This is a genomic window from Mycobacterium simiae (assembly GCF_010727605.1).
Lineage (GTDB): Bacteria > Actinomycetota > Actinomycetes > Mycobacteriales > Mycobacteriaceae > Mycobacterium > Mycobacterium simiae.
This window is the reverse complement of record NZ_AP022568.1, coordinates 287,630-514,696: the sequence shown is the minus strand read 5'-3', so window position 1 is coordinate 514,696 and position 227,067 is coordinate 287,630. Positions and strand designations below refer to the sequence as shown.

Annotated in this window: 225 protein-coding genes, 4 tRNA genes and 6 pseudogenes (2 of these 235 only partly in view); 145 read left to right on the top strand and 90 right to left on the bottom strand. The window is 66.9% G+C overall.

Features of this window, described 5'->3' with window-relative positions; all coding sequences use genetic code 11:
• A protein-coding gene (locus G6N33_RS02290) for a hypothetical protein (RefSeq protein WP_044511094.1) crosses the window boundary here: on the bottom strand, positions 1-231 show its 5' end (the start). 294 nt of this gene lie to the left of the window's left edge; the window shows 231 of its 525 coding nt (coding positions 1-231); its start codon is at positions 229-231; its stop codon lies beyond the left edge, outside the window.
• 130 nt (positions 232-361) lie between these two features.
• Between G6N33_RS02290 and G6N33_RS02285 the strand changes: the two genes are divergently transcribed.
• Positions 362-688, top strand: a complete 327-nt coding sequence (locus G6N33_RS02285; RefSeq protein WP_044513215.1) for a DUF732 domain-containing protein — start codon at positions 362-364, stop codon at positions 686-688.
• Between the two features lie 3 nt (positions 689-691).
• On the opposite strand, the gene G6N33_RS02280 is transcribed toward G6N33_RS02285, so the two are convergent.
• Positions 692-1,309, bottom strand: a complete 618-nt coding sequence (locus tag G6N33_RS02280) for a hypothetical protein (protein WP_044511097.1) — start codon at positions 1,307-1,309, stop codon at positions 692-694.
• Positions 1,310-1,410: 101 nt separating this feature from the next.
• Here G6N33_RS02280 and G6N33_RS02275 point away from each other — a divergent pair, with 101 nt between their 5' ends.
• Both G6N33_RS02275 and G6N33_RS02270 read left to right on the top strand, forming a co-directional pair.
• Positions 1,411-1,800: a DUF732 domain-containing protein gene (locus G6N33_RS02275; protein WP_408632757.1), complete on the top strand. Its 390-nt coding sequence runs from the start codon at positions 1,411-1,413 to the stop codon at positions 1,798-1,800.
• 183 nt (positions 1,801-1,983) lie between these two features.
• Positions 1,984-2,628 carry a hypothetical protein gene (locus tag G6N33_RS02270; RefSeq protein WP_044511101.1) on the top strand — a complete coding sequence of 215 codons (645 nt, stop codon included), beginning with the start codon at positions 1,984-1,986 and terminating at the stop codon, positions 2,626-2,628.
• Positions 2,629-2,658: 30 nt separating this feature from the next.
• Here G6N33_RS02270 and G6N33_RS02265 read toward each other — a convergent pair whose 3' ends face one another.
• Together G6N33_RS02265 and cmtR are read right to left on the bottom strand one after the other, a co-directional pair.
• Positions 2,659-3,366, bottom strand: a complete 708-nt coding sequence (locus tag G6N33_RS02265) for a cation transporter (protein WP_081662256.1) — start codon at positions 3,364-3,366, stop codon at positions 2,659-2,661.
• Entirely contained in the window at positions 3,363-3,710 is a 348-nt protein-coding gene (gene cmtR, locus G6N33_RS02260) for a Cd(II)/Pb(II)-sensing metalloregulatory transcriptional regulator CmtR (RefSeq protein ID WP_044513218.1), read from the bottom strand. Before cmtR ends, G6N33_RS02265 begins: the two co-directional genes overlap by 4 nt.
• 105 nt (positions 3,711-3,815) lie before the next feature.
• Between cmtR and G6N33_RS02255 the strand changes: the two genes are divergently transcribed.
• The 4 genes from G6N33_RS02255 (at position 3,816) to G6N33_RS02240 (ending at position 6,016) form a co-directional block, all read left to right on the top strand.
• Positions 3,816-4,499, top strand: coding sequence for a GAP family protein (locus tag G6N33_RS02255; protein WP_101528226.1), 684 nt, complete (start codon positions 3,816-3,818; stop codon positions 4,497-4,499).
• A 140-nt stretch (positions 4,500-4,639) separates the two neighbouring features.
• Positions 4,640-4,972: a DUF732 domain-containing protein gene (locus tag G6N33_RS02250; protein ID WP_044511103.1), complete on the top strand. Its 333-nt coding sequence runs from the start codon at positions 4,640-4,642 to the stop codon at positions 4,970-4,972.
• Between the two features lie 143 nt (positions 4,973-5,115).
• Complete coding sequence (locus G6N33_RS02245) at positions 5,116-5,676, top strand: GtrA family protein (RefSeq protein ID WP_101528225.1); 561 nt, start codon at positions 5,116-5,118, stop codon at positions 5,674-5,676.
• Entirely contained in the window at positions 5,663-6,016 is a 354-nt protein-coding gene (locus G6N33_RS02240; protein ID WP_044511104.1) for a VOC family protein, read from the top strand. The genes G6N33_RS02245 and G6N33_RS02240 overlap by 14 nt, the downstream gene beginning before the upstream one ends.
• An 8-nt stretch (positions 6,017-6,024) precedes the next feature.
• Here the strand turns inward: G6N33_RS02240 and phoU (G6N33_RS02235) are convergent, their stop codons facing one another.
• The 4 genes from phoU (G6N33_RS02235) to phoU (G6N33_RS02225) all read right to left on the bottom strand — a co-directional run bounded on the left by phoU (G6N33_RS02235) (position 6,025) and on the right by phoU (G6N33_RS02225) (position 8,911).
• Positions 6,025-6,699 (bottom strand): phosphate signaling complex protein PhoU, encoded by a 675-nt coding sequence (gene phoU / locus G6N33_RS02235; RefSeq protein ID WP_044511107.1) that lies wholly within the window; start codon positions 6,697-6,699, stop codon positions 6,025-6,027.
• Between the two features lie 3 nt (positions 6,700-6,702).
• Entirely contained in the window at positions 6,703-6,825 is a 123-nt protein-coding gene (locus G6N33_RS27705) for a hypothetical protein (protein WP_269210880.1), read from the bottom strand.
• A 292-nt stretch (positions 6,826-7,117) separates the two neighbouring features.
• On the bottom strand, positions 7,118-7,375 hold the full coding sequence (locus G6N33_RS27320; protein WP_044511109.1) for a hypothetical protein: 258 nt from the start codon (positions 7,373-7,375) through the stop codon (positions 7,118-7,120).
• A gap of 891 nt (positions 7,376-8,266) precedes the next feature.
• Positions 8,267-8,911 carry a phosphate signaling complex protein PhoU gene (phoU, locus tag G6N33_RS02225; protein WP_044511111.1) on the bottom strand — a complete coding sequence of 215 codons (645 nt, stop codon included), beginning with the start codon at positions 8,909-8,911 and terminating at the stop codon, positions 8,267-8,269.
• A gap of 115 nt (positions 8,912-9,026) precedes the next feature.
• Here phoU (G6N33_RS02225) and G6N33_RS02220 point away from each other — a divergent pair, with 115 nt between their 5' ends.
• Positions 9,027-9,326 carry a DUF3349 domain-containing protein gene (locus G6N33_RS02220; protein ID WP_044511113.1) on the top strand — a complete coding sequence of 100 codons (300 nt, stop codon included), beginning with the start codon at positions 9,027-9,029 and terminating at the stop codon, positions 9,324-9,326.
• Positions 9,327-9,482: 156 nt separating this feature from the next.
• Here the strand turns inward: G6N33_RS02220 and G6N33_RS02215 are convergent, their stop codons facing one another.
• The 7 genes and pseudogenes from G6N33_RS02215 to G6N33_RS02190 form a co-directional block, all read right to left on the bottom strand.
• Positions 9,483-9,827 carry a DUF732 domain-containing protein gene (locus tag G6N33_RS02215; RefSeq protein ID WP_044511115.1) on the bottom strand — a complete coding sequence of 115 codons (345 nt, stop codon included), beginning with the start codon at positions 9,825-9,827 and terminating at the stop codon, positions 9,483-9,485.
• Positions 9,828-11,182: 1,355 nt separating this feature from the next.
• Complete coding sequence (locus tag G6N33_RS02210; RefSeq protein WP_044511117.1) at positions 11,183-11,821, bottom strand: class I SAM-dependent methyltransferase; 639 nt, start codon at positions 11,819-11,821, stop codon at positions 11,183-11,185.
• Positions 11,822-12,041: 220 nt separating this feature from the next.
• Positions 12,042-12,515: an HIRAN domain-containing protein gene (locus G6N33_RS02205; protein WP_231382616.1), complete on the bottom strand. Its 474-nt coding sequence runs from the start codon at positions 12,513-12,515 to the stop codon at positions 12,042-12,044.
• Positions 12,516-12,602: 87 nt separating this feature from the next.
• Positions 12,603-12,656 (bottom strand): annotated as a pseudogene (locus tag G6N33_RS28090) (DUF2510 domain-containing protein); the annotation flags it as partial.
• Positions 12,657-13,907: 1,251 nt separating this feature from the next.
• Positions 13,908-13,982: transfer RNA gene (locus G6N33_RS02200), tRNA-Val, on the bottom strand.
• 12 nt (positions 13,983-13,994) lie between these two features.
• A tRNA-Cys gene (locus G6N33_RS02195) sits at positions 13,995-14,068 on the bottom strand.
• Between the two features lie 29 nt (positions 14,069-14,097).
• Positions 14,098-14,170 (bottom strand) — tRNA-Gly (locus G6N33_RS02190).
• A gap of 181 nt (positions 14,171-14,351) precedes the next feature.
• On the opposite strand from G6N33_RS02190, the gene G6N33_RS02185 reads away from it, so the two are divergent.
• Positions 14,352-14,423: transfer RNA gene (locus G6N33_RS02185), tRNA-Val, on the top strand.
• Between the two features lie 434 nt (positions 14,424-14,857).
• Here the strand turns inward: G6N33_RS02185 and G6N33_RS27700 are convergent.
• The 6 genes and pseudogenes from G6N33_RS27700 to G6N33_RS02155 all read right to left on the bottom strand — a co-directional run.
• A pseudogene (locus tag G6N33_RS27700) lies at positions 14,858-16,507 on the bottom strand (NHL repeat-containing protein); the annotation flags it as partial.
• Position 16,508: 1 nt separating this feature from the next.
• The gene (locus tag G6N33_RS02175) at positions 16,509-17,798 is read right to left on the bottom strand and encodes a TolB-like translocation protein (RefSeq protein ID WP_232069459.1); all 1,290 of its coding nucleotides are present in this window, start codon (positions 17,796-17,798) and stop codon (positions 16,509-16,511) included.
• Between the two features lie 340 nt (positions 17,799-18,138).
• A complete protein-coding gene (locus tag G6N33_RS02170; RefSeq protein WP_049919271.1) occupies positions 18,139-19,155 on the bottom strand; it encodes a PPE family protein in 1,017 nt (338 codons plus the stop codon).
• Positions 19,156-19,169: 14 nt separating this feature from the next.
• The gene (locus G6N33_RS02165; protein ID WP_044511121.1) at positions 19,170-19,520 is read right to left on the bottom strand and encodes a DUF732 domain-containing protein; all 351 of its coding nucleotides are present in this window, start codon (positions 19,518-19,520) and stop codon (positions 19,170-19,172) included.
• Positions 19,521-19,605: 85 nt separating this feature from the next.
• Positions 19,606-20,973, bottom strand: coding sequence for a PPE family protein (locus G6N33_RS02160; RefSeq protein WP_044511124.1), 1,368 nt, complete (start codon positions 20,971-20,973; stop codon positions 19,606-19,608).
• A gap of 14 nt (positions 20,974-20,987) precedes the next feature.
• Positions 20,988-22,262, bottom strand: coding sequence for a PPE family protein (locus tag G6N33_RS02155; RefSeq protein ID WP_044513226.1), 1,275 nt, complete (start codon positions 22,260-22,262; stop codon positions 20,988-20,990).
• A gap of 613 nt (positions 22,263-22,875) precedes the next feature.
• Here G6N33_RS02155 and G6N33_RS02150 point away from each other — a divergent pair.
• Positions 22,876-23,166, top strand: coding sequence for a hypothetical protein (locus G6N33_RS02150; protein ID WP_044511127.1), 291 nt, complete (start codon positions 22,876-22,878; stop codon positions 23,164-23,166).
• A gap of 22 nt (positions 23,167-23,188) precedes the next feature.
• On the opposite strand, the gene G6N33_RS02145 is transcribed toward G6N33_RS02150, so the two are convergent.
• The 3 genes from G6N33_RS02145 to G6N33_RS02135 all read right to left on the bottom strand — a co-directional run bounded on the left by G6N33_RS02145 (position 23,189) and on the right by G6N33_RS02135 (position 26,818).
• A complete protein-coding gene (locus G6N33_RS02145) occupies positions 23,189-23,977 on the bottom strand; it encodes an MBL fold metallo-hydrolase (RefSeq protein ID WP_044513229.1) in 789 nt (262 codons plus the stop codon).
• 131 nt (positions 23,978-24,108) lie between these two features.
• A complete protein-coding gene (locus G6N33_RS02140) occupies positions 24,109-25,671 on the bottom strand; it encodes a long-chain-fatty-acid--CoA ligase (protein ID WP_044511130.1) in 1,563 nt (520 codons plus the stop codon).
• A gap of 217 nt (positions 25,672-25,888) precedes the next feature.
• Positions 25,889-26,818 (bottom strand): LysR family transcriptional regulator, encoded by a 930-nt coding sequence (locus tag G6N33_RS02135; protein ID WP_044511132.1) that lies wholly within the window; start codon positions 26,816-26,818, stop codon positions 25,889-25,891.
• Between the two features lie 103 nt (positions 26,819-26,921).
• On the opposite strand from G6N33_RS02135, the gene G6N33_RS02130 reads away from it, so the two are divergent.
• The 3 genes from G6N33_RS02130 to G6N33_RS02120 all read left to right on the top strand — a co-directional run bounded on the left by G6N33_RS02130 (position 26,922) and on the right by G6N33_RS02120 (position 29,505).
• On the top strand, positions 26,922-27,710 hold the full coding sequence (locus G6N33_RS02130) for an SDR family NAD(P)-dependent oxidoreductase (RefSeq protein WP_044511134.1): 789 nt from the start codon (positions 26,922-26,924) through the stop codon (positions 27,708-27,710).
• A 17-nt stretch (positions 27,711-27,727) separates the two neighbouring features.
• Positions 27,728-28,660 carry a catalase family peroxidase gene (locus G6N33_RS02125; RefSeq protein WP_044511136.1) on the top strand — a complete coding sequence of 311 codons (933 nt, stop codon included), beginning with the start codon at positions 27,728-27,730 and terminating at the stop codon, positions 28,658-28,660.
• 77 nt (positions 28,661-28,737) lie between these two features.
• Positions 28,738-29,505 (top strand): sulfite exporter TauE/SafE family protein, encoded by a 768-nt coding sequence (locus G6N33_RS02120; protein ID WP_044513230.1) that lies wholly within the window; start codon positions 28,738-28,740, stop codon positions 29,503-29,505.
• On the opposite strand, the gene G6N33_RS02115 is transcribed toward G6N33_RS02120, so the two are convergent.
• Positions 29,506-30,600: a glutamate--cysteine ligase 2 gene (locus tag G6N33_RS02115; RefSeq protein ID WP_044511138.1), complete on the bottom strand. Its 1,095-nt coding sequence runs from the start codon at positions 30,598-30,600 to the stop codon at positions 29,506-29,508.
• Positions 30,601-30,652: 52 nt separating this feature from the next.
• The gene (locus G6N33_RS02110) at positions 30,653-31,036 is read right to left on the bottom strand and encodes an anti-sigma factor antagonist (RefSeq protein WP_044511141.1); all 384 of its coding nucleotides are present in this window, start codon (positions 31,034-31,036) and stop codon (positions 30,653-30,655) included.
• A 203-nt stretch (positions 31,037-31,239) separates the two neighbouring features.
• Here G6N33_RS02110 and G6N33_RS02105 point away from each other — a divergent pair, with 203 nt between their 5' ends.
• Positions 31,240-31,860 carry a TetR/AcrR family transcriptional regulator gene (locus G6N33_RS02105; protein WP_044511144.1) on the top strand — a complete coding sequence of 207 codons (621 nt, stop codon included), beginning with the start codon at positions 31,240-31,242 and terminating at the stop codon, positions 31,858-31,860.
• An 18-nt stretch (positions 31,861-31,878) separates the two neighbouring features.
• Here the strand turns inward: G6N33_RS02105 and G6N33_RS02100 are convergent, their stop codons facing one another.
• Entirely contained in the window at positions 31,879-32,544 is a 666-nt protein-coding gene (locus G6N33_RS02100) for a DedA family protein (protein WP_044511147.1), read from the bottom strand.
• A gap of 95 nt (positions 32,545-32,639) precedes the next feature.
• A pseudogene (locus G6N33_RS02095) lies at positions 32,640-33,482 on the bottom strand (SGNH/GDSL hydrolase family protein); the annotation flags it as partial.
• A 70-nt stretch (positions 33,483-33,552) separates the two neighbouring features.
• Here G6N33_RS02095 and G6N33_RS02090 point away from each other — a divergent pair.
• The 3 genes from G6N33_RS02090 to G6N33_RS27300 are packed head-to-tail and all read left to right on the top strand — an operon-like array spanning position 33,553 to position 36,273.
• The gene (locus G6N33_RS02090; RefSeq protein ID WP_044511149.1) at positions 33,553-35,205 is read left to right on the top strand and encodes an acyl-CoA synthetase; all 1,653 of its coding nucleotides are present in this window, start codon (positions 33,553-33,555) and stop codon (positions 35,203-35,205) included.
• A gap of 4 nt (positions 35,206-35,209) precedes the next feature.
• Positions 35,210-35,695: a permease gene (locus G6N33_RS27305; protein WP_232069458.1), complete on the top strand. Its 486-nt coding sequence runs from the start codon at positions 35,210-35,212 to the stop codon at positions 35,693-35,695.
• Between the two features lie 8 nt (positions 35,696-35,703).
• The gene (locus tag G6N33_RS27300) at positions 35,704-36,273 is read left to right on the top strand and encodes a hypothetical protein (protein WP_232069457.1); all 570 of its coding nucleotides are present in this window, start codon (positions 35,704-35,706) and stop codon (positions 36,271-36,273) included.
• 126 nt (positions 36,274-36,399) lie between these two features.
• Here the strand turns inward: G6N33_RS27300 and G6N33_RS02080 are convergent, their stop codons facing one another.
• Complete coding sequence (locus G6N33_RS02080; RefSeq protein WP_044511153.1) at positions 36,400-37,110, bottom strand: TetR/AcrR family transcriptional regulator; 711 nt, start codon at positions 37,108-37,110, stop codon at positions 36,400-36,402.
• An 86-nt stretch (positions 37,111-37,196) separates the two neighbouring features.
• A pseudogene (locus G6N33_RS02075) lies at positions 37,197-37,397 on the bottom strand (SAM-dependent methyltransferase); the annotation flags it as partial.
• Between the two features lie 55 nt (positions 37,398-37,452).
• On the opposite strand from G6N33_RS02075, the gene G6N33_RS02070 reads away from it, so the two are divergent.
• Genes G6N33_RS02070 through G6N33_RS02055 form a run of 4 tightly spaced genes read left to right on the top strand, consistent with a single transcriptional unit; the run spans position 37,453 to position 39,928 of the window.
• Positions 37,453-38,157, top strand: a complete 705-nt coding sequence (locus tag G6N33_RS02070) for a helix-turn-helix transcriptional regulator (protein ID WP_044511157.1) — start codon at positions 37,453-37,455, stop codon at positions 38,155-38,157.
• A complete protein-coding gene (locus G6N33_RS02065) occupies positions 38,154-38,579 on the top strand; it encodes a membrane protein (RefSeq protein ID WP_044511159.1) in 426 nt (141 codons plus the stop codon). Before G6N33_RS02070 ends, G6N33_RS02065 begins: the two co-directional genes overlap by 4 nt.
• An 18-nt stretch (positions 38,580-38,597) precedes the next feature.
• Complete coding sequence (locus G6N33_RS02060) at positions 38,598-38,945, top strand: cupin domain-containing protein (RefSeq protein ID WP_044511161.1); 348 nt, start codon at positions 38,598-38,600, stop codon at positions 38,943-38,945.
• Between the two features lie 5 nt (positions 38,946-38,950).
• Positions 38,951-39,928 (top strand): NAD(P)H-dependent flavin oxidoreductase, encoded by a 978-nt coding sequence (locus G6N33_RS02055; RefSeq protein WP_101528220.1) that lies wholly within the window; start codon positions 38,951-38,953, stop codon positions 39,926-39,928.
• Here G6N33_RS02055 and G6N33_RS02050 read toward each other — a convergent pair.
• The gene (locus tag G6N33_RS02050; RefSeq protein ID WP_044511166.1) at positions 39,910-40,410 is read right to left on the bottom strand and encodes a DUF1990 family protein; all 501 of its coding nucleotides are present in this window, start codon (positions 40,408-40,410) and stop codon (positions 39,910-39,912) included. The genes G6N33_RS02055 and G6N33_RS02050 overlap by 19 nt on opposite strands.
• 57 nt (positions 40,411-40,467) lie before the next feature.
• On the opposite strand from G6N33_RS02050, the gene G6N33_RS02045 reads away from it, so the two are divergent.
• From G6N33_RS02045 to G6N33_RS02010, 8 genes are all read left to right on the top strand, one after another.
• On the top strand, positions 40,468-41,343 hold the full coding sequence (locus G6N33_RS02045; protein ID WP_044511168.1) for an aldo/keto reductase: 876 nt from the start codon (positions 40,468-40,470) through the stop codon (positions 41,341-41,343).
• A 24-nt stretch (positions 41,344-41,367) separates the two neighbouring features.
• Complete coding sequence (locus tag G6N33_RS02040) at positions 41,368-41,991, top strand: PaaI family thioesterase (RefSeq protein WP_044513233.1); 624 nt, start codon at positions 41,368-41,370, stop codon at positions 41,989-41,991.
• 152 nt (positions 41,992-42,143) lie between these two features.
• Complete coding sequence (gene thrS, locus G6N33_RS02035; protein ID WP_101528219.1) at positions 42,144-44,198, top strand: threonine--tRNA ligase; 2,055 nt, start codon at positions 42,144-42,146, stop codon at positions 44,196-44,198.
• Complete coding sequence (locus G6N33_RS02030; RefSeq protein ID WP_044511172.1) at positions 44,191-44,772, top strand: HIT family protein; 582 nt, start codon at positions 44,191-44,193, stop codon at positions 44,770-44,772. The genes thrS and G6N33_RS02030 overlap by 8 nt, the downstream gene beginning before the upstream one ends.
• Positions 44,773-44,797: 25 nt before the next feature.
• A complete protein-coding gene (pgsA, locus tag G6N33_RS02025; RefSeq protein WP_044511173.1) occupies positions 44,798-45,463 on the top strand; it encodes a phosphatidylinositol phosphate synthase in 666 nt (221 codons plus the stop codon).
• Between the two features lie 44 nt (positions 45,464-45,507).
• Entirely contained in the window at positions 45,508-46,422 is a 915-nt protein-coding gene (locus tag G6N33_RS02020) for a phosphatidylinositol mannoside acyltransferase (protein WP_101528238.1), read from the top strand.
• Positions 46,422-47,546 carry a glycosyltransferase family 4 protein gene (locus G6N33_RS02015; RefSeq protein WP_044511175.1) on the top strand — a complete coding sequence of 375 codons (1,125 nt, stop codon included), beginning with the start codon at positions 46,422-46,424 and terminating at the stop codon, positions 47,544-47,546. The genes G6N33_RS02020 and G6N33_RS02015 overlap by 1 nt, the downstream gene beginning before the upstream one ends.
• On the top strand, positions 47,546-48,574 hold the full coding sequence (locus G6N33_RS02010) for an NUDIX hydrolase (RefSeq protein WP_101528218.1): 1,029 nt from the start codon (positions 47,546-47,548) through the stop codon (positions 48,572-48,574). The genes G6N33_RS02015 and G6N33_RS02010 overlap by 1 nt, the downstream gene beginning before the upstream one ends.
• A gap of 1 nt (position 48,575) precedes the next feature.
• Here the strand turns inward: G6N33_RS02010 and G6N33_RS02005 are convergent, their stop codons facing one another.
• The 4 genes from G6N33_RS02005 to G6N33_RS01990 all read right to left on the bottom strand — a co-directional run bounded on the left by G6N33_RS02005 (position 48,576) and on the right by G6N33_RS01990 (position 53,376).
• Positions 48,576-49,778 carry a PE family protein gene (locus G6N33_RS02005; RefSeq protein WP_049919274.1) on the bottom strand — a complete coding sequence of 401 codons (1,203 nt, stop codon included), beginning with the start codon at positions 49,776-49,778 and terminating at the stop codon, positions 48,576-48,578.
• Between the two features lie 16 nt (positions 49,779-49,794).
• Positions 49,795-50,865 (bottom strand): PPE family protein, encoded by a 1,071-nt coding sequence (locus G6N33_RS02000; protein WP_101528217.1) that lies wholly within the window; start codon positions 50,863-50,865, stop codon positions 49,795-49,797.
• A gap of 184 nt (positions 50,866-51,049) precedes the next feature.
• Positions 51,050-52,294, bottom strand: a complete 1,245-nt coding sequence (locus tag G6N33_RS01995; RefSeq protein ID WP_101528216.1) for a PE-PPE domain-containing protein — start codon at positions 52,292-52,294, stop codon at positions 51,050-51,052.
• Positions 52,291-53,376: a PPE family protein gene (locus tag G6N33_RS01990; RefSeq protein ID WP_044511176.1), complete on the bottom strand. Its 1,086-nt coding sequence runs from the start codon at positions 53,374-53,376 to the stop codon at positions 52,291-52,293. The genes G6N33_RS01995 and G6N33_RS01990 overlap by 4 nt, the downstream gene beginning before the upstream one ends.
• A gap of 424 nt (positions 53,377-53,800) precedes the next feature.
• Here G6N33_RS01990 and pdxS point away from each other — a divergent pair, with 424 nt between their 5' ends.
• From pdxS to pdxT, 3 genes are read left to right on the top strand one after another with little or no spacing between them, the layout of a single operon-like run.
• On the top strand, positions 53,801-54,649 hold the full coding sequence (pdxS, locus tag G6N33_RS01985) for a pyridoxal 5'-phosphate synthase lyase subunit PdxS (protein WP_231382721.1): 849 nt from the start codon (positions 53,801-53,803) through the stop codon (positions 54,647-54,649).
• Between the two features lie 8 nt (positions 54,650-54,657).
• Complete coding sequence (gene tesB, locus G6N33_RS01980; RefSeq protein ID WP_044511179.1) at positions 54,658-55,503, top strand: acyl-CoA thioesterase II; 846 nt, start codon at positions 54,658-54,660, stop codon at positions 55,501-55,503.
• Positions 55,500-56,096, top strand: coding sequence for a pyridoxal 5'-phosphate synthase glutaminase subunit PdxT (pdxT, locus tag G6N33_RS01975; protein WP_044511181.1), 597 nt, complete (start codon positions 55,500-55,502; stop codon positions 56,094-56,096). Before tesB ends, pdxT begins: the two co-directional genes overlap by 4 nt.
• Here the strand turns inward: pdxT and G6N33_RS27020 are convergent.
• Positions 56,093-56,242, bottom strand: coding sequence for a hypothetical protein (locus G6N33_RS27020; RefSeq protein WP_170310401.1), 150 nt, complete (start codon positions 56,240-56,242; stop codon positions 56,093-56,095). The genes pdxT and G6N33_RS27020 overlap by 4 nt on opposite strands.
• Before the next feature lie 81 nt (positions 56,243-56,323).
• Here G6N33_RS27020 and G6N33_RS01970 point away from each other — a divergent pair, with 81 nt between their 5' ends.
• A complete protein-coding gene (locus tag G6N33_RS01970) occupies positions 56,324-57,679 on the top strand; it encodes a cytochrome P450 (protein WP_044511183.1) in 1,356 nt (451 codons plus the stop codon).
• A 4-nt stretch (positions 57,680-57,683) separates the two neighbouring features.
• Here G6N33_RS01970 and G6N33_RS01965 read toward each other — a convergent pair whose 3' ends face one another.
• Positions 57,684-57,911: a hypothetical protein gene (locus tag G6N33_RS01965; RefSeq protein WP_044511185.1), complete on the bottom strand. Its 228-nt coding sequence runs from the start codon at positions 57,909-57,911 to the stop codon at positions 57,684-57,686.
• A gap of 363 nt (positions 57,912-58,274) precedes the next feature.
• Between G6N33_RS01965 and G6N33_RS01960 the strand changes: the two genes are divergently transcribed.
• Complete coding sequence (locus tag G6N33_RS01960; RefSeq protein WP_044511187.1) at positions 58,275-59,030, top strand: YebC/PmpR family DNA-binding transcriptional regulator; 756 nt, start codon at positions 58,275-58,277, stop codon at positions 59,028-59,030.
• An 18-nt stretch (positions 59,031-59,048) separates the two neighbouring features.
• Here G6N33_RS01960 and G6N33_RS01955 read toward each other — a convergent pair whose 3' ends face one another.
• From G6N33_RS01955 to G6N33_RS01940, 4 genes are read right to left on the bottom strand one after another with little or no spacing between them, the layout of a single operon-like run.
• Positions 59,049-60,644, bottom strand: a complete 1,596-nt coding sequence (locus tag G6N33_RS01955) for a polyamine aminopropyltransferase (protein ID WP_044511188.1) — start codon at positions 60,642-60,644, stop codon at positions 59,049-59,051.
• A gap of 16 nt (positions 60,645-60,660) precedes the next feature.
• Positions 60,661-61,092: a DUF4247 domain-containing protein gene (locus tag G6N33_RS01950; protein ID WP_044513242.1), complete on the bottom strand. Its 432-nt coding sequence runs from the start codon at positions 61,090-61,092 to the stop codon at positions 60,661-60,663.
• Positions 61,089-61,595, bottom strand: a complete 507-nt coding sequence (locus G6N33_RS01945; RefSeq protein WP_101528215.1) for a DUF2617 family protein — start codon at positions 61,593-61,595, stop codon at positions 61,089-61,091. Before G6N33_RS01945 ends, G6N33_RS01950 begins: the two co-directional genes overlap by 4 nt.
• A gap of 8 nt (positions 61,596-61,603) precedes the next feature.
• The gene (locus G6N33_RS01940; RefSeq protein ID WP_044511190.1) at positions 61,604-62,212 is read right to left on the bottom strand and encodes a DUF4178 domain-containing protein; all 609 of its coding nucleotides are present in this window, start codon (positions 62,210-62,212) and stop codon (positions 61,604-61,606) included.
• Positions 62,213-62,373: 161 nt separating this feature from the next.
• Here G6N33_RS01940 and ruvC point away from each other — a divergent pair, with 161 nt between their 5' ends.
• The 5 genes from ruvC to G6N33_RS01915 all read left to right on the top strand — a co-directional run bounded on the left by ruvC (position 62,374) and on the right by G6N33_RS01915 (position 65,806).
• Positions 62,374-62,964: a crossover junction endodeoxyribonuclease RuvC gene (gene ruvC / locus G6N33_RS01935; RefSeq protein ID WP_044511192.1), complete on the top strand. Its 591-nt coding sequence runs from the start codon at positions 62,374-62,376 to the stop codon at positions 62,962-62,964.
• A complete protein-coding gene (gene ruvA, locus G6N33_RS01930; protein WP_101528214.1) occupies positions 62,961-63,575 on the top strand; it encodes a Holliday junction branch migration protein RuvA in 615 nt (204 codons plus the stop codon). Before ruvC ends, ruvA begins: the two co-directional genes overlap by 4 nt.
• Positions 63,572-64,621, top strand: a complete 1,050-nt coding sequence (gene ruvB, locus G6N33_RS01925; RefSeq protein WP_044511194.1) for a Holliday junction branch migration DNA helicase RuvB — start codon at positions 63,572-63,574, stop codon at positions 64,619-64,621. The genes ruvA and ruvB overlap by 4 nt, the downstream gene beginning before the upstream one ends.
• 9 nt (positions 64,622-64,630) lie before the next feature.
• Positions 64,631-65,017, top strand: a complete 387-nt coding sequence (locus G6N33_RS01920; protein ID WP_101528213.1) for a DUF1304 domain-containing protein — start codon at positions 64,631-64,633, stop codon at positions 65,015-65,017.
• Between the two features lie 84 nt (positions 65,018-65,101).
• Complete coding sequence (locus tag G6N33_RS01915) at positions 65,102-65,806, top strand: hypothetical protein (protein WP_044511197.1); 705 nt, start codon at positions 65,102-65,104, stop codon at positions 65,804-65,806.
• Positions 65,807-65,867: 61 nt separating this feature from the next.
• On the opposite strand, the gene car is transcribed toward G6N33_RS01915, so the two are convergent.
• Positions 65,868-69,347 (bottom strand): carboxylic acid reductase, encoded by a 3,480-nt coding sequence (gene car / locus G6N33_RS01910; protein WP_101528212.1) that lies wholly within the window; start codon positions 69,345-69,347, stop codon positions 65,868-65,870.
• A gap of 193 nt (positions 69,348-69,540) precedes the next feature.
• Positions 69,541-70,881 (bottom strand): 4-aminobutyrate--2-oxoglutarate transaminase, encoded by a 1,341-nt coding sequence (gene gabT / locus G6N33_RS01905; RefSeq protein WP_044511199.1) that lies wholly within the window; start codon positions 70,879-70,881, stop codon positions 69,541-69,543.
• 214 nt (positions 70,882-71,095) lie between these two features.
• On the opposite strand from gabT, the gene yajC reads away from it, so the two are divergent.
• The 6 genes from yajC to G6N33_RS01875 all read left to right on the top strand — a co-directional run bounded on the left by yajC (position 71,096) and on the right by G6N33_RS01875 (position 79,229).
• Positions 71,096-71,455 carry a preprotein translocase subunit YajC gene (gene yajC, locus G6N33_RS01900; RefSeq protein WP_044511201.1) on the top strand — a complete coding sequence of 120 codons (360 nt, stop codon included), beginning with the start codon at positions 71,096-71,098 and terminating at the stop codon, positions 71,453-71,455.
• A 68-nt stretch (positions 71,456-71,523) separates the two neighbouring features.
• A complete protein-coding gene (secD, locus tag G6N33_RS01895) occupies positions 71,524-73,314 on the top strand; it encodes a protein translocase subunit SecD (protein WP_163771446.1) in 1,791 nt (596 codons plus the stop codon).
• 7 nt (positions 73,315-73,321) lie between these two features.
• The gene (secF, locus tag G6N33_RS01890) at positions 73,322-74,569 is read left to right on the top strand and encodes a protein translocase subunit SecF (protein ID WP_044511206.1); all 1,248 of its coding nucleotides are present in this window, start codon (positions 73,322-73,324) and stop codon (positions 74,567-74,569) included.
• 68 nt (positions 74,570-74,637) lie between these two features.
• The gene (locus G6N33_RS01885; RefSeq protein ID WP_231382621.1) at positions 74,638-76,290 is read left to right on the top strand and encodes an ABC transporter substrate-binding protein; all 1,653 of its coding nucleotides are present in this window, start codon (positions 74,638-74,640) and stop codon (positions 76,288-76,290) included.
• Positions 76,287-76,829 (top strand): adenine phosphoribosyltransferase, encoded by a 543-nt coding sequence (locus G6N33_RS01880; RefSeq protein ID WP_231382722.1) that lies wholly within the window; start codon positions 76,287-76,289, stop codon positions 76,827-76,829. Before G6N33_RS01885 ends, G6N33_RS01880 begins: the two co-directional genes overlap by 4 nt.
• A 30-nt stretch (positions 76,830-76,859) precedes the next feature.
• Entirely contained in the window at positions 76,860-79,229 is a 2,370-nt protein-coding gene (locus G6N33_RS01875; protein ID WP_044513245.1) for a RelA/SpoT family protein, read from the top strand.
• A gap of 8 nt (positions 79,230-79,237) precedes the next feature.
• Here the strand turns inward: G6N33_RS01875 and G6N33_RS01870 are convergent, their stop codons facing one another.
• On the bottom strand, positions 79,238-80,962 hold the full coding sequence (locus G6N33_RS01870) for a protein kinase domain-containing protein (RefSeq protein WP_170310417.1): 1,725 nt from the start codon (positions 80,960-80,962) through the stop codon (positions 79,238-79,240).
• A 136-nt stretch (positions 80,963-81,098) separates the two neighbouring features.
• Positions 81,099-81,995, bottom strand: coding sequence for a peptidylprolyl isomerase (locus tag G6N33_RS01865; RefSeq protein WP_044511212.1), 897 nt, complete (start codon positions 81,993-81,995; stop codon positions 81,099-81,101).
• Between the two features lie 100 nt (positions 81,996-82,095).
• Between G6N33_RS01865 and G6N33_RS01860 the strand changes: the two genes are divergently transcribed.
• From G6N33_RS01860 to G6N33_RS27285, 4 genes and pseudogenes are all read left to right on the top strand, one after another.
• Positions 82,096-82,770 carry an MBL fold metallo-hydrolase gene (locus G6N33_RS01860; RefSeq protein WP_044511214.1) on the top strand — a complete coding sequence of 225 codons (675 nt, stop codon included), beginning with the start codon at positions 82,096-82,098 and terminating at the stop codon, positions 82,768-82,770.
• Positions 82,767-84,041 (top strand): histidine--tRNA ligase, encoded by a 1,275-nt coding sequence (gene hisS, locus G6N33_RS01855; protein ID WP_044511215.1) that lies wholly within the window; start codon positions 82,767-82,769, stop codon positions 84,039-84,041. The genes G6N33_RS01860 and hisS overlap by 4 nt, the downstream gene beginning before the upstream one ends.
• A 191-nt stretch (positions 84,042-84,232) precedes the next feature.
• Positions 84,233-85,403, top strand: a pseudogene (locus G6N33_RS01850) (HNH endonuclease signature motif containing protein); the annotation flags it as partial.
• Positions 85,387-86,859 (top strand): recombinase family protein, encoded by a 1,473-nt coding sequence (locus tag G6N33_RS27285; protein ID WP_044511217.1) that lies wholly within the window; start codon positions 85,387-85,389, stop codon positions 86,857-86,859. The pseudogene G6N33_RS01850 and the gene G6N33_RS27285, both read left to right, overlap by 17 nt.
• A 65-nt stretch (positions 86,860-86,924) precedes the next feature.
• On the opposite strand, the gene G6N33_RS01840 is transcribed toward G6N33_RS27285, so the two are convergent.
• Positions 86,925-87,539 carry a hypothetical protein gene (locus G6N33_RS01840; RefSeq protein WP_044511218.1) on the bottom strand — a complete coding sequence of 205 codons (615 nt, stop codon included), beginning with the start codon at positions 87,537-87,539 and terminating at the stop codon, positions 86,925-86,927.
• 94 nt (positions 87,540-87,633) lie between these two features.
• Positions 87,634-87,795 carry a hypothetical protein gene (locus G6N33_RS01835; protein ID WP_155945967.1) on the bottom strand — a complete coding sequence of 54 codons (162 nt, stop codon included), beginning with the start codon at positions 87,793-87,795 and terminating at the stop codon, positions 87,634-87,636.
• Positions 87,796-88,136: 341 nt separating this feature from the next.
• On the opposite strand from G6N33_RS01835, the gene G6N33_RS01830 reads away from it, so the two are divergent.
• From G6N33_RS01830 to G6N33_RS01790, 10 genes are all read left to right on the top strand, one after another.
• Positions 88,137-88,367 (top strand): hypothetical protein, encoded by a 231-nt coding sequence (locus tag G6N33_RS01830; RefSeq protein WP_044511220.1) that lies wholly within the window; start codon positions 88,137-88,139, stop codon positions 88,365-88,367.
• The gene (locus G6N33_RS01825; RefSeq protein ID WP_044511221.1) at positions 88,364-88,597 is read left to right on the top strand and encodes a hypothetical protein; all 234 of its coding nucleotides are present in this window, start codon (positions 88,364-88,366) and stop codon (positions 88,595-88,597) included. Before G6N33_RS01830 ends, G6N33_RS01825 begins: the two co-directional genes overlap by 4 nt.
• Positions 88,598-89,170: 573 nt before the next feature.
• Entirely contained in the window at positions 89,171-90,904 is a 1,734-nt protein-coding gene (locus G6N33_RS01820) for an AAA family ATPase (RefSeq protein ID WP_044511223.1), read from the top strand.
• A gap of 1,322 nt (positions 90,905-92,226) precedes the next feature.
• Positions 92,227-92,643, top strand: a complete 417-nt coding sequence (locus G6N33_RS01815) for a hypothetical protein (protein ID WP_155945968.1) — start codon at positions 92,227-92,229, stop codon at positions 92,641-92,643.
• Positions 92,640-93,173, top strand: a complete 534-nt coding sequence (locus G6N33_RS01810; protein WP_044511225.1) for a hypothetical protein — start codon at positions 92,640-92,642, stop codon at positions 93,171-93,173. The genes G6N33_RS01815 and G6N33_RS01810 overlap by 4 nt, the downstream gene beginning before the upstream one ends.
• Positions 93,157-93,324 carry a hypothetical protein gene (locus G6N33_RS01805; protein ID WP_155945969.1) on the top strand — a complete coding sequence of 56 codons (168 nt, stop codon included), beginning with the start codon at positions 93,157-93,159 and terminating at the stop codon, positions 93,322-93,324. The genes G6N33_RS01810 and G6N33_RS01805 overlap by 17 nt, the downstream gene beginning before the upstream one ends.
• 3 nt (positions 93,325-93,327) lie before the next feature.
• Positions 93,328-93,456 (top strand): hypothetical protein, encoded by a 129-nt coding sequence (locus tag G6N33_RS27695; RefSeq protein ID WP_269210881.1) that lies wholly within the window; start codon positions 93,328-93,330, stop codon positions 93,454-93,456.
• Between the two features lie 8 nt (positions 93,457-93,464).
• Positions 93,465-94,139, top strand: a complete 675-nt coding sequence (locus G6N33_RS01800) for a hypothetical protein (RefSeq protein WP_155945970.1) — start codon at positions 93,465-93,467, stop codon at positions 94,137-94,139.
• Position 94,140: 1 nt separating this feature from the next.
• On the top strand, positions 94,141-94,497 hold the full coding sequence (locus G6N33_RS01795; protein ID WP_044511228.1) for a hypothetical protein: 357 nt from the start codon (positions 94,141-94,143) through the stop codon (positions 94,495-94,497).
• Positions 94,494-95,399, top strand: a complete 906-nt coding sequence (locus G6N33_RS01790) for an HK97 family phage prohead protease (RefSeq protein ID WP_049919279.1) — start codon at positions 94,494-94,496, stop codon at positions 95,397-95,399. The genes G6N33_RS01795 and G6N33_RS01790 overlap by 4 nt, the downstream gene beginning before the upstream one ends.
• A 153-nt stretch (positions 95,400-95,552) precedes the next feature.
• On the opposite strand, the gene G6N33_RS01785 is transcribed toward G6N33_RS01790, so the two are convergent.
• The 3 genes from G6N33_RS01785 to G6N33_RS01775 are packed head-to-tail and all read right to left on the bottom strand — an operon-like array spanning position 95,553 to position 97,069.
• Entirely contained in the window at positions 95,553-95,840 is a 288-nt protein-coding gene (locus tag G6N33_RS01785) for a hypothetical protein (protein ID WP_044511230.1), read from the bottom strand.
• A 9-nt stretch (positions 95,841-95,849) separates the two neighbouring features.
• Positions 95,850-96,770 carry a hypothetical protein gene (locus G6N33_RS01780; RefSeq protein ID WP_044511231.1) on the bottom strand — a complete coding sequence of 307 codons (921 nt, stop codon included), beginning with the start codon at positions 96,768-96,770 and terminating at the stop codon, positions 95,850-95,852.
• Positions 96,771-96,772: 2 nt separating this feature from the next.
• Entirely contained in the window at positions 96,773-97,069 is a 297-nt protein-coding gene (locus tag G6N33_RS01775; protein ID WP_044511233.1) for a hypothetical protein, read from the bottom strand.
• A 144-nt stretch (positions 97,070-97,213) separates the two neighbouring features.
• Here G6N33_RS01775 and G6N33_RS01770 point away from each other — a divergent pair, with 144 nt between their 5' ends.
• A complete protein-coding gene (locus G6N33_RS01770; protein WP_044511234.1) occupies positions 97,214-98,215 on the top strand; it encodes a hypothetical protein in 1,002 nt (333 codons plus the stop codon).
• 87 nt (positions 98,216-98,302) lie between these two features.
• Here the strand turns inward: G6N33_RS01770 and G6N33_RS01765 are convergent, their stop codons facing one another.
• The 3 genes from G6N33_RS01765 to G6N33_RS01755 are packed head-to-tail and all read right to left on the bottom strand — an operon-like array spanning position 98,303 to position 100,962.
• Entirely contained in the window at positions 98,303-99,049 is a 747-nt protein-coding gene (locus tag G6N33_RS01765; protein ID WP_155945971.1) for a hypothetical protein, read from the bottom strand.
• Complete coding sequence (locus G6N33_RS01760) at positions 99,024-99,797, bottom strand: hypothetical protein (protein ID WP_155945972.1); 774 nt, start codon at positions 99,795-99,797, stop codon at positions 99,024-99,026. The genes G6N33_RS01765 and G6N33_RS01760 overlap by 26 nt, the downstream gene beginning before the upstream one ends.
• A 37-nt stretch (positions 99,798-99,834) precedes the next feature.
• On the bottom strand, positions 99,835-100,962 hold the full coding sequence (locus tag G6N33_RS01755) for a hypothetical protein (protein ID WP_155945973.1): 1,128 nt from the start codon (positions 100,960-100,962) through the stop codon (positions 99,835-99,837).
• Positions 100,963-101,222: 260 nt separating this feature from the next.
• On the opposite strand from G6N33_RS01755, the pseudogene G6N33_RS01750 reads away from it, so the two are divergent.
• Positions 101,223-101,594: pseudogene (locus G6N33_RS01750) on the top strand (hypothetical protein); the annotation flags it as partial.
• 9 nt (positions 101,595-101,603) lie between these two features.
• On the opposite strand, the gene helR reads toward G6N33_RS01750, so the two are convergent.
• On the bottom strand, positions 101,604-103,802 hold the full coding sequence (gene helR, locus G6N33_RS01745) for an RNA polymerase recycling motor ATPase HelR (protein ID WP_179962656.1): 2,199 nt from the start codon (positions 103,800-103,802) through the stop codon (positions 101,604-101,606).
• 81 nt (positions 103,803-103,883) lie between these two features.
• Here helR and G6N33_RS01740 point away from each other — a divergent pair, with 81 nt between their 5' ends.
• Positions 103,884-104,909: an Rv2578c family radical SAM protein gene (locus G6N33_RS01740; RefSeq protein ID WP_044511241.1), complete on the top strand. Its 1,026-nt coding sequence runs from the start codon at positions 103,884-103,886 to the stop codon at positions 104,907-104,909.
• Position 104,910: 1 nt separating this feature from the next.
• Here G6N33_RS01740 and G6N33_RS01735 read toward each other — a convergent pair whose 3' ends face one another.
• On the bottom strand, positions 104,911-106,521 hold the full coding sequence (locus G6N33_RS01735) for a purple acid phosphatase family protein (protein WP_101528810.1): 1,611 nt from the start codon (positions 106,519-106,521) through the stop codon (positions 104,911-104,913).
• Between the two features lie 101 nt (positions 106,522-106,622).
• Between G6N33_RS01735 and G6N33_RS01730 the strand changes: the two genes are divergently transcribed.
• Complete coding sequence (locus G6N33_RS01730; RefSeq protein WP_044513251.1) at positions 106,623-107,066, top strand: hypothetical protein; 444 nt, start codon at positions 106,623-106,625, stop codon at positions 107,064-107,066.
• Here G6N33_RS01730 and G6N33_RS01725 read toward each other — a convergent pair.
• Positions 107,063-107,593 (bottom strand): helix-turn-helix domain-containing protein, encoded by a 531-nt coding sequence (locus G6N33_RS01725; protein WP_044511244.1) that lies wholly within the window; start codon positions 107,591-107,593, stop codon positions 107,063-107,065. The two genes, G6N33_RS01730 and G6N33_RS01725, sit on opposite strands and share 4 nt — an antisense overlap.
• 60 nt (positions 107,594-107,653) lie before the next feature.
• Here G6N33_RS01725 and G6N33_RS01720 point away from each other — a divergent pair, with 60 nt between their 5' ends.
• Entirely contained in the window at positions 107,654-108,463 is an 810-nt protein-coding gene (locus tag G6N33_RS01720; RefSeq protein WP_044511245.1) for an aldolase, read from the top strand.
• Positions 108,464-108,489: 26 nt separating this feature from the next.
• Positions 108,490-109,359, top strand: a complete 870-nt coding sequence (locus G6N33_RS01715) for a dihydrodipicolinate synthase family protein (protein ID WP_044511247.1) — start codon at positions 108,490-108,492, stop codon at positions 109,357-109,359.
• Here the strand turns inward: G6N33_RS01715 and ypfJ are convergent.
• The 3 genes from ypfJ to G6N33_RS01700 are packed head-to-tail and all read right to left on the bottom strand — an operon-like array spanning position 109,356 to position 111,657.
• Positions 109,356-110,237 (bottom strand): KPN_02809 family neutral zinc metallopeptidase, encoded by an 882-nt coding sequence (gene ypfJ / locus G6N33_RS01710; protein ID WP_044511248.1) that lies wholly within the window; start codon positions 110,235-110,237, stop codon positions 109,356-109,358. The genes G6N33_RS01715 and ypfJ overlap by 4 nt on opposite strands.
• 9 nt (positions 110,238-110,246) lie before the next feature.
• Positions 110,247-110,759, bottom strand: a complete 513-nt coding sequence (locus G6N33_RS01705; RefSeq protein WP_044511250.1) for an SRPBCC family protein — start codon at positions 110,757-110,759, stop codon at positions 110,247-110,249.
• A 10-nt stretch (positions 110,760-110,769) separates the two neighbouring features.
• Entirely contained in the window at positions 110,770-111,657 is an 888-nt protein-coding gene (locus G6N33_RS01700) for an oxidoreductase (protein WP_179962694.1), read from the bottom strand.
• A gap of 60 nt (positions 111,658-111,717) precedes the next feature.
• Here G6N33_RS01700 and aspS point away from each other — a divergent pair, with 60 nt between their 5' ends.
• Genes aspS through G6N33_RS01685 form a run of 3 tightly spaced genes read left to right on the top strand, consistent with a single transcriptional unit; the run spans position 111,718 to position 115,055 of the window.
• The gene (gene aspS, locus G6N33_RS01695) at positions 111,718-113,505 is read left to right on the top strand and encodes an aspartate--tRNA ligase (protein WP_044511252.1); all 1,788 of its coding nucleotides are present in this window, start codon (positions 111,718-111,720) and stop codon (positions 113,503-113,505) included.
• Positions 113,502-113,933 (top strand): nitroreductase family deazaflavin-dependent oxidoreductase, encoded by a 432-nt coding sequence (locus tag G6N33_RS01690; RefSeq protein WP_044511253.1) that lies wholly within the window; start codon positions 113,502-113,504, stop codon positions 113,931-113,933. The genes aspS and G6N33_RS01690 overlap by 4 nt, the downstream gene beginning before the upstream one ends.
• Before the next feature lie 45 nt (positions 113,934-113,978).
• The gene (locus G6N33_RS01685) at positions 113,979-115,055 is read left to right on the top strand and encodes an FUSC family protein (protein WP_101528809.1); all 1,077 of its coding nucleotides are present in this window, start codon (positions 113,979-113,981) and stop codon (positions 115,053-115,055) included.
• Between the two features lie 4 nt (positions 115,056-115,059).
• Here G6N33_RS01685 and G6N33_RS01680 read toward each other — a convergent pair whose 3' ends face one another.
• Positions 115,060-115,449, bottom strand: a complete 390-nt coding sequence (locus tag G6N33_RS01680; RefSeq protein WP_044511256.1) for an MmcQ/YjbR family DNA-binding protein — start codon at positions 115,447-115,449, stop codon at positions 115,060-115,062.
• 90 nt (positions 115,450-115,539) lie between these two features.
• Here G6N33_RS01680 and G6N33_RS01675 point away from each other — a divergent pair, with 90 nt between their 5' ends.
• Together G6N33_RS01675 and G6N33_RS01670 are read left to right on the top strand one after the other, a co-directional pair.
• On the top strand, positions 115,540-116,472 hold the full coding sequence (locus tag G6N33_RS01675; protein WP_044511258.1) for a transglutaminase family protein: 933 nt from the start codon (positions 115,540-115,542) through the stop codon (positions 116,470-116,472).
• Positions 116,465-117,526 carry a zinc-binding metallopeptidase family protein gene (locus tag G6N33_RS01670; protein WP_044511260.1) on the top strand — a complete coding sequence of 354 codons (1,062 nt, stop codon included), beginning with the start codon at positions 116,465-116,467 and terminating at the stop codon, positions 117,524-117,526. The genes G6N33_RS01675 and G6N33_RS01670 overlap by 8 nt, the downstream gene beginning before the upstream one ends.
• 1 nt (position 117,527) lies before the next feature.
• Here the strand turns inward: G6N33_RS01670 and G6N33_RS01665 are convergent, their stop codons facing one another.
• The 4 genes from G6N33_RS01665 to G6N33_RS01650 form a co-directional block, all read right to left on the bottom strand.
• Complete coding sequence (locus G6N33_RS01665; RefSeq protein WP_044511261.1) at positions 117,528-120,173, bottom strand: circularly permuted type 2 ATP-grasp protein; 2,646 nt, start codon at positions 120,171-120,173, stop codon at positions 117,528-117,530.
• Positions 120,174-120,200: 27 nt separating this feature from the next.
• On the bottom strand, positions 120,201-123,524 hold the full coding sequence (locus tag G6N33_RS01660) for a transglutaminase family protein (RefSeq protein ID WP_044511263.1): 3,324 nt from the start codon (positions 123,522-123,524) through the stop codon (positions 120,201-120,203).
• Between the two features lie 66 nt (positions 123,525-123,590).
• Complete coding sequence (locus tag G6N33_RS01655) at positions 123,591-124,328, bottom strand: hypothetical protein (RefSeq protein WP_196806431.1); 738 nt, start codon at positions 124,326-124,328, stop codon at positions 123,591-123,593.
• Positions 124,329-124,344: 16 nt separating this feature from the next.
• Entirely contained in the window at positions 124,345-125,364 is a 1,020-nt protein-coding gene (locus G6N33_RS01650; protein ID WP_044511264.1) for a DUF2189 domain-containing protein, read from the bottom strand.
• 188 nt (positions 125,365-125,552) lie between these two features.
• Here G6N33_RS01650 and G6N33_RS01645 point away from each other — a divergent pair, with 188 nt between their 5' ends.
• On the top strand, positions 125,553-126,917 hold the full coding sequence (locus G6N33_RS01645) for a replication-associated recombination protein A (RefSeq protein WP_044513255.1): 1,365 nt from the start codon (positions 125,553-125,555) through the stop codon (positions 126,915-126,917).
• A gap of 4 nt (positions 126,918-126,921) precedes the next feature.
• Here G6N33_RS01645 and G6N33_RS01640 read toward each other — a convergent pair whose 3' ends face one another.
• Positions 126,922-127,545, bottom strand: coding sequence for a hypothetical protein (locus G6N33_RS01640; protein ID WP_044511266.1), 624 nt, complete (start codon positions 127,543-127,545; stop codon positions 126,922-126,924).
• 159 nt (positions 127,546-127,704) lie between these two features.
• On the opposite strand from G6N33_RS01640, the gene G6N33_RS01635 reads away from it, so the two are divergent.
• The 10 genes from G6N33_RS01635 to aroQ all read left to right on the top strand — a co-directional run bounded on the left by G6N33_RS01635 (position 127,705) and on the right by aroQ (position 137,221).
• Positions 127,705-128,094: a secondary thiamine-phosphate synthase enzyme YjbQ gene (locus G6N33_RS01635; RefSeq protein WP_179962693.1), complete on the top strand. Its 390-nt coding sequence runs from the start codon at positions 127,705-127,707 to the stop codon at positions 128,092-128,094.
• An 87-nt stretch (positions 128,095-128,181) separates the two neighbouring features.
• Positions 128,182-130,896 carry an alanine--tRNA ligase gene (alaS, locus tag G6N33_RS01630; RefSeq protein ID WP_044511267.1) on the top strand — a complete coding sequence of 905 codons (2,715 nt, stop codon included), beginning with the start codon at positions 128,182-128,184 and terminating at the stop codon, positions 130,894-130,896.
• On the top strand, positions 130,897-131,421 hold the full coding sequence (gene ruvX / locus G6N33_RS01625; protein ID WP_044511269.1) for a Holliday junction resolvase RuvX: 525 nt from the start codon (positions 130,897-130,899) through the stop codon (positions 131,419-131,421).
• On the top strand, positions 131,414-132,661 hold the full coding sequence (locus G6N33_RS01620) for an endolytic transglycosylase MltG (RefSeq protein ID WP_101528808.1): 1,248 nt from the start codon (positions 131,414-131,416) through the stop codon (positions 132,659-132,661). The genes ruvX and G6N33_RS01620 overlap by 8 nt, the downstream gene beginning before the upstream one ends.
• Positions 132,636-133,466: a shikimate dehydrogenase gene (locus G6N33_RS01615; RefSeq protein WP_044511272.1), complete on the top strand. Its 831-nt coding sequence runs from the start codon at positions 132,636-132,638 to the stop codon at positions 133,464-133,466. Before G6N33_RS01620 ends, G6N33_RS01615 begins: the two co-directional genes overlap by 26 nt.
• A gap of 10 nt (positions 133,467-133,476) precedes the next feature.
• On the top strand, positions 133,477-133,881 hold the full coding sequence (locus G6N33_RS01610; protein WP_232069456.1) for a prepilin peptidase: 405 nt from the start codon (positions 133,477-133,479) through the stop codon (positions 133,879-133,881).
• Positions 133,882-133,943: 62 nt separating this feature from the next.
• The gene (aroC, locus tag G6N33_RS01605) at positions 133,944-135,155 is read left to right on the top strand and encodes a chorismate synthase (RefSeq protein ID WP_044513262.1); all 1,212 of its coding nucleotides are present in this window, start codon (positions 133,944-133,946) and stop codon (positions 135,153-135,155) included.
• Positions 135,156-135,162: 7 nt separating this feature from the next.
• Positions 135,163-135,693 (top strand): shikimate kinase, encoded by a 531-nt coding sequence (locus G6N33_RS01600; RefSeq protein WP_044511274.1) that lies wholly within the window; start codon positions 135,163-135,165, stop codon positions 135,691-135,693.
• Complete coding sequence (gene aroB / locus G6N33_RS01595; RefSeq protein ID WP_044511275.1) at positions 135,690-136,778, top strand: 3-dehydroquinate synthase; 1,089 nt, start codon at positions 135,690-135,692, stop codon at positions 136,776-136,778. Before G6N33_RS01600 ends, aroB begins: the two co-directional genes overlap by 4 nt.
• Positions 136,775-137,221 (top strand): type II 3-dehydroquinate dehydratase, encoded by a 447-nt coding sequence (gene aroQ, locus G6N33_RS01590; protein ID WP_044511277.1) that lies wholly within the window; start codon positions 136,775-136,777, stop codon positions 137,219-137,221. The genes aroB and aroQ overlap by 4 nt, the downstream gene beginning before the upstream one ends.
• On the opposite strand, the gene G6N33_RS01585 is transcribed toward aroQ, so the two are convergent.
• A complete protein-coding gene (locus G6N33_RS01585) occupies positions 137,218-137,916 on the bottom strand; it encodes a B-4DMT family transporter (protein WP_179962655.1) in 699 nt (232 codons plus the stop codon). The two genes, aroQ and G6N33_RS01585, sit on opposite strands and share 4 nt — an antisense overlap.
• A 33-nt stretch (positions 137,917-137,949) precedes the next feature.
• On the opposite strand from G6N33_RS01585, the gene G6N33_RS01580 reads away from it, so the two are divergent.
• The 11 genes from G6N33_RS01580 to G6N33_RS01530 all read left to right on the top strand — a co-directional run bounded on the left by G6N33_RS01580 (position 137,950) and on the right by G6N33_RS01530 (position 150,521).
• Positions 137,950-139,074: a M24 family metallopeptidase gene (locus G6N33_RS01580; protein ID WP_044511280.1), complete on the top strand. Its 1,125-nt coding sequence runs from the start codon at positions 137,950-137,952 to the stop codon at positions 139,072-139,074.
• 83 nt (positions 139,075-139,157) lie between these two features.
• Complete coding sequence (gene efp / locus G6N33_RS01575) at positions 139,158-139,721, top strand: elongation factor P (RefSeq protein WP_044511282.1); 564 nt, start codon at positions 139,158-139,160, stop codon at positions 139,719-139,721.
• 2 nt (positions 139,722-139,723) lie between these two features.
• The gene (nusB, locus tag G6N33_RS01570) at positions 139,724-140,209 is read left to right on the top strand and encodes a transcription antitermination factor NusB (RefSeq protein WP_044511283.1); all 486 of its coding nucleotides are present in this window, start codon (positions 139,724-139,726) and stop codon (positions 140,207-140,209) included.
• The gene (locus G6N33_RS01565) at positions 140,206-140,592 is read left to right on the top strand and encodes a hypothetical protein (RefSeq protein WP_044511285.1); all 387 of its coding nucleotides are present in this window, start codon (positions 140,206-140,208) and stop codon (positions 140,590-140,592) included. The genes nusB and G6N33_RS01565 overlap by 4 nt, the downstream gene beginning before the upstream one ends.
• Positions 140,593-140,726: 134 nt before the next feature.
• Positions 140,727-143,573, top strand: a complete 2,847-nt coding sequence (locus tag G6N33_RS01560; protein ID WP_044511286.1) for an aminotransferase class I/II-fold pyridoxal phosphate-dependent enzyme — start codon at positions 140,727-140,729, stop codon at positions 143,571-143,573.
• 260 nt (positions 143,574-143,833) lie between these two features.
• Positions 143,834-144,571 (top strand): GntR family transcriptional regulator, encoded by a 738-nt coding sequence (locus tag G6N33_RS01555; RefSeq protein WP_044511288.1) that lies wholly within the window; start codon positions 143,834-143,836, stop codon positions 144,569-144,571.
• Positions 144,568-144,798, top strand: coding sequence for a 4Fe-4S dicluster domain-containing protein (locus G6N33_RS01550; protein WP_044511289.1), 231 nt, complete (start codon positions 144,568-144,570; stop codon positions 144,796-144,798). Before G6N33_RS01555 ends, G6N33_RS01550 begins: the two co-directional genes overlap by 4 nt.
• Positions 144,795-146,183, top strand: a complete 1,389-nt coding sequence (locus G6N33_RS01545; protein WP_044511290.1) for an ABC transporter substrate-binding protein — start codon at positions 144,795-144,797, stop codon at positions 146,181-146,183. The genes G6N33_RS01550 and G6N33_RS01545 overlap by 4 nt, the downstream gene beginning before the upstream one ends.
• Positions 146,180-147,052, top strand: a complete 873-nt coding sequence (locus G6N33_RS01540; RefSeq protein ID WP_044511291.1) for an ABC transporter permease — start codon at positions 146,180-146,182, stop codon at positions 147,050-147,052. The genes G6N33_RS01545 and G6N33_RS01540 overlap by 4 nt, the downstream gene beginning before the upstream one ends.
• Complete coding sequence (locus G6N33_RS01535; protein WP_044511292.1) at positions 147,049-147,819, top strand: ABC transporter ATP-binding protein; 771 nt, start codon at positions 147,049-147,051, stop codon at positions 147,817-147,819. The genes G6N33_RS01540 and G6N33_RS01535 overlap by 4 nt, the downstream gene beginning before the upstream one ends.
• Positions 147,819-150,521 (top strand): fumarate reductase/succinate dehydrogenase flavoprotein subunit, encoded by a 2,703-nt coding sequence (locus G6N33_RS01530; protein ID WP_179962654.1) that lies wholly within the window; start codon positions 147,819-147,821, stop codon positions 150,519-150,521. The genes G6N33_RS01535 and G6N33_RS01530 overlap by 1 nt, the downstream gene beginning before the upstream one ends.
• Here the strand turns inward: G6N33_RS01530 and G6N33_RS01525 are convergent.
• A complete protein-coding gene (locus G6N33_RS01525; protein WP_044511295.1) occupies positions 150,518-151,234 on the bottom strand; it encodes an SDR family oxidoreductase in 717 nt (238 codons plus the stop codon). The two genes, G6N33_RS01530 and G6N33_RS01525, sit on opposite strands and share 4 nt — an antisense overlap.
• A gap of 71 nt (positions 151,235-151,305) precedes the next feature.
• Between G6N33_RS01525 and G6N33_RS01520 the strand changes: the two genes are divergently transcribed.
• The 3 genes from G6N33_RS01520 to G6N33_RS01510 are packed head-to-tail and all read left to right on the top strand — an operon-like array spanning position 151,306 to position 153,327.
• Positions 151,306-152,202: a LysR family transcriptional regulator gene (locus G6N33_RS01520; RefSeq protein WP_044511296.1), complete on the top strand. Its 897-nt coding sequence runs from the start codon at positions 151,306-151,308 to the stop codon at positions 152,200-152,202.
• A gap of 32 nt (positions 152,203-152,234) precedes the next feature.
• Positions 152,235-152,834, top strand: a complete 600-nt coding sequence (locus tag G6N33_RS01515; protein ID WP_049919288.1) for a TetR/AcrR family transcriptional regulator — start codon at positions 152,235-152,237, stop codon at positions 152,832-152,834.
• Positions 152,835-152,847: 13 nt separating this feature from the next.
• Positions 152,848-153,327, top strand: a complete 480-nt coding sequence (locus tag G6N33_RS01510; protein ID WP_163771442.1) for a nuclear transport factor 2 family protein — start codon at positions 152,848-152,850, stop codon at positions 153,325-153,327.
• Here G6N33_RS01510 and G6N33_RS01505 read toward each other — a convergent pair.
• Positions 153,324-154,232, bottom strand: a complete 909-nt coding sequence (locus G6N33_RS01505) for an alpha/beta hydrolase (protein ID WP_049919427.1) — start codon at positions 154,230-154,232, stop codon at positions 153,324-153,326. The two genes, G6N33_RS01510 and G6N33_RS01505, sit on opposite strands and share 4 nt — an antisense overlap.
• Positions 154,233-154,396: 164 nt before the next feature.
• Between G6N33_RS01505 and G6N33_RS01500 the strand changes: the two genes are divergently transcribed.
• A complete protein-coding gene (locus tag G6N33_RS01500) occupies positions 154,397-155,803 on the top strand; it encodes an amidase (protein WP_232069455.1) in 1,407 nt (468 codons plus the stop codon).
• A gap of 29 nt (positions 155,804-155,832) precedes the next feature.
• On the opposite strand, the gene G6N33_RS27280 is transcribed toward G6N33_RS01500, so the two are convergent.
• The 9 genes from G6N33_RS27280 to G6N33_RS01465 all read right to left on the bottom strand — a co-directional run bounded on the left by G6N33_RS27280 (position 155,833) and on the right by G6N33_RS01465 (position 162,954).
• Positions 155,833-156,489: a GMC family oxidoreductase gene (locus G6N33_RS27280; RefSeq protein ID WP_232069454.1), complete on the bottom strand. Its 657-nt coding sequence runs from the start codon at positions 156,487-156,489 to the stop codon at positions 155,833-155,835.
• Positions 156,422-156,613: a hypothetical protein gene (locus tag G6N33_RS27815; protein WP_332107471.1), complete on the bottom strand. Its 192-nt coding sequence runs from the start codon at positions 156,611-156,613 to the stop codon at positions 156,422-156,424. The genes G6N33_RS27280 and G6N33_RS27815 overlap by 68 nt, the downstream gene beginning before the upstream one ends.
• Entirely contained in the window at positions 156,609-156,878 is a 270-nt protein-coding gene (locus G6N33_RS27810; protein WP_044511302.1) for an NAD(P)-binding protein, read from the bottom strand. Before G6N33_RS27810 ends, G6N33_RS27815 begins: the two co-directional genes overlap by 5 nt.
• Positions 156,879-156,900: 22 nt before the next feature.
• A complete protein-coding gene (locus G6N33_RS01490; protein WP_044513268.1) occupies positions 156,901-158,457 on the bottom strand; it encodes a GMC family oxidoreductase N-terminal domain-containing protein in 1,557 nt (518 codons plus the stop codon).
• A gap of 274 nt (positions 158,458-158,731) precedes the next feature.
• Positions 158,732-159,445 carry a helix-turn-helix domain-containing protein gene (locus tag G6N33_RS01485; RefSeq protein WP_044511303.1) on the bottom strand — a complete coding sequence of 238 codons (714 nt, stop codon included), beginning with the start codon at positions 159,443-159,445 and terminating at the stop codon, positions 158,732-158,734.
• A gap of 105 nt (positions 159,446-159,550) precedes the next feature.
• Positions 159,551-160,090 (bottom strand): GNAT family N-acetyltransferase, encoded by a 540-nt coding sequence (locus G6N33_RS01480; RefSeq protein WP_044511304.1) that lies wholly within the window; start codon positions 160,088-160,090, stop codon positions 159,551-159,553.
• 4 nt (positions 160,091-160,094) lie between these two features.
• Positions 160,095-161,300 (bottom strand): serine hydrolase domain-containing protein, encoded by a 1,206-nt coding sequence (locus tag G6N33_RS01475; RefSeq protein ID WP_044511306.1) that lies wholly within the window; start codon positions 161,298-161,300, stop codon positions 160,095-160,097.
• A 20-nt stretch (positions 161,301-161,320) separates the two neighbouring features.
• A complete protein-coding gene (locus G6N33_RS01470) occupies positions 161,321-162,109 on the bottom strand; it encodes a DUF6065 family protein (protein WP_044511307.1) in 789 nt (262 codons plus the stop codon).
• Between the two features lie 50 nt (positions 162,110-162,159).
• Positions 162,160-162,954, bottom strand: coding sequence for a DUF6065 family protein (locus tag G6N33_RS01465; RefSeq protein ID WP_044513270.1), 795 nt, complete (start codon positions 162,952-162,954; stop codon positions 162,160-162,162).
• Positions 162,955-163,168: 214 nt separating this feature from the next.
• Between G6N33_RS01465 and G6N33_RS01460 the strand changes: the two genes are divergently transcribed.
• The 13 genes from G6N33_RS01460 to metK all read left to right on the top strand — a co-directional run bounded on the left by G6N33_RS01460 (position 163,169) and on the right by metK (position 177,259).
• On the top strand, positions 163,169-163,606 hold the full coding sequence (locus G6N33_RS01460) for a cellulose-binding domain-containing protein (protein WP_044513271.1): 438 nt from the start codon (positions 163,169-163,171) through the stop codon (positions 163,604-163,606).
• A 491-nt stretch (positions 163,607-164,097) separates the two neighbouring features.
• Positions 164,098-164,673 carry a bifunctional pyr operon transcriptional regulator/uracil phosphoribosyltransferase PyrR gene (pyrR, locus tag G6N33_RS01455; protein WP_044511308.1) on the top strand — a complete coding sequence of 192 codons (576 nt, stop codon included), beginning with the start codon at positions 164,098-164,100 and terminating at the stop codon, positions 164,671-164,673.
• Positions 164,670-165,638: an aspartate carbamoyltransferase catalytic subunit gene (locus tag G6N33_RS01450; protein WP_101528803.1), complete on the top strand. Its 969-nt coding sequence runs from the start codon at positions 164,670-164,672 to the stop codon at positions 165,636-165,638. Before pyrR ends, G6N33_RS01450 begins: the two co-directional genes overlap by 4 nt.
• Positions 165,635-166,939, top strand: a complete 1,305-nt coding sequence (locus tag G6N33_RS01445; protein ID WP_101528802.1) for a dihydroorotase — start codon at positions 165,635-165,637, stop codon at positions 166,937-166,939. The genes G6N33_RS01450 and G6N33_RS01445 overlap by 4 nt, the downstream gene beginning before the upstream one ends.
• Positions 166,936-167,433: a PH-like domain-containing protein gene (locus G6N33_RS01440; protein ID WP_044511311.1), complete on the top strand. Its 498-nt coding sequence runs from the start codon at positions 166,936-166,938 to the stop codon at positions 167,431-167,433. The genes G6N33_RS01445 and G6N33_RS01440 overlap by 4 nt, the downstream gene beginning before the upstream one ends.
• Before the next feature lie 2 nt (positions 167,434-167,435).
• On the top strand, positions 167,436-168,572 hold the full coding sequence (gene carA, locus G6N33_RS01435) for a glutamine-hydrolyzing carbamoyl-phosphate synthase small subunit (protein WP_044513273.1): 1,137 nt from the start codon (positions 167,436-167,438) through the stop codon (positions 168,570-168,572).
• Positions 168,572-171,937 carry a carbamoyl-phosphate synthase large subunit gene (carB, locus tag G6N33_RS01430; protein WP_044511312.1) on the top strand — a complete coding sequence of 1,122 codons (3,366 nt, stop codon included), beginning with the start codon at positions 168,572-168,574 and terminating at the stop codon, positions 171,935-171,937. Before carA ends, carB begins: the two co-directional genes overlap by 1 nt.
• Positions 171,934-172,761 carry an orotidine-5'-phosphate decarboxylase gene (gene pyrF / locus G6N33_RS01425; RefSeq protein ID WP_044511314.1) on the top strand — a complete coding sequence of 276 codons (828 nt, stop codon included), beginning with the start codon at positions 171,934-171,936 and terminating at the stop codon, positions 172,759-172,761. The genes carB and pyrF overlap by 4 nt, the downstream gene beginning before the upstream one ends.
• A gap of 467 nt (positions 172,762-173,228) precedes the next feature.
• Complete coding sequence (gene mihF / locus G6N33_RS01420; protein ID WP_003407240.1) at positions 173,229-173,546, top strand: integration host factor, actinobacterial type; 318 nt, start codon at positions 173,229-173,231, stop codon at positions 173,544-173,546.
• Between the two features lie 54 nt (positions 173,547-173,600).
• The gene (gmk, locus tag G6N33_RS01415; RefSeq protein ID WP_101528801.1) at positions 173,601-174,227 is read left to right on the top strand and encodes a guanylate kinase; all 627 of its coding nucleotides are present in this window, start codon (positions 173,601-173,603) and stop codon (positions 174,225-174,227) included.
• A gap of 85 nt (positions 174,228-174,312) precedes the next feature.
• The gene (gene rpoZ / locus G6N33_RS01410) at positions 174,313-174,636 is read left to right on the top strand and encodes a DNA-directed RNA polymerase subunit omega (protein WP_044511315.1); all 324 of its coding nucleotides are present in this window, start codon (positions 174,313-174,315) and stop codon (positions 174,634-174,636) included.
• Positions 174,637-174,702: 66 nt separating this feature from the next.
• The gene (gene coaBC / locus G6N33_RS01405; RefSeq protein ID WP_044511317.1) at positions 174,703-175,953 is read left to right on the top strand and encodes a bifunctional phosphopantothenoylcysteine decarboxylase/phosphopantothenate--cysteine ligase CoaBC; all 1,251 of its coding nucleotides are present in this window, start codon (positions 174,703-174,705) and stop codon (positions 175,951-175,953) included.
• A 94-nt stretch (positions 175,954-176,047) separates the two neighbouring features.
• Complete coding sequence (gene metK / locus G6N33_RS01400; RefSeq protein WP_044511319.1) at positions 176,048-177,259, top strand: methionine adenosyltransferase; 1,212 nt, start codon at positions 176,048-176,050, stop codon at positions 177,257-177,259.
• On the opposite strand, the gene G6N33_RS01395 is transcribed toward metK, so the two are convergent.
• Positions 177,256-177,819 (bottom strand): pyridoxamine 5'-phosphate oxidase family protein, encoded by a 564-nt coding sequence (locus tag G6N33_RS01395; protein WP_044511320.1) that lies wholly within the window; start codon positions 177,817-177,819, stop codon positions 177,256-177,258. The two genes, metK and G6N33_RS01395, sit on opposite strands and share 4 nt — an antisense overlap.
• A gap of 23 nt (positions 177,820-177,842) precedes the next feature.
• Positions 177,843-178,823, bottom strand: a complete 981-nt coding sequence (locus G6N33_RS01390) for an Lrp/AsnC family transcriptional regulator (RefSeq protein WP_081662271.1) — start codon at positions 178,821-178,823, stop codon at positions 177,843-177,845.
• A 185-nt stretch (positions 178,824-179,008) separates the two neighbouring features.
• On the opposite strand from G6N33_RS01390, the gene G6N33_RS01385 reads away from it, so the two are divergent.
• Positions 179,009-179,866 (top strand): LLM class flavin-dependent oxidoreductase, encoded by an 858-nt coding sequence (locus G6N33_RS01385; RefSeq protein WP_044511322.1) that lies wholly within the window; start codon positions 179,009-179,011, stop codon positions 179,864-179,866.
• A 21-nt stretch (positions 179,867-179,887) separates the two neighbouring features.
• Here the strand turns inward: G6N33_RS01385 and G6N33_RS01380 are convergent, their stop codons facing one another.
• Genes G6N33_RS01380 through G6N33_RS01370 form a run of 3 tightly spaced genes read right to left on the bottom strand, consistent with a single transcriptional unit; the run spans position 179,888 to position 183,351 of the window.
• Positions 179,888-181,375, bottom strand: coding sequence for a flavin-containing monooxygenase (locus tag G6N33_RS01380; RefSeq protein ID WP_101528815.1), 1,488 nt, complete (start codon positions 181,373-181,375; stop codon positions 179,888-179,890).
• 28 nt (positions 181,376-181,403) lie between these two features.
• Positions 181,404-182,369 (bottom strand): alpha/beta hydrolase, encoded by a 966-nt coding sequence (locus tag G6N33_RS01375; protein WP_044511325.1) that lies wholly within the window; start codon positions 182,367-182,369, stop codon positions 181,404-181,406.
• A gap of 22 nt (positions 182,370-182,391) precedes the next feature.
• Complete coding sequence (locus G6N33_RS01370; protein ID WP_101528800.1) at positions 182,392-183,351, bottom strand: alpha/beta hydrolase; 960 nt, start codon at positions 183,349-183,351, stop codon at positions 182,392-182,394.
• On the opposite strand from G6N33_RS01370, the gene G6N33_RS01365 reads away from it, so the two are divergent.
• The 3 genes from G6N33_RS01365 to G6N33_RS01355 all read left to right on the top strand — a co-directional run bounded on the left by G6N33_RS01365 (position 183,350) and on the right by G6N33_RS01355 (position 186,783).
• The gene (locus G6N33_RS01365) at positions 183,350-184,123 is read left to right on the top strand and encodes a lysoplasmalogenase (protein WP_101528799.1); all 774 of its coding nucleotides are present in this window, start codon (positions 183,350-183,352) and stop codon (positions 184,121-184,123) included. The two genes, G6N33_RS01370 and G6N33_RS01365, sit on opposite strands and share 2 nt — an antisense overlap.
• Before the next feature lie 24 nt (positions 184,124-184,147).
• Positions 184,148-186,142 (top strand): primosomal protein N', encoded by a 1,995-nt coding sequence (locus tag G6N33_RS01360; protein ID WP_232069453.1) that lies wholly within the window; start codon positions 184,148-184,150, stop codon positions 186,140-186,142.
• A 158-nt stretch (positions 186,143-186,300) separates the two neighbouring features.
• Complete coding sequence (locus tag G6N33_RS01355; RefSeq protein ID WP_044511330.1) at positions 186,301-186,783, top strand: MarR family winged helix-turn-helix transcriptional regulator; 483 nt, start codon at positions 186,301-186,303, stop codon at positions 186,781-186,783.
• Positions 186,784-186,788: 5 nt separating this feature from the next.
• Here G6N33_RS01355 and G6N33_RS01350 read toward each other — a convergent pair whose 3' ends face one another.
• Positions 186,789-187,607, bottom strand: a complete 819-nt coding sequence (locus G6N33_RS01350; protein WP_044511331.1) for a class I SAM-dependent methyltransferase — start codon at positions 187,605-187,607, stop codon at positions 186,789-186,791.
• A gap of 285 nt (positions 187,608-187,892) precedes the next feature.
• Here G6N33_RS01350 and G6N33_RS01345 point away from each other — a divergent pair, with 285 nt between their 5' ends.
• From G6N33_RS01345 to G6N33_RS01335, 3 genes are all read left to right on the top strand, one after another.
• Complete coding sequence (locus tag G6N33_RS01345; RefSeq protein WP_044511333.1) at positions 187,893-188,360, top strand: nuclear transport factor 2 family protein; 468 nt, start codon at positions 187,893-187,895, stop codon at positions 188,358-188,360.
• Positions 188,361-188,448: 88 nt separating this feature from the next.
• Positions 188,449-189,117, top strand: a complete 669-nt coding sequence (locus G6N33_RS01340) for a cysteine hydrolase (RefSeq protein ID WP_044511335.1) — start codon at positions 188,449-188,451, stop codon at positions 189,115-189,117.
• Positions 189,118-189,140: 23 nt separating this feature from the next.
• Entirely contained in the window at positions 189,141-189,980 is an 840-nt protein-coding gene (locus tag G6N33_RS01335; RefSeq protein ID WP_044511336.1) for an MBL fold metallo-hydrolase, read from the top strand.
• A gap of 26 nt (positions 189,981-190,006) precedes the next feature.
• On the opposite strand, the gene G6N33_RS01330 is transcribed toward G6N33_RS01335, so the two are convergent.
• The gene (locus G6N33_RS01330) at positions 190,007-190,936 is read right to left on the bottom strand and encodes a LysR family transcriptional regulator (protein ID WP_049919292.1); all 930 of its coding nucleotides are present in this window, start codon (positions 190,934-190,936) and stop codon (positions 190,007-190,009) included.
• A 103-nt stretch (positions 190,937-191,039) separates the two neighbouring features.
• Between G6N33_RS01330 and G6N33_RS01325 the strand changes: the two genes are divergently transcribed.
• The 11 genes from G6N33_RS01325 (at position 191,040) to ribD (ending at position 202,449) form a co-directional block, all read left to right on the top strand.
• The gene (locus G6N33_RS01325; RefSeq protein WP_044511338.1) at positions 191,040-191,552 is read left to right on the top strand and encodes a TetR/AcrR family transcriptional regulator; all 513 of its coding nucleotides are present in this window, start codon (positions 191,040-191,042) and stop codon (positions 191,550-191,552) included.
• Positions 191,553-191,708: 156 nt separating this feature from the next.
• Positions 191,709-192,575, top strand: coding sequence for an alpha/beta fold hydrolase (locus tag G6N33_RS01320; RefSeq protein WP_044511339.1), 867 nt, complete (start codon positions 191,709-191,711; stop codon positions 192,573-192,575).
• A 68-nt stretch (positions 192,576-192,643) separates the two neighbouring features.
• The gene (locus G6N33_RS01315; RefSeq protein WP_044511341.1) at positions 192,644-193,873 is read left to right on the top strand and encodes a PPE family protein, SVP subgroup; all 1,230 of its coding nucleotides are present in this window, start codon (positions 192,644-192,646) and stop codon (positions 193,871-193,873) included.
• 71 nt (positions 193,874-193,944) lie between these two features.
• Positions 193,945-194,580: a pyridoxamine 5'-phosphate oxidase family protein gene (locus tag G6N33_RS01310; protein WP_044511343.1), complete on the top strand. Its 636-nt coding sequence runs from the start codon at positions 193,945-193,947 to the stop codon at positions 194,578-194,580.
• A complete protein-coding gene (locus tag G6N33_RS01305; RefSeq protein ID WP_049919294.1) occupies positions 194,577-195,692 on the top strand; it encodes a hypothetical protein in 1,116 nt (371 codons plus the stop codon). The genes G6N33_RS01310 and G6N33_RS01305 overlap by 4 nt, the downstream gene beginning before the upstream one ends.
• Positions 195,693-195,713: 21 nt before the next feature.
• Positions 195,714-197,477, top strand: coding sequence for an MOSC and FAD-binding oxidoreductase domain-containing protein (locus G6N33_RS01300; protein ID WP_044511345.1), 1,764 nt, complete (start codon positions 195,714-195,716; stop codon positions 197,475-197,477).
• Positions 197,478-197,683: 206 nt separating this feature from the next.
• A complete protein-coding gene (locus G6N33_RS01295) occupies positions 197,684-198,280 on the top strand; it encodes a carbonic anhydrase (RefSeq protein ID WP_044511347.1) in 597 nt (198 codons plus the stop codon).
• Positions 198,281-198,381: 101 nt separating this feature from the next.
• The gene (gene fmt, locus G6N33_RS01290) at positions 198,382-199,314 is read left to right on the top strand and encodes a methionyl-tRNA formyltransferase (protein WP_044511349.1); all 933 of its coding nucleotides are present in this window, start codon (positions 198,382-198,384) and stop codon (positions 199,312-199,314) included.
• On the top strand, positions 199,311-200,699 hold the full coding sequence (locus G6N33_RS01285; protein ID WP_044511350.1) for an RsmB/NOP family class I SAM-dependent RNA methyltransferase: 1,389 nt from the start codon (positions 199,311-199,313) through the stop codon (positions 200,697-200,699). Before fmt ends, G6N33_RS01285 begins: the two co-directional genes overlap by 4 nt.
• Before the next feature lie 38 nt (positions 200,700-200,737).
• Positions 200,738-201,427: a ribulose-phosphate 3-epimerase gene (gene rpe / locus G6N33_RS01280; RefSeq protein WP_044511352.1), complete on the top strand. Its 690-nt coding sequence runs from the start codon at positions 200,738-200,740 to the stop codon at positions 201,425-201,427.
• Between the two features lie 32 nt (positions 201,428-201,459).
• The gene (gene ribD / locus G6N33_RS01275) at positions 201,460-202,449 is read left to right on the top strand and encodes a bifunctional diaminohydroxyphosphoribosylaminopyrimidine deaminase/5-amino-6-(5-phosphoribosylamino)uracil reductase RibD (protein WP_044511353.1); all 990 of its coding nucleotides are present in this window, start codon (positions 201,460-201,462) and stop codon (positions 202,447-202,449) included.
• On the opposite strand, the gene G6N33_RS01270 is transcribed toward ribD, so the two are convergent.
• Positions 202,450-203,997 (bottom strand): MFS transporter, encoded by a 1,548-nt coding sequence (locus tag G6N33_RS01270; RefSeq protein WP_101528812.1) that lies wholly within the window; start codon positions 203,995-203,997, stop codon positions 202,450-202,452. It lies immediately after the preceding gene.
• A 5-nt stretch (positions 203,998-204,002) separates the two neighbouring features.
• Complete coding sequence (locus G6N33_RS01265) at positions 204,003-204,707, bottom strand: LppX_LprAFG lipoprotein (protein WP_044513282.1); 705 nt, start codon at positions 204,705-204,707, stop codon at positions 204,003-204,005.
• 131 nt (positions 204,708-204,838) lie between these two features.
• Between G6N33_RS01265 and G6N33_RS01260 the strand changes: the two genes are divergently transcribed.
• From G6N33_RS01260 to G6N33_RS01230, 7 genes are all read left to right on the top strand, one after another.
• Positions 204,839-205,447: a riboflavin synthase gene (locus G6N33_RS01260; protein WP_044511357.1), complete on the top strand. Its 609-nt coding sequence runs from the start codon at positions 204,839-204,841 to the stop codon at positions 205,445-205,447.
• Positions 205,444-205,719, top strand: a complete 276-nt coding sequence (locus G6N33_RS01255; RefSeq protein ID WP_044511358.1) for a hypothetical protein — start codon at positions 205,444-205,446, stop codon at positions 205,717-205,719. Before G6N33_RS01260 ends, G6N33_RS01255 begins: the two co-directional genes overlap by 4 nt.
• Before the next feature lie 187 nt (positions 205,720-205,906).
• Positions 205,907-206,269, top strand: coding sequence for a hypothetical protein (locus G6N33_RS01250; protein ID WP_044511360.1), 363 nt, complete (start codon positions 205,907-205,909; stop codon positions 206,267-206,269).
• 303 nt (positions 206,270-206,572) lie between these two features.
• A complete protein-coding gene (locus G6N33_RS01245) occupies positions 206,573-207,850 on the top strand; it encodes a bifunctional 3,4-dihydroxy-2-butanone-4-phosphate synthase/GTP cyclohydrolase II (RefSeq protein WP_044511362.1) in 1,278 nt (425 codons plus the stop codon).
• Between the two features lie 157 nt (positions 207,851-208,007).
• Positions 208,008-208,487, top strand: a complete 480-nt coding sequence (ribH, locus tag G6N33_RS01240) for a 6,7-dimethyl-8-ribityllumazine synthase (protein WP_044511364.1) — start codon at positions 208,008-208,010, stop codon at positions 208,485-208,487.
• Positions 208,484-208,954, top strand: coding sequence for a PH domain-containing protein (locus G6N33_RS01235; RefSeq protein WP_044511366.1), 471 nt, complete (start codon positions 208,484-208,486; stop codon positions 208,952-208,954). Before ribH ends, G6N33_RS01235 begins: the two co-directional genes overlap by 4 nt.
• A 35-nt stretch (positions 208,955-208,989) precedes the next feature.
• A complete protein-coding gene (locus tag G6N33_RS01230; RefSeq protein WP_044511368.1) occupies positions 208,990-209,673 on the top strand; it encodes a sensor domain-containing protein in 684 nt (227 codons plus the stop codon).
• A 7-nt stretch (positions 209,674-209,680) separates the two neighbouring features.
• On the opposite strand, the gene G6N33_RS01225 is transcribed toward G6N33_RS01230, so the two are convergent.
• On the bottom strand, positions 209,681-210,019 hold the full coding sequence (locus tag G6N33_RS01225; protein WP_044511369.1) for a hemophore-related protein: 339 nt from the start codon (positions 210,017-210,019) through the stop codon (positions 209,681-209,683).
• A gap of 176 nt (positions 210,020-210,195) precedes the next feature.
• On the opposite strand from G6N33_RS01225, the gene uvrC reads away from it, so the two are divergent.
• From uvrC to G6N33_RS01200, 5 genes are read left to right on the top strand one after another with little or no spacing between them, the layout of a single operon-like run.
• Entirely contained in the window at positions 210,196-212,175 is a 1,980-nt protein-coding gene (uvrC, locus tag G6N33_RS01220) for an excinuclease ABC subunit UvrC (RefSeq protein ID WP_044511371.1), read from the top strand.
• Positions 212,172-213,080: an RNase adapter RapZ gene (gene rapZ / locus G6N33_RS01215; RefSeq protein ID WP_061559267.1), complete on the top strand. Its 909-nt coding sequence runs from the start codon at positions 212,172-212,174 to the stop codon at positions 213,078-213,080. Before uvrC ends, rapZ begins: the two co-directional genes overlap by 4 nt.
• Complete coding sequence (gene yvcK, locus G6N33_RS01210) at positions 213,077-214,153, top strand: uridine diphosphate-N-acetylglucosamine-binding protein YvcK (RefSeq protein ID WP_044511376.1); 1,077 nt, start codon at positions 213,077-213,079, stop codon at positions 214,151-214,153. Before rapZ ends, yvcK begins: the two co-directional genes overlap by 4 nt.
• On the top strand, positions 214,150-215,127 hold the full coding sequence (gene whiA, locus G6N33_RS01205) for a DNA-binding protein WhiA (protein WP_044513283.1): 978 nt from the start codon (positions 214,150-214,152) through the stop codon (positions 215,125-215,127). The genes yvcK and whiA overlap by 4 nt, the downstream gene beginning before the upstream one ends.
• A gap of 53 nt (positions 215,128-215,180) precedes the next feature.
• Positions 215,181-216,569 (top strand): WS/DGAT/MGAT family O-acyltransferase, encoded by a 1,389-nt coding sequence (locus G6N33_RS01200; protein ID WP_044511377.1) that lies wholly within the window; start codon positions 215,181-215,183, stop codon positions 216,567-216,569.
• 4 nt (positions 216,570-216,573) lie between these two features.
• On the opposite strand, the gene G6N33_RS01195 is transcribed toward G6N33_RS01200, so the two are convergent.
• The 3 genes from G6N33_RS01195 to G6N33_RS01185 are packed head-to-tail and all read right to left on the bottom strand — an operon-like array spanning position 216,574 to position 220,214.
• Positions 216,574-217,833: an alpha/beta hydrolase gene (locus G6N33_RS01195; RefSeq protein ID WP_044511379.1), complete on the bottom strand. Its 1,260-nt coding sequence runs from the start codon at positions 217,831-217,833 to the stop codon at positions 216,574-216,576.
• A complete protein-coding gene (gene fadD12 / locus G6N33_RS01190) occupies positions 217,833-219,470 on the bottom strand; it encodes an acyl-CoA ligase FadD12 (protein ID WP_044511384.1) in 1,638 nt (545 codons plus the stop codon). Before fadD12 ends, G6N33_RS01195 begins: the two co-directional genes overlap by 1 nt.
• A 3-nt stretch (positions 219,471-219,473) precedes the next feature.
• On the bottom strand, positions 219,474-220,214 hold the full coding sequence (locus G6N33_RS01185) for a 1-acyl-sn-glycerol-3-phosphate acyltransferase (protein ID WP_408632781.1): 741 nt from the start codon (positions 220,212-220,214) through the stop codon (positions 219,474-219,476).
• 772 nt (positions 220,215-220,986) lie between these two features.
• Here G6N33_RS01185 and G6N33_RS01180 point away from each other — a divergent pair.
• The 6 genes from G6N33_RS01180 to ppc form a co-directional block, all read left to right on the top strand.
• A complete protein-coding gene (locus tag G6N33_RS01180) occupies positions 220,987-221,370 on the top strand; it encodes a hypothetical protein (RefSeq protein ID WP_163771440.1) in 384 nt (127 codons plus the stop codon).
• Positions 221,371-221,591: 221 nt separating this feature from the next.
• Entirely contained in the window at positions 221,592-222,611 is a 1,020-nt protein-coding gene (gene gap / locus G6N33_RS01175; protein ID WP_044511386.1) for a type I glyceraldehyde-3-phosphate dehydrogenase, read from the top strand.
• 2 nt (positions 222,612-222,613) lie between these two features.
• Positions 222,614-223,852 (top strand): phosphoglycerate kinase, encoded by a 1,239-nt coding sequence (locus tag G6N33_RS01170; RefSeq protein ID WP_101528797.1) that lies wholly within the window; start codon positions 222,614-222,616, stop codon positions 223,850-223,852.
• Complete coding sequence (tpiA, locus tag G6N33_RS01165; protein ID WP_044511390.1) at positions 223,849-224,634, top strand: triose-phosphate isomerase; 786 nt, start codon at positions 223,849-223,851, stop codon at positions 224,632-224,634. The genes G6N33_RS01170 and tpiA overlap by 4 nt, the downstream gene beginning before the upstream one ends.
• A 59-nt stretch (positions 224,635-224,693) precedes the next feature.
• A complete protein-coding gene (secG, locus tag G6N33_RS01160; protein WP_044511391.1) occupies positions 224,694-224,927 on the top strand; it encodes a preprotein translocase subunit SecG in 234 nt (77 codons plus the stop codon).
• A 45-nt stretch (positions 224,928-224,972) separates the two neighbouring features.
• On the top strand, positions 224,973-227,067 hold the 5' portion of the coding sequence (ppc, locus tag G6N33_RS01155) for a phosphoenolpyruvate carboxylase (RefSeq protein ID WP_044511394.1). 737 nt of this gene lie beyond the right edge of the window; 2,095 of the gene's 2,832 nt are visible here — the first part of the coding sequence; it begins with the start codon at positions 224,973-224,975; its stop codon lies beyond the right edge, outside the window.

Below are 227,067 nucleotides of genomic sequence, written 5' to 3'. Positions count from 1 at the left end.
TTTGATCGGAACGCCGCTGCGGGTGTAGCCGAATCCGGGTGGGGGGTCGCACGGGGCCACGCTGCTGACCGTGACGTCGGCGACGTAAGTGCCGGTATCCACCCGCAGGGTGTCGCCGATGTGCCCGATCGGCGCGTCCCCGGCCCACGCGCGCGGGGCGGCCACATCGGTTGCGGTGTGGGTAGCGGCGGCGATCAGCACGGTGGACAGGACGATCAGCCAGCGGCGCATCTTCGAATAATCGCACACCGTTGGCGGGGAACGGCAGGGGTTGCGGGCGTGGGCCGGTGATCGGGTGGCGCCGGTCGACCTGCCGAAAAGAGATGCGGATCAGCTGCGGGTCTGCAACGATCAGAGGGCTATGGAACGCCTCTTGATGCTGGTAGCCGCCGTCGCCCTGGTTGGCACGGCCGCACCCGCGCACGCCGATGGAATGGACGACCAGTTCCTGGCTGCGTTACAGGCGACCGGCGTCACCTATCCGGATCCCGCCCGGGCGATCGCGGCGGGCAAGTGGGTGTGCCAAGCGGTCGGCCAAGGCACCCAGATGGTGGATGTGGTCAGGACCGTCCAAGACCGCAATCCGGGACTTCGCGAGGAGAATGCCGCCAAGTTCGCGGCGATCGCGGCCACCGCGTATTGCCCGGGTGCCTTGCCGCACACCAGCGTCGGCAACGGACCCCAATAACCGCTACCGCGGGGCCGCGCCGGGTTGGCCGCCGGGTTGTGCTGCGCTTGCGCGTCCCGGTCCGGGTGCTCGGCCCAGCTGCAGCGGACCCATTCCGGGGATGCTGCGCGGGGGAGTCGTCGGGCTGCGTCGTTTTCGCCAGTGGCCGGCACTGGAGATGCGCCAATCGGCCGCCCACCGCCACTCGTAGACCTCCGAGGTGCCGAGGTTTGAGGCCAGTGCCGCCATGCGTAGGTTGGCGTCCTCGGCAGCGATCCAGGAGGCAATGACCCAGATGTGGTCGAGTTCGTCTTCGGGGACCTCGAATCCCCACGACAGTTCTTCGTCCGCACAGCCCATTGACGACCGCAGCGCGGGTTTGGGCGTGGACACGTCGAACGGGTGGCCGTCCGATTCGAGATCGAGTCCCACCTCGTAGCGCACCGCGGGACCGACCATTCGCAGGCTCACCTGCAGGCGCGTCACATTCTTGCGGCGCGGGGTGAGGCGATCGATGGCCAGCACCACGCCCTTGGCGCCCGAGCGTCTGCGGCGTGCCCGCAGGTGATTCCAGGTGGCAATCAGCCCGACCACCGCGAGGATGCCGACAAAAACGTCCAGGACAATCAGGATGGCTGCCACATCGTCCTAGCCAACACCATTTGAACTTCTGCCGCTCGGGGGACTCGGCGGGTGCAGCGGCGGGGAAACTCTGGGAGAATCCGGAAGTTATGAGAGGCCTGATGACGCTGCTGGCGGTTGCCACGAGGGTTGCCTTGGTTACCTCGGTTGCCTTGATTACGTTGGCGATTCCGGCGCATGCCGATCCCAGCCCAAGCCCCAGTCCGGCGCCTGACCCCGCTGCCGACGCCTTGTTCCTCAGCGAACTCAAAGACGCCGGGCTGACGTTCCAGGACCCGGCCGCCGCGATCGCGGCGGGCAAGACGGTGTGCGAGCTTGTCGACTCGGGTCACTCGGACCAGGAGATCGTCAACAACCTCCAGCTGCGCAACCCGGGATTCACCGGGACCGGCGCGGCCAAGTTCACCGCCATCGCGGCCGGCTCGTACTGCCCTAAGTATTTGACCGGCGAGGGGCGCGGTCCCAAACCCGAAGGCGCCGTCGGCGACTGAGAGTCGGCAACCGCGCGAGCGGTTGCGGCGCGGCTACGGGGCGTGCTTTCCGCCGCCGCGGCTTCCCGCCCTGCAAACCGCTGACGCGGGGATTTTTTTGCCGGTTTACTTCCGGTTCCTGCGATGATCCGCTATGTTGCGCGAGACGCTGGCAAAGTTCGACGACGCGCGGAGGAGTCCATCGTGAAGCGGTTATCCGCAGTTGCCCTGGCGGCAACTACCCTCGTCGTCGGTGCGGCGCTGCAGGGATGTGGTGGCGATAACGCGGCCGGCCCCTCGTCGTCGGCGAAGTCCTCGACCTCGTCGACTTCCGCGGCGTCGTCGTCGCCGCCGGCCACGTCGAGCAGTGCTTCCGCGCAGCCATCGGATTTCAGCAATCTGCTGATCAAGCCCACGGACATCGTGGTGCCGGGCGATAGCTTCGGCCCGCCCAAAAAGCGGCAGCTGACCGACCCCGCGCCGGGCATCGAAGGCGTGTTCACGAACCAGAGCGGCTCGCGCAGCATCGTCGACTCGCTGCTGGTCTATCCCGATCCCGACACCGCCGAGCGGGACCGTGACCCGCTCATCAAGTCCTACACCGACCCGCAAACGGGCGCCATCAAGGGCGGCACGCAGGCACCGGCCGACGTGGGCATCGGCGGCACGATCATCTCCGGCCCGTCGGCCGACGGTGCCAAGTCGGTGACGTCGGTGATCTTCCGCGAGGGCAAGGTCATCGCCCTGATCGAGTTCGAGGGCGCGCCGAACGACCCGGTACCCCCCGATATCGCGCTCGATGTGGCGCGCAAGCAGGATGTCGCGGTCAAGTCCGGGCTGCCTGCCTGACCATCACAAGCTGACGAAAAGCCACCTGGATCAGCAGCAGTGTTTGCCGCGCCAGGCGGTGCGGCCCTCCTTGACGGCCACGGCGGCGATCACCAGCGCCACCACCGGGTCGGCCCACGACCAGCCGAACCACGCATTCAGCAGCAGACCCACCAGCAGCACGCCGGACAGGTAGGTGCACAGCAGTGTCTGGTTGGAGTCGGCGACCGCGCTGGCCGAACCCAGCTCGCGGCCGGCACGCCGCTGGGCCACCGACAGCAGCGGCATGACGACCAGCGAGACGGCCGCCAAAACGATTCCCGCGGTAGAAGATTCAGCGGTCTGTCCGCCGGCTAAGGACCGGATCGACTCGACCGTGACGTAGCCGGCTAGAGCAAAGAACGACGCCGCGATGATCCGTAAGGCGGTGCGCTCACGCGCTTCGGGGTCGCTGCCGGAGAACTGCCACCACACCGACGCGGCCGAAGACACCTCGATCAGGGAGTCCAGCCCGAACCCGATCAACGCCGCCGATGACGCCGCTGCGCCGGCCGTGATCGCGACAACCGCCTCCACGATGTTGTAGGTGATGGTCGCCGCGGTGAGCAGGCGCACGCGTCGCGACAACACCGTGCGGCGTTGTGGTGCAACGGTATTCGTGCTGGACGTGGCGTGGCGGCCGTCGTTGCAGCAATCCGGGGTCCGCCCGGGCAACGACAACGGATGTTCGGCCCGGCGCGCGGCGTCCCGGTCGTTCATCGCTGGGTGACCGCCCTGGTCGGTGACGGCTCGTCGAGGCACTGTTCGTCGGTGTCGACGGCGAGTACAACCTGTACCAGTTCACGGAGCGCGCGGGCGAGGTGTACGTCGGCCAACGCGTAGCGAACCTGCCGCCCCTGATAGGTGGCCACCACCAAGCCGCAGCCGCGCAGGCACGACAAATGATTGGAGACGTTCGACCGGGTCAGCTTCAGCCGGGTCGCCAGTTCGCCCGGGTACTGCACGCCGTCGAGCAGTGCCACCAAAATCCGGCACCGGGTGGGATCGGCCAGGGCGCGTCCGAGCCGGGCCAGCGCCGCTTCCCGCGTCTCACAGGTCAGCATGCGCAGAACATTACAGCCGCTACTGAATTGACGGAAGACGGTCTTGCTCTTGGCGCGGCGCCCGCGGGCGGTCATGGGGTTGATGCAGTAACTTCGGGTGCGATCATGGAAGCTCTTTTGCTGGCGCTCGCCGGTCTGGCCTTCCTCGACTCGCTGAATGTCCTCAACGTGGGTGTGGTCTCAGCTGTCGTCTACGCCAGCCGACTCGACCGCCGTTCGCCGGTTCCCGGCGGCGCCAGTTTCATCGCCGGCTTGTTCCTGGTCACCACCACGTTCGGCGTCTGCACCGTCCTCGGGCTGAGCGTCCTGACGCACTGGGTCGACTTCAAAATCACTCCTGCGCTTCGGTTTTGGTGTCAGCTGCTGCTGGGTGTGGCGCTGATGTGTCTGGCCTATTTTCCGCTGACCGCGCAAACCTCGGCCCCGGGCTGGGCGCTGGCGGCGATGCGCCAACGGCCGTGGCTGCTGGGCGTCCTCGGCGTCGCGGTGGGCACCGGCCAGGCGCCGACCTCGATCCCGTACATCACCGGGCTGGCCACCCTGGCCGCGGTGCACCCACGACCGACGGCGTGGCCCCTGCTGATTTACGCCTACTGGACGCTGGCGCTCACGCCGTCGGCGCTGATTCTTTTTCTGGCGACTCGAAAGAACAAGCGGGCGGTGCGGATCCAGCGCGCGATCGTGCGCGGCCTGAATCGTTACGCGCCGATATCGGTGCGCATCATGTTCCTGGTTGTCGGGGTTGGACTGGTGGCCGATGCCTTACTCTTCCGCAGCGTGCTGTGGTGACGCTAGCTTGACCGGTGGGCACCCCAGCCATGCTCACCATCGCGGCTTGGCCCACTACTGTTGCTACATCCGTCCGTCGGGACGAACCGTTTGCCCGCCGTTCACTCAGAAGTTCGTTAGCGATCCTATGCTCATGGTCCATGAAAGCAGCACTAGCAGCGCCACTTATCGCCCTTCCCGCACTGCTGTGTTCGGTACCGGCCGTCGCCAATGCAGACCCGGCCAATACACCCGACTACATAGCGTATCTGGACCAAAATCACATCAAGTACAGCAGCCAGGAAACGATCGTCCACGTGGGCACCAACCTGTGCAATCAGCTGCGCAACAACATGCTCCCGCCCGACCAAGCCCTGATGCGGATTCAGAACATGGGCTACAGCAGCCAGCAGACGAAGGTGATCGCCTTCGCCGCGGTCGAGGCGTTCTGCCCGGACATGGACATCGACGCCCAGCAGGCAGCCAAGTCGTAACCGGCCCATGGCGGTTGCCGCTTTTTTGGTGACCGTGATGTTATGTGCGCCAAGGTTTGCTGAGCGCGTTGTGACGCACTCGGTGTGGGCGCAGTTGGCCGACTGATCACGTGGCGGCTACCTGGTCATGGCACGGTAGCCGCATGCTGGCCGAATCGGGGGGCAGACCGTCGCGGACGGTGGACGCATTCCACAAGTGCTGCGCGGCGGTCGTCGCCCGGCTGCCGTTCGGTCTCGCATCCCTGGTCGCTCCGACGTTCCTGGGCTTCTGCGTGATCAACGGCATCACCTTCGGCCTAGACCTGGGCTTGCTCACGATGTTGCGCAGCGGCTTCGGCGTGCCGGTGCCGGTCGCCGTCACGGTCGCTTACGTGTGCGCGTTCGCGCTCAGCTACGTGCTCAACCGCACGTTCAACTTTCGTTCCCATGCGGCCGTCGGCCCGCAGGTCGCGGTGTACGCCGTCGTGGTCGTGGTGAATTACCTGGCTTTCATCCTCGGGACGACCAGTGTCTTGGCGGCCCTGGGTGTCCAGTATCAGGTGGCGCGACTGGCGGCGGGGTTGTGCGAAGCGGTGTACATGTACACCGCGATGCGGTGGGTGGTATTTCGCCGACGCCAGGTTCACCCGGTGCCCACTGTGCCTAATGTGCCTAACGTGGAGGCACTCAGAGCAGAGGAGCGGGCGCCTAGTGAGCGAGCATGAAGTCAAAATGATCATCTTGTCGACCGACAATCTGGACGAGTCGATCACGTTCTACAGCGAGACATTGGGCATGCCACTGAAATTCCGCGACGGCACCCACTTCGCGGCGCTGGACGGCGGTCCGGTCACCCTCGCGCTGGCGACGGACGTGGATCACCCCATTCCGGGCCGGGTCGTCGTCGGCATCAAGACCGCCGATGTCGATGCCGCCGCGAAGGCGGTGGAGGCCAGCGGCGGCGCGATCGTGAAGGGGCCGTACGACGACGCCCACGAACGTCGCGCGGTGGTGTACGACAACAAGGGCAACGGTGTCGTTTTCTATACGCCGTTGGCGCGCTGAAGGATTCGTCACGCGCTCTGGTTGCGCCCCACGCGAGGCACGGCGACCTGAGAACCGGTGGCCTGGAAGATGACCCGCTGACCCACCGTCACGGCATGGTCGGCGAACCGCTCGTAGTAGCGGCTCAGCAAGGTGACGTCGACCGCTGTGGTGACGGTGTGCGACCACTGCCGATCCATCACGATGGTGAACGCCAGTCGGTGTAGCTCGTCCATTGCGTCGTCGTCATAGGCGAGCTTGGCGGCGTGGTCCGCATTCACCGACAGCACCACTTCCGTGGCGCTGCGGCTGAGATCGACTGCGATGCGCCCCATTTCGGCGAAGTGAGGTTTGATGTCGTCGGGGATCGCGGAGGAGGGGTGCCGGAGCCGGACGGTATCGGCGACGTGCAGGGCCAGGGCCGCCATCCGGTAGACGTCCGCGGCGTTTTTCAGGCTGCTCAGCACCGCGCGGAGATCGCTGGCGACCGGAGCTTGCAGCAGCAACAGGTTGTAGGCGGCGGTCTCTGCCTGGTTGGACCGCGTGATGAAGTCGCGGTGGGCGCTGATGACGGTTTCGGCAAGCACAATGTCGGCGCTGAGCAGGGCTTCGGTGGCCCGAGCCATTGCGGTGCCACTGCGCTCGCAGATGTCGGCGATGCTGTGGCTCAGGGCGTCGAGCTGATGATGGAACGCGGTGCGCATGGTCTAGCGGCTCGGTTCGGGGGACGGCCAACCGATGGCCTCGAGGCGACGCTGTACCCGATCTCCGGGCGGGTAGCCGGCCCGGACGAACTCCAGCATCTTCATCACCAGGTCGGCGAGGCTCATTCTCATACCCATAGCACCGCGAATGCCACCGTCGGACCGGCCTAAACATGAATGCTTGCCCACAAGTTGGTTGCCCCTCGGATAGCTTGTTGGTCCGTCTGACCTGCGGCGATGCGGACAGCGCAGGGGGCGTTGCTGGGTCTGTGCCAGAAGTTGCGAAAACGACACGCAAAGCGAGGGTGAAAGCTAGCATCATTCAATGGCCGACGAGGCGGCCATCGGGAGGATCCCCGGTGGCCGCTTCACTAATGTGTGGGCCGAACCGGGTTGTGAGTTCGCTTGTCTCCCAGCGTTACTGGGGTGGGTCGTAGAGTGTGCCCGGTGTTCCCGGCGGCGGCGGATTGGGCATCACCCAGTTGCACGGCACCCAGGTTCGATAGGCGATCCAGGCGCACTGCTGTTCCTTGGTCAGGCCCGGAATTCCCGCGGGGGCCGGCGCCGGACCCGGCGGCGGGGGCGGAATTTCGGGGTCTGCGTAGGCCGGCCAGGCCGAAAGTCCGATGACCGTTGTCGTGGCCAGCGCCGTGAGAAAACGTCGAATGTGATTCATCGCGAACCCGACTCTCTAGACGATGCGGGGATCGTAACGCTGACGACGACGGCCCGGTAGTCCCTCATATCGGCAGCTCGCAGGCGGTCACCCGCCGCGCCGCTAAGCGTCGACCCGTGGATGTATTCACGTGCGGATTTAAATAATCCTGGCGGCGCGACGAAATGATCTTGAATATCCACCACCTGATCTTGATTTGCTCAGAATTGCGTCTTGACGCGGCTGAAAATTTGTAGAAGTTTTGGTCTAGTTCCGCTGAGTTGATTCACACCAGCGCATTAATTTGTGGTGTTTAGGGTGGGAGGTAACAATGCAGACCATAGCGTCATTGTTTATTGCTTCCGTGGGAGCCTTCCTCCTAATAATCGGCGTCGGCAGCGCCGATTGCATCAGTGAGTGCTTCGGCAATGGCGCCGGAATGCAGTGCACCTCCTGCGACTCGCCCAAGGACGGCGAGAGCCGGATGGCCAGCCCGTTCGAGTAAAGCCGCAGCTCAGAGCGCATTCTCGGCGTTCGAATCGGTGATGACTGGTCGTCGGCCGCTGGTCGGTCCGGACGGCATGTGGTGCGGCGGAGGCGGGGCGTTGGCCTGGCCCGTGCTTGAAAGACGCATCGATGCTCGTGCTCGTAAGGGTGGTGCTTGACCGCTTGAGGTAAGCCGGATGGTTAATATCTAATCGCTAAAACCTTCGAGTTTGTTATTTCCTCGAGATCGGTATACGCGAATTCTTGCCATGGAATCTCAAAGCCCAAAGTTCGTAATTCCGGACAAAGTCATACCTCCGCCGCTTATTTACCAGGCTTATCGAGTGGGGTCACAATCCAGAGGTCTGTGATCCGCGTCACTTCCATACCTCTAGGTTTTAAACGGCCGCCTTAACGTGGCGGCGGTCAGGCGGCGGGGGTGCCGGTGGCTTGGAAGATGACGCGGCGACCGATCTCTACGGCATGGTCGGCGAACCGCTCGTAGTACCGCCCCAGCAGCGTCACATCGACGGCGGTCGCCACCCCGTGCCGCCACTCGCGATCCATCAGTACCGAGAACAGCTGTCGATGCAGCTCGTCCATCTCGTCGTCTTTGTCGGCAAGGGTGGCGGCTCGGTCCGGGTCCGACGACAGCACGATGTCTCGGATTTCGCCGCCGATGCGGACCGCGATGCGGCCCATCTCGGCGAAATAACCCGTGACGTCGTCGGGGATTGCGTGCGCGGGATGTCGGCGACGCGCAATCTGAGCGACGTGCAGCGCCAGGGCGCCCATGCGGTCGGCGTCGGCGACGTTCTGCAGGTTTGCGAACACCGCGCGCAGCTCGGTGGCGACCGGGGCCTGCAGCGCCAGCAGGTTGAACGCGTCGGTCTCGGCCTGGGCGACCGCGGCGAGAAAATGTTCGTGCTGACTGATGACGGCTTCGGCCACGCCGATGTCGGCTTCGAGGAGGGCCTGGGTGGCCCGTTGCATCGCGGCGCCCGAGAGGCCACACAAGTCGCCGATGCCGCGCTTCAGCCCATCGAGCTGGTGGTGGTAGGCGGTCCGCATCAGTCAACGGTAGTCCGCCTGACCACCGGTGGCGATGATTCGACACCATGGACATGGTTGCCCGTTTGAGTTGTTAGGTTGGTGGCTACGTGGGCCGACAACTGCAGGGGATGTCATGGCGAGTCTGGGCGATCTGGTTGCCAGGATCGTCGCGTTCATCCGCGCTGGCTATCCCCACGGCGTGCCCGCGACGGACTACGTTCCGCTGCTCGCACTGTTGCGCCGCAGACTCACCGATGACGAGGTGACCGACGTCGCCGTCCAGTTGGCGACGAGCGGCGAGCTGAAGGTCGACACGGCCGATATCGGCGCGGCTATCATCCGATTCACCGACGAGTTGCCCTCGCCCGCCGACCTTGACCGCGTGCAGCGCCGCCTAGAGGCGATCGGCTGGCCGGGCGAGCTAGGGGACTGAGGCGGCGATTGCAGCTAACCCGCGATCGGGTTTTTCTGGCGTCGGCGCGATCTCGAAGCAGCATTAGCACGATGCGCTGACTAGCAGTCGCCCTGCCGAACCCTGCGGCGTGACGTATCGACTGCCCCATGCCGCAACGCTTTTCGAGCTAATTGACTACCGCCCCAGCGTGTCCGGGCAGATGTCTTGCTGAGCGGCGTTGACGATGGCCACGTTTACCCCGTCGATCAGGTTCAAGTTTCGAAATCCGTCGAACAGTGCGGCCCGGTAAGGCATGCCGGCTCGCATATCTGTGCAAACCCGGTATGCCTCAGCGAGTCTCGCGTTGGGGTTCATAATTACGCCGGCGGTGTCGGCCAGGAAGGCCTGGTCGTCGGCATGAGCCGAGGGGGCTTCGGCCACCGCGATCGTCGAAGCGGCAAGTAGCGCGACGAACACTGCAGCAATGGCGGAAACCTTGCGGGTGTTGCCCGGTTGTCCCGCGGCTGTCGGGCGATCCATCGTCCGTCTCCTTCACTTACGATCCGGCGAACCGGAATGAGTAAGGTTCCGGCGCGCACAGGTTGAGACCACTTCGGCTACGCGCATTGCCTTGTCAGGTCGCGCTAATAGCCATGAGCCCCCATTCTAGGAGGGCCCGGCGGTAGCACTGCCATCCTTCATGTGGCGGCTGCGCTTGCAGTCCGCATCGAGCTGGGTTCGGGAGATCGAGCGTGTGGCAGTCATTCTCGGCATGCTCGTCGTCGGGGTGCATTGCGGGCAGTGCTCGTCGTTGCTCACGGCCCGGGCGCCACGAGCTCCGGGACGCGGCGTGCCGATTTCCTGGACCCCGGACCATCCGGCTGTTTGAACCCACCTACCGAACGAGGGGCAAGCGAGCACTGATCCGTCGGTCGCATAGGCGAACTCTTCCCTGTGGGGTCACACGTTTGGCCGACGGCCGCTGCGTGCGCGATCGTCGGTCGAGACGGTGTCGTCGGTGCGGACGAAGGGACAGCGACCGGCGCGCGAAGGATGCCAGGCGGATCGGAGCACTGCGCGCAAACGAAGTTCGCTGAACCTCCCAACCGGCCAACTGCAGTCGCGCGCAGCGTCGCTATCACACCTGAGCCGGACGCCCAGTCGTGTGCGTTGTTGCCGACACCGACCGCGACGCCAATGCAGCCGTGGAATACCCCGGCACCCACCAGCATGTCCCGAATGCGATGCCGCCTTGGGAAGTACCGAGGGGGGCGCGGTGATATCGCGATTGCTACGAACTCATCGTCGTCGGGCCTCACCGCGTGCGGCATTGATGGCGGTACTGCCGGTACTGCCGATGGAGAGTGCACGGGCGGCGGGGCCGAATGCGTCTGGCCGCCTTCGTTTCCCCGCACCATCGCCACGACACCAAAGATGGTAAAGGCAACGACGACCGCACTCAGCAGCCCGGCGGCCGCTAGCACCCACACAGAACGCCATGGCCGCGACAACACCTCGGTGTCGGGTGCCTCTTCCGACTAGGCGTGCTCAGGCGTCGGGGCAGTCGCGGGCGGCACGAACTCGGTATCAGCGTCTCCGCCGCCGTGAGACATCCCGCCGCTGTGGCGGTCGTCTCGGGCGGATGTTCAGCGGCCATCGGCGCGAGGGTGGCGTCGGGCGTTACCCTGTCATCGGCGTCGGACGTCACGCTCAGCTCCTGTTCGGCACTGGCATTGCGCACCGGAATGGGGACAGGTGTCCGGCAATCTGCAAGAGAAGGTGTCCCGCGGCGGCCAGAGCATCGGTGAGGCGCTGATGATTCCATCTGAACCGTCTCTTTTCTTTCGTTCTGAGATGCGGCGCATTGGTGGCTCAGGCGACGGGGAGATGCAGTATCAGTCCATGCCTTCGGTTGGTTTCTGCCAGCACAGTAGGTAACGCCAGAAGACGAGTCGGCGCACTTCGACGCCGGGTAGCACTGCATTGGCCTGATCGCGTGCTTGTCGGGTCGTTAGCGGTGGGTCCAGTACGACGGGCATGACGGTGTGTGTCTGATCTTTTGCGAACCACGTGCCGGTTCCGACAGTTCGGGCAGCGGCGAAGGCTGCGCCGAAGATTCGAGATGCGGCGGAGGCAACGATTTCGGTGGGTAGTTCGTGCGGTAGGTCGTTGCGGGGTAGCACGATGGCGGCCAGTGTCCCTCCGGGGCGCAGCAATGCCGCGAATCGCTGTAGGGCATCTTGTAGCGGCATGTGGTGCAAGGAGCTGATGGAGACGATTGCGTCATAGCCGTTGGGCAGGGGATCTGTCAGAGCGTCAGCGAGGATGCAGTTCACGTTGCCGGGTGTTCGCGCTCTTGCCAGCGCGATCATCGCCTCTGAGCGGTCCACCGCGTCGACTTGGTTAGCTCGTTGGGCGAGTCGAGCTGCGAACAATCCCGCGCCGCACCCGATTTCGAGCACTCGATTGCAGGTCTGCGGCAGCTCTGCTAGCAGTCGGCGGTGGTAATAGGCGTTGTGGTCCCAATCCAGCACGACAAAATCCTATGCCGAATCGTCGGGGTGCAACGAAGCCACGTTTCGCAGCAACGTATTTGAGAATCCGAGAACGCTAGATGTGAGATGTTGGTTTGCGGCTGATTCATTGCCTGTCTGTGCGCTGTCGGACTTTAGGGTCGCAGTGGGTTAAATTCGTCCAATAGACGACCTGGACGGAACGCATCAGGCGGACGAACTGCCGCGCGACGAGGCCTACTTAATCAAATTGGGAAGCTTCAGGGATAAGGATCGTCACACGTGCCCGGATTATCCCGTCGTCGCTCTTCGCCCAAATCCTCGCCTCGCCTGTCGCCAGACTGCCCAGGCGCGCGATGCGCAGGAGGCCATCGGTGTATGAAGCAGCAAGGTCAGCGGCGAGGTAGCCGACGTGGTTCTGCGCAACCATCACAGCGACGGCGTTCGGGTCCTGCTCATTCCATGGCTCGGGAACGAGGATGCAGCGGACAGACTTTAGGGTCACACCACTTTCGGTGATCGGCATACCGGCTTCCTCGAAAACCCGGCGAATATCTTTTGCGCGGTAAGTCTCGCCGACAACCTCGACCTGCTCTTCGAGGGGATAGCGGGGCTCTTCGAGTGTCGCTGCAGCGACGACATCGGCAAGTGGAGATGACTTTCGACCGTTCGCCCTTATCGGAGGCATTGCCCGGCGCGTGTAGGTAGTGACCAATGATGGATTCTGCGTGGCAGACAGAGCGGGCACAACCGACGCGGCGGGCTCTGGCGGGGGAACTTGCGCAAAGTGATCGGTCCACTTGGAGCCGTCCCACCAGCGGAGCCGATTGGTGCCTGCCGGGTCCGGACACCACATGGGCGGAGGCAACGACTGCGGGTACTGGCTGGGCTCCACATCGCCTCCTAAGCGCTCGGCTAGCTAATGCTACGAGCTGCCAGGAAATCTCGTGGGCGGTATGGCGAATTGCGGGGAGCGCTTTCCCGCGTGGTCCCGGAAAGGCTGACGGAGGTGAGTTAAACTTCTCCCTTTCGGCGATTCTGACTTCGCCGCTTTGGCTGCAGCTTTCGAGATACCCACAACGCATCGTCCTGAGCCTTAGTACCAGACGGCGCAGCGTTGAGGTACAGCTATCGCCGGTTTTCGCAAACCTACCCGTTGCATCATCACGCATCTGATAACTTCCGCGTTCAACACGCGTCAAACATCGGTTTACGTGGAAAGGACCGAGGTAAGTGAAGCCGCAAAAAGGCAAGCACGGCGTCACCGTCATAGGCTTTATGATCCTGATAGCCATCGGCTCACCGAGTGTTGTTGCAAGCTCCGCCCTGGCTCCGGGACTGACGCTCTCGACAACCGCACCCTCGACGCCCTCAGGTTGCTACCCGCAAAGTAACAAGGGCAACTGCTACGAACCTGGCCAATTCTGTCGTGGTAGCGACCATGGAGCATCCGGGGTGGCCGGTAATGGCGAGCACATAATTTGCGCGGATAACGATGGTTGGCGGTGGGAGCCGGCCGCCTAAATACACCTTCGCCGGGGCCCAAGCCGACGATCGCGCCTGATTCATTAGTTGTTCGAGCATGCGGTCGATATGGCAAGGCGATCACGGACGGCTGACCGACGAGCGTGGCCGAATACCACACATGGCCGCCGAGGTCGCCAGTGGCGGCACGGTCTCCGCTTCGTCACGCGACGTCGTCGATGCGCTCTTGCTGGGCCGGATCGCTTGCGACGGCCGGTTATCCAGGGAAATTCGTCCGCAGGGGTTACCTCTATGTGGAGGCCCTCGACCTGTGGGCCGACGATGAATGGCGAGAAGGAGAGACTCATCTGCGACACGTCGTACCCAGCCTCACCAGCGAAGCGCACAAGCCATGACGCGCTTAACGATTGATGTGCTGTGCCGCCCGCGGCTCGCGGGCGCGAGGCGCAGCAAATCACAGTTCGTCGATTGTTGAATCGCGCGATCTGGTCGCGTAGGTCACTGGGAGTGGATGACGAGCGATGAACGGCGACGTGACAGAACGATTCTCGGGTTCTACACCGAGTCAGGTCACATCTAGGTCATGCGGTCCCACTGCGTGGATGAAACTGCAGGTCAAAGCTGGTGCGCGATACTGGGATTGAACCAGTGACCTCTTCCGTGTCAGGGAAGCGCTCTCCCGCTGAGCTAATCGCGCCGGAAATAAAACTGGAGGTGGAGACGGGAATCGAACCCGTGTGCACGGCTTTGCAGGCCGTTGCCTCACCACTCGGCCACTCCACCGCTGAGGATTGATGCCACTTGCACCTTCGAGCGGATGACGGGATTCGAACCCGCGACCCTCACCTTGGCAAGGTGATGCGCTACCAACTGCGCTACATCCGCGCGCAACGGACGAGATCGTCGCCCGGTGCGAAGGACGACGATAGTCCACCGACGCGGGCGCGCACAAATCTCATGTACGTTGTCGCTCTACGGTATAACCCGACCCCTCGGAGCGCAGGTGGCGCGTACTTCCGCAGGGCGGATCCGTGCTAGTCTTCGACGTCGTTCGCCTCTCGGCGCCGGTCCCGTGGCTCAGTGGGAGAGCGTCCGCTTCACACGCGGAAGGTCGCTGGTTCGATCCCAGCCGGGACCACCCTTCTGGCCTGCACGAACACGGCTGTGCACGCTGTGATCGGTACACCCACGATCCTTGGTGTGTCTATGGATACTGCCTTGCGCTGCCAACGCAGTGCCGTCGCCGCAAAACCCGAGTGCCAACGCGCTCTGGTGGAGCTCGGAACACTCAGGACACGAGCAAGTTGGCGCAACTCTGCTTGCCCGCAGGACCACGCGCCGTACCCTCGCCCGATGTCAACTTTGCGTTGGTGCACAGTGCCTGGCTCGGCGCGGGGTCCTGGGAGTTGATCACTCCGCTACTGGGCAGAGCCGGCCATCAGGTCGTCACACGGCGGCAACACCATTCCGCTGGTCGCGGCAAGGGTCCGGTGGGCGCCTTGCGTGTCTCTTGCTTGGTCCTTGCGCCGGCTCAAACACATTGCAGCGCAGGCAAAATCGTGCGACTAATCAGCCCGCCGCCAGCTTCACCACCTCGGCGTTATCGCGGTCGGTGACGTAGACGGCGCCCGACGCGTCCACCGCCACCCCCCACGGCTCGCCAAGACCGGCGAACGGCAGCACGGTTTGGGTGTTCGACCCGGCCGCGAGCTTGACGACCCGCTTGTTGGCGGAGTCGGTGACATAGACGGCACCCGCCGTGTCGACGGCTACGCCGTGCGGGCCGTCGACTCGGCTGAGGCCGGTGAACGGCAGGACCGTTGGCGTGTTCGACCCGGCCGCCAGCTTCAGGACCTTGTCGAAGTCGACGACGTAGACATCGCCGGCGGTGTCCACCGCAATCCCCCAAGGGTCGCTGAGGCCGGTGAACGGCAGGACAGTTGGCGTGTTAGACCCAGCGGCCAACTTCAGCAGCCGATGATTGCGGTAATCGGTGACGAATACATCGCCCGCGGTGTCGACCGCAACAGCCCGGGGGGCGATGCCGGAAAACGGCAGCACGGTCTGGGTATTGGAGTCTGGCGCCAACTTCAACACTCGATTGGTCTTGTTGTCGACGACGTAGGTGTTGCCGGCGGTGTCGACCGCCACGCTCTCGGGGAAGCCGAGGCCGGTGAACCGCAGGTCGGTTTGGGTGTCGGACCCGGCCGCCAGCTTGATTACCCGGTTGCGGTGGTCGCCCGAGGTGTTGTTGACGACATAGACGTTGCCGATGTTGTCGACCGCGACGGCCCAGGGATCGTCGAGGCCGGTGAACGGTAGCACCGTCTGTCGGCACGCCGGCGCCGTTGACTGCGGCGGCGAGAGCTTCACGACTCTGTTGTTTTGGCTGTCGACCACATACACACTTCCGGCGGTGTCGACCGCGGCACCCTCGGGGCCGGTGAGGCCGGTGAACGGCAGCGCCGTCTGGGTGCATGACCCGGCCGCCAACGTCACCGCCGCGTTGTTGAAATAGTCTGTGACAGAAACCCTTCCAGCGCTGTCGACCGCCACCCCGATGGGGCCTTGGAGGCCGTCGAAGGGCAGTACGGCCTGGGTGGTCGCCCCGGCCGCCAGCTTCACCACCCGCTTGCCGCCGAAGTCGGCGACGTAGACGGTGCCGGTGCCGTCCACCGCGACGCCACGGGGGAGGCCGAGGTGGGTGAATGGCAGCACCGTCTGGGTGGTCGATCCGGCCGCCAACTTGACCACCCGAGCATTGAGGTAGTCGGCGACGTAAACGGCGCCGGCCGCATCCACTGCCACGCCGTCCGGGCCGTTGAGGCCCGTGAACGGCAACACCGTCTGGGTATTGGACCCGGCCGGCAGCTTCACCACCCGGTTGTTGTGGTCGTCAGCGACGTAGACGGCGCCGGCTTTGTCCACCGCCACGCTGTCGGGGTAGTCGAGCCCGGTGAACGGCAGCACCGTCGGGTTGTTCGACCCGGCGGCCAACTTCAGCACTCGTTTGTTGCCGCTGTCGGCGACATACACCGCGCCGTTGATATCCACCGCGACGCCGGCGGGGTGGCTAAGACCACCCAGCGACAGCACGGCTTGTTGGGGCGCCCGCGCTGACTGGGGCGACGAGTGGCACGCTGCGATGCCGATGATGGCAACGGCGAGGGCGAGGGTGACGATCGTGGCGTTTCGGCGCCACAGCCGCGGCTGCGGTCGCACGCTACTTCTCGCCCGGGTAAGGCACCGCGCTGATGACCGCGCCGCCGTTGAGCGGCGGTCCCAGCAGAACGGTGGTGGTGCCGGCGGCGGGGTCGTACTCGAGCAGCGACTGGGCGGGTCCGCAACCGGCGACCGTGGCTTTGAGGTCGAGGTTCCCGCCGTGGACTCCGATCACGTAGATGCTGTGACTCGGATCGACATTGGGCACCGACACCTTGGACACCGTGCCATCGGGGTTGAGCTTGCCGAGGTGGATGGCCCCGCATCCGCCCGCGTACTGGACATAGGTGCCGGCCGGCAGTTGCCATGCGCTTATGTCACCGGTGTCGTGCGACGCCGGGTCCGTTATCGGGGCGGTCAGCGCGGTCGGTGCTGAACCGTCGATGGGGACCAGCCAGAGTCGTGAGCGCTGGTTTGCGGCGCTGCAGCTGGCAAGGACGGTTTTCGCGCCGGTGTCCCACCATCGCACTGGTGAGCAGCTTCCTGCCGCGGACGACAGCTCCTTACCGACTGTTCCGTCGTTGGCCATCAGAGCAAGGCCGGAGGCGGTACCCAGCACCAGCTGCGTGCCGTCCGGGGTTGAGAGATACCGACCTTTGAAGGCGCTCGCAAGCTTGTCGGTCGGATAGGTCAGCTGCGGGTTGCCGGCCAGGTCGACCCGCATCAGTTTTTTGTCCACTGTCAGCAGCAGCGCCTTGCCGTCGGGGCGCGTGAAGCGAGGGGCGACATACGAGCCGTTAACGGTGAATGTGGTGCGGGCGCCGTTGTGCAGGTCGAGCTCGGTGACCACCGTCGATTTTCCGGGGCCCGCGGAGGCCCAAACGGCGTGGCCGCCGTCGCCCGACCACTCGACCCCATGGGGTTCAGTATTCGGCGGGAAGGTGGTGATCGCGTAGCGACCGCCCGCGGGGTCGACGAGGTACAGGGTGACGGGGACCGTGTCGCGCGCCGGCGAGCCGGGAGGCGGCGACACGCCGGGAGGCGTGCTCACGGCGGGACTCCAGGTGGCGAGCATCCAGCCCGGACCGACTTGCGACCAGGGCACGTCGCCGATCGATTTCTCGACACCATGAGCCGCCATCTCTGCAGCCGCGGTCGGCGCGGACGTCGTGGGGTTACCCGGCGCTTGGTGCGATGCGGTCGCATCGTTCGACGAGCACCCAGCCGCCAGAACCGCGGCCAGCGCGACGATCCCAGCGCGACGTCGCCATGTCCTCCCCGGGACTGATGCACCGTCGGCACCGGGCCGCGGGGCTTCGTGGCCGGCGGTGGAGCGGCGCGAACTCGTCATCATTTCGGTTCCTTTCCCGCGAGCGGTAAGTGGTCGGGAGCAGTCACCGGTCACGGCTGCTCCAGCAATTGCCGCAACGATGTCGCTGATACCTTGCGTGATTCTTGCGGGATTCTTGTGCGCTCTCCCGCCCTGCGGCCTTGGCGGCCTCGGGCGCGCGCGGTCTACTGGCGTGGAGGGTTCCCTGTCGCTAGCGCTGTCACCGTGTCCGGTGTGCGTCCGATCGCCGGACCAACTGAATAAGTCAGCTCAGTTCAATGCGTCGCAGTCGGGGCGCAGACGGACATAAACTGCAGCTCAATCCCTATTTTGGCCGCTTCACACGCGGAAGGTCGCTGGTTCACTCTCGCGGCCATGCCGGGGGCACCGACAACAGCCCCACCGATGCCGCGCGGCCTCGCCCGGCCCGGGTCGAGCTGTGCCCGGCGCGCGACACTGTGGCCGCCGCGTGGTGCATGGCCGCCGCCTTGTTGAGGGAATTGAGGTAGCTGACGGCAAAGTCCCGCGGTGCCGACAGCGAACTCAGCTTGGACAACGGCGCGGTCACCGCCCACAGCGACGCGTCGAGGGTCCTCAGGGGCGCGGAGGTCAGCGCGCCCAGTGCGGCAGGGATGGCCGAGACGACCTGGGATCCGGTCGCGACCACGTCCGGTGCCGCGGTCAGTGCCCAGTTGCGCCGGCTCGGCTCGTCGCAGTCCGCGATTGCCGGGGGCGAGCTGAACGGTGTCAGCGCCGCGACGGCGGCGGAAGCGCGGGCGTAGGCGTACATGGCGGCGGCGTCCTGGGCCCACATCTGTTCGTAGTCGGCGTCGATGTCCGCGATCGCCCCGCTGGCCTGACCGAGGTGATTGGTCGTGGCCAGCACGCGCCGCTGCCGACGATTGCTCTCGATAACGTCAGGCGACACCGTCGCTGCGAATGCCGAATCATGCACGCTCGCAGCTACTTTGGCGTAGAACGCTGTCCGCCTCGCGCGGGCGGCGGTCGCCGACAGCCAGGCCGTGTGGTCCGCCAACCCGCGAGCGATCGGTGCCGGGTCGTGCGCTGTCCAACCCAGTTGCGAGCGCACGGCAGCGTACCCGGCCGCCATGTCGGCCAGTTGGTCCGCCAGCCGGTCCCAGGCCTCGCCTGCGGCCACGATCGATTGCGCGCCAGGGCCGGAATGTATTCGCCCGGAATTGATCTCGGGCGGCAGCGTGCCGTACTCGGTTGCCGGCCAGAGCGGCGTCACATTCGGCCGCGCCGGGGATCGCTGCTCAGCCTGCCGCGGCTCGGCACACGTCTCGGCGGCGAATGTGTCGGTCGGCAGCGCGGCCCCGCGTCGTTGCGTGGGCCGCAGTGAGTCGTTGTCTGCCATGCGCGTCGGGCGGCTTACCCGCTCTTGCCGCTCGGGGGTGCCTCGAGTTGGCGCGGGCAGTACGACTTCGCCGATATCGTCGCGAACTGCGCCGCGCCGTTGGTGGTCAGCGCGGGGTTGTTGTCCTTGAGGTCGTTGAGGAGCTGTAAACCGGAGACTCCCCGAGAGATCAACCCGCACACGGCTTTACCGGCGCTCACCGCTTGGCCGGGGTCCTGGAAGGTGATGCCCACCTTCTGCAGGTCGGCGAGAAAGATCTCGTTGTTCTCCTCGGTGGGCTCCTCGTCCTCGCCGGGTATGGCGTAGGCGGGCGCCGCGACTACGACGCTCAGCGACACGCCGAGAATCGCGAACAGCAGTTTCATGGATCCTCCTTTGCTGCGTTTCATGTTTGTGGGTTTTTATCGCGGATGAGTGCCCTTCGTGACAACGGCTGAAAACCCGCGGCGGCTATCCCAACTTGGATTCGGTCCCGCCCACCGCGATCTCTTCGCCGTCCGTCACGTGCACGGCGTGCACGCCGGGTGTCGTCGTCAGCCGCGCGACCAGATCATCGAGTCCGGCCTCGTCGACGCTCCAGTGCTGCACCATCTCGGGCTGCTCCTGAAGTTGGGCGATGACGCTGTCGAGCTTGACCGGCCCGACGCGGCGCTCGCCGGTGATCGCCCGGGTCTGGATGCCGGTCGAGCTGACGACGCGGGCCGCCGGGCTGCCCAGCGCCCCACCCGCCAGGCTGCCCATAGTCGCCTCGTTGACCAGGTTCGCCGGGAAATCCGCCGCGGCGGCCGCGGCCGCGCTCGCGGCCGGCAGCGCGGTCGCCGACAGCCTGATCGCCGGGGTGGCGGTGGCCCAGCTCGGTGGCACCGACAAGTGCCCAACCGTCGGCGCGTTGCCCAAGACCGCCGACACGGGCTTGACGGGGATGGCGGCCGCCACCTTTCCCGGTGACGCCAGACCGGCGCCCAGCGTGGACTTCGACATGGCGGCGCTCCACGGCGCATAGATGAAGAAGTTCTTCCACTGTGAGATGCCCAGGCTCGAACTGGCATTGACGACGTTGGTCCAGGTCGCCTGGGTGCCGACCTGCCCCATGCTCGAATACAGCGCCTCCCAGAAGGGCGCCACTTCCGTGCTTCCGGTGGCCCCGCCGATCAGGTTCTGCCAGAACTTGGTGTATTGGCTGCTGAGCGAGGTGAGGTAGTCCTCGATCTGTTTCAGCCAGGACGACAACGAGCTCGACTCCGACGTAGCCGCCGCGGCGGCCTGGGTCAGCTGGCCGGTGTCGTTGGTGGTAGGGGGCGCCTCCTCGAACGGCGGCAACTCGCCGGCGGCCTGCGACGCGCTGGCATAACTGAACATGGCGGCCGAATCGCGGGCCCACATCTCGGCATACTCGGCCTCGTTCGCCGCGATCTCCGCGTCGTTTTGACCCAGGACGTTGGTCTGCAGCAGTTCGACCAACTCGAGCCGGTTGGCCGCGACCACGATGGGTGGCACGGTGGCCGCCAGGGCCGCCTCGTAGGCACCGGCCGCCGCCTTGGCCTGGGCGGCGGTCTGTTCGGCCTGGCCCGCCGTCGCCGACATCCACGCCACATACGGGCCCGCCGCCGCGGCCATGGCCGCGGACGACTCACCGGTCCACGACTCGTCGACCAGCTCCGAGATCACCGAACCGTAGGAGGCCGCCGTGGCGTGCAACTCGGCGGCCAGCGCCTCCCACGCCGTGGCGGCCGCCAGCAACGGACCCGCGCCCGGGCCCGAGTAGATCTGGGTGGAGATGATCTCCGGTGGCAGTGCTGCGAAGTCGCTGAAAACCATTGCCGCACCCTCCCTTATTTCGCGTTCGGCGGTATGACGATGACGGTGGAGGTGGTCGCGATGTTGTCGGCCGCGACGGTGCCGGGCACCCGGACGGTCGACCCCGCGACAGCGCGGGTCGCACTCGCCCCAACGGCACGCCCGGCCAGGCTCGACAGCGCCGTCGGAGCGAACATGCCCTGCTGGCCGTTGACGGCCATCGCGGGAGCGGCTTCGAGCATCGTCTCGGGCAGCTCCGCGGCGACGGTCCGAATCGCGGGAACGGCCGAGGCCCAGTTGGCCGGCACTGACAACGACCCCACCAGACCGGCGCGGCCCGCGGCGGCCGAGACCGCGCCCGGGCCGACCGAATGCACGGCCGCCGCACCACTGAGTAGGTCGCTGTGCATCAGCGGCGCCAAGACGCCGATGAGTGGCTTGGGGTGCAGCAGGGGGCCGATACCTTGAATCCCGACTCCCAGGTTGGGGATGCTGACCGCGATCTGGTACCAGTTCTTCATCAGGTTGGCGACACCGAGCGGGGTGTACGGTCCGGAGATCGTGCCCATCACGCTGTTGAAGGTCTTGAGAATTCCGGTGATGTCCGTCAGGTTCAACGGCAGCTGAGCCCCCGCCGCCGTGGTGATCGCGTTTGCGTTCACCAGGCCTTGCAGGGCCAGCGGCGCCTGCGAAACCGCCTCGGAGACTTTGGATTGCACGTCGGAGGCGGCCGAGGACTCGATCGCCGAGGCGACCGCGGTCGATTGACTGCTCTCGCCGTCGCCGTCGGTCGTGGTGGGCGACGCGGTGAACGGGGTCAGCTCGGTGGCGGCGGCCGAGGCGCCGGCGTAGGCGTACATCGCGGCCGCGTCCTGCGCCCACATCTCGGTGTACTCGGCCTCGGTGGCTGCGATCGCCGGTGTGTTCTGACCCAGGATGTTGCTTGCCACCAACGCCGCCAGCAAGGCCCGGTTCGCCGCGACGAGCTGGGGCGGCACCGTGGCCGCGAAGACCGCCTCGAAGGCCGCCGCCGCCGCCTTGGCTTGCGAGGCGGTTTGTTCGGCTCCGCCGGCGGTGCTGTTCAGCCAGGCGATGTAGGGGACCACCGCGGCGACCATCGATCGTGACGACGGGCCAAACCAGCCGGTGCTCGTCAGGTCGGCGACGATAGCGGCGTAAACGGCGCCCGCCGAACGTAATTCGGCGGCGAGCCCGTCCCAGGCGGCCGCGGCGGCCAGCAACGGGCCCGATCCGGGCCCAGAGTAGATCCGCCCGGAGTTGATCTCCGGCGGTAACGCTCCGAATTCCATTGGCTCCTCCACCCCATTTGTGCTGACCACCGGCGCGCGCTCACCGTCGTCGGCTCCGACTGACAACGACCTCGAGCAGCGACTGCCGCTGCCAGCCGATGGTGTGCGATGCGGCTGGCAGCAACTCATTGCTTGGTGGTCAGGACATTAGCCAGCGTTGGCAGAGAAGCCTCGTGCCTCGTGACGGCCGGTGTCGCACGGTCGGTGCACCCGAACACACGCGCGGTCTCGGGCCGTTGAGCAATCACAACGCCTGTGCGACGCGTCTACCTCGGCGACTCGTCAGCAACGCCATAGTGAACACAAAGTGAACTCACATAAAACGTAAATTTCCCTTAGGGGTACTAGCAATTAAAATCTCGTGAGCGGAATCTGCGGGTCCGTCAACCGAGGTCGGGGCGGGCGGGGACCGCGATTGGGCGATCGGACACCGGCGACAAACGGTCGCCGCGCACCGGGTCGCCCCGTGCAACTGCGGCGCCGACGGCGTCCGGTCAGCAACGTCGCCGGGCGGCCTGGTCGGCACCTCCCGGCGAACAGCCGTCGTCGGCGGCGAGAATGGGAGGGTACGTGAGCCGGATTAACGCCTCCACGGACCGTCAAGGAGTCAACGATGAGCAATCATGAGGGCATCGGCACGCTGAAACTCGAATGCCCACAGAGCCACCCCGTCGGCCGAATCCTCAAGGAAGCGCCGCACCAGCAAGTCGTCTACGACCCCGGTGCCCAGGTCGGCCCGCGCCGGTTCTGGCCGGACGAACAGGACCAGCCGCAATTCAGCATCCGGTGTCCGCAGTGCGATCGGCCGGTGGGTGACGCGACGACCGCCCTCCAAGACAAGCATCGCAATCTGGTCCTCGACGCCTCGGAGACCAGCGAAGTCGCCACGCTGCCGTTCCTGTAGCCCGTTGCGGGGCGCGGGGCCCTTACTTCAGGTCGATCCATTCGCCGGGGGCGGCGGTGCGCAGCACCCGCTTGAGGCCGGCCTGGTCGAAAGCCGCAGCGATCTCATTGCCGCCCTCGGTGAAGTGCGCCCAGCCGTCCACGTGGGCCGGTATCACCGTCTGGGCGCCGAGTACTTCGGCCGCCGCGGCAGCGCGCGCCGAGGTCAGCGTCAGCGGCCGTCCGCGCTCCTTGCTCGGCACGGTCGCGGCGCCCGCGAACAGCACCGCGACGTCGATGTCGCCCACGCGATCGGCCACCTCGCCGACCGCGCTCATCGACGCGTTGTCCCCGCTGAGATAGACGGTGGGCAGACCCGGTCCGTACAGCACAAAACCGGTCACCTCGCAGTTGACATGGCCTTCCATGTCGCGCACGCCGTCGGCGGGGCCGTGCACGGCCGGAACCGCTTGCGCCGCAATCCGTCCAGGACCGCCCGGCAGGTAATACGACTGCCACGGCTTTAACCCGACGGCCGAGGACCCCAGCCGTCCGGCAGCGCCGGGGTGGGTCACGATCAGCGGTGCGGCCAGCGCCACCCGACGGCCTTCGTCGTCCAGGTTGTCCGGATGTTGGTCGTGGCTGATCAGCACCACGTCGATTTGGCCGAGGGCATCGGCGCCCACCACAGGCCCTTTGAGCTTCGTCAGGTAGCCGTGCGGACCGGGCGGATCGAAGGTCGGGTCCATCACGATCCGGCGGCCCGCGATGTCGATGACTGTTGTGGGGCCTCCCAGCACAGCTATCGCACAGTCCCGGCGCTGCTCGTCTATTACTTCGGCCATGCCGTCGCCCCTGAATGTGTTCGCGGAGAATCGATATCGGGTCGAGGAGCAGGCTATAACACGGCCGGTCCGCGGCCCGAGGCGACGTCGATATTCTTACCGGATTCGGACAACCGCCGTCACACCTTGCGGGCGCGGTCCTTCCAATAGGGTTCGCGAAGCTGGTTTTTGAGGATCTTACCGCTCGCGTTGCGGGGCAGTTCGTCGACGAAGTCGACCGTGCGGGGGCATTTGTAGCTGGCCAGGTGCCCGCGGCAGAACTCGATGATCTCGGCGGGTTCGACCTCGGCGCTGGCCACCACGATGGCCTTGACCGATTCTCCCCAGTGCTCGTCGGGAACGCCGATGATGGCGGCATCGGTGATCAGTGGATGCTCCTGCAGCACGCTTTCCACCTCGGGCCCGTACACGTTCTCCCCGCCGGTGATGATCATGTCCTTGAGCCGGTCCTCGATGAACAGATAGCCCTCGGCGTCAATGCGTCCGATGTCGCCCGTGCGCAGCCAATCGCCGGCGGTGATGGTCTCGGCGGTCGCCTCGGGCCGATTCAGATAGCCGATCATGCGCTGATCGCTGCGCACCCAGATCTCGCCGGCCTCCCCGTTGGGGACCTGCTCACCCGTGTCTGGATCCACGATGCGAATGTCATTGCCTGGGGCGGCCTTTCCCGCCGACATCAGCAGCTCTGGACGCCTGGAATTACGGTGGTCTTCGGCATCCAGGGCGGTGATCGCCCCGCACAGCTCGGTCTGGCCGTACACCTGGATGAAATTGATCCCCGGCCAGGCCTCGAGCGCTCGCTGCAACAACGGCAGCGGCATTGGCGCCGCGCCGTACACCAGGTACCGCAGGCTTGACAGCGCGCCGATTCCCACCTCCCCGGCGTCCAGGAACCGGGCGATCACCGGGGGCACCAAAAAGGCATGCGTCACACCGCTTTTCAAGGCGCCGATCAGCGTGGCGGCGTCGGGTTCGCGCGTCAAGAATGTCGGGACGCCCGCCCGGATACCGAAGAACGCATAGGCGATCCCACCCACGTGGAACAGGGGCATGGCGACCAGGTTCGCGTCGCCTTCGGCGAACGGAAACGGCCCAGAGAGGTTGATGATGTGGTTGACCAGCGCGCGCTGCGTCAGCAAGACACCTTTCGGGCGTCCGGTGGTGCCCGAGCTGTAGATCGTCAGGGCCGCGTCGGTATCGGCGACGTCAGGATCGGGCATGACCGGATCCGCCGCCCCTAGCAGCCCTTCGTACTCGTCCTCATCGCCGCCGACCACGATAATGCGCTCCACGCCAGGCACTTTGGTACGGATCGCGTCGAGGGCGGGTCGCAGCTCGGCACCCACCAGAAGCACCCGGGCGCCGCTGTCGTTGAGTACGTGGGCGAGTTCGTCGCCGATGACCCGCCAGTTCACGATCGTGGCCACCGCACCGATCGAGGTGGCCGCCAGCAGGGCCTCCAGACAGGCGGGGTGGTTCTTGTCCAGGAAGGCCACCACCTGGCCGCGCTGCAGGCCGGCGTTTCGCAAGAGTCCGGCGGTCCGTCGGATCCGCGCCGCCCACTGCGCCCACGACCACTGCTGCCCGCCGTAGTGCAGGGCGATGGCGTCGGGGCGCCGCTGCCCGTGCAGCTCGACCATTCCGACGAGCGTCCGCGTGGTGCTGACGTCGGTTGCTGGCATGAGTCCTCCGCTCTCCAAGCCGGCGTTCGGCGAGTTCAGTCAAAATCAAGGCTAGTCACCTTGTTTACCACTGGGGCCGGTGAGAGCGGGCGCCTTCTGACTGCGAGCAAAGCGGTCATAGCCGAATTTGCCGCGCGCACAACTGATCGGCAGTGCGGCAAACGGCCGTGCCGACTCGCCACCTATTGCGCCACGACAGTATTAGCTCAAGCCTCGATCAGGCGGTCGCCAACGTGATTCTCGTCCGGTACGGGTCGGTGAACGGCAGCCAGGCCTCGTCGAGGTCCGGAATCTCGGCGTCAGCCGTCAATGCATCGATCACGGCACGCACGGTTTCGCGGTTCTCATTGCGGCGCCACACCAGCGACCACGTCCAAAACGGTGTCGGCCCGGTGATCGGGCGCTGCACGAGGTCTGCCGGCACGACGGCGCTTTGCGCCTTCGGCGAGCACAGCACCGGCCGGCCCAAGCGCCGGACGTGTTCGAAAAACATTGGAGCCGCCAGGCCTCCGTCGCTGATGCGCACTGTGCGAGCCCCAGTCTCTCTGGCGAATTGCTCGCCGTACCGGTTCCACGAGAACCAGCTGCCGGAGTCGGCGTCGAGTAGCACGATGGTGTCGGACGCCTCCACCGGCGACGCGTCCGAACCGACGCTCACCGCATGGAGTTGATCGGCGCCAATCAGATGCGCGTTCAGGCCGTGCCGATCCAGATCCGAGGACCGTACGCCGCAGATCGCCAGGTCGACGCCGCCCTCGGCGACGCGGGCGACCTGGGCGTGCGACGGCAGCACCCAGGTGTCGATATGGACCTTGGCCACCGCCGCCGTCCGGTCGGCCAAATCCGCAGGCAGCCAGTGTGCATAGCCGACCCGGACGGGCTCGGCCAATGACAGCCCGATTGCCGACCGGCGCAACTGATCCGCTTGATCCAGCAGAATACGAGCCGACGGAAGCAGCGCCGCACCGGTCGCAGTCAGGGTCACAGAGCGGCGATCGCGGTCGAACAAGCGCACCCTAAGATCACGCTCGAGAACCTTGATCTGCTGTGAAAGCGACGGTCCGGCAATGCATAACCGCTTGGCGGCACGACCGAAGTTCAGCTCTTCGGCGACGGCAACGAAATAACGAAGGTGACGCAACTCCACATCGAGAATGCTAATGCGGCACTAGGAGTCGTGGCCTCACAGAATCCTTTTGACAACATGTGTAACCATTGCTGAGCAAATCCGGCGGTGAAGGAATTAGTCGATGGTCGACGTTGATCGTGCCCGTGCTCGGACGTTCGTCGTAACGGGAGCGGCGTCGGGTATCGGCCTGGCCACAGCGCGGCGGCTGCTGGCCGAAGGCGCCACCGTCATTGGCGCAGACCTGCAAACCCCACCGGCCCTGGGTTCGGAGTTTCACCACGTCGCGGCCGACGTGACCGACGAAGCCCAAATTCAAGCCGTTTTTGCGGCGGTGCCTGGCCGCCTCGACGGGGTCTTTCACGCCGCCGGCGTCGCGGGCGGCGGACCCGTGCATTTGCTGGAGCGCGCGGAATGGGACCGGGTGATCGGGATCAATCTCACCGGCACCTTTTTGGTGGCCAAAGCGGCGCTGGCCACGATGATCCAGCAGGACCGGGTCGACGGCGAACGCGGTTCGATCGTGACGGTAGCCAGTATCGAGGGATTGGAGGGCACCGCGGGCGGCAGTTCGTACAACGCCGCAAAGGGCGGAGTTGTGCTGCTGACTAAGAACATTGCGCTCGATTACGGTCCGAGCGGTATCCGAGCCAACGTGATCTGCCCCGGTTTCATCGATACGCCGATGGCGCAGAGCGTGTTCGGCCTGCCCGGCATGGCGGGTCCGCTGGCCTCGATCACCGAGGAACACGCGCTACAGCGGCTCGGCCGTGCCGAGGAGGTCGCCGCCGTGGCCGCGTTCCTGCTGTCGCGCGACGCGTCGTTCGTCAGCGGCCAGGCCATTGCCGTCGACGGGGGCTATACCGCGGGTCGCGATCACGGTGTGGTCAAACTCTTCGGCTTTCCGACATAGCGCCCTAAGATTCGCCCATGGTGACTCCTGATGAGGCGATCGAGGCGATCCGAGGTACCGGGGGAGCGCAGCCGGGCGCTCGTGCCTTGCATGCGAAAGGGACGCTGTATCGGGGCACGTTTACCGCCAGCCCGGGTGCCGCGGAACTTTCCCGCGCGCGACATCTGGATGGCTCGGCGGTTCCGGCGCTGATCCGCTTCTCCAATGGGTCCGGCGACCCGGCACAACCCGACGGCGCGCCCGGCGTGCGTGGAATGGCGGTAAAGCTCACCCTGCCCGACGGCTCCACCACGGACGTATCCACCCAGACCGCGCGGCTGTTCGTCTCCGGCAGGCCGGAAGGCTTCGTCGACCTCCTCAAGGCGATGCGACCGGGGCCGACGATGCCGCTGCGGCTGACCAAGTACTTCCTCACGCATCCGCGGGTGCTCGGGGCGTTGCCGGTGCTGCGCGACGCTAACAAGGTGCCGGCCAGCTACGCGACCATCGAATACCATGGCCTGCACGCCTTTCGCTGGATCAGCGCCGACGGCAACGCCAGATTCGTTCGCTATCACATGATTCCGGCCGCCGGTGTGAGCTATTTGTCGGGCGCGGCCGCGCCCGATCTAAGCCCAGACTTTTTGACCGACGAGCTGAAAACCCGTCTGGCACAAGGACCGGTCGGGTTCGACTATCGGGTGCAGATCGCCGGACCGCATGATTCGACGGTCGACCCGTCGGTGCCGTGGCGCGGCACCGAGACCGTCACCGTCGGCAGGCTGGACATCACCGGCCTGGACACCGAACGCGAACACGGCGGCGACATCGTGGTATTCGACCCGATGCGCGTCACCGACGGCATCGAACCGTCCGACGACCCGGTGCTGCGCTTCCGCAGCCTTGCCTACTCGGCCTCGGTGCAGCTGCGCACCGGTGTGGCCCGCGGCTCCGAAGCGCCGCCGGTCTGACGTAGCGGCGCTGCGCGGCACGACTGTCGGCGTCACGGCGTGGCCGACTAGTGTTTTTCAAAGTGTTGGCTTCCCACATCGCTTTGATCGGCTCGGCCGGGTTCGCCGCCGGCATCATCAATGCCCTAGTCGGATCGGGCACACTGATCACCTTTCCGACGCTGGTCGCGTTGGGCTATCCGCCCGTGGTTTCGACCATGTCGAATGCGGTCGGTCTGGTCGCCGGTGGCGTATCGGGGACGTGGGGTTACCGCGCCGAGCTGGACGGCCAGTGGGGCCGGCTGCGCTGGCAGATACCGGCCTCGGTGGCCGGTGCGGTGCTGGGCGCCTTCTTGCTGCTGCATCTGCCCGAGACGGTGTTCATCATGGTGGTGCCGGTGCTGCTGGTGTCGGCCCTGTTGTTGGTGGTGGCCGGGCCGCGAATCCAGTCCTGGGCGCGCCGCCGGGCCGAAGCCCAGGGCCGGTCGGCCGATCATGTGTCCCGGACCCGAATGGCCGTCCTGGTGCTGGGCACTTTCGCCGTCGGTGTCTACGGCGGCTATTTCACCGCCGCCCAGGGCATCTTGTTTGTCGGCATCATGGGCGCGCTGCTGCCGGAATCGATCCAGCGGATGAACGCCGCCAAGAATCTGTTGGCGTTGGTGGTCAATATCGTTGCGGCCGTTGGTTATACGTTGGTGGCATTCGACCGGATCAGTTGGCCGGTCGCCGGCATCACCGCGGCCAGCTCGCTGGTGGGCGGCTGGGTTGGCGCCCGTTACGGGCGCCGGCTGTCGCCCAACGCGCTGCGCTTCACCATCGTGGTGGTCGGCGCGGTGGGCCTGTATCGCCTGTTCGCGGTGTAGTCAGCTTCGGGTGGCGGTCGCGGCGGCGGCGATGACCTCGAGCATGTTGCCGCGCTGCTGCCACAGCCGGCGCTGCCGCATCGCGCCGTTGCCCTCCGTCAGCAGGCGGTCGAGTTCGGCGGTGACTCGGTCGTATTCGCCGAGTTGCTCCAGCGCCGGGCGCACCCTCTGCACCAACGCGTCCAGCTGCTGGCGCGCCGGCACGGCGCCATAGTCGTGCACCGAATCCAGCAACTGGCCCGCCAGGCCCTCGTGGGCGGCCTTCCAGTACGCCGCGCGCAGCGCCGCCGGCGGCAACCGGCCCCCGTCGTCGCCGCGGCCCAGCGAGTCCAGCGCCGTCATAACGGCGGCCCGGATCAGGGTAGCCAGCAACACCGTTTCGTCGACCGTTGCCGGTACGTCGGCCACCCGAACCTCGACCGTCGGGAAGTTCGCCGACGGCCGCACATCCCAATAGATCATCTTCTGATCGAGGATCACGCCGCTGTCGATCAGCATGCGCACGGTGTTGTCGTACTGCTCGGGGGAGGCGAAGAACGGGGGTGCACCGGCCGCCGGCCAGCGCCGCCACAGGATGCTGCGCCAACTCGCGTAGCCGGTGTCGGTATTGCGGTAGAGCGCCGAATTCGCCGACAGCGCAAGTAAAGTCGGCAGCCACGGCCGCAGCCAGTTGCTGACCTTGAGAGCGGCCGCGCGGCCGGGCACCTCGACGTGCACATGGCAGCCGCAGATGCCCTGCTCGTGGGCAACCATCCCGTACTCGGCGCCGATCCGCAGGTAACGCTCGGTCTCGGTGACCGGGAATTCGTGCGGGGTGACCGGCGGCAGGCCCAACGCCAGCAAGCGGACCCCGCTGGCCTCGGCGGCCTGCGCCGCGGTGCGCCGCAAACTGCGCAGTTCCTCGCCGAGTTCCATGCTCGACGTGGCCACACCCGAGGTGGTTTCGACCTGGCAGCTGCTCAGCTCGAGCTGAAGGTCGACGCCTCGGCGGTTGGCCTCCGCGGCCACCTCGTTGTTGCGCGGAGCAGGTTCACCGGTGTCTGGGTCGACGAGCAGAAACTCTTCCTCCACGCCGAAGCTGGGTATCTGATGCATCCAGCCCCATCAACCTTTCGACCCGGCGCGCCGACGGTGACGCAATGCGGCGCTACCGCGCCAGGGCGGAGTCGACGCTGGGGTAGACCGGCAACTTGGCGCCGAGCCCGCACGCGTCGACAAGCCGGGCAACCACCGGCTGCCGGCTGACCAGCCGCAGTTCGACCTCGCGCCGGCGGCAGTCGTCGGCCTGTTCGGCGAGCACCGCGAAAGCGCAGCACGCCATGAAGTCAAGACCGGTGACGTCGACGATCAACGGTCCCGGGGCTTCGACGGCCCGGGCCGCCTCGCCGATCAGATGGCGCCAGGTGGTTTCGTTGCAGGCGTCGACCTCACCGCCCGCATAAATCACCGCCGCGGCGCCCCGGCGGTCCGTGGTGGCGCGCAGCGTGCTGTGCGGGTCACCGAGCTCATAGACCAGCCTGGTGCTGAGCATCAGGGGCGGATCCGATGTTGGTGGTGAAGAGTCGGTGAGCATTGTCATGGGGGACTCCTAATCGACCGGCGCCACTGGCGCCGCGATGGATGTCCGTCCTGGTGTCTGAAGACAGACTTTCCGCGTGAGTGCGGATCTCCTTTGTATAACGAGACAGGGTGGTCTGTCTACATGCGCCGGTTAAGAGTAGCGTGAGTGCAAATATGACCACCTTCGATGTCGCGCCGGCCGCTCCCTCCGCCCGTGAACGGATCCTTAGCGTCGCATATGAGCTGTTCAGCCGGCGTGGCATCGGTGCGGTCGGCACTCACGAGGTGATCGAGCGGGCCGGGGTGGCCAAGGCAACGTTGTACCGGCATTTCGCCACGAAAAACGACCTCGTGCTGGCCGTGCTGCAGCGCCGCGAGCAGATCTGGACGCACGGGTTGATCGAGGCGCAGTCCGAACGCCGCGCCGAGAGCCCCGAACAACAGTTGCTGGCGATCTTCGACGTGCTGCACGAGTGGTTTCAGCACCGGGACGGCTACGAGGGCTGCTCGTTCATCAACGTGCTCCTCGAGTTGGGCCCCGACCACCCGGCCGGGCAGGCCTGCATCACACACATCGACCACGTGCGCGACATCGTGCGCCGCCGTGCTCTCGCGGCGGGCCTCACCGACGTCGAGGACTTCGCGTCGTCCTGGCACATCCTGATGAAGGGCGCCATCATCCTGGCCGCGGTCGGGGATCTGCAGGCCGCCCGACGCGCGCAGAAGATGGCGGTGGCGTTGATCGAGCAGCACCGTCCGGTCGCGGTCGCCGAGATCGGCGAGGCGGCCGGCTAGCGGTACCGCCCAGAGTCGTCAGACGGCGTCGGCCGTCGGGGTCCCGGACTTGCGCTCGTGTTCGGCCTCGAGTTCGGCGATCGCGCGGGAGGTCCGCTCCCGCAGCAGAAGTGCTGCGGTGCCGCCGATCACGATCGCGATGACGAGCGCGATCCAGGAGAACCGCTCCAGCCACCGTTCGGCGGCAATCCCGGCGAAGTAGACCGCCGCGGTGGTGCCGCCTGCCCAGCAGATGGCACCGCACACGTTGGCCGCTAGGAAGCGCTGGTAGTGCATCTTCAACGCCCCGGCCAGCGGGCCGGCGAAGATCCGCAGCAGCGCGATGAAGCGGCCGAAGAACACCGCCCGGATCCCCCAGCGGTCGAACAAGCGCTCAGCCAGCATCACGTGCCCCGGCCCGAAGTGCCGGGGGAAGCGTCGGCCCAGCTTGTCGAAGAGGGACATGCCGAACCGGCGTCCGATCGAGTAGCCGATCGAATCGCCGACCACCGCACCGATCACCGCGGCGGCGCCGACGCCCACCGGGTTGACGGCGAGATCGTGGTGAGACGACATCAGCGCCGCACTCACCAGAATGATCTCGCCGGGAAGTGGCACGCCGAGGCTCTCCAACCCGACCACACCTCCGACCACGAGGTACACCGCCAGCGGCGGGATGGACTGCAGCAAAGCCTCCGCATTCATGGGTCAAGGATGCCTGACCGGTGTGGGCTCCGCGCCGCAATCTCGGCGGCAATCTCGGCTGCGGTGCCCGCCGCACTGCCTTGCATCGGTGCGCCATCGCGGGTGCCGCGGTGGGCGGCCACCGGCGCCAACTGCGGACGTTTCGGCGACCGACCGTCGGCCGCCGAGAGCCCGCGCATCCGCCGCCACACCCACGGAAAGAAGTTGTCCTGCGTCCAGCGCAGCCGGCCGTAGGCGCCGTCGGCGATGGACAGCTGTGTGGGATTGGGATGCGCGGCCGCCCAATCATGGCTGCTGTCAGGGAGATTCAGGGCTTCGGCCGCTGCCGCCGCGAACAGGATGTGGCCCTTGGGGGAGGCGTGCACGCGGTCAAAGCTCCAGGTATCCCAGTCCCGCATCGAGGCCGCGTTGTACAGGTCGACCAGCCGGAAGTCGTAGCGTCGGGCGGCGACGGTGATCGCGTGGTTCATCCGGGCCAATCGCTTGGCCACGATGCGTCCGAACGGCAGGAACTGCGCGACGTTCGGGAAGGTGGTGGTCACCACCGTCGCACCCGATCGGGCGAGCGCCGCATAGACGTAATCAAGCTCGGCCAGGGCCCGCGGAAACGACCATCCCGGCGCAATGACGTCGTTCATCCCGGCGCACACGGTGATCAGATCCGGCTTCATCGCCAACGCCTGGGGAACCTGCTCGGTCAACACCTCGCCCAACCGCTTGCCGCGCAGGGCGAGGTTGGCATACAGCAGACCCGGGTACAGGGCCTCGAGCATCTCGGCCAGCCGGTCGGCGAACCCCTGCAGACCAACGACGTCGTCGCCGTCCCAGAGACCTTCGGTCTGGCTGTCTCCGATGGCAACGTACCGGGAGTATCGGGCCTGACGAACGCCGCGCACGATGCCGAGACTAATCGCGATCGGAATCCCGATGCGTGACATCGGCCACCGAAATAACTGTTGTAGCGTGAATTTCGCCGCACCCTCCGGTGGGCCGGCACGAGGAGATTCAGTGGAATTCAATCTCGCCCAAGTATTTTCGGCGGTGGCCGCGGCCAACCCCGACCGCGACTGTATCGTCTTCGGACACCGACGATTCACTTTCTCGCAAACTGATCGGCGCGCCCGCCGATTCGCCCGGGCGCTGAACTCCTGGGGACTCGGCGCACGTCGGGAACGCAGCGAGCTCGCGCCACACGAGTCGGGGCAGAGCCACCTCGGGGTGTACCTGGCTAACTGCAATGAATTCCTCGAGGCCATGCTCGGTGCATACCTGGCGCGGGTGGCCCCGTTCAACGTCAACTACCGTTACGTCGCGGACGAATTGGTCTATTTGCTCGGCAATGCCGGCGCGGAGGCGGTGATCTACCAGGCCCGGTTCGCCCCGACCCTGGCCGAGGCGCTGACGCGCTCGCAGCTGCCGGCGATGCGGCTGATCCACGTCGACGATGAGTCCGGCAACGACCCGGTGCCCGGCGCGGTGCGCTACGAGGAACTGTTGGCGTCGAGCTCCGAAGAGCCGCTGGGCCTCACCCCGTCACCCGACGATCTCTACGTGCTCTACACCGGCGGCACCACCGGGATGCCCAAGGCGGTGCTGTGGCGCCAGCACGACATCTACCTCAACGCCATGGGCGGACGGGCCTTCGGCAGTGGCGAGACGGTCACCAGCCTGGCGGAGATCGTCGAGCGGTCGCGCCTCGACGCGCCGGGTGCCATGACGTGTGCGCCGCTGATGCACGGCGCCGCTCAGTGGGCCGCGTTCATCAGCCTGTGTAGTGGCCGCCCGTTCGTGATGGCCCCGACGACCACTCATTTCGACCCGGCCGAAGCCTGGGCGTTGGCCAGCCGGGAGCGGGTGGCGTCGCTGTCGTTCGTCGGCGACGCCTTCGGCCGGCCGCTGCTCGACGCGCTCGAGGCCGGCGACTACGACCTGTCCGGGCTGTTGGGGGTCGTCACCGGGGGAGCCGCGCTGAGCGCACCGCTCAAGCAGCGCTTCGTCGAGCTGCTGCCGCAGCTGACCATCCTCGACGCGGGTGGCTCGTCGGAGTCCGGCGCCCAGATGGGCCAGGTCTGCAGCCGGCAGCAGGGCCCTAGCGGCAGGTTCGCCCCGAACCCCGGCGCGGTGGTGGTCAGCGCGGACCTGACCCGGATTCTGTCCCCGGGCGACGACGAAATCGGGTGGCTGGCCCAGCAGGGCCTGATACCGCTGGGGTACCTCGGCGATCCGGAGAAGACCGCCCGCACCTTCCCGGTGATCGAGGGCATCCGCCATTCGGTGCCGGGCGATCGCGCGCGCTGGCACGCCGACGGCCAGATCGAGCTGCTGGGCCGGGATGCGGTGACGATCAATTCCGGCGGCGAGAAAATCTTCGCCGAGGAGGTGGAGGCGGCGATCGCCGAGCACCCCGCGGTGTACGACGTGGTGGTGACGAGCCGGCCCAGTGCGCGGTGGACCAACGAGGTGGTGGCGGTCGTGGCGTTGGCCGACGGTGTGGAGGTCCCGCAGCAGGACATGGCCGAGGACATCATCGCCGAGGCCGCTCGCCACCTGGCGCGCTACAAGCTGCCGAAGGCGATCGTCTTCCGCGATCGGCTGCAACGCTCACCGTCCGGCAAGGCCGATTATCGATGGGCAAAAGAACAAGCCGCACAGGGCGTTTGAGACCATGTCATCGAGTTCCGCGCGGGCGCACCGCGCAAACGTCGCGCTGGGGGCGCTGCTCGTGTTGGGCGTGTTCGCCCTCGGGCTGCTCTGGGCGAAATGGACGCCGTACCTGTCCAAGGCGCTCACCGCCCAACGGACACATCATTGGTCGGGGTCGAGCATCCTCGCCGTCGGCGGCGTGCGCGCCGGCGACGGTCCAAGCTGGCGCGCCGCCACCACGTTTTTTCACGCGTACGTTGTGTCGATCTGGCCGGCACTGGTGGTGGCCCTGCTGATCAGTGCCTCGGTGCAGGCCCTGCTGCCGCAATCGTGGCTGCCGCGTCTGTTGAACCGGCGGCGGCTGATCACCAGCGGACTGGCGGCTGGAGTCGCGAGCCTGCCGTCGATGATGTGCACCTGTTGTGCCGCGCCGGTCGCCGTAACGTTGCGGCGGGCGGCGTCACCCGCGCCGCCGCCATGGCGTACTGGCTCGGGAATCCGTTACTGAATCCCGCGGTGCTGGTTTTCCTCTTCTTCGTCGCGCCCTGGCAGTGGACGCTGACCCGGGCGGCCATCGGCGTCGTCACGGTGATCGGTGTCGCGGTGGGGGTCGGACTGGTCACCGACGGACGCGCGGCCGCGCCACCGCAGCCCGACGCGATGGGGCCACCCGACGACGAATCTCGGGGTGCCGCAAAAAGATTCGTACGTGCACTGACGTGTTTGTGCCTGATCCTGTTGCCCGAGTATGCAATCCTGGTGCTCGCGGTCGGCGCGTTTCGCGGCTGGCTGCTCACCCTGACCGCACCGTCGCACCAGAGCCTGCTGATCGTCCTGCTCGTCGCGATCGTCGGCACGCTGATCGTCATTCCCACCGCGGCGGAGATCCCGATCCTGCAAAGCCTGGCGCTGCTGGGCGTTTCGTCGGGCACGCTCGGCGCGCTGCTGATCACCCTTCCGGCCATCAGCGTGCCCGGTGCCGCGATGGTCGTCCGCAGCTTCGGCTGGAAAGCCATCGCGACCGCGACCGTCGCGGTGATCGCGGCCGGAGTATTGGGCGCTGCGCTGCTGAGCGCACTACCGTGAATCCTGCTGGCCGGGCTGACGCTGCATGTGCAGTGAGTGGCCGAAATCTCGCTATAGCACCAGTTTTCGGCGAACGACGCGCCATCGCCGGGCTGCGGGGCAAGCCGCCGTCGCCAACTACCTCGGCTACCTCGGCGCGTCCGATCGGGTGATCGCGGAGAGACTGGCCCGCGCCGGGCGGACGCTCGACGAGTGGTAAATGCTGGCCAGCCAGATGTGCACCAGCATGTCGATGACGCGGTCCTCGCGGATCGCCGGCTCCTCGGCGGTGAACGTCGCGGCCATCACCCGCTCGCTCAACATGTTCAGGGCGACGGACAGGTCCGCGGCCGGGACCGTGTGCGGGGCGGCACCCCGCGCGCGCTCGGCGCTGATGGCGACGGAGGTGAACGAAATCCACTGCTGCATCAGCGTCGCCCAAGCCTGCCGTACTTCGGGGTTGGTGGCCTTGGCCGCCGCACCGGCCACGGCCACGGCGCGGTGGGATCCGGACACCTCGAAGAACGCCTCGATGCGGTCGCGCCACTGCGTCTCCGGGTCGACGGAAAGGTTGGCGCGCAACGCGTTCATCGCCGCGTACGCCGTGTTGCTCAGCTGGTCCAGCAGGGACAGCACAACGGCGTTCTTGGACGGGAAGTAGAAGTAGAAGGTTGGCCGGGAGATCCCGGCGCCCCGGGCCAGATCGTCGACGGAGAAGTCGGCCAGCGGGCGCTGCGCCAGCAGTCGTTCGGCGGCGGACAGGATGGCCTGTTTGCGGTCGTCGCCCGCGTGCTGCGACGAGCGGCGGCGGCGGCGGGAGGCATGCGCGTACCCGGTGTTCGTCGAGGGGTCGGACACGGCACATACCCTTGAGCACACCGATAGATGCCAGGGAAATGGGCGATGAAAAGCAGCAATAATGTCGATTAAGTCGCCGCGCCCGGCGGTTTCCGGGTGAGCGTCGCGGCGGCGGTCCGGCCGAGTCTCGGTGCCAGCCCGAACACCTCGGCGTCGGTGACATCGGCGCCGGCCAGCAGGGTGTGGGGGAGATCGGCGCCGCCGAGACGCAGGACGCGTTTGCCGAGCCGCGCTACCGGCCAGTGTCCTTGGACGCTGTCGTCGGCGCGACCGGGCATGGCAGCCATGGGAATACCCGTCCCTTCCTATTTTTCACAACCGTGATTGTGTAAACTTCCGCGCATGTCGAACGTTAGCGGACGGTCCCGCCGGGCGGGGCCGGACGGGGCCGCTTCCGAGCCGGGGGAGGCCGCGAACCGGCGTCGCGAGGTGCTGCGGACGCTGCGTGTCTCTGCGGAGCCGTTGACCATTCTCGCGATCGCGGACGCGCTCGGGGTACACCCCAACACCGTCCGTTTCCATCTCGACAGCCTGGTCGGTGCCGGCCAGGTGGAACAGGTTGGGCCGGGCCGCAAGGGGCCGGGCCGGCCGCCGCTGATGTTCCGGGCGGTTCGGCAGATGGACCGGGGCGGGACACGGCACTACCAGGTGCTCGCCGAGATCCTGACCGCCGCGCTGGCCGGTGAGAAAGACCCCGGTGCCAAGGCGATGGCCGCCGGCCGGGCGTGGGGGTTACAACTCGACCCGGCCGCCGCATCGGAGGCGCCCGACAGCTCGGAGCGGGCCATCGGCCGGCTGATGGCGCTGCTCGAGCGGCTCGGCTTTGCGCCGGAGCGTCGTCACGAGACCGGTGAGCAGCAGGTCGGCTTGCGGCACTGCCCGTTCTTGGAGATCGCCGAAAACCGAAGCGGGGTCGTGTGTTCCGTGCACCTCGGCCTGATGCAAGGAGTTCTGCAGAGCTGGGCGGCCCCGGTCACCGTCGAGCGCCTGGACGCCTTCGTGGAACCGGACCTGTGCCTGGCGCACTTAGGACAGGCCCGACGATGAGCACCGAAACCGCGGCCGCGGTCGCGATCACGTTCGTCTGGCTGGGCATGGTACTGGCGATCTCGTTTGTGGAAGCGCCGCTGAAATTCCGCGCGCCCAACGTCACGCTGCAGGTCGGGCTCGGCATCGGCCGACTGGTGTTCCGGGCGCTCAACACCATCGAGGTCGCCTTCGCCATTCTCCTGCTGGCACTCGCGCTGGACGGCCCGATGCCCAGTCGCGTCCTCATGGCGTTGGGCGTCGTGTTCGTCACGCTGGCCATCCAGCTGATCGCGGTGCGCCCGCGACTGACCCGCCGTTCGGACGCTGTGCTGGCCGGATCCGACGCGCCGCGGTCCCGGGCTCACTACGCCTACGTCGGTTTGGAGGTGGTCAAGACGGCGGCCCTGATCGTGGCGGGGATACTGCTATTGACCGCTTGAGCCGGAGAGGACGTACCGATGGAATCGATCTCGCTGACCAGCCTGGCCGCGGAGAAACTCGCCGAAGCCCGACAGTCACACAGCGGACGTGCCGCGCACACCATCCATGGCGGCCACAGCCATGAACTCCGGCAAACCGTGCTGGCCCTGCTGGCCGACCACGACCTGTCCGAGCACGACAGTCCGGGTGAGGCCACGTTGCAGGTGTTACAGGGGCACGTTCGCCTGACGACCGGCGACGACTCCTGGGACGGCAATAGCGGTGATTACCTGGCGATCCCGCCGCAACGGCACGCGCTGCACGCGGTGGAGGACTCGGTGGTGATCCTGACCGTGCTGAAAAGCATTCCCTCGCAATCGCATTGAGCGCCGTGCTAGCAACGCCCTGGTCGCGGCAATTCGGTCTGCGGGTGCCAATCGTCAACGCCCCGATGGGGGGCGTCGCGGGTGGCCGGCTGGCCACGGCGGTCAGCGCGGCCGGGGGCCTGGGCATGGTCGGCATGGGCAGCGTCGCGAACAGGGGACTGCTGGCCGCCCAGCTGCGCGACGTCGAGGGCAGATTCGGCATCGGGCTGGTGGACTGGGTGATGCGCAACGAGAAGGGGTTGCTCCAGGACGCGCTGGCGGCACGCCCGGCGCTGCTGTCGGTCAGTTTCGGCACCGACTGGTCCTGGGTCAGCCAGGCGCATGATGCCGGAATACCTACTGCCACACAGGTTTACGATGCCCAAGGGGCACGCCAGGCGGTCGACGCGGGGATCGACATCGTGGTCGCCCGCGGCGCCGAGGGTGGCGGGCACGGCGAAACCCGGCTCGGGACCCTGCCGCTGCTCGACGCGGTCTTGGACGCGGTGTCGGTGCCGGTCCTCGCGGGCGGCGGCATTGCCTCGGCGCGCAGCCTGGCCGCGGTGTTGGCCGCCGGTGCCAGCGGCGCCTGGGTGGGCACCCGGCTTTCGGCCTGCCCCGAGGCGCTGACCGGCGACGCGAGCCGCCGGGCGCTGATCGCCGCCCGGTCCACCGACACGGCAGTCACCCGGGCCTTCGACGTCGCCAGCGGGCTGCCGTGGCCGGCGCGATTCCCGTCCCGGGTGCTGGCCAACGACTTCGTCGCGCGCTGGACGGGCAACGAGGCGGCGCTCGACGCCCCGGCCTGCGACGAGCTGGCCGCCGCGATCGCCGCCGACGATCGCACCGTCGCGCCGGTCGACGCCGGGCAGGGGGTCGGCATGATCCGCGACGACGCCTCCGTGGCCGAGGTCATCGACGGAATGTGTTCGGGCGCAGCACGTCTACTCACCGGTTGGGGCGCATCGCAGCCCGGCTCAATCGGTCAGACTCCGCGCAGGTAGCGCTTGGCGATCACGCGCTGCGCCACCGACACCACCGGGTGACCGGCCTTGCTCCACCACGTCGCAGGCCGGGAGAATGCCGACACCTCCGCGAACACCGCGGAGGTGTGCGCGTCGATGCGCACGGCGAAGCGCTCCTCGCCGGATTCCGGATGGCCCGGCAGCGTGCCGTAGCCGAATCCGCGAATGTCGGGTTCATCGATGACGTAGACGACCCGACACGGCGCCGGCAGAAAACCCATGTGGACCAACACCACCGTGTCGACCGCCGCCACGTCGGAGCTGGCCTGCACCCGCAGCCCGGCGCCGCGTTGCATGCCCCAGCGCATGACGGCCCACGCGGCCCGCTCGAAACGCTCCCGGCCCGTTCCGATCTGCTTTTCCACGCGCAGATGGCCGTACCCGGCCGGCAGTTCGCCGGAGGCGGTGGCGCCCACCTCGGAGTAACTCAGCGGCAGTTCCTCGAGCGTTGCTAGGTCCACTCGCCCAGCTTGCCACGCCGAGATGCACAACCGGGCCAGCGGCGTACGGTCATAGGCGTGACTGCACAAAACTCGAAAACTGCCGCCGAAGCGTCCGGAACGTTCACCTTCGGCGGCGACCTGACCGTCAACCGTCTCGGCTTCGGGGCGATGCGCATCGTGGGTCAGGGTGTCTGGGGCCCGCCCGCCGATCGCGACGAATGCGTCCGAGTGTTGCGGCGCGCCGTCGAACTCGGAGTCAACTTTATCGACACCGCAGATTCCTACGGCCCCTATATCTCCGAGGAGATCATCCGCGAAGCGCTGTACCCCTACGACGGGCTGGTGATCGCGACCAAGGCCGGCTTCTTGCGGACCGGTCCGGATGTCTGGGTCGAAATGGGCTACCCGGCCTACCTGCGGCAGGAATGCGAGATGAGCCTGCGCCGCCTCGGCGTCGACACCATCGACCTGTTCCAGCTGCATCGCATCGACCCCAAGTGGCCACTGTCCGAGCAGCTGGGCGAACTCGTCAAGCTGAAGCAAGAAGGCAAGATCCGCCACATCGGGCTGTCGGAGATCAACGTCGACGAACTCAAGCAGGCGCTGCAGATCACCGAGATTGTGTCGGTGCAGAACATGTACAACCTGTCGGTCCGCAAGGCAGAGCCGCTGGTCGACTTCGCGACCGAGCAGGGGGTCGGCTTCATCCCGTGGTTCCCGCTGGCGGCCGGCCCGCTGGCCGCGCCCGACGGTCCGCTGCAGCGCATCGCCGACGAGCACCACGCGTCGCCGTCGCAGCTCGCGTTGGCCTGGTTGCTCAAGCGCTCGCCGGTGATGCTGCCGATTCCCGGCACGTCGAAGGTCAAGCACCTGGAGGAGAACGTGGCCGCCGCCGAGATCACGCTCAGCGACGACGAGTTCGAGACCCTGGCGGCTGCCGGAGCGCAGTAACCGGGCACCCAATACGGTGTTGTGGTGGCCGGCGACCAGCAGCAGCACCCCGGCGGGGGATTCAACCCGCCCGAACCGACGACCAAGGGCGGCCCGGACTACGGCCGGTTCATCGACGCGGTACGCAGGTTGCAAGATCACGCGCGGGCCGTCGACGCGCCCGACGACGTCATCACCGAGGCGGCCGACACGCTGGAAAAGCTCTCGGCGCTGTTGAGTCCGTATGACGCCGACGAGTGGACCTCGCCGTCGGGTCGCCGGATGGACCTGCCGGTGCGGGGCAACATCCTCACCGTCCCGATCGAGTCCCGCAAGACCGAGGCCGGGCGCATCGAGGGCAGTGCCCGGTTCGCCCGCTTCCACCTGGGCCGCAACGGCGCGGTGCATGGTGGTTCGCTGGGAATGTTGTTCGACACCGTCCTCGGCCTCACCGCCTCGGTGCTCACCGGCAGCCCCCGTCAGCGCACCGCATACCTGAAGATCAACTACCGCAACATCGTGCCGATCGAAAAAGAGCTGCAGTTCGACGCCGGCGTCGATCGGGTCGACGGCCGCAAGATCTTCGTGTCCGGCAGGTTGACCGACGGGGACACGTTGCTGACCGAGGCCGACGCCCTGTTCGTGAAGCTCAAACCCGGCCAACCCTGATGGCCCTGACGGCTTGGTCCGGTGGGGGCGGGCCCCGATAGCATGGCCTTGATTAATCCAGGATTAATCCAGGATCAATCCCGGGTCACGCCAGCATCGATCCGGATCTACTCGCCGACCGCCCCTCACCTCTACCTTTGGAGACCAGCCCGATGAGCGCCGCCGCCCAACCCGCACCAGCAGCCCCGATCCGGGTTCCTGCCGGGACTACGGCGGCCGCCGCGGTCGCAGAGGCGGGTCTGCCGCGGCGGGGAACGCCGGACGCGATCGTGGTGGTCCGCGACGCCGCCGGCCAGCTGCGCGATCTGAGCTGGACGCCCGACGTCGACACCGAGGTCGTGCCGATCGCCGCCAACACCGACGCGGGCCGCAGCGTCATTCGGCATTCCACCGCGCACGTGCTGGCCCAGGCCGTCCAGGATCTTTTCCCGCACGCCAAATTGGGTATCGGGCCGCCGATCGCCGACGGGTTCTACTACGACTTCGACGTGGCCGAGCCGTTCACCCCGGAGGACCTGACCAAGCTGGAAAAGCGGATGCGCCAGATCGTCAAGGACGGGCAGCTGTTCGACCGGCGGGTCTATGCGTCCAAGGACGCCGCGCGCGCCGAACTGGCCGACGAGCCCTACAAGCTCGAACTCGTCGATGACAAGTCCGGTGACCCTGACGTGATGGAGGTCGGTGGCGACGAGCTCACCGCCTACGACAACCTCAATCCCCGTACCCGGGAACGGGTTTGGGGTGACTTGTGCCGCGGTCCACACATCCCCACCACCAAGCACATCCCGGCGTTCACGCTGACCCGGAGCTCGGCCGCCTACTGGCGCGGCGACCAGAACAACGCCAGTCTGCAACGCATCTACGGTACCGCCTGGGAGTCGCAGGAGGCGCTCGACAAACATCTCGAGCTCATCGAGGAGGCCCAGCGCCGCGATCACCGCAAGCTGGGTGTGGAGCTGGACCTGTTCAGCTTTCCCGACGAAATCGGTTCCGGCCTCGCGGTTTTCCACCCCAAGGGCGGCATCATCCGCCGCGAGCTGGAGGAGTACTCCCGCCGCAAGCACATCGAGGCCGGATACGAGTTCGTCAACACCCCGCACATCACCAAGGAGCAGCTGTACATCACGTCGGGTCACCTCGAGTGGTACGCCGACGGCATGTACCCACCCATGCATCTCGACGCGGAGTTCAACGCCGACGGGACGGTGCGCAAACCCGGGCAGGACTACTACCTCAAGCCGATGAACTGCCCGATGCATCACCTGATCTACCGGTCCCGCGGCCGGTCCTATCGCGAGCTTCCGTTGCGGCTCTTCGAGTTCGGCAGCGTGTACCGCTACGAGAAGTCGGGCGTCGTGCACGGACTCACCCGGGTCCGGGGCATGACGCAGGATGACGCCCACATCTACTGCACGCGCGAGCAGATGCGTGACGAGCTGGCCTCGCTGCTGCGGTTCGTGCTCGACCTGCTCGCCGACTACGGCCTGGACGACTTCTACCTCGAGCTGTCCACCAAGGATCCGGAAAAGTACTCCGGCTCCGATGAGATGTGGGACGAGGCAACCGAAGTGCTGCGGGAGGTGGCCGAGGATTCCGGGTTGCACTTTGTTCCCGATCCCGGTGGCGCGGCGTTCTACGGCCCGAAAATCTCGGTCCAGGTTAAGGACGCGCTGGGGCGGAGCTGGCAGATGTCGACGATCCAGCTCGACTTCAACATGCCCGATCGGTTCGAGCTGGAATACACCGCCTCCGATGGGTCGCGGCAGCGCCCGGTGCTCATCCACCGCGCGCTGTTCGGCTCGATCGAGCGATTCTTCGGCATCCTGACCGAGCACTACGCGGGTGCCTTCCCCGCGTGGCTGGCACCGGTTCAGGTGGTCGGCATCCCGGTTGCCGATGACCACGTCCCCTACCTGGAAAGGGTTGCGGCACAACTGAAATCGCGCGGCGTTCGGGTGGAGGTCGACACCAGCGACGACCGGATGGCGAAGAAGATCGTCAACCACACCAACCTGCGCGTGCCGTTCATGCTGCTGGCCGGTGACCGCGACGTGGAGGCCGGGGCGATCAGCTTCCGGTTCGGCGACCGCACCCAGATCAACGGGGTGCCCGTCGACGCGGCCGTCGATGCCATCGTGGGTTGGATCGCCGATCGCGAAAACGTCGCTCCGAGTGCAGAACTGGTGAAGGTGACCGGCGGTGAGTGAGCAGGAAAGCGGCGAGCGCGGCGAGGACACCATCCTCGACAGGGGTGTCGGCGAACGCGACCACCTGCAGCGGCTGTGGACGCCGTACCGGATGACGTATCTGGCCGAAGCGCCGATGAAGCGCGACCCCAATTCGTCGGGCAAGACCGAGCAGCCGTTCACCGACATCCCGCAGCTGCCCGACGAAGACGGCCTGGTGGTCGCGCGCGGCGAGCTGGTCTACGCCGTGCTCAACCTCTACCCGTACAACCCCGGGCACCTGATGGTGGTGCCGTATCGGCGGGTGTCGGAACTCGAGGACTTGACCGACGCGGAAAGCGCGGAGCTGATGGCCTTCATCCAGAAAGCGATTCGCGTCATCAAGAACGTGTCGCGGCCGCACGGCTTCAACGTCGGCCTCAATCTGGGGGCATCGGCGGGCGGATCGCTGGCCGAACATCTGCACGTGCACGTGGTGCCGCGCTGGGGTGGTGACGCGAACTTCATCACCATCGTCGGCGGTTCGAAGGTGATCCCGCAATTGCTGCGCGACACCCGCGAGCTGCTGGCCACCGAGTGGGCAAAACATCCGTGAGTCGCGGCACCGACGATGAGTGACGATGAGTAAGGCGCCGTTTTTGTCCCGGGCCGCGTTCGCCCGGTTGACCACCCCGACGGCCAGGGCGCTGCTGCGGGTGGGCCTGACGCCCGACGCGGTCACCATCCTGGGCACCATCGCGTCGGTGGCCGCAGCGGTGACCCTGTTCCCGATCGGCAAGCTGTTCGCCGGCGCGTGCGTGGTGTGGTTCTTCGTGCTGTTCGACATGGCCGACGGGGCGATGGCACGGGAACGTGGCGGCGGCACCCGATTCGGCGCGGTCCTCGACGCAACCTGCGACCGCATCAGCGACGGCGCGGTGTTCGGCGGGCTGTTGTGGTGGATCGTCTTCGGTCTGCATGACAAACCGCTGGCCATCGCGACGCTGATCTGCCTGGTGACCTCCCAGGTGATCTCCTACCTCAAGGCCCGGGCCGAAGCCAGCGGACTGCGCGGCGACGGCGGGCTGATCGAACGGCCCGAGCGGCTGATCATCGTGCTGGTCGGCGCCGGCATCTGTGACCTGCCGGGCATCGCCTGGCCGCCCGCGCTGCCCATCGCGATGTGGGTGCTGGCGGCCGCCAGCGTGGTCACCTGCATCCAACGGCTGCACACGGTGCGCACCTCGGCCGGGGCGCGGGAAACCCTGCCACCCCAGCCGGGCGGCGACGGGACGGAACGACCGTGATCGCTACCCCGTCCGGACTGAAAGCGCTTGCGGCGCCGGGCCGTATGGCCGGCCGCGTGCTGACCACCACCGCGACCGACTGGGCCTACGCCGCCGGCTGGATGGCGGTACGCACGGTACCGGAGTCCGCCGCGCGCAACGTGTTCGACGCCGGGGCGCGGTACGCGGCGCGCGGTGGCGGGCCCGTTCAACTGCGCAAGAACCTGGCCCGGGTGCTCGGTGTGCCGCCGGCACAGGTGCCGGACACCCTGATGCGCGAGGCGCTGGCGTCCTACGCCCGCTACTGGCGGGAGGCGTTCCGGTTGCCGTCGATGGACCACCGAGTCCTGGCCCGCCGGGTCGACGAGACCTTCCAGGGCGCCGACGTGCTCGACGCGGCCCTGGCCGAGGGGCGTGGTGCCGTGCTGGCATTGCCGCACAGCGGCAACTGGGACATGGCCGGGGTGTGGCTGGCCCAGACCCGCGGCACCTTCACCACCGTCGCCGAGCGGCTCAAACCCGAGTCGCTGTACCGGCGTTTCATCGCCTACCGGGAAAGCCTCGGCTTCGAAGTGCTGCCGTTGTCCGGCGGCGAGCGGCCGCCCTTTGAGGTGTTGTGTGAGCGGCTGCGCGCCAACCGGGCGGTCTGCCTGATGGCCGAGCGCGATCTCACCCGCACCGGTGTGCAAGTCGACTTCTTCGGCGAGCCCACCCGGATGCCGGCCGGGCCGGCCAAGCTCGCGATCGAGACCGGGGCCGCGCTGCTGCCAGCGCACTGCTGGAACGAGCCCCACGGCTGGCGGGTCTGGATCCAGTCGCCGCTGGACTGCTCCAGCGGCGACGTCGCGGCCATCACCCAGGCACTGGCCGACCGGTTCGCGGTCAACATCGCCGCCCACCCCGAAGACTGGCACATGCTGCAGCCGCAATGGCTGGCCGACCTGTCCGACGATCGACGTGCCCGGCTGGAGAACTCCTGATGCGGATCGGGATGGTCTGTCCGTACTCGTTCGACGTGCCGGGCGGGGTGCAATCGCATGTCCTGCAACTGGCGGAGGTGATGCGCGCCCGGGGCCACGAGGTCAGCGTGCTGGCGCCGGCCTCACCGCACGTCAGCCTGCCCGACTACGTCGTCTCGGCGGGCAAGGCCATCCCGATTCCCTACAACGGCTCGGTGGCGCGGCTGCAATTCAGTCCCGCCGTGCACGGTCGGGTCCGAAAATGGCTGATGCAAGGCGATTTCGATGTTCTGCACCTGCACGAGCCCAACGCCCCCAGCCTGTCCATGTGGGCGCTGCGGGTCGCCGAAGGTCCGATCGTGGCGACGTTTCACACCTCGACCACCAAATCGCTGACGTTGTCGGTGTTCCAGGGCGTGTTGCGGCCCTGGCACGAGAAGATCATCGGCCGCATCGCGGTCTCCGATCTGGCCCGGCGCTGGCAGATGGAAGCGCTCGGTTCCGACGCGGTGGAGATCCCCAACGGCGTCGACGTCCCGGCGTTGGCCGCCGCGCCGCGGCTGGACGGCTATCCGCGGCCCGGTAAGTCGGTGCTGTTCTTAGGTCGCTATGACGAACCGCGCAAGGGGATGGCGGTCCTGCTCGCGGCGCTGCCGCGGGTGGTGGAACACTTTCCCGACCTGCAGGTGCTGATCGTCGGTCACGGCGACGAAGACGAATTACGGGCCCAGGCAGGCGAATTGGCGCGGCACATGCGGTTCCTCGGGCTGGTCGATGATGCCGGTAAGGCGTCGGCAATGCGCAGCGCCGACGTCTACTGCGCACCTAACCTCGGTGGCGAGAGCTTCGGGATCGTGCTGGTGGAGGCGATGGCCGCTGGCACACCCGTGGTCGCCAGCGACCTGGATGCGTTTCGCCGCGTGCTGTGCGACGGCGAGGCCGGCCGGTTGGTGCCGGTCGGCGACGCCGCCGAGCTGGCCGCCGGGCTGATCGAAATGCTGAAAGACGACGGGCTGCGCGAACGTTACGTGGCGGCCGGCTCCGCGGCGGTCGCGCGCTACGACTGGTCGGTGGTGGCCAGCCAGATCATGCGGGTCTACGAAACCGTCGCCGGGTCCGGTGCCAAGGTCAAGGTGGCCAGCTGATGGTCTGGCTGGTCGCGCTCCTTGTCGTGCTGGTCACGGTGCTGGCGCTGATTGGCGTCTGGGCCGTCCGGACGGCTAACCGGTTGAATCGGCTCAACATCCGCTACGACCTGTCCTGGCAGGCCCTCGACGGCGCGCTGGCACGCCGCGCGGTGGTGGCGCGCGCAGTCGCGATCGACGCCTACCACGGGTCCGCGGCGGGTAACCGGCTGTCGGCGTTGGCCGACGCCGCCGAGCGGGCGCCCCGGCAGGCACGGGAGAATGCCGAGAACGAATTGTCGGCGGCGCTGGCGATGGTGGACCCGGCGTCGGTGCCGGCCGGGCTGATCGCCGAGCTGGCCGACGCGGAGGCCCGGCTGCTGCTGGCCCGCCGCTTCCACAACGACGCCGTCCGAGACACCCTGGCGCTGGCCGAGCGGCGCCCGGTGCGCGCCCTGCGTCTCGGTGGAACAGCAAAGCTACCAAGCTATTTCGAGATCGTCGAACGACCACACGCGCTCGCCGACTCGAGCCACGGCATGCCCAAACACCGCACCTCGGCACGGATCGTGTTGCTCGACCACAGCGGTGCCGTGCTGCTGCTGTGCGGCTCGGATCCGGCGATCGAGGACGGGCCCCGGTGGTGGATCACGATCGGCGGTGAGGTGGCGCCGGGTGAACGGCTGGTCGAGGCCGCGGTGCGAGAGCTGACCGAGGAGACCGGGTTGCAGGTCGCGCCGGCCGACATGGTGGGACCGATCTGGCGTCGCGACGAGGTCTTCGAGTTCAACGGCGCGCTGATCGACAGCGAGGAGTTCTTTTTCGTGTGCCGCACTCGACGGTTCGAGCCCTCCGTTGCCGGCCGCAGCGATCTGGAACGCCGCTACCTTCACGGCCACCGCTGGTGCGATGCGAACGACATCGCCGAACTGGAGGCCGCCGGCCAACCCGTGTACCCGCGCCAGCTGGCCGAGTTGCTCTCTGCCGCAATCGGATTGGCCGACAACGCCGCGACAGGGCGGCAACCGCAGCTGCAGTCCATCCGCTGAGCTAGAACCCGCTCGCCGCCCCGTGGACGACCAGCGGTGGCAATCCCGCGACCAGCGGAGTCGCAATGCCGGCCGTCGCGCCTTGCCCGGCGTAACCGGCAACACCGAGCGGGTTGAGTCCGGGCAGCAACCCCGGCGCATAGCCCAGATCCACGATCGGCTTGAGGAACGGTTGGAACAGGTCCGCCAAGGGGTTGCCGAGGATCGGCAGCATCCGCAACGGATCCAGCAGTGGCAGTTGGGCGGTGGGCATGAAATAAAACGTCAGGTTGCCGATCTGGTGCTCAATGGCGGTGGCGACTTGCGCGGCGGACAGGTAGGGCATCGTCGAGTGCAGATTCAGGTAGCCGAACAGTGCGTTGATGCTCGACGGCAGCCACAGCGGATGCAGCGGGAAGTCGGCGATGGCGTCGTACTGCAACGTGAAGATCGACGTCAAATAGGACGTCGTGAGTGGCGTCGGGAACCGGAAGCTGCCGAACCCCGGAATGAAATGCGTCAGAATGCCGCCCATCGGATTGTTCGGGTTCGCCAGCAGCACGAAGTTCAACAGGTCCGGATCCGGCCGCAGCGCCACCGGCAGGGCCTGCAGATAGCGCATCTCCAGGCTGGCGATCGTCGCACTCTGCGAATAGCCCACCACCACAACGCGATTCCCAGCGGCGGTCTCCGTCATGATCGCGTTGTTCAGCGTTGCGAACCCCGTGTACACCGACCTGCCGAAGGTTTGGCTGCCCAGGCCGGTGACCGGCCAGAACTCTTCCGGCGTATGCAAACTCACCAGCGTGTAGCCGGGATAGTTCTGGGCCAGATACGCCTGTTCGATCGACGTCATGTAGTGCAGATTCGGCGACGGATTCCCGGTGCCGCCCATGATCAATGCGATCTTGTTGGACGCCGTGGACGACTGCATGGCAGCGGCGTTGGATGCCTCGGTTTCGGCGTAGGCGTTCTTCGCGGTGATCAGGGTTTGCACGAACTGGTTGTGGAACAGCTCGGCCTGCGCGCTGAGCGTCTGATACTGCTGGGCCTGCGCGCCGAGCAGGGCCGCGGCACGCGCCGACACCGAATCCGTGGCCGGCGGCAGCACTGAAGTCGTCGGCCCAGCCGCGGCCGCGTTCGTCGCCTGCAGGCTCGCACCGATTCCCTGCAACTCCTCGGCCGCTGTCGCCATCGCGTCGGGATCGGTGATCACGAAGGTCATTCGGCCTACCGCCTCGCTAGCCGGCCGCCGGGCGGGGCCCGAGCGGGCGGTGTGCGGCGATCCCCGGCGTGGCGGCGCCCAGCAACCGGCCGGGCACATGCAGCGACGGCAGCTGGCCGGTGGTGGGCAGGCTCGCCACGACGGGGCGCACCGCGGTGCCGTTCACCGCGGGCGCCGGGGCCGGCGCTGCCGCCCCGTCGGACACCCAGCTCGCGGGCACCGACAGCGCGCCGACCGACCCGGCCCGGCCCATGCTCGCGGTGGTCACGCCGGCCGCGAGCTGCGCGGTGACCGGGGTGGCACCGGTGCTCGGACCGACCGCGGACGCCAGGACCGGATTGATCGTGGGGATGCTGCCGGCACCGCTGAGCAACGGGTTCGCGCCGGACATCAGCTGGCCGGTCAGGCTGGTCAGGGGCTGCATGGCGAACTGGGCCGGCGTCGCGGCCAGCTGCAGTTGCGACATCGGGTTCAGCAGCTGCTGGGTCAGTGAATTGATCAACCCGTCGAGCAGCTCCTGCAGGAAGGAGGTGTAGACGGGGGTGGGCAGCTTGGTCAGCGTCAACGGCGGCGGGCTGAACGGTGTCCATCCCGCCTGCGCCGCCGTGACCGCCCCGTCGTAGCCGGTCATGGCCGCCACGTCTTGGGCCCACATCTCGGCGTAGTCCGCTTCGGTCGCGGCGATCGCCGCGGTGTTCTGCCCCAGGATGTTCGTCGCGATCAGCGCCATCAATAGCGCACGGTTGGCCGCCACCACCTCCGGTGGCACCGTCGCGCTGAACGCCACCTCGAAGGCGCCCGCTGACAACCGGGCCTGGTTGGCCACCACCTCGGCCTTTGCCGACGTCGCGGTCAGCCATTGCACGTAGGGCGACGCCGCCGTGGCCATCGTCAGCGACGCCGGCCCCTGCCAGACCCCGCCGGTCAATGTGGAGACCGTCGATTGAAACGAACTCGCCGCCGATCCCAATTGGGCGGCCAATCCGTCCCAGGCCGCTGCCGCCGCCCACATCGTCGCTGAGCGTGGGCCGGCATACATGCGCGCCGAATTGATTTCCGGCGGCAGTAGCGCGAAGTCCGGCAACATACGAGACCTCTTCTCGGCCAACCGTCACGGCCGGTGTGACCAGGGGCGTCACCCATTGATTCGCACCAGCTGCCACGGCCTGCGCAAATAGCTGTCGCAATATGTAGCACACTGTGGCCGCCGCCGCACCCACCTGTTGGATGGACGTCGAACATCCGTCGAAAACTGCGGGAAACCTGGGTCGTTAGCCGGCGAGCGAGAACCCGCTCGCCACACCCGTCGAGACCAGCGGCGGCAATCCAGGGGGTCCCGGTGCCGGGAATACCTGTGCCGGGAATCCGGCCGTCAACGGATACGTGATCCCTGCTGCGCTGCCCTGGCCGATGGCTCCGGTGACGTTGACCGGACTGGGGAGCAACCCGACGTGGCCCAGGTCGACGATCGGCTGGAGGAACGGCTGGAGCAAGTCGGCCGCCGGATTTCCCAGGATGGGGACATACATCCGGAGCGGGTCCAGCAGTGGCAATTGCAGGTTCGGGATGAAGTGCATCGTCACGTTGCCGATCTGGCTTTGGACGGCGTTGGCAGCGTCTGCCGCGGCGACATAGGCGGCCATGTGGTGCGCTTTGAGCAAGCTGAACAGCGAGTTCGCGCCAGTCGGAAGCCAGAGCGGGTGCCGCGGAAAGTCAGCGATCACGTCGTATTGCAGCGTGAAAATCGAGGTCGCATATGAGGTCGTTAGCGGCGTGGCAAAGCGAAACTCGCCGAACCCCGGGATCAGGTGCGTCAGCACGCCGCCCATCGGGTTGTTCGGATTGGCCGCCAAGACGAAGTCCAGCAGGTTTGTACTGGGCCGCAGGGCGGCCGGAAGGCCCTCGAGATAGCGCATGTGCATGCTGGCGATGGTTGCGCTCTGCGAATAGCCCATGACGACAACCTTGTTGCCGGCGGCGGTTTGCTCCAGGACCGCGTTGTTCAAGGTTGCGAAACCCTCGGCGACGGATTGGCTGAAGGTCCGGCTGCCCAGGCCGGTCACCGGCCAGAGCTCTTGCGGAGTGTGCAGGCTGACCAGTCGGTAGCCCGGGTACTTCTGCAGAAACGCCCGCTGCACTGAGGTCATGTACTCGACGCTCGGTTTCGGGTTTCCGGTGCCGCCCATGATCAGCGCGACTTTGTCCTGCGTCGACGCCGCCTGCAAGGCGGCGCGGTTGCCGACTTCGGTTTCGGCATAGGCATTCTTCGCGACGATGAGGGTATTCACGAACTGGTCGTGAAACAGTTTGGCCTGCGCGCTAACTCGTTGATACTGCGTGGCCTGTGCGACCAGTCGCGCCGCCGTTCGCGCCGATACCGAATCGGTCGCTGGCGGTTGCACTCCCGACATCGCGGCCGCCGCGGCGGCATTCGTCTCGTGCAGCGCCGAACCGATCGCGCGCAAATCGCCGGCCGCCGTCCCCATCGCCTCGGGGTCGGCGGTGACAAGCGTCATGGCGTGCACCTCGCCGCCAGGTCAAGCCGCGCGGATGACGCCGCCTTGCGCGACGCGGCGACCGCCCCCGAGGCGGCGGCGCCTCCCACTCGCCCCGGCATGTTGATCGAGGGCGCAGCCGGCGTTGTCGCCGCGCTCGCCGAAATCGGGCTCACCGCGGCGCTGGACACCCCGGCCGCCGGGGGAATTGCGGGCGCCTCCGACGTGGCGGTGGCCCAGGTTGCCGGCACGGACAACGGCCCGATCGAGGCCGCCCGTCCCGCACTCGCGGTGATCACGCGGCCAGCGACGTGCGCGGCGCTCCGGGCAGCCGGCTGCGGACCCGTGGCGGACGCCGGCACCGGATCCATCACCGTGCCGGCAGCGCTGGGCAACGAGTTGGCGTCGGACAGGGCCTGGCCGATCAGCGTGTTCATGGGTTCCATCGCGAACTGGGCCGGCGTCGAGAGCGCCTGCAACTGGGTCATCGGGTCCGTCAGTTGGCTCGTCAGGGTCTGCATTACCGATTCGAACAACTGCTCACCGAAGGAAACGAATCTTGCGGCGGGCAGGCTCGTCAGGGTCAGCGGCGGTTCGCTGAACGGTGTTTGTGCGGCGCCGGCCGACGTGGTGCTGACGTCATAGCCCACCATCGCCGCCACGTCCTGGGCCCACATCTCGGCGTACTCCGCTTCGGTCGCCGCAATCGACGCGGTGTTTTGACCCAGGATGTTCGTCGCGATCAGCGTCATCAGCAGGGCACGGTTGGCCGCGACGATTTCCGGGGGCACCGTGGCGGCAAACGCGGTCTCGAATGCGCCGGCCGATAGTCGGGTTTGGGTGGCGACCCGCGCTGCGTTCGCCGACGTCGCAGTTAACCACTGCACATAGGGGCTGGCTGCGGTCGCCATCGCCGTCGACGCAGGGCCCCGCCAGGGCCCACCGGTCAGCGACGACACCGTCGAATGAAAAGAACTCGCCGTGGACCCAAGCTCGGCGGCCACCGTGTCCCAGGCTGCTGCCGCTGCCCACATTGCGCCCGATCGCGGCCCGGCATACATGCGCGCGGAATTTATTTCCGGCGGCAATAGTCCGTAATCCATGGAACCCCCTTTTTCGGTTCTCGTTCTCGGCTAAATGCCCGGCGCCAGACGCCAACGCCCAGCGCCCAACACCAAGCGCACACGGTCGAAGCTGACGAGGGACGCTAACGGGGGCGCTAACGAGGCCAAAGCCCTCCCTGGATATCCGGCAAAGGAACCGCAAGGGCCTGCTGCGGATATCTGCCCGCATTCTTAGCAGGATTTGAGGGCCTTTTCCGATGGGTGTGACACACCTCAAAGGCTCCATAGCAACCTCAAATCACCGTCACATGCCCATAGAAACCTCACAGAAACCGCGGAAAAACTGATTTTGTGCGAACCACTAGAGTGGAGGCTCGACAGTTCGAGGAGAGAAGAGCTAGTGAACAGCGGCGCACAGTCGACCCAGGCCAACCAGACGGGGACGGCCCGCGTCAAGCGCGGCATGGCCGAGATGCTCAAGGGCGGCGTCATCATGGACGTCGTCACCCCGGAGCAGGCCCGCATCGCCGAGGGCGCGGGCGCCGTCGCCGTGATGGCGTTGGAGCGGGTGCCCGCCGACATCCGCGCCCAGGGCGGCGTATCGCGGATGAGCGACCCCGACATGATCGAGGGCATCATCTCGGCGGTGACCATCCCGGTGATGGCCAAGGCGCGGATCGGGCATTTCGTCGAGGCGCAGATTTTGCAGAGCCTCGGCGTCGATTACATCGACGAATCCGAGGTGCTCACACCCGCCGACTACACCCACCACATCGACAAGTGGAAGTTCACCGTGCCGTTCGTGTGCGGGGCGACCAACCTGGGTGAGGCGTTGCGACGCATTAACGAGGGCGCGGCGATGATCCGGTCCAAGGGGGAAGCCGGAACCGGCGACGTTTCCAACGCGACCACCCACATGCGGGCCATCGGTGCCGAAATCCGCCGGCTGGGTTCCCTGTCGGACGACGAATTGTTCGTTGCCGCAAAGGAATTGCAGGCGCCTTACGACCTCGTCGTCGAGGTGGCCCGGGCCGGCAAGCTCCCGGTGACGTTGTTCACGGCCGGCGGCATCGCGACCCCGGCCGACGCGGCGATGATGATGCAGCTAGGGGCCGAGGGTGTGTTTGTCGGCTCCGGGATCTTCAAGTCGGGCGACCCCGCCGCGCGGGCGGCCGCGATCGTCAAGGCCACCACCTTCTACGACGACCCTGACGTGCTGGCCAAGGTTTCCCGCGGCCTGGGTGAGGCGATGGTCGGCATCAACGTCGAGCAGATCGCACAGCCGCATCGCCTGGCCGAGCGCGGCTGGTAAACCGGTCCGTGGCCATCGAAGAGATCCTTGATCTCGAGCAACTCGAGGTCAACATCTACCGCGGTCGGGTGTTCAGCCCGGAGTCGGGATACTTCCAGCGCACGTTCGGCGGCCACGTCGCCGGGCAGTCACTCGTCTCGGCGGTGCGCACCGTCGACCCGCGCTACCAAGTGCACTCGCTACACGGCTACTTCCTGCGGCCCGGTGACGCCAACGAACCCACGGTCTTCATCGTCGAACGCACCCGCGACGGCGGTTCGTTCGCCACCCGCCGCGTCAACGCCATTCAGCACGGCGAGATCATTTTCAGCATGGGCGCGTCGTTCCAGACCGACCAGGAAGGTATTCACCACCAGGATCGGATGCCGTCCGCACCGCCGCCCGACGGCCTGCCGGGGCTGGACTCGATCAAGGTCTTCGACTCGGATACTCAGGCTGGCTTCAAGCAGTTCGAGGAGTGGGACGTGTGCATCGTGCCCCGCGGGCGGCTGGAGTTGTTGCCCGGCAAGGCTTCTCAACAACAGGTGTGGTTCCGCCACCGCGACCCGCTCCCGGACGACCCGGTGCTGCACATCTGCGCGCTGGCCTACATGAGCGACCTCACGTTGCTGGGCTCGGCGCAGGTCAACCACCTCGATGTGCGTCAGCATTTGCAGGTGGCGTCGCTGGACCACGCGATGTGGTTCATGCGGGCGTTCCGGGCCGACGAGTGGCTGCTCTACGACCAGTCCTCGCCGTCCGCCAGCGGCGGACGGTCGCTGTGTCAGGGCAAGATTTTCACCCAGTCCGGCGAGATGGTGGCGGCCGTCATGCAGGAGGGGCTGACCCGCTTCCCGCGGGGATACGGCAAGTGAACCGCCCGCGAATCGGGGTGTTGGCGCTGCAGGGCGACACCCGGGAGCATTTGGCAGCGCTGCGCGAGGCGGGAGCCGAGTCGATGCCGGTGCGCCGGCGTAGCGAGATCGACGCCATCGACGGGCTGGTGATCCCGGGCGGAGAATCCACCACGATGAGCCATCTGCTGCTGGACCTCGATCTGCTCGAGCCGTTGCGGGCACGCCTGGCCGGCGGGCTGCCCGCTTACGGCGCCTGCGCGGGCATGATCATGCTGTCCAGCGAAATTCTCGACGCCGGCGCCAACGGGCGGCAGGCACTGCCGTTGCGTGCCATCGATATGACCGTGCGGCGCAACGCCTTTGGACGTCAAGTCGATTCGTTCGAAGGCGATGTCGAGTTCGCCGGCCTAACCGGCCCGGTGCGTGCGGTGTTCATTCGGGCGCCCTGGGTCGAGCGGGTCGGCGCGGGCGTGCAGGTGCTGGCGACCGCGGCCGGACACGCCGTCGCGGTGCGCCAAGGCCCGATGTTGGCGACGGCCTTCCACCCGGAAGTAACCGGTGATCGCCGTATCCACCAGCTGTTCGTCGACATCGTCGCGGGCCGTAGCTAGCGCGTGCTCTCATCGGCGACGTTGCGGTCGGACTGCCCCAAACCAGGGCCCTGCGGGTCCTCGTGCTGGTGCTCCAATTTCTGCTGCAGCTCCCGCTGCTCCTCGGTCGACTGTGTCGCGTCCTGGGGTTCTTTCGGTTGATTCACACCCTTGAGGTTCTCCGCAATCGGCTGCCCCGAAACAGGGCACGTTCGTTTGATCGGATGGCCGGCGGGTAGCTCCCAGCGGTGACCAGTACAGCACATCGACTGACCGGTATCGCCGCGCTCGCGACACTGACCGATTTGGGCCTTTCGTCCGTCGCCGCAGGCGTTCTGGCCCGGCGGCGTCCCGTGGTGCGCCTCTTGGAGGTCACTCAAGCCGATTCGCGGGCCGCCACCCGGATGCGGCGACTTCGCGCCCAATACGGGCGTGGACCCGTGGAGTTGGTGATACCCGGTCGACGCATCCTCGTCATCCTCGATCCAGAAGACGTCGGCCGGGTGCTCGACCATGCACCGGACCCGTTTCATCCCGCGAACTTGGAGAAGCGCAAGGCGTTGGAGTGGTTTCAGCCGCGTGGCGTGCTGATCAGCCGGGGACCCATTCGCCAGCAGCGCCGCGAGCTGAACGAGGCGGCGCTGGACAGCGGTGCCGAGCTGCACCGCCTGGCCGGTGAGTTCGCCGGCACCATCGCAGCAGAGACCGACGATCTGGTCGCCGCGGCGGCGCAGTCCGGGCGCCTGAACTCCTACGAATTCATGGCCGGGTGGTGGCGCCTGGTGCGGCGCTTGACGTTTGGCGATGCGGCCCGCAACGACGAGCAGATCACCGACGAGTTGCTGGGGCTGCGCAAGGCGGGCAACTGGTCGTTTTTGTCGCTGCCGCACTACCGGCGACGCGCCCAGTTCTTCACACATCTCTACGGGTATGTGGAAAATCCGCAGCCTGGCACGTTGGCTAGTGTGGTGGCGCAGCTGCCCGCGAGCGGGGCCGTCGATCCGGTCGGCCAAATGCCGCATTGGGTTTTCGCATTCGATGCCGCCGGAATGGCGTTGTGCCGCGCGTTGGCGTTGCTGTCGACCCATCCCGAACAACTCGCCCGGGCCCTGGACGACGCCGCCGATCCGGGTGCACCGCAGCTGCGACCGTACTTGCGGGCCAGTGTGCTGGAGTCGGTACGCCTGTGGCCCACGACGCCGACGATCTTGCGCGACACGACCGAGGACACGCAGTGGCGCGGCGGCGCAGACCGGTTCACGGTGGCCGCGGGAGCCGGGGTGATGATCGTGGTTCCGGCGTTTCACCGCGACGATCAGGTGCTGCCGTTCGCGCACACGTTTGCCCCCGAAATCTGGCTGGACGGGACCGCGCAAAATCACCGCCAGCTGGTGCCTTTCAGCGCCGGACCTGCCGAGTGCCCGGGGCGCAATCTCGTCCTGTTCGTGACCAGCACGGTGATGGCCAATCTGCTCGGCCGGCTGCGCCTGACCCTGAGCTCCACCCCCCGGTTATCCCCGGAGCAGCCATTGCCGTTGACCCTTAATCAGCTGACCCTGGAATGGAACGTCAAGCCCGCGACCGCGTTGCCGGTCGGGCCCTAGGTTGCTACTTCGAGGACGCGACTTCGAGTTCCCGCAGGAGATCGTGGCATCGCCGAGCGCGTTCGGAATCCTGTTTCATGACTTCTTCGAAGAACGAGGCGATGTCGTCGCGGCCGGCATTTTTGGCGTCCCGCACGTACTGCCCGTAGTCATGTCCGGCTTTCAGCGAGTGATACTGCACCGAGATGAGGTCAAAGGTGACGTCGTCGAATCCGGTTTCTCCGGTGGCCATGATGTGGTCCTCCTAGCTCGCCATGCGTGTGTTGTTCGGTGCGAGGTACCCACTGGTGATCCGCCGAATCGCCGTGCACGCCGGTCGCTTCGCTCATTGGACACCGCCCGCGGCTCTCGACGCAAAAGCGTTTCACCCCAACGCATCAGGTCATCTGCATTGTCGACCGGACGCGCCGCGCAGGAAGCGACGGGAAGAATGCGCAGGGCTCGGCCTGCTTACCGGACCCGGCGTCAAGCCGCCGTGACCGCTGGTGCAGGTGAGCCTGAAGTGGTGTGGCCGTACGTGCCGCACCCTGCGTCCACGTAGACTCGTCTGGCTGTAGACGAAGAGCGCAACACGAAAGAATGAGGTAGGACGGCGATGAGCGGCCATTCCAAGTGGGCCACCACCAAGCACCAGAAGGCCGTCAAGGACGCACGCCGGGGCAAGGAGTTCGCCCGGCTGATCAAGAACATCGAGGTCGCGGCCCGCACCGGCGGCGGCGACCCGGCCGGCAATCCGACGCTGTACGACGCCATCCAGAAGGCGAAGAAGACGTCGGTGCCCAACGACAACATCGAGCGGGCCCGCAAGCGCGGCGCCGGCGAGGAAGCCGGTGGGGCCGACTACCAGACGATCATGTACGAGGGTTACGGACCCAACGGCGTGGCCGTGCTGATCGAGTGCCTCACCGACAACCGCAACCGCGCGGCCGGCGAGGTCCGGGTGGCGGTCACCCGTAACGGTGGCACCATGGCCGATCCGGGCTCGGTGTCCTACCTGTTCACCCGCAAGGGCGTCGTCACGCTGGAAAAAAACGGCCTGAGCGAAGACGACGTCTTGGCCGCCGTCCTGGACGCCGGCGCCGAGGACGTCAACGACCTAGGGGAGAGCTTCGAGATCATCTCCGAGCCGACCGACCTGGTCGCGGTGCGCACCGCGCTGCAGGACGCCGGCATCGACTACGAGTCCGCTGAGGCCAGCTTCCAACCCTCGGTCAGCGTGCCGGTCGACGTGGACGGTGCCCGAAAGGTGTTCAAGCTCGTCGACGCGCTGGAGGACAGCGACGACGTGCAAAACGTCTGGACCAATGTCGACCTGTCCGACGAGGTCCTGGCCGCCCTAGAAGAAGACTGAGCCCAGGAGTAGGCCGCGTCAGTCGTACCCGTGGTGCATGTCCTCGACAATGCGCGGGTTGTCCAGCGTTGACGGTTCCAGTGGACGCGGCGCAATGTCGTCGGAGAACACCGTCGCGGCCTGCAGGACCCGCGAGTTGAGGTAGCGCAGCGGCGGCGCGTCGGCGGGCATGGAGGGCACCGGCGCGGGCGCCGCCCGACCGGCCGGCGCGGGGCTGGCCAGCACGAAGCCCCAGTCGCCGAATGTGGGCACGTGCACGTGGTAGGGCGTGACGGCGTAGCCCGCGGAACGAATCGTCGACACCGTGCGCCAGAATGCAGTCGGCGTGGAAAACGGACTGCCCGCCTGCACCACGACCAACCCTGCTGGCGAAAGCGCCTGCGCGACAAGGGAATAGAACTCGATCGAATACAGCCGGCCGAGAACCGGGGTGTCCGGGTCAGGCAGGTCGACGATGACGGCGTCGAAACCACCTGACGGGCGCAGCTCCGGGTGGCCGACGCGCAGCCAGCGCATCGCGTCGTCGATCACGACGGCGACCCGCGGGTTGTCCAGCGCCGCGGCATTGGCGTCGCGCAGCGTCGTGCGCGCGACTTCGATCACCGCGGGATCCAGCTCCACCTGGACGATCCTTTCGATCCCGTTCTGCCGCAGCAGTTCTCGTGCCGCCAGACCGTCGCCGCCGCCCAGTACGAGCACCGATCGGGCGCCCCTGCCCAGCGCGGGGTAGACCAGGCTCTCGGTGTAGCGGTATTCGTCGCGGGTGGAGAACTGCAACCCGCCGTCGAGGTACAACCGGGTGTCGTTGCCGCGGCGGGTGACCACGATCTCCTGATAGGCGGTGTGCCGGTAGGCGATGATCGGGTCGGCGTAAAGACGTTGCCGGCTGGTCGTTTCGATGTCGTGCGCGTTCACGAGCAGCACGATCAACAGCCCCAGGGCAGCGGCCAGCGCGGCCAGCGCCGTCGCCAGCTGCGGCAGCGAGATGACGTGCCGCAGCAAAAACGTCGCCACGATGGCGGCCGCCACCAGGTTGATGACGCCGGTGGCCGCCGCGCCGCGGATCATCCCGAGGTGCGGCAGCAGGGCGAACGGCCAGACCAACCCGCCGACCAGCGCGCCCAGGTAGTCGGCCGCGGTGAGGTTGGCCAAGGTGCGGCCGGCGTCGGTCGCCCCCGAGGTGCGACCGCGCTGCAGCAGCGTCATCAGCAGCGGCACCTCGGCGCCGACCAGGCCACCGATCAGCGCCGTACCCACCGCCAGCACCCAGGTCGAACCGACCGCTCCGTCCAGAAACGCATATACGGCGTACAACGCCGCCGCGGACAACCCGCCGACGACGCCCAGCAGCGCCTCGACCGCGACGAAGACGATGCCCGCACGCCCCAGCAGCGGCTTGACCACCAGGGCGCCCATCCCCAGGGCGGCGATGTAGCCCGCGACGATCAGGGAGGTTGCGACGATGCCGCCGCCGTTCAGGCTCGCCGAGAGCGTCAGCAGCGCCAATTCGTAGATGATGCCGCACGCCGCACACGCCGCGACGGCCGCGAGCAGCACGGCCCGCCACCGTGTCGACGGCCGCACCGGGCCGACCGCCTGCTGCCGGGTCGTCACATCGTTGCCTCCCTTGCTATTTGGTTCCGCCCGGACCGCCGGGACTGCCGCCGGATCCGCTGGACGGTGCGCCCGGCGTGAAGCCAGGTCCGAGATAGATGAACGAGCCGTGGTTGTATCCGGCGTTGAGACTTTCGACGCGGATGCTGCACGGGTGAGCGCCGTCGGGGCCGACGATCACGATGTTGTTGCTGTAGCGCAGGTAGTCGTTGCCGCCGGCACTGGCGCGCGCCTCGGGTTCCTGATACTCGGCGAGCGTGTCGGCGATATGGTCGGGCGATCCGCTGCAGAGGTATCGCGTGCCGTTGGCGTCATGGGCGTACTCGTGGTAGTGGCTCGCGATGTAGGACCCGACGTCCTTCTGCAACAAGATGATCCCGAGGATCAGCGATATCACCGAGGCCGCGGCCAGACCGCCGGCAAGCCAGAGCAGTTGCCTGCCCGTCACGGTCGCCACCGGCTGGCCGTGTGGACCACCTCGCCGCCGACGGGATTGCGCGGGTACAGATGCCACGTCTGCCAGCGCCAGCCGGTGCCGTCGGGTGCGGCGGCCAGCACGGTCAGCGCGGCGTCGTCACCGGGGAAGGTGCCGCCGAGCCAACCGATTTCGGTTCGGCAGCGCTCACGCAGCTCGCTTGCCAGCCGGCGAAACGACGTCTCGTCGTGGCTGCCGGTGTGCGAATGCAGGCGGTAGCCCGACGCCTCGGCGTGCTCGGGCAGCGTTGCGGCGTCGCTGCCCGCGGCGCAGGAAACCTGCTCGGAAAAGCTGCTGGCCGCATGCTCGATGGTCACCAGATGCGAGGCGCCCAACACGCCGAGGCGCAGCACGCCGCCGCCGGGATGGTGCAGCACATGGCTGGCCAGCAGCGGCGGGGCGGGCGCGTTGAGCGCGAGTCCGAGCTTGCTGCCGGACACGTCGGCCGGGGCCACGGCGAGCTGGTAGAGCGGCACCGCGCGTCCTACGGCGCGGCCGGCGGCGCGGGGTAGACGGTGAGCTCACCCGGGGACACGGGCTTGCCGATCGAGATCTCCCAGGGCGTGTCGGGGGCCCAGCGCTCGAAGGACAGCAGCACCGTCTCATCGGCGTTGGCGCAGTCGACGAACTCCATCTCGCCGCCGGCCGGTAGGCCCGTCGTGCCCTCGGTGGTGTACGAGGCCTTGCCGCGCTCGGACTCCCGAAACGTCGTGCCGTCTACCACGGCCGGGTCGCCGGGCTGCAACGTCAGGTCCTTGCGGGTGACCCACATGACCAGCTCTAGCCGGCCGTCGTCGTATTCGACGCCGAACCAGGTCGGCAGGTCGCCGCCCTCCAGCAGGTGCTCCCACCACACGAATGGTCCCTGGCGGAAGGTCACCGACCCGCGCACCAGGTAATCGATGCCGGCGTAGCTGACGACGGCGCCCGGGCCCAATTGACGCGGCCCGAACTGCGGCATGGCGTCGAAGGCCATCGGATCGATGCGTCCCTGCGGCCGCGGGGCTTTCGAGAAGCGCCGCGACGCGATCAGCAAGACCACGATCGACGCGATGAACAGCACCGCGGCCAACACCACTAGCAGCGTTCCCACGACAGACCCTTCCGGCGCCGCGACGGCGGAGCAAACGTGGGCCTAAATTAACAGCTTTTGGCAGGGGCCGAGGCGTGTCCTGTTCGGCGCGGTCGGACGCGACCGTTACGCTATCGAACAGCTGTTCGGGACGTCGGTCTGCACGAAGTGGGAGTGGGAGCATGCGCGTGATGGGCATCGACCCCGGACTGACCCGATGCGGGTTGTCCGTGGTTGAGAGCGGCCGCGGGCGCAGGGTGGTGGCGTTGGACGTCGACGTGGTCCGCACCCCGTCGGATGCCGCGCTGCCCCAACGACTGCTGGCGATCAGCGATGCCGTCGAGCACTGGCTGGACACCCACCGGCCCGACGTGATCGCGATCGAGCGAGTGTTCTCGCAGCACAACGTGTCGACCGTGATGGGCACCGCCCAGGCCGGCGGCGTGATCGCGCTGGCGGCGGCGCGGCGCGGCATCGACGTCCACTTCCATACCCCCAGCGAGGTCAAGGCGGCGGTCACCGGCAACGGCGCCGCCGACAAGGCGCAGGTCACCGAGATGGTCACCAGAATCCTTACGCTGCAAGCCAAACCGACCCCCGCCGATGCGGCCGATGCGCTGGCGCTGGCCATCTGCCATTGCTGGCGGGCGCCGATGCTGGCCCGGATGGCGGCCGCCGAAGCGTTGGCCGCCCAACAACGCCGGGCCTATCGGGCGAAGCTGGCCGCCAAGACGGCCCAAGCCAAGGCCGCTCAGGCGGGAGCGCGACGATGATCTCCTCGGTACGCGGTGAGGTGCTCGAGGTGGCGCTCGATCACGTGGTGATCGAAGCCGCCGGCGTCGGCTACCGGGTGAACGCGACACCGTCGACGCTGGCGACGCTGCGGCAGGGAAGCGAGGCCCGGCTGATCACCGCGATGATCGTGCGCGAGGACTCGATGACGCTGTACGGGTTTCCCGACGGCGAGACCCGCGACCTGTTCCATACGTTGCTGTCGGTGTCCGGGGTGGGGCCGCGGCTGGCGATGGCGACGCTGGCGGTGCACGACGCCGCGACACTGTGCCAGGCGCTGGCCGACGGCGACGTCGCCGCGCTGACCCGGGTGCCCGGCATCGGCAAGCGCGGTGCCGAGCGCATGGTGCTGGAGTTGCGCGACAAGATTGCGCCGATGGGCGCGCCCGCGGCCGCGCCGGCGGGTGTGGGCCGCAACGGCCACGCGGTGCGCGGCCCCGTCGTCGAAGCTCTCGTCGGCCTGGGTTTCGCGGCCAAGCAGGCCGAGGAAGCCACCGACAGCGTGCTGGCCGCCAGCCGCGAAAACGGTGAGCAGGCAACGACTTCGGGCGCATTGCGGGCCGCGCTGTCGCTGCTGGGTAAGTCCAAATGAACGAGGACTTCGCCGACGATCATGCCGACCGTGACCTCTCGCCGGCGCTCACCGTCGGCGAGGGCGACATCGATGTCAGCCTGCGGCCCCGGTCGCTGCGGGAATTCATCGGACAGGCGCGGGTCCGCGAACAGCTGCAGCTGGTCATCGAGGGAGCCAAGAACCGCGGCGGCACACCGGATCACATCCTGCTGTCCGGACCGCCCGGGCTGGGCAAGACCTCGCTGGCGATGATCATCGCCGCCGAACTGGGGTCGTCGCTGCGGGTGACCTCGGGCCCGGCGCTGGAGCGCGCGGGGGATCTGGCCGCGATGCTGTCCAACCTGGTCGAACACGACGTCCTGTTTATCGACGAGATCCACCGCATCGCCCGGCCCGCCGAGGAGATGCTCTACCTCGCGATGGAGGACTTCCGGGTCGACGTCGTGGTCGGCAAAGGCCCCGGGGCCACGTCGATTCCGCTCGAAGTCGCGCCGTTCACGTTGGTCGGCGCAACCACCCGGTCGGGTGCCCTGACCGGACCGCTGCGGGACCGGTTCGGCTTCACCGCGCACATGGACTTCTACGAGCCCGCCGACCTGGAGCGGGTGCTGGCCCGATCCGCGGGAATCCTGGGCATTGAGCTGGGTGCCGAGGCCGGTGCCGAGATCGCGCGGCGCTCGCGGGGCACACCCCGCATCGCCAACCGCCTGCTGCGCCGGGTCCGCGATTTCGCCGAGGTGCGCGCCGACGGGGTGATCACCCGCGATGTCGCCAAGCAGGCGCTGGAGGTCTACGACGTCGACGAACTCGGGCTGGACCGGCTGGACCGGGCCGTGCTCTCGGCGCTGACCCGCAGTTTCGGCGGCGGCCCGGTCGGGGTTTCGACGCTCGCGGTCGCGGTCGGGGAGGAGGCGGCCACCGTCGAGGAGGTGTGCGAGCCGTTTCTGGTGCGGGCGGGCATGATCGCGCGGACACCGCGCGGCCGGGTAGCCACCGCACTGGCCTGGACGCATCTCGGTATGACGCCGCCATCCGGGGTTTCGCAGCCCGGCTTGTTCGACTAGGGAGGCACCATGATCACCGCCGGATTGGTATTCGCCGCGTTGGCGGCGCTGCTGCACGTCTACATCTTCACGATGGAATCACTGACCTGGACCTCGGATCGCACCCGCGCCACTTTCGGAACGACACCCGAGGAGGCCGAGATCACCCGCCTGCTCGCGTTCAATCAGGGCTTTTACAACCTATTCCTGGCCATCGTGACCGGAGTCGGAATCACCGCGCTCGCGCTGGGACACCGGTGGGTGGGTGCCGCACTCGTCTTCGCCGGCGTCGGATCCATGGCCGCGGCCGCGCTGGTGTTGGTGTCGTCGGCGCGGGACAAGGCCCGGGCCGCGGTGACGCAGGGACTTTTCCCGGTCATCTCGATCGTGCTGCTCATTTTTGGCCTCAACGCGTAACCTCGCGGCGCTCGGGGTTACTTCCGGTCGCCGCAGGGTACCCACGCCGTGCTGAAGTAGCCCGGCGCAAAAGAGGAGATAGCCATGAAGAACGCACGAGACGGCCATCCAGGCAGATTGTGGATGCCACGCTCCCGCGGTGCGGTGTGCGGGTTGGTGCTGATCGTCCTGGGTGCATGGGGTGCGTTGATTCCGTTCATCGGCCCGCATCTCAATTTCGCGTACACACCCGACCGAGACTGGGCGTGGAGCACCGCCCGCGGCTGGTTGGAGGTGCTGCCGGGTGCTCTGACCGCGCTGGGCGGCTTGCTGCTGATCTTTTCTGGTAACCGCATCACCGCGATCGTGGGCGGCTGGCTGGCGGTAATCTCCGGCGCGTGGTTCGTCGTCGGGCGTGACCTGGCGCCGGTGCTGGGGATCGGATCGGCCGGGGATCCGATCGCCGCCACCGACCGCAAGCGGGCCGCACTGGAAATCGCATACTTCTCCGGCCTGGGCGCGTTGATCGTTTTCGTCGGCGGCATCGCGCTCGCTCGCCTGGCGGTGCGCCTGGCCAGCGACATCGAGGCACTGGCGCGGGTGCGCTCGGCCACGGTGCCGGCCAGCGACGAGCCCGTCTACATGTCGGGGCTCCAGGAGCCACACCGTGAGGTCGAGCCCGACGCGCTGACCACCCCGCGCGTCGAACCGGCCGAAGGACACAAGACCGGCGGCTGGCGCCGGCATCGGGCCGACGCCGCACCCGGACAAGGCTCGTCGTACATGCGGTGGCCGCATCCCCAGCGCTGAGACCACATGAAAAAACCGATCGCCAGCCCCCAACTGGGCTGGCGATCGGTTTACCGCGGTCTCAGAGCACTCCGAGCAGTTTCAGGTCGCTGATGTATTTGGCGATGATCTGCGGCGTGATGTGCGGAATGTCCTTGTCGGGGCCGACTTTGGCTTCCTGGACGGCCGCACGGAACCGATCGGTCGGGGCGATCGATCCCCGGACCGGCCGCTCCGGCTTCTGGTAGTTGTGCAGCAGCGGCAGCAGCGATGCGTTGCGCTGCTTCTCGGGCAGTCCGCGCAGGCTGGTCTCGAACCGCTGCAGCCAGTCGGCGTAGTCGTCGACGCGCTGGATGGCGCAGCCGGCCACCTCGATGAGCCAGTCGACGAACTCGTCCATGCCGATGCCGTCGTCGTAGGGGTTCATCACGTGGAAGGTGCGGAACCCGTCCACAGTCTGGGCACCCAACGTCGAGATCGCCTCGGCGATGAACTCGACCGGCAGCCCGTCGTAGTGGGCGCGTTGGCGTCGGCCCTCGGCGTCGAGCTCGTAGAACGAGCCGGGCGCGATGCCGGTCGCCGCCAGGCTCAGCATCATCCGGGTGAACATGTCCGACACGTTGAGCTGACCAGCGTAGGTGGTGTCGGCCAGGATCATGTCGCAGCGGAACACCGCCACCGGCAGCCCGCACAGGTCGTTGGCCTCGCGTAACAGCACTTCGCCGGCCCACTTGCTGTTGCCGTAGCCATTGGCGTAGCTGTCGTCGACGCGCCGGGTCGCGCTCATCTGCCGGACGTCGGCGTCCTCGGTGAACTGTCCGGGGGTGACCTGGTCGCCAACCCCGATCGTGGAGACGTAGGTGTACGGCTTCAACTTGGTGGTCAGTGCGAGGCGGATCAGCTCGGCGGTGCCCAACGCGTTCGGACCGAACAGCTCGCTGTACGGCAATACGTGGTTGACCAGGGCGGCCGGGTCGACGATCAGGTCGACGGTGTCGGCCAGTCGCTGCCAGGTCTGCCGGTCCAAGCCGAGGTCTTCCTCACCCTTGTCACCGGCCAGCACCTCGAGGTGATCGGCGGCCAGCGTGTGGTAGTGCTCGAGCAGCTCCGGGTCGCCGCTGTCGAAGGTGGCGTCCAGGCGGGCCCGGGCCGCGGCGTCGTCCCTGGCGCGAACCAGGGCGATCACCTTGCCGTCGACCAGGCCCATCCGCTCGAGCCACTCCAGAGCCAGGTAGCGGCCGAGGAAGCCGGTGGTGCCGGTCAGCAGGACGGTGCGCACCTCGCTACTGGCGGCGGGCAGCTTTGGCGCGGCCGCCAGGGTCGAGGCGTCGATGAACTTGTCCAGGGTGAGGTCGCTCGCATGCACCTCGGCAGCGTTACGCCCGTGCACCGAGGCGAAGCTGGGCCGCTTGCTGCCCTGGCGCTGAGCCTCGATGTACTTGGCGATGGCCGCCAGGTCGTTGGCCGGGCTGACGATCACGCCGACCGACACCTCGACATCGAAGATCTCGTTCAGCAGGTTGCCGAAGGTCAACGCGGACAACGAGTCGCCGCCCAGATCGGTGAAGTGCGCATCGGGGGACAGGTCGCTGGCCGCGCTGCCCAACAGCGCCGCGGCGGCCCGGCTGACCGTCTGCAGCACCGGTGCGTCGGCGCCGGTGCGGCGCAGCTCCGCCAACTCGTTGGCCTGGCCCTCGGCCAGCTCGGCGTAGAGCTGCTCGAGCCGCTCGCCGTAGTGCTGCTTGAGCTTGGGCCAAGCCAGCTTGCGAATTCCGGTCAGCAGACCGTTTTCCACCGTGAACGGCGTCGTCTCGATGAGGAAATCGCGAGGCACCTCATACGACTGCAGGCCGGCCTCTTTGGCCACCGTCTGCAGGGAGTCGGCGATCAGCGGCTTCAGCGCCTCAATATCGTTGTCCGCCAACGCTTCTTGGGTGGGCACGACGACCGCCAACAGGTACGGGTGCGCGCTGTTGCCGTACACGTAGATCTGCCGCACCAATGGGCTGTTGCCGAACACCGCCTCCAGCTTGGCGAGCGTGACGAACTCACCTTGCGCCAGCTTGAGCACGTTGTTGCGGCGGTCGACGTACACCAACTTGTCCGGCCCGACCTCGGCGACGACGTCGCCGGTGTGGTACCAGCCGTCGGCGTCCAAGACGCTCGCGGTGACCTCGGGCCGCTTGTAATAGCCGGGGAACAGGTTCTGCGTCTTGAGCAGCAACTCACCGCGTGGATGCGGTCGGTCGGTGGCGAAGTAGCCCAAATCGGGGACGTCGATCAGCTTGTAGTCGATGACCGGCGGGCGGCGGACCTCGCCGTCCAGCATCACCATGCCGGCTTCGGTCGATCCGTAGCCGTCCAGCAGGTGCATCTCGAGCACCGACTCCACCCAGGCCGTCAACTCCGGGGAAGTGGGCGCGGAGCCGGTCATCGCGAAGATGAACCGCCCACCGAGCAGGTATTGCCGGATCTCGTCGCGAACCTCCGCCTCGCTGGCTCCGGTGTCGACGCGGCGCTGGTATTCGCCGTACAGCGTCTCCCAGATGCGCGGCACGAAGTTCAGCTCGGTAGGCCGAACCAGTTCGAGGTCCTCCAGCAGTGTCGACAGGTCGCTCTTGGCGGCGAAGTAGGCGGTGCCGCCGTTGCCGAGGGTGCCGTAGAGGATGCCCCGCCCCATGACGTGGCTCATCGGCATGAAGTTGAGCGTGATCGACGCGGCGCTCTCGCCGAACCAGTTCTTGTTCGACCGGCACCACATCTTGCCCATGTTGCTTTGCGGGTACATCGCGCCCTTGGGGGCGCCGGTGCTGCCGGAGGTGTAGATCAGCAGGCCCAGCGGATCGTCGGATTCGGGCTCGGGAGCCGGCGCCGCGGGTAGGGTCTTGCCGCGCTCGACGAGGTCGCTCAGCGCCTCGACCGCCACGCCGGCGTCGGCCAATCCAGTGCGCGCGGCCGCCAGGGCGTCGCGGTCGTCGTCGACCTCGGCGTGATAGTCGAAGACCACCAGCAGGGTCGGAACGTGTCCGGTCCGGATCAGCTCGATGGCAGCCGGCAGCTGGTTGACGCTTGCGGCGATCACGGCCGGCTCGGTCTCGGCGACGATCGGCTGCAGCTGCGCGGGCGCCGAACTTGTTTGCAGCGGCACACCCACCGCGCTCAGCTTGGCCAGCGCGAGGTCGAGGGTGGTGAAGTCGACGCTGGTGAAGCCCAGCACGGCTACCCGGTCACCGGCCCGTACCGGGTGGTTGGCCAGGGCGCGGGCCAGTGCGTCCACACGCTCACCGAGCTCGCGGTAGGTCATCGTCTCGAAACGGGAGAGCACCTCCGGCACCGTGCGGCCGGTCTTCGGATCCTTGACGAAATTCAATGCCCGCTGTCCCAGAGCCGGGCGATCGGCGTAACCCTCGAGCACGATGTCGATGATCTGCGGCAGCCGCAGTCCGGGTTGCTCAAGGGCCTCGACGATCGCCGGGTCCGGCCGGGCGGCGGCGAATTGCGGGTCGCTGGCAGACAGTTCTTCGACTCGCCGGGCGAGCCTTTCCTCGGAAATAGTAGACATAACCGTTCCTTGCTGCTCAGAAAATTATCTGCGCCACGCTGCGCTGATAGATAGAACGTTAGCTAAACTAAAGGTATTCCTCAACGATTCGCGCTGCGCCAAGGTTGTGACGTTCCCCACCAGGACGGGGAATAGTGGCACGCTTCATGAGGATCCAGCTCACTAGGATCCAGCGTACTGACCGAGCGCCGGCTCAGAGGTCGGTCAAAATCCCGGCAATGATCTCCAAACCCTCCGTCAGGAGGTCATCGCTGATGGACAGCGGCGGCAGCAACCGGATGACGTTGCCGAACATGCCGCACGTCAACAGGATTACGCCGGCGGCGTGGGCAGCGGTGGCCAGCTGGTCGGCCAGTGCACCGTCGGGTTCGGCGCTGCCCGATTTCACCAGCTCGACGGCGATCATCGCGCCCCGGCCGCGCACGTCGCCGACCCGGTCGTCGGCGGACTGCAGCCGCTGCAGTGGTTCGATCATCAGTCGTTCGATCTGCTGCGCCCGCTCGATCAGGCCGTCCTGCTCGATCGTCTCGATCGCCGCGAGCGCCGCCGCGCAGACGACCGGATTGCCGCCGAACGTGCCACCCAGGCCGCTGACGTGCGGGGCGTCCATGATCTCGGCCCGCCCGGTCACCGCGGACAGCGGTAGGCCACCGGCGATGCCCTTCGCCGTGCAGATCAGGTCGGGCTCGATCCCCTCGTGCTCACAGGCAAACATCGCCCCGGTGCGGGCGAACCCGGTCTGCACCTCGTCGGCGATGAACACCACGTCATTTCGGTGGCACCAGTCCAGCAGGGCTGGCAGAAAGCCCTCCGCCGGGACGATGAAACCACCCTCGCCCTGAATGGGCTCGATAATGACGGCGGCGAGGTTCTTCGCGCCGACCTGCTTTTCGATGAAGGTGAGGGTGCGTGCCGCGGCCAGCTCGCCGTCGGTGGCCAGCTCCTTGTCCAGCAGGCCGTCCCGATAGGGGTAGGACAGCGGCGCCCGGTAGATCTCCGGAGCGAACGGACCGAAGCCACTCTTGTAGGGCATGGACTTGGCGGTCAGCGCCATCGTCATGTTGGTGCGGCCGTGGTAGGCATGGTCGAACGCGACTACCGCGGGCTTGCGGGTGTAGGACCGCGCGATCTTGATCGAATTCTCGACCGCCTCGGCGCCGGAGTTGAACAGCGCCGAGCGCTTCTCGCCGGAGCCGGGGGTGATCCGGTTGAGCTCCTCGGCGACGGCAACGTACTGCTCATAAGGGGTCACCATGAAGCAGGTGTGGGTGAACTCGGCCACTTGCGCGCGAACCGCGTCGACGACCCGGGGCGCGGCGTTGCCGATCGTGGTGACCGCGATGCCCGAGCCCAAATCGATCAGGCGGTTGCCGTCGACATCCTCGACGATGCCGCCACCGGCCCGCACCGCGAACACCGGCATGGTGATCCCGACGCCGTGGGAGACCGCGGCGGTGCGGCGTTTGGTGAGTTCGAGTGAGCGGGGACCGGGAATTTCGGTAACCAGCTGACGAGTCTGCTCGAGGCCGGCCACGACGTCCTCCTCCCGGCGACACGCGGGTCGCGTCGCGCTGAAAGCCTATCCGCACGGCGCGTCGTGGCGCCCGCCCAACGGTTGGTCGCGGCCGCCGGGCTGCCAGACTGGACGGGCACACTAGACGCGTCACGCGGGTGCGTGACCTCCCGGTCGGCCTGGCACCGACTGTTGGGATACCCAGCAACACCGATACGAAAGACAGGCGCGCTCGATGGAGAGTTTGGTTTTGTTCCTGCCGTTCCTGCTCATCATGGGCGGCTTCATGTACCTGGCGTCGCGTCGGCAGAAGCGCGCGATGCAGGCCACGATCGACCTGCACGAGTCGTTGCAGCCGGGTGATCGCGTGCACACGACGTCGGGCATGCAGGCCACCGTCGTCGGGCTCACCGACGACACCGTCGAGTTGGAAATCGCGCCCGGCGTCGTCACCACCTGGATGAAGCTGGCCATTCGCGACCGGATCGTGCCGGAGGACGCCGACGACCGGGACGACGGGGACGACCGGGACGACTTGGACGAATCCGACGATCGCCCCGGTCCGGTGAACGGTTTGCGGGACGCGGGCACGTAGGCTTCGTCGGAGGCTTCCGCAGAGTCTCTCTCGGGGTAAACGACCGATTCACTAGGAGATATAAGGACGTGGCATCGTCTTCGGCGCCGGTGCACCCTGCCCGCTACCTGTCGGCGTTCCTGTTGCTGCTGGTCGGGGCCTACCTTGTGGTGTTTTTGACCGGTGACAAGCGCGCGGCTCCGAAGCTCGGCATCGATCTGCAGGGCGGGACGCGGGTGACGCTGACCGCCCGTACCCCGGACGGCTCACGGCCTACCCGCGAGGCGCTGGCGCAGGCGCAGCAGATCATCAGCGCGCGCGTCAACGGCCTGGGCGTGTCGGGTTCGGAGGTCGTGGTCGACGGGGACAACCTGGTCATCACCGTCCCGGGCAGCGACGGTAACGAGGCCCGCAACCTGGGACAGACGGCCCGGCTCTACATCCGCCCGGTGCTCAATTCCGAGCCGGCGCAGCCTGCCGAGGCCAAGCCTCCCGCGGGTCAGCCGGCACCGCCGCCCGCGGGTCAGCCGGCACCGCCGCCGGCGGGTCAGCCGGCACCGCCGCCCGCGGGTCAACCCGCCCCGCCGCCGGCGGGTCAGCCGGCACCGCAACCGCGCCCCTATCCGCAGGACCCGCCGCCGAGCCCCAGCCCGGCGCCGAGCCCGGCGCCCGCACCCGCCCCGGCGCCGTCCGGCGCGCCAGCCGCACCGGCCGCAGAGGCGCCGCCGCCCCAGGCTCCCGCGCCGCCCGATCCGCGCAAGGATCTGGCTGAGCGCATTCAGGCCATGAAAGAGCTTCGGCAGAGCGACAATCCCTACATCCAGATGGTCGCGATGCGGTGGGTGTCCTCGCACTGCGACAAAGAGGACATTTTGGCCGGCAACGACGATCCCAAGCTGCCGCTGGTGACCTGCTCGACCGACCACAAGGTCGCGTATCTGCTCGGGCCGTCGATCATCAGTGGCGATCAGATCCAGGACGCCAGCTCCACGATGAACCAGCACGGCATCGGCTTCGTCGTCGACCTTCAGTTCAAACCCGCGGCGGCCAACACCTGGGCCGACTTCACCGCCGCCCACGTCGGAACCCAGACGGCGTTCACGCTGGACTCGCAGGTGGTCAGCGCGCCGATGATCCAGGAAGCCATCCCGGGTGGACGAACCCAGATCTCCGGCGGCGACCCGCCGTTCACCGCTGCCACGGCCGGGCAGCTGGCCAATGTCCTCAAATACGGGTCGCTGCCGCTGTCGTTCGAATCCTCGGAAGCCCAAACCGTCTCGGCCACACTGGGATTGACCTCGCTAAGGGCCGGAATCGTCGCGGGCGCGATCGGCCTGGCTTTGGTGCTGGTGTATGCCCTGCTGTACTACCGGGTGCTGGGATTGCTGACCGCCCTGTCGCTGATCGCTTCCGGCGCAATGGTTTTCGCGATTCTGGTGATCCTGGGCCGGCAGATCAACTACACCTTGGATCTGGCGGGTATCGCGGGTCTGATCATCGGTATCGGCACCACCGCCGACTCGTTCGTGGTGTTCTTCGAACGCATCAAAGACGAGATCCGCGAAGGCCGTTCGTTCCGGTCTGCGGTGCCACGAGGGTGGACACGAGCCCGCAAGACCATCGTGTCGGGTAACGCCGTCACCTTCTTGGCCGCCGCGGTGCTCTACGCCCTGGCGATCGGTCAGGTGCGCGGATTCGCCTTCACTCTCGGCCTGACCACGGTCCTTGACGTGGTGGTGGTCTTCCTGGTGACCTGGCCGCTGGTGTACCTGGCCTCCAAATCTCCGACACTGGCGAAGCCCGCGTACAACGGCCTTGGTGCTGTCCAGCAGGTTGCGCGGGAACGCCGGGCTGCGCCGAGCGTGAAGACGGGACGGTGACCGCGCGATGACCCAGAAAGCCAAGACCGCCGACAGCGACACCGCGGCCGACAGCACCACGCAGCCGCCGCAGCACAGCCTGCTCTCCCGGCTCTACACCGGAACCGGCGCGTTCGAGGTCGTCGGCCGGCGACGGCTCTGGTACGGCATCAGCGGTGCGATCGTCGCGATCGCGGTCGCCAGCATCATCCTGCGCGGCTTCACGTTCGGCATCGACTTCAAGGGCGGCACCACGGTGTCCATGCCCGTCGCGGGCGCGACCGGTCAGGCTCAGACCTCGCAGGTGCAGGACGTGTTCCGCAAGACGCTGGGCCGCGACGCCGAGGCGGTGGTCATCGTCGGCAACGGCCCGTCGGCGACCGTGCAGATCAGCTCGGAGACATTGACCAACGACCAGACGGCAAAACTGCGTAACGCGCTGTTCGACGCGTTCCAACCGAAGGGCACCGACGGCAAGCCCAACAAGGCGGCGATCAGCGACTCGGCGGTGTCGGAGACCTGGGGCGGCCAGATCACCAAGAAGGCGCTGTTCGCGCTGGTCGTGTTCGTGGTGCTGGTCGGCCTGTACATCATGGTTCGCTACGAGCGATACATGGCCATGTCCGCGTTGACGACCATGGTTTTCGACCTGACGGTCACGGCCGGGGTCTATTCGCTGGTCGGTTTCGAGGTCAGCCCGGCGACGGTGATCGGCCTGCTGACCATCCTCGGATTCTCGCTCTACGACACCGTCATCGTGTTCGACAAGGTCGAGGAGAACACCAAAGACTTCCAGCACACCACCCGCCGCACCTTCGCCGAGGAAGCCAACCTGGCGGTCAACCAGACCTTCATGCGCTCGATCAACACCAGCCTAATCTCGGTGCTGCCGGTGCTGGCATTGATGGTGGTGGCGGTATGGCTGCTCGGTGTCGGCACGCTGAAGGACCTGGCGTTGGTCCAGCTGGTCGGCATTTTGGTGGGCACCTACTCGTCCATCTTCTTCGCGACTCCGCTGCTGGTCACGCTGCGCGAGCGCACCGATCTGGTGCGTACGCACACCCGCCGCGTCCTGAAACGACGCAAGCCCGCCCCGCAGCAGCCGACCGCGGCTGCCGCCGACCCCGGCGAGCAGGCGTCCGAAACCGCCCCGCAGACCACCAAGGTCGAATCGGCCGACACGGCGGCACCGAGCAAACCGGCGCCCGGTGCCCGACCCGTGCGGCCCACCGGCACGCGACGCCCGACCGGCAAGCGAAACGCCGGCCGGCGGTAACCGAGATGGGCTCCTGGTGTCCGCGGACTGGGGGCGCCGCTCACAGGCGGGCCGGTCGCCGGATGCCGATGCGCCACCCGCGCGCGGCGATCCTCGCCCTGATCGCGCCGCTCGCTGCGGCGTCGATGCTGACCGGCTGCTCGGGCAGCGCCGCCTCGCAGATCGCGTACGTCGTCGACGGCCCGTTGGCCAGCTACAACGTCAACACCACCATCGGTGCCGCGTCGGCCGGCGCGCAGGCGTTCGCCCGCACCCTGACCGGGTTCGGCTATCACGGCCCGGACGGTCAAGTCGTGGCCGACCATGACTTCGGCAGCGTCTCGGTGGTCGGCGGCTCACCCCTGGTGCTGGACTATCAGATCGCCGACAACGCGGTCTACTCCGACGGCAAGCCGGTCACCTGCGACGACCTGGTGCTGGCCTGGGCGGCCCAGTCCGGCCGGTTTCCCGGCTTCGACGCCGCCACCCAGGCCGGCTACGCCGACATTGCCAACATCGAGTGCATCCCGGGTCAGAAGAAGGCGCGGGTGTCGTTCATCCCGGACCGCGGCATCGTGGACTACCAGCAGCTGTTCGTGGCGACGACGATGATGCCGTCGCACGTCATCGCCGACCAGCTCAACATCGACGTGACCGCGACGCTGCTCAGCAACAACGCGTCGTCGATCGGCCAGATCGCGCAACTGTGGAACACCGGATGGGACATCAAGCCCGGTCTCAAACACGACGAGATCGTCAAACGCTTCCCATCGTCCGGGCCGTACAAGATCGAGTCCGTCCTGGACAACGGGGCGGTGGTGCTCGTCGCCAACGATCGCTGGTGGGGACCCAAGGCGATCACCAAGCGGATCACCGTGTCGCCGCAGGCACCCGACATCCAGGACCGGGTCAACAACCGCAGCGTCGACGTCGTCGATGTCGCTGCCGGGTCGTCGGGCACGCTGACCACTCCGGACAACTACGACCGCAACGACTTCGCCTCGGCAGGCATCGAGCAGCTCATTTTCGCCCCGCGAGGTCCGCTCGCGCAGGCCAAGGCGCGCCGCGCGGTTGCGCTGTGCACGCCCCGCGACGTGATCGCTCGCGATGCGGGCGTGGCGATCGCCAACTCCCGCCTGTCGCCGGCCACCGAGGATGCGACCGCGCTGGCCGAGGGGGCGACCGAGGCCGCACCGTTCGCCAAGGCGGATCCCGCGGCGGCCCGTGACGCGCTCGGTGGTGGGCCGCTGTCGCTGCGGATCGGCTACCAGGGCCCCAATGCCCGACTCGCGGTCACCGTCGGGACCATCGCCAAGTCCTGCGCTCCGGCCGGCATCAGCGTCACCAACATCACGCTGGACACGTCCGGCCCGCAGGCGCTCAGCGACGGCAAGATCGACGTCCTGCTGGCCAGCACCGGCGGCGCGACCGGCAGCGGCTCCACCGGGTCGTCGGCGATGGATGCCTACGCCCTGCACAGCGGCAACGGCAACAACCTCTCGGAATACGCGAACCCGCAGATCGACGGCATCATCGGTGCGCTGGCGGTCTCCGCGGACCCGGCCGAGCGCGTTCGGCTGCTCGCCGAGGCTGCACCGGTACTGTGGGGCGACATGCCGACGTTGCCGCTCTATCGGCAACAGCGCACGCTGCTGATGTCGAAGAAGATGTACGCGGTCAGCGCGAACCCGACCCGCTGGGGCGCCGGCTGGAACATGGATCGGTGGGCGTTGCTGCAGTGACGGGTGTTCGAGAGGATGCGCCGCTGGCCGGCCTGATCACGTCGCTGACCCGCGAGGTGTCCGATTTCCCGCAGCCCGGCGTCCAGTTCAAAGACCTGACCCCGGTGTTCGCCGACGCGACGGCGATGGCCGCGGTCACCGACGCGCTGGCGGGTTTCGCCGCCGGCGCCGACCTGGTGGCCGGCATCGATTCCCGCGGGTTCCTGGTCGCGGCGGCGGTGGCCGACCGACTGGGCACCGGCGTGCTCGCGATCCGCAAGGGCGGCAAACTGCCACCCCCGGTGCACGCCGTCGAATACGACCTGGAGTACGGCAGCGCCATTTTGGAGATCCCCGCCGACGGCATCGCATTTCGCGGCCGCCGGGTGGCAATCATCGACGATGTGCTGGCCACCGGCGGGACGTTGGCCGCGGCGGCCGAGCTACTGAGGCGGGTCGGGGCCCAGGTGACGGTCGCCGGGGTGGTGCTGGAGCTGACCGGGTTGGGCGGCCGCGAGGCGGTCGCGCCGCTGCAAGTCCACAGCTTGTGCCCGATGTAGGGGATATCCTCGGATTCGGAGGTGACCAACGTGGCGGATGAGCAAGGTACGGCGCAAGCTGTCGCGCCGCCGATCGAGTCGCCGGCGCCCCCTCGGACCGTGGACCCGCCGGAGCCACCCACCGAGACGCTGAAGACGTCCAGTAGCGCGTCCCGGCGGGTGCGGGCCCGGCTCGCCCGGCGGATGACCGCACAGCGCAGCACACTCAACCCTGTGCTCGAGCCGCTGGTGGCGGTGCACCGCGAGATTTACCCCAAAGCCAATCTGCAGCTACTGCAGCGTGCCTTCGAGGTCGCCGACCAGCGGCACGCCAGCCAACTTCGACATTCCGGTGATCCCTACATCACCCATCCGCTGGCCGTCGCCAACATTCTCGCCGAATTGGGGATGGACACCACCACTTTGGTGGCCGCCCTGCTGCACGACACCGTCGAGGACACCGGTTACACGCTGGAGGCACTGAGCGAGGAGTTCGGCGAAGAGGTCGGCCACCTCGTCGACGGCGTGACCAAACTCGATCGCGTCGAGCTGGGCAACGCGGCCGAGGGCGAGACGATCCGCAAGATGATCACCGCGATGGCCCGCGACCCGCGGGTATTGGTGATCAAGGTGGCCGACCGGCTGCACAACATGCGCACCATGCGCTTCCTGCCGCCGGAGAAGCAGGCCCGCAAGGCCCGCGAGACACTGGAAGTCATTGCACCCCTTGCGCATCGGCTGGGAATGGCCAGCGTCAAGTGGGAACTGGAAGACTTGTCGTTCGCGATCCTGCACCCCAAGAAGTACGAGGAGATCGTCCGCCTGGTCGCCGGGCGCGCCCCGTCGCGCGACACCTATCTGGCCAAGGTCCGCGCGGAAATCGTCGCCACGCTGAACGCGTCGAAAATCAAGGCGACGGTCGAGGGCAGGCCCAAGCACTACTGGTCGATCTACCAGAAGATGATCGTCAAGGGCCGCGACTTCGACGACATCCACGACCTGGTTGGCATCCGCATTCTGTGCGACGAGATCCGGGACTGTTACGCCGCGGTCGGCGTGGTGCACTCGTTGTGGCAGCCGATGGCGGGGCGGTTCAAGGACTACATCGCCCAGCCCAGATACGGTGTGTACCAATCGCTGCACACCACCGTCGTCGGTCCGGAGGGCAAGCCGCTGGAGGTGCAGATCCGCACCCGCGACATGCACCGCACCGCCGAATACGGCATCGCGGCGCACTGGCGGTACAAGGAAGCCAAGGGCCGCAACGGTGTTCCGCACCCGCACGCCGCGACCGAGATCGACGACATGGCCTGGATGCGCCAGCTGCTCGACTGGCAGCGAGAGGCCGCCGACCCCGGTGAGTTCCTGGAGTCGCTGCGTTATGACCTTGCGGTGCAAGAGATCTTCGTGTTCACCCCCAAGGGCGACGTGATCACCCTGCCGAACGGTTCGACACCGGTGGACTTCGCCTACGCGGTGCACACCGAGGTCGGCCACCGCTGCATCGGTGCCCGAGTCAACGGCCGGCTGGTCGCCCTGGAGCGCAAGCTCGAAAACGGGGAAGTGGTGGAGGTTTTCACCTCCAAGGCCCCCAACGCCGGACCGTCGCGGGACTGGCAGCAGTTCGTGGTGTCGCCGCGGGCCAAGGCGAAGATCCGGCAATGGTTCGCCAAGGAGCGTCGCGAAGAGGCGTTGGAGGCCGGCAAAGAGGCGATGGCCCGCGAGGTGCGCCGCGGCGGACTTCCGTTGCAGCGCTTGGTCAATGGTGAGTCCATGGCCGCGGTGGCGCGGGAACTGCACTACACCGACGTGTCCACCATGTACACCGCAATCGGCGAGGGCCACGTTTCGGCCCGCCACGTCGTGCAGCGGCTGCTGGCCGAACTGGGCGGGATCGACCAGGCCGAAGAGGATCTGGCCGAACGGTCCACGCCGACGACCATGCTGCGTCGCCCGCGCAGCACCGACGACGTCGGTGTCTCAGTCCCCGGGGCGCCCGGTGTGCTGACCAAGTTGGCCAAGTGCTGTACGCCGGTGCCGGGCGACCAGATCATGGGTTTCGTCACCCGCGGCGGCGGGGTCAGCGTGCACCGCACCGACTGCACCAACGCCGCCTCGCTGCAGCAGCAGGCCGAGCGGATCATCGAGGTGCTCTGGGCGCCGTCCCCGTCGTCGGTGTTTTTGGTGGCCATTCAGGTCGAGGCGCTCGACCGGCACCGGCTGCTCTCGGACGTCACCCGCGTACTGGCCGACGAAAAGGTGAACATCCTCTCGGCGTCGGTCACTACCTCGGGGGACCGGGTTGCCATCAGCCGCTTCACTTTTGAGATGGGCGACCCCAAGCACCTCGGGCATCTGCTCAATGTCGTGCGCAATGTCGAAGGCGTGTACGACGTCTACCGGGTTACATCGGCCGCATAAGCGGAGCGTCAGTCCAGCCGTATCGAGGTGATCGTCACCGGCGATGCCGGCAGGCCGCTCTCGCGGTTGCCGGCCACACCGGTCGCGCCGATCTTGTCGAGGACCGCCAGGCCGGCCTCATCGATGGTCCCGAGCACCGTGTTGACCGGTTGTGTCTCGGTGTCCTGGAAAAACAGCACGAACTGGCTGCCGTTGGTGTTCGGGTCCGAGGTCGCCATCGCCACGGTGCCGCGCGGGTACACCACGGTCGCCCGCAGCGCGGGATCGCCCGGCGGGTACTGGTTGGTGGGGTATTCGTCGGCGAATTCGTAGCCGGGCCCGCCGCCGCCGTCCTTGTCGGGACCACCGCACAGCAGCGCCGCGACGTCGGCCGTCTTGGTCAGCCGGGCACACGAGGTGTCGTTGAAGAACTGTTGCCGCGCCAGGCTGGTGAAGCTGTTCACCGTGCAGGGCGACTTGGCATTGTCCAGATCGAGGCCGATGTCGCCGACGTTGGTGGAGATGGTCGCCTTGATCACGGGCGGAGTGGTGGACACCCGACCCGACGGCGGCGGGTTGACCGGCTTCGGGGACGCATCGGGGGAATCGGCGGCCACCACCGGATATTGGCAGTTGGCGCCCAGGTCCGGCGGGGGCGCGAACGCCGGCAACGCTGGTGCGGCGGTCCCGTTCGGCGTGGCAGCGGTCGTCGGCCCGAACGGGCCGCCCATGGCGGGGCCCAGTTTGGGCGTCCTGGGATGCGGTGCGGTGGTGGAGGTCGCGTTGCTCGCCGTCGAGTCGCCGTGGGTCACCAGCGCGATCACCAAGATCGTCACCATCGTGAGGGTGAAGATGGATGCGGCCACAATGCCGACAATCAGCCGCCGGTTCGAGGCGTGCGGCGGGGCCTGCGGCCCAACCATGGCACTGGGGTGGGGGGCGTGGGGCGCCGCGGCGGCGGCTGGGTGCGACGGGCCGGGCGTCGCCGCGGTGGGCGGGCCGGTGAGTGCGGCCTTGGCGGCCTCGGCGAACTCGATTGCCGACTGGTAGCGGGAGTCGACATCCTTGGCCATGCCGCGGGCGATCACGTCGTCGAGGGCCGGCGGCACGCCCGGCGCGGTAAACGAGGCGCGTGGCGGCGGAGTGTTCAGATGCGCGTTGAGTTGTTCTTCGAAGGTATCGCCCGGATACGGCAGCCGCCCGGTCAGGCATTCGTACAGCACGCAGGCCAGCGCGTAGACGTCCGCGCGGTGGTCGGTCATGCCCCGAAACCGCTCCGGGGCCATATAGGCCATCGTGCCCATGGTGTGGCCACTCTGGGTGAGTGCGGTGTCGGCGGCGGTGCGGGCAAGGCCGAAGTCGATCAGGTAGACGAACTCCCGGTTGGTCACCAGGATGTTGGACGGCTTGATGTCGCGGTGGATCAGCCCCACCTCGTGTGCCGTATCCAGTGCTGCCGCAACCTGTTCGATCACCGCGACGGCGCGCTGCGGGTCCAGCCGTCCGCCGTGGTCGCGGATGTACTGCAACAGGTCGCGGCCCTCGATCAGGCGCATGTCGACGTAGAGTCGGCCGTCGATCTCGCCGTAGCTGTGGATCGGCACCATGTGCGGGTCGTTCAGACTTGCCGCGATGCGTGCCTCGCGGCGGAATCGTTGCTGAAACTCGCTGTCCTCGGCCAAATGTGCGGGCAGCACCTTGAGCGCGACGATCCGGTCGGTGCTGGTGTCGTAGGCGCGATAGACCTGTCCCATGCCGCCGCGGCCCAACAACTCACGCAGTTCGTACTGCCCGAATGACTCCGTCCCCACGCCCTGACTTTAAGGTGTCGGCCCCCGCGCCGCCGCGTTCTCGAGAATCCGTGGGCGATCGTGTTGCGCCGCCCGGGGTTTAGTCCAGACGTATCGACTTGATCGTGACTTCGCTGACCGGTGCTCCGTCGTCGCCACCGCCGACCACACCGGCCTTGGCGATCTTGTCCAGCACGGCCAGTCCGTCGTCTTGAATCTTGCCGAACACGGTGTACTGCGGCGGCAGCTGGGAGTCCTTGTAGACCATGAAGAATTGGCTGCCGTTGGTGCCCGGGCCGGCGTTGGCCATGGCGAGCGTGCCACGCGGATAGACCACCGGTTCCTGCGCCTTGGGATCGTTCGGCGGGTACTGGTCGGTCGGATATTCGTTGTCGAACTTGTAGCCCGGGCCGCCGGTGCCGTCGCCCTTGGGGTCACCGCACTGCAGGACGCCCAACGTCTCCGAGGTGGTCAGCCGGTGGCACTTGGTGTCGTCGAAGTACTTCTGGCCGACCAGGCTGGCGAAACTGTTGACCGTGCAAGGTGATTCGTTGTTGGCCAGCATCAGGCCCAGGTTGCCCTGGCTGGTCGACATGCTCACGCTGACCTGGGCGGGGTCGGTGGGCACCTTGCCGGTACGCGGCGGCTTCACAGGTTTGGCGGCCGGTTCCTGCGGCGTGGCCGGGTACTGGCAGTTGGCGCCGAGGGTGGCCGACGGCTTGAACGCCGGCAGCGGCGGAGCCGGCGGAACCTGACCGGTCGGTGCCGTGGTGCTCGCCGCCGGGGGGCTGCCCGGCGTCGCGGCCGCCGAGTCGGTCTTGTGCCGGTTGTTGGAGTTGATCACGGCGATCGTCACGGCGGCCGCCACGGCGACGACCCCGACCACGCCGCCGACGATGAGCAGCAGGCGGCGGCGTCGGGCCTGCTGCGCGCGACGCTCCAGCTGCCGTTCGAGTTTGCGCTTGGCGTTGGCACGTCGCTGTTCGTTGGTCGGCACGGCCGGTCTGCCTCCATGGTTGTGAGCGGGGCCTGTAGCCAGCCCAGGCTAATGCGGGCGCGCCGTCCTGTGTCAAGTGGCCCATGGGAAACTGGAAGGCGTGTTGATTACCGGATTTCCCGCCGGCATGTTGCAGTGCAACTGCTACGTGCTGGCCGAGCGACCCGGAACCGACGCCGTGATCGTCGACCCCGGGCAGCGTGCGATGGGTCCGCTGCGGCGCATCCTCGACGAAAACCGGCTGACCCCGGCCGCGGTGCTGCTCACCCACGGACACATCGACCACATGTGGTCGGCGCAGAAGGTTTCCGATACCTTCGGCTGCCCGACCTACATCCATCCCGAAGACCGCTTCATGCTGAAAGACCCGATCCACGGCCTGGGCCCGCGGGTGGCCCAACTGGTGACGGGTGCGTTCTTCCGCGAGCCTAAACAGGTGGTTGAGCTGGACCACGACGGAGACAAGATCGATCTGGGCAACGTGAGCGTCAACGTCGATCACACACCCGGGCACACTCGCGGGTCGGTGGTCTTTCGGGTCTCTCAGGCAAGTCCAGCCGACCACGATGTGGTGTTCACCGGTGACACCCTGTTCGAGCGCTCGGTGGGACGCACCGACCTGTTCGGCGGCAGCGGCCGCGACTTGCTGACCTCGATCGTCGAGAAGCTGTTGGTGCTCGACGACAACACGGTGGTGCTGCCCGGGCACGGCAACGCCACCACCATCGGCGCCGAGCGGCGCTTCAACCCGTTCCTCGAAGGCCTGACCGGATGACGGGGTCCTCTTCGTTTTCGACGTTTTCTGCGCCCAAGGGCGTTCCGGACTATGTGCCGCCGGAGTCCGCGCAGTTCGTCGCGGTGCGGTCCGCCCTGCTGGGCGCCGCCCGCCGAGCCGGCTACGGCGACATCGAACTGCCCATCTTCGAGGACACCGGGCTGTTCGCCCGCGGCGTCGGCGAGTCCACCGACGTGGTGTCCAAGGAGATGTACACGTTCGCCGACCGCGGTGACCGTTCGGTGACGCTGCGGCCGGAGGGGACGGCCGGGGTGGTGCGCGCGGTGATCGAACACGGCCTGGACCGCGGCGCGTTGCCGGTGAAATTGTGTTACGCCGGACCGTTTTTCCGCTACGAACGGCCGCAGGCCGGCCGCTACCGTCAGCTGCAGCAGGTCGGTGTGGAGGCGATCGGTGTCGACGACCCGGCGCTCGACGCCGAGGTGATCGCCGTGGCCGACGCCGGCTTCCGGTCGCTGGGCCTGGACGGGTTTCGGCTGGAAATCACCTCGCTGGGCGACGAGAGCTGCCGCCCGCAGTATCGGGAACTGTTGCAGGAGTTCCTGTTCGGGCTCGCACTTGACGAGGAGACCCGACGGCGCGCCGAGATCAATCCGTTGCGGGTGCTCGACGACAAACGGCCCGAGGTGCGCGCCATGACGGCTGAGGCGCCGGTGCTGCTCGACCATCTCTCCGATGCCGCCAAGCAGCATTTCGACACCGTGCTCGCGCATCTGGATGCCCTCGGCGTGCCCTACGTGATCAACCCGCGGATGGTGCGTGGCCTGGATTACTACACCAAGACGACCTTCGAGTTCGTGCACGACGGCCTGGGCGCGCAGTCGGGCATCGGAGGCGGCGGCCGCTACGACGGTTTGATGCGTCAGCTCGGCGGTCAGGACCTGTCCGGCATCGGATTTGGGCTGGGCGTCGACCGCACGCTGCTGGCACTGCGGGCCGAGGGCAAGAGCGTAGGGGAGACCGCGCGCTGCGACGTGTTCGGAGTCCCGCTGAGCGAGCCGGCCAAGCTGCGGCTGGCGGTGCTGGCCGGGCGGTTGCGAGCCGCCGGTGTGCGGGTCGACCTGGCTTACGGCGGCCGGGGGCTCAAGGGTGCGATGCGGGCGGCCGACCGTTCCGGTGCGCGCCTCGCCCTGGTGGCCGGCGACCGCGACCTCGAGGCCGGGACGATCGGCGTCAAGGATCTCGCGACCGGGGACCAGGTGTCGGTGCCGATCGATTCCGTGGTGGCCGAAGTACTTTCGCGCTTCTAGGTCCGGGAGCGCGGCCCGGTGGGATCGCTGGCCCTCCGCGGCCCGGCGCGGCCAGAGCGTGACCGCACGGCGTCATGGTAATTCCGTGGGCAAAGGACACAGCGGCACGGCGCCCTCGCCAGTTTCGAGACGTCCGAGCGCTCGCGGGCGATTCCAAAAACTTGTCGGTGGCCCGTGGCATACTCGAACACATGTTCGACAAATTGGGCGAGGCATTCGAGCGGCGCCATCCTTCGACCACGCCGGCCGCCGCGGCCTTGGTGGAGCAGGTCTGTGCGTCCGCACGCCTCGAAAACCGGGCAGCGGCAGCACAATTGGCGGCTATGGGTGACTTGTTCGCCTACCGGTTAGCGCGTTGCTCAGACACCGAAGACTGGGCGGTGGACACCATGGAGGCCGTGACGGCCGAGGTCGCGGCGGGCCCTGCGAATCAGTCAGGGGTTGGCAGCGAGCCGCCTTCGCTACGCCCGCGCGATGCGGGAGCGGCTGCCCAGGGTCGCGGAGGTTTTCCAGGCCGGCGACATCGACTACCGGACGTTTCAAACCATCGTCTATCGCACCGATCTGCTGACCGATGACGAGGTATTGGCCCGCGTCGACGCGGAGCTGGCCGTGAACGTGCCGCGGTGGCCGTCGATGACGCATGGGCGCCTGGCCGCGCAGGTCGACAAGGTCGTCGTGCGAGCCGACAAGGATGCGGTGCGGCGCCGCAAGGAACGCCAGTCCGGTCGCGAGATATGGATCGGTGACGTTGGCGACGGCATCTCCGAAATCCACGGCTCGTGTTTGACGCCCGACGCGCGAGTTCTGGAAAAGCGCTTGAATGCGTTGGCCCACACGGTGTGTGAGCACGACCCTCGCGGCGTCGAGGAGCGCTGCGCGGATGCGCTGGGGGCGCTGGCGGCGGCGGCCGACCGGCTGGCCTGCCGGTGCGGCCGGTCCGACTGTGCCGCGGGCCAGCGTCGCCCGGCCTCGCCGGTCATCATTCATGTGATCGCCGAGCAGGCCACCATCGACGGCACCGGCTCGGTGCCCGCATCGCAGCTGGGGGCGGACGGCCTCATCACACCGGAAGTGGTTGCCGAACTGGCTAAGTCGGCCAGGTTGGTGCCACTGGTCCATCCGGCCGACGCCGCTCCCGAACCGGGTTATGTCCCGTCCAAGGCGCTGCAGGACTTTGTGCGCTGCCGGGACTTGACCTGCCGCTGGCCCGGTTGCGATCGGCCGGCGATCGAGTGCGACCTCGATCATACGATCCCCTACGCCACCGGCGGGCCGACGCATGCGTCAAACCTCAAGTGCTACTGCCGCATCCATAATCATGCTTCTCACGTACACTCTAAAGATGAGCACGAAATCCCAGGTCGCGCCGCCCTCCGCAGGGTCGGGCACTTCCAACCCGACCCAGGTCAGGGCCGGTTGCTACTGCCGCATCAGCTCCGATCCCAAGGACAAGCGCGCTGGCGTCGACCGCCAGCGCGAAGACACCGCCGCGTTGTGCGAGATGAAGGGCTGGACCCTGGTCGGCTATTACATCGACAACAATCGGTCGGCCTCCTCCGGAGGTGACCGCCCTGAGTGGGATCGCTTGTTGACCGACATCAAAGCCGGAAAGATCGACGCTATCGCCGCCTTTGACCAAGACCGCAACTGGCGCGTGATGGATGAATTTGTTGACTTGCGCCGGTTCTTCAAATCACTGGGTCGCGAGATTCCGTTAACCACCACCGGGCAGGGCGACGTTGACCTGTACTCGCCAACCGGGGTATTGACCGCGGAGATTAAAACGGCCTTCTCCGAGCACGAAATTGCAATGATGAGGGTCCGTCAGCGCCGCGCCGCGCGCCAGCGGGCCGAGCGAGGTATTCCACAGTGGCGCAACGCCTTCGGCTATATTAACCACGAACCAGACCCCCAGACCGCGCCGCTAGTCGTTGAAGCCTACAACGCACTGTTGCGCGGAGTGTCCATCAGCGAAATCGCGCGCAACCTCAATTCCCTTGGTGCGTACGGGATTAGCGGCAAACCGTGGTCAGCGTCCACGATGAGCAGCTTTCTGCGCGCACCGCGCAATGCCGGGTTGCGGTCGCACACCTTTAAGGATGAAAAAAAGGGCGAAATGGTGACGGAGATCGTTGGACCCGGCACCTGGCCCGCGCTAGTGGACGAAAAAACCTGGAAACGGGCGCAAGCGAAACTGAACGCGCCGGGGCGGCACCGCCCCAAGACGGTGCGAAAACACCTATTGACCGGCGCACTGGCATGCGGGAAACCGGGCTGTGGCGGCCATTTGGCGGGCTACCAGACCTCCAAGGGTGACGGTGCCTACCGGTGCATTAAATGCCTGGGCGTCGCAATCAGGACCAAAGACGTTGAACCGCTGATATATGGCCTGGTGGGTTGGCGGCTGGCCCGCGAGGATGCCGTCGACCTACTCAAAGCGTCGACCATGGACGAGACAGAGGCAGCGGCGATCCGCGCCGAGCTGAACCTTCTCCATGCAGATCGCCTGAACATCGGAGTTGAACGTGCGCGGCGGTTGTTGACTGGGGAGCAGGCCAAAGTCGCAACCGAGGAAATCAACGACCAGATCACCAAGTTAGAGGCGCGCCTTCATGATTCGGAGATGGTTGACCTATTCGCGGGAATCCCTGTGGGCCGCCCCGAAGCCGTCGACGCGGTAAAACGCTTGGAGCCGACTAGGTTTCGGAGAGTCATCGGGGTGTTGATGGACCCGGTAGTGATGCCGGTCGGCAAGGGGTCACATGTATTTAACCCTGACCGGGTGCAACCACGCTGGGTCAAGCCGGTGGGGTAGTACCCCGTGCCACACCAATCAAGGGCGCGGGGTTGTCGTTTGTGAGGATTGAGGGGGTCAGGGTGTCATTCCTCCGCTCCGTACAGGTACCAGTCCTCCGCACCTTCGTCGGCAGCCTGGGCCATATTGAGAAGCTGCTGAGCAAGACTTCGCGCCTGTTCCGGTTCCAGTGCTATACCCTTGTTCTTCACAGTCAGCACCACATAGAATGCAGTGCCATTAAAGCTTTTTGACTCAATGCCAAGCTCTACGTGATCCCCTGCGGGAGCGACCAATTTAGCGAGCATCTCGATAGCGTCACTACCTTCGCTTTGGACCTCGGATAACTCACTTAGTTCACTTTCCAGCGCGTCCGCGAGATCATTCAAAAACTCGTCGTCACTCTCGTTTGCGTCGTGGAATCGATACTGCGAGGCGTTAAATCCATCGCTGGGAATGATGCACTCCAAAGGCAATCCATGCTCCGTCACCAGGGCGAGGATCTTGCGGAGCGCTGGTGTATCGTCGTACCCCGCGTTGGTACGCAATCCCTCTGCTAGAAGCCGTAACTCGTTGGCGCTGCGCGCGTTACGCGTGTCCTCCGGATATACCTGCGCGACATGCTCCCGGAAACTGGCCTGCGACTCAAGCTCCCAGGCGAGCGCCATACGGATATCCTTGCTCTCGATTGTGGTGGTCATTGTTGTTTCCTCTCAACGTGTTTCGCGGTTTACAAAAATGGAATCCGGCTAGTCCGGGGATAACCGCGAAGAACCGGCCCGAACTAGCCGGTGGTCAGGTGTGTTGCGGCCCTTCGTCTATTAGGTGTCGCAGGAAGCCTGCAAATTGGTCCACAGCGGTCAGTGCTTCGGCGGGGGTGCAGTCGCCCAGCGGCTTTTCGACGCCATCGATAGAAACGGTCGATTCAAACAGGGCAATTAGTTCGTCAGCGGTCATGGGTTCGGACCCTCTTTCGTGTCAGGTATTCGCAACGGTACGCCGATGAGAGTCGTTGTGCCAGAGGAATTTATGTCCGGATTTCCGTACAAAACTGTCGGATTCCGCACGTGCGGTACGGATTTCGGGACAAACTGTCCGATGGTCTGACAGTTCGCTCTGGGGTGAATTGCGTGCGCACCGCATGTTTGATTGAGTCATACGACTCAATGCATTTCGATAATTGCGCCCGGAGTGGCAGCGTCTTTGCCACCACGGGTAGCATAGGCGGCCTAGACATCGGCCCAATCCCCGCCGGGGACCTGCCTTAACTTTCGTACTCACGTTTAAGGAATGTCCCGATGTCTCCACTTAGCAGCGACGTTGCCCACTTGCGAGCGCGCCACAGTGCGTTACGGCGATTTCGCCAGGACGACGATGCCGCCGTCATCGCCGCGCGCCAAGAGCTTAAAGCCGCTTCCATCAACGATTACCTCGAACGCCAGATGGCCGAAGCGCCTCCGCTAACCAACGAGCAGCGGGCCAAGATCGCAGAATTGCTTGAGCCGGTGCGGATCCGGGGTGCCTCGTGACCGACGACTACGCCGTGAAGGCCGCGACACACTTCCTCTACACCACGTTACCGGCTGCTGTTGAGGAAGACCCGGCAGCGGAGCCGCTAACTACTATAGCCAAGCGATTGGTCACCCGACTGACCGATGAGGAATGCCGAGTGCTGTTGCAGCAGCTGGTCTCCCACCGTGTTGCCACCTGCCAGCAGGTCCGCAGTCACGCACGCCACCAGGTCAGCGCCCATGACTAAAACGCGAATTTGTATGTCCTGCATGCAATACCCGTGCCGCCCGCGAGGCTTTCGACAACGGACCGTGGCCGCGAATGTCGCCTGCCGAACGCCAGGCCGTGATCGCCAAAGCCACCGTGGGTGGGTGTTTGGGAGGTTTGTCAACTTGTCTCGGTTGGAGTCGGCAGACTCGGACGAGCCATGACGCGAAAACCGTTCCGGCCGTGCACTATTTGTGATAAGCCATTACTCTGCCGGGGGTACTGCGCCGCCCATTACTCGAAGCTAATGAAATACGGCGACGCACGGGCCGGTCGTACGTGGCATCGCCGACCATCACAGTGCACCGTAAAGAGTTGTGGCAGACCATGTTACGCGCTGGCGCTGTGCTCGGCTCACTACGAGCGAAAACGTCGAATCGGAGACGTGCAAGAGGATAGGCCGATCCGGAAATATGTTGTCTCACAACGGGACTAGAATCACCCGTAAACAACGACGCGAAGGACACCTGACAAATGTTCATAACCAACACGAGATAAGAAGACGAATGGCCGGGATTGCATCCCGACCAATCGTACGTGAGGCACCACCACAGTGACCACCACCGATAGTACCGGCACAAGCAGCTGGAAACAAGCGGGGACTGACGCCCTTCGCCCGTGGTACACCATCGTGGGCTGCGAAGACTGGGACTCCCGAGAAGCATTCCGCGCTATAGAAGCCGGTGTAGTCCTGTATTTCGCCCATAACACCACGTGGGCGAGCCGCCAACCCGACTACACCGAGAAGTGCGAGCATAACCGGGCCGCCCGCCATACGTGGGAAGCGGATGAGCCGAAACGCCGCGCCGAGTACGAAGCCTACGCGAAAAGCGTTGGCAGCCACCGAATGCAGCAATACGCCCTCGGCACACTCAAAGGACGCGCCAAAGACATCGCAGAACTACCCGATATCGGGATCGGCAATGAAACGCTCAACATCAAGGCGTACACGCTCGGAGCGTACGTCAATGCAGGGCTGCTATCTGAATTTGAAGTGCTCGACGCCCTGCTTGAGGCGACCCGGCAGTGGGAGAACAAAGCCAGTGAAGCGGCCTGCCGCAAGACCATTGAGTCAGGACTGAGTGGAGCTAAGAGAAAAGGCATCATGCCGCTCGTACCCCGCGACCGACCGTTAGCCGAAGCACCGAGACAAAAGACTCAGTCAACAGACGATGCAGAGCGTGAGACAGACGATGTCGACACGGACGCCAAAGAGGCTTTAATCCAACAGAAGCTGCTATCTCTTGAGGTATTGGACGAAGCGCGTAAGCGACTGAGAGCGGCGCAAGCTCGCCAGATGTGCGAAACCGTCAATGCCCCAATCGTTCTCACGGATTTTCTGGCGGTGCCCGATGATGATGCGACATACCGCGTAGATCGGTTGCTGCCCACCGGTTCTCGCGTAATACTTTCGGCGCAGTACAAGGCTGGCAAAACTTCGCTTATTCACAACCTGGTCAGAGCGCTTGCAGACGGGTCTCTGTTCCTCAACGAATTTCAAGCAAAGACGGCCAAAGTCGCCGTCATCGACACAGAGATGGACGAGCGCCAGATGCGACGATGGTTGCGGTCGCTGGGAATCGGCAACACCGGAAACGTCTGCGTAAAGACGCTGCGCGGCAACGTGTCCGCGTTCAACATCTTGGACAGCGACGTTTTCGCGCAATGGGCGCAATGGCTGCGCGGGTATGACGTAGTCATACTCGACTGTTTACGACCGGTGCTCGACGCACTTGGGCTATCCGAGGACCACGATGCTGGCCAGTTCCTCATCGCGTTCGATGAGCTGCTGAGGCTGTGCGGCGCGAGCGAGGCGGTGATCGCTGACCATATGGGACACAACGGCGAGCGGACACGCGGCGACTCGCGCAAACTAGACTGGCCTGACGCTACATGGCGCATAATCAAGAATGCCGACGCTACCGATCCAGACGACCCGAGCGTGGATCGCTATTTCAGCGCATACGGTCGCGACGTGGAAGTGGCCGAAGGTCTGTTGGACTATACGGCCGAAACTCGCGAGCTGAGCTATGTGGCCCGCTCGCGAAAGGCCGAGAAGTTCGCTCGCGCCGCTGGCGTAGTAGTCGGCCTGGTACGCAGTAAGCCGAACCTATCCAAGAACATGATCGAAAACGCCGAAGAACTATCGGGGTTCACTCGCGAGCAAGTTCGAGAAGGCATCAAGCAAGCAGTACTTGTAGGGAAACTCATCGAACAGACGGAGGGTAAATCCCATGCGAAGCGATACTTCGTCAATCCGTCGCTCGCGGCGAGCGAGGACTTTTAACCCCCCCGAAACCGCTTGCCATCTCGGCTACTTTCGTCGCTCGCCGTACGGATTGCGTCTCAGACGCAAATCCTAATTACGGCGAACGAACGGCGTCAAATTGGCAGTTCGCTGGCGAGCGACGGCGAGCGACGGCGAGCGAAAAACCGCCAGGTCAGATCAACCAAATGGGTCGCGGAAATTATTTGAAGAATGGTCCCGCCGCACGGCAAGCCGCACTTGGTCGTCCACGGCGCTGGTCAACGTTCAACCCCCCACCATGGTCGGCTTCGCGGCGCGCAACGAAACGTCAACTCACATCGCCACCAGTGGCACGCCCGACTTAAACTCGCGTCCGTGCCAAGTCTTCGACCCAGTCTGACCATCGGCGGGCAATCGCTATGGGTGGCTGACAACATCGCCGCCAGCGTATTGGGCGTCGTGGCGTTAACCCCCTCGTTCCCTCGCGCGGCGTGCAGGGGATCTGGTGAGCTGTATGACCGAGCCAGCGACGGGGATGCACCGGCTCAGCGTGACGCTGTGGCTATCTGCAACGGTTGCCCGGAACGAGCCCGTTGCGCCGGATGGGTGGCGGGACTCAGCGATCGTGAGCGCCGTCAGCTCGGCGTGGTGGGCGGCGAATGCTTTGCTCCCGAGCGCAATGCCGATGCCTTAGCCAAGGTGGGTCGTCGGAACCGCCCAAAGCGCCACGGAGACGCGACTGGTACCGGCGAAGGGGTATCGGCCCAGGGCACGAAGCGCCGGCCCCAGCGCGCCAAGCCGGCGGCAGCGAAGGCCGCCTCGTGAGTGACCATGGTGCGATACCCACCTGACCTAAGACAGGTTCCCATGTTGACCCACCTGCCGTTGCGACCGCCTGCCCGAGATGTGTTGCGCGGCAAGGCAAGTCGGATACAGCCGACTGCCAGCTAACTAGGTGCGGTACCGATTTGCCAACCGAGCGTAGCTGTGTCAATAGTAAACCAAATATCTGTTCCGCTGACCGCTTGTGATCTGCGCAAATGCAAAGTTAACTGCCAAACTCAGATACGAGCTATCCATGCAGGTAGATTAGTTAGTTAGCTACCCTCGTTTTTTAACCATGGTGACCAGCCGACTGCTCGGCAGTCACGATTATCGCTGGCAGGTCTGTGGTCGTCCAACGCGACGGGAACCGGGGCGTTGTTGTCTAATTGCGATGCGTATTCGATGCGCTTTCGAGCAAATGCAGGTTCAGTAACGGCATTACAAAATAACTGTTTTGTAGATGCGGGAAGCATGTTGATGTGTGATAAACGAACTCGAATGGCACGCTGCGAAATTGATTCGTAAAATCCTCGATTATGACGGAAAAGGCGAAAAGCCACGGCCCCGCTGGGTATAATCGGGGTTGCCGTTGTGACATCTGCAGGGGTGCGGCCGCTGCCGCCAAAGCCCGTCAACGTGCAGCCCATCCGGACGCCCCGCGCAACGGGGCTGATGTCGTCCCGTTTCCTGCAGCGCCCGTCGTTATTGGCCCGACCGAGCAGGCGGTTATTGACGAGTGCGCGACGCTTCCCAAAGCCGCTGAGTGCCCAACAGTGGTGGCGCAGGCGCGAAAGGTGGCCCGCGCGATTGACAACCCGAAGCAGGAATCTTACATCTCGCGCAACTCGCACGAACTTCGTGACCTGATGGGCCTGCTTCGTGATCGGCCGAAGAAAAAGAGCGGCGGCCGCCTGGCTGTTGTCCAGCAGATGAGTCGAAGGGTGGCCCAATGACGTACATCGAAAATGAGCCACCGAAGCGAATTACCCGCGCGGAGGCACGCGAGATCGCTGAAATCGCTTGGGCCATACTGGATTCTGACCCGTCTGACTATCTTCGCGAAGTGGCGAAGAACGTTATTTCGTGGGTCGACGGCACTCTGCTTTTTACAGAGAATGATGCCTGGACGGTAAAACGAGTGATACCGTTCGCCTTCAACGTTTGCGGGTGGTACACCCGGAATTTGCAGGAACGGTTCGATTTAACACCGCAGGCAGTGCTCGATGCAAACCCGATTTATGTCGCGATGTTGGAACGGTTGGCCGGGTTCCTCGATAATTGGATCTTCGGCGGCCCGACGTATTCAGACGAAGCTCGGCTTGAGGCGTTACAAGACTATGACCGCTACCTTGCCCGTCTGCAGCAGCGCACTGCTGAGTATGTCGCTGAAGTTGCGGCCGAGGAAGCAGAAAAAGCAGACGACGGAACAGACGAAGACGAATCTCACATCGAAAGGAGCACCAACCATGGCGCTCACGAATAGTTCTATCGCCCAACAGGTTTCGGCCCCCGGCGTCACCCGCCAGGAGCGCCTGGCGAGCATCGCCGAGCAGGCGGCGACGGCTTCGCCGTCGAGCACTGCCGAAAGCTCCTACGCGGACGGCAGTTTCAAGCTCACGCCGAAGGGAAAGTGACCTATGTTGAGTGACGACGACGCCGTGACCGTCCGGCACAACGTGCTTTCGGAAGTTGACAGGCCCGCGCACTACCTAGATCTCGTCGCAGGCGCTCCGTACTACCAGCGCCCCGGCGACACCGAAGAGTGAGGCAGACGATGGACGGCGATGAGTTGGTCAGGTTCCGGTGCTTCGATGACTTGCCAGCGCTGGGCGTGAAAGCGGGTGACACAGTTGCTGTTCCACGTGCGCAGGCGGAGCGCTGGGCGTCGGTTGGCTACGGGGTTATCGTCGGTGACCCGGAGCCGGTCGCTGAATTGCCCGCTGCGCCAATAGATGAGGATGGTGAGGACGGAGACGTGTTCAACAAGCCCAAAGAACGGTTCGTTTGGCTGGTCGACGCCCCTGCACTCGGGATGAAAACCGGTGACCAGCAACTCATTCCGGGCGAGCTGTCGCGCCATCAGGCTGAACGGTGGGAGGCGGCCGGGTATGGCAGCATCCAAAAGATCGAAAAGCCGCAACGTGATGTCGATTTTACCTGGCGAAATTACCAGCAGCAGGCGTACGGCGTCGCCGCGATCCAACCGGGGCAGACGACGAAAGTTCCTGAGCGCGAGGCGCGGCGCTTGGAGTTGCAGGGTCTGGGCAGTATCGGCAAAACGCTGAAGCCCTACGTGCGCGATGAGGCTGCCATTCGCGAGTTCTACCGCGAAGAGGCCGCGCGTAGTCCCCGGCAACTGCGGTCGGTGCCAGTTGATTTCGACCGCCGCAGTGGCCGGATGAGGTACGCCCCGGACGGGTGGATGGCCGACGCTGGGAGATGGGGTTGATATGGTCGAGGAGCCGAGGTTCCATCTCTGGCATCGGCATGAAGAGCGGCGATTGACCGCCGCAGAGGCCGAGACCGCGTTGGTCGACATTTTGACGGACCCAGCAGACGTGCGGGGGCAGTGGGAAATGCTCGCGGGAATTGACTGGTGGCTGTTGGTCCTTGGCGTGATCGCGAATCCCGTGCTGCGCGATGAACTCTGGGACGCGACCGTTGACGGCGAGCCGGTACTCACTGAGCGCATGAAGTTCTTCATGGTGGCCCATCCACTCGAAAACGATGAGGCCGCAGTACAATTGGTCCGCAGCGTCGTTCATGACGTCATTGCGGCTCGCTACGATGAGACGGTGACACTATGAGCGACATCGAACGCATTTCCACGGCATCATGGCGCAACGTGCCCCGACTGGAAACCCGAAGCTTCCGCAATAATAGACGAACCATCGGCGGCTACGGGGCCGTGTTCGGCGTGCCGTCCGATCCGAGGCTGGGATTTCGCGAAATCGTAGAGCGGTCGTGCTTTAACAAAAGCGCGGGCGATGGTTGGCCTGGCGTGATTGCGCTTTTCGAGCATCAGCCCGGAATTGTGTTGGGCGCGGTCCATTCCGGAACCATGCGGCTAAAACAGGACTCCTACGGTTTGGACTACGAGGTTGATCTCCCCGAGACCCGTTCTGCCGAATATGAGTCCATCAAGCGCGGTGATGTTCACAGTTCAAGTGTTGGATTCCAGGTGTACCAAGACGAATGGCGTCCGGGCGACGGTGGCTTACCCACCAGGTATTTAGTGTCAGCTCGTCTACACCACATCGCGCCCACGTCGAGCCCTGCATACCCGGACGCCACAGTCGCATTGCGCCACCTTGCCATGCAGGCCGAGGCGGATTTTGACGAGGTTTACCGGGATGCGCAGGCGCGCAACCTCAATCGTTATTTGGTCCGCACCGACAACCGCGACATCGCGCCTACGCCGGAACTCATCGCACGCAGTCACGCGTCGTCGGTGACCCCGGCTGACCTTAAGCGCCGAGCGGACGCGAATCGCGACCGTGGGGTTGAGATAAACAGGGCCGACAGGATCGAGCTAAATAGGCGCATCGAGGCGAACAGCCAGCGGGAGGCGACTTTGGCACTGGAAGCCCGTCTGGACGCCCATCGCCATAGGGAATTGGCCGGCTCCGTCGAAACCCGCAGCGGCTCCGACGATTTCCCGCGCGATCGCTATGACAACGCCATCTACTGGCATCCCTGGCGGCAATGAACCAAGTAGCCAACGAATGGGCGCGCAGATACGCTTTGCGAGCCAGCAATAAGAACGTGTCGAGACGATGGGCCGGTAAGTCGCACTGGGCAGTGGACTGACGCTAGGACGGCCGCGCATCGGCAGATAGTCGCCAGAGCTTAGCCGCAGCAGTTACGCGGACGCCTCAGCGCGCCTTTTGTATATAGCTAGAGTGACGACCACGTTGATGGCGGTAAATGACGCGGCGACGACCGGTCCCCACCGAAGTAAAGCGTTTGCGCTGTGAGTGGCGAGTGCGGCAAGGGCGATGAAGATGGCCGTGGCTACCAGCTGGCCAAGATTGCCCCACATCGCCTTTCGGGCTGCAGACTGTCGTGGCGACCGGCGTAGCCGCTGGATCGTGACGAGACCTGCGACGAGGACAAAAATCGCGCCGACGACGACCAGTGCAAGCTGCATGATTTCAGCCTACGACCCACACGTCGCAAGGGTGCCGACTCCCACAGCTTGCCCGGTCGCCCAAGCCATCAGGCCTAGCCAAAAACTGGCCGTGAAAGTCTCGGGCGCTCCGGCCGCGCCAGCCAGTAGCGACAGGTCCCCGGCAGCCATTGAACCCAATGCCTTCATGATGTCGCCGGTGCCGCACGTTTTGGCGGCGGGATGCGCGGCCAACCACTGCTGCCACTCTTGGGATTGCTGGATCACCGCTATCCGGTTTTCGATTTCCGTGATGGGTGGGCCGGTCATCGGCGGCAGCGGCTTGCCTTGCAGCTGGAAGTTGATGAAGTCTTTCAAGGGTTGTGGAAGTCCCGGTGGCGCTGGGGAGTTCTCTGTGTAGTCGACCAGCTGGACGCCGTTGCCATTGGCCGGTGAGCCCGGGCCGGCAAAGTCCATGGCACCGACATCACCAGCGGCGCTAGTCAATTGGCCCGATATCTGTGTCTCGACAGCCAGCAACTGAGCCGCTTTGCCGTGAATGTCCGTCGCAAATGTATCCGCCTGGGCTTGCCGGGTTGCCTGCTGGGCCGGGTCCGCGTAGCAGTGCGTGTCGGTGACTGATAGATCCTCCCCGACTACGAACCCCGCGTTTTCGGCATCCTCAACGGCATACAGCGCCCGACGCTGCGCCGCGCTGATCTCGCTGGCTCCGGTACGTGCAACCTTGGCCGCGTTTCGCAGTAGGTCGCCTTTGGTGCTGACCGTGGCCAGGTCACGACCTGCTCGGGTACGCAGCGCCTCGCCGCCTTGGCCTTCCCACCCCATGTTGGACTGGTTGCGGACCTGGGTGAAGGCGTCTTCCCAGCGGTCGGCCGTGTTCGTCCAATAGCTGGCAGCATTGGCCAGGTGGTCGGTGTCCCACGCCTGCAGTTGCGACAGCGTCGGCACCATCGTCACACCATCACTACCGGCGGTGCGACAGCTCCGAGTTGGCCCCGCCCCCTGGTGTCTTGGTTGGCGTAGCCAGTGGCAGCCGAGGTGACTTTGGCCGCTGTGTCTTGAATGCGAGCCATGCACGCTGCCGCACCCACCCCGATTGCCGCGTCGATGGCGCTAATCGCCGCCGTGGTCGGCTGAAACGATTGCCCCGGTGAAGGTGCCGTGGTAGCCAGCCCGGCGCTCAAGCCCTGCCATTGACTAGCTGCCTGTAGGAGCTGGTCGCTGGGCACTGCCAGTGTGTTCGTCCCCATGCGCCGATGTTAGGGCGACTGTGCAGAGGGCGGTAGTCACTTTGGAGGGTCGACCAGCCGTTGACCATCGGACTTCCGCAACTCATCGGTGGCAGATTTGCGACGTGTCCTGGATCGCCGCAGCTTTGTGCCAGCATTCTGAAGATGGCCTACACGTTCCGTAACCGATTTCGGCTCCCAGACGGTGACCGGTTAGGCACTGACACCACCGAGGTTGAGCTCGCCAACTCGGCCGATGATGGCTTGGTAGTCCTGAAGCCGGAACGGGGCAAGGGATTTGTAGTGAGAACCAATCTCAGTTCTAGGGCCGACGAGCTCATCCTTGAAGGCAGCTACTACGTCGATGTCGACGCGGCGGCGGCTGCTGGGCGCAAGTGGCGACAATACTTGACAATCGTCTTCGCCCGAGAAGGCAGAGGCGTCGATTTCGGTCCCGATGACGCTGACCGGGTGATTCCTACATTTGACAAAATTTACGAAAATGAGCCGCCCGGGGCCTTCCGGGCGATTGGGATCGAAGTCGGGGATAGAGTAATATTTGACGATTACCGACTGCTAGTATACAAAAGCGACCCACTCCCAAAATTCATTGTCTCGATCCCGGGCATTCCAGTTGTGAATGTATCAGGGTGGCTTGAAACATTAAAGCAACGAGTAAATGATGCACGGCACCGAGATTACTTGCCGTGGAATAGGCAAAAGGCCATAGCCTACCGCATTGTCCATCTAGCCCTGACCGATTCCAACCCGGAGACTAGGCATATACAGCTCGTTACCGCAACAGAAGTGCTTCTCGAAAAACGGAATCGGCCGCAACAAATTTTAGAAGCCATCGATGAATTACTCGCTAACGTCGCCGACTGGCCAGATCCCGGCGTAAAACGCCGTATATCGGAAATATTAGAAAACGCCAAAGAGGAGTCGATAACACGCACAGGATCACTCCAGGTAGCAGCACTGTTAGAGAGCAGGTACGACGGGAAGTCTGCGAAGAAGTTTTTCCAGTACGTTTATGAAATGCGGAGCGGACTTGTCCATCGCGAAACGCCGAAAAGGCCGAGGCCGACCATTGATGATGTCTGCAAAACCTATCCAGAATTGCTAAAATTCGTTCTCGATCTGCTGGACGCCTATCAAGCCAGCTAGCCTAGATAGCCCTGCTGGCTGGGCGGCAATGTTGAGTCTTGGACGCCTTAGACGTAGTTAGTTCCTGTCGTTTCGCCTGGCCCTATCTCACGTCCCGAGGCTGAGGACAGTACCCACGAAAGAAACCAAGATTCCCCAGATCGCCCATGTCAGATCGAGGGCCTGCTTGCTGTCGAGCTTGTTGTCGAACGCTTGAATCTCAGAGGTCGTGTGCTCCCGCATCTTGCACTCCAGTTCCGATACGGCATCTTTTACCCCGTCGACCTCTAGCGTCAGTTTGGTGATGTCTAGTGCCATCTTTGATGACTCGTCGGTCCTGTCGTGCACGTACTGAGCTAGCCGCTTGATCTGCTCGTGCAGGTTCTGTGTGATGTCGACATTGTGCGGCGGCGGAGTTTGTGTAATACCTAAGCGTCCGAAGGCCGCCGATGACGGAATGCCCGAGAGAGTAATTGTTTGGGGTAGTTTGAGCAGCCTTCCCCAAGCCTTCGTAACCCAGCTCGTTATGCGTTCCGTAACGGTTTGGTTATATGTTGCCCGGAGGTAGGCGCGCAATAGCCCGTAGAAGGTGACGAGCGCTCCGATTGCCTGTATCGCGGCGGAGATATTTTTTCGAATTGCCAACTGCCGCAGATACGGCCAGTGCGCATTCCACCACACAGCCAGGCTGCCGTGTGGCTGACCGAACCACAGGGTAACCGCGAGAATGATGCTGAACTGCACAGCGCTGCGAGCAGCAAACGTGCATCGCCGCGTTTCCCACGTGGATATCTTGCCAGCTCGCCGGTTGACCACGTGCGGGAAGGTGCTACGGGTTTCGTCCCAGAAGCTCACCGAGTACTTTGCCAGTTGGCCAAGCGGCCATCAAGACCTGGGTGGACTGCCCGGCGGGGTACGAGATGGCCGCTTGGCCGCCACCAGCGAACTCGACTGTCAGAGTGTCCGCACCGCCTGCCAGCGCGAACTTCTTTGTCAACCGAAATCTACGCCATACATATCCGAGGTAATCGACCTCATCGACGGGCAGGAAAACGTTGGTACCCAGTGCGGGGAGTGCGCTAACGGGCATTTCGCCAGCAAGGACATAGATGCCGGGCGCGAAAGTGACCGAATCGCCGTTCTCTGCCACTGCCACTGCGACCGCGGCCTCATCGCTGAGCTTGAAAGTAGTATCCGGCACGTCGGGATCGACAAACTCGATAGTGGTATGCGTGTCTACGCCAGGCGGTCTATAAGTCGGTCCCTTTGCTCGTCGATACCTCGTCCAAGAATGTCCAAGGTGCTCCATGTCATCGACTTTCAGAAATTCGTTTTGAAGTCTTAGTAGTTCGATGTTTGGAATTCGCGCGTGGAGCATATAGGTACCAGTGGGAAAGTCTGTCATGCTGTACCCTCCAAGGTTGGCTGGCCGCGTAGCACTGATGGCTGGCGACCATGATGCTACCGCCGTCACCCACGCATGACCGATCTCTGTGCGCACCTTCTTGATTTCGTCTGCGCCTTGCATTTCGGTATCGAAAGCGCCGCCCGGAAGGGACGTCGCGCAACTCTGGTCATCTGCCGCGAACTGATTGCGGTTCAAGCTCGCGCGTAGGGCTTGTTCGGCTAGCGCGGGCGGTTCACTGGCCCGAATACCGATTCGGTGGCGGTAGAGGGACGACGGCGCCACTAGTGAGATTGAGCGAGCCGGGCATGATCTGGTTGTGCATCGCCGCGGACCGCGCATTTGGTGGCACCGTGAAGTCTTGTTGCGGCGGAACCCCGCTGACCACGTCGATTATCGGATGCCCGAGTTCAGGCCACGCGAATGCGGTCAACTTGCAACTGTGAGCAGGGAAACCGACACGCCTGAATGCCATCCCGCCGGGGCGAAAAAAGTTACGGACGGGCGGGCGCTCGAACGCGATGAGGTACTCGAATTGAGCCATCTGGATATATCCGCCTAAGATTTCGGGGCCGTCGCTTTCGAGGCGTATTCGCACCGCTTTGGGTGTGACTGGCTGATCGTGGTCGGGGTCTTGGATTACGTACATGCCCCAATGCCCTGGCCAGTCTGCGCCGCGCCAGAGGATTTCGGCCAGTTGCTCGGCGGGGACTCCGAGCCGGAATCGGTAAGCGGTTCGACCGTCGACAGTCAGGGCTTTCGATTCGATCGCGCCCCACAGGACCTTGAGCATCCAAAGCTCGATATACGGACCACTGGCCATGATGAAGCTGCGCGCGAAGCTCTTCCGGTCGTCGTTGCCGAGGAACTTAAAGATGTCGAGCTGGTCTTCGAGGAAGTAGCGGAAGTAGTCGGTGGCCGTATGGTCGAGCGGCGACAGGGCGCGGTTGTGTCGGCCGCAGAGCATCCGCGACGAAAACGACTTCACCCCGACGGACTTTCCGGTCTGCGAAGGCAACCACGCCGCCCCGCGCACCAACACAGCCTTGCCATCCCAAGCGATGCTTTTGAGGAGGTCGTCGCTGATGTAGTGCTCCAACGTCAGATCCTCGCTGCAGTCGTTGCTTACGCGTGCGTAGCAGCCGGGGTTGGCGTAGCCAGTGCGGGCATCGGTCAGCAACGCCGGGGGGCGCTCGGCGAGCCAAGAACCATCAACGCCGCGGTGGCAACGCCGAGCCTGCTTGCGCGATCCACACGGACAATTAGCTCTTGGGGCTGGACCGCTGTGCTGAGTAATGGGCACATTGTCCAGCCGGACAACACGGTCGAGCGAAGCGTTGGGACGCTCCAGTCCTGTAGTCACAGACCGACGATAGCCATGGCGACTGACATCAGAGCGATAGCGCGTCGTAGTTGGTTCAACAGGGATGGAAGACTGCGCGATGTGAAGTACACCGAGATCGCGGGCGAGATCCTGGCGAACGCCGGGCCCCTGGAGGGTGCCAGCCCGCCAGGGTTCGGTCCACCAGCGCGCCCATCACCAGCCTGACCACTGGTGAGGTCCACTCCCACCCGTTGGTTGGGTAGCTGGCGGCGCAAGATCAAGAATGTAGTTCAGTCAGTCGGAGACATCACCTGGTCAAGACGTTCTGGGGGTGGCGGGACGAGCAATTGCCCGACGGCACGCTGATCTTGACCTCGCCTGCGGGACGGACACACGTCACGACGCCGGGCAGCGCGCTGCTGTTTCCGAGTCTGTGTCGGGCAACGGGCGGTATGCCGGCGCCCGAAGTCGAGCCGCCGGGCGACTACTGCGGGAGCCGGACCGTGATGATGCCGCGACGCACCCGCACCCGCGCCCAGGACCGCGCCACGCGCATCACCACCGAGCGCCGACGGAATCGCGACGCTCGCACGGCGCGACGGGAAGAGCGCGCGTCAAGCTACGTCGCCACGGTGCCCCCGAAGACCGACGAAGAACCACCGCCATTCTGACGGTCCCCACTACTGGCGCGTCTCGAGTTCATCCAGGCCGGACAGCGCCAGCGGCAACGGATCTCGATGCAGGACGCCGAGGCGCTGCGTGGCACGGGTGAGCGCGACATAGAGCTCGGCCGCGCCACGTGGGCCGTCGGCGAGAATCCGCTGCGGGTCGACCACCAGTACCGCGTCGAACTCGAGCCCCTTGGTCTCCGAGGCCGGCACCGTGCCCGGCACGCCGGGCGGGCCGATCACCACGCTGGTGCCTTCGCGGCCGGCCTCGTCACGCACGAATTCCTCGATGGCACCCATCAGTTCGTCGTCGGTCACCTTCCGGGCCCATGGCCGGACACCACAGGAGCGCACCGACTCCGGCGGACGGACCGCGGGGGCGAACTCCTCGAGCAGCGCGGCGGCGACGGTCATGATCTCCTGCGGGGTGCGATAGTTCACCGTCAGGGACCGGTACTCCCAGCGATCGGCCACATACGGCGCCAGCATGGCTTCCCAGGAGGTCGCGCCCGCCGCCGAGCGGCGCTGGGCCAGATCGCCGACCACCGTGAACGAGCGACCCGGGCAACGCCGCATCAGCACCCGCCAATCCATTTCGGAGAGCTCCTGAGCTTCATCGACGACGATGTGCCGGTATGTCCAATCTCGATCTGCGGCAGCACGATCGGCGAGTTCACGGGTGTCGCGCTCGACGAACCGGTCCGCTAGGGCCTCGGCATGGATCACGTCACGGGCGATCAGGTGGTCCTCGTCGTCCATCAGATCCTCGCGGGCGACCATCAGGTCCAACACCCCGGCGGCGTACTCGGCCTCGTAGTTGCGTTCCCGCTCGGCGCTGGCCTCGGCCGACTCCGCGGCCGTCTTGTCGTAACCCAGCAGATCCACCAGCTCGTCGAGCAGCGGCACGTCGGACACCGTCCAGGGTTCGCCGGCGACGCGCAACAGCGTCTGGGGTGCGCCCACGGCCTGCAACCGCTCGGGGGACAGGTACAGCGACGTCAGCAACTCCTGCGGAGTCAGGATCGGCCACAACCGGTCCAGCGCGGCGGCGAACTGGTGGTTATCCGCCAGCTCGGCAAGCAGATCGGACCGCAGCTGTTCCCACGCCGCGCGGTCCTCGCGGGTCAGCCAGCCGCGCCCGATCCGCGCGATCGCGCGCTCGGTCAGCGCCCAGGTGAGGATGTCGGTGAATACGGCCCGGGCCTGGTTGTGTGGCTGTCCGCTGGCGCGCGCTTCTTCCCGCGCCCACCCCGCGATCTCGGCGTCGATGCGCACCGTGACGTCGGCCAGCTCGATCTCCAACGGCCGCACGGGCACTCGCTGTCGATCGGCAATCGCCGCGGCCAGCACGTCGAGGATTTTCAGTGAGCCCTTGAACGCCGCGCACTCCGGAGTGTCCTCGGCGGTGATGTGCAGCCCGGGCACCAGATCGCCCGGTGTCATGAACACCACGCTGGACTCACCCAGCGACGGCAGCACGCGGTCGACGTGGCGCAGAAACGCCGAATTGGGCCCCACCACCAACACACCATGGCGTTCGATGCGCTCGCGCTGGGTGTAGAGCAGATACGCGACGCGGTGCAACGCCACCACCGTCTTGCCGGTCCCGGGGCCGCCCTCGATCACCAGCACACCCGGATGGTCCAGCCGGATGATCTCGTCCTGTTCGGCCTGGATCGTCGCCACGATGTCGCGCATGCCGTCGCCCCGGGGCGCATTGACCGCGGCGAGCAGGGCCCAGTCCTCCGAGCCGCCCGCCGCCGCCTCACCCGGCCGGCCGAAGAACTCGTCGGTGAAGTCGACGACGCGCCGCTCGCGGGTGTGGAATTGCCGGCGCCGGCGCATGCCCTCCGGACTCGCGGCGGTGGCGACGTAGAAGGCGCGTGCGGCCGGTGTCCGCCAGTCCAGCAGCAGCGGCCGATACTCGTCGTCGGCATCGAACAACCCGATCCGGCCGATGTAGGTGCGCTCGCCGGACAGCGCGTCCAACCGCCCGAAGCACAGGCCGTAGTCCGCCACGTCGAGCCGCTTGACCTCCCGCGCCAGCGCACGCACCTCGGCATCACGGTCGGCGAGGCTGCCGCCGTCGCCCCGCAGTGCGGTTCGATACCGATCCTTGGCCCGGGCGCGGTCGGCGTCCAGCCGTGCGTAGAGGCCGGTCACGTAGCGCTGCTCGGACCGCAATTCGTCTTCGTACTCAGGATTCGACAAGCGTTCCTCCGCCAGTTTTGGTCTCGGCCAAGTCTAGGGCGCCCGCTTGACAGCACATCGAACAACTGTTCGAATAGTCCGATGCGGTGGGCGAACCAGGCCGTCGCGGTCGGCGGCGAACCGATCGACGACGGGGCGCTGCCAGGCCTGCAACGGATCGGCCTGGTCCGAAGCGTGCGCGCCCCGCAGTTCGAGGGCATCACCTTCCACGAGGTGCTGTGCAAATCCGCGCTGAACAAGATCCCGGACGCGGCCGCGCTGCCGTTTCGTTACACCGTCAACGGCTACCGCGGTTGCTCACACGCTTGCCGCTACTGTTTCGCCCGTCCCACCCACGAGTACCTCGATTTCGACTGCGGCAACGACTTCGACACCCAGGTGGTGGTCAAGACCAACGTGGCCGAGGTGCTGGCACGCGAATTGCGCCGGTCATCGTGGCGTCGGGAGATGGTCGCGCTGGGCACCAATACCGACCCCTACCAGCGCGCCGAGGGCCGCTACGCGCTGATGCCGGGCATCATCGGTGCGCTGGCCGCCTCCGGCACCCCGCTGTCGATCCTGACCAAGGGCACCCTGTTGCGGCGCGACCTGCCGGTGATAGCCGAAGCGGCGCAACACGTTCCGGTATCGTTGGCGGTTTCGCTGGCGGTCGGCGACGCGCAGCTGCACCGCGACGTCGAGCCGGGTACCCCGACGCCGCAGGCGCGGCTCGGCTTGATCGCCGCGATCCGCGACGCCGGGCTGGACTGCCACGTCATGGTCGCGCCGGTGTTGCCACACCTCACCGATTCCAGCCAGCATCTCGACGCGCTGCTGGGCCAGATCGCCGAAGCGGGCGCCACCAGCGTGACCGTATTCGGGCTGCATCTGCGTCGCTCCACCCGCGGCTGGTTCATGTCGTGGTTGGAACGCTCGCATCCCGAACTCGTCGGCCGCTACCGCGAGTTGTACCGGCGCGGAGCGTATTTGCCGCCGGACTATCGCGAGATGCTGCGGGCGCGGGCCGCGCCGCTGATAGCCAAACACCGATTGACCGGTGATCAGCGGGCGTTCGCCCAGCAGGCCCGCATCGTCGAGCCGCAACCCGTTCAGCCGACGCTGTTCTGAGCTAGCCGCCGCGGGGCTTGGTCAGGGTGAACCGCTCGACGACGGCGACCGCCCCCAGCGGCCCGGCCAGTGTGTAGTGCGTCGCGTGGATCGAGGTGTTGCCGCCGGGCTGACCCGGCTCGACGTCGAAAGATACGAAGCCATAAGGGTTTTCGCGGTCACGAAACGCCGACCACGGGGCATCTTCGACAACGTAGATCGGTGGTTTGCGTTTGACGGCGGGGTCGAACGCGCCGACGCCGGTGATTACCCGGCAGCGCGGTTGGGGATACAGCGTCGCGTTGGTCGGCGCCGAGGTGCCACCGCCGCCGATGACGAGGTGCACGGTCCCGCGTGTCGTGTCGATGACGTCGCCGCGGGTGTCAACCGGTACCGGCGTTCGGGTGTCGGTGTTCTCGGCTCCGCGCAGCGGATGCGACCGCTCGTAGTGATGCTCGTGGCCGCACACCACCAGGTCGACCCGATACTGGTCGAACAGCGGCAGCCACTCCGTGCGGATCCCGAGGTCAGCGCCGTTGGCACGCTCGGCGGTGGAGATCGCCGTCTGATGCATGCAGACGACCAGCCAGTCGATGTCGGGATCTTGCCGCGCCGCCGCGAGTTCGGCTGCGAGCCAGCGCTTTTGTTCACCACCCGAGTAGCCGTGCACGTAGAAGTTACCGCCGTCCTGCAAGGCCACGTCGTCGTTGTTGAGGCTGATCACCCGCACCGAGCCGGCGGTGAACGAGTACCACAGGCCGCGCAGTTCGGGGCTCGACCCGGAATCGGGCAGCGCGAAGTAGGTCTGATAGGCGCCGTAGCCCACCGGCCCGTTGCCCAGCTCGTTCTCGTGGTTACCCGCCGCCGGCATCCAGGGCCGGTAGCGTGCCGAGCGACTGTTGTTGGCGAACCAGTTCGACCAGGTGCGGATGCGGTCGTTGGCGAGGTTGGCGTAGCACAGGTCGCCGTTGACCAAGTTGAACAGCGGGGCCATGCGCTCGATCGCCAGGGTCATGTCGGCGGCGGCGGGGGAGCCGATGTTGTCGGTGCCGTACTTGCCGTTCGGCAGCAAGGCCAGCGTGGGCGTGGATTGATCACCGAAGCTGGTGAAGCGCAGCGGTTTCCGTCCTACCGGCGCGGTCCTTACCACGCCCTGCTCCGGCTCGGCGCCGTCGTGCACCGCGGCGTAGACGTAGTCGTTATCCGGAGTAAGGTTGGTCAGCCGCGCGTGGTGGACACGAACCTCGTTGTTGGACTTGGCATCTCGATAGGTGCGGGTTTCGGCCGGCACGGTCTGGCCGAGGCCGGCAGCCGGCGTGCCCAGCAGGACGCGCGGGTTGCCGACGGCTTCGGTGGTGTGCCACGACACCACCACCTCGGTGCCCGCGTTCTTGCCGAATTGCAGATGCAGGCCGAACACGGGCGGTGCGCCGGTCCGGTCGGGACGCCGCCACAGCCCTGGCCACACACCCGGCCCCGACGGGTTCGACCACAGCAGCGCGGCACCACCAACCCCGACGCCGGCGCCGATGCCCAGGCCGGCGACGGCGGCGGTCGCGCCGGTCGTCAACAACCGCCGGCGACTGACGTCCGGTTTGTCCGGTTCGGCGGCGGGCTCGGCGTCCTCGGTCATGCCTGCTTCATACCCGAGCCAGGCAACGGTGTGCGGATCACGCGGTGAACGCCGGAACCGTGGGTAACGAATCCGGTAGCGTTTTCGATATGACGAACGTGATGACGAACCTGCGAAATGGGGCGCTCCCCGTCGCGTCGGCTACGTTTGCCCTGGTCGCGGCCGTGGCGGGAACGATTCTCGGCCCGGCCACGGCGCATGCGGATGGCCATCAGGTGACCTACACCGTGACGAGCCCGAACAACCTGACCGCCAACGTCTCCTACGTGAACGCCGACCCGCCCAGCCAGGCCGCCTACAACGCGGACCCGTCGAAGTTCATGACCAGCGTGCAGGCTCCGCTGAGCGGCGGGGCGCCGGCCGTGTACACGGTCACCCTGACGAACCCCAACCAGTGGGCCAGCGTCACCGCCAGCGGCATGCTGAAATGGCCGGATTCGGGCAACGGCCCGGCGCAGTTCCATTGCGAGCTGGCCATCGACGGTCAGGTCGTCGCTCATCAGGACGCCACCACTACCGTCACCTGCGCGGCCCGTCCCAGCTAATCAGCCCTCTGCCGCGGTTCGGTGTGGGCGACGACCACCACCTCGGCCGCATCGGTGCCCAGGGCGCGGATCTTGTGACTGATCGACGCGTCGAAGTATGCGCTGTCGCCGGCGCCGAGCGCGACGGTCTGGTCTCCGTACTGCAGTTCGATGCGTCCGGCGTGGACGAACACGAACTCCTGGCCGGTGTGCTCGGCGTGTGCGGTGTCGCCGACAGCCGCACCCGGTCGAAGGATGAACGGCGACATGGACTTTCCCAGCAGCGCGGACGCCAGCACCTGGTAGCGTCGCCCGTCGCCGTCGGTAGCGCGGTCGACGGTGATCTTCTCTTGCGCCGTCTCGTCGGAGAAGAGCCGGCCGACGTCGACGTCGAGCGCGCGTGCGACCTTGAGGGCCACCGCGATCGACGGGGTGCTCTGCCGGCGCTCGATCTTGGACAGGTAACTCTTGGTCAACCCGGTTTGGGCGGCGAGCTGCTCGAGGGTCAGACCGCGTTGCCTGCGAACGGCACGAAGCAGCGCTGTCATGCGGCAAGCCTCCGATCGCGGACAATGACACAAGGTTTCCTATGATGCTACCTTAGTGTCATGGCCACCACGTTCCGCGATACCAAAGCCGATCTGATGCGTCGCTCCCAGGAGCAGCTGGCCGCCACCTTGCTACCGGCGGCCACACCGGGTGGGGCCGATACGCAGCTGAGCACCCGACAGAAGCTGGCGCTGACCTGCCGGGCGCTGTTCGACGCCGGCCACGACTCCGGTCTGGCCGGACAGATCACCGCGCGCGCCGAGACCGATGGGACCTACTACACGCAGCGGCTGGGCCTGGGGTTCGACGAGATCACCGAGGACAACCTGCTGCTGATCGACGAGGACCTCAACGTCCTCGATGGTGACGGAATGGCTAACCCCGCCAACCGCTTTCACAGCTGGATCTACCGGGCCCGCCCCGACGTCCAGTGCATCGTGCACACCCACGCCTTCCATGTGGCGGCACTGTCGATGCTCGAGGTCCCGCTGATGGTCTCGCACATGGACACCACGCCGCTGTTCAACGACTGCGCGTTTCTGGCCGAGTGGCCGGGTGTGCCGGTCGGCAACGAGGAAGGCGAAATCATCACCGCCGCGCTCGGCGACAAGAAAGCGGTGCTGCTGGCGCATCATGGTCACGTGATCGCCGGCGCCAGCATCGAGGAGGCCTGCTCGCTGGGCATCCTGATCGAGCGGGCGGCAAAGCTGCAGCTGGCGGCCATGGCCGCCGGCCGGGTCAAGCCGCTGCCCGAACAGCTGGCCCGCGAGGCGCACGACTGGACGCTGACCCCCAGCCGCAGCCAGGCCAACTTCGCCTACTACGCGCGCCGGGCTCTGGCCCGCCACCCCGACGCCCTGACGAGTTAAGACGCCCTGACGAGTTAAGGAGCCCAGTGTCTGAGATTCACGGCATCATCGCCTACCCGGTCACCCCGTTCGACGGGGGCATCGACACCGCCGCGCTGGCCGAGCTGGTCGAGCGGCTGATCACCGTGGGGGTGCACGCCATCGCCCCGCTGGGCAGCACCGGCGAGTTGGCCTATCTCGACGAGCACGAGTTCGACACCGTGGTCGACACCACGATCGCCACTGTGGATCGCCGGGTTCCCGTCGTCGTGGGCGTATCGGATGTGACGACCGCCCGGACCGTGCGCCGGGCCGAGTACGCTCAGCAGGCCGGTGCCGACGCGGTGATGGTGCTGCCGGTGTCCTACTGGAAGCTGCGTGAGCGGGAGATCGTCCAGCACTACCGCAGCATCAGCGACGCCATCTCCATCCCGATCATGGCCTACAACAACCCGGCCACCAGCGGCGTGGACATGTCCCCCGACTTGCTGGTCAGCATGTTCGAGAACATCGAAAACGTGCGGATGGTCAAGGAATCCACCGGCGACCTGTCCCGCATGCAGCGCATCTCCCAGTTGTCCTGCGGCCGGCTGCCGTTCTACAACGGCAGCAATCCATTGGTGCTCGACGCTCTGAAGGCCGGCGCCGCCGGATGGTGCACGGCCGCACCGAATCTGCGGGCGCAGCAGTGCCTGGACCTCTACGAGGCGGTGCGCGCGGGCAACCTGGACAAGGCGCGGATGCTTTACGACGACCTCAAACCGCTGCTGGAGTTCATCGTCTCCGGCGGCCTGCCCACCACCGTGAAGGCGGGCCTCGACCTGCTCGGCTTCCCGGTCGGCGACCCGCGCCCGCCGCTGTTAGCGCTCGACGAGGCGGGCCGGGCACACCTGATGACGCTGCTGGGCACCCCCTAGCCGAGGTAGTCGGCCGCGAACGTGTCGCACTGGTGCACGTCGCCGGTCTGGTAGCCGACGGTGAACCACTTCTGCCGTTGCGCGGCGGATCCATGTGTCCACGACTCGGGGTTGACCCGCCCCGTCGACTCCTTTTGGATCCGGTCGTCGCCGACCGACGCGGCGGCCGAGAGCGCATCTTGAATGTCCTTGTCGCTCAACGGCTCCAGGTACGGCACACCGGTGCTTTCCTGCTTGACCGTGGAGGCGTAGTGCGCCCAGATGCCGGCGTAGCAGTCGGCCTGCAACTCCGTGCGGACCCCGTTGCCGCCGGCGCCCTGCGCGCCCTGCTGGGACCGGCCCAGCAGTCCCTGCAACTGCTGCACGTGATGGCCGTATTCGTGAGCAACCACGTACTCCTGCGCGAAAGGCCCACCGCTGGAACCGAATTTGTCGACAAGTTCCTTGAAGAAGTCGGTGTCGAAATACGCGGTCTGGTCCACCGGGCAGTAGAACGGGCCCACCGCGGTCGTCGCCGGGCCGCAGCCGGTGTTCACCGAACCGGTGAACAGGCGCACGTGCGGACGGGTGTAATTCCGCATCAGCTGATGCCAGACGGCATCCACGGAATTGCCGGTGGCCACCACCCGGCACTGCACGTACTTATTGGCGTCGGCGCCGGTCTTGCACTGGCTCAAATCGAACCCGGGCGCGGAATAGCCGCCGGTGCCCGGGGCCTGGTGGGTCGCGACGCGGCCGGGGTCGATGCCAAAGAACAACGCGGCGACCAGGATGAGCAACCCGACCCCGCCGCCCCCGACGGCCATCCCCATGCCACCCATGCCGCCGGACGATTCCGCGGTGCTGGTGTCGATCTGCATACCTTCGTTGAAGGTCATCGCACCCTCCTAGTGTTGTGGGCTCGTCGAGTAACGGCTGTCGGTATAGCGGCGCAGGTTGCGCAGGAACCGCCGCAGCGCCAGGTTCAGCAGCGGCCCGGCGACGACCATCGCCAGCCGCGCCGGCCCGCGCGCCCGCTGCGCCATCGTCCAGGTCAGCCGACAACCGCCCGGGATGGCTTGCACGCGGTAGTCCTCGGCGAACGCGGCGACGGCCTTGGCGGAACATTCGTTGAATCGAAAGGCCATGCGGTGCAACGGTTCCCAGGCCAAGTATTCTTCGTTGCCGACCAGAGGTTTCAGGCCGCCGCGCATCTCGACGACGCGGGTGGTGCCGACCCCGCGAGGCTCCGGGCTGGTCCAGGTCACCTTGGTGATCACCGATGCCCAGCGCGGCCAGGCGTCCGCGTCAGCCAGCACCTCGAACACCTGCTCTGGCGTGATGGCCAGGTCGACGCTGTTGCGAAAGCGGAAGGGCGCGGTCTCGATGAAGTCGAGGTCGACCCGTTCGCAGGGATGCATAGGCATAAACCTAGCCGGGTCCGTCGCTGGCCGCGGCCAGTAGCGGAACCAGCACATCGCTGATCGGCGTCGCCAGGTTGTGCCGGCGCGCCTTGCGGATGATCACGCCGTTGCGGATGTCCCATTCCATCGGCCGGTGGTGTTCGCGGTCGGCCAGGATCGAGGTGCCCAGGTCCGCCGGAGCCTGCTCGAACAGCCCGACCAGCTCGTCGACCACGCCGTCGGGCAGCCGGGCGCCCTCGGCCCGCGCGACGGCGAGGCACTCGGCCACATAGCGGCGGGCCAGCGCGGCGACGTCGTCGCGGCGATACATCCCGGAGCGACGCCCGGCCAGCGCCATGAACCCGGCCAGGGCATTGGTGAGCAGTTTCCGCCAGGCCGCCGTGCCGAAGTCGGGGTCGGGGTCCACTCGGCAGCCGGCGCCCCGCAGCAGCTCGGCGACGGTCTGCGCGGCGGGGCCGGACGGCAATACCAGTGCCGGTTCGGTGCGCAACCGCACCCAACCCTCGGGTTGCGTCTCGGCGGAATACCAGACGATGCCGGGGATCACGGCCGAGTCCGGGCACAGCGGTTGCACCTGCTCGACTTGCTCGACGCCGTTCTGCAGCACGGTGACGATGGTGTGCGCGGCGCACAGCCGGGACAGCCAGCCGGCCGCCTGATCGTTCTGAGTGGCCTTGACCGCCAGCACCACCAGGTCCACTGGACCGGATATCCCGGCCGGGTCGGTGCGTACCGGCCCGGGCACCACGACGGGTTCCTGGCAGTCGGGACGCAGTTCGATGTTCTCGCGTGCGGTGCGGCCGCAGACAAGGACGGAATGCCCGGCCCGGTGCAACAGGGCGGCGACAGTTGTGCCGACGGCGCCGGGGCCGACGAGTGCGATGTTTGTGGCGATAAAAGTGAAGTTACACCGCCCCTTAGACTGGTCAGTCGTCCAAGGTAGAGGGGAGTCTTTGTGCTGCGCAGCCACACCGCTGGTTCGCTTCGGGATGGCGACGCCGGCCAGCAGGTGACACTGGTGGGGTGGGTGGCGCGCCGCCGCGACCACGGGGGCGTCATCTTCATCGACCTGCGCGACGCGTCCGGAGTCGCCCAGGTCGTTTTCCGCGACGCCCTGGAAGAAGGGCAGGTGCTGGAGCAGGCGCACCGATTGCGCGCCGAATTCTGCATCGCCGTGCACGGCGTCGTCGAGATCCGCCCGGAGGGCAACGCCAACGCCGAGATACCGACCGGCGACGTCGAGGTCAACGCCACCTCGCTGACGGTGCTCGGGGAATGCGCGCCGCTGCCCTTCCAGCTCGACGAGCCGGCGGGGGAAGAACTGCGGCTGAAGTACCGCTACCTCGACCTGCGCCGTGACGGCCCGGCTGCCGCAATCCGATTGCGGTCCAAAGTCAATGCCGCCGCCCGGGCGGTGCTGGCCCGGCACGACTTCGTCGAGATCGAGACGCCGACCATCACCCGCTCGACACCGGAGGGGGCCCGCGACTTCCTGGTGCCCGCCCGGCTGCACCCCGGCTCGTTCTACGCCCTGCCGCAAAGCCCGCAGCTGTTCAAGCAGCTGCTGATGGTGGCCGGCATGGAGCGCTATTACCAGATCGCCCGCTGTTATCGCGACGAGGATTTCCGTGCCGACCGGCAACCGGAGTTCACCCAGCTCGACATGGAGATGAGCTTCGTCGACGCCGAAGACATCATCGCGATCTCCGAGGAGATCCTGACCGCATTGTGGGCGCTGATCGGCTACCAGATCCCGACGCCGATCCCGCGGATCAGTTACGCCGAAGCCATGCGGCGGTTCGGCTCCGACAAACCGGACCTGCGCTTCGGGCTGGAGCTCGTCGAGTGCACGGAGTTCTTCAAAGACACCACTTTTCGGGTGTTCCAGGCGCCCTACGTCGGCGCCGTGGTGATGCCCGGCGGGGCCGCGCAGCCCCGGCGCACCCTGGACGGGTGGCAGGAGTGGGCCAAGCAACGCGGGCATCGCGGGCTGGCCTACGTGCTGGTCGGCGAGGACGGCGAGCTGAGCGGTCCGGTCGCCAAGAACCTCTCCGAGGCCGAACGCGTAGGCCTGGCCGGCCATGTCGGAGCGAATCCGGGGGACTGCATCTTCTTCTCGGCCGGCCCGGCGAAATCGTCGCGCGCCCTGCTGGGCGCGGCCCGCGGCGAAATCGCGAGCCGGCTGGGCCTCATCGACCCCGACGCCTGGGCGTTCGTGTGGGTGGTCGACCCGCCGCTGTTCGAGCCCGCCGAAGACGCGACCGCCGCTGGTGACGTGGCCGTGGGCTCGGGGGCGTGGACGGCAGTGCATCACGCGTTCACCTCGCCCAAACCCGAATACGAGGACATCGTTGACCGCGATCCCGGCCGGGTGCTGGCCGATGCCTACGACATCGTCTGCAACGGCAACGAGATCGGCGGCGGCTCGATCCGTATCCATCGCCGCGACATCCAGGAGCGGGTGTTCGCGGTGATGGGCCTGGACAAGGCCGAAGCCGAAGACAAGTTCGGGTTTCTGTTGGAGGCGTTCACCTTTGGTGCGCCACCGCACGGCGGCATCGCGTTCGGGTGGGACCGGATCAACGCCCTGCTGTCCGGGGTGGACTCCATCCGCGAGGTGATCGCGTTCCCCAAGACCGGCGGCGGCGTCGACCCGCTGACCGACGCGCCCGCGCCGATCACCGCACAGCAGCGCAAGGAATCCGGAATAGACGTCAAACCCAAGGCGGTTCAACAGAGATGACCGAAACGCCGCAAATTGACGACATCAACGCATTCAACCGGGGCATCGTCGACGAATTCCGGGCCAACGCCGGCAGGGTCGGCGGCCCGTTCGCCGGCCGCAGCCTGCTGTTGCTCACCACGACGGGCGCCAAGACCGGCCAGCAACGGCTTTCTCCGCTGGCCTATTTCGAGATCGACGGCAAGCTGATCATCATCGGGTCTTTCGGCGGTGCGCCCAAGGACCCGGCCTGGGTGCACAACCTGCGGGCCAACCCGCAGGCACGGGTCGAGATCGGGGCCGACACGTTCGACGTGACGGCGCACGAACTGCCCCGCGAGGAGCGCGATCGCCTGTTGGAGCAAGTGGCCGCGGTCGTGCCGGCGTTCGGCGAGTACCAGTCGAAGACCAGCCGGATCATTCCCCTGTTCGAGTTGAAGCGCGTCTAGCGGTTCGCGTTGCCGCGTGCGTCGGCGCTGCGGTAAGCAGGCGGGATGAGCACTTCGCTGCTGACGCATCCGTTCGCGCGAGCCGCTGTGGTCGGCGGTGCGCAACGGGTGCGCGGTGTGTGGTTCAACCTGGTGCAGACCTCAGTGGCGGCGGGGTTGTCCTGGTACCTCGCGCACGACGTGCTCGCGCATCCGCAACCGTTTTTCGCGCCGATCGCCGCGGCGGTGTCCCTCTCGACGAGCAACGTGCTGCGCGCGCAACGGGCCATCCAGATGATGATCGGCGTGACGGTGGGCATCGGGACGGGCACCGTCGTGCAGGAGCTGCTCGGACCGGGCACCGTGTCGATCACGGTCGCGGCGTTGATCGCCCTGCTGGCCGCGGTTTTCATCGGGCAGGGCCTGATCGGCCAGGGCATGATGTTCGCCAACCAGACCGTGGTGTCGTCGATCTTGGTGATTGCCCTCTACCGCAGCGGTGTCGGGTGGGAGCGCATCTTCGACGCGCTGATCGGCGGCAGCCTGGCCATCGTCATCTCCGTGCTGCTGTTCCCGGCCAACCCGCTGGTCGTGCTGCGCTCGTCGCGGCTTGCGGTGCTCAGCACCCTGGAATGGGTGCTGGAGCGCACCGGCGATCTGGTGCGCGGCCGCCAAGCGCCCGCCGCCGACTGGCCGCTGCCGGCGGTCGACCGGGTGCACGAACAGCTGGGCGGACTCATCCAGGCCCGTACTACCTCGCGACAGATCGTGCGCGTGGCGCCGCGACGCTGGGGGCTGCGCGACGCCGTACGGGCCGGTGATCATCAGGCCGTGCAGCTGGCCCTGCTGGCGGGTTCGGTACTGCAGCTGGCCCGCGTCGTCGTGCCCACCTGTGCGGGCAGCCCCGACGGCCCGCGCGGTCGGCCGTCACACCCCGCCGCGGAGGTGCTGGGCGACCTCAGGCGGGCGACCGCGCTGGCCGACACGGACCAGGCCGCCGCGACCGGCCACCTCGACGCCGCCCGCCGGCACGCGGCGAGCCTGCTGACGAACGCCCGGGAGCGCACCGAGGTGGTGCTGGCCGACGTCGTGCAGGCATGCATCGACGACCTGCAGCGGGTGATCGACCTCGCAACACCGTGAGCGCTCAGAACGAACCGGTCAGGAACTCCTGCACCAGCTTCTTGGGCGCCTGTGACAGCCAGGCCTCGGTGATCAGCTCCTCGAGACCGCGCACATCGATCGCGTCCAGCTTGACCAGCACCGCGGGGTAGCCGTCGAAATGCGGGGTGGTGAAGTAGATCCGCGGCTCGTCAGCCACTAGCGCGTACTTGACACCCTCGTCGGACACCCGGACCCCGAGTATGTCGCCGTCGGGCGGCGGGACCCCGTTGGCTGACAGCGCTTCCCGGTCCTTCGGACGCAGCGGCCGCTCCCAGGCCAGCAACTTCTTGCCGACCCGCCAGTCGTGTGGTGACTGCTCGGAGGTGAGTGGCAGCTCACCGATGATCCGGGCAACGTCGTCCCAGGTGGCCACCCGTCCAATTGTGCTCCCGCTATGGTGCGCTTGGTGCCGTATTGGCTATCGGTTGCCAACCCTGCACGAGCAGAACCTGGGAGGTGTTCGTTGGCTGCTGCAGACCACGGCGCGCAGACGCGCAGGCATCGCGTCACCCACCGCACCGAGTACCGCTATTCCGACGTCGTGACCAGCTCGTATGGCCGCGGTTTCCTCACGCCGCGGGACTCGCAGCGGCAGCGCTGCATCGCGCACCGGCTGACCATCGACCCGGTCCCGGCCGACAGCTCGACCAGCGTCGACGGCTACGGCAACATCAGCTCGTACTTTCACGTCACCGAGCCGCACCGCGCGCTGACGGTGATCAGCGACTCCATCGTCGACGTCTATCCGGCGCCACCGCAGCGATACAGCAGCGGGCCGGCAATCCAACCGTGGGAGCAGGCCCGGCCGTCCGGACGCCGCGGCGCGCTGGCCACCGAGTACGTCTTGGACCTGAACCCGCCCGAGATCACCGACGAGGTCCGCGACTACGCGGCGCCCAGCTTCGTCCCGGGTCGCCCGCTGATCGAGGTGCTGCGTGACCTGGCGTCGCGGATCTTCACCGACTTCACCTACCGGTCGGGGTCGACGACGATTTCCACCGGGGTCAATGAGGTTCTGGTGGCCCGGGAAGGGGTATGCCAAGACTTCGCAAGGCTGGCGATCGCCTGCCTGCGTGCCAATGGGTTGGCGGCCAGCTATGTCTCCGGCTATCTGGCCACCGACCCGCCCCCGGGAAAGGAACGGATGATCGGAATCGACGCGACCCACGCCTGGGCCGCCGTGTGGACTCCCCAGGAGCCCGGCCAGTTCGAGTGGCTGGGGCTGGATCCCACCAACGACCAGATGGTCGACCAGCGGTACATCATCGTCGGCCGAGGCCGCGACTACGCCGACGTGCCGCCGTTGCGCGGCATCATCTACACCGACTCGGAGCACAGCGTGATCGACGTCGCAGTCGATGTGGTGCCGTTCGAAGGTGATGAACTGTATGCGTGACTTCAATTGTCCCAACTGCGGGCAGCGGCTCGCGTTCGAGAACTCCACCTGCCTGAATTGCGGTAGCGCGCTGGGCTTCTCGCTCGAACAGATGGCACTGCTGGTGATTGCCGACGCTAACAACCAAGCCAGCGACCACGCCGGCATCGTCGACGCCGCGGAATATCAGCTCTGCGCCAATCTGCAGATCGCCGAATGCAATTGGCTGGTGCCCGTCAACAACCCTCGGTTGCTGTGCACATCGTGCGCGCTGACCACCGAGCGTCCCAATGATGCCGACACGGTCGGCCTGGCAGAGTTCGCCCAGGCCGAGGCGGCCAAGCGGCGGCTGATCGTCGAGCTGCACGAGCTGAAACTGCCGATCATCGGGCGCCAGGACGATCCGGAGCAGGGACTGGCCTTCCGGCTGCTGTCCAGTGCGCACGAGCAGGTGATGACCGGGCACGAAAACGGGGTCATCACGCTGGATTTGGCCGAGGGCGACGACGTTCATCGCGAGCAGCTGCGGGTGGAGATGGACGAGCCGTACCGGACCCTGCTCGGGCATTTCCGCCACGAGATCGGGCACTACTACTTCTATCGGTTGATCGCGCCGTCCCAGGACTACCTGCGACGGTTCAACGAGCTGTTCGGGGATCCCGATGCCGACTATCAGGAGGCGCTGGATCGGCATTACAGCGAGGGCGCGCCGGAGGGTTGGCAGGAGAAGTTCGTCTCGTCCTACGCCACCATGCACCCGGCCGAGGATTGGGCAGAGACGTTCGCGCACTATCTGCACATCCGTGACACCCTGGACACCTCGGCGTGGTGCGGTTTCGCGTCAGCGTCGGCGACGTTCGATCGGCCGCCGTTGGGGCCCAGCGCTTTTCCCAACATCATCGACATGTGGATCCCGCTGTCGTGGTCGCTGAACATGGTGAACCGGTCGATGGGCCGCGACGACCTGTACCCGTTCGTGCTGCCGGTCGCGGTGCTGGACAAGATGCAGTTCATCCACGACGTCATCGACGAGGTGGTCTCGGCGGCACAGGGTTCGGCCGCCGTCGCGGGCTGAGCTACGCCGGCATCTCGCGGCGCGCGTCGGGCCCCCACAGCGGCTGCATGCCGCCGGGCAGGGTCAGCTGTGTCTCGGTGATGACCTCGGCCAGACCGCGTAATTCGGTGTGGATGGTGGCGAGCAGATCGGCCAGCTCGGCGCGGTGCCCCTCGGCGTCGGCGACCTCCAGCTCGGCCGGATGCGAGCGGCGCAGCAGCGTGCCGATCTCCTCGACGATGCGCTCCGGGCGCGATGATCCCGATGCGCTGGGCAGGTCTTTGAGGTTGGTGCGCAATCGATCCAGTTGGTAGAGCAGCGAGCGCGGGTTGTCCGCGTCGAACAGCATCAGATCGGCGACCGCGGCGACGCTGGGGTTGCCGACGGTGCGGCGACGATAGATGACCGACGACTCGCAGGCCACCAGCGTCGATTCGATCACCGTCTGCTCGGCGCTGAGCCCCCGGGCGGTGGTCAGCGTGGCGCCCAGCAGTGCGGTCAGCCACAGGCCGCGTTCGATGCGTTTACCGATGTCCATCATCGACCAGCCCACGTCGCGCACCATCGATTCGCTGGCCACCCCGGACAGGGTCAGCATCCCGGCCAGCGTGCGTGCGTGCGCCGACGCCAGCAGCGTGTCGGCCTCGGCCAGCGACTGTGGCGGCTCAGCCCGGTGGGTCAGCGCGCGCTCCACATTGGCCAACACCATCCAGGTGTCGTTGGACATCTGGTCGCGCACCGCCCTGGCGGCCAGGGCCAGCCCCTCCACCGACTGAACGAGCGATCCCGCCCGGTTCGAATCGACGGTCAGCGACCACAGCGTCGACGGCACGATCGCGATCATCTCGGCGGGATCGTTGCCGGCCCCGGTGTCGGTGCCGGTGATGCGGCCCAGGGCGGCCATCAGCACCGGCACCACCACGCTCTCCTCGGTGTCCTGCTGATGGCGGTACACGTGGAAGCGGTCGCGGGCGGCGATCAGCAGCCTGGCCGTACTCTCCGCGCGCTCGCCGTACCGGCCGATCCAGAACAGGTCGGACAACACGCGCGGGGAGCTGACGCCCCAGGTGCCCGCCGCGGTCTTCACCGGCTTCACCTCGGTCGGCAAGGTGATCGTCTCGGCCCGTGCTCGCTCCGTCGGTCGTATCCAAATGTCTTTGGCTGCAACAGTTTTCAGGGAATATGCGGCGGCACCCGAGGCCAGGACGTAGCCGACGCCACCGGTCATCGGGGCATAGCCGCCGCGCTGTGCGACCGTGAACAGCCGCATGCCGACCCCGGCCGAGGACAGCGTGCCGGCATGATCGGTCGGCGCCGAGGAGAACTGCGGCAACTCCTGGCCGGCCCATTGCCACGGCATGGCCTCGATCCGGTCGGCCACCTCCTGGCGCTGCGACGATGAAAGTTCGGGCCCGACAAGGGTTTCCCCGCCGACGGTGGACTTGATCAGCAGCGATGACAGGTTGGCCAGCAGGTGGGAGCGCTCGGCTGCGATACCGGCCCAATACACCGGCGCGGTATTGAGCAGCGGGGCTTCACCGAGGAGCCGCTCGGCCAGCTCCGGCAGGAAACGCAGCACGCCGGGGCTTTCCAGGATGCCGCTGCCCAGGGTATTGACCACGGTCACCGTGCCGCGGCGTTGTGCTTCCACCAACCCCACCACGCCGAGTCGGGAGTCGGCGCGCAGATCCAGCGGGTCCGCGTAGAGCGCGTCGACGCGCCGAAGAACGACGTCGACCTGTTTGAGCGTGCCCAGCGAGCGCATCCACACCTTGCCGTCGCGCACCACCAAGTCGGCGCTCTCCACCAACGGAAAACCCAGCAGCGTCGCGAGATAGGCCTGATCGAACGCGGTTTCGGAGTAGATACCGGGGCTGAGCACCACCACCACCGGGTCCTGGGCGACGTCGGGCGCGGCGTCGATCAGGGCCAGCCGCAGCGCCTGTGCGAACGGGGTGTTGGGCCGCGGCGCGATCCGCTCATAGAGATCGGGTATCGCGTGGGCGATCACCCGCCGATCGGCCAGGGCGTAACCCGCGCCGGAGGGCGCCTGCGTCCAGTCCGCATTGACCTCGAAGTTGCCGTTGGGCAGTCGACTCAGATCGCAAGCATGCATGAAAAGCTGGTGATGCCCGGGTATTTCGATTCCGGCGGCCGCACGCACGTAACCGGGGTGGGCGAACACCAGCTCCGGCGGCAGCATGCCGTCGGTCAGCAGGCTGCGCGAACCGTACAGGTCGGCGAGCACGGCGTCGAGCAGCCGGGAGCGCTGCACCAGACCGACCTCGAGCACCTCCCAATCGGCCGCGGACAACACGATCGGCAAGGTGTCCAGATTCCACGGCCGCGGTTCGAGCGCGTGTGCGTCGTCGGGATGGACGTCGGTGTAGGTGATCCCGTCGTTGTCGATCAGGCTGTGCACCACCGAGCGCAACTGATTGAGTCCCGCCCGGCCCCGTTGCGCGACGGTGTCGGCGACCTCGGCCCAGGCCGGGCGCACCCCGCCGTCGGCGTCCAGGAATTCGTCGTAGCCCGCGCCGTGCGGGGTGCTGGGGCGCAGGTCGAACAGGGCCTCCTGGGCGCGCGCGGTCCGGTAGCCGGCGAGCAGCCGGTCGGTGTCGTAGCGATCGGCGGAAGTTGCGGTTACCGTCGAAGGGTCGAGTGCCATTGAGATGCCAGTTCTTTAAAGACGTGACTACTGCTGCACGGTACGCACTCGTCGCAGGTCCAGAATGCCCGGCGCGCCGATGTCGGTGGATATCCGGGCCTGCTTCTCCCGCAGGTCCGACAGGTCGAGTTTGCCGGGGGTGAAGCCGCTCGCCTCGAACCGCCGGGCACGCCGCGCCTCGGCCTCGACGGCGTTGACCGGGGGTTCGTCGTAGGCCCGGCCGCCGGGGTGCGCCACGTGATAGGTGCAGCCGCCGCGCGAGGTTCCCGTCGTCAAATCGATCAGCTCGAATTGCAATGGCACGTCGGTGGTGATCGTGGGATGCAGGGCGCTGGGCGGCTGCCACGCCTTGTAGCGCACCCCGCCCACGTGGATGTCGGGATTGTCGGTGGCCAGCAGCGGCACCGGATAGCCGTTGCAGGTGACCAGGTAGCGGTGCCGGTCGGCGCCGATGATGCGGACCTGCAGCCGCTCGACCGAGGAGTCGACGTAGCGGGCGGTGCCGGTCGCGGTGGACTCCTCGCCCAGGGTGTTCCACGGCTCGATCGCCCCGCGCAGCTCGATCTCCACACCGTCGAAGACGGCGGTGCCGATGCGCGGGAAGCGGAACTCGGTGAACGGGTCCAGCCAGCTGGTCTCGAACGCGATACCGTGCCCGCGCAGGTCGGCGGCGACGTCGGCGATGTCGTGAATCAAGAAGTGCGGCAACAGGTATCGGCCGTGCAGGTTGGCGCCGTGCCGGATCAGCGGCGCGTGCAGCGGCTCATCGGCGAACCAGGCCACCAACGAACGCACCAGCAGCGACTGCACCATGGCCATGCGCACGTGTGGCGGCATTTCGAAGCCCCGCAGTTCGAGCAACCCAAGCCGGCCGCGGGGGCTGTCGGGGCTGTAGAGCTTGTCGATGCAGAACTCGGCCCGGTGGGTGTTTCCGGTGATGTCGGTCAGCAGGTGCCGCAGCGCGCGGTCGGTCACCCACGGCCGCGGTCCACCCTTGGCGGCCGAGAGCCGGGCGATCTCGGCGAACGCGATCTCGAGTTCGTACAGCGCCTCGCTGCGGCCCTCGTCCACCCGGGGTGCCTGCGAGGTGGTGCCGACGAAGCGGCCGGCGAACAGATAGGACAACGACGGGTGCCGCTGCCAGTAGGTCAGCAGCGAGACCAGCAGATCCGGGCGGCGCAGCAGTGGTGAGTCCGCGGGCGTCACCCCGCCCAGCGTGATGTGGTTGCCGCCGCCGGTGCCGCCGTGTGTGCCGTCGACGTCGAACGACTCCGTCGACAGTCGAGCCAATCGTGCTTGCTCATATAGGGTTTCGAGCTGCTGTCGTTGCTCGTCGAAGCTGGCGGTGGGTGCCACGTTGACTTCGATGACGCCCGGGTCGGGAGTGATCGTCGTCGACTGCAGCCGCGGGTCCGGCGGTGGTCCGTAGCCTTCGATCACGACCGCGGTGCGGGTCTTGGCCGCCGCGGCCTCGACCCGCGCGATCAGGTCGACGAAGTGGTCCAGCGCCTCGGTCGGCGGCATGAACACATACAGCAGCCCGTCGCGGGCCTGCGCCACCATCGCGGTCGTCGGCGCGCTGTCCTCATCGGTAGTCTCCGCGCTGGTCGACTCCGTCGACAGCGCGGTGTCGACGGTCAGGGGGTCGGCGTCGAACGACGGTCGCGGCGGCTTCCAGCTGATCGAGTTCAGCGGCAGCCGCAATCCCGCCGGCGAATCCCCTTCCAGCAGCACGATCCGGCCCCGGCGCAGTCGCCAGTCGGCGCTGGCCCAGCCGGTGGCGTCCTCGCGGCGGTGCAATGGCAACACGAAAGCAGCCGGGGCTGTGGTCGTTTCGTCGAGCCGGGCCAGCAGTGCGGCGCGTGCGGCCGCGTCGTCGGCGCTGAGGTCTTCTTCGGGTCGCACCGCATCACCTTGCGGCAGCCGGACTTTCGCGGCCAGGCGGGCCAGCGGGTCTTCGTAGGCCGGCCGTACCTGGGACAGCGGCAATCCCAGGCTTTCGGCGACCCCCGCGAGCACCTTGTACGCCGTTTCGTCGTCGGCGCCGGCGCCGGCGGGCTCGGCAGCCCAGGGGTCGGCCAGCAGTGTTTCGTCGGTCCACAGCGGTTCCCCATCGGCGCGCCAGTACAGCGCAATCTGCCAGCGCGGCAACGGTTCTCCCGGATACCAGCGGCCCTGCCCGCGATGAACCAGGCCCTGCGGGGCCCACGCCGCTTTCAGCCGGCCGGCCAGCTCGGAGGCGCGCTGCCGCTTGTGCGGTCCGTCGGCCTCCGTCGTCCATTCCTTACTTACCTGGTTGTCCACCGACACGAAGGTGGGTTCGCCGCCGACCGTCAGCCGGACGCCGCGGGCGGCCAGGCGCTCGTCGACGCTGCGGCCGACCGCGCAGATCGTCTCCCACGCGGCGTCGGTGTAGGGCAACGTGACGCGCGGATCCTCGTGGATGCGGGTGACGGTGTTGGAGAACTCGAGTGTGGTGGTGCACACCTCGGTGCTGCCGGTGATCGGGGCCGCGCTGACCGGATGCGGCGTGGCGGCCAGCGGAATATGGCCCTCGCCGGCGAACAGCCCCGAGGTCGGGTCCAGCCCGATCCAGCCCGCCCCCGGGATGTACACCTCGGTCCAGGCGTGCAGGTCGGTGAAATCGGCGGCCGGCCCGGACGGCCCGTCGAGCGCCTCGACGTCGGAGGCCAACTGCACTAGGTAGCCGGACACGAACCGGGCGGCCAGCCCCAGTTGGCGCAGGATCGACACCAGCAGCCATGCCGAATCCCGGCACGAGCCCACGCCGGTGCGCAGCGTGAAATCCGCCGTCTGGACGCCGGGTTCCATGCGCAGGCTGTAGGCCACGTCGGCGTTGATCGCCCGGTTGAGCGCGACCAGGAAATCGATGGTGCGGGTGCCGTCCGGAACCGAGAAGTTGCGCGTCCACGCCCGGGCGAGCTCGCCGGGCCCCGACCCCTCGTCGGCTTCGTCGACCGGCCGAAGATACGGCTTGAGGTCCTCGGCGAGCGCCTTGGGGTAGATCGACCCCGAAGCGGGCGGCCAGGTTTCGGCCCACTCCTCGATGAAGAAGTCGAAGGGGTTGATCACCTTGAGGTCGGCGATTAGCCCGACGGTGATGGTCAGTTGACGCATGGGGTTCGGAAAGACAAGCCGGGCAAGGAAATTGCCCATCGCGTCCTGTTGCCAGTTGATGAAATGCTCGGCGGGCTCGACGCGCAGGGAGTAGGCCTCGATGGGCGTGCGTGAGTGCGGGGCCGGCCGCAGCCGCACGACGTGCGGGAATACCGAAACCAGCCGGTCAAAGGTGTAGCTGGTGCGATGCTCCAGCGCAACTTTGATACTCATAACCGCTGATCTCATCACACGCGTCGCCGGGCCGCAGCGCGCCGTCGGGCGGCCGGGGCGGGTTCGCTACGCGGGCAGCGGTCTCGGCAGCGGTCCCGGCGGTGCCGGCGGTGCGACCTGACCACCGGAAAGTGTCCGGTAGGAGTAGGTCATGATCAGTGCCGCGATGGGGACGGTCACCAGCAGGCCGATGCCGCACGCCAGCGAGCCGAGGACGATCGCCGCCACGGACAGCAGCCACACCAGCAGCGCGGCGACGAAATTGGACCCGACCAAGGCGACGCTTGACGTGAAGCCCTTGCTGGCCGACTGTGAGCGATCGACCACGAACAGGATGGTGAACTGGGTGAAGATCACCACCAGCAGGCCCGGCAGGAAGCATGCCGCATACCCGATCGCGGTGACGACGCTGACCAGGAATGCGGCCAGAAACGCCATGCCAAGGTTGCGTGGCTTGAAAAAGGATCCGACGTTCACCGGCTTGCCGTCGGCGATGTCCAGGCAGCCGGAGAAGAACCCGGCTTGGGCGTACGCGGTCACGATCAGCGAGACGACGTAGCCCAGTCCGATGACGGCCACTCCGGTGGGGCTGAAGTCCATCGAGAAGTTGTAGTCGGTGAAGTCGAACTTGGTGAAGTTGGTGCTCATGTTCTGGCCCAGGAAGTTCAGCGTGGAGGCCGCGGCGAACAGCACGCCGTAGCCGGCGGTCGCCACGATCAGCGCTATGGCGTTGCGGGTGAATGCGTTCCACGCCCAGCCAAACGCGATGCCGATACGGCCGGGATGCTGTGCGGGTCCGGTCATTGCGCGGCGAAGCCGACTAGGCGAACTGCTGTCCGGGCGGCGGCCCGGGCGGCGGTCCCGGCTGGTAACCGGGCTGCTCCAGCGAGACGACCTGACCGCCGGAAAGCTTGCGGTAGGTATAGACCTGGATCAGCGCGGCTACCGGGAGGGCCACGATAATGCCCACCCCGCACAACAATTCGCCCACCAGCACCACCGCGTACTGCACCAGCCAGGACAGCAGCGACGGACCGATGTTGGCGCGGACGGTCGCGATGCTGGCCTTGATGGATTCCACCGGCGACAGCGACCGGTCGATCGCGAACGTCAATGCGAACAAGGTGGCGACCGCGAAGATGAGGCCGGGGACGAAACATAGGATCGAGCCGACGGTGACACCGGCCGCGATCAGCAGGGCCGTGACGAACACCGTGCCGAGCTTGCGCGGCTTGAACAACGATCCGATGCTCACCGGTTTACCGTCGGCCAGGTCCAGGCCGCCGGTCAGCAATGCGGCATGCATGTACACCACCACGACGAACAGCAGGATGTAGCCGACGATCATCACGGCGATGGACGCCGGGCCGTACGCGATTTCCACGCCGTTGGTGGTCTGGCCGAAGCTGTCGGTGTAGGTCGTGCTGGTGCTCTGGCCGAACGCCATCGGCAACAGCGCTACCACCAGGATGGCTGCGGTGATCACCGCCGCGTAGGCCAACACCGGCACGATCAGCGCCGCGGCGTTCTGGGTGAACTTCGCCCACGACCACTTCACCGCCGCACCGACGTCGAATTGCGGCGACGGCGGGGCGCCATAGGGGCTGCCAACGCCGGGTTGTGGTGGATAGCCGGGCGGCGGCGGGGGTGCGCCATAACCCGGTGGTGTCCCATAGCCCGGCGGTGGTGTCCCATAGCCCGGCGGCGGTGTCTCATGGCCCGGCGGCGGCGGGGGTGCGCCATAACCCGGCGGCGGAGGCGGGGGTGGATAGCCGGACGGGTTGTGGTCGCCGCCGTCGGGGCCGGCCGGATCGCCTGGGTGTTCGGGTGGCTGGCTCATTTGCCGTCCTGATTCGCTGTCGCTGTGGGAGGAGCTTGCGGGCACACGCGCGGAGAACTTGGCAATGCGGAACTTAGCAAATATGCGGCCGCGGAGCGAGGATTGACGTTTGCCTGCGTTGATTGTTTTCCCGGCGTCCGGCGCCGGCTCGCGCCGCCGTCGCGGCGTACATGTCCGGTCCGCGTGGTATGCCTGAAATCGTGTCCGACGGTCTGTTTGACCTGCCCGGCGAATCGTCTTTGGGCGGTCCGGGCTATACCGCCCCGGCCGCCCCGGCCGGCGCCCCGCTGGCAGTGCGGATGCGGCCGGCGTCGCTGGACGAGGTAGTCGGTCAGGACCACCTGCTTGCACCCGGTTCGCCGCTGCGCCGCCTGGTCGAAGGGTCGGGGGTAGCCTCGGCCATTCTCTACGGCCCGCCGGGAAGCGGTAAGACGACGTTGGCAGCGCTGGTCTCCCAGGCGACCGGCCGCCGATTCGAGGCGTTGTCGGCGTTGTCGGCGGGCGTCAAAGACGTCCGGGCCGTCATCGAGACCGCCCGCCGGGGCCTACTGCACGGCGAACAGACGGTGTTGTTCATCGACGAAGTGCACCGGTTCTCCAAAACCCAGCAGGACGCGTTGCTTTCCGCGGTGGAGAACCGGGTGGTGCTGTTGGTCGCGGCGACCACCGAGAACCCGTCGTTCTCGGTCGTCGCGCCGCTGCTGTCGCGGTCGCTGATCCTGCAGCTGCGCCCGTTGACCGCCGACGACATCCGTACCGTGGTGCAGCGCGCGATCGACGACCCCCGCGGTCTGGGCGGTCAGATCGCGGTGCAGTCCGAGGCCGTCGACCTGCTGGTGCAGTTGGCCGCCGGCGATGCCCGCCGGGCCCTGACCGCGCTCGAGGTGGCGGCCGAGGCGGTCGAGCCCGGGGGCGAGCTGACCGTCGCGGCCGTCGAGCAGTCATTGGACAAAGCCGCGGTGCGTTACGACCGCGATGGCGACCAGCACTACGACGTGATCAGCGCGTTCATCAAGTCGGTGCGCGGCTCTGACGTCGATGCAGCGTTGCATTACCTGGCCCGCATGCTCGTGGCCGGCGAGGATCCGCGGTTCGTCGCGCGCCGGCTGATGATCCTGGCCAGCGAGGACATCGGCATGGCCGACCCGACGGCACTGCAGGTCGCGGTGGCCGCCGCGCAGACCGTCGCGCTGATCGGCATGCCTGAGGCGCAGCTGACATTGGCGCATGCCACCATTCACCTGGCCACTGCACCGAAATCGAACGCGGTGACCACCGCGCTGGCCGCTGCGATGAATGACATCAAGGCCGGCAGGGCGGGCCTGGTACCGGCGCATCTGCGCGACGGCCACTACTCGGGCGCGGCGGCACTCGGCAACGCGCAGGGCTACAAATACTCTCATGACAGCCCGGATGGTGTTGTCGCCCAACAATATCCACCCGACGACCTGGTGGGCGTCGACTATTACCAGCCCACCGGGCGCGGCGTCGAACGCGAGATCACCGGGCGGCTGGAGCGGCTGCGCGCGATCATCCGGCGCAAGCGCGGCTGACGGCTCAGACCAGCTCGGGCACGCTGAGTCGGGCGATCGCCAACTCGAACTCGGCGACGTCGACGATTTCGGCGCCCAGGTCGCGGGCCCGCCGGCTGCGCAGCTCCCCGGCGGCCTCGCTGTTGCGTGCCATCGCCAGCTGGCTGTCGAACGTCGAGCAGGACACCGCGCGACGGCCGGCCGGATGGTCCACCATCAAGCTGGCGCTGCAGAACCCTTCCAGCGTCTCCATCTCCGGCAGCACCGCCATGCGGTAGAGGTCCATCGATCGCTCGAGCTGGTCGGGCACCACCTTGAGCCAGGTGGCGCGCACGAACGCACCCTCGGGTGAGCGGTGCCGGCGGTGCAGCGAGGCGATGCGCCATTCTTCGACGCTGGCGCTGCCATCGAACATCAACGCGACGTGGTCGCGGATCACCGCCACCCGCTCGGCGCTGGCGCGCATCGCCGCGATGGAGTCCCACGAGCTGGTGGCGATGCAGCGCCCGGACTGGCGGTCGACCAGCAGTGACATCCCGACGTATCCGTCGATCTCTTGCATTTCCGCCATGACGACGTCGCGAACGTGGGCGATACCGATGTCGACCGACAGTGGTTGCCCGTCGATGGTGAAAGAACGTGCGTACACGATGGCTCCCTGCTGTGTTCGCCAGCAGCGCCCCCGGTGGCGCCACCGGTCCCACCGACTACCTTCCTCTTCCGGATTACCGGTGGCAATGGCCTGGCCGCCGCTGGTTGGCAGCGGGCGCCGACGCCGCGCCGTAGTCTTGATTCGATGGATACGGACGTGCTCGAGGTGGACACCACCGATCGGCGCATCGTCGATCTGACCGACGCGGTGCGCAGGTTCTGCTTCTCCTGCGGGGACGGCTTGTGCAACGTGTTCGTCCCGCACGCAACGGCCGGGGTCGCCATCATCGAGACCGGCGCCGGTTCCGACGACGACCTGGTCGACACGCTGGAGCGGCTGCTGCCGCGCGATGACCGCTATCGCCATGCGCATGGGTCACCCGGCCACGGCGCCGACCACGTGTTGCCGGCAATCGTCGCACCGTCGGTGACGGTCCCGGTCGCGGCCGGCGAACCGCAGCTGGGCACCTGGCAGAGCGTCGTTCTGGTCGACCTCAACCGCGACAACCCGCGACGGTCGGTCCGGCTGAGCTTTCTCCGGGGCTAGCTGCCGGCCCGGTGGCTGCGCCGGGGCCGGTACTGTGTGCGTTCGAAACAGCTTCGAACAGCCGATATCAGGAAGAAGCGGAAAAGAGTGCAGACACACGAGATCAGGAAGCGATTTCTTGATCATTTCGTGAAGGCGGGCCACACCGAGGTGCCGAGCGCGTCGGTGATCCTCGACGACCCCAACCTGTTGTTCGTCAACGCCGGCATGGTCCAGTTCGTGCCGTTCTTCCTGGGGCAGCGCACACCGCCGTACGCGACGGCCACCAGCATCCAGAAGTGCATCCGCACCCCGGATATCGACGAGGTGGGCATCACCACCCGGCACAACACCTTCTTCCAGATGGCCGGCAACTTTTCGTTCGGCGACTACTTCAAGCGGGAGGCCATCGAGCTGGCCTGGTCCCTGCTGACCACATCCGTCGCCGACGGCGGGTACGGGCTGGATCCCGAAAAGATCTGGACCACAGTCTATTTCGATGATGACGAGGCCGTGCAGCTGTGGCAGCAGATCGCCGGTCTGCCGGCCGAGCGGATCCAGCGCCGCGGTATGGCGGACAACTACTGGTCGATGGGCATTCCTGGGCCGTGCGGCCCGTCGTCGGAGATCTACTACGACCGGGGGCCGGAGTTCGGCGTCGAGGGCGGGCCGATCGCCAACGAGGACCGCTACATCGAGATCTGGAACCTCGTGTTCATGCAGAACGAGCGGGGCGAGGGCACCAGCAAGGACGACTTCGAGATTCTCGGGCCGTTGCCGCGCAAGAACATCGACACCGGCATGGGTGTGGAACGGGTCGCGTTCATCCTGCAGGGTGTGCACAACGTCTACGAGACCGACTTGTTGCGGCCGGTGATCGACATGGTGGCCGAGCGCGCACCGCGCGGCTATGACGCGGGCAACCACGCCGATGACGTGCGCTACCGGATCATCGCCGACCATAGCCGCACCGCCGCGATCCTGATCGGCGACGGGGTGAGCCCGGGCAACGACGGCCGTGGTTATGTATTGCGCCGGCTGCTGCGCCGGGTGGTGCGCTCGGCCAAGCTGCTCGGCATCGAGGGCCCGGTCGTCGGTGACCTGATGGCTACCGTGCGCGACGCGATGGGCCCGTCCTATCCCGAACTGGTCGAGGACTTCGACCGGATCCGCCGTATCGCCGTCGCCGAGGAGACCGCGTTCAACCGCACCCTGGCCTCAGGTTCGAAGCTGTTCGACGACGTGGCGGGCAGTACCAAATCGGCTGGCAAGAACACGGTTTCGGGTTCGGACGCCTTTACCCTGCATGACACTTACGGCTTCCCGATCGAGCTCACCCTGGAGATGGCCGCCGAGGCCGGGCTGCAGGTCGACGAGCTGGGCTTCCGGGAACTGATGGCCGAACAACGCCGGCGGGCCAAGGCCGACGCCGCGGCGCGTAAACACGCGCACGCCGACCTGAGTGCGTACCGCGAACTGGTCGACGCCGGGCCCACCGAATTCACCGGATTCGACGAATTAAGCTCTCAGGCAAGGATTCTGGGCATCTTCGTGGACGGCAAGCGGGTGCCGGTGGTCGCACACGGTGCCACCGGGGGAGCCGGTGACGGGCAGCGGGTGGAGCTGGTCTTGGACCGCACCCCGCTGTATGCCGAGTCGGGTGGCCAGATCGCCGACGAGGGCACCATCAGCGGAACCGGATCCGGCGCGAGCGCCCGGGCCGCGGTCACCGACGTGCAGAAGATCGCCAAAACCCTGTGGGTACATCGCGTCAACGTCGAGTCCGGTGAGTTCGTCGAGGGCGACACCGTGGTCGCCGCGGTGGACCCGGGCTGGCGCAAAGGGGCGACGCAGGGCCACTCGGGTACCCACATGGTGCACGCCGCACTGCGACAAGTGTTGGGCCCCAACGCTGTTCAGGCCGGATCATTGAACCGCCCGGGCTACCTGCGTTTCGACTTCAACTGGCAAGGCTCGCTCACCGATGACCAGCGCAGCCAGATCGAAGAGGTCACCAACGAGGCTGTGCAGGCCGACTACGAGGTGCACACCTTCACCGAGAGGCTGGAGAAAGCCAAGGCGATGGGCGCGATGGCGCTGTTTGGCGAGGCCTATCCCGACCAGGTGCGGGTGGTGGAGATCGGCGGGCCGTTCTCGCTGGAGCTGTGTGGCGGCACTCACGTGCACAACTCGGCGCAGATCGGGCCGGTGACCATCCTGGGCGAGTCGTCGATCGGGTCCGGGGTGCGACGGGTAGAGGCCTACGTCGGCCTGGAATCGTTTCGGCACCTGGCCAAGGAACGCGCCCTGATGGCCGGACTGGCGTCGTCGCTCAAGGTGCCGTCCGACGAGGTGCCCGCCCGGGTGGCCAATCTGGTCGAGCGGCTCAAGGCCGCCGAGAAGGAACTCGAGCGGACCCGGATGGCTGGTGCCCGGGCCGCCGCGACCAACGCCGCCGCCGGCGCCGAGCGGATCGGTAACGTCCGTGTGGTGGCGCAGCGAATGTCCGGCGGGATGACGGCGGGCGAGCTGCGCTCCCTGGTCGGCGATATCCGGGGCAAGTTCGGCAGCGACCCCGCGGTGGTGGCGCTGATCGCCGAAGGCGAAGCCGACAGCGTGCCGTATGCCGTCGCCGCCAATCCGGCCGCCCAAGAGCTCGGGCTGCGCGCCAATGACCTGGTCAAAGAGCTCGCCGTGGCCGTCGACGGGCGCGGCGGCGGCAAGCCCGACCTGGCGCAGGGTTCGGGCAAGAATCCGACCGGCATCGATGCGGCGCTGAACGCACTGCGTTCGCAGATCGCCGCGATAGCGCGGGTCGGTTGAGTGGAGTTGGCACAGCATCGCTTGCCCGACCGGCCCGGCGACCCTAATCAGGATGTCGGGCCGGGCCGTCGGATGGGTGTCGACGTGGGTACCGTCCGCATCGGCGTGGCGGCCAGCGATCCCGACGGCATCCTGGCCACCCCGGTGCAGACGGTGCGCCGGGACCGGTCCGGCAAGCACCTGCGACGGCTGGCCGAGCTCGTCGCCGAACTGCAGGCGGTCGAGGTGATCGTCGGCCTGCCCCGGACACTGGCCGACCGCACCGGACCGTCGGCACTCGACGCGATCGAGGTGGCCGAGGCGCTGGCCCGGCGGGTGGCGCCGACGCCGGTGCGACTGGCCGACGAACGGCTGACCACCGTCAGCGCACAGCGCTCGCTGCGCGCGGCCGGGGTGCGGGCCAAGGCCCAGCGGGCCGTGATCGATCAGGCCGCGGCCGTCGCGATCCTGCAGAGCTGGCTCGATCAGCGCCGGGCCGCCGTGCGCGACTCCGAGACCGAGTCGGGGGATCCTGTCGATGGTTGACAGCGCGCGCGACGAACGGGCCGAGCCGACTGCGGTCGGTCCACCCCGCACCCGGTCCAGCCGGATGGCCCGCATCCGGGCCGAGCGCGGGCGTCGGCGGCGCCGGTTCACCGGCCGCATCGTGCTGGGCGTGCTCGTGGTGATCGTCGTGGCCGCGGTGTTCGTCGGCGCCAAGATGTGGCACACGATGTTCGGCACCGGCGACGACTACAGCGGAGACGGCAAGCGCGACATCGTGATTCAGATCCAGGCCGGCGACTCGACCACGAACGTCGGCGAGACGCTGCACAACCAGGGTGTGGTCGCCACCGTCCGGGCCTTCGTCAACGCCGCCCACGGCAACGCGGCGATCAACTCGATCCAGCCGGGCTACTACCGGGTGCGCACCGAGATCCCGGCGGCGTCGGCGGTCGCGCGGCTGACCGACCCCGGCAACCGGGTGGGCAAGCTGGTCATCCCCGAAGGCCGCCAGCTCGACGACACCACCGACATGAAGACCAACGTGGTGACGCCGGGGATCCTCACCCTGATCTCCCGCGCCAGCTGTGTGGATCTCGACGGCAACACGCACTGCGTCTCGGTGGCCGACCTGCGTGCGGCCGCCGGCAACACCCCGCCTAACGTGCTGTCCGTGCCGGCGTGGGCGATCCAGCCGGTCACCGAGCTCGGCAGCGATCACCGTCGGATCGAGGGGCTGATCGCGCCCGGCACCTTCAACGTCGACCCGTCGGCGCCGGCCCAGGAGATCCTGACGAACCTGATCAGCGCCGGTGCCGTGGTGTATGCGCAGTCCGGGCTGCTGGACACCGCGCAGGCCCTGAAGTTGTCACCGTACGACATCCTGGTCGTGGCGTCGCTGGTGCAGCAGGAATCAAACTCCCCGGACTTCGCGAAGGTGGCGCAGGTCATCTACAACCGGCTCAACGCCCGCCACACGCTGGAGTTCGACTCGACGGTGAACTATCCGTTGGACCGTCGCGAGGTGGCGACCAGCGACGCCGACCGCGCGCAGAAGACACCGTGGAATACCTACGTCTCCCAGGGGCTACCCGCCACCGCGATCTGTTCGCCGGGCATCGACGCGCTGCGCGCGGCCGAGCATCCCGAACCGGGGGACTGGCTGTACTTCGTCACGATCGACGGCCAGGGCACCACGCTGTTCACCCGCGACTACAAGCAGCATCTGGCCAATATCGAGCTGGCCAAGCACAACGGTGTCCTCGACAGCACCCCCCGCTGACGCGGGCCCGCGAAAGGCGGCGGTGCTCGGGTCGCCGATTGCGCATTCGAAATCCCCGCAGCTGCACCTGGCCGCCTATCGGGCGCTCGGCCTGCACGACTGGACCTACGAGCGCATCGAGTGCGACGCCGAGCAGTTGCCGGGGGTGGTCGGCGGGTTCGGTCCGCAGTGGGTCGGCGTGTCGGTGACCGCCCCCGGCAAATTCGCCGCATTGGAGTTCGCCGACGAGCGCACGGAACGCGCCACCCAGGTGGGATCGGCGAACACGCTGGTCCGCACGGATCACGGCTGGCGTGCCGACAACACCGACATCGACGGCGTCAGCGGCGCGATCGGGTCGGCCTCGGGATGGGCGCTGGTCTGTGGATCGGGCGGGACCGCTCCCGCGGCGGTGGTGGGCCTGGCGCAGCTCGGCGTCCGCGGCATCACCGTGGTGGCCCGCAACCCGGACAAGGCGGCCCGCCTGGTCGAACTGGGCGCCCGGGTCGGCGTGCCGACCCGATTCTGCGAGCTGGACAGCCCCGACGCCAGTGGCCTGGCCGACGAGGTCGCGGCGGCGGAGGTACTAGTCAGCACCATTCCGGCCGAGGTGGCGGCCCGGTATGCCGGCACCTTCGCGACTATCCCGGTGCTGCTTGACACCGTCTACGACCCATGGCCCACCCCGCTGGCTGCCGCCGTGACCGCCACCGGCGGGCGGGTGATCAACGGCGTGCAAATGCTGCTGCATCAGGCGTTCGCACAGGTCGAGCAATTCACCGGGTTGCCCGCGCCGCGAGCGGCGATGAGCGCCGCACTGCGCTAGCGTCGGCCCCGTGCTGGCGGGGGCGGTGGTGCTGTGGATGGCCGTGCTCAGCGGCTACGACATCCGCTGGCGCCGGCTGCCGAACTGGTTGACCCTGCCCGGCGCGGCCGCTGTCGGTGCGGGTGCGCTGATCGCGGGCCGGGGCCTGCCGGCGCTGCTCGGCGCGGCGGCGCTGGCCGGGCTGTACCTGGTGGTGCATGCCGTGGCGCCGGCCGGGATGGGGGCCGGCGACGTCAAGCTGGCACTCGGCCTGGGCGGGCTGGCCGGCTGCTTCGGCGCCGCGGTGTGGTTCCTGGCCGCGGTGACCGCGCCGCTGCTGACCGCGGTGCTGGCGGCGGTGTTGCGGGGCGGCCCGGTGCCGCACGGGCCGTCGATGTGTGTGGCCACCGCCGGCGCGGCGATGCTGGCGTCCTGACCCCGGAATCGGTGGCAGCGCGGATTTAAGTCCGCGCAGCCGCCCATGGGACAATGGCACTCGTGTTGCGTTGGATCACTGCCGGGGAATCCCATGGCCGCGCGCTGGTCGCGGTGGTCGAGGGCATGGTCGCCGGGGTGGAGGTCACGTCCACCGAAATCGCCGACCAGTTGGCGCGCCGCCGCCTCGGCTATGGCCGCGGCGCCCGGATGGCCTTCGAGCGGGACGCGGTCACGGTGCTGGCCGGGGTGCGTCACGGCGTGACCCTGGGCGGACCGATCGCGATCGAGATCGGCAACACCGAGTGGCCGAAGTGGGAAACCGTGATGGCCGCCGACCCGGTCGACCCGGCCGACCTGGAGAACTCGGCGCGCAACGCGCCGCTCACCCGGCCGCGGCCCGGCCACGCCGACTACGCCGGCATGCTCAAATATGGCTTCGACGATGCGCGGCCGGTGCTAGAACGCGCCAGCGCGCGCGAGACCGCCGCCCGCGTCGCGGCCGGCACTGTGGCCCGATCATTTCTGCGCCAAGCCCTCGGTGTCGAGGTGCTCTCCCACGTCGTCTCGATCGGCCCGTCGCAGCCCTACGACGGCCCGCCGCCCGGGCCCGGCGACCTGGCCGCCATCGACGCCAGCCCGGTGCGGGCCTACGACACGGCGGCCGAGGCGGCGATGATCGCCGAGATCGAGGCGGCCAAGAAGGACGGCGACACCCTCGGCGGGGTGGTGGAGGTCGTCGCGCTGGGCCTGCCGATCGGGCTGGGCTCGTTCACCAGTGGCGACAACCGGCTGGACAGTCAGCTGGCCGCGGCCGTGATGGGCATCCAGGCGATCAAGGGTGTGGAGATCGGTGACGGCTTCGCGACGGCCCGGCGGCGCGGCAGCCAGGCCCACGACGAGATGTATCCCGGCCCGGACGGCGTGGTGCGCTCCACCAACCGGGCCGGCGGCCTGGAAGGCGGCATGACCAACGGGCAGGCGCTGCGGGTGCGGGCGGCGATGAAGCCCATCTCGACCGTGCCGCGGGCGCTGGCCACCGTCGACATGGCCACCGGCGATGAGGCCGTCGCGATCCACCAGCGGTCCGACGTGTGCGCGGTGCCGGCCGCCGGCGTCGTCGTCGAGACGATGGTGGCGTTGGTGTTGGCCCGCGCCGCGCTGGACAAATTCGGCGGTGATTCGCTGGCCGAGACCCGGCGCAACATCGAGGCCTACCAGCGTGCGGTCGCCGAGCGCGAGGCACCGGCGGCCCGCGCCCGGGCGTCCGGGTAGGCGCGCCGTGGCACCCAGGGCGGTACTCGTCGGATTACCGGGGTCGGGCAAGTCGACCATCGGGCGACGGCTGGCCAAGGCGATGGGCGTGCGCTACGTCGACACCGACGCGCTGATCGAGGAGCAGACCGGCCGCACCATCGCAGACATCTTCGCCACCGACGGGGAGCCGGAATTCCGCCGCATCGAAGAAGCCGTGGTGCGCGCGGCGCTCGCCGAACACGACGGCGTGGTCTCGCTGGGCGGCGGCGCGGTCACCAGCCCCGGCGTCTGCGAGGCGTTGGCCGGTCACACCGTCATCTACCTGGAAATCGGTGCGCGCGAAGGCATCCGGCGTACCGGCGGCACCTCGGCGCGGCCGCTGCTGGCCGGCGGCAACCGGGCCGAGAAATACCGCGCCCTGATGTCGCAACGAACCCCGTTGTACCGGCGGGTGGCCACCCTGCGGGTCGACACCAATCGACGCAACCCGGGCGCGGTGGTGCGCTACATCACCTCTCGCCTGCCCAACACCCACCAGTCCAAGGCAACCACATGACTGAAGCCCGTGAACCGGTCACCGTGCAGGTGGCCGTCGATCCGCCCTACCCCGTGGTGATCGGCACCGGATTGCTCACCGAGCTGGGCGAGCTGCTCGGTGACCGGCACCGGGTCGCGATCCTGCATCAGCCGGTGCTGGCGCAGACCGCCGAGGCGATGCGCGGCTACCTGGCCGACAAGGGCGTCGACGCGCATCGCATCGAGATCCCCGACGCCGAGGCCGGCAAGGACCTGCCGGTCGTCGGATTCATCTGGGAAGTGTTGGGCCGCATCGGCATTGGCCGCAAGGACGCTCTGGTCAGCCTCGGCGGCGGCGCGGCGACCGACGTCGCGGGTTTCGCCGCGGCCACCTGGCTGCGGGGTGTCTCGATCGTGCACGTGCCGACGACGTTGCTGGGCATGGTCGACGCCGCCGTCGGTGGCAAGACCGGCATCAACACCGACGCCGGAAAGAACCTGGTCGGCGCGTTCCACCAGCCGCTGGCCGTGCTGGTCGACCTGGCCACCCTGGAGACGTTGCCCCGCAACGAGATCATCGCGGGGATGGCCGAGATCGTGAAGGCCGGATTCATCGCCGACCCCGTGATCCTGGACCTCATCGAAGCCGACCCGGACGCCGCGGTGGACCCCCAGGGTGACGTGCTGCCCGAGCTGATCCGGCGCGCCATCGCCGTCAAGGCCGAAGTGGTTGCCGCCGACGAAAAAGAATCCGAGCTGCGCGAAATCCTCAACTATGGGCACACTTTGGCGCATGCTATCGAACGCCGCGAACGCTACCAGTGGCGGCACGGCGCCGCGGTGTCGGTGGGTCTGGTGTTCGCGGCCGAACTCGCTCGGCTCACCGGACGGCTCGACGACGACACGGCCGCGCGCCATCGCAGCATCCTGGCGGCGCTGGGCCTGCCCGTCAGCTACGACCCCGACGCGTTGCCCCAACTGCTGGAATACATGGCCGGGGACAAGAAGACCCGCGCCGGTGTGCTGCGGTTCGTCGTTCTCGACGGGCTGGCCAAGCCGGGCCGGCTGGTCGGGCCGGACCCGGGACTGCTGGTGACGGCGTACGCGGGAGTGTGTGCGCCATGAGCGCGACGGTCAACGTGCTCAACGGTCCCAACCTGGGCCGGCTGGGCCGTCGCGAGCCGGAAGTCTACGGGGACACCACGCACGCGCAGCTGGCCGGCCTCGTCGAACGTGAGGCCGCCGGATTGGGTTTGAAAGTCGTTGTGCGGCAAAGCGACAGCGAAGCCGAGTTGTTGGACTGGATTCACGCGGCCGCGGACGCGGGCGAGCCGGTGATCCTCAACGCCGGCGGTTTGACACACACGTCGGTGGCATTGCGCGATGCCTGTGCCGAACTGCGTGCCCCGCTCATCGAGGTACACATCTCCAATGTGCATGCGCGCGAAGAGTTCCGGCGTCATTCATACCTGAGCCCGGTCGCCACCGGAGTGATCGTCGGGCTGGGCGTCCAGGGCTATCTGCTGGCGCTGCGCTACCTGGCCGAGACCGCGAAGGACTGGGGCTAGTCCTTCTTCTTGTCGGCGTCGGTGTCGGTGCGAATCACCTCGGTCTTGGCGTCATCGGAACCCGTGGGAATCGTTTCGGTGGGTGCACCCCAGCGGCCGGTCGGGATCGTCTCGGTGGGTGCCTCGCGTTCGGCCGTGGCGACCGACGACGTCGGGGCTTCCGCCTGCGCCTCGGGATGTGGGGCCGGGATCTCACCGGTCGGCGCGTCATCGGCGCGGGCCGCGGCGAACACGTCGGTGTCATCCCGCTCGGCGGCGCCCGGGCGGTCTGCCGGCGGATTGCGGTCCACCCGCCAGCGGCCGACGGCCACGCCGATGATTCCCGGCAGGAACACGCACAGCGCGGTGAACGCGGCGAACGTCGTCAACTCGTTGACCAGGCCGCCGGTGTAGAGGCCCTTGTAGAACAACGCGATGAGCCAGGAGACGGCGCCGCTGATCACGCCGGCGACCAAGCCGGCCAGCAGCCACGTCATCGCCAGGTCGGCGCGGCGATCGGGGTCGGCGTTGGCCCGGGCGTCGGCGCGCCCGTCCAGCAGGCCCCAGACGACCACGCCGATGATGAAGAGCAGCAGCAGTACGATGCTCACCAGCCCGGCCTGCGTCTGCCAGGCGTTGATGATTGCCCCCTGGAACAACCGGACGACCACCATTGCCGCAGCGAACGCCAATCCCCGCACCATCCAGTTACTCATGGGCAATCAGCGTAGCGAGTACCGTCGTGAGTCGTGACACATTCCCAGCGTCGAGACAAGCTCAGAATCCAGATGCGTGCCAGCGGGCTGGACGCGATGCTGGTCACGGACCTCAATAACGTCCGTTATTTGTCGGGTTTCTCCGGCTCCAACGGCGCGTTGCTGGTCTTTGCCGACGATCGCGAAGCTGTTTTGGCCACCGACGGCCGCTACCGCACCCAGGCCGCCCAGCAGGCACCCGATCTGGAAGTCGCGATCGAACGCGCGGTGGGCCGCTATCTGGCGGGCCGCGCGGCCCGCGAGCTGGGGGCCGACGGGTCGACGCTCGGCTTCGAAAGCAACGTGGTGACGGTGGACGGCTTCGACGCGCTCCGCGGTGAGGTCGAGGAGCACGGCGGGAAGACCGAGCTGGTGCGTGCCGCCGGCGCGGTCGAGACGTTGCGCGAGATCAAAGACGCCGGCGAGGTGGCGCTGCTGCGGCTGGCCTGCGAGGCCGCCGACGCCGCGCTGAGCGAGCTGGTCACCCGCGGCGGGTTGCGGCCTGGCCGGACCGAACGCGAGGTGAGCCGCGAGCTCGAGGCGTTGATGCTCGACCACGGCGCCGACGGCATTTCCTTCGAGACGATCGTGGCGTCCGGACCGCATTCGGCGATCCCGCACCACCGGCCGACCGACTCGGTGCTCGCCGACGGTGACTTCGTCAAGATCGACTTCGGTGCCCTGGTCGCCGGCTATCACTCCGACATGACCCGTACCTTTGTGCTGGGCAAGGCCGCGGATTGGCAGTTGGAGATCTATCAGCTGGTCGCCGAGGCGCAGCGGGCCGGGCGCGAAGCGTTGCGGCCGGGCGCCGAGCTGCGCGAAGTGGACGGCGCCGCGCGGCGGCTGATCGCCGACGCGGGCTACGGCGATCACTTCGGGCATGGGCTGGGACACGGCGTCGGCCTGGAGATCCACGAGGCGCCGGGGATCGGCGCGACCTCAACCGGGACGCTGCTGGCGGGCTCCGTGGTGACGGTCGAACCCGGTGTCTACCTGCCCGGCCGCGGCGGGGTACGCATCGAGGACACCCTGGTGGTGGGTTCGCAAGGCGCCCATGCGACCGGCGTTGCGGACCTTTTGACCCGGTTCCCCAAAGAGCTGGCGGTTCTGCCTTAGCTGGTGTCGCGGGCAGCGCGTAAGCTGCATCCGGGCCCGGCTTGGCCCGCAAAATTCGTCATTCTGTAGGAGATAGACCAACTGTGGCAACGACTGCCGACTTCAAGAACGGACTGGTGCTGGTGATCGACGGCCAGCTATGGCAGATCACCGAGTTCCAGCACGTCAAACCGGGCAAGGGCCCGGCTTTCGTGCGCACCAAGCTGAAGAACGTGTTGTCGGGCAAGGTCGTCGACAAGACCTACAACGCTGGCGTGAAGGTCGACACCGCCACCGTGGACCGCCGCGATGCGACATATCTGTACCGCGACGGCTCGGACTTCGTGTTCATGGACAGCCAGGACTACGAGCAGCACCCGCTGCCGGAATCCCTGGTCGGCGACTCGGCCCGGTTCCTGCTGGAGGGCCTGCCGGTGCAGATCGCCTTCCACGATGGCGCCCCGCTGTACCTCGAACTGCCGGTGGCGGTCGAGCTCGTGGTCACCCACACCGAGCCCGGTCTGCAGGGCGACCGGTCCAGCGCCGGCACCAAGCCGGCGACCGTGGAGACGGGCGCCGAGCTGCAGGTGCCGTTGTTCATCAACACCGGCGACAAATTGAAGGTGGATTCGCGCGACGGCAGTTACCTGGGCCGGGTCAACAACTGACCATGCCGGACGGTAAACCACCGAAGCCCGCCAAAGGACGCCACCACGCCCGTAAGCGCGCCGTGGACCTGCTGTTCGAAGCCGAGGCGCGGGGTCTGAGCCCCGTCGAGGTGGCCGACGCCCGCAGCGTGCTGGCGCAGTCGAACTCCGACGTCAAGCCGTTGCACCCCTACACGGTCGCGGTCGCCCAGGGCGTCGGCGGCCAGCTGGCCCACATCGACGAGCTGATCAGCACTCACCTGCAGGGCTGGACGCTGGAACGGCTGCCCGCGGTCGACCGCGCGATTCTGCGCGTCGCGGTGTGGGAGCTGCTTCATGCCGACGACGTGCCGGAGCCGGTGGCCGTCGACGAGGCGGTGCAGCTGGCCAAGGAGCTGTCCACCGACGAGTCGCCGGGCTTCATCAACGGGGTGCTCGGGCAAGTGATGCTGGTGACGCCGCAGATTCGGACGGCGGCCCAGGCCATGCGGGGCCGCCAGGAAACGTGAGCAGGCTCGAGCTCCGCGCCCTGGTCGCCGTCGTGCTGGCCGCGACGGTGGTGCTCGGTGCGGTCACCTGCGCGGCGTACGGGCTGACCATCGTCGCGTCGGCGCTGTCGATCTACGCGCTGGGCGTGGGCGCCTGGCTGTACCACTGCATCCAGCGGTTGGTCGTCGCCCGCCGCATCAGCACCGTGCGGTCGGCGGCCAAACCGCTGCAGCCGCTGTTGCCCGTGATGGCTGCCCTGATGGGTCTCACCCAGGCCGTGGTGCGGTCCCTCACTGACGTCACCGAACTGCCGGCGCGGGGCCGGGACCTGCCGATGTTGCGGTGGATGGACAACGCCCGCGCCGGGCGACGGGTCGTCGACAGCGACGAAACCGATCGCTGAACATCCCGTCGATCCTGAGCAAAAAGATCACCCGGGCTGGCTGGACCGGATAACAATGGAGCTGGACTGACGGCAGCAAACCCGCGCCAACGACCCCGCGCCGAAGAACCCGCGCCAAAGATATAGGTGGCGACATGAATCCCTACAGTGCCGGCCCGCGACGACTGCATGTCTCCGCGCTGGCGGCGGTGGCGAATCCGTCCTACACCCGCATCGACACCTGGAACCTGCTCGACGACGCCTGCCGGCACCTGGCCGAAGTCGACCTGGCCGGGCTGGACAAGACGCACGAGCTGGCCAAGGTCCGGCGATTGATGGACCGCCTCGGCGCCTACGAGCGGTACTGGCTGTATCCGGGCGCGGAAAACCTGGCCACCTTCCGCGCCCACCTGGACAGCCTATCTACGGTGCGGCTCGCCGAAGAGGTGTCGTTGGCGGTGCGTCTGCTCAGCGAATACGGCGACCGCACAGCACTTTTCGACACCTCCGCACCGCTGGCCGACCAGGAGCTGGTGGCCCAGGCCAAGCAGCAGCAGTTCTACACCGTGTTGCTCGCCGACGACTCGCCCAACACGGGACCCGACTGCCTAGCCGAAGCGCTGCGCGGCCTGCGCTCCCAGTCCGAGGATGTCCAGTTCGAGCTGCTGGTCGTGACGAGCGTCGAGGACGCCATCACCGCGGTCGCCCTGAACGGCGAGGTCCAGGCCGCGATCATCCGCCATGACGTGTCGTTGCGCTCGCACGACCGGGTGCCGCTGATGAACACCCTGCTGGGCGCCACCGAAGACGCGGTGAGTCGCGACTGCGGCGGCGACTGCATCGAATGCGGCGAATGGATCCGCGAGCTGCGGCCGCACATCGACCTTTATCTGCTCACCGACGAGTCCATCGCGGCGGGCAACGACGAGGAAAACGACGTTTACGATCGGACGTTCTACCGCCTCAACGACGTCACCGATCTGCACAGCACGGTGGTGGCTGGATTGCGAAACCGGTTCGCCACACCGTTCTTCGACGCCCTACGCGCGTATGCCGGTGCGCCGGTCGGCCAGTTCCACGCGCTGCCGGTGGCCCGCGGCGCCAGCATCTTCAACTCCAGGTCGCTGCAGGACATGGGGGAGTTCTACGGCCGCAACATCTTCATGGCCGAGACCTCGACCACCTCGGGCGGTCTGGATTCGCTGCTCGACCCGCACGGCAACATCAAGAAGGCGATGGACAAGGCCGCGCGCACCTGGAACTCCAATCAGACCTACTTCGTCACCAACGGAACCTCGACGGCCAACAAGATCGTCGTGCAGTCTTTGACCCGGCCCGGCGATATCGTGCTGATCGACCGCAACTGCCACAAGTCGCACCACTACGGTCTGGTGCTGGCCGGCGCCTACCCGCTGTACCTGGACGCCTACCCGCTGCCGCAATTCGCCATCTACGGTGCCGTCCCGCTGCAGACGATCAAGAAGGCGCTGCTCGAACTCGAAGAGGCCGGCCAGCTGGACAAGGTGCGGATGCTGTTGCTCACCAACTGCATCTTCGACGGCGTCGTCTACAACCCGCGGCGGGTGATGGAGGAGGTGCTGGCGATCAAACCGGACATCTGCTTCCTGTGGGACGAGGCGTGGTACGCCTTCGCCACCGCCGTGCCGTGGGCCCGGCAGCGAACGGCGATGGTGGCCGCGGAACGTCTCGAGCAGATGCTGGCGTCGCCGGAATACGCTGTCCAGTACCGCGATTGGGCCGCGTCCATGGCGAAGATCCCGCGATCGGAGTGGGTGAACCATCGACTGTTACCCGACCCGGACCGGGCGCGGGTGCGGGTGTATGCGACGCACTCCACGCATAAGTCGCTGTCGGCGTTTCGGCAGGCGTCGATGATTCACGTGCGGGACCGCGACTTCAATTCGCGGGCCCGCGATGCGTTCGGTGAGGCGTTTTTGACTCATACCTCGACGTCGCCGAACCAGCAGCTGCTTGCCTCCCTGGATCTGGCCCGCCGGCAGGTCGACATCGAGGGCTTCCAGTTGGTCCGGCAGGTCTACGACATGGCGCTGGTGTTCCGGCACCGGGTGCGCAAGGACCGACTGATCAGCAAGTGGTTCCGCATTCTCGACGAATCCGACCTGGTGCCCGAGGAATTCCGGGCCTCCGCGGTCAGCTCGTACCGCGAGGTGCGACAGGGTGCGTTGGCCGAGTGGAATGAGGCGTGGCGCTCCGACCAGTTCGTGTTGGACCCGACGCGCGTCACCCTGTTTCTGGGCGCCACCGGGATGAACGGCTATGACTTCCGCGAGAAGATCCTGATGGAGCGCTTCGGGATTCAGATCAACAAAACGTCGATCAACAGCGTGCTGCTGATTTTCACCATCGGCGTCACCTGGTCGAGCGTGCACCATCTGCTCGACGTGCTGCGCCGGGTGGCGACCGACCTCGATCGGGAACGTGAACTGGCCAGTGCCGCCGACTGGACCCTGCACCAACGACGGGTCGAGGAGCTCACCGAGGATCTGCCGCACCTGCCCGACTTCAGCGAGTTCGACATCGCGTTCAAACCGGTGGATTCGTGCGCGTTCGGTGACATGCGCTCGGCGTTCTACGCGGGATACGAGGAGTCCGATCGCGAGTACGTCCAGATCGGCAGCGCCGGCCGACGAATCGCCGAGGGGCGAAAGCTGGTGTCGACCACGTTCGTGGTGCCCTACCCGCCGGGCTTCCCCGTGCTGGTTCCGGGTCAGGTGGTGTCCAAGGAGATTCTGTACTTCCTGGCCCAGCTGGACGTGAAGGAAATCCACGGCTACAACCCGGAACTGGGCCTGTCGGTTTTCACCGCGGAGGCGTTGGCCCGGCTGGAGGCCCAGCGCAGCGCGGCGGCCGCCGCGGTGGGCACCGCGTTTCCGTCGTTCGAGTTGCCTGCGGACCCGTCGGTGCTCAACGGGGCGCGCAACGGCGACCGCGTACCGCAGTCCGTCAGCGAGGACGCCTGACGCTCTCACCCGCCGCAGGACCTGCCGTGGTCACCGTCGAGCGACAACCCGGCCGCTCGTCGGCGTGGTCGCCGGTATCCAGACGTTCGGCTCACCGGGATCACAAAGCCTGGGCGTTTGCCCAGGTGGCGTAATAGCCGCCGGGGCTCCGATTTGCGCTGGTCGCCGAGGAAGGGCACCCGGCGTAATACGCTGCCCCGCCGGTGCCGACGCTGACCGCGAGCCCAAAATGCGCCGCTGAGCTGCGTTAGCGTGACGGCGTGGCGGCGGCGATACCCATCGGAGGACCCCGGGCCGACCGTGCCCGCCGGGTTGCCGACGTGCTCCGTCAGCAGATTCACGCCGCGGCCTATCCGGACGGGCTGCCGGCCGAAAGCGATCTGGCGGCCGAATTCTCGGTGTCGCGCAACAGCATTCGCGAGGCGCTGGGCATTCTCAAACACGAGGGCCTGATCGACCGCGGTCCCAAGGTCGGCACTCACGTCGCGCAACGCAAGTACGACCACCGGATCGACTCCCTGCTCGGTCTCAAGGAGACGTTCAAACATGTCGGCGAGGTCCGCAACGAGGTGCGCGCCGCCATGTCCGTGGTCGCGCCGCCGGCCGTGGCTCGCCGGCTGCACCTGGCGCCCGGCGAGCAGGCCGTGTTCATCGAGCGCCTGCGCTACCTCGGCGACCTGCCGCTCAGCCTCGACCTGACCTATCTCACTCGCGAGATCGGCGGCCGAATCCTGCAGCATTCCTTGGAAACCAACGATGTGTTCGCACTCATCGAGCAGGTGGCCGGGCGGTCACTGGGCTCGGCGTCGCTGGCGCTGGAAGCCATTCCGGCCGACGCGCACTCCGCGGCCATGTTGCAGGTGCCCGACGGCGCGCCCGTGCTCATGCTCGAGCGTCTCACCAGCCTGGACGACGGTACTCCCGTCGACCTGGAGTACATCCGGATGCGGGGAGACCGAATCACCATGCGCGGCAACCTAATAAGGAGTAAGCCATGACGTTGATCAACAACAACCGAGTCGACGTGCCGGTTACCGTCGACGAATCGCTGTGTATTGACGGCTGCACGCTGTGCGTCGAGATCTGTCCGCTGGATGCGCTGGCCATCAACCCCGACACCGGCAAGGCGTACATGCACGTCGACGAATGCTGGTACTGCGGCCCCTGCGCGGCGCGCTGCCCGACCGGCGCCGTCACCGTCAACATGCCGTACCTGTTACGATGATGAAACACCTTGCCGCGAAGTTGATTTCGATCGCGGCCGTAGTCGCCCTGATGTCCGGCTGCTCGCTGGAATCGTTGTCGGCGACCTCCGGCGTGGTCAACGTCGTCATCGGCTATCAGTCCAAGACCATCAACACCGTGACCGCCGGGACGTTGCTGCGGGCGCAAGGCTACCTCGAGCATCGGCTCGCCGACATCACCGCCCGCACCGGCACCAAATACGCGGTGCGATGGCAGGACTACGACACCGGTGCCCCGATCACCGCGCAGATGCTCGCCGAGAAGATCGACATCGGCTCGATGGGGGATTACCCCATGCTGATCAACGGCTCCAAGACGCAGGCCAACCCGCTGGCGAAAACCGAGATTGTCTCGATCACCGGCTACAACCCCAAGGGCGCGCTGAACATGGTGGTGGTCACGCCCGGGTCGTCGGCCACCGCGTTGAACGATCTGGCCGGGTCCAAGGTCTCGGCCAGTGTCGGTTCGGCGGGACACGGCACCCTGATGCGGGCCCTGGACCGGGCTGGGATCCGCGGTGTCGAAGTGCTCAACCAGCAGCCACAGGTCGGCGCTTCAGCCCTGGAATCCGGTCAGGTGCAGGGCCTTTCGCAGTTCGTCGCCTGGCCGGGGCTGCTGGTATTCCAAGGCAAGGCGAAATTGCTGTACGACGGCGCCGAACTGAACCTGCCCACCTTGCACGGCGTCGTGGTGCGACGCGCCTACGCCGCCGCGCACCCCGAAGTGCTGGCGGCCTTCCTGCAGGCCCAACTGGACGCCACCGACTTCCTCAACTCCAAGCCGCTGGAGGCGGCCCGCATCGTGGCGCAGGCGAGCGGCCTGCCGCCGGAAGTGGTGTACCTGTACAACGGTCCCGGTGGGACGTCGTTCGACACCACCCTCAAGCCGTCGCTGATCGAGGCACTGAAAAACGATGTGCCCTACCTGAAGTCGATCGGCGACTTCGCCGAACTCGACGTCAGCGGCTTCGTGCAGGACGCGCCGCTACGCGCCGTGTTCGGTGCTCGCGGACTGAACTACGACACGGTCAGGACGGCCACGGCCAACCCGTCGGCGCTGCGCGGTGACCCGGCACGAGCCAGTGAATTGTGGCTGGATGGAACGAAATCCACCCAAACCGTGGCCGATCCGACCAGCCTGCTCCGCGCGATCCGGGACGCGACCGCCCGCGGCGGCAAGGTGCGCGCCGCCTACATTCCCGACGCCGAGCTGGGCACCCGATGGTTCGCCGACAAGGCGGTCTGGGTGCGCGACGGCCCGAACTACCTACCGTTCGGCACGCCGGCCGGTGCGCATCGTTATCTGGCCGCGCATCCCGGCGGCGCCATCGTGAATTACCAGCAAGCCCTTGGAGGTTCGGTATGACCGCTTATCTCACCGGCGACCCGGCAGCCACGGTGTCGGCGCAGGCCCTCGACGCGGCCCCGGTGGCCGGCGCACCGTGGCGGGCCGGCTCGCCGTGGCAGTGGCGGCTACTGCGGCTGGCATCGGTCCTCGCGGCGATCGGGTTGTGGCAGCTGCTCACCGCCGACAAGGTGCGGTTGCTGCTGCGCTTCGACACGCTGCCCACCGTCACCGACATCATGCACGCGCTGGGCCGCCGGCTGGGAACCTACGAGTACTGGCTCGACCTGGCGCAGTCGTTGATCCGGATCCTCACCGGGTTCGGGCTGGCCGCCGTCATCGGCGTCGTGACGGGCGTGCTGCTGGGTCGATCCCGCTTGTTCGCCAACACTTTTGGTCCGCTGGCCGAGCTGGCCCGGCCCGTCCCGGCGATCGCGATGGTTCCGGTGGCGATCCTGTTGTTCCCGACCGACGAGGCCGGCATCGTGTTCATCACCTTCCTGGCCGGCTACTTCCCGATCATGGTCAGCACCCGGCACGCGGTGCGGGCGCTGCCCACCCTGTGGGAAGACTCGGTGCGCACGCTCGGTGGCAATCGGTGGGACGTCCTCACACAGGTGGTGCTGCCGGGCATCCTGCCCGGGGTGTTCGGCGGCCTGTCGGTCGGCATGGGGGTGGCGTGGATCTGCGTGATCTCCGCGGAGATGATCTCCGGCCGGCTCGGCATCGGCTACCGCACCTGGCAGGACTACACCGTGCTGGCGTATCCGCAGGTGTTCGTCGGCATCATCACCATCGGCGTGCTGGGATTCTCGACCGCCGCGGCCGTCGAAGTGCTGGGCCGTCGGGTGACCAGCTGGCTGCCGCGCGCGCAGGAGGAGCAACGATGACCACTGCAAGCCATGCAAGCAATGCAAGCAATGCCATGCGCCTCGAACTGGACCGAGTTCGCCTGTCCTATACCGGAGTACCGGTGATCGACGACCTGAGCCTGACCGTGCGTCCCGGCGAGATCCTGGTGCTCACCGGGCCGTCGGGTTGCGGCAAGTCGACGGTGCTGCGCGCCTTGGCCGGGCTGCTGCGCCCGGATGCCGGGTGCATCGTCGCCGACGGCGCTGAGGTGAGGAGCACCTCGGGTGATCGCGGCATGGTGTTCCAGGACAACGCGCTGCTGCCGTGGCGCACCGTGCGCTCCAACATCGAGCTGGCGCTGCGGTTGCGCGGTGTCCCGCGTGCCGGCCGACGTGCGGAGGCCGACCGCTGGATCGCCGAACTCGGCCTCACCGGCTTCGGCGACTACCTGCCCAAGAGTCTGTCCGGCGGCATGCGCCAACGGGTGCAGCTGGCCCGCGGGTTGGCCGGCGCGCCGCGTGCGGTGCTGATGGACGAGCCGTTCGGCGCGCTGGACACCCAGACCCGCACGGCGATGCAGCGGTTGCTGATCGAGACCTGGAGCGCGCACCCGACCACGATCGTCTTCGTCACCCACGATGTCGACGAGGCGCTGCTGCTGGGTGACCGGATAGTCGTGCTCGGCAGGGCCGGTCAACCGCTGCGCGCCCTAGTCGAGGTGCCGGACCCGCGCGCCGATCGGCAGCGCGGCACTCTTCGTGCCGAAGTCATTGCGGCACTGGACCATTCGGCGGTGGCGGCGTGATGCAGATTCCCGACCCGGCAACGCCGGAGCGGCTGGACTGCGACGTGCTGGTCATCGGCGGCGGCACCGCCGGGACCATGGCGGCGCTGTCGGCGGCCGAGGCGGGCGCGCAGGTCCTGCTGCTGGAGAAGGCGCACGTGCGCCACTCCGGCGCGCTGGCGATGGGCATGGACGGCGTCAACAACGCCGTCATCCCGGGCAAGGCCGAGCCCGAGGATTACGTCGCGGAGATCACCCGCGCCAACGACGGAATCGTCAACCAGCGCACCATCTACCAGACGGCCACCCGCGGCTTCGCGATGGTGCAACGGCTGGAACGCTACGGCGTCAAGTTCGAAAAGGACGAGCACGGCGAGTACGCGGTCCGCCGGGTGCATCGCTCCGGCTCCTACGTGTTGCCGATGCCGGAGGGCAAGGACGTCAAGAAGGCGCTCTATCGGGTGCTGCGGCAACGGTCGATGCGGGAGAAGATCCGCATCGAGAACCGCCTGATGCCGGTGCGGGTGCTGACAGACCCCGACGATGCCGGCCGGGCGGTGGGTGCCGCCGCGTTGAACACGCGGACCGGCGAATTCGTCGCCGTCGGCGCCAAGACGGTGATTCTGGCGACCGGCGCGTGTGGCCGGCTCGGGTTGCCGGCGTCGGGCTACCTGTACGGCACCTACGAGAACCCGACCAACGCCGGCGACGGGTACGCGATGGCCTACCACGCCGGTGCCGAGCTGTCCGGCATCGAATGCTTCCAGATCAATCCGCTGATTAAGGACTACAACGGGCCGGCGTGCGCCTATGTGGCCAACCCGTTCGGCGGTTACCAGGTCAACGCGGCCGGTGAGCGCTTCGTCGATTCCGACTACTGGTCCGGGCAGATGATTTCGGAGGTGAAACGGGAGATCGATTCCGCGCGCGGTCCGATCTATCTGAAGGTCTCGCACTTGCCCGATGAGACGCTCACCGCGCTGGAGAACATTCTGCACACCACCGAACGTCCCACCCGCGGCACCTTTCACGCCAACCGGGGACACGACTACCGCACCCACGACATCGAGATGCACATCTCCGAGATCGGTTTGTGCAGCGGCCATTCGGCATCCGGGGTCTGGGTCGACGAGCACGCCCGAACCACGGTCCCGGGGCTGTATGCGGCCGGAGACCTGGCCTGCGTCCCGCACAACTACATGATCGGCGCGTTCGTATTCGGCGACCTCGCCGGCACCCACGCCGCCTCATTGCGCACCGAAGTGGCCGCGCCGCAACAGCTCCCGCAGGATCAGCTGCGCGAGGCGCACGAGCTGATCTATCGCCCGCTGCGGCATCCGGACGGCCCGCCGCAGCCGCAGGTCGAATACAAGCTCCGCCGCTTCGTCAACGACTATGTGGCGCCGCCCAAGACGGCCGCCAAACTGTCCATCGCGGTGCGCACGTTCGACCGGATGCAAGCCGAAATCGCCGAGCTGGGGGCGCGTACCCCGCACGAGTTGATGCGGGCCGTCGAGGTGTCATTCATCCGCGACTGCGCGGAGATGGCCGCGCGGTCCTCGCTCACCCGCACCGAATCGCGCTGGGGCCTCTACCACGAGCGCGCCGACCTGCCGGTCCGCGATGACAGCGACTGGGGTTATCACCTCAACCTGCGCAAGGCACCCGACGGCGACATGGTGTTCCTCAAGCGTCCCGTCGCGCCCTACCTGGTGTCGGTGCCGGAGCTGGACGGCCTGCCGCCGGCGGACCAGGCGGTGCACCCGGTGCAGCAGCCGCCGCTGGTGGGCGGCAAAGCGCCGGCCACCGCCGCGACGCGGATCACTGCCGCCGCCACCGCGTCCGAGCCGCCGTCACCGCGGATCGCCGAGGTGCTCGCCCTCGAGGAGCCCACGATCGCCGATCTGCGGCCGTACCTGGCCGACACCGATCCCGGGGTGCGCCGCACCGCCGTGGCCACCCTGACCGAACACATCCCGGACGGCTACGCGCCGGCCCTGTTCGCCGCGCTCGACGACGCCGACGCGGGGGTGCGGCGCACCAGCGCCGCGGGCATCCGCGAGTTGGTCGAGGTGTTGCCCGAACCGGCCGGCGCGGAACCGTATCTGGCGTCGCCCGATACGGTCGTCCGCGCGGCCGCGGTGTATCTGCTGGCCGCCCGCCGCGTCGGTGCGGCCGGCCACTACCGTCGCGCGCTGGACGACCCGGACCACCGGGTGCGTAGCGAGGCGGTGCGCGCCTTGGTGTCGGTCGACGACGTGGTGGGCGTCGAGCGGGCCGCCCGCGACGAGAGCAGGGAGGTGCGGATCGCGGCTGCCGCCGGCCTGGCCACGCTGCGCGCCGGTGGCGCGGCCGTTCGCGCACTGATCGGCGACCCAGACCCGCTGGTGCGGGCCGCGGCGTTGACGGCTCTGGCCGAATTAGGTTGCAGCCAAGACGATTTGGTTGCCGTCGAACGTTCGCTGCGAGCACCGGCGTGGCAGATACGCGAGGGCGCCGCACGCGCGCTGGCCGCGGCCGCGACCGAAAGCGCGGTGCCCCTGCTGGCCGAGGCGTTGTCCGACGCCCACCTCGACGTGCGGAAGGCGGCGGTACTGAGCCTGACCCGCTGGGCCGGTAATGCCGCCGCCCGTGACGCGCTGGGCCGGGCGCTCAAGGACAGCGACGCCGATGTGCGCGCCTATGCGCGGCGGGCGCTGGACTCGGCCGCTGCCGGTGGCTAGCGGAGCACGCTGCCGCCGTCGACCTTGATCACCGCGCCGGTGGCATAAGGCTGTTCGATGCAGTAGAGGTAGGCCCGCGCCACCTCCTCGACCGTGCCGATCCGTCCGAGTGGGATACGTTGTGCCGCTTCGGAGAACATCATGTCCCGGTCGGCCTCGGCCATGGTGTCCCACAACGGGGAGCGCACCATGCCGGGCGCGACGGCGTTCACCCGCACCGGGGCCAGCTCGACCGCCAGCGCGGTGGTCAGCGCGTTCATCGCGCCGCACAGGCTCACCGGCAGCACACCGAATTCGGGCTGCTCGCTGGCCGATCCACTGGTCAGGGTGATCGAGCCGCCCACCGGCAGGCGCGGCCCGAACACCCGGGCGGCGCTGCAGGCGCCGACGAAGCGAGTTTGGTAGAAGCCGGTGATCAGCTCCGGTGACAGCTCGGCCAGCGGAACCATCTGCAGCGGTTCGCCCGCGGTGTAGACCAAATGGTCGACGTCGCCCACCTGCTCGGCCAGCGTTTCGATGGAGTTCGGGTCGGCGAGGTCGACCGTGGCACCGACCGCGACGGAAGGTAGCGAGCCCAGGGCCCGCTCGACGCTGGACGCGCGGCGCGAAGCGACGATGGGTGTCGCGCCGCGTTCGGCAACGGCGGCGGCCACCGCCAGGCCGATGCCCGAGGTTCCGCCAATGATCAGGACGCGCTGGAAGTGCACACTCATGCCTCCAGGGTTGCTACGGCCGACTCGACCCGTCCAACACCCTTTTCGCTCCGCAGCGATACCCTTTCGGTATGGCCCCCGCGGATTTGGACATGCGCAAGCTGCGCTATTTCGTCGCCGTTGCGGAGGAACTCAACTTCGGCCGCGCTGCGGCCCGCCTGCATATCGCCCAGCCGGTGCTGTCGCGCCAGATTCGTGCGCTCGAGCACGAACTCGGCGTCACGTTGCTGCACCGGGACAGCCGCGGCACCACCTTGACTGCCGCCGGGTCGCGGCTGCTCGAAGACGGCCGATTCCTGCTCACCGAGGCGCAGGCGCTGCGGCACCGGCTCTCCCGAGCCGACGGCCCCGACGTGGTGGTCACCGTCGGGGTGCTGCCGGGCTTGTTCGCGACGGCCGCCGCGCGGGCATTCGAAGCAGCCGGCCCGGGGCGGCGTGTCGTGATTGTGCCGGTGACCTGGGCCGAACAGGCCGAGGTGGTCCGCCGCGGCGACGTGCAGCTGGTCTACGCTCGCTCGCCGTTCGATCTCGCCGAGTTGGCGACCACGCCGCTGCTGGAGGAACCCCGAGATGTGGTGCTACCCGCCGATGACCCGCTGGCCAAACGGCCGTCGGTGTCCTTGGCGGACCTGGCCTCGCGGCGGCTGCTGCAGAACCCGGCATCCGTGCCTGAGTGGTATGCGCTGGCCAGCCCGCAACGGCGTCGCGAGGCGGTGCAGTCCTCGGTTACCGGCGTGGAGCAGAAGCTCGAGCTGGTCGCCGCGCGCGCCGGCTTCGCGGTGCTGCCCCGGTCGACGGCCATGGCCTATCGGCGCCCGGACCTGCGGGTGGTGCCGGCCGACGATCTCGCTCCCAGTCAGGTGGTGCTGGCGTGGGACGGCGCGATTGCCGACGCGGCCCGCGACGAGTTCATCGCCGCGGCCGTGGCGTGTGCCGGGCAGACCATCGACCCGGCCTCGCCCGCATAAGATACCGATAGTTATGCTATAAAGTTCTCATCATGAGGTATCCGCCGGACCATAAAGCCAGAGCACGCGCCGCGCTGTTGCGCGCGGGCACGCAGTCGATGAAGGTTTCCGGTTTCCACGGGATCGGGGTCGACGGCCTGGCGGCCGCGGCCGATGTCACCTCCGGGGCGTTCTACTCGAATTTCGCCAACAAAGAGGCGATGCTGCAGGCGATCATCGACGCCTCGCTCGGTGAGCCGTTCCTGTCCGACGCGCAGCAGGGCAGCAAGTCCGAGCGCCGAGAAAAGCTGAACAGCTTTGTCGCGGAATACCTCAGCGTCTACCACATCGATCACCCCGCCGACGGATGCGTGATGCCGACGTTGAGCGCCGACGTGGCGCGGTCGGGAACGGCCACCCGGCAGACCTACGAACGTAAGATCGCCGAGCTGGCGCAGCGGGTGGCTGAGCTGCTCGACGGCGCCGATCGGGAACGCCGGGCGTGGAGCATCGTCGCTCTACTGGTGGGGGCGGTGTCGATCGCGCGCGCCATGCCCGACACGGGTCCGCGTGCCAGCGTGCTCGATGACACGCGGGAGACCATCGACCGGCTCATTTCTCCGGGCAAGTCTGCTGGCAAGCAACGGAATTGAGAGGAGCCGGGCCTTGCGGACGCTACACGAGACCTTGATGGGTGCGGCGATCGCTACGGTGCTGGTGTGCCTTGGGCCCGGCGGCGCCTCGTCCGCGGCTCCGGACGAGCCGACCACCCAGCAGCAGCGGGCGATCGTTGGTGCGTTCGCCAGCGCCATCGTGCACGACGACCACGCAGGCATCGCCGAACACGCCACTGACGACATCGCCTGGACCATTCCGGGTTCCAGCGTGGTGTCCGGCCGGGCGACCGGGATCGGCGACATTACCCGGCTCGCGGACACTTTCGCCCAGTACGAACTGCATATCTCTCCGCAGGGATTCGCCTTTGGCCGCGACACCGTCGCCGTCACGCTGCACGACACCGGCGAGCACAACGGCAAGCGGCTCGACCAGGACGTGGTCAATGTGCTGACCATCCGCGGCGACAAGATCTCCGAGGTCACAGCGCATCTCACGGACATCGACTCGTTCGATGCGTACTTTTCCTAACCCAGGTGGGTGGTGAACCAATCGCGGGCGGCCCGCGACGCCAGCGCGAAGCCGTCGCCGGTGTAGGCGGCGAAATGGCCCCCGGGAACGAACACGATGCTCTTCGGTTCGGCGGCCGTCTGGTACGCGGCGGCCGCGAGGTTGCCACCCGTGAGACCGTCCTCGCGGCCGACGATCATCAGTAGCGGGGTCGGCGTGATGTCGGGCAGGTAACGCGCCGGTTCGTATCCGTAGAAGTTGTCCAGGCTGCGTAGCGTCACCTCGTTGGGCCACTGCGGATCCAACTCCGCCCGCGCGTGGGTGAAAAATTGGTAGGCGTCCGCACTCGGCAGTCCCACCAGCACGGCCGGGTCCGTCCCGACCACCGGCACCACGGCCGGCGGCTCGCCGCGCGCGCGAGCGCGTCGATCCGCCGTGAAGCAACCCGGACCGACCACCTGATTGTTGACCCGGGCGAGGTTGGCGTAGGTGGCCCGCCCGCTGATGAACGGGGCTTGACCGCAGACGGCTTGCACCCGACGGTCGATCGCCGCGACGACGAACGCGTGGGCCGCGGAAAAGCTGGTTCCCCAGACCCCCACTCGTTCGGGGTCCACTTCGGATCGGTTCTGCGCGAACGTGATTGCGTGCTGATAGTCGCGGATCTGCTCCCACGGGTCGACCTCGTGCCGGGGCTTTCCGGGCGCGGTCCCGGATTCGCCCCAGCCCCGATTGTCGAAGACCAGCACGCATAGCCCCGCCGCGGCGAACACCGCGGCGAATTTGTCGAGATGGATTTTCTTGGTCGACGTCCACCCATGCGCCATCACCACGCACGGGCTCGGGCCGCGCACCTGCTGTGCGGGGTACCACCAGGCGTGCAGCAGGGCGCCTTCGGCATCGAACGTGACATCCTCGCGCAGCATCGGTTCCTCACTTTCTGGAATGCGTTGCGCTAGAGACGTTTCCATAGTCAACCCCGGGCGGTCCAATACCGAATCGGACGCCGCTCCATACCCTGCGAGCATCGCGGGGCTTGCGGTCGGCATAACAACCGTAGTATAGTGGTCGTTATCTTATCGCTTGACGGATGAGGCTAGTTTTCGTGCAGCCCTATGAATTGACCCTGGCCGCGGCCGCTCGGCAGATCCGGGCCAGGGCGTTGTCGCCGGTGGAGCTGACCGAGTCGGTGCTGGCTCGCATCGACGAGGTGGACCAGCGGATCAACGCGTTCAGCAACGTCACCGCGGAGCTGGCCACCGAGACCGCGGCCCGGGCCGAACAGGAGATCGCGGTAGGCCGGTATCGCGGACCGCTACACGGAATCCCGATCGGGGTCAAGGAAATCTACGACATGGCCGGGATGCCGAGCACCTCGAGCTCCCGCGTGCGCGCGGATTACCGGCCCGACGCGGACAGCGTTGTCGTCGCAAAGCTGCGCGAGGCCGGCGCGGTGGTAGTGGGGCGTACGCACTCCCACGAGTTCGCCTACGGAGTCGTCACCCCCCAGACCCGCAACCCATGGCGCGCCGACCGCATCGCGGGCGGATCCAGCGGGGGTTCGGCGGCGGCCGTCGCCGTCGGGGCGTGCTTCCTCGGGTTGGGCAGCGACACCGCCGGTTCCATCCGCATCCCCGCCGCGCTGTGCGGCACCGTGGGGCTCAAACCCAGCTACGGCAGGGTGTCCCGCACGGGCGTGACACCGTTCGCGGAGTCATTGGATCACGCCGGCCCGCTGACCCGCACCGTCGAGGACGCGGCACTGGCGATGAACGTGATGGCCGGGTATGACCCGCGCGACCCCGGTTCGCGAGACATTCCCGTACCGGACTTCACGGCCGGGCTGCGCCGCGATGTGGCCGGGACGACGGCCGGGGTCCCGGTGAACTTCTTCACCGAGCACCTCGATCCACAGGTCAGCGGCGCCGTCGAGGCGGCGTGCGCCCGACTGGCCGATCTGGGGGTGCGGCTGCGAGAAGTCCGGCTGCCGCTGACCGAGGAGGTGATGGATACCGAGTTCGGCATCCTGCAGCCCGAGGCGACCAGTTTTCACCGGGACATGCTGCGCGAGCACGGCGATCTCTACACCGACGAGGTGCGTGCGGCACTGCAGGCCGGCATGTCGGTCCTGGCGACGGATTACCTTGCCGCACAGCGCAAGCGGGCCCTCTTCCGACAGCAGTGGAACGCGCTTTTCGATGAGATCGACATTCTGCTCACCCCGACGGTGCCGGTCGCCGCGATGGATGCCGTCCAGCCCGAGGTGACTTGGCCGGACGGGCTCACCGAGGGGCCGGTGCAGGCGTACATCCGGTTCTCTGCCCCCGCGAATCTCGCCGGTCTGCCCGCGCTTTCGGTGCCGTGCGGATTCACCCACGACGGCCTGCCGATTGGTTTACAGCTCATCGGCCGCGTCTGGGACGAGGACACCGTGCTACGCGTGGGTCACGCCTACCAGACGGCGGCTGGCTGGGCGACCGGCACGTCCGCAGCGTGACTGTCGATCGTTGCCGATCGTGGCGACGCTCAGCTCGGCTGCGTCACGATCTCGGCCGCACGCTCGGCGATAGCGAGCACGGTCGCGTTTGTATTCGCAGACACGATCGCCGGCATGACGGAGGCGTCCGCGACACGAAGGCCTTCGATGCCACGCACGCACAGCGCGCTGTCGACGACAGCGAGGCTGTCGTTGCCCATTCGGCAACTGCCAACAGGATGAAAGTAGGTCGTTGCGCTGCGGCGGACGAACTCGCCAAGGGCCACTTCATCATTGACTGTCGTGCCCGGCATCAGCTCGGCTCGTCGCCATCGACTGAGCGCTTCACCCGCCCCGATGCGACGGGCTAGGCGCAGGCCTTTCACCATGCGTTCGACGTCGCGTTCTTCGGCCAGAAAGTTCGGGTCTACCAGCGGTGCCGCGGCGGGATCCGCCGATACCGCGCGGACACTGCCTCGGCTTGTCGGGGACATCAGGGCGAACATGACGGAGTAACCGATCTCCGTTGACGCCGAGCAGCGCGGCGCCCACGGGCCCGGGTTGAGGATGAGCTGGATGTCGGGGGCAACCGTGTCGTCGCTGCGACACAGCACATAGGGCAGTAGACCGGCGGCTGCGTCATCGGACAATGGTTCGTCGAGCTGATAGACGACGAGCATCCGTGGCACGGCCGGTTCGATGACCATCATCAGCGCCCTCGCAACGATCCAGGTACGGCAATAAAGACTCATAGTCCCAGCCCTCGGCGCCGAGTCCCGCCCATGCGTCGTAGCTGTCGCGGCTGGCGCGCAAGTGGAGTGCGGCGTTAATGGCGCTCGACCCGCCGAGTACTGGTCCCAGCGGATAGTGATGAGTAGCGCCGCACGTGCCCGCCTGGGGCGTGGTCGAATATCCCCAAGTCGACCTGCGAACCGCACAGCGTGAACGATGCCGCCGGATCCGACATGCGTGCCGGACCCTCGGCGGGGCCCGCTTCCACCAGCGCTACCCGGGTATCGGGATCCTGCGAAAGGCGGGCAGCGAGCACACAGCCGGCCGTCCCGGCTCCGACAATGACGTAATCAACATCAATCATGGTGAAATCTCCTGCAGGGAAGTCAGATTCGGTGCGTGGAACGCAACAGATCGGCGGCCCGCTCACCGATGATCACGCAGGGCGCCATGATGTTCGCGGTCGTGATCCGGGGCATGATCGAGGCATCGGCGACACGGAGGTTGTCGATGCCACGGACCTTGAGCTCGGAGTCAACCACCGACATCTCGTCGCGCCCCATCTTGGCCGTACCGCACTGGTGCCAAAAAGTTCGCGTCGCGTCGCGGGCGAACGATTCCAGCTCTTTTCCAGACAGGTTGCCCGGCATCACCTCACGTTTGACGTGCGGCCTCAGTTCGGCCGAGTTCCCGATCTCTCGCGAAAGGGCGATACAGGCCAACGCCGCGTCGACATCTGTACGCTCGGCCAGCGCATTAGTGTGGATGAGCGCCGGAGCGGTTGAGTCGTTGCTGGACAACCGTATTCGCCCGCGGCTGCGGGGATGGGCAATCGCGGAGAACATCGTCCACCCATGTGGCGGCAGCCCGTACTTGACGGTGTTTTCGGGTGTCGACAGCGGCGCCTCCGCTTGCCAGATGAAGATGTCCGGGGTATCGCTCGAGGGATCGATCTGCTCGAAGACCACCACCTCTGAACCGTTGTTGCGCAGCGGCAGAGCATCATCGGGGTATTCCCAGACACAGTCGAACGCAGTGTGATCTTGCAGGTTTCGGCCCACCCCGGGCAGGTGATGTACGACCTCGATGTCGACCTTGCCGAGTTCGTCGCGGTCGCCAATCCCGGAGAGCATGAGGACCTTCGGCGTGTTGATCGCACCGAGCGAGAGCACGACTTCCGAATCCGCTAATACCACGTGTTTTCGTCCGCGGTAAACGATTTCGACGCCGCGAGCGCGATGCTTGTCGACGATCACGCGGTGGACCAGTGCCTCGGGAAGGACCGTTAAGTTCGAACGATCCAGGTAGGGGTAGGTATAGCTCCGGAAGATCGACAACCGTCTTCCACCGCATACCCGCAAATCGCCGATGGCCACGCCGCGGGCCGACTCCATCATGCGGCCATTCGCGTTCTCGTAATGCGGAAAACCAAGAGCTTTCGCACCCTGCAGCATCGCCAGCGCGACTGGATGGGGGTTGGGCGCAGGCTGGACAAACACCTCGCCGCCGGTGCCGCGGTACGCCGGATCGGGATCCCCGTGCCAGTCCTCGATCCGTCGATAGATGTCCCACACAGAGCGAGAGTTCCACGCAGGGTCGCCGGACTCGTAGGCGAACAAGTCCCAGTCGCGGGCGTGCCCGCGTGACCACACCATCGCATTGATACTGGACCCGCCGCCGAGCACCTTTCCCATCGCCATCGGTAGGTGACGGCCATTCAGGTGAGGTTCCGGCTCGCCGATATAGCACCAGTCCCGGTCGCTCCCGATGTTCGTCGGCCAGGCGCGGGGGTCCACGACGGCTGGCACGTTGTCCGCGCTGCCCGCCTCGAGTAAAAGAACATGCACGAAGGGGTTTTCGGCGAGTCTGCGCGCGATCACCGATCCGGAAGAGCCTGATCCACACACCACAAAGTCGTAAACGCCGCGCAGCGCAGCGCGCAGGTATCGCTGATTTTCCTGGACCTTCCGGTCGAATTCGACGTCGCTATAGCGGGCCACACGCTCGGCTTCTGCCTCGCTAATGTCAGAACTTGCGGTCATTTCACGACTCCCCGATCGATGCGGCGATGACGCGTGCCCGCTCTGGCGGCCGTGTAACGGTATTAGCATGCGCGTCAACGTCATTGGAGGCTCCAACGCCTTGCGCACCAAGTTAGGGTCGTTGAAAAGATTCGTCACCCGGCTGTCCGCTCAGCGGACATTCGGCTCGGGAAGGTTACGCCGAGAGTTGCCTGGCGACTTCGTCCGCGGCGCGCCGAATCAGGTTGGCGAATCGGTTCGACGGTGTTTCGACGGGTGTGGAGATCTGCAGCGCCGCTTCGGTGCGCCCGTCGACACGAATCGCTGATGCGTAGCAGGTCAGTCCCGAGTACACCCGGGCGTCGTCATAAGCCCACCCGTTCACGGGCGCGACTCGCTGCGGTGCGGCACTGGGATCGAAGACGAGGGCCCCGGCGGATGCCCCCGGCATCTCGATACCGGAATAGATGGGCGTCGCCAACGGCACTTGCCCCGGTAAGACTTCGAGAGCGATATAGCCCTGTCGCTGCGGGACGACCAGTGAAATTGTTGCGCCCGTCCTGGAGCGTAAGGCCTGCATCATCTGCAGCCCCTTTTCCCGAACGGCGGCATGGGGGTCGGAGCCGCGCGCGATTTCTGCGAGCAGCGGCGCCGCTACGTATCGTCCATCGTTGAGCCGTTCCACCGCGCCGACCGCTTCCAACTGCGCAAGCAAGCGGTAGACCGATGATCGGGGGATCCCCGTGATGCGTGCGAGTTGGGTGTGTTGATGGCTTCGTCCGGTATCCGGGAGGGCCTGCAAAATCCGGAAGGCGCCGTCCAACACGCCGCGTCCGCTCGTCCAGCGCCGGTGCCGTGGTTCGTCGGGCAGCTCGCGATGCCGCAAACCCGGTTTGTCCCCGCTGGTCACTCCACCCTCGTTTCGATCCGTCGGCCTCGCGGCCACCGGCAAACTTCGCCGGCGACGTCGCCGATAGTTGCCAGGGTACGTGCCGAGTACTGCGCCGACGCGGCCTCAGCGCAATGTTTTGGCGTAGAGCAGGCTGTCTTGGGGCTCGGCGCCCAGGTTGGGATACACGGCATGGCGGGGCAGTCGTTTCTCGAGCACGAATCCGGCGCGCTCCAGCAGCCGCGCCGACCGATCGTTGTCGACACTGCAGGTCGCCCAGACGCGCGACACGTGGGCGTCGGATTCCAGCGCGGCCAGCAGCATCGTCAACACCTCGGACATCAAGCCCTTGCCCCACCATTTGCGGCCCATGCAGTAACCGATTTCGACCGATTCCGGTACCGGCCGCCGGCAGCTGGTCAGCCCGATGACCTCGCCGCTGTGCTGCAGTTCGATCGCCCAGGTGCGCTCCTGGTCGGTGGCGTTGAGTTTCTCGGCGATCACCCGCCGGGTCGTCGCCACATCCGGATGCGGGGACCACAGCAGATATTTCGTCACCGCGCGATCACGAGCGACCCGCTGGAACAGCGGACCTGCGTCCTGCAGGGTGGGCAGTCGCAGTACCAGCCGGGGGCCGGCGATCCGATCAGGCGGGTAGGCGACCATGCCGCTACAGGCCGAGCGCCTGATAGGTGCGGCGAACGAACTTCGGTTGGGCGGTGCGCAGTTTCGCCAAGGACGTGTTGCCTGCGACGGCGGTCGCCGCATCGACGGTCAGGTCGGGCAGGTTCTGAATGAGATAGATCAGGATCAGATCCGCCGTCGGATCGGCCTGCCACCACGTGCCGTACGCGCCCGGCCAGCTGAACGTGCCCACCCCGCCCGGCCCGAACAATGGTGCGGCCTTAGCGGGATCGGTCACCACCGACAGGTTCAGCCCGAAACCGCGTCCCATCCAGTACGGCGCACCCAGGAAGTCGTGCCGCTTCTGCTCGTCGGTCAGCCGGTCGGTCCGCATCAGCCGGACCGATTCGGGCGAGAGCACGCGTACCCCGTCCACGCTTCCATCGCCGAGCAGCATGCGAACGAACCGCAGGTAGTCCTCGGCGGTCGACCACAACCCGCCGCCGGCGTTGCAGAACGCGGGCGGCGTGATGTGCGGGGGACCCATCACGTCGTGTCGCAGCCGATGATCATCGTCGAGCGAATACATGGTCGCGGCGCGTCGGCGGGCCTGCACGGAGACGAAGAATCCGGTGTCGACCATCCCCGCCGGCCCCAGCACCCGCTCGTCGAGCACCTGGTGGAAGGGTTTGCCGTCGATCCGAGAAGCGATGACGCCCAACAGGTCTATCGAGTGGCTGTAGGTGACCCGTTCGCCGGGCTGATGCACCAGCGGCAACTTGGCCAGCTCCGCTAGCCAGACGTCCGGGCCCTGGTTGAACGGCAGCCGCAGGTAGGCGCGCGAGATCGGCCCGGACACCGAGAATCCGTAGGCCAGGCCGCTGGTGTGGGTCAGCAGATCCTCGATCAGGATCGCCCGGTTCACCGGGTGGGTGCGGTCCAGGGGGCCGTGCCGGTCGTCGAGCACCCGCACGTCGGCCAGCTCCGGAGCCCACAGCGCGATGGGGTCTTTGAGGGTCAACTTGCCCTCGTCGACCATGGTCATGATCGCCGCTACCGTGACCGGCTTGGTCATCGACGCGATGCGGAACAAGGTGTCTTTCTGCATGGGCAGACCGGCGTCGACGTCGCGGTAGCCGATCTCGTTGATCTGCAGGATCTCTCCGCGTTGCCACACCACCGTCACCGCACCGGCGAGCAGGCCGGCGTCACAGACCTCGCGGATGGATGCCTGATTGCCTTCGAGATTCACCCGGTTCAGGTTAGCGGCCCTTATCGGTGCTGGTCGTCCCCGGGCTGCACGAATGCTTGCAGGCGGCGGCGGGTCTGGTGATCCGGTGCGCCGGGCTCGCCGTCTCGGTGTCTGCCCCGGGTGTAGTCGCCTTGCCACTCCACTCGGTCCCCGGCGGCCACCCGCGCGATCTGTTCGGCGTGCTTTGCCGCGTCACGTTCGCGAAGGAAGAGTTGATGTTTGCGGTGCAGATCTTCGTCGGCGGCGATGCTACGCAGTTCGGGGCCGAACTCTTCCAGTTCGGCGCGCCGCTGCGGGACGATCATGCAGATCGGCTCGTCCACGTCGAAGCGCACCGGCATCATTTTCCGGGTGAGTTTCCAGCTCATGCTGAAACTCGCGCTTGCCCAGTCGGTTTCGACGATGCCCTCCAGGGCGCACACGCCGTCCTTGGGATAGTTTGCCGGGCCGCGGACCAGCAGGTTGTAGCCCGGGGGAGTGCGAAATAGCAGCGGCAGACGCCAGGTGAGGATGCCGTTGCCGAAGTGGCTGGCGGGCAGTAGCTGGTTTGCCGCGTATTGATCGGGTTCGATCAGCACGTCGATGCCGTCGTTTTGCGCTACCCAGGTGGCGTTGAACGCGCACGGGTTGCGTAACTCCCACCCACTTTGGTTGGCAATCAGCATCGGCAGGCATCGGCTCGGCCAGCCTTTGTCCGCGTCCGACTGGGCCGACATCCACGCCCGGGTGATCGGTGCCGGAATGATCTGCGGTGCGTTGTCGCCGGTGATGTAGCCGATCAGTGGACGGGCCGGCCTGTCGTCGCTCACGCGAGACAGATTAGCCGCGTTTGCGGTAGCGCACCGACTTCGGCTTCGCGTTACGCCGGCCTTTCTTGCCGTGCCGGAATGAAGGCGCGCAGCTGGCGTCGGGTCTGGTGATCCGGTGCCCCGGCGTCGCCGTCGGTATGCCTGCCCTGCATGTAGTCGCCTTGCCATTCCACCTGCTCGCCCGCGGCGAGCCGGGCGGTTTGTTCGATACGTTTCGTCTCGCTGCGGGAGCTCAGGAAGTACTCGTACTTACGCTGCAGTTCGATGTCGGACGCAATGCACCTGAGCTCGGGAACGAACTTCTCCAGCTCGCCCCGGCGCTGCGGCACGATCACGCAAATCGGTTCGTCGACGTCGAAGCGCACCGGCATCAACTTGCGGGTGAATTTCCAGCTCATGCTGAAACTTGCACTCGCCCAATCGGTCTCGACGATTCCTTCCAGCGCGCAGACGGCGTCCTTGGGGTAGTTCGCTGGGCCGCGAACGAGCAAATTGTAGCCGGGCGGAGTGCGAAACAGCAGCGGTAGATGCCAGGTGAGAATGCCGTCGCCGAAATGGCTGACGGGCAGCAACTGGTCGGGATCGCGCTTGGCGGGCGCGATCAGCACGTCCACGCCGTTCTCCTCGCCCAGCCAGGTGGCGGTGAATGCGCTCGGATTGCGCAGCTCCCAACCGCTTTGGTTGGCGATCAGCATGGGCAGACACCTATTGGGCCAGCCCTTCCGGTCTTGCGCCATCTCTCGCATCCAGGTTCGGCTGGACCGCGCCGGTGTGATCTGCGGTGCATTCTCCCGGGTGACGAAGCCGATCAGCGAGCACGACTGCCCGTTGGAGGGGTCACTCACGCGGGTCAGATTATTTGGGAAAACAGGGAATTCGCTGTGAGTCATCGTTGGAGGTGCTTATGGTGCCGTCGACAACACCGGGTGTCAGAACAGGGCGCCGGCGCGGTCTTGTGCGCGCCAAAGTTTCGCGATGGTTTCGGTTGGGCAAAGGTACGGCAGCGTAGCCCGCGTCGCGACGGCGGACATCGACCGCATGGCTTTAGTGTTGGCCGTTATGGCCGGACTGAGCAAATGCGTGAAGCGCGGGCGCACAGCGCTTCACGTCGCCGTGACGGCCGTGACGGCATTGACGGTGGGCGTCCTTGGGCTGGCCATCACCCCGGTCGCTCACGCCGCTGCCGCCACGGCGACGTTGTCGGTCGAACATGCGTGGCAGACTGGGTTCATCGCGCACTTCACCGTCACTAATATGACTATGGCGCCGCTCACGGACTGGCGGATCGAGTTCGACCTCCCTGCGGGAGAAGGCATTTCACACACCTGGAACAGCAGCCTCACTCAGTCCGGCACGCATTTTATCCTCGGCCCCGCCAACTGGAATCGCAGCATTGCGCCGGGCGGTTCGGCAACGGGCGGTTTCAGAGGAGTGCTGAGTGGTGCCTTCTCACCGCCGGCAAATTGTGTTCTCAACAGGCAATATCCGTGCGGCTAGCGGTTGCGCCGCTACCCGGGGCGCCGGGCAGCGGCGGCGCGCAGCTCAGGTATCGTTCCCGGTTGGTGTGACGAACTCCACTGTGTGACATCCGTTTTCGTCGATCGCGTCGTTAGGCGCCGGCCGGGTTGTCCGTTGGCGTAGTGGCAGTATTCGCACATGCCGACGCCATTCGTCGCGCAGGTCGGCACGGCCGAGGTACCTGCCACCACGAAGCGAGGAATCCTGTCGTGCCAGGGCGATGTGCTCGCCACCCCACGGCCGCGCCGGGCGGCCGGTACGCCGAGGGCGGCCTCCGCAAGCGGCGGCGCACATCGAGGGCGGTGGCCGCGGATCGACGGCGGCTAGCACACGCATTCGAACATGGGTTCGACGCCGGTCGGGGCCCGACACGCCGGCCGCGCCGCACGTCGCGAGGTGCTAGGCTGCCGGGCAGTCGACATCCTTTAACGATCCGTCCGGAGAGGCGGAGAAGGAGGTCAAGGTTTCGCATGAGTGCCGCGGGTGATTCCGCAACCGGTCGCGAATTGATGTCGGCGGCCGACGTGGGTCGAACCATTTCCCGTATCGCGCATCAGATCATCGAAAAGACCGCGCTCGACGGCGGTCCCGACGCACCCCGGGTGGTCCTGTTGGGCATCCCGACCCGCGGGGTAATCCTGGCTTCCCGCCTCGCCGCCCACATCGGCGAATTCAGCGGCGTCGAGGTCGGCCACGGGGCACTCGACATCACCTTGTACCGCGACGATTTGAACATCAAACCGCCGCGCCCGCTGGAGGTCACCTCGATCCCCGTCGGGGGCATCGACGACGCGCTGGTGATCCTCGTCGACGACGTGCTGTATTCGGGTCGCTCGGTGCGATCTGCGCTGGACGCGCTGCGCGACGTCGGCCGCCCGCGAGCCGTGCAATTGGCGGTACTCGTCGACCGGGGCCACCGCGAGCTGCCGGTACGCGCCGACTACGTCGGCAAGAACGTGCCGACGTCGCGAACCGAGAGTGTGCACGTCCTGCTGCGCGAGCACGACGACCGCGACGGAGTCGTCCTGGCACGGGACGAGGACTGATGGCCAGACATCTGCTGACCGCCGGGGACCTCAGCCGTGACGACGCCACGGCGATCCTCGACGATGCCGACCGGTTCGCCCAGGCCCTGGTCGGCCGCGAAATCAAGAAGCTGCCGACGCTGCGCGGGCGCACCGTGGTCACGATGTTCTACGAGAACTCCACGCGCACCCGGGTGTCGTTCGAGGTGGCCGGGAAATGGATGAGCGCCGACGTGGTCAACGTCAGCGCCTCGGGATCCTCAGTGGGCAAGGGTGAATCGCTGCGCGACACCGCGCTGACGTTGCACGCGGCCGGCGCCGACGCGCTGGTCATTCGGCACCCGGCCTCCGGTGCCGCGCACCTGCTGGCCGACTGGACACGCGATCACGAGGCCGGCCCGTCGGTGATCAACGCCGGTGACGGCACCCATGAACACCCGACCCAGGCGCTGCTGGACGCACTGACCATCCGCCAGCGGCTCGGCGGCATCGAAGGCCGCCGCATCGTGATCGTGGGAGACATCCTGCACAGCCGGGTCGCCCGCTCCAACGTGACTCTGCTGGCCACGCTGGGCGCCGAGGTGGTGCTGGTGGCGCCGCCGACGCTGTTGCCGGTCGGCGTGGACGGCTGGCCCGCCACCGTCTCCTATGACTTCGACGCCGAACTGCCCGCCGCCGACGCCGTGCTGATGTTGCGGGTGCAGGCCGAGCGGATGAACGGCGGGTTCTTCCCGTCGGTACGCGAATACTCGGTGCGCTACGGGCTTTCCGACCGTCGCCAGGCAATGTTGCCGGCACATGCCGTGGTGCTGCACCCGGGCCCGATGGTGCGCGGCATGGAAATCGCGTCATCGGTGGCGGATTCCTCGCAATCCGCTGTGCTGCAACAGGTCTCCAACGGAGTGCACGTGCGGATGGCCGTGCTGTTCCACGTCCTGGTCGGAACGGAATCGGACGGGACAGACGGGAAAGAGGGGGCCTCGTGACAGTGCTGCTGCGCGGCGTTCGGTTGTACGGCGAAGGCGAGCGGGTGGACGTCCGGATCGGCAGCCCCGGTTTTGAAGGGCAGATCGCCGAAATCGGGACCGGACTGCCGATACCCGACACGGCCGACGTCATCGACGCGACCGGTCACGTGTTGTTGCCGGGCTTCGTGGACCTGCACACCCACCTGCGCGAACCCGGTCGCGAATACGCCGAGGACATCGAAACCGGCTCGGCCGCAGCCGCGCTGGGCGGCTACACCGCGGTGTTCGCGATGGCCAACACCAACCCGGTAGCCGACAGCCCGGTGGTCACCGATCACGTCTGGCACCGCGGTCAGCAGGTGGGGCTGGTGGATGTGCATCCGGTCGGCGCCGTCACCGTCGGGCTGGCCGGAACCGAGCTGACCGAGATGGGCATGATGGCGGCCGGTGCCGCGCAGGTGCGGATGTTCTCCGATGACGGCACCTGTGTGCACGATCCGCTGATCATGCGCCGGGCCCTGGAGTACGCCACCGGGCTCGGCGTGCTGATCGCCCAGCACGCCGAGGAGCCGAGGCTGACCGTCGGGGCGGTGGCGCACGAGGGGCCGACGGCGTCCCGGCTGGGACTCACGGGATGGCCCCGGGCCGCCGAGGAATCGATCGTCGCCCGCGACGCGCTGCTGGCCCGCGATGCCGGCGCCCGCGTGCACATCTGTCACGCCTCCACTGCGGGGACCGTCGAGCTGCTGAAATGGGCTAGGGGGCAAGGCATTTCGATAACCGCAGAGGTGACGCCGCATCATCTGTTGCTCGACGACACCACGCTGGTCAGCTACGACGGGGTTAACCGCGTGAATCCGCCGCTGCGCGAAGCCGCCGACGCGGTTGCGCTGCGCCAGGCGCTGGCCGACGGGATCATCGACTGTGTGGCCACCGATCATGCCCCGCACGCCGAGCACGAGAAATGCTGCGAGTTCTCCGCCGCCCGGCCCGGCATGCTGGGGTTGCAGACGGCGCTGTCGGTGGTGGTGCAGACGATGGTCGCACCCGGGCTGTTGAGCTGGCGGGACGTGGCCCGGGTGATGAGCGAAAACCCGGCGCGCATCGTCGGATTACCGGACCAGGGCCGCCCGCTCGCGGTGGGGGAGCCAGCCAACCTGACGGTCGTCGACCCCGACGCGACCTGGACGGTCACCGGGACAGACCTGGCCAGCCGGTCGTCCAACACGCCTTTCGAGTCGATGACGTTGCCCGCCGTCGTGACGGCCACGCTGTTGCGCGGCAAGATCACCGCCCGCGACGGGAAGAGCCCGGCATGAATTCGGGAACGCTGGTGGGGTCGCTGATCTTCGCGGCCGTGCTGGTGGTGGCGATCGCGGTGGTCATCCAGGTGATGATGCTCGGCTGGCGCCGCCGCGCCGAGCGCCAGCAGGAGCTGATCGGCACCCTGCCCCCGGTACCCGACGAGGTCGGCATGGCGACCACGACGCTGCGCGGCGTGTATGTCGGGTCAACGATGGCGCCGGAACGCAACGAGCGCGTGACGGCCGGTGACCTCGGCTATCGCAGCAAGGCCGTGCTGAGTCGCTACCCCGAAGGGATCCTGCTGGAACGCGTGCGGGCCAACCCGATCTGGATTCCGCAAAGCGCGATCACCGAGGTGCGGACCGAGCGCGTCATGGCCGGAAAGGTCGCGGCCCGCAGTGGGATACTGGCCATCCGATGGCGGCTCCCATCCGGCGTCGAGATCGACACCGGATTTCGGGCAGGCAACCGCGACAACTACGACGGCTGGCTGGAGGACGCCGCGTGACCGTGACCACCGGGGCTCTGCTGGTACTCGAAGACGGGAGCGTCTTCGCGGGCCGGCCATTCGGCAGGATCGGCGAAACCCTCGGCGAGGCAGTGTTCTCCACCGGGATGTCGGGCTACCAGGAGACGCTGACCGACCCCAGTTATCACCGCCAGATCGTGATCGCCACCGCACCGCAGATCGGCAATACGGGCTGGAACGCCGAGGATGCTGAAAGCCGCGGCGACAAGATCTGGGTGGCCGGTTACGCGATCCGCGACCCGTCGCCGCGGCCCTCCAGCTGGCGGGCCACCGGGACGCTCGAGGATGAGCTGATCCGCCAGGGCATCGTGGGGATCGCCGGTATCGACACCCGCGCCGTGGTGCGGCATCTGCGCAGCCGCGGCTCGATGAAGGCCGGGGTGTTCTCCGGTGCCGCGCTCGCCGACCCGGCCGAGCTGGTGGAGCGGGTGCGCAACCAGCCGTCGATGCTGGGCGCCGATCTCGCCGGCGAAGTCAGCACCCCGGACGCCTACATTGTGGAACCCGAAGTGTCGCAACGTTTTACGGTTGCCGCGCTGGATTTGGGGATCAAGACGAACACGCCGCGCAACTTTTCCCGCCGCGGGGTCCGCAGCCACGTGCTGCCGGCGTGGGCGTCCTTCGAGCACATCGCCGAGATCAAGCCGGACGGCGTGTTCTTGTCTAACGGGCCCGGCGACCCGGCCACCGCGGACCACACAGTCGCGCTGACCCGCCAGGTGCTCGACGCCGGAATCCCGTTGTTCGGCATCTGCTTCGGCAATCAAATCCTGGGCCGGGCGCTGGGCCTGGCCACTTACAAGATGGTCTTCGGCCACCGCGGCATCAACATCCCGGTGATGGACCACGCCACCGGACGAGTCGCCGTGACGGCCCAGAACCACGGCTTCGCGCTGGAAGGGGAGGCCGGCCAGCGGTTCGACACCCCGTTCGGCGAGGCGGTCGTCAGCCACACCTGCGCCAACGACGGAGTCGTCGAGGGCGTCAAACTCACCAGTGGGCGCGCATTCTCGGTGCAATACCATCCGGAGGCCGCGGCCGGCCCGCACGATGCCGAATATCTGTTCGACCAGTTCATCGACCTGATGGCTGCCCAACAAAGCGCAAGGGGCCGCTAGTGCCACGTCGCACCGACCTCAATCACGTGCTGGTGATCGGCTCCGGCCCGATCTTGATCGGGCAGGCCGCGGAGTTCGACTATTCCGGCACGCAGGCGTGCCGCGTGCTGCGTGCCGAGGGACTGCAGGTCAGTCTGATCAACTCCAACCCGGCCACCATCATGACCGACCCGGAGTACGCCGACCACACCTACATCGAGCCGATCACCCCCGCGTTCGTCGAGAAGGTGATCGCCCAGCAGGCCGAGCGGGGTAACAAAATCGACGCGGTGCTGGCCACCCTGGGCGGACAGACCGCGCTCAACACCGCGGTCGCGCTTTACCAGAACGGCACCCTCGAGCGCTACGGCGTGGAGATGATCGGCGCCGACTTCGACGCCATCCAGCGTGGCGAGGATCGGCAGATGTTCAAGGACATCGTCGCCAAGGTCGGCGGTGAATCCGCGCGCAGCCGAGTGTGTTTCACCATGGAGGAAGTCCGGGAGACGGTCAAGGAGGTAGGTCTGCCGGTCGTGGTGCGGCCCAGCTTCACGATGGGCGGCCTGGGCTCGGGCATGGCGCGATCCGTCGAGGAGGTCGACCGGATGGCCGGCGCCGGGCTGGCCGCCAGCCCCAGCGCCAACGTGCTGATCGAGGAATCGATCTATGGCTGGAAGGAATTCGAGCTCGAGCTGATGCGCGACCATCACGACAACGTGGTGGTGGTGTGCTCGATCGAGAACCTCGACCCGATGGGTGTGCACACCGGCGACTCGGTCACCGTCGCGCCCGCCATGACGCTCACCGACCGGGAGTACCAACGGATGCGCGATCTGGGCATCGCGATCCTGCGCGAGGTCGGTGTCGACACCGGCGGCTGCAACATCCAGTTCGCGATCGACCCGACCGACGGCCGGCTGATCGTCATCGAGATGAACCCGCGCGTATCGCGGTCCAGCGCGCTGGCCTCCAAGGCCACCGGATTCCCGATCGCCAAGATCGCCGCCAAGCTGGCGATCGGCTACACCCTGGACGAGATCGTCAACGACATCACCAAAGAGACACCGGCCTGCTTCGAGCCCACTTTGGATTACGTCGTGGTCAAGGCGCCGCGGTTCGCGTTCGAGAAATTCCCCGGCGCCGATCCAACCCTGACCACCACGATGAAATCCGTCGGCGAAGCGATGTCGTTGGGCCGCAACTTCATCGAGTCGTTGGGCAAGGTGATGCGATCGCTGGAGACCGACCGGGCCGGCTTCTGGACCGGACCCGATCCCGACGGCGACCTCGACGAGGTGCTGATTCGGCTGCGGACGCCGACCGACGGACGGCTCTACGACATCGAGTTCGCGTTGCGGCTGGGCGCGTCGGTGGAGCAGGTCGCCCACGCCAGCGGGGTGGACCCGTGGTTCGTCGCCCAGATCGCGGAGCTGGTGGCACTGCGCGATGAGCTGACCGCGGCCCCCGTGCTGGATGCCGAACTGCTGCGGCGCGGCAAGCACAGCGGATTGTCGGACCGTCAGATCGCGGCGCTGCGACCGGAGTTGGCTGGCGAGGTCGGGGTCCGGTCGCTGCGGGCGCGGCTCGGCGTGCACCCGGTGTTCAAGACGGTGGACACCTGCGCGGCCGAGTTCGAGGCCAAAACGCCGTACCACTACAGCAGTTACGAACTGGACCCGGCCGCGGAGACCGAGGTCGCACCGCAGACTGAGAAGCCCAAGGTGCTGATCCTGGGGTCCGGACCCAACCGGATCGGCCAGGGGATCGAGTTCGACTACAGCTGCGTGCACGCGGCGACCACCCTGAGCCAGGCTGGTTTTGAGACGGTGATGGTCAACTGCAACCCCGAGACGGTCTCCACCGACTACGACACTGCCGACCGGTTGTACTTCGAGCCGCTGACGTTCGAGGACGTCCTCGAAGTGTTCTACGCCGAAACGCAGTCGGGGGCCGGCGGTCCCGGCGTCGTCGGCGTCATCGTCCAGCTCGGCGGCCAGACGCCGCTGGGGCTGGCCCAGCGCCTCGCCGACGCCGGTGTTCCGATCGTCGGCACCCCGCCGGAGGCCATCGACCTCGCCGAGGACCGCGGCTCGTTCGGCGATGTCCTGGCCACCGCGGGGCTTCCGGCGCCGAAGTACGGCACCGCAACGACTTTCGCGCAGGCACGCCGGATCGCCGACGAGATCGGCTACCCGGTGCTGGTCCGCCCGTCATACGTGCTGGGTGGGCGCGGCATGGAGATCGTGTACGACGAAGAGACGCTGAAGAGCTACATCACCCGCGCCACCCAGCTCTCGCCCGAGCACCCGGTGTTGGTCGACCGTTTCCTCGAGGATGCGGTCGAGATCGACGTCGACGCACTGTGCGACGGCTCCGAGGTGTATATCGGCGGCATCATGGAACACATCGAGGAGGCCGGTATTCACTCCGGCGACTCGGCGTGCGCGCTGCCGCCGGTGACGTTGGGCCGCAGCGACGTCGAGAAGGTGCGGCGGGCGACGGAGGCCATCGCGCACGGTATCGGTGTCGTCGGACTGCTCAACGTGCAGTACGCCCTCAAAGACGACGTGCTCTACGTGCTGGAAGCCAACCCGCGGGCCAGCCGCACCGTTCCGTTCGTCTCCAAGGCCACCGCCGTCCCGCTCGCCAAGGCGTGTGCCCGGATCATGTTGGGCGCCAGTATTTCTCAACTACGCGACGAGGGCATGTTGGCGGCGTTCGGGGACGGGGCCGCGGCGGCCGTGCATGCCCCGATCGCGGTCAAGGAGGCGGTGCTGCCGTTCCATCGGTTCCGGCGCGTCGACGGCGCGGCCATCGATTCGCTGCTCGGTCCCGAGATGAAATCCACCGGCGAGGTGATGGGCATCGACCGGGACTTCGGCACCGCCTTCGCCAAGAGCCAGACCGCCGCCTACGGTTCGCTGCCGGCGCAGGGCACCGTGTTCGTTTCGGTGGCCAACCGGGACAAGCGATCGCTGGTGTTCCCGGTCAAGCGGCTGGCCGATCTGGGCTTCCGCGTGCTTGCCACCGAAGGAACCGCGGAAATGTTGCGCCGCAACGGTATCCCATGCGACGAAGTCCGCAAGCACTTCGAGGCGCCGCAACCCGGCCGCCCGGAGATATCGGCGGTCGAGGCGATCCGGGCCGGTGAGGTCGACATGGTGATCAACACGCCGTACGGCAACTCCGGCCCCCGCGTCGACGGGTACGAGATCCGTTCGGTAGCGGTGTCGGCCAACATCCCCTGCGTCACCACCGTGCAGGGCGCGTCGGCGGCCGTGCAGGGCATCGAGGCCGGCATCCGCGGCGACATCGGGGTGCGGTCCCTGCAGGAGCTGCACAGCATGATCGGGCCCGGCGGCAATCCGGAAAAGGGCCCCGCGTGACGGGGTTCGGGGTCCGGCTGGCCGAGGCGAAGGCGAGCCGCGGGCCGTTGTGTCTGGGCATCGACCCGCATCCCGAACTGCTGCGGTCATGGGAGCTGCCGGCCACCCCCGACGGGCTGGCCAAGTTCTGCGACATCTGCGTCGAGGCCTTTGCGGGGTTTGCGGTCGTCAAGCCACAGGTGGCGTTCTTCGAGTCCTACGGCGCCGCCGGCTACGCGGTGCTGGAACACACGATCGCCGCGCTGCGCTCGGTCGGGGTGCTGGTGCTGGCCGACGCCAAACGCGGCGACATCGGGACCACGATGGCGGCCTACGCCGCGGCCTGGGCGGGCGACTCGCCGCTGGCCGCCGACGCGGTGACCGCTTCGCCGTATCTGGGTTTCGGCTCGTTGCGGCCGCTGCTGGAAACGGCCGCGGCCCACAACCGGGGGGTGTTCGTGCTCGCGGCGACGTCCAATCCGGAGGGCGGGACCGTGCAGCGTGCCACCTTCGACGGGCGCACCGTCGCCCAATTGATCGTGGACCAGGCCGCGGTCGTCAACCGGTCCGCCCACCCGGCCGGGCCAGGCTATGTCGGGGTGGTGCTGGGCGCCACGGTCTTCGAGGCGCCTGATGTGAGCGCGCTGGGAGGACCGGTGCTGGTTCCGGGGGTGGGGGCGCAGGGTGGCCGTCCCGAAGCGCTTGGTGGCCTCGGTGGGGCTGCGCTGGACCAGCTGCTGCCCGTGGTGGCACGCGACGTGCTGCGGGCCGGACCGAAAGTGCCGGAGCTGCGCGCGGCGGCCGAGCGGATACTCGACGCCGTCGCCTACCTGTGGACCCGGTAACGCGGCCCGCTAACGGTCCCTGCCGGCGGCCCGGTTAACCGCCCGCTCCGACACCTCCGCCCGCATCGACCCGTAGACCTGGGCTTTGTCGGCGCCGCGACACGCGCGACACGCCGCGGCAAATCGTGATCCGCCGCACCAGCCCGCACGGCTACCTCCCAACGGCTTTCGCGGGGCGCCAGGCGCAGCACCCGCCCATCCCGACTGCCGGGCAAAAAGCCCAGGCAGAGGCCAAATTGCCGCTACGGCCCGGGCTGACGCCGCACCCGCGCGAGCGCGGGATACGGCCGTTGCCAGCGATGCCGAAGCCTGCCCGTGCATGCACCCGACGGCGGGGCACAAGCTGGGCATTTGACCCCATAACCTGGGGGTCGGGTTAGATTTCGTCAGGAACCGTGAGTACGGTCGTCTCCGCTGGGCTCAAGCGCCCGGCAGAGACAAAAAGATTGATCAGATACGGAGGAATCGTGGCCCTTCCCCAGTTGACCGACGAGCAGCGCGCGGCCGCGTTGGAGAAGGCGGCTGCCGCACGTCGAGCCAGAGCAGAGCTGAAAGACCGCCTCAAGCGGGGCGGCACCAACCTCACCCAGGTTCTCAAGGACGCCGAGAGCGACGAAGTCCTGGGCAAGATGAAGGTGTCCGCGCTGCTGGAGGCGTTGCCGAAGGTGGGCAAGGTCAAGGCGCAGGAGATCATGACCGAGCTCGAGATCGCCCCGACCCGCCGCCTGCGTGGGCTCGGCGACCGCCAGCGCAAGGCCCTGCTGGAAAAGTTCGGCTCCGCCTAGCTTGCGGACAATGCAGGCCGCATGGCCTGTGGGCGCACCCGTCGAGGCGCGCCAATGAGCGCCGATGGGGGACCGGACGTCGAGCACGTCGCGCGCCCTGAGCCGGCAGGCCAGGGTTGTGTGGTCGTGCTGTCCGGTCCCTCGGCGGTCGGCAAGTCGACAGTGGTTCGGTGCCTGCGCGAGCGCATCCCGAACCTGCACTTCAGCGTCTCGGCCACGACGCGGGCGCCGCGTCCGGGAGAGGTCGACGGGGTCGATTACCACTTCGTGAGCCCCGCCCGCTTCCAAGAGCTCATCGACCAGGGCGCCCTGCTGGAATGGGCCGAAATTCACGGTGGACTGCAGCGGTCGGGTACCTTGGCGGCGCCGGTGCTGGCCGCGACCCGCGCGGGATTCCCGGTGCTCATCGAGGTAGATTTGGCCGGCGCCCGCGCGATCAAGAAGGCCATGCCGGAGGTCATCACAGTGTTTTTGGCCCCGCCGAGCTGGGAAGATTTGCAGGCCAGACTCGTCGGGCGGGGTACCGAGACGCCCGAGGCGATGGCGCGCCGGCTGGAAACCGCTCGGGTGGAACTGGCCGCCCAGGATGACTTCGACCTGGTGGTGGTCAACAGGCAATTGGAGTCTGCCTGCGCAGAATTGGTATCCTTGCTGGTGGGAAACGCGCCTGGCACGGCATGAGCCGACTAGCCAGGCGCGATCGAGAATCAAAGTTTTAGCTGTTTCAACCGCTCTTGAACAGATCAAGCGCCAGGAGAAAGTCTTCGTGAGCATGCCGCAGTCCGACACATCGCTGTCCGCCGTGGATCATTTCGATCCGTCCTCCGGTGGACAACACGCCTACGACACCCCGTTGGGCATCACCAATCCCCCGATCGACGAGTTGCTGGACCGCGTCTCGAGCAAGTACGCGCTGGTGATTTACGCCGCCAAACGTGCCCGGCAGATCAACGACTACTACAACCAGCTCGGCGAGGGCATCCTCGAGTACGTCGGACCGCTGGTCGAGCCGGGACTGCAGGAAAAGCCGCTCTCGATCGCGATGCGCGAGATCCACGGCGACCTGCTTGAACACACCGAAGGCGAGTAACGGGTCGGGGCCGGGCGCGCCGTGATCGTCATCGGGAGCCGCTTCAGCGAGGAAGGGCCGGCATAGGTGGATCGCAAGCGGGTCGTAGTCGGCGTCTCCGGGGGGATCGCCGCGTACAAGGCATGCACAGTCGTACGACAGCTTGCCGAGGCCGGCCATGAGGTCCGCGTCATCCCCACCGAATCCGCGTTGCGCTTCGTCGGGGCCGCCACCTTCGAGGCCCTCTCCGGGCAGCCGGTGCACACCGGCGTCTTCTCCGACGTTTCCGAGGTGCCGCACGTCCGGCTGGGCCAGCAGGCGGACCTGGTCGTGGTGGCGCCCGCGACGGCCGACCTGTTGGCCCGCGCCGTCCACGGCCGAGCCGACGACCTGCTGACCGCCACCCTGCTCACGGCTCGCTGCCCGGTGCTGTTCGCGCCCGCCATGCACACCGAGATGTGGCTGCACCCGGCCACCGTCGAGAACGTCGCCACCTTGCGGCGCCGCGGCGCGGTGGTGTTGGAACCGGCATTCGGACGGCTCACCGGCAGCGACAGCGGCAAGGGCAGGCTGCCCGAGGCCGAGGAGATCACCACCCTGGCCCACCTGCTGCTGGAACGTCCCGATGCGCTGCGGTACGACCTGGCCGGCCGCAAGCTATTGGTGACCGCCGGCGGCACCCGAGAGGCGATCGATCCGGTGCGCTTCATCGGCAACCGCAGCTCCGGCAAGCAGGGCTACGCCGTCGCGCGGGTCGCCGCCCAGCGGGGTGCCGAGGTCACGCTGATCGCCGGCCACACGGTCGGGCTGATCGATCCAGCCGGCGTCGAGGTGGTGCACGTCAGCTCGGCGCAGCAGCTGGCCGACGCGGTCTCCAAGCATGCGCCCGATGCCGACGTGCTGGTGATGGCCGCCGCGGTCGCCGACTTCCGACCGGCGCAGGTTGCCGCCGCCAAGATCAAAAAGGGCCCGAACGACAAGGACGAACCGCCGGTGATCCGGCTGGTGCGCAACGACGACGTGTTGGCCGGCGCGGTGCGCGCGCGGGCCCACGGCGAGCTGCCTAATATGCGGGCCATCGTCGGCTTCGCCGCGGAGACCGGCGACGCCAACGGCGACGTGCTGTTCCATGCCCGAGCTAAGTTGCGCCGCAAGGGATGTGACCTGCTGGTCGTCAACGCTGTCGGTGATGGCAGGGCATTCGAGGTGGACAACAACGACGGCTGGCTGCTGGCGTCCGACGGCACCGAATCGGCGTTGCAGCACGGGTCGAAGACGCTGATGGCCAGTCGCATTGTCGACGCGATCGTGACGTTTTTGCATGGAGACAGCGGATAGCGCTCGGTTGCAATCGCCCGGCTGAGCCGGTTGAGTCAAGGGCGCCTAAAATAATTTGCCTAACTAACATTAGTCAGTACGGAAGGATGACGCAGTGAGCGAAAAGGGTCGGCTGTTTACCAGTGAGTCGGTGACCGAGGGGCACCCCGACAAGATCTGCGACGCGATCAGCGACTCGGTCCTCGACGCACTTCTGGCGGAGGACCCCCGCTCACGTGTCGCGGTTGAGACGCTGGTGACCACCGGACAGGTGCACGTGGTGGGCGAGGTCACCACGACGGCGAAGGAGGCGTTCGCCGACATCACGAATACCGTGCGCGCACGCATCCTGGACATCGGCTACGACTCGTCGGAGAAGGGTTTCGACGGCGCGTCCTGTGGGGTGAACATCGGGATCGGCGCGCAGTCGCCCGACATCGCCCAAGGTGTCGACACGGCCCACGAGGCCCGGGTCGAGGGGGCGGCCGACCCGCTGGACTCCCAGGGCGCCGGCGACCAGGGCCTGATGTTCGGCTACGCGATCGCCGACACCCCGGAGCTGATGCCGCTGCCGATCGCGCTGGCCCACCGCCTGTCGCGGAAGCTGACCGAGGTCCGCAAGAACGGGACGCTGCCCTACCTGCGCCCGGACGGCAAGACTCAGGTCACCATCGCCTACGAGGACGACGTTCCGGTCCGCCTGGACACCGTGGTGGTCTCCACCCAGCACGCCGACGGCATCGACCTGGAGAAGAAGCTGGACCCCGACATCCGCGAGCACGTGCTCAAGACCGTGCTCGACGAGCTGGCCCACGAAACCCTGGACTCCTCGTCGACACGGGTGCTGGTCAACCCGACCGGCAAATTCGTGCTCGGCGGCCCCATGGGCGACGCAGGCCTGACCGGCCGCAAGATCATCGTCGACACCTACGGGGGCTGGGCGCGGCATGGCGGCGGCGCGTTCTCCGGCAAGGACCCGTCCAAGGTGGACCGGTCGGCGGCCTACGCGATGCGCTGGGTAGCCAAGAACATCGTTGCCGCCGGGCTGGCCGAGCGGGTCGAGGTGCAGGTGGCCTACGCGATCGGCAAGGCCGCCCCGGTCGGGCTGTTCATCGAGACGTTCGGCACCGCGACCGTCGACCCGGTCAAGATCGAGAAGATCGTGCCCGAGGTATTCGATCTGCGGCCCGGCGCGATCATCCGCGACCTGGACCTGCTGCGCCCGATCTACGCGCAGACCGCGGCGTACGGCCACTTCGGCCGTACCGATATCGAGCTGCCGTGGGAGCAGTTGGACAAGGTCGACGACCTCAAGCGCGCCATCTAGCCCGGTAGCGGGTGATCGGGATCCAGCGCGGGTAGCCCGTCGATGCTGTGCTGGTTGCGCTTGACGGCGCGCACGTAGGTCTGTTCGTCCGCTTTGGCGTGGTAGCTGTCGAGTACCGGCCGTTCGTCGACGAGTTCGTAGTAGGGGACCGCGAATCCGCAGGCGTCGGCGATGCGCTCCACGTCGACGACGATGGCGGCGCGGACCCCGGCGTGCTGGTCTCCGAAACGGGCTAGCAGGCTGGGGAATTCGGCGTCGTCCGGGCGCACCACGCGTCCGGTGCCGAACAGCCGCAGGATCCGCGAGTTTCGGGTGAACGAGCAGAACATCAGCGTGATCCGGCCGTTGTCGCGCAGGTGCGCGATCGTCTCCACCCCGCTGCCAAACAGGTCCAGGTAGGCGACGGTGTGCTCGTCGAGCACGGCGAAGGTGTCTCGGTAACCCTTGGGGGAGAGGTTGATTCGGCCGCCCTCAGAGGGTGCGGTCGCGACGAAGAACATGGCCTGGCCTTCGATGAATTCTCGCAGTGACTCGTCGAGACTGGAAAACTCCTTTGCCATGTGCCGAGCCTAGCGTCGCTCGTTCAGCGGGCGCGGATCAACCGGCCGTGCGCGATCAGGGAGCCGGCTTGCTTGAGCCGCTTGCTGCGGACGCTGACGTCGTAGGCCTGGATGTGGTCGACGGTGCCCAGACGCTGCGTCAGGTAGCCGTAGAGATCCGCCGGCCCGCGGCAGATCACCACGACCATCACGTTGGCGGGGCCGCTGACCGTGGCGACCGAGGCGACCTCGTCGTGCCGCACAATCTGTTCGGCCACCGTTGCCAGGTGGGCCGGCGCCACCGATATCCAGACGATCGCGTTGAGCATGAATCCGAGCCGCTCCGGCAGTACGTCGAGATCGTAGGATAGGGTGCCGCCCGCCTGCAGGGCGAGTAACCGCCGGTTGACGCGCGCCGGCGACCATCCGGTGAGCGCGGCCAGTGCGCTGTCGGACATGCGGCCGTCGTCGGCCAGCGCATCCAGCAGCGGCTGATCCTCGGCGGTCGGTGCGGTGGGTTGATTCGGGTGCGCGCGGTGTGGCGGCTGCAGCTTGGCGACCTGGTCGGTGTCCAAGACATGCCCGTAGCCGGTCCAGTGCGCGTCTATCGGTGAGCCAAACACGTTGAGTACCAGATCAACCCGCATATCGAGGACCGCCGAGGTGCGGGGCAGACGGTGCAGCAGCCCCGCCTCGGCGCTGTCCAGGGGAGCGCGGACAACGCAGACGAGCTCGGTGCCACCCGACAACGCGTTGACATGAGTGACCTCGGGTCGGCGGACCAGCGCCTCGGCGAGCCGGGGGAGGTCGTCCGGTTTTGCCTTGACGCGGACGACCCACTGGCATTCGCCGTACACCCGCGGATTCACCACGCCGATCACGCGCAGCACCCCGTCGCGGCGCAGGCCCCGGTAGCGCCGTGCGACGGTCTGTTCACCGGTACCGATGACCTTGGCGATGCGCCGGAACGACGCCCGCGGCGAGAGCTGCAGCGCGTGCAGAATTTGGGCGTCAAGAGCTTCCACTATGAGGAAAACTGTACATATCACGCCGAGAAGGCGCCTATTTCTGACGCTGAGGGAGGTTTTCCTGGCCAAACTAGACGGTGCCGCTGACCATGGACTCACATCCTTTCGGCATCGGAGGTACCCGTGGTCGCGACCAATCTGCTGGCCGCCGTCAATACCGACAGCAACGGGGAGGTTGCGCGGTGAAACTGGGAGTCGGCCTGCCGAACCACATCGCCGACGTTCCCGGACCCGCCATCGCCCGATGGGCACGCCGCGGCGAAGAGGTCGGCTTCGAATCCGTCGCGACGATCGACCGGCTGTTCTACCCCGGCGTGGACTCATTGATTGCCCTGGCCGCCGCGGCCGGCGCCACCGCCCAACCGACGCTGATAACCAATGTGCTACTGGCGCCTCTGTATCCAGTCGTTCCGCTGGCCAAGCAACTCGCCAGCCTGGCCCGGATATCCGGCGGCCGGCTGGTGGTCGGACTGGGTGTGGGCAACCGACCGGATGAGTACGCCAGCACGGGCGCCGACTTCCATCGGCGTGGCCGGATCCTGGACACGCAGGTAAAGCGGCTGCGCAGCCTGTGGGCCGGCGCAGCGGACGCCCAGGCCACCCCGATATGTCCTGTGCCCGTGCAGATTCCGCTGTTGTTCGGCGGACGGTCCGCCGCTGTGGTGCGCAGAGTGATCACCCTCGGCGACGGGTGGGCGGCCGGTGCCGTGCGCCATTACGACGAGCAGGCGGAGCTGGCGCGACGCATTCGCACCGGCTGGCAGGCCGCGGGTCGACCCGGGCGTGCGTACCTGCAGGCATCGGTGAACTTCGGGCTCGGGCCGGCCGACGCCGTCGCGGCGGGGCGGGATCAGCTGGCGCGCTACTACGGATTCGCTCCGCAATACGGACAGATCAACGTCGCCGATATGGTCTGTTCGGCGGCCGACGCCCGCGACACCGTCAGCCGGTATCGAGACCTCGGCTTCGACCGGCTGATCTTCCATCCGACGACCGAGTCGGTCGGACAGCTCGATCGCCTCGCGGATGCAATTCTCTGAGGTTGTTGCGGCGCAGCGACTTCAGGTGCCGGCGCCGGTGAATCGGTAGTCGTCGAGGTCGAAACGACGGCTGCGCCAGTACGCTTCGAGCGTGGTCGACGGCCGGATCGGGACGTCACCGTTCTTGTCGAAGTAGTAGCTGTTGGCCAGCTTGCAACTGTCCTGCCAGAAGATCTGCCGGTGCCGCTTCCGCATCATCTCGGCGAAATAGCGGTCGTTGGCCTCCCGGGTGACCTCGACGCGCGATGCGCCGAGGCGCCGGGCCCGTTTGATGCACCGCACCATGTGGTGCGTCTGCGTCTCGATCAGCGCGAAGTACGAAGAGCCGACGTAACCGTACGGCCCCATCACGCTGAACATATTCGGGAAGCCCGGAACGCTGACGCCCTGGTAGGCCTGCAGCCGGTGCCGGCTCCAGAATTCGGCCAGTGTCACACCGGCACTGCCGGTGATCGCGAAGGGCGGCATGCTGTCAGGGTCCATCACCTGGAAACCGGTGGCCAGGATCAGCACGTCGATTTCGTGGTGTTCGCCGTCGGTGGTGGCCACCGATCCGGGGGTGATCTTGTCGATCGGTTCGGTGACGAGCCGCACGTTGTCGCGGTTGTAGGTGGCCAGGTACTCGTTGTGGAAGCCCGGCCGCTTGCAGCCCACCGCGTACCGGGGGGTGAGCCGCTCACGCACGTCCGGATCCTCGACCTGCTGCGCCAGATAACGGCGCCCCATCTCACCCATCCGCTTGGCCAGCGGAATCACCGTGAAGTACTGCGCGGCGATGGTGAAGGTCAATTCGACGAAGGCCTGACTGAGCAGCCGCTGCACCATCGTGCCGCCCGGAATCCGCATCGCCCAGCGCGCCACCGCCGGCAGCGGCACATCGAACTTGGGGAAGCACCAGATCGGGGTGCGCTGAAATACGGTGAGCTGGTTGACAATCGGTGCGATCTGCGGGATCACCTGCACGGCCGACGCCCCGGTGCCGATGATGCCGACCCGCCTGCCGGCCAGGTCCTGACTGTGATCCCAGCGCGCCGTGTGCATCGTGACGCCGTCGAAAGAGTCCACTCCGGCGATGTCCGGCAGTTTCGGCACGGTGAGCACGCCGCTGGCCGAGATCAGGAATCTGGCCGTGATTTCCCCGCCGGGATCCGTCTGCACCCGCCACAGCGAGAGCTCGTCGTCGAACTCGGCGGCAAGGACCTTGGTGTTCAATCGGATTCGCGACCGCAGACCGTACTTGTCGACGCAGTGTTCGGCGTACGCTTTCAGCTCCCGGCCCGGCGCGTAGGTGCGCGACCAATGTCGGCTCTGCTCGAAGGAGAACTGGTAGGAGAACGACGGGATATCCACGGCGATACCGGGATAGGTGTTCCAATGCCAGGTGCCGCCGACTCCGTCGCCGGCTTCGATCACCAGATAATCGTGCAGCCCGGCCTTGTCGAGCTTGATTGCGGCGCCGATGCCGGAGAAGCCGGCGCCCACGATCAGGGTTTGGTAGTCGGGGTTAATCTGCGGGGTCATCGACGGCTCCGTTTCTTTAGGGGTGCAACGCCTTTCGTAACGCCGTCAGACCGTGTTCGGCCGCGGCCGCGGCCGCGGGAACCACCGGCGCGAAGCTGACGTAGCCGTGTACCAGCGTGGGCTGGTGGCACAGTTCGACGGAAACGCCCGCGGCGGCGAGCATCTCGGCGTAACGCGCCCCGTCGTCGCGTAGCGGGTCGTGCTCGGCGGTGCCGATGAAGGCCGGCGCCAGACCCGACAGGCTGGCAGCGTTGGCCGGGGCGAGGGTGACCGGCAACATGGTGGGGTCGGTGACGTCGATCTCGGACGGGAGATACCAGGACAGGAACGCCTCGATGACCTCGCGGTCCAGAATCGGTGCGATGGCGTTCTCGGTGTGCGACGGCAGCGACAGATCACCGGTCGCAACGGGATACCACAGCAGTTGGAATGCCAGCTGCGGTTCGCCGTTGTCGCGGGCCAGCACCGCCATGACCGCGGCGAGGTTGGCGCCTGCCGAATCGCCGGCCACGGCGATCCGGTTCGGGTCACCGCCCAGATCGGCCGCATGTGCACCGACCCATTGCAGGGCGGCCCAGCAGTCGTTGACCCCGGCGGGATACTGGTGCTCGGGGGCGAGCCGGTAGTCGACCGAGACAACGATCGCCTCGGCCCCCACGGCGTGAGCGCGTGCGACGTGGTCGTGGGTGTCCAGGTCGCCCAGACAGAAACCGCCGCCGTGATAGAAGACCACGACGGGCGAACCGTCGGCGGCGGTAGGCGGCCAATAGATCCGGGCCGGGATGTCGGTGAGGTCGCCGTGGCCGATCGTGCGTTGCTCGATCCGCAGATCCGGCAGCATCTCCGGCGGCACCTTGAGCAGCTTGAGCCGCTCGCGCGCGAGTTCGACACCGTCGTCGGCGCTGAAGGTCGTGGGGAACAGGTCGAGCAATGCCTTCAACGTCGGATCGATCTCCGGTCGGGCGAGCGGGGACTCACTCATCAGTCCACGGTACAACCGTCGATCATTGGTGCAGCGCCGCGCGCAGCGCGGTCAGTCCCCGATCCAATTCGGCGGTGGCGGCGGGCACCACACCGGCGTATCCGAGGTAGCCGTGCACCATCGTTTCGGCGTTGTGCACCTGGGTGGGCACCCCCGCAGCAGCCAGCAGCTGCCCGTACCGCAGGCCGTCGTCGCGCAGCGGGTCGTAGCCGGCGACCCCAATGTAGGCCGGCGGCAGCCCGGCCAGATTTGTGGCGCGCGCCGGCGCCATCCCGACCGGCGGGTTGAACAGGTCGGCGTCGCCGGCGTACCAGCGGGAGAACTGCGCGATCGCTTTGGTGTCGAGAATCGGCGCGTCGGCGTTCTCGGCAAACGACGGCAGCGTCGCGTCCCAGGTCAGCGACGGATACCAGAGCAGCTGGAAGACCAGCGGCGGCCCGCCTTCGTCGCGGGCCCGCTGGGCGAGGGCAGCGGCAAGGGTTCCGCCCGCGGAGTCCCCGGCGACCGCGATGCGGGTGGTGTCGGCGCCGAGCTCGGCGCCGCGCGCGGCCACCCACAGCGTCGCGGCCCACGCGTCCTGCACGGCAGCGGGATACGGGTGCTCGGGTGCCAATCGGTAATCAACCGATACCACGATGGCGTCGGCGCCCACCGCGTGCTGGCGGGCGGCGCCGTCATGGGTGTCCAGGTCGCCGAGGACGAACCCGCCGCCGTGGAAGTAAACCACGACGGGCAGCGTCGCCCCCGTGGAAGCGGTTGGCGGCCAATAGATTCGGACGTCAAGGGGCGTCGCCGGGCCCTCGATGGTGCGATCCTCGACCCGCAGTTCGGGATGCACGGGCCGGCGCGGCAGATCGCGAAACCGTTGCCGTGCAGCGTCGATGCCGTCGTCGACGGATAGCCGGAACGGAACCGCGTCGAGTACCTTCAGCAAGATGGGGTCGATAGGAGGTTTCTCGTCGGCTTTGTCGAAGCGGGGCATGGAAGTACCGTACGCACCCCGGGTGTTGGCAGGCGGCTGGGTGGCGGCCTGCTGGGCGGGCATCGCCTACGGCGTCTACCTGACCGTGGTCGCGGTGCAGTCTGCGCCGGGGACCGCGCTCACCGGACAGTGGGTGCTGCAGCCGCCGTTCAAAGCGTCGATGGCGTTGCTGCTCACGGTCGCCGCCGCCGCCCACCCGATCGTGCGCGAACGGCGCTGGTTGATGCCGGCGCTTTTGCTGTCGGCCACCGGCGACTGGTTGCTGGCCATCCCGTGGTGGACCATGTCGTTCGTCCTCGGGTTGGCCGCGTTCCTGTGCGCGCACCTGTGCTTCATTGGCGCGCTGTCGCCGCTGGTGGTCAAGGGGGTGCTGTCGCCGGCCCGCATCGCGGTGATGGTGCTGCTGTGTCTGAGCGCCGTCGGGTTAGTGGTGTGGTTCTGGCCGCATCTGGGCCAGGAACACCTGACGCTGCCGGTGACGCTGTACGTCGTGGTGCTGACCGCGATGGCGGGTACGGCGCTGGCGGCGCGGCTGCCGACCATCTGGGTGCCGGTGGGGGCGGTGTGTTTCATGGCGTCCGACGCGATGATCGCGATCAGCCGGTTCATCCTTGGCCACGAGGCGTTGGCGGTGCCGATCTGGTGGCTGTACGCAGCGGCCCTGGTTTTGATCACGGCAGGATTCTTCTTCGGCCGCGATGAGGTCACCGCGGCGGCCGGGCCGGCCGGGCAGGCTGTCGACGACGATGACGCCAAGCCGGTCGACGGCTAGCTCGCGGGCGCCATGAGCGCGCGCATGCCCGTTGAGGTGGAGCCGATTGCCCGCGTGCTGCCGATGCTGTCGGTTCCGCACCTGGATCGTGAATTCGACTATCTGGTGTCGGCGGAGCAATCCGACGACGCACAGCCCGGGGTGCGAGTGCGGGTCCGATTTCACGGCCGGCTGGTGGACGGGTTCGTGCTGGAGCGCCGCCACGACACCGATCATGTCGGCAAGCTGGGCTGGTTGGACCGTGTCGTGTCGGCCGAGCCGGTGCTCACCCCGGAGATCCGCCGGCTCGTTGACGCCGTGGCCGCACGCTACGCCGGCACCCGGCCCGACGTGCTGCGGCTGGCGATTCCGGCGCGGCACGCCAGGGTGGAGCGCGAGGTCAGCACGTTCTCCGCGGCCATGCCCGTCGCGCCCGTCGACCCGTCCCGTTGGGAGGTCTACGGCCGCGGTGGGCAGTTCCTCACCGCGCTGGCCGAATCGCGTGCCGCCCGCGCCGTGTGGCAGGCGCTGCCGGGGGAGCGGTGGGCGGACCGGTTCGCCGAGGCCGCCGCGGAAACGGTGCGCGCCGGCCGTGCCGTGCTGGCGATCGTGCCCGATCAGCGCGATCTGGACGCGCTGTGGCTGGCCGCCACCGCCCGGATCGACGCGGACAGCGTGGCGGCGTTGTCGGCGGGGCTGGGCCCGGCCGCCCGCTATCGACGCTGGCTATCGGCGCTGCGGGGCAAGGCTCGGCTGGTTATCGGCACTCGCAGCGCCGTCTTCGCGCCGCTGACCGACCTGGGGCTGGTAATGGTCTGGTCGGACGGCGACGACAGCCTGGCCGAGCCGCGCGCTCCGTACCCGCACGCCCGGGAGGTGGCGATGCTGCGTGCGCACCAGGCCCGGTGCGCGGCGCTGATCGGCGGCTATGCCCGCACCGCCGAGGCGCACGCTCTGGTGCGCGGCGGCTGGGCCCACGACATCGTCGCCACTCGGCCCGCGGTGCGGGCCCGCACGCCGCGGGTGGTTGCCCTCGACGACACCGGCTACGCCGACGAACGCGACCCGGCCGCCCGGTCCGCGCGAATTCCGTCGATCGCGCTGCGCGCCGCCCGCTCCGCGCTGCAGGCCGGCGCTCCGGTGCTGGTGCAGGTGCCGCGCCGGGGCTATATCCCCTCGCTGGCCTGCGGGCGCTGTCGCACCATAGCCCGCTGCCGGCACTGCACCGGCCCCCTGTCGTTAGCGGAGTCGCTGCGGGAGGGCGGGCCGGGCGCCGTGTGTCGGTGGTGTGGCCGGGGCGAGCCGGTGCTGCGCTGCGTGCGATGCGGGTCGGAGGCAGTGCGCGCGGTGGTCGTCGGGGCCCGGCGCACCGCCGAGGAGCTGGGTCGCGCCTTCACCGGCACCCCCGTCGTCACCTCGGCCGGTGACGCGATCGTGGCCGAGGTCGCGGCCCGGCCCGCGCTGGTGGTTGCCACTCCGGGCGCCGAGCCCCACGCGGACGGCGGCTACGGGGCGGCGCTGCTGCTGGACACCTGGGCGCTGCTGGGCCGCCAGGATCTGCGGGCGGCCGAGGACGCGCTGTGGCGCTGGATGAGCGCCGCGGCGCTGGTGCGCGCTCGCGGTGAAGGCGGCCTGGTGACGGTGATCGCCGAATCGGTCATCCCGACCGTGCAGGCGCTGATCCGGTGGGATCCGGTCGGTCACGCCGAGGCGGAGTTGACGGCTCGAGGCGAGGTCGGTCTCCCGCCCGCCGTGCACATGGCGGCCATCGACGGCTCGGCCGGCGCGGTGGCCGCCCTGCTCGACGAGGCCATGCTGCCCGACGGAGCGGAGCTGCTCGGCCCCGTCGACCTGCCGCCGGGGGTGCGCCGCCCGCCCGGCACCCCGACCGGTGTGCCGGTGACCCGCATGCTGGTGCGGGTGCGCCGCGAACAGGGTCTGCAACTGGCGAACAGCCTGCGCCGCGGCGTTGGCGTGGTGAGCGCGCGGCAGACGAATGAGCCGGTTCGGGTGCAAATCGACCCGCTACAAATTGGTTAGGATCCCCGTCGCCGCCGGCCGGGAGCAATCTGCCGTTGGACGAGCGGCCGGTCCGGCGCGGCGATAGTATGCATGAGAAATAGTCCCTTCCTACGTCATTCGTGGGCGGTGTACTTTCAACTGTTCAGCCCGTTGCGGGCACGGGAAAGGAACGCTGAATGACCACGGAGAAGGTGACGGAAGTCGCCGATTCGCTGGACGTCATCACCGATGCGCTGCTCACCGCCTCCCGGCTGTTGGTCAGCATGTCGGCGCGGTCGATCGCCCAGGTCGACGACACGATCACGATGGCGCAGTTCCGCACGCTGGTGATCCTGTCCCATCGCGGCCCGGTGAACCTGGCCACGCTGGCCAATCTGCTGGGTGTGCAGCCGTCGGCAACCGGGCGGATGGTCGACCGGCTGGTGGCCGCCGGCCTGATCGATCGCCTTCCACATCCGACGTCACGCCGCGAGCTGATCGCCGCGCTAACCAAGCGCGGCCGCGATGTGGTCCGTCGGGTCACTGCGTACCGGCGTGCGGAGATCGCCGCGATCGTGGCGAAGATGCCGCCGGCCGAACGTCAGGGGCTGGTGCGGGCCCTGACGGCGTTCACCGCGGCCGGCGGAGAGCCCGACGCCGCCATCGATATCGATCTATAGCGGAGTCACCGCCGTTGCGCGGTGACCAATAGGTACTCCCAGCCCATGGTGCCGTCGGTCAGATACTCCTCGGCCAGTTCGACGAGTTGGGCGTCGAGCTCAGCGGCCAGCACTTTGTCGTGGCCGATGTTGGCGTAGGCCTCGATCGTCGGGCCGTAGTGGTTTTTGAAGTAGTCGTGAACCGCTGTGGCGCAATCGAATCGGTGGACATTCAGTAATCCGCGGACCGCCACGACGCCGCTCACCCGACCACCCAAGAGTCCGGCGACGTAGCGTTCGCGTCCCCAGAGAGCCGCCGGCGGCACGGCCGGTGACAGGCTCGGTCGGTACGGCCGGATGGTGGCCAGCATCCGGCCGAAGAATCCCTCCGGGGTCCAGCTGATCAGGCCGATCGTCCCGCCGGGCCGGCAGACCCGGACCAGCTCGTCGGCCGCGCGCCGATGGTTGGGCGCGAACTGCACGCCAATCGCCGACACCACCACATCGAACGCGCCGTCGCCAAACGGCAGGGAGTGCGCGTTCGCCTCTTGATAACGCAGCATCAAACCCCGCGCGGCGGCCCGCGCCCGGGAGCGCTCCAGCAGCTCCGGGGTGAGGTCGGTGGAGACGACGGCGGCACCGGTCGCGGCCGCGGGCAGGGAGATGTTTCCCGAACCGGCGGCGACATCGAGGACCTCAATACCCGGCCCAATTCCGGTGGCCGCCACCAGGATCGGACCCAGCGGTGCCATCACTTCCTCGGCCATCAGGGCATAGTCGCCGAGCGCCCACAGCGCCCGATGCATGGGTGCCAGCTGCTCGTGGGTATCGGTGTCGAGCGTCATCGGACCTCCTGAGTTGGAACTAGAGGGCACCGGCAGACGCTGACTGTGCTCTCTAGAAATAGTATGTATAGACAACAATGTATGTAGGTAACATTGGTGAATCCTGAGTGCCGGTTGAAGGCTCGCTGAGAACGCCGACTGGGCGACCACGCCAACGCGGAAGCCAATGATCGGCTGGGGTGATCGGATTTATCGGCGTTTGCCCCTTTATCCGTACGTCGTCGTGGGCGCAGCCTATCTGTCGTGACAACGGATCCGGGAGGATCCCAGGAAGGATGCCAGCCGATGAATGAGTCCCGCCCGCCCATGCCGCCGTACGACCTACCGACGGCGCTCGCAAAGGTGCAGGCTGCCGAGGATGCATGGAATACCCGCGACCCCCACCAGGTCAGTCTGGCCTACACGCCGGACAGCGTCTGGCGGAACCGCGACCAGTTCGTTGTCGGCCGGGACCAGATCGTCGAATTCCTCACCGGCAAGTGGAAAAGGGAACTCGATTACGCCCTGCGAAAGAGCTTGTGGGACTTCCGCGGCAACCGGATCGCGGTGCGTTTCCAATACGAGTGTCGCGACGCCGCCGGGCAGTGGTGGCGCAGCTACGGCAATGAACTGTGGGAGTTCGACGAGAACGGGCTGATGCGCCGGCGCGAGGCGAGCATCAACGATGTCGCGATCGACGAGTCCGAACGTCGGTTCTTCGGCCCACGGCCCGACTGCGAACGCGGGTTGGATTACGACATTCCGTTGTGGTGAACGCTGCGATTGGTCCGGCTGAAGTGTAAGTTTGCCCGCCAGGGCGATCTCTCATAGGAGACGACATGAACGCCGTCACGACGAAGCGATGACACCACTGAAATATGACCCGTCGATCACTGCCGTCGTCATGATCGACCCGCAGAATGACGTCCTGAGCCCAACGGGTAAAAGCTGGGATGCGGTGCAGGACAGCGTTGTCGAGAATGGAACGGTCGAGCATCTGGTCGCTGTCTGCTCGGCGGCGAAGACTGGCGAATTTCCTGTTTTCGTCTCGCCGCACTACTTCTATCCCACCGACCACGACTGGCTGTTCAACGGTCCGCTGGAATCGGACGAATTGCACGACAACACATTTGCGCGCAGTGGAGCATTGTCGTTGGATGGCTTCGCCGGTTCGGGTGCCGATTGGCTCGATCGGCTCCGCCCTTTCATCGAGGATCCGACGACCGTCGTGGCCAGCCCCCATAAGGTGTGGGGCCCGCAGACCAATGACCTGGTTCTGCAGCTTCGGAAACGCGCCATTACCAACGTCATTCTGTGCGGCATGCTCGCCAACATGTGCGTCGAGTCTCACCTTCGGGATCTGCTCGAGCAGGGGTTCCAGGTGACTGTCGTGCGTGATGCCACCGCGGGTCCCCGGCATCCGACCCGCGGCGACGGCTATCAGGCGGCACTGGTGAACTATGCCTTCCTGGCGCACGAGGTGGTGTACACCAAAGAGGTCGTTGCGGCAATGAAGTCGCCACGTAGGTAACAATTTTCGAGGAGAGTGACCGCATGACATCGTTGACACTGCCGGGTGGCGACACAGCGGATTTCACCGAGGGCGATGTCTACTTCATCGGCAATGCCACCACGCTGATCCGTTTCGGCGGGCTGACGATTCTGACCGATCCGGCCTTCCTGCACAAGGGCGAGCACGTCGACCTGGGGCACGGCATCTGGGCCCGGCGCGAGGTCGAGCCCGCCTGTCAAATCGCCGATCTGCCGCCGATCGATCTGATTGTGCTGTCGCACTACCACGGCGATCATTTCGACGATGTCGCTGCCCGGGAGCTCGATAAGACGCTACCCATTGTCTCGACGGCCGACGCGGTGGACAAGCTGAAGGCGCTCGGCTTCGAGCAAGGCAATGCTCTCGACACCTGGGAATCGTTGCAGGTTCACAAAGGCGAAATGACACTGACCATCACCGCAATGCCGGCCAAACACGCCGCCGACGATGCGGTCGAGGAACTCCTCATGCCGGTCAACGGGCACCTGCTCGACTTCAGCAGGAACGGCGAGAAGCTGTACCGGTTGTACATCACGGGCGACACCATGCTCGTCGATAGCCTGGCGGACATCCCACGCCGGTACCCCAACATCGACCTTGGCCTGATTCACACCGGTGGCACAACATTTCTCGTCACGGTCGTCACGATGACGGGGCAGCAAGCGGTGCGGGCGGTGGAGATCACCAAACCACGTACCGCGATCCCGATCCACTACAACGACTTCTCGGTGTTCTTGTCGGGGCTCGATGACTTCCAGAGGGCCGCCGAGTCATCCAGTGCCGCAACAGAATTCGTCTACCTCGCGCACGGCGAAAATTACACCTTCAGGCCCTGCAACTGACGGCCGCCCGTCCTGGGGGTAGGGGGTCAGCGTTGGTGGCGCAGGTGATCCGGCAGGGTGACCCAGCCCGCCGGGACGTTAGCGGTGAGCGCCAGGTGCACGAATCGACCCACCGCCGCGTTGGCGGCTCGACTGGGGTTCCACTGCAACGTGTACGGAATGACTTGGGCGGGACACACCGGACGCGTGGGAGTGGTCAATCCGACCGCGGCCATCGATGCGGTGGTCATGATCCAATCAACCTCGCGCTGCGCTGGCCAGCACCGGGCGAACAAATCGGTGTCCGCGAGCTCAACCGTTGCCGGCGACACCGCCGCCTCTTCGAGTGCCTGCTGATGCGCCCGTGCCCAGGCCGGAAAAAGCGCCGCACTGTGGATGCCGAGCCGCTCGCCGGCAAGGTCGTCCAGCGCGACCGCATCCCGCTGGGCGAGCGGATGCTCCGGCCGCAGCGCCACCATCAACGGCTCGCCGCAGAACATTTCCCCGACGACGCCAGGCGGTTCCTCGAACGAACCGCAGGTGATTGCGACGTCGACCGAGCCGTCGGCTATCGCTCGCCCAAGGTCTGGTAACCACAACCGTCGAGCAACCAGGTTGACGTCCGGTGCCGCCTTCTCCAGTGCCGTGGCGAGGTGGGGCGCCAATACCGGCGCAACCGGGGGAGTGATACCGAGGCGGACCGTGCCGGCCTGGCCCTTGGAGAGCCGGTGCACTGCCGCGCAGGCCGACCCCACCTCGTCGAGAATGACTTTCGCACGACCCAGGAGTTCACTCCCGGCGCTGGTCAGGGCCACCCGCCGGGTGGTGCGGGTCATCAGCTGCGCGCCCATCTCGCGCTCCAAACGCCGAATCAGGTCGCTCACGGTCGGCTGGCCCATGTGCAGCTTCCGGGCGGCTCGTCCGAAGTGCAGCTCGGTTGCGACCGCCACGAAGGCTTCCAGCTGGCGCAACTCCACGCCGATTCACCGTCCTCGTCGGCTCTACCTATCGATAGATAGCTACCCCAATTTACGACCTGGCGCTAGGGTTGTCAAAACTTATCTATCGGTAGGGAGGGTGATGAAGGACACTGCCGACCGTTTGATGGATCTAGCCGAAGCACACATCAGCGACTCCGGCTACAACGGCTACAGCTTCCGCGACCTGGCGGCTGAGGCCGGTATCAAGAGCTCCAGTGTCCACCACCACTTCCCAACCAAGGCGGCGCTGACGGTCGCCGTGATGCACCGGTACACCGACAATGTGCTCGCGGCGGTGGCCAAGGCCACGGCTGAAGGTGCGGATGTCGTCTCGGCTTACCTCTCGGTGTTCCGGAACGTGTTGCAAACAACGGGACGCATGTGCATGGGCGGAGCACTCGGCGCCGAAACCGGCGGTCTCCCGCCTGAGGTTGCCCAAGCATCACGCGACTTCTTCAGACGCGTGACCGATGACATCGCGGAACGACTCACGGGAGCGGATCGCAGCGCGCGCGCTCTGCAAATCTTCGCAACCCTGGAAGGCGCAATGATCCTCGCGCGCGCCCTTGGCGATACCGACGTATTCGACCAGGCGACCGCGTCGTTGGCTTGATGTCACATCGGCAAGTCTTGCCCGAGTGACGATTCCGAGTCAACGGTCGCATTGATTCCCTCCCTCGATGACAGCGATCGCGTATTGGTCCTTTTTCGGTTCTTGCGCAGGCCGCAATCTGTAGGCACGCGACCGACGCCTATCCATGAGGGAACCATGACCGAGTTCAGCACCCGCTACCACACTGTATCCATCGACGGCCTCGACGTCTTCTACCGTGAAGCCGGCGACAGGTCCAAGCCCACATTGCTTCTGCTGCACGGCTTTCCGTCCAGTTCGCACATGTTCCGCAATCTGATCGACTCTTTGGCCGATGCCTTCCACCTGGTCGCGCCCGACCACATCGGTTTCGGGCGTTCCGCGATGCCGTCGGTCAACCAATTCACCTACAGCTTCGACCGGCTCACCGAGATCACCGAAAAGCTCATCACGCGCCTGGGGCTGGAACGCTTCGCCATCTACATCCATGACTATGGCGCGCCCATCGGGCTGCGTATCGCAAGCAGCCAGCCGGAACGCATCACCGCAATCATCACCCAGAGCGGCAACGCCTACCTGGAAGGGTTCACCCCCTTCTGGGACCGGCTGTTCGCCCACGCCAAAGACCGCGCAGCGAACGAAGACTCGGTGCGCGAATACTTCACCCTCAAGACGACGCACTGGCAGTACACCCACGGCGTGCCGGCCGATCGGCTCGACCGCATTGCCCCGGAGACCTGGCTACTCGACCAGGCAGGCCTGGACCGAAAGGGCAATGACGCCATCCAGCTGCAGTTGTTCTGGGACTACCAGTTCAATCTCGACGGTTACCCCAAGTTCCAGGAGTACTTCCGCACTCACCAGCCACCGCTGCTGGTGACCTGGGGCAAGAACGACGAAATATTCGGTGCGCCCGGGGCGGAAGCGTTTCGTCGTGACCTGCCCAACGGCGAATTTCACCTGCTCGACACCGGGCATTTCGCACTCGAGACACACGGGGAAGAGATCAGTGGCTACATCCGCGACTTCCTCGGCCGGTTGTAGCGTTCGTACACCGACTTTCGAGGCGGACGGCCCGAGCCGCCCGCCTCGAAAGCGGAGAGGTGTCTGCAATGGATTTCGCGGCTTTGCCGCCGGAAGTCAACTCCGCGCGCATCTATGCCGGTCCCGGTGCGGGGCCCATGCTCTGCGCCGCGACGGCGTGGGATGCGCTCGCCACGGAATTGTATTCCGCGGCAACTGATTACTCCTCAGCCGTGACCGGCCTTACCGCCGGCCCATGGCGTGGGCCGGCCGCACAGGCGATGGCCGCCACGGTCACGATCCACATCGCGTGGTTGACCGAGACTGCGGGGCTGGCCGAGCTAACCGCGGGCCAAGCCAGGTCGGCGGCGAGGGCCTTCGGCACGGTCTTCGCAATGACGGTGCCGCCGCAGGTCATCGCGGCCAATCGCAGTCTGTGGGCGTCTTTGGTGGCGGGCAATGTATTCGGTCAAAATACGCCGGCGATCGCGACTGCCGACGCGCAGTACGCCGAGATGTGGGCGCAGGATGTCACGGCGATGTATGACTATGCCGCGGCGTCGGCGCGGGCATCGACGTTGACACCCTTCGCCTCACCTCCCGCCACGAAAGGCGCGGGCACGTTGGCACGACAGACCATCGCGCTTCCCGCTACCGGCACCGCCAGTCCCACCACGGGATTGGCATCTGTGCTGCAGAATCTCGGCTTGTCGTCGCCGCTGAATTATTTGTCCCCCGCCAACACTGCCATGGGCGCCACCGGCTTGGTGAACGCTTACGCGGCTTCCGAATCGTCGTCACAGGCCAGGAACGAAATCATGAGGGTCGGGTACGAGATCTCCGGCACCGAAGACCAGATTCTGGGGCGCATGGATCAAGTGGGGGTGCCGCGCCTGGGCACCGACACCACCGGCGGGCCGGCTACGGTGTCGGCGGTAAAGGGCATGGCGGGTACGGTCGGCGGCTTGTCCGTCCCCCCGGCGTGGACCGCAGCGCCCGCATTGCACGCCAGGGTGATTCCCCTGTCGGCCGCGCCGCTGGGCGCGGCCGAGGATGCGTTGGCGGTGGGACGGGAGAGCCTCCTGGACCGCTTGGCCGTGATGGCCACGACCACAGCAGGATGTAGGGGTGCCGGCGCGCGCCCGAAGCCGAGCAGTGTGCCGGCGGGGGCTCGCCACGAGATGCGGCCTCAGGGCGGCCGGTCGGGGTCGTTCGCGACCTTGGCGGCTGATCTCTACGAACTGGCAAGGCTTCACGAACTGGGCATCCTGACCCACGAGGAGTTCGCCCGGCAGAAGCGCCGGCTGCTTGGCGAGTAGCAGCTGCAGAAGTAGCCACGCGCGGGTCACATGGCGAGGAAGTGATGCGCCCGATGGGCGGAAGGGAATCCATGAGCAAGCACTACGGGACCATCGCGTTCACCGACGACGTGCGTGCCGTGCAGCACGTCCACGGCAGTGATGTTTTCTACGACCGCAAGCGGGTGGTCGGAAAGGCGTCGCCCGGGCCCGACCCGCTGACAGCGGTCGAGCAGGACTACCTCGCTCACCGTGACAGCTTCTATCTGGCTACCGTCAGCGAAACGGGCTGGCCCTATGTCCAATTCCGCGGCGGGCCAACCGGTTTCCTTCGTGTCCTGAACGAAAACACAGTCGGGTGGGCAGACTTTCGCGGCAACCTGCAGTACATCAGCACCGGCAACCTAGCCGGTCAGAATCGCGTCGCCATCATCGCCGTCGATTACCCGCACCGGCGGCGCCTCAAGATCTTCGGCCACGCTCGGGTCGTCACCGTCGAGCAAGACGCTCAATTGGCCTCATCCCTGGCGGATCCTGAGTATGACGCTGCCGTGGAACGCGCCGTCCTCGTCGACGTCGAGGCATTCGACTGGAATTGCCCGCAGCACATCACTCCCAAGTACACCGTCGCCGAGCTCGAACCGGTGCTGGCGGCGCTGCGGGATCAGTTGGCGGCGCTGCAAGCCGAAAATGCCGACCTGCGCGACAAGATCCGCGCGTCGTCGTGACCAACCTGCCTCGGATACCGCCGGCCGGCCCGACCGGCACGCTCACCGGGCACCGAGGGACTACCGATCTCATAGCCTGGGTGATCGGCGATGCGACAGAGCCCGGCTTCGCCCACTCCGCGCTTGCCGGAGTGTTGATGGTCGCCGGGGGGATGTTGGGCCATTTCGCCTTTCGCGCCGACAAGCGCTGGATGGGTTTTCCGGTCAGCTCGGGAACCGGGTTGTATCTGTGGGCAGTGGGAAGCGCGAGTCTGGGCCTCGCGCTCAGCAATGCCGCCTGGGACTGGACGATCGCCGCCTCGGGGGAGTGGCAGCCCACGTTCGTACCGTTCGCGTCGGTGCCGCCGGCCGTCGTCCTGACCTACGGCGGGCGGCCCGCGGTAGCCCTCACCGGGGCGGTACTCGGGGCCGGGTTGACCACACCGGTCGCGCTGGCCGCGGTGAACCTCGGTTGCCGGCCACTCGGATTGCCCACCGTCGTCGGCGCCACCACTGGCATGTGGGTCAGCGCGGTAATCGTGTTTGCACTGTGCCGGCGCTTGCCCTGGATGCGTGCACCCGGAGTGCCCGTGCCGCGCTGCAAGACCGGATCCCCACACCACCTGACGGTGGCGGCACGCCAAGGACCCGGTTGGGTGGCGCGCCGCGTGCTTGCCGACTTCACCGAAGCGCAGTTCATCGGCAACGAATGGGCCGGTGCGGGACTGCTCGCCGGCACCGTCGTCAACTACCTGGCCGATCCGGCCAGCGCCAGTGGGGCGGGAAACCTGTTGCCGCGCTTGCTGATCGCACAGGCAATCAGCGCCGGCGTGGCAGTCGTCGTCTGGCGTCGCCAGTGGGCAAAGTACGGCTGGTACCCCACCTTCGTCCCGGTCGTCTCGGTGGCGCCGGCCACCGTGCTCGCCTTCGGCGGTACGGTCCAGGCCATCGCCGCGGGCGCGGCGCTGGGCGCGCTGACGGCACCGCCGTTGGCCGCTGCCATCGCCCGGCGCCTGCCGACGGACTTCCACCCCTTCATCGGCAACGTCGTGTCGATGGCGGTACTCACCACCGTCATCGTCACGGGTCTGTCGATCCTGCCCGGATTCGGCCCAGTGGCTGCGAACCAATAACTTTTCAGAAAGGATCTCAGCATGGCGAAACTGGTGTCGGTCAACGTAGGCAAGCCGAAAGATGTTTCTTGGCAGGGGCGCACAGTCCACACCGGGATCTGGAAAGCCCCGGTAGCCGGACCCCGCATGGTTCGCCGACTCAACATCGACGGCGACGGCCAAGGCGATTTGGACGGCCATGGTGGAGAAAACCGCGCCGTGCTGGTGTATCAAGTCGCCTCCTATGACCACTGGGCCGCCGAACTTGGCCGCGACGACCTGAAACCGGGTGCGTTCGGGGAAAACTTCACCGTCGACGGACTCCCCGACGACGAGGTGTGCATCGGAGATCGCTACCGCATCGGTCAGGTCGTCGTGGAAGTCACCCAACCGCGGGTCACGTGTTATCGCGTCGGTATCCGGATCGGTGAGCCACGCATGCCGGCGCTGCTCGTTTCGCATCGGCGCCCGGGTTTCTACTGCCGCGTGCTCACCGAAGGTGAAGTCGAGGCCGGCCAGGTCATCGAGAAGATCGCCGCCGGACCCGAAGGGGTCACCGTGGCCGAAATCGACGCGCTGCTCTACCTGCCGGGCCATCCGCGCGACGCACTGCAGCGCGCGCAACGCATTCCGGCGCTGAGTCCCGGATGGAAGCGGTCGCTGCAGCAGCTACTGGATCAAGGCCCGGGCACGGCCGAGACGACCGGCAACAGCGGCCTGACGGGCACCAACGTGCCGCCGCCGGCTTGGCCGGGCTTCCGGGGACTGCGCGTGACCGCCACGCACGACGAAAGCCAGAGCGTGCGCTCCGTTTCGCTGGGTGACGTGGCAGGCGCGCCGCTGCCGCAGTGGTTGCCCGGCCAGTCGATCACGGTGCGCCTTCCGGCCGGACCCAACGGGGAATCCCTCATCCGCAACTACTCATTGTCGAACGAGCCCGGCGCCGGCACGTATCGAATCAGCGTCAAACGTGAGCCCCGTGGCACCGTCAGCTCGTACATCCACAGCCACATCCGGCCTGGCGATATCCTCGACGTCGCGGCCCCGCGCGGCAGTTTCTATCTCGATGACGGCCAAGAACCACTGGTCCTGTTGTCTGCGGGAGTCGGTGTGACGCCGGTGCTTTCGATGCTGCACATGCTGGTGAAGACCGGATCGAAACGACCCGTCTGGTGGGTGCACGGGGCGCGCGACGGCGAGGAACACCCATTCGCCGCGGAAGCCCGAGAGCTGCTCGAAGCGTTGCCCAACGGGCAGTCACACGTCTTCTACAGTCGCCCGGCGGCCACCGACCGCCGGGGCGTCGACTATGACGAACCGGGCCGGGTCACCGTCGACCAGCTCCGCGCCCTGGCGCTGCCGGGCAATGTGCAGGCATTCGTGTGTGGCCCCGACCTGTTCATGGACCAGATGGGCGAGGCGCTCGCGGCATGCGGTATCGACCCGGCGCATGTTCATACCGAGAAATTCGGTGCCCGGGCCGCCCTCACACCCGGTATCGCCGCTACGGCTGCGAAGGCACCGCATGTACCGGAAGGGCCGGTGGGACCGGGACCCGAAATTCAATTCGCGCGCAGCGCGTTGGCGGCGCAATGGGCGCCCAGCTACGGAAGCCTGCTCGACTTCGCCGAAGCCTGCGACGTACCAACCCGATGGTCCTGTCGCACCGGCGTCTGCCACAACTGCGAAACTGCGCTGTTAGCCGGGCAGGTCCGGTATACCCTCGACCCCCTCGAACCGCCTGCCCAGGGCAACGTCCTCCTGTGTGTTTCGACGCCGTCGGACAACGTGGTACTGGATCTCTGAAAACCCGCATCGGGTCCCGGCCGAATTTGTCGCCGAAAGGTGATCACAGTGATCGGAGATTGCCGCTTGTTCCGGGCCCGCTTGTGCGTCAGGCTTGTGCCGACAGGATACGCGGAAAGTTCACTGCCAGAACGTTTTTAGCGTGCAGTTGTTCTCGCGGTGCCCCCGCGGTCAACGGTGCCGTTCACCAAGGAAACGAGCGAAACATGGAACGCCAAGATCTGGACCGGTTCGTCTACTCTGCGACCCCCGGGTATGTGGAGAGCGACGTGCGGAGGGCATTCCACGATGCCGTGCCCCTGCGGACCGTGGTCACCTACTGTTACGACCCCCGCGCTGCCGAGATTCCGTTCCAACTCGCGAAGTTTCTGACCGGCGAGGTGTATCCGGGGGACGTGGTGTACGACCGCGACGGCAAAAAGGCGGGCTCCACCTCGACGATTTTCCCGGTGGTGGTGGCGGGCGGCCGCGCCGTCGACGCCCTACGGTCTATCACGATCGCCCACCATCTGTTCGGCCTGGAACGGGTCGTCGTCGTGCACCACACCAACTGCGGGACAAGCAGTTTCACCAGTCAGGGGCTTCTTGATGCCTACAAGCTGGAACAGGGCATCGACATCGATGGCGTTTACGAGTCGCAGAGTCTGGCCATCGATCACCTGACTTCCACGCTGCGCCATGACGTCGAGCTAGTGCGGCGCTCGCCGGCGGTCCCGGCGTCGGTGGAGGTGGTCGGCTACGTCTATGACATCGACGCCGATGCATTCGTCGGTGACATCGCCGTCACGGCGGCTCAGAAGTAGCGATCAGCTGGGCGCCCGAGCCGGGGCCGATGACGCCGCCTTGGCGGTCGGAAGCAAGACGTTGCCGCAATCGACGATCTAGACCTTCTTAGACTGTCTGCGTGCGTCTAGTCTTCGCCGGAACTCCCGAACCGGCGCTGCCCGCGTTGCGCCGCCTCATCGACTCGCCCCGCCATGACGTGGTTGCCGTGCTGACCCGGCCGGATGCCGCCTCCGGGCGGCGCGGCAAGCCGGAACCATCGCCGGTGGCCCGCGAGGCGCTCGACCGCGGCCTCCCGGTGCTGCGGCCGTCGCGCCCGAACTCACCGGAGTTCGTCGCCGAGCTGGCCGAGTTTGCACCGGACTGCTGCCCGGTGGTGGCCTACGGCGCCCTGTTGCGTGACGAACTGCTCGCGGTGCCGCCGCGCGGCTGGGTCAACCTGCACTTCTCGTTGTTGCCGGCGTGGCGGGGCGCGGCACCGGTCCAGGCCGCCATTGCCGCTGGCGACCCGATCACCGGGGCGACGACGTTTCAGATCGAACCCAGCCTCGACTCCGGCCCGGTCTACGGCGTCGTCACCGAAACGATCCAAACCACCGACACCGCCGGGGACCTGCTTGAGCGACTTGCAGTTTCGGGCGCCGCACTGCTGTTGGCCACACTCGACGGCATCGAGGACGGAACCCTGACGCCGCAACCGCAGGCGGCCGACGGAGTCAGCATCGCGCCGAAAATCACCGTCGAACAGGCCCGGGTGCGCTGGGACCTGCCGGCGTCGGTGGTGGAGCGGCGGATCCGGGCGGTCACACCCAATCCCGGTGCCTGGACGATGATCGGAGACCTGCGGGTCAAGGTGTGGCCGGTGCAGATCGACACCGAGGCCCCGGAGCCCTTGCCGCCCGGCGTAATTCAGGTGGACCGCAAATGCGTGCGGGTTGGTACCGGGTCGGAACCGGTGCGGCTGAACAAGATTCAGCCGCCCGGCAAGAAGCTCATGGACGCCGTCGACTGGGCACGCGGGGCGCGCCTGGACCCGGCCGCACGGGCCTCATGAGCCCGGCCTCCAACCAGCGCCGGCCTGGGCCGCGACGGCGCAAGCCGCTGGATCCGGCCCGGGCCGCCGCGTTCCAGGTGCTGCGTGCCGTCAGCGAACGGGGCGCCTATGCGAACCTGGCGCTGCCGGCGCTGCTGCGCGAGCGCGGCATCAGCGGCCGCGACGCGGCCTTCGCCACCGAGCTGACCTATGGGACCTGCCGTACCCGCGGACTGCTCGATGCGGTGATCGGCGCCGCCGCCGGACGCGCACCGGAGTCGATCAATCCGGTGCTGCTCGACTTACTCCGGATGGGGACCTACCAATTGCTGCGCACCCGTGTCGACGCACACGCCGCGGTTTCCACCACAGTGGACCAGGCTGGACTCGAATTCGATTCGGCTCGTGCGGGTTTCGTCAACGCCGTGCTGCGCACCATCGCAGGACGGGACGAGAAATCCTGGCTGGACGAGCTGGCCCCGGACCCGGCGCGCGACCCGATCGGGCACGCCGCGTTCGTGCACGCGCACCCGCGCTGGATCGCCCAGGCCCTCGCAGACGCGCTCGGCGTGCACGCTACCGATCTCGATGCCGTGCTGGCTAGCGACGACGAGCGGCCGCAGGTGCACCTGGCGGCCCGCCCCGGGGTGCTGAGCGCGGCGGAGCTCGCCGACGCGGTCGGGGGCAGCGTCGGCCGCTACTCGCCGTATGCGGTGTACCTGCCGAGTGGCGATCCCGGGCGGCTGGCGCCCGTGCGCGACGGCCAGGCCCTGGTGCAGGACGAAGGCAGCCAGTTGGTGGCCCGCGCGCTCACCCTGGCGCCGGTCGACCGCGACACCGGACGCTGGCTCGACCTCTGTGCCGGGCCGGGCGGGAAGACCACGTTGCTGGCCGCGGTGGCCGCCGAGCGCGGTGCGCGGGTCACCGCCGTCGAACCGTCGCAGGCTCGGGCGGACCTGGTGACCGCGAACACCCGCGGCTTGGACGTCGACGTGCGCCGAGTCGACGGTCGCGAGAGCGGTCTGCGGCCCGGTTTCGACCGGGTGCTCGTCGACGTGCCTTGTACCGGGTTGGGGGCGCTGCGCCGGCGGCCCGAGGCGCGCTGGCGCCGTCAGCCTTCCGACGTGCCGGCCCTGGCCAAGCTGCAGCGCGAGCTGCTGGCCGCCGCGATCGCGTTGACCCGTCCCGGCGGCGTGGTGCTTTATTCGACGTGCTCGCCGCATCTGGCCGAGACGGTCGGGGTGGTGGCCGACGCCCTGCGCCGGCATCCGGTGTCCGCCTTGGATACCCGGCCGCTCTTCGAACCCGCAGAGGCCGGTGACGGACCCTACGTGCAGCTGTGGCCACACCGCCACGGCACGGATGCGATGTTCGCCGCGGCGCTGCGCCGCGAAGCGGGGGAGTGACGGGCGGGTGAGCGTCGATCGTCAGTAGTCTTGCGCACATGGCTGGCAGCACCGGAGGACCCCTGATAGCGCCATCGATCCTGGCCGCCGATTTCGCCCGGCTCGCCGATGAGGCGGCCGCCGTGAACGGCGCCGATTGGCTGCACGTCGACGTCATGGACGGTCACTTCGTGCCCAACCTGACTATCGGGCTGCCGGTGGTGGAGGCCCTGCTGGCCGCCACGCCGATTCCGATGGACTGCCATCTGATGATCGACAACCCCGACCGCTGGGCGCCGCCCTACGCCGAGGCGGGCGCCTATAACGTCACATTCCACGCCGAGGCGACCGACAACCCGGTCGGGGTGGCCCGTGACATCCGCGCGGCCGGTGCCAAGGCTGGCATCAGCGTCAAGCCGGGCACCCCGCTAGAGCCCTATCTGGAAATCCTGCCGCAGTTCGACACCCTGCTGATCATGTCGGTCGAGCCCGGCTTCGGTGGTCAGAGCTTCATTCCCGAGGTGCTCAGCAAGGTCCGCACCGCACGCAAGCTGGTCGATGCGGGGGAGTTGACGATTCTGGTCGAAATCGACGGCGGCATCAATGCGGACACCATCGAGCAGGCCGCCGAGGCCGGCGTCGACTGCTTCGTCGCCGGTTCCGCGGTCTACGGCGCCGAGGATCCCGAGGCGGCGGTGAAGGCACTCCGGCGGCAGGCCCGCGCCGCATCGCCGCACCTACGCCAGTGAGCGGTCAGCCTGTCGAAAGTCTGGACGCCGCAATGCGTTTGGCGATCGAACAGTCGAACCAGGTCAAGGGCCGTACCTATCCGAATCCGCCGGTCGGGGCGGTGATCCTGGACGCGGGCGGTCAGGTCGTCGGCGTGGGCGGCACCGAGCCCACCGGAGGCGACCACGCCGAGGTGCTGGCGCTGCGCCGCGCGGGCAGCCTGGCGGCCGGTGGTACCGCGGTGGTCACCCTTGAGCCGTGCAACCACTACGGCAAGACGCCGCCGTGTGTGGACGCGCTACTCGCGGCCGGCCTCGCGACCGTCGTCTACGCCGTCACCGACCCGAACGAGATCGCGGCCGGCGGCGCGGCCCGGCTGTCCGCGGCGGGGGTGACCGTGCAGTCCGGCGTGCTGGCCGACGACGTCGCTCGCGGCCCGCTGCGCGAATGGCTGCACAAACAAAGAACCGGCTCGCCGCATGTCACCTGGAAGTACGCCAGCAGTCTCGACGGTCGCAGCGCCGCCGCCGACGGCACCAGCCAGTGGATCTCCAGCGAAGCTTCCCGACTGGATCTGCACCGCCGCCGCGCCGCGGCGGATGCGATCATCGTCGGAACCGGCACCGTACTGGCCGACGATCCCGCATTGACCGCTCGGCTGCCCGACGGGTCCCTGGCGGACAAGCAGCCGCTGCGCGTGGTGGTCGGCACCAGCGAAATATCGCCTGAGGCAAAGGTTCTCAACGACGATTCGCGCACCATGGTGATCCGCACCCGCGATCCGATGGAGGTGCTCAAGGCGCTGTCGGACCGCACCGACATCCTGTTGGAGGGCGGTCCGACGCTGGCCGGTGCCTTCCTGCGCGAAGGTGCCATCGACCGGATCCTGACCTACGTCGCACCGATCCTGTTGGGCGGCCCTGTCACCGCCGTCGACGACGTCGGCGTGCCCACCATCACGCGGGCGTTGCGGTGGCGCTTCGACGGGGCCGATCGGCTCGGGCCGGATCTGCTGCTGAGCCTGGTGCCGCAGAGCGGCTGACTAGCGCTCGCCCAGCGCGACGGCCTCTTGCGGGGGCAGCGCGGGCTCCTCGGCATGATGCTTGCGGCTGCCGAGCAGCAGACCTAGCAGCGCACCCACCACGCAGATCACGACGGTGGCCGCGAAGATGTCGCCGTACATCATGGCGAACGCCTTCAGGTACAGCGTGGCCTGGGCGGCGACCCGTTCGAACAGGGTCGCGTCCGGCGAGATCTTGGCCGACAGTCCCGCGATGATCTGGTTGAAGCGGTACAACCCCCAGGCGCTCAGTGCCGCAACACCGATCAGCATGCCCGTCATCCGGGCCACCACGACCGCGGCGGACGCGATGCCGTGTTGGGCCGAGGGAACAACCCGCAGGGCTGCCGAGGTGAGCGGTCCGATCACCAACCCGAGTCCCAGGCCGGCCACCAGCAGATCCGTGTGCACCAGGGGCAGGCTGACGCCGAAGATGTCGTGATGCTGGCTCATCACGTCTTGCCGCCAATAGTGGATCAACCAGTAGCCGTAGGCCGCGATCAGCAGCCCGAGGAACGTCATGGCGCGGTCGCCGATCCGGGTCGCGATGAATCCGCCCAGCACCGCTCCGATCGGCAGCGCAATCAAAAACCACAGCAGCAAACCGGCTGCCGCGGTCTGGTCCATCTGCAGCACGCCCTGACCGAACAGCTCGACGTTGACCAACGTCACCATCAGTGCCGCACCGGCGCACACCGAAGCGCCCAGCGCGGACAGGAACGGCCTGAAGTGCACGCCGGTGGGGTCGATGAGCCGGGTCCGCGAGAAGCGCTCCCAGAGGATGAACAGCACCCCGACGACGGCGGCACCGATCACCAGCGGCAGTCCGTAGCTGGGCAGGATCGTCTTGCCGTCCGGCTGCGGGTTGTACAGCCCGATGACCGCCAGGCCCAGCGCGATGGCCAGCAGCACCCCACCGACGACGTCAACCTTTTCCGGTTCGTCGACCTGCTGATGCGACGGCAGGCTGAATTGGATCGCCACCATGGCGAGCAAGGTCAGCGGCACGTTGATCCAGAAGACGTACTGCCACTGGTGGAACACCCAGACGATGAAAATGCCGTACAGCGGACCCAGCACGCTGCCGAGCTCCTGGGCGGCACCGATGCCGCCCAGCACGCTGGCGCGGTTGCGCTGCGCCCACAAGTCGGCGCCCAGGGCCAGCGTCACCGGCAGCAGCGCGCCGCTGGCGATGCCCTGGACGGTGCGACCGGCGATCAGCAGGTGGAAGTCGCCCCAATGCCCGGCCAGCGCGGTGATCACCGAGCCGATGATGAATAGCGCCAGGCTGACTTGCAGTACCAGCTTGCGGCCGAAGCGGTCCGACGCCCGGCCCAGCAACGGCATCGCGGCGATGTAGCCCAGCAGGTACATCGTGATGATCCAGGTGATGCGCTGCAGCTGGTTGATCGGGATGTGAACGTCGCTCATGATGTCGCGCATGATCGTCACGACGACGTAGGCGTCCAGGGCGCCCAGCAGCACGGCCAGGCTGCCGGCGCTGATCGCGATTCCGCGTCCTGCTCGCATGCTCATCAGCTCACCGGAGGCTTGGTGACGGTGACCGGCTTACCCCAGTCCGACAGCGTCACCTGGACCGAATTGCCTTGGCTCTTCTGCAGATTGGCTTGGACCAGCTGGTGGTCGCCGGTCTCCTGAATCCAGACGGTGGCGGGCATGGGCTGCGTCGCGCTGAGCGATGGGATGATCTTGTTCACCGCGTCGGGTGCGACATTGCCGCTGATCTTGATCGTGGTCTGGCCGTTGATCGTTTCGCGATCCTCAGCCTTGGCGTTGGTGAAGTTTGCCAGCACGTTGCCCAGGCCGTCGTCCGGGCTCAACAACACCGAGACGTCGTAGACGTCGGAGGCCTTACCGAAATCGCTCCACTTGTTCGGCGTCAGCGTGGCGTACAGCACCGAGTCGTAGACAACGAAGTTCGCGTCGATGTCGGAGCCCGCCATCGACAGCTGCGCGTTGCCCGAGGCCGCGGTGCTCGGCGTGGTGGTTAGGTCGCCGGTCAGCTTCTTGATCGGCAGTCCGGGAATCTTGCCTTCGGTCGTCAGCACCAGGTGCACACTCTTGACGGTCTTGGTGGTGTCGGCGGATTGCTTGACCAGAGTCGTGGCGTCGGGCAAGGGGCCGCCGTTGTTCTTCGAACCCGACGAGCAACCGGCGAGCACGGCGGTGGTAAGGGTCAGGGAAGCGAGGACGGCCGTGAGTCGGCGGCGTGTCTGCATACCGTGCATCGTAGAGGGTCTCATTGACCGGGCTGGGGGACGCGGGGCCTGCTCGGCCGCTCACGGGGGTCGCGTGATCGCGCGGTCGTGGCCGTTCACCAGGCAAAGCGCCGGCGAATTAGCCTGGTGGAATGTTCACCGGAATTGTCGAGGAACTCGGAGAGGTGACCGGCCGGGATGTCCTCACTGATGCAGCGCGCCTGACCATCCGCGGGCCTGTCGTCACCGCCGACGCCGGCCACGGCGATTCGATAGCAGTCAACGGTGTGTGCCTGACGGTCGTCGAGCTGCTGGCCGACGGCCGGTTCACCGCCGATGTGATGGCCGAAACCCTGGACCGGTCCAATCTCGGCGCGCTAGACGTCGGAAAGCGGGTGAATCTGGAGCGTGCCGCGGCGGTCAACAGTCGGCTGAGCGGCCATATCGTGCAGGGACACGTGGACGGCACCGGCCACGTCCTATCCCGCACGCCGTCGGAGCACTGGGAAGTCGTGCGCATCGAAGTCCCGTCGTCGATCGCCCGCTATGTCGTAGAGAAGGGGTCGATCACCGTCGACGGGATCTCCCTGACGGTCTCCGCCCTCGGCACCGAACCCCGAGACTGGTTCGAGGTCTCCCTGATCCCGACCACCCGCGAACTGACCACGCTGGGGCACGCGCCGGTCGGGACCAAGGTGAACCTCGAAGTCGACGTGATCGCCAAATATGTCGAACGGCTCCTGACCGTCCGAGACCAATGAGGGTCACCGCCGTGGTTGCGGCCGCCACCCTGATGGGGATCGCGATGCTGGCGGGCCGCGGTATTGCCACCGCTGACGCATCCGAGGAGAAAGAGGCCTGCCAGCTGATGGATGATCCGTCGGGGCGCGACGCGGGCTATCAACCCGTCGAATACGCATTCATGGTGCTGCGCGGGAAGATGTCGGCCGGGGACGCGCGCAACGTCATCTCCCTGGCCGCGCAGGACTTCTGCCCCAACCACATCATCGATTTGCCGGCCAGCTGGCGATGACGGACCCGGAGTTGACGTCGCTGGCCCCGGCTGGGGTGCCGAGGCAAAAGATCACAGTTTCATAACGATAGTCACAATCGCACTACACCATGGCGACACGCCTGTTCTAAATCCCCACGCAACCCTTCGCAGGTACATACTCGATCTCAGAGGCCGGCCGCACCATTTCAGCGAAGGAGCAGCAGAAATGTCCGTCGAAAGGTTGGCCGAGGCTGTCTATGAAGACCTCGCATTCGAAGCGGTGGCGACGCTTGCCGGCCGGAAGGCCGAAGCGCAATCACGGGCAGTGTGGAGCAAAGAAGTCAACGACACCACGTTGACGATCGTTGAGCACAGCGTGCGCGATCACACGAGCTACGAGTTGGTCGGCGACGACGGCCGCGACGTATCGCTAGGACGGTATTCCACTTATCCCGCCGTCACCGCCGCCGTCAGTCGATGGACGCACTACATCGAGGCCGGCGGTTCGGTCGGCCGTTGGTTGGCCCACTACGCAGTCGACTGTGCCGGCGGGCAAGTGATCCAGATGCCGGTGCGGCGCACCGTCTGACTGTCGCAACTACCTCGCGACACTTCGCTGGTCACATCCGCCGCATGGGCCGCATAGCCCCGTCCCGCGCTCAAAACACCTGCTGACGACGTACCACCCACGACGTGGAAGGCCCCCCACCGCCTGAGTCGGCCGAGTCTCGGCCGAGACAATGGACGCTGCTATGAACGCCGCGCCACCCGCTAACGTCGTCCTCGATGTGGTGCCGAAAGCCGCGGCAATAACACTGCGCTCCGCGTGGTTCATACTTGATGCAATACGCGGGCTTCGCGTGTTGCTCGGTACGACAGCAAGGCAGCGCAGATGACGAGGTTGGACTCCGTCGAGAGGGCGGTTGCCGACATTGCGGCCGGGAAAGCCGTGGTCGTCATCGACGATGAGGAACGGGAGAACGAGGGCGACCTGATCTTCGCCGCCGAAAAGGCGACGCCGGAGATGGTGGCCTTCATGGTGCGCTACACGTCGGGCTACCTCTGCGTGCCCCTGGACGGCGCCATCTGCGACCGGCTCGGCCTGCTCCCCATGTACGCGCTCAACCAGGACAAGCACGGGACCGCGTACACCGTCACCGTCGACGCGCGGCTTGGCGTGGGCACCGGGATCTCAGCCTCCGATCGCGCCACCACGATGCGACTGTTGGCCGATCCGGCCAGCATCGCCACCGATTTCACCCGTCCCGGCCACGTGGTTCCGCTGCGCGCCAAGGATGGCGGGGTCCTGCGCCGACCCGGCCACACCGAGGCCGCCGTCGACCTGGCCCGGATGGCCGGTCTGCAGCCCGCGGGCGCGATCTGCGAGATCGTCAGTCAAAAGGACGAAGGCGCGATGGCCCAGACCGACGAGCTGCGGGTCTTCGCCGACGAGCATGACCTCGCGCTGATCACCATCGCCGACATCATCGAATGGCGCCGCAAGCACGAAAAGCACATCGAGCGCATCGCCGAAGCACGGATCCCGACCCGGCACGGCGAGTTCCGGGCCATTGGCTACGCGAGCATTTACGAAGACGTCGAACACGTTGCGCTGGTCCGCGGCGACATCGCCGGACCCAACGGCGAGGGTGACGACGTGTTGGTGCGGGTGCACTCCGAATGCCTGACCGGAGACGTGTTCGGCTCACGGCGATGCGATTGCGGACCGCAACTCGACGCGGCGATGGCGATGGTCGCCCGCGAGGGACGCGGCGTGGTGCTGTACATGCGTGGCCACGAGGGACGTGGTATCGGCTTGATGCATAAGCTGCAGGCCTACCAGCTCCAAGACGCCGGCGCGGATACCGTGGACGCCAACCTCAAGCTCGGATTACCGGCTGACGCAAGGGATTACGGGATCGGCGCCCAGATACTGGTGGACTTGGGTGTGCGCTCGATGCGGCTGCTGACCAACAATCCGGCCAAGCGGGTGGGGCTCGACGGGTACGGGTTGCACATCATCGAGCGCGTTTCCCTACCGGTGCGGGCCAATGCGGAGAACATCCGCTACTTGATGACCAAGCGTGACAGGATGGGGCACGACCTCGCGGGCCTGGACGATTTCCACGAATCCGTCCATCTGCCAGGCGAATTCGGTGGCGCTTTGTGAGCACCCGGCGGGCCGGGCAAGCGGCGCAAATGAGTCGCGCCGCGACGATGCAGAACGAAGTGATGTGGGGGTACCTCCCGCTTGCGGGGGAGAGAAGCGGCGCAAATGAGTCGCGCCGCGACGATGCAGAACGAAGTGATGAGGAGAAGCGGCGCAAATGAGTGGAGCCGGCATACCCGACCTGGGGGAGCTCGACGCGTCCGGTTTGCGGCTCGGCATCGTTGCCAGCACCTGGCACAGCACAATCTGTGATGCGCTGCTGGCCGGCGCCGAGCGCGTGGTCGCACGGTCGGGGGTCGACAACCCGACCGTGGTGCGGGTGCACGGTGCGATCGAAATTCCGGTGGTAGCCCAGGAACTCGCCCGCAATCACGACGCCGTCATCGCTCTGGGAGTCGTGATCCGTGGCGGCACACCGCATTTCGAATACGTTTGCGACGCGGTGACGCAGGGTTTGACCCGGGTGTCGCTGGACGCGTCGACACCGGTCGCCAATGGGGTGCTGACGACCAACACCGAAGAGCAGGCATTAGATCGAGCGGGGCTTCCGACGTCCGCGGAGGACAAGGGCGCGCAGGCCGCCGGTGCCGCGCTGACCGCCGCGCTGGCCTTGCGTGACCTGCGCGCTCGGTCGTGACCCGGCCGTCGGCCGGCGCGGACTGGGATGCCGAACTACGTCCGCATTGGACGCCGATATTCGCTTATGGGGCAGCGTTTCTGATCGCCGGGGCGCACATCGCTGTCGGCGTGGTGCTCAAAATCAGCTCCAGCGGGGTGGTCTTCCAAACCGCGGATCAGGTCGCGATCGCCGTCCTGGGTTTGGTCATCGCCGGGGTGGTGTTGTTGTTCGCCCGGCCGAGGCTGCGGGTGGGCAAGCCCGGTCTTTCGGTACGAAACTTGTTGGGAGACAGATTGCTCCCGTGGTCGGAGATTGTCGGCGTGTCGTTTCCCGCCGGCAGTCGCTGGGCGCACATCGATCTGCCCGACGACGAGTACATTCCGGTGATGGCGATCCAGGCCGTCGACAAGGACCGGGCGGTCGCCGCGATGGACACCATCCGGTCGCTGCTCGTTCGCTATCGCCCCGACCTCGAATCGAGCTGACGCCGCGCGGTCCCACATTGTCGTAGGATCGCCCGATGGCACGGCATTTGTGGGGCATTGCTGCATCGGTCTTGATCGCAGCGGCGTTGTGCGGGTGCACCACATCGGTCAGTGGCCGGGCCGTCCGCGCGCCCGGACAATCCCCGTCGGCTAGTCCAAGATCTGTTTCGCCGGCTTTCGCCCCGATTCCGGCGCGCGATTTGCTGCTGCAGGACGGGGACAGCACGCCGCTGGGCCCGGCGACGGCGATGCCGGTGGGCGCCACCTACTTCACCAGCGTCACACCCCCGGAGTGCGGGGCGGCGCTGTTGTTCAAGGGTTCGCCACTGCCGCCGCCCCGCTCCGCCGATCACGCCGAGTCGTCATATCAGCTCGCCGGCCCCGCCCTGTACGCCGAATCCATCGACAACTACGACAAGAAACTCAACCCGCACGAGGTGGTGTGGAAGAGCTTTGGCGCCGTGTCGAAATGCCGGGCCGCCGCGGTTGGCCACAGCCCACAGGGAGACTTTCAGCCGATGCGGCTGAGCCACTTCACCATCGCCTCCGACGGCGTACTGGTGTGGACGATGACCCGCGCGGACTGGACCTGCGACTACGGGCTGGTCGTGCTTACGCGGACGGTCTTACTAGCGTCCGTGTGCGACGCCAAAAGCGGGTTTCCGATGGCCGAGTGGGCTTCGAAGCGGCGGGCCCAGCTCGACAGCCGAACCACCTGACGCTCGCTCAGTAGTTTTTGCAGTCGATCATCATCTGGCGAAATATCGGGAAGGCCTGGTCGGCGCCCGGGTTGTTCTGAATCGCCTTCAGCAGATTCAGCCGCTCATCCGGCGTCGATGCCATGAACTGCCGCAGGAATTGCAGGTTGGGCGGCGACTGGTCGAGGTACTGCGCGGCCATCGGATTTTCCGCGTGCACGGCACGCATGGCCTGGTCGTAGGTGCAGGTGGTGTTCACCATCGGGCCGACATCGGGGGTTGCCGACGCAACACCAATACCAGCACTTAACGACAACGCCAAACAACCAACCCCCACGGCCAGGCCGGCCAACGGTCGTTTGCTCATGTGAAAGCTCCCTCCAGCTGTTGCACCCACTCTAGCGCCACAGCTAACCCGGGGCTTAGCCCGAACCGATGTCTCTCAAACGGCGTGGCTCGTTTCGCGCGCAGCGAAAAGCGGTCGATTTTCGTGACCCGATGCCGGTCTGCCGCCGCCGGTTTTCCGGCTACTAGCCTGGATATGTGCCAGATCCCGCCACGTACCGTCCCGCTCCCGGGTCCATTCCGGTCGAGCCCGGCGTCTACCGATTTCGGGACGCACACGGCCGGGTGATCTACGTCGGAAAGGCCAAGAGCCTACGTAGCCGGCTCACGTCCTACTTCGCCGATATCGCGAATCTGCATCCACGCACCCGGCAGATGGTGACCACCGCGGCCAAGGTCGAGTGGACGGTGGTCAACACCGAGGTCGAGGCCTTGCAGCTGGAATACAACTGGATCAAGGAGTTCGACCCGCGGTTCAACGTCCGCTACCGCGACGACAAGTCCTACCCGGTGCTGGCCGTCACGCTCAACGAGGAATTTCCCCGGCTGATGGTCTATCGGGGCCCGCGCCGCAAAGGCGTCCGGTACTTCGGTCCCTACTCGCACGCGTGGGCGATCCGGGAGACGCTGGATCTGCTCACCCGGGTGTTCCCCGCCCGGACCTGCTCGCACGGGGTGTTCAAGCGGCACAAGCAGATCGACCGGCCGTGTCTGCTCGGCTACATCGACAAGTGCTCGGCGCCGTGTATCGGCCGGGTCAGCCCCGAGCAACATCGCCAGATCGTCGACGATTTCTGCGACTTCCTGTCCGGCAAGACGGATCGATTTGCCCGCGAGCTGGAGCAGCAGATGCGCGCGGCGTCCGACGAGCTCGATTTCGAACGTGCCGCGCGGCTTCGGGACGACATCGGCGCGCTGAAACGGGCGATGGAAAAGCAAGCGGTGGTGTTCGGCGACGGCACCGACGCCGACGTGGTTGCCTTTGCCGACGACGAGCTCGAAGCCGCGGTGCAGGTGTTTCACGTCCGCGGCGGCCGGGTCCGCGGTCAGCGCGGCTGGGTCGTCGAAAAGCCAGGAGACCCAGGGGGTTCGGGTGAAGAGCAGCTGGTCGAACAGTTCCTGACCCAGTTCTACGGCGAGCAGGCCGAACTGGGTGGAGCCGCCGACGAAGCCGCCAACCCGGTACCGCGCGAGGTGCTGGTGCCGTGCCTGCCGTCCAACGCCGGTGAGTTGTCCAGCTGGCTGTCCGGCCTGCGCGGATCGCGGGTCGTGCTGCGGGTGCCGCGCCGCGGCGACAAGCGGGCTCTCGCCGAAACCGTCCAGCGCAACGCGAAAGAGGCGCTGCAACAACACAAACTGAAGCGCGCCGGCGACTTCAACGCCAGATCCGCTGCGCTGCAGAACATTCAGGACGCTCTCGGGCTGGCTGACGCGCCGTTACGCATCGAGTGCGTCGACATCAGCCACGTGCAGGGCACCGATGTGGTGGGCTCGTTGGTGGTGTTCGAGGACGGTCTGCCGCGCAAGTCGGACTACCGCCACTTCGGGATCAGGGAAGCGGCCGGGCAGGGCCGCTCCGATGACGTCGCCTCCATCGCCGAGGTGACCCGTCGCCGGTTCGCGCGCCACCTCACCGAGCAGAACGACCCCAATATGCTTTCCCCGGAAGGCAAATCACGCCGGTTCGCCTACCCGCCCAATCTGTACGTTGTCGACGGCGGCGCGCCACAAGTCAATGCCGCCAGCGCCGTGCTCGAGGAATTGGGGATCACCGACGTCGCGGTGATCGGCCTGGCCAAGCGGCTCGAAGAGGTGTGGGTGCCCGCCGAACCGGATCCTGTCATCCTGCCGCGCAACAGCGAGGGGCTTTACCTGCTGCAGCGCGTGCGTGACGAGGCGCACCGGTTCGCGATCACCTACCATCGCAGCAAGCGATCCAAGCGAATGACCGCCTCGGCGCTGGATGCGGTGCCAGGATTAGGAGAACACCGCCGCAAGGCACTGGTCACTCACTTCGGATCGATAGCCCGCCTCAAGGAGGCCACCGTCGACCAGATCACCGCCGTTCCGGGTATCGGCGTGGCAACGGCCACGGCCGTCGTCGAGGCGCTGCGACCGCAACCGGCCGAGCAGGCCGAACCGCCCGGGCAAGTCGAACAATCCGGAGCCTCGGCATGACCAGCCGGGTCGGGGACAGCGACCAGCGGCGGGGCCCGGTCGCGGGGATTGACGTCGTCCTGGTCACCGGCTTGTCGGGGGCCGGACGGGGGACGGCGGCCAAGGTGCTCGAGGACCTCGGCTGGTATGTCGCCGACAACCTGCCACCCCAACTCATCACCCGCATGGTGGATTTCGGGCTGGCCGCCGGATCGCGGATCACCCAACTGGCGGTGGTCATGGACGTCCGATCGCGCGGCTTCACCGGTGATCTCGACGAGGTGCGCAACGAACTGGCCACCCGCAACATCAACCCGCGGGTGGTGTTCATGGAAGCATCCGACGACATGCTGGTGCGCCGCTACGAACAGAACCGGCGCAGCCACCCGCTGCAGGGCCGGCAGACGCTGGCCGAGGGCATCGCGGCCGAACGCCGGATGCTGGCGCCGGTGCGCGCCACCGCCGACCTGATCATCGACACCTCCACGCTGTCGGTGCGGGGCTTGCGGGAAAGCATCGAGCGGGCATTCGGTGGCGATACGGATTTGTCGACCAGCGTCACGGTCGAGTCGTTCGGCTTCAAGTACGGCCTGCCGATGGACGCCGACATGGTGATGGACGTGCGCTTCCTGCCGAACCCGCATTGGGTCGACGAGTTGCGCCCGCTCACCGGGCAGCATCCGGCGGTGGCCGATTACGTGGTGGGCCAACCGGGCGCGGCGGAGTTCCTCGACGCTTACCATCGATTGCTGGCCCTTGTTGTCGAGGGCTATCGCAGGGAGGGCAAACGCTACATGACGGTCGCGATCGGCTGTACCGGCGGCAAACACCGCAGCGTGGCGATCGCGGAGGCGTTGATGCACCGGTTGCAGGCCGAGGACGAACTGTCGGTGCGAGTGCTGCACCGGGATCTGGGCCGCGAATGAGCCCACCACAAAGCGAGGGCATCGTCGCACTCGGCGGGGGACACGGTTTGTATGCGACGCTGTCGGCCGCGCGCCGGCTCACCCCCTACGTGACGGCGGTGGTGACCGTCGCCGACGACGGCGGCTCGTCGGGCCGGTTGCGAAGCGAGTTGGACGTGGTGCCGCCCGGTGATCTGCGAATGGCGTTGGCGGCGTTGGCATCTGACAGCCCATATGGTCAGCTGTGGGCGACCATTCTGCAGCACCGATTCGGTGGCAGCGGGGCGCTGGCCGGGCACCCGATCGGCAACTTGCTGCTGGCGGGCCTGTCCGAGGTGCTGGCCGACCCGGTCGCCGCCCTCGACGAGCTGGGCCGCATCCTCGGGGTCAAGGGCCGGGTGCTGCCGATGTGCCCTATCGCGTTGCAGATCGAGGCCGACGTTTCCGGGCTGGAAGCCGACCCCCGGATCTTCCGCTCGATCCGCGGTCAGGTCGCGATCGCGACGACGCCGGGCAAGGTGCGCCGAGTGCGGCTGCTTCCACCGGATCCGCCGGCGACCCGGCAGGCCGTCGACGCGATCATGGCCGCGGACCTGGTGGTGCTGGGCCCCGGCTCGTGGTTTACCAGCGTGATCCCACATGTGCTGGTCCCTGAGCTGGCCGCGGCCCTGCAGGCCACCGCGGCGCGCCGGGCGCTGGTGCTCAACCTGGTGGCCGAACCGGGGGAGACGGCGGGTTTTTCGGTGGAGCGGCATCTGCACGTGCTGGCCCAGCATGCGCCGGGGTTCACCGTGCACGACATCATCATCGACGCCGATCGGGTACCCAGCGAACGCGAGCGCGAGCAGCTGCGCCGCACCGCGACCCTGCTCAGGGCCGAGGTCCACTTCGCCGATGTGGCCCGACCTGGTACACCTTTACATGACCCGGGCAAGCTCGCGGCGGCCCTGGACGGGGTCCGCGCGGGCCGCGCGGGTCCGGCAGCGCCTTCGGCGAAGGCCACCGCCGAGATTCGGGTCGACGGTGAGGCTGCACCGACGGCCGTGAACGGACCGGCTGGCAGCGGACCAAGGGGTGACGACGCGTGGCGATGACGACCGAAGTCAAGGACGAGCTGAGCCGCCTGGTAGTGAAGTCGGTCAGTGCGCGCCGAGCGGAGGTCACCTCCCTGCTGCGGTTCGCCGGCGGCCTGCACATCGTGGGTGGGCGCGTGGTCGTCGAGGCCGAAGTGGATCTGGGCAATATTGCCCGCCGGCTGCGCAAGGACATCTTCGATCTGTACGGCTACAACGCCGTCGTGCATGTGTTGTCGGCCAGCGGGATTCGTAAGAGCACTCGGTACGTGCTGCGGGTGGCCAACGACGGCGAGGCGTTGGCCCGCCAGACCGGGTTGCTGGACATGCGCGGACGGCCGGTGCGCGGTCTGCCGGCCCAGGTCGTCGGGGGCAGCATCGCCGACGCCGAAGCAGCCTGGCGGGGGGCTTTTTTGGCGCACGGGTCGCTGACCGAGCCCGGACGGTCCTCGGCGCTGGAAGTCAGCTGCCCGGGTCCCGAAGCCGCCCTGGCGTTGGTCGGCGCCGCACGCCGGCTCGGGGTCAGCGCCAAGGCCCGCGAGGTCCGCGGCGCCGACCGGGTGGTGGTCCGCGACGGCGAGGCGATCGGCGCGCTGCTGACCCGGATGGGGGCCCAGGACTCCCGGCTGATCTGGGAGGAACGCCGGATGCGGCGCGAGGTGCGGGCGACCGCCAACCGGCTGGCCAACTTCGACGACGCCAATCTGCGTCGCTCGGCCCGCGCCGCGGTCGCTGCGGCTGCCCGGGTGGAACGGGCGCTGGAAATCCTCGGCGACAGCGTTCCCGACCATCTGGCATCGGCCGGCAAGCTCCGGGTGGAGCACCGCCAGGCTTCGCTCGAGGAGCTGGGCCGGCTCGCCGACCCGCCGATGACGAAAGACGCTGTGGCGGGGCGTATCCGGCGCCTTCTGTCGATGGCCGACCGCAAGGCGAAGGTAGACGGGATCCCTGACACCGAATCCGCGGTGACACCGGATTTGCTCGAAGACGCCTGAGGATTGTTGGCAATCCCTCGACGCGCTTTGCTGGCGAGGGCTACGGTCGTCGCATGCAGCGGCTTTCGAGTGTCGATGCGGCGTTTTGGTCTGCCGAGACTGCCGGTTGGCACATGCACGTGGGCGCGCTGGCGATCTGCGACCCCACCGACGCGCCCGAGTACAGTTTTCAGCGGCTCCGACAATTGCTGATCGAGCGCCTGCCGGAATTGCCGCAGTTGCGCTGGCGGGTCACCGGCTCACCACTCGGCCTGGACCGACCCTGGTTCGTCGAGGATGAAGAACTCGACGTCGACTTCCATATTCGCCGCATCGGAGTTCCCGCCCCGGGCGGGCGGCGCGAGGTCGACGAGCTCGTCGGCCGATTGATGTCCTACAAGCTGGACCGCTCCCGACCGCTGTGGGAGCTCTGGGTGATCGAGGGCGTCAAGGGTGGACGCGTCGCCACACTGACCAAGATGCACCACGCGATCGTCGACGGCGTCTCCGGCGCCGGTCTGGGCGAAATTCTGCTGGACGTCACGCCCGAACCCCGGCCACCGCAACGGGAAACTGTCGGCTCCCTGGTGGGTTTCAAGCTGCCCGGCCTGGAGCGGCGGGCGATCGGGGCCCTGATCAACGTGGGGGTGATGACGCCGTTCCGCATTGCGCGGCTGGTGGAGCAGACGCTGCGCCAGCAGATCGCCGCACTGGGCGTCCGCAGCAGGCCGCCTCGCTATTTCGACGCGCCCAAGACCCGATTCAACGCGCCGGTCTCACCGCATCGCCGGATCACCGGCACCCGCGTGGAGTTGGCCCGCGCCAAGGCCGTCAAGGATGCTTTCGGCGTCAAGCTCAACGACGTGGTGCTGGCGCTGGTGGCCGGCGCTGCCCGCGAATATCTGCAAGCGCGGGGCGAATTGCCCGCCAAGCCGCTGATCGCGCAGATCCCGGTGTCGACTCGCACCGACGACTCGCAATCCGACGTCGGCAACCAGATCAGCTCGATGACGGCCTCGCTCGCCACCGACATTGAGGACCCCGCCGAGCGACTGCTGGCGATCTACGAAAGCACGCAGAGTGCAAAGGAAATGGCTAAGGCATTGTCGGCGCATCAGATCATGGGTCTGACCGAGACGACGCCGCCGGGGCTGTTGCAGCTGGCCGCTCGGGCGTACACGGCCACCGGCCTATCGCGGAACCTAGCCCCGATCAACATGGTCGTGTCGAATGTTCCCGGGCCGCCGATGCCGCTGTACATGGCGGGTGCTAAAGTGGAATCGCTTGTGCCGCTTGGGCCTCCGGTGATGGACGTGGCCCTCAACGTCACTTGCTTCTCCTACACCGATTTCCTGGACTTCGGTTTCGTGACGACGCCCGAGGCCGCCAACGACATCGAAGACATGGCCAAGGCTGTCGAACCGGCGCTGGTCGACCTGGAGAAGGCAGCGGCCGACGGCTGAGCCGTCAGTCGCGGCGCAGGTACGTGGTCGCGTACACCCAGGACAAAAATCGCGCTACGGCCTCGGCCGATCGATGCGCCCGCGGGGAACTGAAGATATCGAATGCGTGCTGGGCGCTGGGCAATTCGGCGTATGCGACGGGCGACTTGGAGACCGCGCGCAGTTCTTCGACGAATTCGCGGGCCTCGCCGACCGGGATGAGCGAATCGTCGTGCCCGTGCAGCACGAAGAACGGTGGCGCGTCGGCGCGCAGCCGCCGAATCGGCGATGCATCGACGTAGACATCCCGGTTCGTGGCGAATTTCCGCTTGACGACCAACTTTTCGAGCAGTTCCACGAACTCGCGGCGCCCGTCGCCCTCAGTGGAGAACCAGTCGTAGCGGCCGTACACCGGGACGGCGGCGACCACGGAGGTGTCGGCGTCTTCGAAGCCCGGCTGGAAGGCGGGGTCGTTCGGTGTCAGCGCGGCCAGTGAGGACAGGTGCCCGCCGGCCGACCCGCCGGTGATGGCGACGAAGTTGGGGTCACCGCCGTAGTTCGCGATGTTCTCCTTGACCCAGGCCAGCGCCCGCTTCACGTCGACGATGTGGTCGGGCCAGGTGTGCAGCGGGGAGACCCGGTAGCCGATCGACACGCAGATCCAGCCGCGGGCGGCGAGATGACTCATCAGCGGGTAGGCCTGCGGCCGACGCATCCCGATCACCCATGCGCCACCGGGGATCTGCACCAGCACGGGCGCCTTGCCGTCGCGGGGCAGGTCGCGGCGACGCCAGATGTCGGCGCGGTTGGCCCGGCCGTGCGGCCCGTAGCTGACGACGTTGGTCTTCTCGACGTAGCGGCGCCGGGCCACGGTGTTGCTCAGCGGTAGGTTGCGCCGGCCGCGCCGTTGCGGCGTGGTGGCCGGCAGCTCGGTGAGCGCCTCGGCGTAGTCGGGGCCCAGCTGTTCGCGCAGCCCCGCTTCGAGAACCGGTCCGGGCGTGGTGACGCCGCGATACCGGATCACCGCGAGGATCGCCCACGACGCGGCGGTCAGCGTCAGCGCCGCCTTGCCGCGGCGCCCGGCGAAGTCGCCGCGCCGGGCGCGGCGCAGCATGTCGAGCAGCGAAGCGGAGAAGTACACGCCCGGCACTTCCGAGGTCGGCCAGCCGAACGCGAACACCAGCACGGTGCTGTAGCCCTTACGGGCGAGGGGACGTAAACCGTTGGCGGCGTTGAGGAACTCCACCGCCGCACGCAACAGCGGCCTGGGCTTGGGCCTGCGCATTAGCCGCTCACCCGGGACTGCAGTTCGGCCCGCAGGATTTTCCCGGTGCTGCCGCGGGGGAGTTCGTCGATCAGCGATATCTCGCGTGGCACTTTGTAATTGGCGAGGTTCTCCCGAACGTGCTGCTTGAGTGTCTCGGCCGTGGCGGTCGCGCCTGGGGCGAGTACCACGAACGCGGCGAGCCGCTGGCCGTACTGCTCGTCGTCCACGCCGATCACCGCGGCTTCGGCCACCTCGGGATGCCCGGCGAGTGTCTTCTCCACTTCAATCGGATAGACGTTCTCGCCGCCGGAGACGATCATCTCGTCGTCGCGGCCGACGACGAACAGCCGTCCATTCTCGTCGAGATACCCGACGTCGCCCGACGACATGTAGCCGGCGTGAAAATCTTTGGTGGCCCCGGAGGTGTACCCGTCGAACTGGGTGTCGTTACGGACGTAGATGGTGCCGACCTCCCCGGTCGGCACTTCGTTGAAATCCGGGTCCAGAATCCGGATCCCGGTTCCGCCGGCCGGCTTGCCGGCCGTGTCGGGCGCGGCGCGCAGGTCGGCGGGTGTGGCGGTGGCGATCATGCCCGCCTCGGTCGCGTTGTAGTTGTTGTAGATCACGTCGCCGAATTGGTCCATGAATGCGATGACCACATCGGGCCGCATCCGCGACCCCGAGGCCGCGGCGAAGCGCAGGGACCGACAGCTGTAGCGATTGCGAACGTCCTCGGGCAGCTCCATGATCCGGTCGAACATCACCGGAACCACCGCCAGACCGGTGGCTCGGTGGCGGTCGATGAGGTCCAGCGTGGCCTCCGGGTCGAACTTGCGCCGGGTGACGATCGTGCACGCCATCGACGCGGCGAAGATCAGCTGCGAGAAACCCCACGCGTGGAACATCGGCGCCACGATCACGATCGTTTCCTCCGCGCGCCACGGGGTGCGGTCCAAGATCGCCTTGAGTGTGCCGATGCCGGCACCGCCGCCAGATTGCTTGGCGCCCTTGGGGCTTCCGGTCGTGCCCGACGTCAGCAGGACCATCTTGCCCTTGCGGCCGGTGCGGCGCGGCTGCTGGCCGAGGTGCTCGGCGATGAGTTGCTCCACCGTGTTCAGGCCGGCTCGTGCTGGTCCGTCGGTCCATGCCACGATGCGCGTGGCGTCCGGCTTGTCGGCCAGAGCGCGGTCCACCGTGGCAGCGAACTCCTCGTCGTAGATCGCGGCGTTGACCCCTTCGCGGTTGACCACCTCGGCCATCGCCGGCCCGGCGAACGAGGTGTTCAGCAGCACCACGTCGGAGCCGATCCGGTTGGCGGCCACCAATGCCTCGACGAAGCCGCGGTGGTTGCGGCACATGATTCCGATGACCTGGGGCTGTCCCGACGGCAGGCCTTGCAGCGCCGCGCCCAACGCGTTGATCCGCTCGTCGAGATCTCGCCAGGTCAGCGTGCCCAACTCGTCGATCAGAGCGGGACGGTCGGGGCAGCGTTGCGCGGCGCCGGCGAACCCCACCGTCATGCCCATCCCTTCGCGACGCATTGCGGCGGCCATCTTCAGATAACGGTCGGGCCGCATCGGTGCGATCATTCCGGCCCGGCGCAGCGTGGCGACTACGCCGGCGACACCGCGAACCTGATCCAGTACGGAAACCATCGCTTAGCCCAGAATCGGGAATCGCCGCTTGGCGGCCAGCGCGGTCAGGGCCTCTTGCATCACCGAGCGCACGTGCTCGTCGACCTCATCGATGTCCGGGTTCTCGCCGAACTGCTCGGTGATATGGATCGGTTCGAGCACCTGCGTGACGATCTTGGTCGGCAGCGGCAGGTTGGGCGGGATTGCGGCGCTGAACCCGAATGGGAAGCCGAACGAGAGCGGCAGGATGGCGCTGCGCAGCAGGCGCTTGATGCCCAGCCGTTCGGCCAGCCAGGTTCCCCGGGTCAGGTACAGCTGAGTTTCCTGCCCGCCGATCGACACCGCCGGAACGATCGGCACACCGGCTTCGATCGCCGTGCTCACATATCCTTTGCGACCATTGAAGTCGATCACGTTTTCGGCGAGGGTCGGGCGGTAGGCGTCATAGTCACCGCCAGGAAAGACGACCACCACGCCGCCGGACTGCAACGCCTTGGCCGCGTTGTCCCGAGTGGCGCGGATATAACCGGTACGGCGGAACAGCCCGCCCGTGACGCCGAGGAACAAGATGTCGTGGCTGAGGGTGTAAACGGGCCGCTCATAGCCGAATTTTTCGTAGAAGTCGACGCTGAAGATGGGGACGTCCATCGGGAACATGCCGCCGGAGTGATTGCCCACGACCAACGCGCCCCCGGGCGGGAAGGATTCCAAACCGTGCACTTCGGAGCGGAAGTACGTCTTCAACATGGGTCGCAGCACGCCCATCAGACGTTGGGTCAGCCTCGGGTCGAATTGGCCGATCTCGGGTTCATCGCCGTCGGTATCGCTCACTTCGCTCACCGGTGCCCCCTTGTGGCTTCGTCGTGTGACTTCGTCTCGTGGCTGGTCGAAGAATTCCCGCTGAGTCTGTAGATGGTAGCTAGGCTCTTATAGTCCAGGGCTAACAGGCGGGGCTGGTGCCTTAGGGTCCGGCCGGGCGCCCGCCGGCCGGTCGTCGGTGGGCATCCGACAGGCTGACGGAGCCGCCCCGCCGTCGCGTCGCCGAGCCGGCGGACCGTTACACCGGTCGATCGAAGTGGCACGCCTCAGGGTGGTATTCCAGCCAGAATCGAATTCTCGAAAGCCGTGTTCGGAGTTGGACATTCGGTCGGCGGCAGCGCTGCGCCGGCCGAATCCGGCCAGCGCGCAACGGAATTGCTCCCGACGCAGCACTGCTGGATCGAGCCGCGACGGTGCCGGTGCGAACTCGATGCTGATAGGTAAAACCTCTCAGCGCCTGACCTGGGCACAACGTGGCAGAAGGGGGTCGAAGTGTATGCAGTGTGAGAAAATGCGACATACGCAACTCCCCGAATCGTATGGCGTTGGCCACATTCTGGGAGCTATCGTTACCCCAATTACTCCAGAACCGTCGGCCGAGAGAGACTCAATGGACTTCGCTGGTTTGTCCGACGAACGGGAAACACGTTCGGTTGCAACTGCAACGCACATGCCCAGTGGTGCGCGGGACCGGCGCGGGTGTCCGCCGCCGAGCGCCGTGGTGCGTCCCCCCTTGGGGCACGTTCGCCCGACGAGCCCCTCGCCGGCACGGCTGACCACGAACCGGCCCCCCAGTGCATTGGATCGCCCGGCCGCCGCGGACACCGCGGACCAGCGTCAGGCTGACTACTTTCTGCGGCTGCTCATCCAGAACCGCCGGCTGATCGAACAGCGGATCGAGGGTTATTACAAGGCAATTGCCCTGGCCGAGGCCAAGAACGACGAGGAGACGGCATCCGTCTTCCGGCACACGGCCTCCATCGAAGAGCAGGAACGCGAAACCCTCGATGCTTTGATCGAGAACCTGCACCGCCGGTTCCCCATCCGGCTGGCCCCCGACGCCCCGGCGGCTCCGCGAGGACCACGGGTGCTCGCTCGATAGGGCCGCGTCACTAGTCACCTCAACACCCCGCCCGTCCTGGGTGGGTCGGCGGGAGTGCTCGCCGGATCGCCCATGGCCCGCGGCTCGAACCGCGCAGTGTACGGGCGCGTCGCCCCCGAAGATCCGGGACTTCTACCAGCCCCACGGCCGTTGTCAGTGCTGTTCTAGGCTGAAGGCCAGGGGTTTACCAGGAGACTCAGGCGAAGGCGAGGGAGACACAAGTGACGGTCCGGGTAGGCATTAATGGTTTCGGTCGAATCGGACGGAATTTTTATCGTGCGTTGCTGGCTCAGCAGGAGCAGGGTGGTGCTGATATCGAGGTGGTGGCGGTCAACGACATCACCGATAACCAGACGTTGGCGCATCTGCTGAAGTTCGACTCGATCTTGGGCCGGCTGCCCCACGAGGTGAGCCTTGAGGGTGAGGACACCATCGTGGTGGGTCCGGCCAAGATCAAGGCATTGGCGGTGCGGGAGGGTCCGGCCGCGCTGCCCTGGGGTGAGTTGGGTGTGGACGTGGTGGTGGAGTCCACCGGTCTGTTCACCGCCCGCGCCAAAGCGCAGGGCCACCTCGATGCCGGGGCTAAGAAGGTGATCATCTCCGCCCCGGCCAGCGACGAGGACATCACCATCGTGTTGGGCGTCAACGACGACAAGTACGACGGCAGCCAACACATCATCTCCAACGCCTCGTGCACCACGAACTGCCTGGGGCCGCTGGCTAAGGTGCTCCATGACGAGTTCGGCATCGTCAAGGGTCTGATGACCACCATCCACGCCTACACCCAGGATCAGAATCTGCAAGACGGCCCGCACAAAGATCTGCGCCGTGCGCGGGCGGCCGGGCTCAACATCGTGCCGACGTCCACCGGTGCGGCCAAGGCCATCGGTTTGGTGTTGCCGGAACTGAAGGGCAAACTCGACGGGTATGCGCTGCGGGTGCCGATCCCGACCGGCTCGGTCACCGATTTGACCGCCGAATTGCGCACCTCGGCCGGTGTTGAGGACATCAACGCCGCGTTCCAGGCCGCCAGCGAGGGCAAGCTCAAGGGCATCCTGAAGTACTACGACGCCCCGATCGTCTCCAGCGACATCGTCACCGACCCGCACAGCTCGATCTTCGACTCCGGCCTCACCAAAGTCATCGACAACCAAGCCAAAGTCGTCTCCTGGTACGACAACGAATGGGGCTACTCCAACCGCCTCGTCGACCTCGTCGCACTGGTCGGCAAGTCGCTCTAACCGTGGCCGTTCCGAACCTCGAAGACCTTCTGTCCGAAGGCGTCTCGGGTCGCCCGGTGCTGGTGCGGTCCGATCTCAACGTGCCGCTCGACGATTCGGGAGCGATCACCGACCCCGGCCGGATCACGGCGTCGGTTCCGACGCTGCGCGCACTCCTGGACGGGGGCGCCAAGGTGGTGGTCACCGCTCACCTTGGCCGTCCCAAGGGCGGGCCCGATCCGAAGCTGTCGTTGGCGCCGGTCGCAGCCGCGCTGGGTGAGCAGTTGGGCCGGCACGTGCAGCTGGCCGGTGATGTCGTGGGTACCGACGCCTTGGCTCGCGCCGAGGGGCTGACCGACGGCGACGTCCTGCTGTTGGAGAACATCCGCTTCGATGCCCGCGAAACCAGCAAGGACGACGGCGAGCGGCTGGCGCTGGCCAAGCAACTGGCCGAATTGGTCTCGCCCGGAGGGGCTTTCGTCTCCGACGGTTTTGGGGTGGTGCACCGCAAGCAGGCCTCGGTGTACGACGTCGCCACGCTGCTGCCGCACTACGCGGGCACCCTGGTGGCCGAGGAGATCGCGGTCTTGGAGCAGCTGACCAGCTCCACCGAGCGGCCCTACGCCGTAGTGCTCGGCGGGTCGAAGGTGTCCGACAAGCTCGGCGTCATCGAATCGTTGGCGACCAAGGCCGACAGCATCGTGATCGGCGGCGGGATGTGCTTCACTTTCCTTGCCGCACAGGGATATTCGGTGGGTAAGTCGCTGCTCGAAGAAGAGATGGTGGACACCTGCCGCAGCCTGCTGGAGACCTACGCCGACGTGTTGCGGCTGCCCGGCGACATCGTGGTGACCGAGAAGTTCGCCGTCGATTCCCCGCCACAGTTTGTGGCCGCCAACGCGATTCCCGACGAGCTGATCGGCTTGGACATCGGCCCCGGTTCGGTGAAGCGGTTCGCCGCGTTGCTGTCGAACGCCAGGACCATTTTCTGGAACGGCCCGATGGGCGTGTTCGAGTTCCCGGCGTACGCCGCCGGCACCCGGGGCATCGCCGAGGCGATCGTCGCGGCGACCGGGAAAGGGGCGTTCAGTGTGGTCGGTGGTGGCGACTCCGCCGCCGCGGTGCGCGCGCTGAAGATCCCGCAGGACGCGTTCTCGCACATCTCCACCGGCGGCGGTGCGTCGCTGGAATACCTTGAGGGCAAAGCGCTGCCCGGCATCGAAGTACTCGGTCAGCCGCACCCGAGTGGAGGAGACGCGTGAGCCGCAAGCCACTGATCGCCGGCAACTGGAAGATGAACCTCAATCACTTCGAGGCCATCGCGCTGGTGCAGAAGATCGCGTTCGCGTTGCCGGACAAGTACTACGACAAGGTCGACGTCACGGTGCTGCCGCCGTTCACCGACCTGCGCAGCGTGCAAACGCTGGTCGACGGCGACAAGCTGCGGCTGACCTACGGTGCCCAGGACCTGTCGCCGCACGAATCGGGCGCCTACACCGGCGACATCAGCGGCACCTTCCTGGCCAAGCTGGGGTGCAGCTTCGTCGTCGTCGGACACTCGGAGCGACGCACGTATCACCACGAGGACGACGCCCTGGTGGCGGCCAAGGCCGCCGCCGCGTTGCGTAACGAGCTGACGCCCATCGTCTGCGTCGGTGAGCACCTCGACATCCGCGAGGCCGGCCAGCACGTCAGTCACTGCGAGCGGCAGGTGCGCGAGTCGCTGGCCGGGCTGTCGGCCGAGCAGATCGCCAAGACCGTCATTGCCTACGAACCGGTGTGGGCCATCGGGACCGGGCGGGTGGCCAGCGCCGCGGACGCCCAAGAGGTGTGCAAGGCCATCCGCGAGCAGCTCGCCGAGTTGGCGTCGCCGCAGATCGCCGGCGCTGTTCGGGTGCTCTACGGCGGTTCGGTGAACGCTAAGAACGTCGGCGAGATCGTCGCGCAAGACGACGTCGACGGCGGTTTGGTCGGCGGAGCTTCGCTGGACGGCGAGCAATTCGCGACCCTGGCGGCCATCGCCGCGGGCGGCCCGTTGCCTTAGGTGCCGCGCCCGCGAGCGTCGGTTAGGGCGCCAGCAACCGCATTGGGTAGGGTGGGTGCATGCAATTGGCCCTGCAAATCACCCTGGTGGTCACCAGTGTTCTGGTGATCCTGTTGGTGCTGTTGCACCGTGCCAAGGGCGGTGGTCTGTCCACGCTGTTCGGCGGTGGCGTCCAGTCGAGCTTGTCGGGGTCGACGGTGGTGGAGAAGAACCTGGACCGGTTGACCGTGTTCATCACGGGGATCTGGCTGGTGTGCATCATCGGAATCGCCCTGATGATCAAGTACCGCTGATCGCTTGGCGGGCGCCCCGCCCGATCCGCACCGATACTGGAACGCATGGTTGAGGTTTCCGAGCTCGCGTCCGGGCGGGTGTCTGACGCCGCGCTAGCGCCGATTGGCGCCGTGCACCGCACCCAGGTGGGCCGCGAGGCCACCGAACCGATGCGCGCCGACATCCGGATGCTTGGCAGCATTCTCGGCGACACCGTGCGCGAGCAGAACGGCGACGCCGTCTTCGATCTCGTCGAACGCGCGCGGGTGGAATCATTCCGGGTGCGCCGCTCGGAGATCGATCGCGCCGAGATCTCGCACATGTTCGACGGGATCGACATCCGCATGGCCATCCCGACCATCCGCGCGTTCAGCCATTTCGCGCTGCTGGCTAACGTCGCCGAAGACATTCACCGGGCGCGGCGGCGCAAGATCCACATCGACGCCGGCGAACCGCCACAGGACAGCAGCCTGGCCGCCACCTACGCAAAACTGGACTCCGCGGAGTTGGATTCGGCCACCGTCGCCGACGCGCTGCGCGGCGCACTGGTTTCCCCCGTGATTACCGCGCATCCCACCGAGATCCGCCGACGCACCGTGTTCGTGGCCCAACACCGGATCACCGAGCTGATGCGCCTGCACGCGCAGGGGCACCGGGAGACCGCCGAGGGCCGAAGCATCGAACGTGAGCTCCGCCGGCAGGTGCTCACCCTGTGGCAGACCGCGCTGAACCGGGTGTCCCGGCTGCACATCACCGACGAGATCGACGTCGGCCTGCGGTACTACGCGGCCGCTTTGTTCGAGGTCATCCCACAGGTCAACGCCGGGGTACGGGAGGCGCTGCGCGCCCGCTGGCCCGACGCCGACCTGCTGTCCGAACCCATCCTGCAGCCGGGGTCGTGGATCGGCGGCGACCGCGACGGGAACCCCAATGTGACCGCCGCGGTAGTACGGCGGGCCACCGGCAGCGCCGCGTACACCGCGCTGGCACATCACCTGTCCGAGCTCACCGAACTCGAGCAGGAGCTCTCGATGTCGGCGCGGCTGGTCGCCGTCAGCCCCGAGCTGACCGCGCTGGAGCAGAGCTGCCCGGAATCGGCGCGGGCCGACGAACCGTATCGGCGGGCCGTGCGGGTGATCCGCGCGCGACTCAGCGCGACCGCCGCCCAAATCCTCGATGCGCAACCGCAGCACCTGCTCGACCTCGGTCTGGACGCCTATACGACGCCCGGCGAACTGCGCGCCGACCTGGACATCGTCGACCGTTCGTTGCGCAGCCACGGCAGCACGCTGCTCGCCGACGACCGGCTGCACTTGTTGCGAGAAAGCGTGCACGTCTTCGGATTTCACCTCAGTGGCCTGGACATGCGGCAGAACTCCGATGTGCACGAGGAAGTGATCGCCGAGTTGCTGGCCTGGGCCGGGGTGCACGACGACTACCGCTCGCTGCCGGAAGACGAGCGGGTGCGGCTGCTGGTCGACGAACTGAGCACCCGGCGTCCGTTGCTGTCCGACCGCGCCCAGCTGTCCGAACTGGCCCACCAGGAGTTGAGTGTGGTCGAAGCCGCCGCTGCTGCCGTCAAGCGTTACGGCCCGGCCGCGGTGCCCAACTACGTCATCTCGATGTGCCAGTCCGTGTCCGACGTGCTGGAGGCCGCGATCCTGCTCAAGGAAACCGGCCTGCTCGATGTGTCCGGACCCGAACCCTATTGTCCGGTAGGAATTTCCCCGCTGTTCGAGACGATCGACGATCTGCACAACGGCGCGACGATCCTGCAGGCGATGCTGGAGCTCCCGCTGTATCGCGCGGTCGTGGCGGCTCGAGGTGACAGCCAGGAAGTGATGCTGGGCTACTCCGACTCCAACAAAGACGGCGGATATCTGACCGCGAACTGGGCTGTCTACCGCGCCGAGTTGGCACTGGCCGACGTGGCCCGCACGAATCGAATCCGATTGCGGCTCTTCCACGGCCGCGGTGGCACCGTCGGGCGCGGTGGCGGCCCGAGCTACCAAGCCATCCTCGCGCAGCCGCCTGGAGCGGTCAACGGGTCGCTGCGCCTCACCGAGCAGGGCGAGGTGATCGCGGCCAAGTACGCCGAACCGCAATTGGCGCAACGAAATCTGGAGAGCCTGGTGGCGGCGACGTTGGAGTCGACGCTGC

Coding starts and splice junctions, on each gene's coding strand:
- G6N33_RS02285 (WP_044513215.1), top strand. CDS start 362: ATGGAACGCCTCTTGATGCTGGTAGCCGCCGTCGCCCTGGTTGGCACG.
- G6N33_RS02275 (WP_408632757.1), top strand. CDS start 1,411: ATGACGCTGCTGGCGGTTGCCACGAGGGTTGCCTTGGTTACCTCGGTT.
- G6N33_RS02265 (WP_081662256.1), bottom strand. CDS start 3,366: ATGAACGACCGGGACGCCGCGCGCCGGGCCGAACATCCGTTGTCGTTG.
- cmtR (WP_044513218.1), bottom strand. CDS start 3,710: ATGCTGACCTGTGAGACGCGGGAAGCGGCGCTGGCCCGGCTCGGACGC.
- G6N33_RS02255 (WP_101528226.1), top strand. CDS start 3,816: ATGGAAGCTCTTTTGCTGGCGCTCGCCGGTCTGGCCTTCCTCGACTCG.
- G6N33_RS02250 (WP_044511103.1), top strand. CDS start 4,640: ATGAAAGCAGCACTAGCAGCGCCACTTATCGCCCTTCCCGCACTGCTG.
- G6N33_RS02245 (WP_101528225.1), top strand. CDS start 5,116: ATGCTGGCCGAATCGGGGGGCAGACCGTCGCGGACGGTGGACGCATTC.
- phoU (WP_044511107.1), bottom strand. CDS start 6,699: ATGCGCACCGCGTTCCATCATCAGCTCGACGCCCTGAGCCACAGCATC.
- G6N33_RS27705 (WP_269210880.1), bottom strand. CDS start 6,825: ATGAGCCTCGCCGACCTGGTGATGAAGATGCTGGAGTTCGTCCGGGCC.
- G6N33_RS27320 (WP_044511109.1), bottom strand. CDS start 7,375: ATGAATCACATTCGACGTTTTCTCACGGCGCTGGCCACGACAACGGTC.
- phoU (WP_044511111.1), bottom strand. CDS start 8,911: ATGCGGACCGCCTACCACCACCAGCTCGATGGGCTGAAGCGCGGCATC.
- G6N33_RS02220 (WP_044511113.1), top strand. CDS start 9,027: ATGGCGAGTCTGGGCGATCTGGTTGCCAGGATCGTCGCGTTCATCCGC.
- G6N33_RS02215 (WP_044511115.1), bottom strand. CDS start 9,827: ATGGATCGCCCGACAGCCGCGGGACAACCGGGCAACACCCGCAAGGTT.
- G6N33_RS02175 (WP_232069459.1), bottom strand. CDS start 17,798: ATGACGAGTTCGCGCCGCTCCACCGCCGGCCACGAAGCCCCGCGGCCC.
- G6N33_RS02170 (WP_049919271.1), bottom strand. CDS start 19,155: ATGGCAGACAACGACTCACTGCGGCCCACGCAACGACGCGGGGCCGCG.
- G6N33_RS02165 (WP_044511121.1), bottom strand. CDS start 19,520: ATGAAACTGCTGTTCGCGATTCTCGGCGTGTCGCTGAGCGTCGTAGTC.
- G6N33_RS02160 (WP_044511124.1), bottom strand. CDS start 20,973: ATGGTTTTCAGCGACTTCGCAGCACTGCCACCGGAGATCATCTCCACC.
- G6N33_RS02155 (WP_044513226.1), bottom strand. CDS start 22,262: ATGGAATTCGGAGCGTTACCGCCGGAGATCAACTCCGGGCGGATCTAC.
- G6N33_RS02150 (WP_044511127.1), top strand. CDS start 22,876: ATGAGCAATCATGAGGGCATCGGCACGCTGAAACTCGAATGCCCACAG.
- G6N33_RS02140 (WP_044511130.1), bottom strand. CDS start 25,671: ATGCCAGCAACCGACGTCAGCACCACGCGGACGCTCGTCGGAATGGTC.
- G6N33_RS02130 (WP_044511134.1), top strand. CDS start 26,922: ATGGTCGACGTTGATCGTGCCCGTGCTCGGACGTTCGTCGTAACGGGA.
- G6N33_RS02125 (WP_044511136.1), top strand. CDS start 27,728: ATGGTGACTCCTGATGAGGCGATCGAGGCGATCCGAGGTACCGGGGGA.
- G6N33_RS02115 (WP_044511138.1), bottom strand. CDS start 30,600: ATGCATCAGATACCCAGCTTCGGCGTGGAGGAAGAGTTTCTGCTCGTC.
- G6N33_RS02110 (WP_044511141.1), bottom strand. CDS start 31,036: ATGCTCAGCACCAGGCTGGTCTATGAGCTCGGTGACCCGCACAGCACG.
- G6N33_RS02105 (WP_044511144.1), top strand. CDS start 31,240: ATGACCACCTTCGATGTCGCGCCGGCCGCTCCCTCCGCCCGTGAACGG.
- G6N33_RS02100 (WP_044511147.1), bottom strand. CDS start 32,544: ATGAATGCGGAGGCTTTGCTGCAGTCCATCCCGCCGCTGGCGGTGTAC.
- G6N33_RS27305 (WP_232069458.1), top strand. CDS start 35,210: ATGTCATCGAGTTCCGCGCGGGCGCACCGCGCAAACGTCGCGCTGGGG.
- G6N33_RS02070 (WP_044511157.1), top strand. CDS start 37,453: ATGTCGAACGTTAGCGGACGGTCCCGCCGGGCGGGGCCGGACGGGGCC.
- G6N33_RS02065 (WP_044511159.1), top strand. CDS start 38,154: ATGAGCACCGAAACCGCGGCCGCGGTCGCGATCACGTTCGTCTGGCTG.
- G6N33_RS02060 (WP_044511161.1), top strand. CDS start 38,598: ATGGAATCGATCTCGCTGACCAGCCTGGCCGCGGAGAAACTCGCCGAA.
- thrS (WP_101528219.1), top strand. CDS start 42,144: ATGAGCGCCGCCGCCCAACCCGCACCAGCAGCCCCGATCCGGGTTCCT.
- pgsA (WP_044511173.1), top strand. CDS start 44,798: ATGAGTAAGGCGCCGTTTTTGTCCCGGGCCGCGTTCGCCCGGTTGACC.
- G6N33_RS02020 (WP_101528238.1), top strand. CDS start 45,508: ATGGCCGGCCGCGTGCTGACCACCACCGCGACCGACTGGGCCTACGCC.
- G6N33_RS02015 (WP_044511175.1), top strand. CDS start 46,422: ATGCGGATCGGGATGGTCTGTCCGTACTCGTTCGACGTGCCGGGCGGG.
- G6N33_RS02010 (WP_101528218.1), top strand. CDS start 47,546: ATGGTCTGGCTGGTCGCGCTCCTTGTCGTGCTGGTCACGGTGCTGGCG.
- G6N33_RS02005 (WP_049919274.1), bottom strand. CDS start 49,778: ATGACCTTCGTGATCACCGATCCCGACGCGATGGCGACAGCGGCCGAG.
- G6N33_RS02000 (WP_101528217.1), bottom strand. CDS start 50,865: ATGTTGCCGGACTTCGCGCTACTGCCGCCGGAAATCAATTCGGCGCGC.
- G6N33_RS01995 (WP_101528216.1), bottom strand. CDS start 52,294: ATGACGCTTGTCACCGCCGACCCCGAGGCGATGGGGACGGCGGCCGGC.
- G6N33_RS01990 (WP_044511176.1), bottom strand. CDS start 53,376: ATGGATTACGGACTATTGCCGCCGGAAATAAATTCCGCGCGCATGTAT.
- pdxS (WP_231382721.1), top strand. CDS start 53,801: ATGGCCGAGATGCTCAAGGGCGGCGTCATCATGGACGTCGTCACCCCG.
- G6N33_RS01965 (WP_044511185.1), bottom strand. CDS start 57,911: ATGGCCACCGGAGAAACCGGATTCGACGACGTCACCTTTGACCTCATC.
- G6N33_RS01960 (WP_044511187.1), top strand. CDS start 58,275: ATGAGCGGCCATTCCAAGTGGGCCACCACCAAGCACCAGAAGGCCGTC.
- ruvC (WP_044511192.1), top strand. CDS start 62,374: ATGCGCGTGATGGGCATCGACCCCGGACTGACCCGATGCGGGTTGTCC.
- ruvA (WP_101528214.1), top strand. CDS start 62,961: ATGATCTCCTCGGTACGCGGTGAGGTGCTCGAGGTGGCGCTCGATCAC.
- ruvB (WP_044511194.1), top strand. CDS start 63,572: ATGAACGAGGACTTCGCCGACGATCATGCCGACCGTGACCTCTCGCCG.
- G6N33_RS01920 (WP_101528213.1), top strand. CDS start 64,631: ATGATCACCGCCGGATTGGTATTCGCCGCGTTGGCGGCGCTGCTGCAC.
- G6N33_RS01915 (WP_044511197.1), top strand. CDS start 65,102: ATGAAGAACGCACGAGACGGCCATCCAGGCAGATTGTGGATGCCACGC.
- car (WP_101528212.1), bottom strand. CDS start 69,347: ATGTCTACTATTTCCGAGGAAAGGCTCGCCCGGCGAGTCGAAGAACTG.
- yajC (WP_044511201.1), top strand. CDS start 71,096: ATGGAGAGTTTGGTTTTGTTCCTGCCGTTCCTGCTCATCATGGGCGGC.
- secF (WP_044511206.1), top strand. CDS start 73,322: ATGACCCAGAAAGCCAAGACCGCCGACAGCGACACCGCGGCCGACAGC.
- G6N33_RS01885 (WP_231382621.1), top strand. CDS start 74,638: ATGCGCCACCCGCGCGCGGCGATCCTCGCCCTGATCGCGCCGCTCGCT.
- G6N33_RS01870 (WP_170310417.1), bottom strand. CDS start 80,962: ATGGGACAGGTCTATCGCGCCTACGACACCAGCACCGACCGGATCGTC.
- hisS (WP_044511215.1), top strand. CDS start 82,767: ATGACGGGGTCCTCTTCGTTTTCGACGTTTTCTGCGCCCAAGGGCGTT.
- G6N33_RS27285 (WP_044511217.1), top strand. CDS start 85,387: ATGAGCACGAAATCCCAGGTCGCGCCGCCCTCCGCAGGGTCGGGCACT.
- G6N33_RS01840 (WP_044511218.1), bottom strand. CDS start 87,539: ATGACCACCACAATCGAGAGCAAGGATATCCGTATGGCGCTCGCCTGG.
- G6N33_RS01835 (WP_155945967.1), bottom strand. CDS start 87,795: ATGACCGCTGACGAACTAATTGCCCTGTTTGAATCGACCGTTTCTATC.
- G6N33_RS01830 (WP_044511220.1), top strand. CDS start 88,137: ATGTCTCCACTTAGCAGCGACGTTGCCCACTTGCGAGCGCGCCACAGT.
- G6N33_RS01815 (WP_155945968.1), top strand. CDS start 92,227: ATGACGGAAAAGGCGAAAAGCCACGGCCCCGCTGGGTATAATCGGGGT.
- G6N33_RS01810 (WP_044511225.1), top strand. CDS start 92,640: ATGACGTACATCGAAAATGAGCCACCGAAGCGAATTACCCGCGCGGAG.
- G6N33_RS01805 (WP_155945969.1), top strand. CDS start 93,157: ATGGCGCTCACGAATAGTTCTATCGCCCAACAGGTTTCGGCCCCCGGC.
- G6N33_RS27695 (WP_269210881.1), top strand. CDS start 93,328: ATGTTGAGTGACGACGACGCCGTGACCGTCCGGCACAACGTGCTTTCG.
- G6N33_RS01800 (WP_155945970.1), top strand. CDS start 93,465: ATGGACGGCGATGAGTTGGTCAGGTTCCGGTGCTTCGATGACTTGCCA.
- G6N33_RS01795 (WP_044511228.1), top strand. CDS start 94,141: ATGGTCGAGGAGCCGAGGTTCCATCTCTGGCATCGGCATGAAGAGCGG.
- G6N33_RS01790 (WP_049919279.1), top strand. CDS start 94,494: ATGAGCGACATCGAACGCATTTCCACGGCATCATGGCGCAACGTGCCC.
- G6N33_RS01785 (WP_044511230.1), bottom strand. CDS start 95,840: ATGCAGCTTGCACTGGTCGTCGTCGGCGCGATTTTTGTCCTCGTCGCA.
- G6N33_RS01780 (WP_044511231.1), bottom strand. CDS start 96,770: ATGGTGCCGACGCTGTCGCAACTGCAGGCGTGGGACACCGACCACCTG.
- G6N33_RS01775 (WP_044511233.1), bottom strand. CDS start 97,069: ATGGGGACGAACACACTGGCAGTGCCCAGCGACCAGCTCCTACAGGCA.
- G6N33_RS01770 (WP_044511234.1), top strand. CDS start 97,214: ATGGCCTACACGTTCCGTAACCGATTTCGGCTCCCAGACGGTGACCGG.
- G6N33_RS01740 (WP_044511241.1), top strand. CDS start 103,884: ATGCGGTGGGCGAACCAGGCCGTCGCGGTCGGCGGCGAACCGATCGAC.
- G6N33_RS01735 (WP_101528810.1), bottom strand. CDS start 106,521: ATGACCGAGGACGCCGAGCCCGCCGCCGAACCGGACAAACCGGACGTC.
- G6N33_RS01730 (WP_044513251.1), top strand. CDS start 106,623: ATGACGAACCTGCGAAATGGGGCGCTCCCCGTCGCGTCGGCTACGTTT.
- G6N33_RS01725 (WP_044511244.1), bottom strand. CDS start 107,593: ATGACAGCGCTGCTTCGTGCCGTTCGCAGGCAACGCGGTCTGACCCTC.
- G6N33_RS01720 (WP_044511245.1), top strand. CDS start 107,654: ATGGCCACCACGTTCCGCGATACCAAAGCCGATCTGATGCGTCGCTCC.
- ypfJ (WP_044511248.1), bottom strand. CDS start 110,237: ATGACCTTCAACGAAGGTATGCAGATCGACACCAGCACCGCGGAATCG.
- G6N33_RS01705 (WP_044511250.1), bottom strand. CDS start 110,759: ATGCATCCCTGCGAACGGGTCGACCTCGACTTCATCGAGACCGCGCCC.
- G6N33_RS01690 (WP_044511253.1), top strand. CDS start 113,502: ATGACCGAAACGCCGCAAATTGACGACATCAACGCATTCAACCGGGGC.
- G6N33_RS01685 (WP_101528809.1), top strand. CDS start 113,979: ATGAGCACTTCGCTGCTGACGCATCCGTTCGCGCGAGCCGCTGTGGTC.
- G6N33_RS01670 (WP_044511260.1), top strand. CDS start 116,465: ATGCGTGACTTCAATTGTCCCAACTGCGGGCAGCGGCTCGCGTTCGAG.
- G6N33_RS01665 (WP_044511261.1), bottom strand. CDS start 120,173: ATGGCACTCGACCCTTCGACGGTAACCGCAACTTCCGCCGATCGCTAC.
- G6N33_RS01660 (WP_044511263.1), bottom strand. CDS start 123,524: ATGAGTATCAAAGTTGCGCTGGAGCATCGCACCAGCTACACCTTTGAC.
- G6N33_RS01655 (WP_196806431.1), bottom strand. CDS start 124,328: ATGACCGGACCCGCACAGCATCCCGGCCGTATCGGCATCGCGTTTGGC.
- G6N33_RS01650 (WP_044511264.1), bottom strand. CDS start 125,364: ATGAGCCAGCCACCCGAACACCCAGGCGATCCGGCCGGCCCCGACGGC.
- G6N33_RS01645 (WP_044513255.1), top strand. CDS start 125,553: ATGCCTGAAATCGTGTCCGACGGTCTGTTTGACCTGCCCGGCGAATCG.
- G6N33_RS01620 (WP_101528808.1), top strand. CDS start 131,414: ATGGTTGACAGCGCGCGCGACGAACGGGCCGAGCCGACTGCGGTCGGT.
- aroB (WP_044511275.1), top strand. CDS start 135,690: ATGACTGAAGCCCGTGAACCGGTCACCGTGCAGGTGGCCGTCGATCCG.
- aroQ (WP_044511277.1), top strand. CDS start 136,775: ATGAGCGCGACGGTCAACGTGCTCAACGGTCCCAACCTGGGCCGGCTG.
- G6N33_RS01585 (WP_179962655.1), bottom strand. CDS start 137,916: ATGAGTAACTGGATGGTGCGGGGATTGGCGTTCGCTGCGGCAATGGTG.
- nusB (WP_044511283.1), top strand. CDS start 139,724: ATGCCGGACGGTAAACCACCGAAGCCCGCCAAAGGACGCCACCACGCC.
- G6N33_RS01560 (WP_044511286.1), top strand. CDS start 140,727: ATGAATCCCTACAGTGCCGGCCCGCGACGACTGCATGTCTCCGCGCTG.
- G6N33_RS01550 (WP_044511289.1), top strand. CDS start 144,568: ATGACGTTGATCAACAACAACCGAGTCGACGTGCCGGTTACCGTCGAC.
- G6N33_RS01545 (WP_044511290.1), top strand. CDS start 144,795: ATGATGAAACACCTTGCCGCGAAGTTGATTTCGATCGCGGCCGTAGTC.
- G6N33_RS01540 (WP_044511291.1), top strand. CDS start 146,180: ATGACCGCTTATCTCACCGGCGACCCGGCAGCCACGGTGTCGGCGCAG.
- G6N33_RS01535 (WP_044511292.1), top strand. CDS start 147,049: ATGACCACTGCAAGCCATGCAAGCAATGCAAGCAATGCCATGCGCCTC.
- G6N33_RS01530 (WP_179962654.1), top strand. CDS start 147,819: ATGCAGATTCCCGACCCGGCAACGCCGGAGCGGCTGGACTGCGACGTG.
- G6N33_RS01525 (WP_044511295.1), bottom strand. CDS start 151,234: ATGAGTGTGCACTTCCAGCGCGTCCTGATCATTGGCGGAACCTCGGGC.
- G6N33_RS01520 (WP_044511296.1), top strand. CDS start 151,306: ATGGCCCCCGCGGATTTGGACATGCGCAAGCTGCGCTATTTCGTCGCC.
- G6N33_RS01515 (WP_049919288.1), top strand. CDS start 152,235: ATGAGGTATCCGCCGGACCATAAAGCCAGAGCACGCGCCGCGCTGTTG.
- G6N33_RS01505 (WP_049919427.1), bottom strand. CDS start 154,232: ATGCTGCGCGAGGATGTCACGTTCGATGCCGAAGGCGCCCTGCTGCAC.
- G6N33_RS01500 (WP_232069455.1), top strand. CDS start 154,397: ATGAGGCTAGTTTTCGTGCAGCCCTATGAATTGACCCTGGCCGCGGCC.
- G6N33_RS27280 (WP_232069454.1), bottom strand. CDS start 156,489: ATGGTCATCGAACCGGCCGTGCCACGGATGCTCGTCGTCTATCAGCTC.
- G6N33_RS27810 (WP_044511302.1), bottom strand. CDS start 156,878: ATGATTGATGTTGATTACGTCATTGTCGGAGCCGGGACGGCCGGCTGT.
- G6N33_RS01480 (WP_044511304.1), bottom strand. CDS start 160,090: ATGGTCGCCTACCCGCCTGATCGGATCGCCGGCCCCCGGCTGGTACTG.
- G6N33_RS01460 (WP_044513271.1), top strand. CDS start 163,169: ATGGCCGGACTGAGCAAATGCGTGAAGCGCGGGCGCACAGCGCTTCAC.
- pyrR (WP_044511308.1), top strand. CDS start 164,098: ATGAGTGCCGCGGGTGATTCCGCAACCGGTCGCGAATTGATGTCGGCG.
- G6N33_RS01440 (WP_044511311.1), top strand. CDS start 166,936: ATGAATTCGGGAACGCTGGTGGGGTCGCTGATCTTCGCGGCCGTGCTG.
- gmk (WP_101528801.1), top strand. CDS start 173,601: ATGAGCGCCGATGGGGGACCGGACGTCGAGCACGTCGCGCGCCCTGAG.
- G6N33_RS01395 (WP_044511320.1), bottom strand. CDS start 177,819: ATGGCAAAGGAGTTTTCCAGTCTCGACGAGTCACTGCGAGAATTCATC.
- G6N33_RS01375 (WP_044511325.1), bottom strand. CDS start 182,369: ATGAGTGAGTCCCCGCTCGCCCGACCGGAGATCGATCCGACGTTGAAG.
- G6N33_RS01365 (WP_101528799.1), top strand. CDS start 183,350: ATGGAAGTACCGTACGCACCCCGGGTGTTGGCAGGCGGCTGGGTGGCG.
- G6N33_RS01370 (WP_101528800.1), bottom strand. CDS start 183,351: ATGCCCCGCTTCGACAAAGCCGACGAGAAACCTCCTATCGACCCCATC.
- G6N33_RS01360 (WP_232069453.1), top strand. CDS start 184,148: ATGCCCGTTGAGGTGGAGCCGATTGCCCGCGTGCTGCCGATGCTGTCG.
- G6N33_RS01355 (WP_044511330.1), top strand. CDS start 186,301: ATGACCACGGAGAAGGTGACGGAAGTCGCCGATTCGCTGGACGTCATC.
- G6N33_RS01350 (WP_044511331.1), bottom strand. CDS start 187,607: ATGACGCTCGACACCGATACCCACGAGCAGCTGGCACCCATGCATCGG.
- G6N33_RS01345 (WP_044511333.1), top strand. CDS start 187,893: ATGAATGAGTCCCGCCCGCCCATGCCGCCGTACGACCTACCGACGGCG.
- G6N33_RS01340 (WP_044511335.1), top strand. CDS start 188,449: ATGACACCACTGAAATATGACCCGTCGATCACTGCCGTCGTCATGATC.
- G6N33_RS01335 (WP_044511336.1), top strand. CDS start 189,141: ATGACATCGTTGACACTGCCGGGTGGCGACACAGCGGATTTCACCGAG.
- G6N33_RS01325 (WP_044511338.1), top strand. CDS start 191,040: ATGAAGGACACTGCCGACCGTTTGATGGATCTAGCCGAAGCACACATC.
- G6N33_RS01320 (WP_044511339.1), top strand. CDS start 191,709: ATGACCGAGTTCAGCACCCGCTACCACACTGTATCCATCGACGGCCTC.
- G6N33_RS01315 (WP_044511341.1), top strand. CDS start 192,644: ATGGATTTCGCGGCTTTGCCGCCGGAAGTCAACTCCGCGCGCATCTAT.
- G6N33_RS01310 (WP_044511343.1), top strand. CDS start 193,945: ATGAGCAAGCACTACGGGACCATCGCGTTCACCGACGACGTGCGTGCC.
- G6N33_RS01300 (WP_044511345.1), top strand. CDS start 195,714: ATGGCGAAACTGGTGTCGGTCAACGTAGGCAAGCCGAAAGATGTTTCT.
- G6N33_RS01295 (WP_044511347.1), top strand. CDS start 197,684: ATGGAACGCCAAGATCTGGACCGGTTCGTCTACTCTGCGACCCCCGGG.
- G6N33_RS01285 (WP_044511350.1), top strand. CDS start 199,311: ATGAGCCCGGCCTCCAACCAGCGCCGGCCTGGGCCGCGACGGCGCAAG.
- rpe (WP_044511352.1), top strand. CDS start 200,738: ATGGCTGGCAGCACCGGAGGACCCCTGATAGCGCCATCGATCCTGGCC.
- ribD (WP_044511353.1), top strand. CDS start 201,460: ATGCGTTTGGCGATCGAACAGTCGAACCAGGTCAAGGGCCGTACCTAT.
- G6N33_RS01270 (WP_101528812.1), bottom strand. CDS start 203,997: ATGCGAGCAGGACGCGGAATCGCGATCAGCGCCGGCAGCCTGGCCGTG.
- G6N33_RS01265 (WP_044513282.1), bottom strand. CDS start 204,707: ATGCAGACACGCCGCCGACTCACGGCCGTCCTCGCTTCCCTGACCCTT.
- G6N33_RS01260 (WP_044511357.1), top strand. CDS start 204,839: ATGTTCACCGGAATTGTCGAGGAACTCGGAGAGGTGACCGGCCGGGAT.
- G6N33_RS01255 (WP_044511358.1), top strand. CDS start 205,444: ATGAGGGTCACCGCCGTGGTTGCGGCCGCCACCCTGATGGGGATCGCG.
- G6N33_RS01250 (WP_044511360.1), top strand. CDS start 205,907: ATGTCCGTCGAAAGGTTGGCCGAGGCTGTCTATGAAGACCTCGCATTC.
- G6N33_RS01245 (WP_044511362.1), top strand. CDS start 206,573: ATGACGAGGTTGGACTCCGTCGAGAGGGCGGTTGCCGACATTGCGGCC.
- ribH (WP_044511364.1), top strand. CDS start 208,008: ATGAGTGGAGCCGGCATACCCGACCTGGGGGAGCTCGACGCGTCCGGT.
- G6N33_RS01230 (WP_044511368.1), top strand. CDS start 208,990: ATGGCACGGCATTTGTGGGGCATTGCTGCATCGGTCTTGATCGCAGCG.
- G6N33_RS01225 (WP_044511369.1), bottom strand. CDS start 210,019: ATGAGCAAACGACCGTTGGCCGGCCTGGCCGTGGGGGTTGGTTGTTTG.
- rapZ (WP_061559267.1), top strand. CDS start 212,172: ATGACCAGCCGGGTCGGGGACAGCGACCAGCGGCGGGGCCCGGTCGCG.
- yvcK (WP_044511376.1), top strand. CDS start 213,077: ATGAGCCCACCACAAAGCGAGGGCATCGTCGCACTCGGCGGGGGACAC.
- whiA (WP_044513283.1), top strand. CDS start 214,150: ATGACGACCGAAGTCAAGGACGAGCTGAGCCGCCTGGTAGTGAAGTCG.
- G6N33_RS01200 (WP_044511377.1), top strand. CDS start 215,181: ATGCAGCGGCTTTCGAGTGTCGATGCGGCGTTTTGGTCTGCCGAGACT.
- G6N33_RS01195 (WP_044511379.1), bottom strand. CDS start 217,833: ATGCGCAGGCCCAAGCCCAGGCCGCTGTTGCGTGCGGCGGTGGAGTTC.
- fadD12 (WP_044511384.1), bottom strand. CDS start 219,470: ATGGTTTCCGTACTGGATCAGGTTCGCGGTGTCGCCGGCGTAGTCGCC.
- G6N33_RS01185 (WP_408632781.1), bottom strand. CDS start 220,214: ATGGGCGTGCTGCGACCCATGTTGAAGACGTACTTCCGCTCCGAAGTG.
- secG (WP_044511391.1), top strand. CDS start 224,694: ATGCAATTGGCCCTGCAAATCACCCTGGTGGTCACCAGTGTTCTGGTG.